The sequence below is a fragment of the Glycomyces endophyticus genome, from assembly GCF_039531525.1.
Classification (GTDB): domain Bacteria; phylum Actinomycetota; class Actinomycetes; order Mycobacteriales; family Micromonosporaceae; genus Glycomyces; species Glycomyces endophyticus.
Genome location: NZ_BAAAQF010000005.1, coordinates 405,654 through 631,123, shown reverse-complemented (window position 1 = coordinate 631,123; position 225,470 = coordinate 405,654). Strand labels below are relative to the sequence as shown.

Here is a 225,470-nt window from a genome sequence, read left to right as displayed (position 1 = left end):
GCGCGTAGGCGTACGCGCCGTCGCCGCCGGGATGGACGGCGGGGTCCCAGACGAGCTGGGCCCCGGTGGCGTCGGTCGGCATGACGTCGGTGACGACGGGGTCCACGATGGCCCGGTCGCCGGTGTTGGTGATCTGGAGCGTGTACGGGATCGTCGCCGAGGGGGCTTTGAGGCCGCCGTCGACGGCGCCGTCGGCGAGCTTGACGACCTCGACGGCGTTGACCGCGTGCCGGTAGAGGACCGTGGCCTGGGCGGTGTCGGTCGCGGTGACGGGCTGGCCGTTCACCTCGACCGCGCCCTGGGCGAGGACGTCGAGGTTGTTGGTGGCGACGCCCGCGTCGGTCTCGCCGGGTGCGGGGTCGTTGCCGGTCAGGTCGGTCAGGACCGGGCCGCCGGTGCGCAGTTCGTCGCGGCGCAGGAGTTCGACCGGGACGGCCTGGAGCGGCGTCGCGGGGTTCTCCCAGATCGCGCCGTCGGCGCGGGTGAAGGTGAACCGCAGGCCCTGGACGTCGGCGGCGGCGACGCCGTCGGGCAGCGCGAGCGCGGTGCCGGGCTCGCCGGCGGTCCAGGAGCCGCCGGTGACGGCGACGCCGGAGCCGGTGTCGGTGAAGGTCCCGCCGGTGAAGGCGTCGACCTGGACGCGGTCGATGGGCGCGGTGAACGCGAAGGCGCCGAAGCCGGAGAAGTCGTACTGGTTCCACAGCAGCGGCTCGTCGTCGGTGAGCGTCATCAGGTTCGTGCGGGTGGTGCCGCCGGGCTGGCCGGTGATCGACATGGTGACCGGCCCGTTCGAGGGCTCGACGATCGCGGCGGGGTCGAAGGACTTCCCGGCGGTGACGGTGAGGTCGATGTCGGTGAGCCGGATCGAGGCGTTCGCGTCGGCGGTCGGCGCGTCCTCGTCGGTGCCGCCGAGGTCGGCGACCTTGGCCCGCACGTCGTTGGCGACGGGCGAGTCGGCCGAGGTGACGGCGGCGCCGCCGTCGCGGTGCGTGGCGCGCAGGCGCAGGTCCATGACGAGGCCGGCGGTCGCGCCGGCCGCGATGCGGCCGTCGTGGGCGACCGTGATGCCGACGACGTCGGCGAGGTCGCCTTCGCCGAGCGCCAGGGCCTCGTCGACGGTGTAGGTCGCGGTGGTGCCGTCGGCGAGTGCGAGCGTCACGGTGGAGGAGGTCGCGCCGTCGGGGATCGTGATGCCGACGATCTGCTTGAGGTCGAAGACGTCGAACGGGTCGTGGTTCAGCGGGTCGGTGATCGTGAGTTCGTCGACCATCGCGGCGGTGCGGTTGACGGCGGTGATCGACACGCGGCCCGACGGGTAGTCGGCGGGGTCGGTGCCGGTCGGCGGGATGCCGAGCGGGCCGCCGGTCCAGTCCTTGGTGACGCCGACGTTGAGCGGGACGTCGATGATGAGGACGTCGTCGGCGCCGGTGTCGGTGACGACCTGGGTCCCGCCGGTGGAGCCGGTGGCGCGGGCGGTGTCGTGGACCAGGCCGGGCGAGCCGGCGACGTTGTACTCGCGGGAGCCGAGAACCGGGTCGGGGTCGGTCTGCGGGTCGCGGACCTCGTCGCGGATGCGGAAGGTCAGGCGCACGGTGCGGTCGTTGCCGCTGGAGCGGGACACGCCGTCGCCGACCTGCGGGAGGGTCGGGTCGGTGCCGATGCGGTCGGCGCGGGTGGGGCTCTCGACGTAGACGAGGCGCACGCTGGTGGTCGAGGCCTGCTCGTCGGCGGTGAGCGTGTACCCGGGGAAGGTGCCGTCGCAGGCGCCGGGGCAGGGGTCGTTCGCGGCCCGGACCCAGGCGGTGCCGTTCCACAGCTCGACGCGGTCGACCGCGTCGTAGGTGAGCCACGGGTCGTCGGCGGCGCTGATCGCGTCGATCGCGACGAGGTCGAAGGCGTTGAAGAACGAGTCGCCGACGGCGGTGGTCTCGGGGTCGGCGACGTCGGCGAGGACGACCTCGTCGAGGCCGGAGTAGCCGCCGGTGGACCAGTGGAGTTCGGCGTCGATCTCGTCGCCGGAGCGGGCGGTGATCGTCTTTCCCGCGCCGGGGGTCGGTTCGAGGAACGTCTTGTCGATCAGGTCGCCCTCGCCGGGGGTGACCGGGACGAGGTCGACGGTCGCGCAGGCGGGGTCGCTGTCGGCGCTGACGTCCGCGGTGGAGGCCGAGGAGGAGGCGCAGTCGGTGACGGGGTCGTCGGAGCCGGCGGCCGGGCCTGAGCCGTCGCGCAGCTGGTCGCGCAGGCCCGCTTGGAAGTTCGGGGAGACCGAGGTGCCGGGCGGGAAGCCGTCGGGGTCGGAGTAGTCGAACTTCAGGCCCTGGATGTCGCCTTGGAGGTCGGCCGGGATCGGGAGGTTGACGACGGTGGCGCCCTGGATGGCCTCGGCGCCGGGCAGGACGACCCACTGGGTGCCGTCCCAGTAGGAGATGGTGAGGGTGGCGCCCGCGGGGACCGCGGTCTGGGTGATCGCGGTGGCGTCGAAGCTGTTCCAGAACGGGTCGGGGTCCGGGTTCGGCGGGACCGTGGCCGGGTCCTGGACGACCAGGTGGGTGGCGTCGGTGGTGGAGGCGGGGAACGGCTCGATCTGCGCGGGCAGCTGGACGATGACCTTCTCGCCGGGGACCGAGTTGATCTCGGCCGGGCTGATGCGCTTGCCGACGTCGACGGCGAGGCGGGCGGCGAGGGTGGTGAGCGTGTCGGAGGCGGTGGCCGAGCCGGTGTCGTCGCCGTCGGCGACCTCGACGAGGACCTGGTTGTCGTGGACGACCTCGTCGTCGGTCTGGTCGGGGTCGGTGTCCACGGTGAACGGGAGGGTCGCCTGGGCCCCGGCGATGATGTCGCCGGTGAACACGACGGTGAAGCCGGTGACCGTCTTGCCGTCCGAGGGCGCGGGCAGGGTGTCGGGGTCGGTGGCCTCCAGGGTCTCGGTGGTGCCGTCGTCGTAGGTGTACGTGATGGAGGCGCCGGTGGCGCCTGAGGGCCAGGCGACGCCGTCGGTGAAGCCGGTGAAGGTGAGGCCGTTCTCGAACGGGTTCGCGGTGGAGGGGTCGGGTTCGGTGATCGTCATGGTGTCGACGGGGGTGCCGGCGTTGGTGCCGGTGAGCGTCACGGTGGACGGGTCGCCGGCGGCGACCGGGTCGGGGTCGAAGGTCTTGCCCGCTCCGGCGGCGACCTGGGCGGGGGTGATCGTGTAGTCGGCGTCCGCGTCGCCGGTGGCGGTCTCGCCCTCGGCGGCGGACTCGGCGGTGACGGTGTTGTTCACGACGGTCTGGACGTCGAGGTCGGACACGTTGTCGCGCTGCACGAGGTTGAGCTCGACGCCGGCGGTGCCGCCCGCGGGGATCGGGTCGCCGTTCGCGTTCGTGAAGGTGAGGCGCACGCCGCGCACGTCGTCGGGGTCGACGCCGTCGGGCAGGACCGCGTCGGGTCCGGGCGTGCCGGTGACCCAGGCGCCGTCGACCCAGACGTCGACCTGGACCTGGTCGGCGCCGTCGGGGAACGTCACGTCGCCGAAGCCGGTGAAGGCGAGGTAGTCGAACGGGTTGGGGCTGGCGGCCGGGTCGGTCGGGTCGGTGAGGGTGAGGGAGTCGAGGTCGCCGTTGGAGGCGTCGGTCGCGGTGACGGTCGCGGTGGTGGCGGCGCCGGGGCGGGCCACGGCCTGGTCGGGGTCGAAGGACTTGGCGGCGTCGACGGCGAGGTCGAGCGGGACCTGCGGGGTGACGTCGGCGGTGTCGGTGACCTCGTCGGCGTTGTCGGCGTCGATGGCGGCGGTGTTGGTGACGGGGATGCCGTCGGCGGAGTGCGGCAGGTCGGGGTCGACCCTGACCTGGATCTGGACGGTCGCGGTGGTCGCGGACGGCAGGCCCTGGGTGCCGTCGCCGAACGCCTGGTCGAAGTTCACGGTGACGGTCTGGCCGTCCGCCGAGGCGGTCGCGGAGGCGCCGCTGACCTGCGGGGTGCCCTGCACGATGAACTCGGCGGGGATGACGTCGGTGATGGTGGCGTCGACGCAGCCGGGTCCGAACGAGGTGCAGCCGACGACGATCGTGTACGTGAACGTCTCTCCGGGCTGGACGGTCTCGGCCGAGGCGGTCTTGGTGATGGACAGGTCCCCCGGCTGCTGCTGCGCCAGCGCGGGCGAGGCCGGGGCGATGAGGGTGAGCAGGCCCAGGCACAGTGCGATCGCCGCGGCCGCCGTCTTACGTCCGAACGACCGCATGCAGACCTCCGTGCTCGATGGACCGGCCACTGTGCCCGCTCCCGCGGCGGGCACGACCACCGGCACGGTATCACTCAAAGTGAGTGCTCGATTGCATTGTGTGCGTTCGGCCGGGTCTCCCCCACGCCGACCGACCTGGCCGCGGCGGTCGCCGCCGGGTTCGTCGGCGAGCGCGTCGGCGGCTGGCGCCGGGCTGCGCGCACGACCGGGCCCGCTTGCGGACCGGCCTATCATTGCGGCATGTCAGAGCCCCCGACCGACGCCCGCGTCAACCTCCGGCCGCTGCGAAAGCGGGCGATGATGACGCAGGAGGAGCTCGCCGCGAAGGCGGGCGTGGGCACGCGCACGATCCGGGACATCGAGTCGGGGCGGGTGCGGCCGCAGCCGCGGACCCTCCGCCTGATCCTCGCCGCGCTGGGCCTGGACGGGGCGGACCTGGCGGCGCTCGCCGCGCCGCCCGGTGCGGCGCGCGTCCCGGCGCCGGTGACGCTCCCGTCGGGCACGTCCGCGTTCACCGGGAGGGCCGAGTCCCTGGCGGCGCTCGACGCCGCGGCGGACGCCGGATCGCCGGTCGTCCTCACCGGGGTCGGCGGCGCGGGCAAGACGATGCTGGCGCTGCGCTGGGGCCACGGCAGCGGCGACCGGTTCCCCGGCGGCCGGATCTACCTGGACCTGCGCGGCTTCGGCCCGACCGGCGCGGTGCTCGACCCGGACGAGGCGGTGCGGCAGCTGCTCCTGTCGGCGGGGGTCGGCCCCGAGCGGGTCCCGGTCGACCCGGACGCGCGGATCGCCATGTACCGCAGTGTGATGCGGGGCGAGCGCCGCCTGCTGATCCTCGACAACGCGCGGGACGCGGCCCAGGTGCGGCCGCTGCTGCCGGACGCCGCGCAGGTCCACACGGTGGTGATCAGCCGGCGCGGCCTCGTGGCGCTCGCTGCCTCCCACGGGGCCCGGGTCGTCGAGATCGGGGCGTTCGACCGGGCCGAGTCGGCGTCGCTGCTGGAACGGCAGCTGGGGGCCGCGAGGGTCGCGGCCGAGCCCGAGGCGGTGGAGCGGATCGCGGACCTGTGCGCGGGTCTGCCGCTGGCCCTCGCGATCGCCGGGGCGCGGGCCGCCGCGCACCGGGACCGGCCGCTGAGCGCCGCCGCCGACGAGCTGGAGCGCTCGCGCCTCGACACGCTCGCCGTCGAGGACGACTCCCTCGACGTCAGGGCGGTCTTCTCCTGGTCCTACCGCGCGCTCGAACCCGACGCGGCGCGGCTCTTCCGGCTCCTGGCCCTCAACCCCGGGCCCGACTTCGCGGCCGAGGCCGCGGCCCGCCTCCACGGCGGCCCCGCGGCGGCGGCCGCCCGCGCACTGAGATCCCTTGTGGATGGACACCTGGTGGAGTCCGACGAGCACGGGCGCCACCGCCTGCACGACCTCATCCGGCTCTACGCCGAAGAGCTCCTCGACGCCGAGCCCGACCGCGGGGCCGCCCTCGACCGGCTGCTCGACTGGTACCTCCGCGGCGCCGACGCGGGCCGCGCGACCCTGTACCCGGCCATGATCGGCGTCCCGCTCCCGCCCGGCGACCGTCCCGAGTGGACGGCGGATGAGGCGGCCGCGTGGATGCGGGCGGAGTGGGGCAACCTCATCGCCGCGGCCGAGTCCGCCGCGGCCGGGAGCGGACCGGCCCCGTTCGCGTGGCTGCTGGCCGACGTCCTGCGCGGATACGCCTGGCTGAACATGCTCGGCTCCGACGGCGTGCGGCTGGGCCGGGCCGCCCTCACCGCGGCGGCGCGCGCGGACGACGCGCTCGGCCTCGCCGCGGCGGGGCTCGCGCTCGGCGCCGGGCTGATGCGCTCCAACCTGCTCTTCGAGGCGATCGAGCGCCTGCGCGACGCCGCCGACGCCGCGCGCCGCGCCGACTGGCCCGCCGGAGCCGCCTCGGCCGAAGGGAACCTGTCGGTCGCCTGCTACCACCGGGGCCGGATGCGGGAGGGCATCGGGCACGCCTACGCGGCGCTGCACGCGTTCCGCGAGATCGGCGAGAGCCGCGCCGAGTCCACCAACCTGAACATGCTGGGCCTCTTCCACTCCCTCATGGGCGATCTCGACACGGGCATCGACTACCTCGAGCAGGCGCTCAAGCTCACGACCGCGACGGGCAACGACCCGATCAGCGTCATCCTGCTCATCCACCTGGCCGAGATCCAGGTCTTCAGCGGCCGCCTCGACCTCGCCGCCGCCCGGCTCGACGAGGCGGCCGCGCTGCGGGGCGCCCGGATCGGCAGGACCGGCGACTTCGACGGCGTGCGGGCCCGGCACCTCCTGGCCCTGGGCCGGGTCGGCGAGGCGCGGGCGCTCGCATCGCACGTGGTGGAGGAGCGGACCTCGGACACCGACCACCGGGTCCGCGCGGCCGCGCTGGTCACCCTGGCGGACGCCTGCGACGCGGCCGGGGACCACGGCGAGGCCGTCGCCCTGTACGACCGGGTCCTCGCCATGACCGAGCACGAGGCCACCGTGTTCCACCGGGTCGAGGCCCTGGTCAACCGCTCCGGTGCGGTGCTGCGCACCGGCGACGCCGCCGCGGCCGCGGTCGCCGCCGCGGAGGCGCTGCGGACGGCGCGCGAGGGCGACTACCGGTTCCTGGAGGGCCGCGCGCTCAACGTGCTCGCCCGAATCGACCTGGAGACCGGGCGTCCAGAGCGGGCCGCCGACCGGGCCCGGGAGGCGCTGGAGCTCCACCGGGCGACCGGGCACCGCGCCGGCGAGGCCGAGTCGCTCCGCCTCCTCGGCGGGCGGTAGCGGCCGGTCAGCGCAGCACGGCCGCCAGCAGGTCGGGCCCCAGCCCCGCCAGGTCGGCCGTGTTGAGCGTGTACCTGACGTAGCGGCCGTCGCGCCGGGCGGCGAGGAGGCCCGCGCGGCGCAGGACCGCGAGGTGGCGGGAGACCTCCGGCGGCGTCAGCTCCCAGGCGTGGGCGAGTTCGCCGGTGGTGTGCGGGCCCCGGGCCAGCGTGCGCAGCAGGCGCAGCCGCACCGGATGGGCGAGCGCCTCCAGCCGGCGCGAGACCGTCTCCAGGGACACCGGCTCCGGCGAGTCCGGCTCGGCCACGGGGTACTGGACCACCGGCCGCCACCCCGGCGCGTACACCGCCACCAGGTGCGGGCGGCCGAAGACGCTGGGCAGGAACGTGACGCCGGCGCCGTCGGCTGCGGTCGCGGTGTCCTGGAGCTTGTCCACGACGATCGCGCCGCCGCCGGGCGCGAGCGCGACCGCGCCGGAGACCGACGCGAGCGCCGCCTCGACGCCCCGGCGCTGCAGCAGGTCGTGCTTGAGCCGCCGGTCCTCGGCGAGCCGCACCGCGACGCCGCGCCAGGCGTCGTCGAAGAACGCCTCGGCGCACTGCTCGAGGGTGTCGCGCACGCGCGCCCGCACGACGGCGGGGTCCGCGAGCAGCCGCTCGGCGAAGGCCTCCTGGACCGCGCCCCGAGCCTGGGCGAGCCCCAGGGCCCGGTCGCGGGCGCCCGCGTCGGCGAGCGGCGACGGACCGGCGAAGTGGACCCGGTTGCTGCCGCAGGTGGTGACGAGCGCGGCGGTCGCGTAGGCCTCGTCGCCGATCGCGTCGACGTCGTCGAGCTCCTCGGCAAGCGTCGGCCGGGGGCTCGCGGGGACGAGGAAGTCCGCTCGCGAAGAGCGCCAGAGGAACTCGGCCTCCTTGAGCCGGTCGGCCAGTTCCGGGCGCAGCCGGGACCAGACGCCGGAGGCCCACCCGGCGAGCTGCGGGTGGTGCGCGGGCTCGGCCAGCACGTGCAGCATCGCGGTCAGCTCGCCCAGCGGCGAGACGGCGAACCGCAGCCGCTCGGGCGGCAGCCCCCCGATGTCGATCCTCAACGCCATGGCCCCATTCTCGTCCGCCGCCGGTCCGGCCTCCTCGCCGGTTGACGAACACCGTCAATCGGCGCGCCCGGCCCGGGCGGCGGACGCACCGTTGACGCCATGCCGACCACCCTGCAGACCCGACCCCGCGATCTCGTCCGCGCCTCCGGCGGCCCCCGCTACGCCGCCGCCCTGGCCGTGGACGCGCTCGGCACCGGCCTCCTGCGACCTTTCCTGCTGCTCTACGGCATGACGGTGCTGGGCCTGTCCGCGCCGGCCACCGGGATCGCCATGACCGCCGGGATCGTCGTCGCCCTGGCGTGCACGCCCCTGGTGGGCCGCTGGCTGGACCGGGGCGCGCGCAGCGCGGTCGTGGCGGCGTCGATGGCGGTGCGGGTGCTGGGCGTGGCGCTGCTGCTCGCCGCCCCGGCGGGGAACGTCGAGATGTTCGCGGCCGCCGCGCTGCTCCTGGGCACCGGCAACCAAGCCTGGCCGGTCGCCCACTCGGCCGTCGTCGCCACGATCGCCCGGGGCCGCGAACGCGACGCCGCCCTCGCGGCGGGCCGCGCCCTGCGCAACGCGGGCATGGGCGCCGGCGCACTGCTCGCGATCGCGTTCCTGACCGGCGGCGCGACCGCCCTGCAGGGCTTGGCCGCCGTCACCGGGCTCGCCTACCTCGTCGCGGCGGCGCTGACCTGGTCCGTCCGCCTGCGAGCCGATCCGGCCGGCGGCGACGCCGGGGAAGGGCCCGCGGGGCCCGCACCGCGGATGCGCACGCTGCTCGCCGCGAACGTCGTCTACACGTTCTGCCTCAACGTGCCCGAGATCGCGCTGCCGCTGATCCTGGTGACCCACCTCGACGCCTCCCCCGCGTGGGCGGCGGTCGTGTTCGTGGCGAACACGGTCCTGGTGGTGACGCTGCAGGTGCCCCTCACGGTCCTGACGAGCCGCTACTCGCGGACCATCGTGCTGGCGTGGAGCGGCGCGGTCATCGGCGCGTCCTACCTCGGGTTCCTGGCGGCCTCGTCGCTGGAGCACGGCTGGGCGGCCCCGGCCGTCGCCGCGGTGTCGGTGGTCTGCACGATCGGCGAGATCCTCTACGCGGGCAGCGCCACCGCGCTCGTCACCGCGCTGGCCCCGGCGCGCGCGATGGGCCGGGCGCTCGCCCGGTTCCAGCTGTCGACCGGGTTCGGCCTCGCGATCTCCCCGGCGGTCGTCACCGCGCTCGCCGCGCACGGCCCGCTCGCGCTCTGGGGCGGGCTCGCGGCGGCCACGTTCGCGTCCGCGACCGCCGTCGCGGCCGAGCAGGTGCGCAGCGGCGGTCGGCGTCCCTAGCGGCCCAAGGGCTTCGGTGGCGCGGAGGCCATGGCGGGCCGCGTGCGGCCGTCCTCGAATCCGGCGACCGGCCTCGGCGCGTACGGGGCCTCCAGGAACGCCGCCTCCTCGTCGTCGAGTTCGAGGCCGACGGCGGCGACGGCCTCGGCCAGCTGCTCGACCGAGTCCACGCCGACGACGGGCGCGGCGACCGCCGGCTCGCGCCAGAGCCAGGCGAGGGCGACCTGCGCGCGCGTCGCGGACCGGTCGGCGGCGATCCGGCCGACGCGCTCGACGATCGCCCGGTCGGCGTCCTCGGAACCGGCGTAGAGGCGGTCGAAGAGCGGGTCGCCGTCGGCGCGCGCGGGGCGGACGCCCGGCGGGCTCGCGAGGCGCCCGCGCGCCAGCGGGCTCCACGGCAGGCAGCCGACGCCCTGGTCGCGGCAGAGCGGCAGCATCTCGCGCTCCTCCTCCCGGTAGAGGAGGTTGTAGTGGCCCTGCATGGTCACGAAGCGGGTCCAGCCGTGGAGGTCGGCCGTGTGCTGGGCCTTCGCGAACTGCCACGCGAACATCGAGGAGGCCCCAAGGTACCGGGCCTTCCCGGCCTTGACCACGTCGTGCAGGGCCTCCATGGTCTCCTCGATCGGCGTCTCCGGGTCCCAGCGGTGGATCTGGTAGAGGTCGACGTGGTCGGTGCGCAGACGCCGCAGGCTCCGGTCGATCGCCGCCATGACCGCCCTGCGCGACAGACCGGCGTCGTTGGGGCCGGGCCCCGTCGCGTGGAAGACCTTGGTCGCCAGCACCACCCGGTCCCGCGCGGCGAGGTCGGCCAGCGCGCGGCCGACGATCTCCTCGCTGGACCCGGCGGAGTAGACGTTCGCGGTGTCGAAGAAGTTGACGCCGGCGTCGAGGGCGGCGCGGATGACGCCGCGGCTCGCGTCCTCGCCGAGCGTCCACGGGTGCGGGCCGCGGCCGGGTTCGCCGAAGCTCATGCAGCCCAGGCCGATCCGGGAGACCTTCGTGCCGGTGGAGCCGAGTGGGGTGTACCGCATGATCCATTGTGCCTCGGCGACGTGGATCATGCCTGCTCGTCCGCCCCGGAGGGCCGGGAACCGCTCGCGTTCGGCGGTGTACTTCCGAGGGGGTTTGGGCTACTCTGGACAGCTACCCATCGCGCGTTCGGGAGGCCTCCGATGAGGATCAGCGACATTCTGAGCACCAAGGGATCGGCCGTGGTGACCATCCGGCCCGACGACACGGTCCGCGAACTGGTGGCGGCCCTGGCCGAGCACAACGTGGGCGCGCTGGTGGTGAGCGCCGACGGCCGCACGGTCGCCGGCATCGTCTCCGAACGCGACGTCGCCCGCGGCCTGCACGCCGACCCGCACCTCCTCGACGCGCCCGTCGAGCGGATCATGACCGCCGACGTCCACACCCGCGTCCTCCACGACTCCATCGAGGACCTCATGGTCCTCATGACCGAGCGGCGCATCCGCCACGTCCCCGTGGTCTCCGACCACGGCGCGCTGGCCGGCATCGTCAGCATCGGCGACGTCGTCAAGAACCGCATCGGCCAGCTCGAGTTCGAGAAGCGCCAACTCGAGGGCTACATCTCCGGCACCGCCTGACGGGCACCGCCGCCGGTCCCGCGACGCGAGTCGCCGGGGCCGGCTTCGTCGTGGCGTCGGCGCGCGCAGACGGCCGCGACGACTCGGCAAGCGCTAGCCGGAACCTCTGGGTCGCTTGGCGATCGAGTCGGGGCGGCGCACGGGTTGACTTACTAACTCTTATGGAGTTAGTTTGTTTGTCACGCCTTGACCGTCCCCCAGCGGGTCTGGGCACCCACCCCACAGGAGTTTCAATGATGAGACCGGTAGCGCGGCGTGCCCGCGCGTCCATGCGAGCGATAGCGGGTCGGGCGGTCGTCGCCGTTGCGGCCCTTGGAATGGCGGTGACGGGGCTGGTGCTTCCGGCCGCGGCGGCGCCGGTGGTGAGCGTCGACCGGTACCCGACCGGTGTCGGCGCGGACCTGTCGGAGACGCCGCGGAAGCACGGGATCGCCGTCGCCACGGCGCCCGCGGCAGGCGCGCAGGCGACCGGCGAAGAGGCGGGGCGCGAGTACTGGCGCACCGATGCGGCGGCGGGGGCGGAGCGCATCGCGCTGGACCTCGCCGACGAGTACACGGGCCGGCTCGCCGGGGCCCCGGGGTACCTGGTCGTGGACCACCTGGCCGGGACGGCCGTGGTCGCGTCCAGCGGGACCGAGACGCTCGACGCCGGTGCGGCAGAGCAGGACGGGGACGGCGACGGCTGGACCACCACCGTGGTGCCGCTGCCCGCCGGGACGCTCGACGCGGCGGACCCCGAGCTCGGAATCGCGGCCGCCGAGGGCGAGCTGACCGTCGCGTCGGTCCGCGTCGTCGTACAGGGGTCCAGTGTGGACCTCGGCCCGACGGTCGCCGAGCACGGGATCGCCGTCCGCGCGGGCGACGACACCGCCGGGCTCGTCACCGGGACCGACGGCGAGCGCGGCTACTGGCAGACAGGCCAGGGCCTGGGCACGAACTTCGTCTACGCGAACGTCTCGGACGCCTACGCCCGCGACACCGACGACCGCGTGATCGTCGACGCCGCCGTCCAGGCGGGCGGCGGCTCGATGTTCCTCCAGTACGACTCGCCGGGCGAGACCATCCCCGACATGTTCAAGCCGTCGACCAGGCACGAGCTCGGCGACGACGGGTCGTGGGGCTCCGCCTCGTGGCTGCTGGAGGACGCGATCCTCACCAACCGCTCCAACGGGTCCGACTTCCGCGTCTCGGTCGAGGGCTCCGCGGCGGACGTGCGGATCGACGCCCTCGCCGTGACCGTGGTGCCCCGCGAGATCGACCCGGCGGTCGGGCTGCGCGAGCTGGTCGAGCAGGCCGACATCGCGCACTACGCCGCCCGCGAGGGCGGCCGCGACGGGCAGTACCCGGCGGGCTCGAAGGCCGTGCTCGGCGAGGCGATCGGGGCGGCGCAGGCCGTGCTCGACGACGCCGGGGCGACCGAGGCCGAGATCGACGCCGCGATCGACGCGCTCCAGGACGCGCTGGAGTCGTTCCTCGCCGCCGAGGTCACGACCGACCTCGCGCGCGGCGCGGCGGCCACCGCGAGTTCCACCAGCGCGGGCGAGCCCAGCGCCGTCACCGACGGCACCGGATCGGCCTGGGTGTCCGGGCGCGACGAGGCGACCGCCTGGATCCAGGTGGACCTGGGCGAGGCGACGGCGGTCGACGAGGTCGTGGCGGACTGGAGCGGCGACTACGCGCACGTCTACCGCGTCCAGGTCTCCGGCGACGGCGAGGAGTTCAGCACCGTCGCGACCGCGGGCGCGCTCGGCGGCGGGCCGATCCGCACCCGGTTCGAGGAGACGGAGGCCCGCTACGTGCGCCTCGCGATGGACGAGCGCGCCTCGCAGCGAGGCGCTTACGGGCTCAGGGCGTTCGAGGTCCGCGACGTGGCCCTTGTGGACCTGGAGCCGCGCCTCGTGTCGACGGTGTTCGCGAGCGACGACGTGGTCGTGGCCGACCTCGACGTCACCGACTTCGGCGCCGACCCCACCGGCGCCGAGGACTCCACCGCCGCGATCCAGGAGGCGCTCGCCACCTGCCGCGACGCGGGCGGCGGCACCGTCTGGGCGCCCGCCGGGACCTACCGAGTGAGCGACACCCTCGAGGTGTTCGCGTACTGCACGCTGCGCGGCGACCACCGCGACCTCGACGAGCAGCCGCTCGGCGACCCCGGCGCCCCCGACGGGCTGGGGACCGTGCTCGAGGCGCACCTGCCCTCGGGCGACGACGGGCCGGCGCTGCTGCGCGTCGGCGGGTCGGCCGGCGTCGTCGGCCTGACCACCTACTACCCGGAGCAGGACGCCGCCGACCCGGTGCCGTTCGGGTGGACCGTCGAGATCCCCGGGCTCGCGTGGATCGGCAACGAGAACTACATGCTCGGCACGGTCGAGGACGTCACGTTCCTCAACTCCTACCGGGGCATCGGCATCTCGACCACCCGCAACGACCGCGGCGAGGGCCCCGGGGCGCAGGGCCACGAGCTCGCGAACGTGCGCAACGTGTCCGGCACCGTCCTGTTCGAGGGGGCGGCCGGGTTCAACGGCGCCGACGTGGGCGTGTGGGAGGACGTGCGCTTCGACAACGGCTACTGGGCCGGGGCGGGCGCCGCGTACGGCGCGCCCGACCGCGAGGTCCTGGACGCGTGGACCCGGGCGCACGGCACCGGCTTCGTGCTCGCCGACCTCGAATGGGACCAGTTCACGGGCCTCCACGCCGCCGACTACGCGGTGGGCATCAAGGCGGTCGCGGGCCCGCGGGCGTCGTTCACCGGCGTCTTCGTGGACGCCGAGATCGTCGACACCGGCGTCGCGGTCCTCGTGGAGGACTCCGACGAGCGGTGGGGCACCTCGTTCGCGTCGAGCGTCCTCGAAGGCTCGGAGGCCGCGGTGCGCAACGAGTCCGGCGGCTACGTCAACCTCACCGACACCGAAGTGGACGGCGCGGTCGAGGGCGACGTGCGCGTCCTCGACGGCCCGGACGAGGTCCCCGCGCTGACCGGCACGCGCACCGCGCCGCGGCCCGAGGAGCGCCTCTTCGACGTGACGGCCGCGCCCTACGACGTGCCGCGCACGCCGAAGGCGTTCTCCGACGTCGACGCGACCGCCGGCATCCAGGCGGCGCTCGACGACGCGGGCGAGGCCGGCGGCGGCGTCGTGTACCTGCCTGCGGGCTGGTACACCGTGCGCGGGCACCTCACCGTGCCCGCCGGCGTCGAGCTGCGCGGCGCCTCGGCGGTGCCGAACCGCACGTCGCTGGTGGAGTCCTCCGGCACCGTGCTCATGGCCTACGAGGGCCGGCAGGACGACACCGGCGAGGCGTCGATCGCGGCCGCGCTCGACGCGCCGGCCGTCGTGACCCTCGCGGGCGAGGACGCGGGCGTGCGCGGGCTGCGGGTCCTGTTCCCGGACAACAACCCCGCCGAAGGCGCCGTGCCGTACCCGTTCGCCGTGCGCGGCGACGCGCCGGGCGTGTACGTCGTGAACGTGGGCCTCGACAACGCGTGGAACGCGGTCGACCTCACCGCCGAGGCGGACGGGTTCCTGGTGCGGCGCGTGCTCGGGATCTTCCTCTCCGAGGGCGTGCGCGTCGGCGCGGCGTCCGGCGGCCTCGTGGACGGCGTGCTGTCCAACGGCAACGTCATGACCCGCAACGCGTACGGCCTGCCCGGATGGGTCGAGGAGGCGAACCTCTTCGCGCACGTCATCGACGGGATCAGCCGACAGCGCGAGGTGCTCGTGCGGGCGGTCGGGTCGCAGGACCTGGAGGTGCGCAACACGTTCGCGTACGGGTCGCACGACGGCATCGTGGCGAGCGACGGCGCCACGGTGACGGCGTTCAACCTCGGCACCGACAACCTCGGGCCGGGCGGGTACACGGTGGACGCCGATGCGTCCAGCGCGGTCGTCGTCGTGAACCTCATGCGCTACAACGGGACGACCAGCCGCGGCCCGGTCCTCATCGTCAACCCGATGGCGATCAACATGGCGACGGCGTCGCTGACGGCGGCGGTCGAGGGCGACGGGACCGCCTGGATCGAGGGGAACGAGGCCGCGCCGGGCCGGTACGAGACCGGCGGCGCGGTCACCGCGGCCGCCGAGGCGGCGCCGGGGTCCCGGTTCGCCGAGTGGCGCGACGGCTCCGGCGCGACCGTCTCGACCGAGGCGCGGTACGCGTTCGCACTGCAGGGGGACACGGCGCTCGTCGCGGTGTTCGCGCCCGCCCCCGAGACGTGGGTCGAGGCGGTGGCGGTGAGCGAGTGCCGGGGCCGCAAGGCCCACCTCGTGATCCACCTGTCCAGCACCGGAGGCGGGCCGCTCGCCGTCGCGCTGTCGTCCCCGTACGGGGACCGCCGGGTCGACGGGCTCGACGGCGGGGAGGACGCGACCCGGCAGATCCCGACGCGCTCCCGGTCGATCCGGGCCGGCGAGGTCGCGATGACGGTGACGGCCGCCGACGGCACGACCGGAACCGCCGTCCTGCGCTACGAGGCGGCCGACTGCCGCTGACCGAGCGCGCGGCCGGGCCCGCGGGGCCCGGCCGCACCCCAGCACCCGATCCGCCGCACGACGGCCGGATCGGTCCCGAACAACGACGAGAGGATCTCGATGATGAGCATTTCCCGACGTTCCTTCCTTCTCACCGCGGCGGCCGCCGCGACCGCCGCGCTCCCGGCCGGCACCGCGGGAGCGGCGAGCCCGCCCGGCGACGTCGTCGGCAAGGTCACCACCGGCTACCAGGGCTGGTTCGCGTGCCGCGGCGACGGCGCGCCGATCGACCTGTGGTGGCACTGGGCCCGCCAGGCGGACCGGGCGCCCTCGATCGACAACTCGGCGATCAAGTCGTGGCCGGACCACCGCGAGTACGCGAGGACCTACGGCACCGACTTCCCGCCGCTGGGCGACGGGCGCCTGGCGCACCTGTTCTCCTCCCACGACCGGCAGACCGTGGACGTCCACATGAGATGGATGCAGCAGCACGGCATCCACACCGCGGCGCTCCAGCGGTTCAACCCGTTCGGCGCGGAGGGCCCGACGCGGGACGCGGTCACGGGCCATGTGCGCGCCGCCGCCGAGGCGGCCGGCCGCAAGTTCTACATCATGTACGACGTGAGCGACTGGCTCCAGATGCGCACCCAGATCACGCAGGACTGGGCCGAGAAGATGTCCGCCCACACCGCGTCCTCCGCCTACGCGCGCCAGAACGGGAAGCCGGTGGTGGGCATCTGGGGCTTCGGCTTCAACGACCCGCAGCGGCCGTTCAGCCCGCAGGAGTGCCAGGAGGTCGTCGACTGGTTCAAGAACCGCGGCTGCTACGTCATGGGCGGCGTGCCCACCTGGTGGCGCACCGAGACGGGCGACTCGCGGCCGGGCTTCGCGAACGTGTACCGGTCGTTCCACATGCTCTCGCCCTGGCTGGTCGGGCGCATCGGCACCGCGGCCGGGGCCGACGACTTCTACGCCCGGGCGACCGTCCCCGACCTCGCCGAGTGCACCCGCCTGGGCATCGACTACCAGCCGTGCACGCTGCCCGGCGACCTCCAGGAGGGGCAGCGCGCCCACGGCGACTTCATGTGGCGCCAGTTCTACAACCACGCCCGCGCGGGGGTGTCCAGCACCTACATCTCGATGTTCGACGAGTACAACGAGGGCAACCAGATCGCCAAGACCGCCGAGTCGGCCGCGCACGTCCCGGCCGGGTCGGGCATCCGCGCGCTCGACGAGGACGGCGTCGCCTGCTCCTCCGACTACTACCTGCGCCTGACGAACGACGGCGGCCGAATGCTCCGCGGGGAGCTGCCGGTCACCGCGACCCGTCCGACGCCGACCCGGATCTGATCCGGGAGGCGTCCGGACGCGCCGCCGGGCGCACCCCTCGAGGGAGCGCGGTGCGCCCGCCGGGCCGCAACCTCCGGGCCCTCCGGTGCGTTGTGCATGCATCAGCCGCCTCGCCGCCGGGCGCCCCGCGCCCCGGCGACCGCACCGGGAGAGTCCATTGCGCACACCCTTCCACCGGATCCGACGCGCCTCCGCGGCCCTGGCCGCGGTCATCGCGGCCGCCGCCGCGGGCGTCGGCGCGTTCGCACCGCCCGCCGCCGCCCAGGACGCGTTCGCCGACTTCACCACCGAGAACCTGTCGTTCTCCGATGTGGAGCCCGGCGCGGTCGTCGAGTTCGCGCCGCGCACACTCCAGAACAGCGCCTACCCCGACGACATCGTCGCCCTCGCCGTCACGTTCGCGGCCCCGGCCGGGGTCGGCGCCGGCATCGACGGCGCGACCGTCCTCGCCCCCTGGGACAACTGCGGCCCGGACCTCTCCATCCCCACCGGCGCCTACCACTGCGTCTTCACCGAGTTCGAGAACCTGCCCGGCACGGTCTTCGAGTTCTCCGAGCCCGTCGGATACGAGGTCGACGCCGGCGCGCCCGGCCCCCTCGCCGTCTGCGGATGCGGCTACACCGTGTGGGGCATGACCGAAGAGGTCATGGAACGCGACTTCGGCGAGCCCTGGTGGGACCCCGGCTCGGCGAACCTGCTGTCCCTCGTGCCCGCGGCCGACCAGGACGCGCCCGAACCCGACGACGTCCCCTCGCAGGGCGACCTCGTCATCGAGACCGCCGCGCGGATGTTCGACCTCGCGATCGAGGGCGCCGTGCTCTCCGGCGACCAGGCCGAGGTGACCGTCCCGGTCGAGAACCTCGGGCCAGCCGACGCGATCAACCGGGGCAACGGAGAGATCGACCCGCCGTACCAGGTACGCGGGCGGCTGCCGGACGGCGCCGCGCTCGTCGCCGTCGGCGTCCCCGACGGGGGCCCGTGGAGCTGCGCCGATGAAGCCGAGCTCGCCGGGCTCCACGAGGCCGCCGGCGACGGCACCTCGCTCGACCGGTTCGACTTCGTCTGCTACTTCTGGCGGCTCGACGCGACCGAGTCGTTCGACGTCGCGCTCACGGTCGACCTCGCCGACGCGACCGGCGGGTCCGGCGCGGTCGAGGTCGCCGCGCTCTACCGCGGCGTCGACGGCGTGAACCTGGACGCCGACACCGCGAACGACACCGCCGAGCTCACCGTCGACCGGCCGGCGCTGCCGGACACCGGGACCTCGGTCGTGGTGTTCGTCGCGGCCGCCGCGGGCGCGGTGGCCCTCGGCGTCGTGCTGTTCCTCGCCTCGCGCCGCCGCAAGGCGCCCGCGGAGGACAGCCCCTAGGAGTCCCGGAGGGCCGCCACGGCGCCCGGGTCGCCCGCGAGGTCGACCTGGGCGATGCCGCGGCGGCCGCTCAGGTAGAGCAGCAGTTCGACCGGCTGCCCGGTGAGCACGGCCCCTCCGGCGCCGAAGCGGCGCGCCGGTCCGCCGGGGACGCGCAGCTCGAGGCCGTGGGGGCGGATCTTCCGAGCCGCCTGCCAGCCGGTGAGGCGGGCGGTCCGCCACGCGAGCGCGTCGAGGTCGGGCCGTCCGGTGCGCGGCGCCAGGCCGTTGGCACGGCGCACGTCCTCGTGGTGGATCAGGAACTCGGTGCCGTTCAAGAGGGTGCGGAGCCCCGGGACGCGCCACGGCAAGGCCGGGGCCCCGGCGCGCAGGCGCTCGATCAGCGCGGGCAGGCCCTTGGCCTTCTCCCCCGCCATCCGCCGCTCGCCCCAGCGGGAGAAGTGCTCGCGCAGCACGAGGTGCGCGGCGAGGTCGAGCGCGGTCCAGCCCTCGCACAGGGTCGGCACGTCGGGTCCGACCTCGGCCAGCAGGTCGCACAGGGCCTCGCGCTCCAGGGCGTCGACCGGCCGCTCTCCAGTGGTGCTCATTCGTTGCCTCCCGTCGCCGTGGCCGCTCTCGCGGGCCGCATTGAACGGTAGTCCACCAGGCCCGGGTCAGCCGACCCAGAAGACGAGGACGGCGAGACTCGCGGCCGCCCCCGCGAAGCAGGCCGCGGCGGCCTTCGGACTGGGCTCGGCCGTCCCGGAGGTGCGGCCGCTGAGCATCGACTCGAGCTGCTCGCGCAGCTCCGCGTTGAACGCCAGGCCGGCCGCGAGGATGAGGACCGAGGGCAGGGCGTACACGAGGGTGTAGCCGACGAGGACGGCCAGCGCGGCCGGCGCGGCGGCGTCGGCGTCCGCGAGGCGTTCGACGGCCAGGACCATCGGGAACGCGTTGGGGAGGTCGCCGAGGGTGGCGAGGACGCCGAACGGCAGCGCGCTCCAGGCGTTCACCCAGGCCGGCAGCGTGTAGCCCCGGCGTTCGCGCGGCCGGAGCCGGCGCACGCCCATGACCGCGAGGGCCGCCGCGAGGGCGGCGAACAGCAGGCGGCGCACCCACAGGCCGAACCCGTCGAGCGCGGACTCGGCGAACGACAGCCCGAGGTAGAGGGCCGCGGCGATCGCGAGGAACGACGCGGCCGCCCCGAGCATGAACGCCCAGCCGGTCGGCGCGGGCCGCTTCGCGCCGAGCAGGATCACGATGACGATCCAGATCGTGGTGGCGTTGACGGAGTCGAGCAGCGCCAGGCCCGTCAGGCCCCACAGCAGGCCGCCGGTCACCGGGCGCCGGTCCCGGGGAGGGACGCGTGGACGCGGAGGCCCGGGATCGCCTTGCGGTGGAAGGGAACGGACTTCTGACCCACGGTGCGCTCCAGTGACGGGGGACGGACCGCCCCAGCCTACCGGCGGGCCCGCCCCGGCCCCGCGTCCCGTCACGCCGACCTGGGGTCGAACCGCTCATCCGGGTCGCGTAGCGTGAGCCCGACCCAAAGATCAATATGAACAGAAGCGCGCTAGGGGATTCCCAGGCGCAAGGGAGTCGTGTCCGCAGGACCCGTCTCACCGTCACGGCAGTCCGTCTCGCACCGCCTTCTCGTTCGGCAGCACCGCCTTCGCGGCGGTGCCGTCGGGCTCGGCGCGGGACGGACGCGGTACCACTGGTGACGCGGACGAGGACCATCGATGCACGACCGCTCCGACCGCCCACCGGATGCGTACGACCTGCTCCTGCCGCTGTTCGGCGATCTCGCCCGGCTCGCCGGCGACGATCCCGCCCGCACGCAGGTCCGCGAGCGCCTCATCGTCGGCCACCTGCCGATCGCCGAGGGCGTCGCGCTCCGGTTCGCCGGCCTCGGCGCCGACCCGGACGCCCTCCTGGAGACCGCCTCGGTGGCGCTCATACACGCGATCGACCGGTTCGATCCGGCGGAGGACGGCGACTTCCTGGCATTCGCCGTCCCCGCGATCACCGGCGAGGTCCGCCGCCACTGCCGCGACACCGCCTGGCCCGGGCGCTCGCCGCACCGGTCCCGGGCATTGCGGACGGTCGTGGGCGCGGCGGCGGCCGAGTTCGAGCGGGAGCGGGGCCGCCCGGCGACCCTGGCCGAGCTGGCCGAGCGCCTGGGGATCACCGAGACCGAGGCGGCCGTCGGCCTCACCGACCCGCCGAAGGGGCGCTGAGGGCTCCAGCGCCGTTGGAGGAATCCGAGAAGATTACCGGCCCGAACCGGACACGGGGGCGCACGGTGTTGTGGAGACCCCACAGCGATGGCACGAACCGGGGAACCGGGCGGTTGCGGGCCGCGGCAACACTGGCCCCATGAACGATGCAGCACGCACCACCGCTCCCGCGTCCCCGGTCACCGCGTTGTCGGCGATCCTCTGGGGGCTGGCGCCGATCGCCTGGCTCGCCGCCTTCTTCACCTGGCTGTTCGTCTCGGCGGACGCGATGGACTCCGGCGGCAGGACCGCGGTAGGCGACGCGGTGGCGGTCGTGCTCCTGGGGCTGCCCGCACCGTGGCTGCTGTGGGCCTCGTGGCGGATGCCGCGACCGCGCTTGGACGCCTACCTCGCTGAGGCCGGGGCGCTGGCGACCATGCTCGCCTCGCTGTACATCGCGACCCTGAACTACATGATCAGCCCTCCGGCGGGGCCCGGCCCGATCGCGCTCACCGTCGTGTACCTCGCCGGCGCCGCGGTGCTCCTGGCGGCCGCCTGGCCGCTGCCGGGCCGGCGCATCGCCTACGGCACCGCGGCCCTCGCCTGCGTCGTCCTCGGCGTCGGGTTCCGGATGGGCGAGGAGGGCAGCCTGTTCCGCCTGGACATCGGGTTCCTGACCCAGGACGAGTTGTTCGCGGCGGTCCTCCTGGGCCTGCCCGCGGTCGGGGCGGTGCTGGAGGCGGCCCGGTGGGCGGTCGGCCGCCTCCGGGCCTAGCGTCCGCATATTAGGGTGTGGCCCATGGGTTCGTGGGGCGTCAAGGCGCTGGAGAGCGACGAGGGCCTGGAGGCGCTGGCCCTGGTCGAGGAGGTCGCCGGCGGCCGGGAGCGGGTCACGGCCGATGAGCTGGTGGACGCGGCCCGCGAGGCGGGGCTGCTGGGCCCCGACCCCGCCGAGGACGAGTACCTGTACGACATGACCGCGCTGGCGCTCGCGGAGATCGTCACCGGGGACACCGCGCAGCTCGCGGACCCGGCGTTCGGGGGACGGTGTTCGCGCCGACCCCCGCGGGCGTGGCAGTGCTGGCCGCCTGGGTGGCGCAGCTGCGCGACGGCCCGGAGGACCGGGAGTTCCGGGAGCTGCGGTGCGGCGACCCGCGGCAGGTCGCGCACGTGGCGGCCGTCCTCGAGGCACTGGGCCGCGTCCGCTAGGACGCGGGCAGGATCACTCCGCCCCGCACCCGCTGCGGGCCGGGGGGAGCGCCGCGGCGGTCAGGCCGCGGTCAGGCGCGCGGTCCACTGGGTGCGCAGGGCGGTGAACATGGGCTTGCGCGACGGCGACTCGGCCAGACCGCCGTGGAGCATCGCGGTGATCGCGGCCGCGGCCGCGGTGCTGTCGGCGGCGCTGACGCCCTCGGTCACCATGTCGAGGACCTCGTCGGCCGCGGCGGCCACGAGCTCGGCGTCGCCCTTGCGGGCGGCGCGGGAGAAGTCGACCGCGAGGTCTTTGTCGCCGTTGATGTTCCGCGCGGCGCACGTGTGCATGCGCTGCCCGTACCCGGTGCCCTCGATCCAGCATTCGGCGAGGTAGACGAGCGTCCGGGCCGGCTGGTCCCACCGCAGGTCGCGCTCGAGCAGGGCCGACAGCGCCGGCAGCTGCCGCGCCTGGGGATAGGTCGACTGGAGGACCGCTTCGGCGTCGGCGTCGGTGAGGTATCGATAGGTCATAGATAAACGGTAACCGGCCCGGTCCCGGCTGCCGCGCCTCGCCCGAGTTATCTACCTCGCCTCTGCCGCATTTCGCGCGTCCGGTGAAGTGAGACTCACAACCGGAGGTTCCGGCGGTGTCCTCCCATACCGGTGCATCCGGGACCGGCGCATGCCAATGTACGATCGTACTATGACTGTGACCGACCACTTCGCGGGCGACGACCGCACCATGCGGGAGCGGATGCTCGCCGGGGACTACTACCTCGCCGACGACCCGGACCTCGCGCAGCGCGCACGCCGGGCGAACTCGCTGGTCGACGCCTACCAGCGGGCGTTCTTCGCGGACGAGGGGGACGCGGGCGCGATCCTCGCGGAGCTGGTCGGGAAGCTCGGGGAGGGCGCGTTCGTCAAGCCGCCCCTGGCGGTCGACTACGGCGAGCACCTCCACATCGGGGCGCGGACCTTCGTGAACTCCGGGCTCACCGCCCTCGACGTGGCCGAGATCCGCATCGGCGAGGACTGCCTGCTCGGCCCCAACGTGCAGCTGCTGACCCCCACGCACCCGATCGCGCCGGGACCGCGGCGCGACAAGCTCGAGGCGGCCAAACCGATCACCATCGGCGACAACGTGTGGCTCGGCGGCGGCGTCATCGTCTGCCCGGGCGTGTCGATCGGCGACAACTCGGTGGTGGGCGCGGGCTCGGTCGTCACCCGCGACGTCCCGGCGAACACCGTCGCCGTCGGCAACCCGGCCCGGGTGATCCGCACGATCGGCGAGGACGATGCCTGAGTCCCCGGCGCCGCGGCGCTACGACCCCGGCCGGCGCGAGCACATCATCGCCGCCTGCCTCGACGTGATCGCCGCGTCGGGCGTGGCGGGCACCTCGCACCGCAAGGTCGCGGCCGCCGCCGACGTGCCGCTCGGATCGATGACCTACCACTTCACGGGCATGGACGAGCTGCTGCGCGAGGCGTTCGAGCGCTTCGCCCGCGAGGGCAGCGACCGTTTCGAGGCGTGCCTGGCCGGCGCCGGGACCCGCGAGGAGGCGAAGGCCGCCGTCGCGGCGATGATCTGCGGCGCCGAGTCCGACGACCGCCGGAACCTGGTGCTCGCGCACGAGCTCTACACGCTCGCGGCCCGCGAACCGGCCTTCCGCGCGATCACGAACGCCTGGATGGCCCGCAGCCGCGCCGTCCTCGAACGGCACTTCGACCCGCTGACGGCGCGGCTCCTCGACGCGCTCGTCGAGGGCATGTCGATCCACCGCACCCTCGACACCGAGCGCCAGGACGCGGCGATCGTGACCGAGGCCGTCGAGCGCATCACCGGCTGACGGGACCGGCCGCGGCCCTGGGGGCCGTCGAGCAGGCGGCGGCGGTGCCGTTGCGGCACGGCGACCCTCGGTGTCGGACCCGTCCGACGGCACCGCAAGTGCGTGCGGTCCCCGCCCGCTCAGCGGAAGCGGGGACCGCCGCGTCCGCTGCTACGCGCCGGGGAACGTCCCGCCCGCCTGGCCGCGGACCGCCGCGGCCACCAGCGCCTCGACGCGCGCGGTGGGGACCGGGTCGGCCGGGACCGCGGCGAGCCACGCGAAGAGCGCCTCGCGGTCGAGCCCCTCGGGCGCCGGGCCCGGCGAGTAGGGCTGCACGTAGACCGGGGTGCCCGGCTCGGAGCGCCAGCTGTCGGCGAGGCTCCCGGTGTCGACCGCGTCGAAGCCGAGGAGGTCGAGGAGCGCGGCGGCCTCGGCGTTGGCGGCGGCGTCGTCGCCCGCGATGGGCAGGGCGGAGCGCTCGGGCGAGCCGGAGGGACGGGCCAGGTTGGCGATGCTGAAGAACGCGAGGTTGTTGAACGCCTTGACGACCCGGGAGTGGGCAAGGTGGCGCTGCACGAGCTCGCTGGTGGTGCGCTCGTTCGCGTCGAGGACGGCGATGCGGCCGTCGCGCTGCGGGTAGTAGTTCAGCGTGTCGAGGACGGTCTTGTCCGCCAGCGCCTTCGCGGGGAGCGTCTCGTAGGCGTTGAGCGGGATGGTGGCGACGACCAGGTCGCCGGCGAGGGCGGCGTCCTCGGCGGTGGCGGCGCGGGCGCGGGGCCCGAGTTCGGCGACGAGGTCGGCGAGGGTCTCGGGGCCGCGCGAGTTCGCGATGACGACGTCGAGGCCGGCGGCGACGGCGAGCCGGGCGAGGTTGGAGCCGATCATGCCGGCGCCGATGATGCCGAGCGTGCGGGTCATGGTGGAGCCTTCCGGGTAAGTGGGAGTCGAATATCATTTCCTTCGGGGGCGACCGTAGCACAAGTGGGAGTCGGCTACCACTTGCTAACATGAGGAGATGACCACCGATCGGACGTTGCGCGCCGACGCCGCGCACAACGCGGGGCGGCTGCTCGACGCCGCGCAGGAGGTCTTCGCCGAACTCGGCCCCGACGCCCCCCTCAAGTCCGTCGCCGAGCGCGCCGGGGTCGGGCCCATGACGCTTTACCGGCGCTTCCCGAACAAGGAGGCGCTCGTCCGCGCCGCGCTGGAGCGCAGCATCAGCGAGCGGCTGGACGCGGTCACCGAGCGCGCGCTCGCGGCCGACGACCCCGAGCGGGGGCTGGTCGCGCTCATGGAGGCGACACTGGAGATGGTCGACCGCGAGCGGCACCTCCTGGCCGCGGCGACGAACGCCGGCGTGCTCACCGCCGACGTCACGGCCCCGGTCCTCGGCCCGATCGCGCGCCTCACCGAGCGCGCGCAGGCGGCCGGGCGGGTCCGCGGCGACGTCACCGCCGACGACATGGCCCGGATCATGGGGATGCTCACGAACGTCCTCTGGGGCACCGAGCCGGGCACGGGCGCCTGGCGCCGCTACCTCGCCCTCATGCTCGACGCGCTCCGCCCCGACCGGGCCGGCCCGCTCCCGGCCGCCGCCGCCCCGTGCGACCACGCCGCGGACTGCCTGCCCGGGTCCTAGGGGCTGCCCTGCGGATCAGGGAGCGGCGGCGTCCGAGTCCGCTCCCCCGCTCGCCGCGGGCTTGAGGTCCTAGTCCATCGACTCGGGGCGCTTGCCGTGCCGTTCCTCGTAGGCGGCCCTGATGTCGCCCGCGTCGGCCTGGCCGTCGCGGAGGCGGACGAGGTGGGGCACCAGCCAGTGGAGGTCCGCGGCGTCGAACTCCGCGGCGAAGAGCGGGTTCAGCCCGGTCCCGTCGAGCACGCTGCGCAGGGGGACGCGCCCGCCCGAGTTCACCGCGTGGGGGCCGAGTGAGAACGAGACGACGGAGTTGGCGCCGGCCGGCTGCACGCCGATCTCGACGGGGTGCGGCCACGGGCCCGGCCCCGTCCGCGCGACCACGATGAATCGCGGGGGTGCCGGTCGCCGCTTCGCCATCGGGCCATTCAACCACGCGCCCGCCCCGGCCCGCTCGGCACGGCGGGCGCCGCGACGGTGCCGAATCGGGTCTGACCTGCACGTTTCCGGTGTACCCCAAGGACATTGCGGGGGCCTGCCCTACCGACATGGGCGGGTTCTCTGCCTAATGTCGGATTGGTCAGCCGTGCCGAGAACGACAGAAGCAGAGCCCCCCGATGACGCAGCGAGTCGCCGCTTCCCCGCCCCCGCCCGCCGAGGTCCGCCGCAGGCCGGCCACCGTCCGGATCGCCGCCTGGAGCGCGACCCACCCCTGGAAGGCGATCGGCGCATGGGTGCTGTTCGTCGCCGTGTGCTTCGGCGCGGGTGCGGTCGCGGGCACCGAGCGGGCCGCCTTCTCCGACTACTGGATCGGCGAGGCGGGCGAGGCCGAGGAGATGGCCGTCGCGGACGGCGTCGCGGCCCCGGCTGTCGAGCGGGTGCTCATCACCTCGCCGTCCGGGGACCTCGACGCGGCCGCCGCCGAGGCCGCCGCGGCCGAACTGGTCTCGGGCATGAGCGCGCTCGACGAGGTCGCCGACGTCGCCGCACCCGTGACCGCCGCCGACGGGGACGCGGTCATGGTCGCGGTGACGATGTCGATGCCGTTCCACGAGGCCGTGGACCACCTCGACCCGCTGCTGGCCGTCACCGCCGACGTCCAACTGGCGCATCCGGACCTGGAGATCGCCGAGACCGGCAGCAAGTCGATGTCGGTCGAGCTCGACGCCCAGCTCGGCTCCGAACTGGCCGGCGTGGAGCGGTTCACCCTCCCGGTGACCCTCGCGATCCTGTTCGTCGTGTTCGGGTCGCTCCTGCTCGCCGGCGTGCCGCTGGCGCTGGCGGTGACCTCGATCCTCGCGGCCATGGGCCTGTACGGCCTCAGCTCGCACTTCTTCCCCGACGCCGGGGGCGCGGTCACCAGCGTGCTCGCGATGATCGGCATGGCGGTAGGCGTGGACTACTCGCTGTTCTACCTCAAGCGCGTGCGCGAGGAGCGCCAGCGCACGGGCGCGGACGGCGGCCTCGCCCCCGCCATCGAGGCGGCGGCCGCGACCGCCGGGCGCACCATCGTCACCTCCGGGCTCGCCGTCGTCGTCTCGCTCGCGGGCCTGTACCTGGTCGGCGACGTCATCTTCTCCTCGATCGCCACCGCCTGCATCATCGTGGTCGCGATCGCCGTCGTCAGCTCGCTGACCGTCCTCCCCGCGCTGCTCGCGACGTTCGGGCGGCGCGTCGACGGCGGCAGGCTCCTGCGCCGCAGGGCGTCGAGCGGCGAGAACCGGCTGTGGACGCGGATGCTCCGCCCCGCGCTGCGGCGCCCGGCGGCCACCGCCGTCGTCGGCCTGGTCGTCATCGTCGGCCTCGCCGTCCCCGCGCTCGGCATGACCACGAGCGTCGAGGGCAAGGAGACGTTCCCCAAGTCGCTCGGCACGATCGCGACCTACGACGCGCTCACCGAGGCGTTCCCCGACACCGGCGTCGCGCACACGGTGATCGCGCGCGCGGACGCCGCCGAGGCCGACGCCCTGGCCGCGGCCTTCGCCGAACTGGAGGCGCGCACCCAGGAGAGCGACCTGTTCGCCCCGACCGCGGCGCCGCGGATGCGCGTCGCCGAGGACGGTTCGACGATCGCGATCGACCTGCCGGTCCCCTACCCGACGAGCGACCCGCGGGCCGCCGAGTCGCTGGAGCTGCTGCGCGGCGACTGGGTGCCCGCGACAGTCGGCGCCGTCGACGGGGTCGAGTTCGCCGTCTCCGGTGAACCGGCCTACGCCGCCGACTACTCCGGCCACCAGTCCGCGCGGCTGGTCTTCGTCCTCGCCTTCGTGCTCCTGGCGACGCTGGTCGTCATGCTCGTGGCGTTCCGGTCGCCGGCCGTCGCGGTCCTGAGCACGGTCCTGAACCTGCTGTCGACGCTGGCCGCGTGGGGCGCGCTGGTCCTGGTGTTCCAGGGGACGTGGGCCGAGGGGCTGCTCGACTTCGACTCGCCCGGGTTCATCGGCTCGCGGGCCCCGCTCATGATCTTCGCGATCCTCTTCGGACTGTCGCTCGACTACCAGCTGTTCGTCGTGAGCCGCATCAGGGAGGCCGCCGGGCGCGGCCTCGCGCCGCGGGAGGCGATCGCGCAGGGCATCCTGTCGTCGGCGAGCGTGGTGACCAGCGCCGCGGTGATCATGATGTCGGTGTTCGCGGCCTTCGTGTTCATCGACCGCATCGAGATGAAGCAGCTCGGGTTCGCGCTGGCGCTGGGCGTGCTCCTCGACGCCGTCGTCGTCCGCGTCATGATGCTGCCCGCGCTCCTGGCCGTGCTCGACCGCGTCGGCCGCTGGCCCGCGAGCTGGGCGCCCGCCGCCGGGGAGCCCGCGGTCCGCGCGTGAGGACGGATCTGTGACGGGCCCTGGTGTGATGGGCCGGTCGTGGCGCGGCCCGGGCGGATGAGCCCGGGGCGCGCCGGAGCCGCTCGCACCCGGAGACGCCATGCAGCCCTTGTCCCCCACCGATCCCGACCGCATCGGCCCGTACCGGGTCTTCGCCGAGCTGGGGCGCGGCGCGATGGGGCGGGTGCTGCTGGGGGCGGGACCGGACGGGCGGCTGGTCGCGGTCAAGGTGATCCGCGAGTGGCTGGTGGAGGACGCGGAGTTCACGGCCCGGTTCCGCGAGGAGGTGCGCCGGTCGCGGCAGGTGAGCGGGCTGTACACGGCCGCGGTGCTCGACGCGGGGCCCGAGGACCGGGTCCCGTGGCTGGCCTCGGAGTTCCTGCGCGGTCCCACGCTCGACCTCGCGGTCAAGGCCGCCGGGCCGCTTCCCGAGGCCGCGGCGATCCGGCTGGCCGCCGGCCTCGCCGCGGCGCTGGAGTCCGTCCACGCCGCCGGGGTGATCCACCGGGACCTCAAGCCGGGCAACGTGATCCTGGAGGCGAGCGGGCCGCGGGTGATCGACTTCGGGATCGCCCGCGCGGCCGAGGGCTCCGACCTCACCCGCACCGGCGCGCTCATCGGCACACCGGGGTTCATGTCGCCCGAGCAGACGCGGTCGCAGCCGCTGACGGCCGCCTCTGACGTGTTCTCGCTCGGATCGGTGCTCGTCATGGCCTGCACCGGGACCGGGCCGTTCACGGGCGCGTCGACGCTGGACACGATGAACAACGTCGTCCGCGCCGCGCCGGACCTGGCCGGCGTGCCCGACCGGGTGCGCGGCCTCGCGGCCCGCTGCCTGGCCCCCGAGCCCGGCGACCGGCCGACCCCGGCCGAGCTCCTGGCGCTCATCGGGCAGGTTGCCCCCTCCGCCCGGCCCTGGCCGGACGCCGTGGGGGCCTTGGCCGACGAGCAGCAGCGCGAGATCGCGCGGCTCCTCGACGGCGACGAGGCGGGCCGCACCCTCGTCGACACCGGCCCGACCATGGTCACGGACCCGAACCGGCCCGCATGGGTCGTGACCCCGGCGTCCGGTGACGGCGAGCCAGCCGGCGGAGCGAGTCCGGTGCCGAGCCCTGTGCCGGTGCCGACGCCACCGCCCCGGTCCTCGACGCCGCCGAGCCCGCCGCGGCTCCCATCCCCGCTGCCGCCGCACGTTCCGGCGCCGACCGGCGCCGCCAAGACAGCCCTCGGCGCGGGCGCGGCGGCCCTGGTCGTCTGCGCCGCCGTCGCAGGCCTCATCTGGTACGGCGCGGACCGGGACGACGAGTACGCCCCCTCGGTCTCCGAGACCGAGTACGTCGAGGACTGCCTGGACGCCGGGTACGACGAGGAGGCGTGCGAGGAGTCGTGGACGAACGACGTCTCCTCCACCTGGACCGGGGAGCTCCACTCCGACGACTCCTACGGCGAGACGTATGAAGAGGAGACCTACGAGGAGGAGACGGACGAGGCGACCTCGTCGGAGCCGAGCCAGGCCGACGTCTACATCGAGGAGTGCCAGTGGGACGGCCACAGCGAGTCGGAGTGCGAGGCGTCGTGGACGAGCGACCCCTCGTACACCTGGACCGGGGAGCTGTACGGGAGCTCCGACCGATCGGTGTACATCGACGAGTGCACTGACGACGGCCACAGCGAGTCCGAGTGCGAGACCTCCTGGACCAGCGACACTTCGTACACCTGGACCGGGGTGCTGTACGGGACCTCCGAGAAGGACGTGTACATCGACGAGTGCACCGGCGACGGCCACAGCGAGTCCGACTGCGAATCGTCCTGGTATGCCGACCCCTCCTACACCTGGACGGGAGAACTCTTCTAACCTCCGAGAGGCTGACCGCGGCAACACCTCCGCCACTTCTCGATGTCCAGAAGGGACCAATCGTGCCTCGATACCACGTCAGCGCCACGACCTCCGCCCCCGTCTCCGCCGTGTGGGCGCTCCTCGTCGACGGCCGCGCCTGGCCGCGCTGGTCGACGGGGCTCGACGAGCTCGTGGTCGAGCGCTCGTCCGGGCTCGGCTCGGACGGCCGCGACGGGGTCGGCGCGGTCCGCGCCTTCCGCACCGGCCGGACCGTCACCGGCGAGCGCCTCACCGAGGTCGTGGAGGACGAGCGGATGGCGTACGAGGACGCCTTCAACGTCGCCATGAAGGACTACCGCGCCGCGATCGAGCTGGCGGCGACCCCCGAGGGCGGCGCCCGCATCGAGTGGCACGGCACCTGGCGCGCCCGCCCCGGCATCGGCTGGCTGACCCCGCTGTTCCTCCCGGCCGTCATGCGGCGCATGGCGAACGACCTCGCCTCGTACGCGCAGCGCCTCGACTGAGACCCGGCCGGCGTGCCCCGATCGGGTGCGCCCGCGGCGCGGCTCTGGTACAGGTAAGTGTCCATGGAAGCGGACGGAAGGGGTTTCGACGTGGGGACGATCGCCGTCACCGGCGCCACCGGTCAACTGGGGTCGCGGGTGGCCCGGATGCTCGCCGAGCGCGGGGAGCCGCAGCGGCTCGTCGTGCGCGACCCGTCGCGCGCGCCCGACCTCGACGGGGCGGAGGTCGCGGTCGCGTCCTTCGAGGACGGTCCGGCGCTGCGCGCCGCGCTGTCGGGGGTGGAGACCCTGTTCATGGTGTCCGCGCACGAGAGCGCGGACCGGATGCCCGTGCACCGCGGCGTCGTGGCCGCCGCCGCGGCCGCGGGGGTCGAGCGCGTCGTCTACACCTCGTTCATGGGCGCCTCGCCGCTGGCGACGTTCACCTTCGCGCGCGAGCACTCGCTGACCGAGCAGCTCATCGTCGAGTCCGGGCTGCGCCTGACCGCGCTGCGGAACTCGCTGTACGCCGACATGCTGCCGCTCTTCGTGCAGGACGGCGAGATCCGCGGTCCCGCGGGCAGGGGCCGGATCGCGTGGGTCGCGCGCCGGGACGTGGCGCGGCTGGCGGTCGCGACCCTGCTCGACCCCGCGCACGCCGACCGGATCTACGACGTCTCCGGTCCCGAGCCGCTCGACATGGACGCGTCGGCGCGCGTCCTCGGCGAGGTCACCGGGCGCGAGGTGCGGTACGTCCCCGAGACCGACGAGGAGGCCCGCGCCTCCCGCGCCGGCGCCGAGGAGTGGCAGATCGACGGCTGGGCCGGGTCCTACAAGGCCGTCGCCACCGGCGAGACCTCGGTGACCAGCCACACCGTCGAGCACGTGACCGGCGAGCGCCCGTGGACCCTCGAGGAGTTCCTGCGCAACGAGCCGGAGTCCTGGCGGCATCTGGCCTGAGCGCCAGGCGCGGGCGAACAGCGCCGCCGCCTCCGGTAGGGCAGGCGGTACCGCCGGGGCGGGGGTTCACAGGATCGTTTGAAGTCGTTGCAGCGCATACGGTTCGATGATGAGAAGCAGACTGATCCCCGCCGCCGTCGCAGCGCTCGGGCTCGTGGGCGCGCTCACGGCCGTGCACGTCGCCTCGGCCGACCCCGCCCGTCCGGGCCGCGGCCTCGACACCGGACTCCTGGAGGACCGCCTGGAGGCCCTCGGCGACCTCACCGCCGGGTCCGTCGTGGTCGAGGTCCGGGACGGCCGCAGCACCTGGAGCGACGCGACCGGGCGGCGCGACCTCGACGACGACGCGCGCCCAGCGAGGCCGGGGGACCGGGTCAGGATCGGCAGCGTCACCAAGTCGATGGTCGCCGCGGTGGTCCTCCAACTCGACGGCGAGGGCGCGCTCGACCTCGACGACCCGATCGACGAGTACCTGCCGGGGGTCCTCCCCTACGACACGCAGCCGACGGTCCGCCAGCTCCTCCAGCACACCGCCGGCGTCCCCGACTGGGTCCAGGTCGCCTACCCCGGTCTGGCCGAAGGGGACCTGACCGGCGTCGAGGAGGACTACCGGACCGTATACGAGCCCGAGGAGCTGATCGCCCTCGCCACCGCGGAGGACCCGCCGTTCGGCCCCGGCGAGGGCTGGTCGTACTCGAACACCGGATACGTGGTCCTCGGCCTGCTGATCGAGGACCGCACCGGCCAGAGCCTGCGCCGCGCCCTCGACGAGCGCGTCTTCGAGCCCGCCGGGCTCGACGACACCGACCTCCCCCGCCCCGGCTCGTCGGGCGTGCGCGGCCCGCACTCGGTCCCCTACATCACCACCGGCGACCCGGATGCGCCGTACTTCGACGCGACCGCGACGTCCTACTCCCAGCTCGGCGCCTCCGGCGGCGTCGTCTCCACAGTGGCGGACGTGAACGACTTCTACGACGCGCTCACCGACGGCACCCTGCTCACCGCCGAGCAGCTCGCCGAGGCCGCGCGGTTCACCGACACCGGGGAGGGCTACCGGTACGGGCTCGGCCTGGGCGGCGTGCGGCTCGGGTGCCCCGGCGACCCCGAGGAGGTGTTCATCGGCCATGTCGGCGACGGCATGGGCCACCTGACGCAGTCGTTCCACTCCTTCGACGGCGACCGCCAGATCACCGTGTCGTGGAGCCTGGACGACAAGCACGGCCACGAGGACCCGGCGGCCTTCGGCGAGGCCCTCGGCGCCCTGCTGGCGGCGGGGCTGTGCGAGGGCGCGGCCTGACCCGCTGCGCGGTCGCCGCGGTCCGGCCGGGCCGGATCGCGGCGGCGCGACGGTCGCGGGCCGCCTCGACGAGCCCGCCGTCGCCGACTCGTTCCTGCGCAGCACCAGGGCCGTCGTCGGCCTCTGAGGGCCGCGGGGCCGGAGGGGGTCCGGCCCCGGTCGTCGGTCAGCGGTACCAGCCGTAGAAGCAGTTCGTCGGCCCGCCGTCGTAGTAGGCGAAGACGGTGCGCCAGGTGTTGTACGGCGAGTTGCCGGCGTTGATGTTGTTCATGCCCGGCCGCGCGCAGAAGTGGTCGTCGTCGCCGAAGACGTGCTCCACAGTGAGCATGACGTTGCTCCCGCCGCAGTGGTTGTAGTCCTGGGTGCCGTCGCCCTGCCAGCCGCAGGGCGCGGCGTGCGCCGGGGACGCCAGCGCCATGCTCCCCGCGGCCGCCAGGGCGGCGGCCGCGAGCAGGGCCGCGGTCTTCTTGGTCCTCATCGGATTCGCTCCTTCTCGTCGGATGACGCCAGCAGGCTAGCACTGGACATTTCAGACTTATCCGGAGGAATGACTGACTGTCTACAACAGGCGGTTGCGGCGGCCGCCGGTGCGGCCGGTGAGCCGGGCGGGGATCGGCGACTTCGAGCGGAAGAACTTCAGCGGGCTGGAGCTGACGGCCTCCTTGTAGGCGACGGCGGCCCGGCCCGTGAGGTACCAGCGGCCCGGGGTGTCGTCGGGGTTGGTGAACTGGATGACGGCGTCCCTGCGGCCCAGCGAGACCGGCTGGTGGAGGTAGCCGAAGCGGAAGGGACGGGGGTCCTTGCCGCGCAGGAGCCGGCTGACCGACTCGGCGGTGTGCGCGGCCGAGGGGATGCCGCTCTGGCAGGTGCCGTGGACGGTCCCGTAGGCCTGGCGGATGGCGGCGGCGTCGCCGATCGCGAAGACCTCGGGGTGGGAGACCGAGCGGAGCGCCGCGTCGACCTCGACGCGGCCGTCGGGGGCGACCGCGATGCCGGCGTCGGCGGCGAGCCGGGCGTAGGCGACGCCGGTGGTCCACAGTGCGACGTCGGTGGGGAGGCGTTCGCCGCCTTCGAGTTCGACCGCGCCGGGGAGGACGCGGGCGACGGCGGCGCCGGTGCGGACCTCGACGCCGAGGCGGTCGAGGGCCCGTGCGAGGTGGGCGCGGGCCTTCGGGCCCATCATGGCCCCGGGTTCGCCGCGGCTGAGCAGGCGGACCTTCATGCCGGGGTAGGCCTCGGCGGCCTCGGTGGCGGCCTCGATGCCGGTGAGGCCGGCGCCGCAGACGGTGAGGACGCCGTCGGCGTTGCGGCGCAGGGCGTCCGCGAAGGCCGGGTCGTCGATGGCGTAGGCGTTCGCGACGCGCGGGGTGGCGCTGCCGACGGCGTAGACGAGGAGGTCGTAGGCGAGTTCGCGGCCGTCGTCGAGGACGACCGTGCGGCCGCCGGGGTCGATGCGGGCCGCGCGGCCCTGGACGAAGGCGACGCCGGCGGGGGCGAGGAGGTCGGGGATGCGGTGGGCGCCGAGGTCCTGGCCGGCGGCGGCCTGGTGCTGGCGGAGGCGCTCGTCGAAGACGTCGGTCGGGTTGACGAGGGTGACGCGGGCGGTCTTGTTGCGGCGGGCGATGCCGTGGGCGGCCATCATGCCGGTGTAGCCGGCGCCGAGGATCAGGATGTCGTTCATGCCCCAAGGACGGGCGCGGCCGCGGCAACGTGAGGTGGTGTGACCACCGTCATGATCATTGCTGGAGGGCGCCGAGCTTCTCGGGGTTGGAGACGAGGTGGATCTCCTCGACCGCGCCGTCGACGAGGTGCAGCATGATGGCCGCGACGGCGGTCCGTCCGGAGCGGACGACGATCGCGGGTCCGCCGTTGACCTCGGCGAACTCGATCCTCGGGTCCCCGGGCATGCGGCCGGCGAAGGTGATGAGGGAGCGTGCGACGTGGTCGATGCCGACGACGGTGCGGCGCGGGGCCGGGGCGAGGCCGCCGCCGTCGCAGACGAGGGCGACGTCCGGGGCGAGGACGCCCATGAGCGCGGCGAGGTCGCCGCCCGCGCAGGCGTCCATGAAAGACACGGTGGCGCGCTTCCTGGTGACCGGGTCGGTGTCGTAGCGGCGGCGCTTGGCGTCGACGTGCTCGCGGGCCCGCTTCGCGGTCTGGCGCACCGACTCCTCGCTGCGGTCGATGACGCGGGCGATCTCGCCGTGGGAGTAGCCGAAGGCCTCGCGGAGGACGAACACGGCGCGCTCCAGCGGGGACAGGGACTCCAGGACGAGGAGCATCGCGGAGGACACGGTGTCGGCCAGCGCGAGGCCGTCGGCGGGGTCGCCGCCGGTGGGCACGGGTTCGGGGAGCCACGGGCCGACGTACGAGACGCGGGCGGCCTGGGCGCTGCGGAGCCGGTCGATGGCGAGCCTGGTGGTGACGGTGACGAGGTAGGCGGTCGGGTCCTCGACGGTGGCCGCGTCGACGCGGTGCCAGCGGATCCAGGCCTCCTGGACGACGTCCTCGGCGTCGGTCACGGTGCCGAGCACGCGGTACGCGACCGCTTGCAGCAGTCCCCGCCGGTCCTCGAACACGTCCATGCCGCAAGCGTATCGAGCGGTGCGCGGCCGCAGGTCGGGCGGTCGCCGCCCCTCCCGCGCCTGTCCGATTTGCGGGCGGGTCCTATGGTGCTGAGCGAAAGCACCGAACACACTTCTCACACACAAGAGGCTGGAGAGCGATGAGCGACTACGGCGACACCGCGAACGACACGTTCGCAGCGGACGACTACGAGGCCGACGCGAGCGAGTCCTACGGCACGGAGGACGGCGCCGGCTACGACGGCGCCCCGTCGGAGGACCCGTACTCGGACGACGACGTCTACACCTCGACGGTGGACACCGACGCCGACGGCGACGGCATCAACGAGTCGGCCTCCGTCGACTACGACGGCGACGGCTACGAGGAGACCCTCGAGTCGGACTTCAACCGCGACGGCTGGGTCGACCAGGTCCTCACCGACGCCGACGGCGACGGCGTGGCCGAGGAGGCCCTCCTCGACACGGACGGCGACACGTACATCGACACGATCCTCACCGACGCCAACGAGGACGGCGTGGCCGAGGTCGTGGAGGTCGACACGAACGGCGACGGGTACATCGACGAGGTCTCCACGGACTACGACCAGGACGGCTTCATCGACGACGTGCAGAACTACTAGGCACGGCCACAGCGGCGCGGCGACCCGACCCTCCGGGCGCCGCGCCGTTCGCGTTCCCTCCGGCCCTCATATTTGACAGCATGTTGTCATCATGGTAGTCTACTGTCATACCGAATCGCAGTCGTTCGGCGATCACAGAGGAGCGGAACATGGTCCAGCACGTGCACACGGCGGTCTACGACACGATGGCCGACTGGGAGGTCGGCTTCGCGACCGCGCACATCAACAACGACGAGTGGCAGGTCGAACCGGGCCGGTACCGGGTCGTCACCGTCGGCGCGAGCCGCGAACCCGTCACCAGCATGGGCGGGCTGCGCATCACGCCCGACATCGCGCTCGACGACCTCTCCCCCGCCGACAGCGCCATGCTCGTCCTCCCCGGCGCCGGCACCTGGCTCACCGGCGACAACGCGCCGTTCGCCAAGGCCGCCAGAGCGTTCCTCGACGCCGGCGTCCCGGTCGCCGCCATCTGCGGCGCGACCGGCGGGCTCGCCGCCGAGGGCCTCCTCGACGACCGCCGCCACACCAGCAACGCCCGCGAGTTCACCGAGGCGTTCGGCTCCAAGGGCGGCGACCTGTACTGCGACGCGCCGGCGGTCACCGACCGCGGCCTCATCACCGCCTCGGGCACGGCCCCGGTCCACTTCGCCCGCGAGGTGTTCGCCGCGCTCGGGCTCTACACCCCCGAGGTGCTCGCGTCCTGGTTCAAGCTGTACGGCCTCAACGACCCGGCCGGCTACTACGAGCTCGCGGGCGGGGCCGCGTGACCGCTCGGCAGGACCTGCTCTCAGGGCTGGCGCTCACCGTGTTCAAGCTCAACGGCCGCTTCCTCGACGTGGCCGACGCGCTCGCGGTGCCGGTCGGCCTGACGGCCGCGCACTGGCAGGTCCTGGGGGCGGTCCTGGAGTCGCCGCTCTCGGTGGCCGGGATCGCCCGCGAGATGGGCATCACCCGCCAGAGCGTGCAGCGCATCGCGGACCTCCTGGCCGCCAAGGGGATGGTCGAGTACCGCCCCAATCCCGCCCACAAGCGGGCGAAGCTCGTCGCGCCCACTCCCGAAGGGCTGGAGGCGGTCCGCCGCATCGACCCCGCCCACGCGGCCTTCGCCGACCGCCTGTGCGGCGCGCTGGGCGACGACCGCGCGGCGGAGGTCCTGGACGCCCTGCGCGACCTGGCGGGGGCGCTGGACGCCCTCCGGGCGGAGGACGGCCCGGGCTAGCAGGAGGCCGTCAGGCTCGTCTGCGCCTTGCGCACGGCCTGGCGGATCTCGGCGGCCAGGCCGTGGCGGCCGTCGTCGCCGAAGAGGTCGGTGCGCATGAAGGTCAGGCCCCGCACGCGGCCGAACCGGTCCACTGTGGCGCGGCAGAGGCGGGTCGCGGAGTAGGCCTCGCAGCGGTAGGCGTCGCCGCCGCCCTTGCCGGAGCCGATCTCGGGGAACGTGTCGTGGCGGCCCAGCTCCCTCGCGCGGGCCCAGCGCTGCTTCTCGGCGTCGACCCACGCGCGGATGACGGCCTTGCCGATCGCGCTGCCGCCCAGGCGCTCCACGCCCCGGTGCAGTTCGAGGACGCGCAGCCGGCCGTCGAGCGCGAGCGTCAGGGAGGCCGCGTACTGGGCGTCGGCGCCGGTGAACTGCGGGGCCGCGCCGCGGTCGCCGTCGCCGCCCGCGGTGACGAGCCGGCGCGAGGCCGACTCCACGACCAGGGCCGCCCGCGACCGGAACCCCGGGTGGAGCTTGGCGATCTCGCGGATGACGAGGTGCTGGGCGGTGAGGAACTGGCGCGGGTGCATGCCGCCGCCGTGGCCGCCCTCGCCTCGCAGGACGCGGCTGACGCCGCCGGCGTACTGGGGGTGGCGGGCCGCGACGGCGTCGATGAAGTCGAACACCGCGTCGTCCTCGGGCTGCTCGCCGAAGTGGTGGGTGAAGGCCGTGTCGTACACGCGGCTCACCGTGTCGCAGTAGGCGAGCCGCTCGCGCTCGGGGAGCTCGCGGTACGCGGTGCGGGCGTCGCGGGCGCCGGTCTGGATGTACGAGGCGAGCGCGCCCGGTCCGGGCACGGGTCGGGGCATCGGGGTCCTGGTTCTGGCGAGGGCGGCGGGCCGCCGCGGGGCGGGGGATGCGCCGAGTGTACGAAACGGCGCCAAGGCCTCCGGGCGCGAGCGCGGGCCCGGTCAGCGGTCGGCGGTGAGGGCCGCGGCGAGGGCGTCGGCGAGTTCGGCGGCGAGGCGGCCGTCCGGGTCCAGGTCGGGGTCGAAGACCGTGATCTCGAACCCGGCGCACCGCTCGGAGGCCAGCAGCGGGGTGAGGAGGGCCCCGAGCTCGGCGTAGGAGAGGCCGCCGGGGTTCGGGGAGTCGACGGCGGGCATCACGGCGGCGTCGAGGACGTCGGCGTCCATGTGGACCCAGAAGCCGTCGAGGCCGGTGCGCTCCAGCCGGTCGAGGGCCGCGGCGGCGGTCGCGGCCGGGCCGTCCGCGCGGAGCCGGGCGAGCGGGTGCACCTGCGCGCCGAGGGACTCGAGCTCGGCGGTGTACTCGTCGTCGTCGCGGATGCCGAGCACCACCGCGTCCTCGGTCAGGGTGTAGGGCCGCAGGCCGTCGAGGTCGGTGGCGATCGTCTGGCCGCGCCCGGTCGCCAGGGCCAGGTCCTCCCCCGCGGCCGCGCCGACGCCCGGGGAGTTGTCGGGGTGGCGGAAGTCGGAGTGCCCGTCGAGGAACGCGAGGCCGTACCGGCCGCGCCGGCGCAGGGCGAGGGCCGGGCCGAGCACGATGGAGCAGTCGCCGCCGAGGACCACGGGGAACCGGCCCGCGTCGAGGAGCGCGCCGACCCGGTCGGCGAGGCGGCCGGTGTAGGCGGCGATGGCCTCGGCGTTGAACAGGCCGTCGCCGAGCTTCCAGTCGCCGCGGTCGTACCGGGGCGGGGTGGCGCATCCGGCGTCCTCGGCGCCGATCCGGGAGAGGAGCCCCTGGTCGCGCAGGGCTCCGGCGAGCTTGTAGCAGCCCGGGACGACGCCGGGCGCGGGCGGGCGGAGCCCGAGGTTCGAGGGGGCGTCGAGGACGGCGAGGCTGCGCATGCCGTGGACGGTACACCCCGTGCCCGGCGCGGGGGCCGGGCACGGCGGGCGCTAGTCCAGTGCGGCCGCGAGGCGGACCTCGCCGGGTTCGGCGAGGGTGAACGCGGCCTCGCGGCCCCGGTGGGTGACCCGGTAGTCGCCGAGGAATCCGGTGAGGCGCAGGAGGCCGTCGGCGTCGGTGGCGACCGCGGTCGGCGGGGTGCCCCACTCGGTGTTGACGAGGCGGTGGAGGCGGTCGTAGGAGGGCTTGGGAGTGCCGTCGGCGCGGACGAGGCCGCCGGGGGCGCCCAGCCACATGCCGGCGTCGTGCATGCCCCAGTAGGTGACGGCCTCGACCGAGGGGTGGGCGAGCAGGGTCCGGTAGTGGCGTTCGATCTCGTCGGCCTGGCGCGCTTCGCCTTCGGGGGTGGAGGGCCAGGAGTCGACCTGGTAGTCGTTGAGGTCGGTGATCTCGGGCGGCATGATCTCGCCGGAGACGAGGGTGGTCTCGGTGAAGTGGATCGGGAGGCCGTAGCGGGAGAAGCGGTCGAGGACGGCCTCGGTCTTCTCCTCGCCCCAGTAGCCCTGGTGCATGTGGCTCTGGAGGCCGAGCGCGTCGATGGCGATCCCGGCTTCGAGGACGCCTTCGACGAGGCACTCGTAGGCGGCGGACATGTCGAAGTCGTTGAGGAGCAGGACGGCGTTGGGGCCGGCCTCGCGGGCGGCGTCGAAGACCATGCGCACCATGGGAATGCGGCCGATGTCGCGGCACAGGCGGGTGATGCCGTTGTCGTACTTGTCGAAGATCGGCATGATGACGACCTCGTTGATCACGTCCCACATGTCGATCACGCCGGCGAAGTCGGCGACCTCGCGCCGGATGCGGTCGACCTGGGCGCGGGCGATCGCCTCGTTGTCGAGGTCGAGGAGCCAGTCGGCGGTGACGGTGTGCCAGGCGAGCGGGTGGCCCTTGACGGGGTGGCCGCGGTCGGCGAACCACCGGGCGGCCGTGCGGAGGCGCTCGGTGTCGGGTCGGCCGCGCTCGGGTTCGAAGCGGCCCCAGTAGAACGGGAGGGTCGCGAAGTTGAAGACGCCTTCCCACAGCTCGGCGTCGCGGGCCGCCCGCTCGGGGTCGGCGGCGGTGCCGTTGGCGTGGTCGATGAGGTCGAACCCGATGCAGCCGAACAGGAACCGGTGCCGCGTCTGCTCCACGACGACCTCGGCGGAGGCGAGGGGCGCGCCGTCGAGGGTGAGCGCGACGCGGGCGTCGGCGGTGCGGTGGCGCGCGATGCGCCCGGAAGTTTCAGTCATATCGGGTCTGCTTTCCATGGAAGTTTCACGAACATTCCAGCAGCCCGGCGGGCTCAGGTCAAGGGCGGCGGCGGGCGAGATCCCGCGAGAGGTGGGAGCGGACGAGGCCGTGCGCGGCGAGGCGGCGCAGATCGGCGGCGTTGTCGTACATGAGCTGCACGTGGAAGTAGTTGACGTGCTCCAGGACGGCGAAGAGCGCGAAGCCCAGTCCGAGGAGGGTGTTCGCGCCGGGGTCGCCGATCGCGGCCCAGCCGGTGGCGAGGACCGCCGCGGCGAGGATCGGCGGGTTGGCCCGGAGGGCGGCCGCGAAGGCCGCCGCTCCGGGGAGTGCCGTCGCCCCCGAGTCGAGTTGGCGCAGTTTGGCCGCCCAGTATGCCGCGCCTTCGATCAGCAGCAGCGAGAAGGCCGCGAACCCGGCGAGGTTCGCCGGGGTCGCGGGCAGTCCGAGGACGCCGAACCAGACCAGGGCCTGGAGGGGGATGTTGACGAGTTCGAGCGCGGCCAGCGACCGGAGCCGCCGGCGCACGCGTTCGGGGAGTCGGTGGTGCACCCCGCCAGTCTCTACCAGGCGTACGACTCCGGGGCCGCGCCCGGGCCGGGGAACAGCTCGTCGAGGGTCGCGAGGTCCTGCTCGCCGAGCTCGACGTCGAGGGCCGCGACCGCGTCCTCCAGCTGCTCCACGGTGCGGGGGCCGATGATCGGGCCGGTGACGCCGGGCCGGCTCAGGACCCACGCGAGGCCGAGCACGGCCGGGGCGATGCCCTTCTCGGCGGCGAGCGCCTCGTAGCCCTCCAGGGCCGGCCGGTGCTCCTCGATGCGGTCGGCCACATGGGCGCTCGCGCGGCGGCCGGTCTCGGCGGTCGTGCCGAGCACGCCGCCCAGGAGCCCGCCCGCGAGCGGGGACCAGGGGATGACGCCGAGGCCGTACTGCTCGGAGGCCGGGATGACCTCGAGCTCGATGGTGCGGTTGACGAGGCTGTAGATCGACTGCTCGGAGACGAGGCCGAGGGTGCCGCGCTTGGCGGCCTGCTCGTTGGCCTGCGCGATCATCCAGCCCGCGAAGTTCGACGAGCCGGAGTAGACCACTTTGCCCTGCGCCACCAGGACCTCGATCGCCTCCCAGATCTCCTCCCAGCGGACCGAGCGGTCGACGTGGTGGAACTGGTAGAGGTCGATCCGGTCGGTCTGGAGCCGCCGCAGCGAGGCCTCGACCTGGGCGCGGATGCTGTACGCGGACAGGCCACGGTCGTTGGTGCGGTCGCTCATCGCCCCGTACACCTTGGTGGCGAGGACGACCTGGTCGCGCGCCTCGGGGCGCGACTCGAACCAGCGGCCGATGATCTGCTCGGTCCAGCCCTTGCGGTCGCGGCCGTACACGTTGGCGGTGTCGAAGAAGTTGACGCCGAGTTCGAGCGCCCGGTCCATGATGCGGTGCGCGTCCGCCTCGTCGGTCTCGGGACCGAAGTTCATGGTGCCGAGGACGATGCGCGAGACCTTGACGCCCGCGCGGCCCAGCTGGGTGTATTCCATGATGGCTCCTCCAATGATCGGTCCCATCCTAGACGGCTCAGAAAGCCTTTTCCGCGGTCGTGCCGCCGTACAATGAGGCGGCCCGCAGGCGCGTCGAGAGGAGTCCCGGTGGCATCCGAGGTCGTTGTGGTGCATGCGAACGAGACGCCGCCGCCGTGGTGGGACGCGGCGGTGTTCCTCGCCGGACCGCTCCCCCGCGCGGCCGGCGTCGCCTCCTGGAACCCCGAGGCGGTCGCGCACCTGCGCGAGCGGTGGCGGCACGACGGGCGGCTGGTGGTGTTCACGCCCGAGCTGCGCGAGGGCGTCCTCGCCGACTACACCGGACAGATCGAGTGGGAGCACCGCGGGCTCCACGACGCCGACGTGATCCTGTTCTGGGTGCCGCGGGACCTGGAGACCATGCCCGCGTTCACGACCAACATCGAGTTCGGGACCTGGTACGACTCCGGGAAGGCCGTCTTCGGGGCGCCCGAGTCGGCGCCGAAGAACGAGTACCTGCGCCACCTCGCGGAGTCGCGCGGCGTGCCGGTCACCGACCGGCTCGACGAGGCCGCGGGCGCGGCCCTGGCGATGATCGGGGCCGGGTCGCGGCGCGAGGGCGGCGAGCGGTCGGTGCCGCTCCCGGTGTGGCGCACCGACAGCTTCCAGTCCTGGTACGGCGCGCAGCGGGCCGCGGGCAACGTGCTCGAAGGGGCGCGTCTGGAGTGGACGTTCCGCGTCGGGGAGCACCGCGAGGCCGTCATGTACTGGGCGGCGCACGTCCAGGTCCGCGTCGCGGCCGAGGACCGCGTGAAGACCAACGAGGTCGTGATCTCGCGGCCGGACACCGCGCAGGTGCTGCTGTACTCGCCCGCGCCCGACCCCGACGACGCGGTGGTCGTGCTGGTGCGCGAGTTCCGCTCGCCCGCTTCGACTCCGGACGGGTTCGTGCACGAGCTGCCCGGGGGCAGCAGCCGCGAGGAGGCCGATCCGGCGGTCCAGGCGCTCGAAGAGGTCCACGAGGAGACCGGCCTGGCGCTCGGAGCGGACCGCCTGCGGCCCATCGGGTCTCGCCAGGTCGCGGCGACCATGTCGGGGCACCGCGCGCACCTGTTCGCCGCCGAGATCACCGCGGACGAGCTCGCGTGGCTCCGCGACCACCGGGACGCGCCGCACGGCGCGGGCGACTCCGAGCGCACCTGGATCGAGATCGCGACCTGGCGCGAGATCCGCGAAGGCGGCCTCGCCGACTGGTCGACCCTGGGCATGATCGCCCAGGCGCTCGGTTCGGCGCCGGGGCGCTGAGCCGCGTCGAGCAGGTCGTGGTCGGCGTGCCCGAAGCGGCGACCGGCGGCGGTCAGTCGCAGACGGTCTCGTCTGATCCGCTGTAGGAGTACGTGATCGTGATCTTGGAGCCCAGCGGGCGCTCCTCGCCGGAGGCGGGGTCCTGGGCGATGACCTCGCAGTCGTCGTAGTAAGGCCCGAACAGGCCCTCCTGCTCGCCTTCGCGCGCGATGTTCGTGTAGCCCGCGCCGCCGAGCGCCGCCTGGGCGTCGTTCGCGGTCATGCCGGTGACCTCGGGGACGGTGCCGGTGGGGTCGGCCTCCGAGGTCGCCTCGGTCGCGGCCTCGGTGGTCGCCTCCTCGACCTCCTCGGAGCTGGCGGCGTGCGGCGCGCCCGGGGCCTCCTGGCCGCCCGAACCGCCGGTGTCGCCCTCCTCGCCCGCGGAAGTCGCGGCGTCGGTGGCCGGCGCGGTCGCGGAGGGCTCCGGGGCGTCCGTGGCGCTCGCCTCGGGGCGGTCGTCGCCGACCTGGCTGCCGTAGACGGCGCCCGCGGCGACCAGCGGCACGAGCACGGCCGCGAGGACGCCGAGGCGGCGGGCCATCCTGCGGCGCGGCTTCCCGTTCACCTCGGCGACCGGGGCGTTCGCGAGCGCCACGATCCGGGCGCCGTCGGCGGCGGCCGCCTCGGGGAAGGCCGGGAGGACCGGTTCGAGCCCGGTCCGCTCGGCCAGGACAGCCGCGAGCATCGGCGTACGGCTCGCGCCGCCGACGAGCAGGAGCCCGGTGACGGCGGTGTCGGCCTCGGCGATCGCGGCGACCACGAGGTCGGCGCTCTGGCGCAGGAGCCCGCCGATGCACGACTCGACCTCGTCGCGCGTCAGGTGCAGGTCGCGCTCGCCGATCGGCAGCTGCACGCCCGCCCTGGGCCGCTTGGAGATCAGCTCGCGGGCGGCCCGGATCTCGTCGAGCAGGGACGCGCGGAGCGCCTCCTCGTCGACGTCGGCCGGGGCGCCGACGGTGTCCCAGAACCCGGGGTCGGTGTCGCGGTAGCGGCCCGAGAGGTACGCGAAGAGCAGCTGGTCGAACTCGCGGCCGCCGACCTCGACGGTGCTCGCCGAGCCGCGGTGCTGGAAGTCGTCCTCGCCGCGGACCACCACCGACACCTCGAACGAGCGCGCGCCGAGGTCGCACACGACCACCCCGGCGCCCGTGTCGAGCTCGCGCCCGAGGCCCTTGACGTAGCAGACCGCGGCGGCCTCGGGCGCGGCCATCGTCTCGACCTCGCCGAGTCCGGCCTCGCCGGCGAGGTAGACCAGCTCCTGGCGCCGGGCCGCGCCCCAGGAGGCGGGCACGGCGAACCCCACGGGCGCGGTGCCGCCGGCCTGGTCCCGGGCGTCGCGGACGCGGCCGAGGACGGCTTCCAGCGTCTCGTCGCCGTCGAGGTGACGGATCTCGGAGTCCTGGTCGCCGCGTCGAATCGACAGCGTGACGGTCGAGCTCCCGAGCTCGACGCCGATCGCGGTCGCTACCGGGGTGTGCTGCATGAGCCGAGTCTAGGAACACCGATAGACCGGCTTTGATCTACCTTGCACCTAATCCCCTTTACCTGCGATAACTCCCGAAGATGTCGCTTTGCGTCCGCGACCGGCCACCCACGGTTTCAAGTCCCTAGTGGAGGGTCACGCGGCGGGCGGGGCGTCCTGGAGCGGGACGGGGTCGGGGCGGGGGCAGGTGCTCGCCACGGCCGTCTCGGTGCGGCGCTCGGCCGACTCGAGGAGGGCGGTCATGGTCTCCAGGACGTGGTAGGCGAGTTCGCCGCTGGCGCGGAACGGCTCGCCCGGCCCGGCGGCGGCGAGGTCGGCTATGCCGTAGCCGCGGCCCGCGTCCCGGTAGCCCGCCGAGGGTTCGAGGGTGCGCCACTCGCCGCCGAGCGGGTGGACCTGCACGTCTCCGGCGAAGCCGTTGGGGTCGGGCACGATCAGGGACCCGGTGTGGCCGTGGACCTCGATGTTCGAGGCGCGGGTGGCGACCGAGTCGAAGCTCATGACCAGGGTGGAGAGCGCGCCGGACTCGTGGCGGAGGACGCCGGTGACGTGGGTGTCGACCTCGACCGGGACGCGCTCGCCCGCACGGGGACCGGAGCCGATGACGCGGGTGTCGCGCGAGTGGCTGGCGGCGCCGATCACGGAGGCGACCGGGCCGAGGAGGGTCACGAGCGCGGTCACGTAGTACGGCCCCATGTCGAGCAGGGGGCCGCCGCCGGGCACGTAGTAGAAGTCCGGGTTCGGGTGCCAGCGCTCGTGGCCGGGGGTCAGCATCGTGGCGGTGGCCGCGACCGGGGTGCCGATGAGGCCGTCGTCGACCGCCTTGCGGGCGGTCTGGACGCCGGTGCCGAGCACGGTGTCGGGGGCGCAGCCGACGCGGACGCCGGCCGCGCGGGCCGCCTCCAGGACCGGCAGGGCCTCGGCGGGGGTGTTCGCCAGGGGCTTCTCGCCGTAGACGTGCTTGCCGTTGGCGATGGCGCGCAGGGCGATCTCGGCGTGCGCGGCGGGGATCGTCAGGTTGAGGACGAGGTCGACCTCGGGGTCAGTGAGAAGCGCGTCGACGGTGAGGGCGCGGACGCCCTGGGCTTCGGCGACGGCCTTCGCGCGGGCCTCGTCGAGGTCGGCGACGGCGGTGAGCCGCACGGCGTCGAGGCGTTCGAAGGTGGTCAGGTACTGGCCGGAGATCGCTCCAACGCCGACGATGCCGATCCTCAGCGGCTGGCCCACAGGATGCCCCTCTCGATGATGGTGCGGACGTTGGCGTCGGCGAGGACGCCCGTGTCGTGGCCGGGGGTGCACACGAAGATGCGGCCCTCGCCCCACAGGCGGGTCCACACGGCCGGGCAGGTGACGGGACGGTGCCACGGGTGGTACGGCGTGACGGGGATGGTGGTGGTCGCGAGGACGTCGTTGAGCTCGTCCGAGAGGACCCAGTACTGCTCGGTGTGGAGGTCGAAGTCCGCGATGCCCTGGACGATCGGGTGGTCGGCCTGGTCGGGGACGATGTTCACGGTGTAGTGGGTGAAGCAGTCGGCGGCCTCGCCCTTGAGCTCCTCGCGCGGGGCGCGGGTGGGGTGGGTCGCGAACTGGCCGCCGATGAACTGGAGGTAGTCGGAGGACTCGCGGTAGGAGTCGGCGATGCCGCCGTGCCAGCCGGCCATGCCGGCGCCGTTCTCGACGGCGGTGATGAGGCCGCGCAGCTCGTCGCGGTCGATCTTGTTCATGGTGTTGGTCTGGACGACGAGGTCGACCCCGGCCATGTAGTCGGCGTCCGCGTAGACCGCGGTGGTGTCCTCGACGCGGACGTCGTAGCCGTGCTCGCGGAGGAACGGCAGGAACGAGTCGGTCGCCTCGACGGGCTGGTGCCCGTCCCATCCGCCGCGCACGACCAGTGCGCGCTTGTTGCCCGGTGTCGGCATGCGTTCAGCTCCAATAGTTGCGCAACTTCAGCGCCGGTTCGGCGCTTCGAGAATCATTATGACAAGAGTTTCGCGCGCTATCCAGTGCGATTCACGAGCAGAAAGTTGCGCAACTTTGAGGCGCGACGGTAGGCTCTGGGCATGCCAGAATCCCGCCGCACGACCCTCGCCGACGTGGCCGGCGCCGCCGGCACGACGGTGCCCACCGCCTCGAAGGTCCTCAGCGGACGGTCCGACGTCTCCGCCGAGACCCGGGCCCGCGTCATGCGCGCCGTCGCCGAGCTCGGCTACCGCGGCCGCTCCGGGCGGGGCGCGGTCCCGCGGACCGACCGGCCGTCCCTGGTGGACCTGGTGCTGAGCGGGGTCGAGGGGACGTGGGCGAACCGGGCCCTCAGCGGCGTCGAGCGGGCCGCCACGGCCGCGGGGGTGGACCTCGTGCTCACGGTGGCGCACGGCGACGGCGCGTGGCTGACGCGGCTGCTGGAGCGGAACCTGCGCGGCGCGGTGCTCGCGCTGGTGGACGTGAGCGCCGACCAGCTCGCGACCCTCGCGGCCGCGCGGGTCCCGGTGGTCCTGCTCGACCCGGTGGCGCAGCCGCCGAGCACGGTGGCGAGCGTGGGCGCGGCGAACTGGGCCGGGGGCCGGGCCGCCGCCGAGCACCTCATCGGGCTCGGGCACGGGCGGCTGGCCGTGATCGGCGCCGACCGGGTGGCCCTGTACACGCAGGCCCGCATCGACGGGTTCCGTTCGGCCGCAGCGCAGGCGGGCGCCGAGGTCGAAGTGGTGTTCATCGAGTGGACGGCCACCGGCGCGGTGGAGGCCGCGACGGCGCTCCTGGGCCGCCCCGACCGGCCGACGGCCGTCTTCGCGTGCACCGACAACATCGCGGCGGGGGTGTACGACGCCGCGGAGTCGCTGGGGCTGCGCATCCCCGAGGACGTCAGCGTCGTCGGCTTCGACGACCTCCCCGAGGTGCAGTGGCTGCGCCCGGCCCTGACCACGGTGCACCAGCCCATAAGCGAGATGGGCGAGGCCGCGATGCGGATGCTCCTGCGGATCATGGCCGCCCCGCCGCCGGTCGCCCCGCGCGAGGAGCTGGCGACGCAGCTGGTCGTCCGCGGCTCCACCGGCGGCCGCTGAGCCGCGGTCAGAACAGGTCGCCGTAGCCCATCGCCACCAGGTTGCGGTACGAGGTGGCCAGGCAATCGAGCGCGGTGCGGCCGTACCACTCGTCCTGCTCGACCAGCAGGTGGTCGGCGCCGATCGCGACGGCGGTGTCGATGATGGACGGGAAGTCGAGGTTGCCCTCGCCGACCTCCGCGAACTGGACGATCCGCCCCATCGCCTCCTGCCACGGCTCCCGGTCGCCCGCGTCGAGGGCGGCGTAGACCTCGTCGGGCAGGCGCGCGATCCGGTAGTCCTTGAGGTGGACCATCGAGACGCGCCCGGCGTACTTCCGGAGCGTGCGCACCGGGTCGAGGCCGCCGCGCTGGACCCAGTGCGCGTCGATCTCCAGGCCGACCAGCGGGGACCGCTCGGCGACGACGTCGAGCAGGTACCGGCCGTCGTACTTCGCGAAGTCGACGTGGTGGTTGTGGTAGTGCAGGCGGATGCCGTGGTCGGCCAGGCGGACGGCGACCTCCTGGCAGGCGTCGGCGAAGGCCGCCACGGCGGCGGGGTCGCGCATGGACTCGGCCGGGAGCATCCCGATGCGGATCATGTCCGCGCCCAGGGCCTGCGCGTCGTCGACGAACTTGCCGAACGCGGTCGTCAGCGACTCCTCGCCGGTGAGACCGCCTGAGATGGAGGCGAACTCGAAGCCGAGCTCCTCGCGGACCCGCACGAGTTCGGCGACGTGCTCCTTCGTCATCGGCACCGCCGACACCTCGGCGGTGCGGTAGCCGATGTCGCGGACGGCCCGGAAGGTGTCGTAGACGCCGCGGGAGGCGATCTCCTCGCGGAGGGTGAAGCACTGGACGCCGATCCTGGTCATGCTCGCTCCTTCGTGCCGCTCATGCGGTCGTGGTGCAGGTCAGTTCGAACTCGGCGGTCAGCGACGCGCCCCCGGCGAGCGTGAGCGGGCCGAGCGGTCCGCCGTCGGACTCGTAGGGGCGGCAGGCCGGTTCGAGCGCGACGGCGTCGGTCGTGCCCCACCACGGGTACCCCGTCGAGGCGCGGTGCTCCTGCCACACGAACAGGAACGGGAACACGTCCGGGTCCCACGTCAGGACCGCGGCGGTGCCCTTGTCCGCGTTGGCGACCGACGCGGTCCCGCGGCCCTTCGCGCGCAGGACCTGGAAGTCGCTGTGCGGCTCGGCGGGGAACCGCGCGTCGACCGGGTCGCCGCCGATCGCCACGGTCGTGCCGGGCCCGATGAGCGCCGGGCCGAACGCCGGGTGCTCGACCCAGGTGAACGCGGTCTCGGCGGCCGAGTGGTTCGCGACGGTCTGGCGCACGTGGACGCCGGAGCCGGTGGCTCGCACTGTGCGGCGCACGGTGAGCGGCGCGGTGCGCAGGACGGCCTCCAGCTCGCACGAGTCCGCGTCCGCGCCGGTCACGCGCCAGCGCCGCCAGGCGGCCTCGCCGTGGAACGGGTGCGCGACCTGGTCGAGGGTGCGGGCGTCGCCCGCGTGGGGCACGAGCGTGTGCCAGCCCCCGGCGTAGCGGCGGTGCCACTCCTCGTTGGAGCCGGTGAATGGGAAGGCCCCGCCCCAGTCCTCGTCCGCCCACGGCGTGGTCAGGAGGTACTCGGTCCCGGTGGGGGCGTGGGCGACCGAGGCGATGCGGGCCCCGAGCGGGTCGACGTCCACCGTGTACTCGCCGGCGGCGAGGCGCAGCGTGCTCACAGGCCGTACCGCCGGGTGCGGCGCACCGAGGGGGCGAAGGAGGCGTGGAAGATCGTGGAGGCCGCGCCGATGGCGCCGGCCTCGGTCTTCACCAGCGAGCGTTCGACGGCGACGTGCCGGGCGTGCCGTGCGGTGGGCATGGTGTTGACGGCCTTGTCTATGGCGTCCAGGGTGATCGCCTCGATCTGCGGTTGGAAGGCGGGGCCGCCGACGACGAGCAGCGGCAGGTCGAGCAGGTCGATGAGGGCGACCGCGCCGAGCGCGATGACCTCGGCGATCTGCCGGGCGGCGGCGGTCGCGGCCGGGTCGCCCGCGCCGACCTCGGCGCACATCTCCAGGTAGGTGGCGGCCGGCCCGTCGTAGCCGAGCTCGCGCGCGATCTCGGGGAGCGCGGCGGTCGGGTTGCACTCGCGCACCAGCTGCGGGCGGCCGTCGGGGTCGATGCGGCCGGTGCGCACGGCGCACAGCTGACCGAACTCGCCGGCGTTGGCGCTGGCGCCGCGGTAGGTCTCGCCGTTGAGGACGAGGCCGGAGCCCATGCCGGTGCCGAAGTACAGGTACACGAAGTCGCTGGCGCGGTCGGTGCGCCCGACCCACCGCTCCCCCACGGCGGCCGCCGCGCCGTCCTTCTCGAGCACGACGGGGCAGTCGAGGCGGTCGGCGAGCATGGCGCGCAGCGGGACGTTGCGCCACTCCTTGGACAGCGGCAGGTCGAGCAGCTCGCCGTCGGTGGTGATCGGCCCGGGAGCGGCCACGCCGACGCCGAGGAACGTGGAGCGGTCGACGCCCGCCGCGGCGACGGCGTCCTCGGTGGCCGCGGCGATGATCTCGACCAGCGCCTCCGGCGAGGTCCCGTGCGCGATGGGCACGCTCCGCTTCTGAAGCGTGCTGCCGTCGAGGTCGGTGAGGACCACGGTGACCGACTCGGGGTCGACGAGCGCGCCCACGGCGTGGGCGGCCTCGGCGCGAAGCCGCACCGGGGTGCGGGGCTTGCCGAGCCGCTCGGCCCGCTCGGACGCGTTCTCCACCAGCAGGCCCCGTTCGAGGAGGATGCGGAGGATGCGCGAGACCGACTGCTGGGTGAGGCCGGTCCGCTCGGCGATCTCGACGCGGGAGATGGCCCCGGCCTGGCGGATCGTCTCGATGATGGTGGCCTCGTTGAAGGACCCGAGGTCGGACTGGTTGGCCCCGGGCCGGTCGCCCGGCGGCGGGGTGCGGCGGGTCGGGGTGTCGTTCCGGTCGGTCACGGCGCCTCCAGCGCTCCGTCGGGTCTGCGGACGCCGGCGGCCCAGGCGTCGTGCCCGGACAGCTCGGCCGGGAAGCGGGCGGCCGCCGCCTCGTCGATGTCGATGCCCCAGCCGGGGGCCTCGTTGGGGCGCAGCCAGCCGTCCTCGATGCGGAGGGTCCCGGGGAACACCTCGTGCACGTTGTCGCCGTAGACGTGCCCCTCCTGGATGCCGAAGGCCGCGGAGGTGACGTCGAGGGCGACGTTCGCGGCGGCGCCGATCGGGGAGGTGTCGCCGGGGCCGTGCCAGGCGGTGCGGACGCCGCACAGCTCGGCGAGGTCGGCGACCTTGCGGGCGGCGGTGAGGCCGCCGATGTCGGAGACGTGGCTGCGGATGAAGTCGACGCCGCCGTCGCGCACGAGCCGCACCGCGTCCTGGAGGGACGTGGTGAGTTCGCCGACGGCGATCGGGACGGGGCTGGCGGCGCGGACCTCGGGGAGGCGGTCCCAGTGCTCGGGGGCGAGGACGTCCTCCAGGAAGAACAGCCGGTACGGCTCCAGGGCCCGGGCGAGCCAGACGGCCTCCTTGGGCGTGAGCCGGGAGTGGACGTCGTGGAGGAGCTCCACGTGGTCGGGGAGCTTGTCGCGGGCGGCCTCGAACAGGGCGGGGGTGCGGCGCAGGTAGTCGCGGGCGCTCCAGCCGTTCCGGTAGGGCGCGTCCGGGTACTCGGTGGGGACGCTGGGGGCGCCGTACCCGCCGCCGCCGGGGGTGGACATCTGGAGGCGCACGTGGCGCTGGCCGCGCTCGATCAGCCGCTGGGCGTCCTCGATCACCTCGCCGATCTCGCGGCCGGCGGCGTGGAGGTAGGTGTCGGCGGCGGCGCGGACCTTGCCGCCGAGGAGCTCGTGGACGGGCATCCCGGCGCGCTTGCCGGCGATGTCCCACAGGGCCTGGTCGATCCCGGAGATCGCGTTGTTGGTGACGGGGCCGCCGCGCCAGTACCCGGTGAAGCCGGCGAGGCGGGTGAGGTCGCCGATGTCGCCGGGGTAGCGGCCGGTCAGGAGCCGGGCGAGGTGGTCGTTCACGAAGGACACCACGGCTTTCCACCGCTGCGTGAACGTGGCGCAGCCGAGGCCGTACAGGCCGGGGACGTTCGTGTCGACGCGCACGACGACGAGCGCGATGCCGTCCGGGGCGGTCGCGATGGCGCGCACCGAGGTGATCCGCACGTCCTCGCGGGAGGGCCACGGGTTCGCGAACGTTTCAATCGTCATGGGTCGCTGCTCCTTGCTGGGTCTCCATTATGGGGGTCACTTCAATGCGGCCGGGAGGTCGAGCGTCGGCACGGGGAGGCGGCGGTGGGCCTCGAAGCCGATGAGCTCGCGGGCGGGGGTCAGGTCGATGGGGACCTCGCGCTCGACGAAGCGGCGCAGGCGCGGGACGCCGGGCGCGTACGCCTCCAGCAGGTCCTCGGTCCGGTAGGGCGCGATGGTGGTGCCGGCGGCGAGGAAGAAGGCGTGCGCGCCGGTGGTGTTCGCGGTGAGCGCCAGGACGATCGAGCGGGCGGCGTCCTCGGTGTGGAGGTACGACCAGGCCTCGCGCAGGCCCGTGCCCGGGTCCTGTTCGAGCTGCTTGGAATGGGCGAGGAGGGCGTGCTCGTCGTGGACGTGGGGGAACCGCAGGGTCACGACGTCGATGCCCCACTGCCGCCAGGCCATGCGCGCGGTGGACTCCCCGTGGTGCTTGGACAGGGAGTACCAGTCGGCGATGTCGACGGGTATGTCGGTGTCGAGCGGGAAGTACGCCGGGACCACCTCGTGGCGGTTCATCGGCAGGCCGTAGGCGTTGATGGACCCGGCGACGACGGCGCGGGCGATCCCGGCGGCCCCGGCCTGGGCGAGCACGTTGAACGTGGAGACCACGTTCACGGAGTACACGTCGTAGGGCGGGGCGATGTCGCGGTGGGCGAGCGCGGCGAGGTGGACGACGAAGTCGGCGCCGTCGAGGGCGGTCGCGACGTCCTCCTGGGATCTGGTGTCGCCCACCAGGACCCGCTCGGCCTCCAGGCCCGGGTTGGCCTGGATCGAGAGCGTCGTGACCGCGGCCCCGGCCGCGCGCAGGTGCGCGACGGCGACCGGGCCGATGCGTCCCGACGCGCCGGTGACGAGCACGCGGGCTCCGTTGAGGGGGGTCATCCCTTCACACCTCCAGCGGTGCCGACCCCGCGGAGGAACTGCTTCTGGAAGATCGCGAAGAGCACCACGGGGATGATGATGGACAGGAACACGGCGGCCATCTGGACCGCCAGGGGCGAGTTGCCGGTCGCCAGGCGCGGCAGCATGACCGAGACCGGCTGGAGGTCGGGGTTCGACAGGACCAGCATGGGCCACAGGAACTCCTTCCACGAGCCGACGATCGACAAGAGCACGATGACACCGAGGATGGGGCGCGACAGCGGCAGGACCACCATGGTGAGGATGCGCAGGGGGCCGGCGCCGTCGATCGTGGCGGCCTCCATGAACTCGCGCGGGATCGAGTCGAAGAACCGCTTGAGGACGACGACGTTGAAGGCGCTTGCACCGGCGGGCAGCCAGACCGCCCAGAAGGTGTCCTGGAGGCTGACGTTCAGCAGCGGCAGGTCCAGGATCGTCAGGTACAGCGGCACGAACGAGACGACGCCGGGCAGGAACAGGGTCGCCAGGATCGCGCCCGACAGCCACGGGCCCCACTTCGGGCGCAGGACCGAGAGCAGGAACGCGGCGGCGACGGACACGACGAGCGTGGACAGGGTGGAGCCGACCGCGAGGACCACGGTGTTGCCGAGGGACTGCCCGATCTGCGCGCCGTTCCAGGCCAGGGCGAGGTTGCCCCAGTCGTTGGGGCTGAACCAGATGCCCATCGGGTCGGAGACGATGTCGTTGCTCGGCGACACGGAGGCTTTGGCGGCCCACAGGAGCGGGCCGAGCCCGGAGACGATGAGGACGATCAGCAGGACCGTCTGGACGATCGCGAACCAGGTGCGGACCACCGGTCGGCGCCGGTCGGCGGTGGAGACGACGCCGCGGTCTTTGAGGTCGGTCATGTCGTGCTCCATCGCTTGGTGACGAAGTAGTAGACGACCGACAGGAGCCCGAGGAAGAGCGCGAGCAGGACGCTGAGCGCGGTCGCGGCCCCGAAGTCGCCGTTGACGAACGCGTAGTTGTAGATCTTCAGCAGGATCGTCTGGGTCGCGTTGTTCGGGCCGCCGCCGGTGAACAGGAACGGCTCGGTGAAGATCTGGAACGTGCCGATGAGCTGGAGCAGCATCATCACGAAGATGACGTTGCGCAGCTGCGGGAGGGTGATGTGCCAGATCCGGCGCCAGATCCCGGCGCCGTCGATCTCGGCGGCCTCGTACAGCTCGGTGCGTACTGTGGCGAGCGCGGCGATGTAGATGATCGCGGTCGAGCCCGCGCCGGCCCAGGTGGCGTACAGGACGATCGAGGGCATCGCGGAGTTCTCGGCGTTGAGCCACGGGAAGGGGCCCAGGCCGATCCAGCCGAGGGCGGTGTTGAACATGCCGGTGGCGTCGGGGTCGTAGAAGAACCGCCACAGCAGGATCGCCGCGACGGGCGGGACGATTGCGGGGAGGTACGCGAGCGCGTTGTAGAGCGTGTCGTACTTGCGCAGCTCGTTGATGAGCACGGCCAGGACGATCGGGATCGGGAAGCCGAACACGAGGGCCAGCAGCGCGAAGTAGGCGGTGTTGAGCGACGCCTGGACGAGGCCGGGGTCGGCGAGGACGTACGTGAAGTTGCTCCAGCCGACCCACTCGGCGGGCTGGACGAGGTTCGTCTTCTGGAAGCTGAGGACGAGCCCCTGGATCACCGGTCCCCAACTGAAGTACACGTAGACGAGGACGACGGGGACGGCGAAGAGCACGGCGTGCAGGCCGCCGCCGCGGGCCCAGCGGACGGGGTCGAACGGCTTCCGGCGCCGCCGCCGGGCGGGTGCGGCGGCCGCCGCTTCGAGGGTCTTGGTCATGGGTTCTCCGTTCCGAGGGACCGGCCGGGCCGGGTGCGGGGCCCGGCCGATCGGCTCGGTGTCTACCGGGCGGCCTGCTCGATGATGCCCTGCACGATCGCGTTGGCGTCGGCGACGGCCTGGGCGATGTCGGTGCCCTCGTCGGTGAGGACCTGCTGCACCACGGGGTCGAGTGCGGCGTACGTCTGCTGGGTGCCCGCGGGGGGCTCGGCGATGAGTTCGAGCGTCGAGGAGGTGTAGCTCGCGAACTGCTCGAGCGGGACGTTGATGTGGGGCTCGATCCAGGTGAGGTACTGGTCGTAGACCTCCTGGGAGACCGGCGGGAGGCCGGGGAGGCCGACGGGGTTGCCGTCGGCGGCGTTCGACTCGGCGTCGGCCAGCGCCGCGGCCTCGTCGTAGTACTTCTCGAGCTCGTAGAACTTGATCCACTTGGCCGCGGCGAGCAGCTGGTTGGGGGTCGCCTTGGCGTCGAAGAGCTTCAGGGTGCCGCCGGTGAGGGTGCCGTTGTTCCCGGCGCCGCCCTGCGGGAGCGCCCCGACGCCGACGTTCGCCGGGTCGAAGCCGTAGTCGCGGATGAGCGTGATGTACACGTCGGGGGCTTGGAGGACCATGCCGATGGTGCCGCCGGCGAAGGCCTGGCGCACCGCCTCCTGGTCGTAGAGGAACTCGCGGCCCATGGTGTCGTCGGTCCAGCGCATGTCGTGCAGGAGCTGGAGGGCGGCGATGGTCTCGTCGCCCATGACGGCCTCGGTGCCGGCGTCGTTCTGGACGCGGCCGCCGTTGGCGTACGTCATGGTGGTGAGCATCCAGCCGCCGGTGTTGTTGGTGGTCATCTGGGCGTAGGGGGTGACGCCGGGGACGTTCGCCTTGATGGTCTGGGCGAAGGAGCGGACCTCGTCCCAGGTGGCCGGCGGGGTGTCGGGGTCGAGGCCGGCCTGCGTGAAGATGGCCCGGTTGTAGGCGATGCCGACCGAGAACAGGCCGGTGGGGATGGTGTAGATGTCCCCCGCCTCGTCCTTGGCGTTGTCGAGGGCGAGGGGGTTGAGGTCCTTGACGAGGTCGAGTTCCTCGAGGTAGGGGGTCATCTTCGGCAGCTGGCCGTTGTCGATGAGCTCGTAGCTGTAGGTGAGGGAGACGCCCATGACCGTGGGGAGGGTGCCGCCGGCGAGCTTCGCCTGGAAGGTCTGGGCCTCCCAGACCTCGGTGGAGGGTTCGAGGGTGATGTTGCCGTTCTCGGCCTCGAACTCCTCGATGCGCTTGTTGAAGGCGGCGAGCTCTTCGGGCTTGTCCTCGGTCGGCTGGTCGCCGACGGAGATGGTGACGTCGGCCGAGGGGTCGAGGTCTTCGGTCGCGCCGTCCGCGCCGGGGTCGCTGCATGCGGCGGTGCCGGCGAGTGCGGCGACGGTGCCGGCGGAGCCGGCCGCGAGGACGTGCCGGCGTGTCAGTTTCGACATTGAAACTCCTGTGGGGGGAAGGCCCGTGATCCGTTCGGGCCGGTCGTCGTGGTGCCAATAAACTAAATCCATTAGTGTTAGTAAGTCAAGCCGGGGCGGCCCGAAATCTTCGGACCGCCCCCGGACCGGACGCCCCTCGCCCACCGGATACCAAGGAGCGCAACGCAAATGACCACTCCTGCACCCCTGCGTCTCGCCGTCGTCGGCTGCGGCGTCATCGGCCGCCTCCACGCCGAGGTCGCCGCCCACTCCCCCGATCTGGAGGTCGTCGCCCTCGTCGACCCGCACGCCCCGGGCGCGGCCGCGGTCGCCGAGCGGCTCACCGGTCTCGGGGCGCCCGAGCCGCGGACGTACGGCGACCTCGCCGCCGCGCTCGCCGACGGCGGGATCGACGTCGTCGCGGTCTGCACCCTCAGCGGCACCCACGCCGCCCTGGCGCTCGAAGCCCTCGAAGCCGGCGTCCACGTCGTGGTCGAGAAGCCCCTCGACGTCGCCATGGGCCCCGCCCGACGCCTCCGCGAGGCCGCGGCGGCGCGCCCCGGCCAGGTCGTCGCCGTCATCTCCCAGCACCGCCACGACCCCGCGTCCCTCGCGGTCCACCGCGCGCTCGAAGCGGGCCGCCTCGGGACCGTGACCTCCGCGGTCGCGAACGTCGACTGGTTTCGCACACAGGCGTACTACGACTCGGCCGAATGGCGCGGCACGTGGGCGCTCGACGGCGGCGGCGCGCTCATGAACCAGGGCGTGCACACCCTCGACCTGCTGCTGTGGTTCCTCGGCGAGCCGGTCGAGGTCACCGCGCACACCGCCCGCCTCGGCCACGAGCGCATCGAGGTCGAGGACGTCGCCGTCGCGATCCTCCGCTTCGCGAACGGCGCCCTCGCCACGCTGCACGCCACCACCACCGCCTACCCCGACCTCGGTGTGCGCCTCCAGGTCCACGGCACCGACGGCTCCGCCGTGATCGCCGCCGACGAGCTGACGCTCCTGCACACCCGCGACGCCGAGGGCCTGGAGGGCGACCAGGTCGCCCGCGAGCTGCGCGCCGCCGCGGCCGCGGCCCCCGAAGGGGCGTACGCGAACCCGCACCTGACGCAGTGGACGGACATCGCCGCGGCCGTGCGCGAGGGCCGCGACACGTGGGTGACCCTCGACGACGGGCTGCTGGCGCTCGCGACCGTGCGCGCGGTCTACCTCTCGGCGACCCTCGGGCGGCCGGTCCGCGTCGCCGACGTCCTCGACGGGGCCTACGACGACCAGGAGACGCGCACCGGCGGTACCGCCTCCGAAGGGTGACCGGGCGGGCCGGCGGGATGCCGGACCGCACTGCGGCCGACCGGATTCCCGGCGCGCGTGGCGGCGATGGGCGAGACTGCTTCCATGCTTCTCGTCGTTCAGATCCTCGCGGCGCTCGCCGGCCTCGTCCACGTCTACATCTGGGTCATGGAGACCGTGCGCTTCAGCGACCCGAAGGTGCACCGCGGGGTCTTCAAGACCGACACCGCCGACCTGGCCGCGGTCAAGCCGTGGGCCGCGAACCAGGGCTGGTACAACCTGTTCCTCGCGATCGGGGCGCTGCTGGGCGCGGCCCTGGTGCGCGCCGAGCCCGCCGTGGGCTGGACGCTCGTCGTCACCGCGTGCGGCTCGATGGCGCTGGCGGCGCTCGTCCTCGTCGCCACGGACCGCTCGATGCTCGCGGCCGCCGCCAAGCAGGGCCTGTTCCCGCTGCTGGCGCTGGTGTTCTCGGGGGTTCTGGCCGTGGCCTTGTAGGCTGGCGGCGCCCCTGCAAGCATCCCCCGGAACAACTGGAGTACCCAAAATGGCATATCCGCCCGCCCCCCAGCACATCGTCAAGGTCAAGTACAAGACCTGGGCCCCGATCCTGTTCACCGTCGCCGGCGCCCTGTGGCTCGTCGTCGCGCTGATGAACGTCCTGGTCGGCACCTTCTCGATCGGCATCATCACCGGGCCGCTCTTCGTGCTCATCGGCATCCTGACCTTCTCCCAGCCCCTCGCCTCGTACGAGCTCGCGACCGGCGCGCTGCACATGCACTCGCCGCTGGGCTTCAAGACCGCGACCTACGGCGCGCCGAAGGGCGAGCGGCTGTGGTTCGACGGCACGAACCTGATGCGCGTCATGGCGGACGGCCGCCAGAAGAAGGTGAACCTGAAGGCCGGCCGGCCCGAGGACGTGGCGCAGGTGGTCCAGGCGGTCGCCGGCGCGCAGCAGCAGCCGCAGCAGTAGGCGGACGCGATGGACGACCGGCGCCTCGTCAAGGTCTCGAAGTACCTCTCACGGCACTTGCGGCACGACCCGCAGCGGCTCGGGATCGAGCTCGACGAGCAGGGCTGGGTCGACGTCGAGGTGCTCCTGGCGGCGCTGGAGCGCCAGCGCTTCAGCCTGACGCTCGCCGAGCTCGAAGAGGTCGTGGAGCGCAACGACAAGCGGCGGTATGTGATCCGCGACGGCCGCATCCGCGCGAGCCAGGGCCACACCGTCGACGTCGACCTGGGTCTGGAGCCGGTCGACCCGCCCGCGGAGCTGTTCCACGGCACCGCCGAGGGCTTCCTCGACGCGATCCGCGCGGAGGGCCTGAAGGCGATGGACCGCCACGACGTGCACCTCTCCCCCGACTACGCCACCGCGGTGCGGGTGGGCTCGCGGCGCGGGACGCCGGTGGTCCTGGTGGTCGCCGCGGGCCGCATGGCCGAGGAGGGCCACGAGTTCTTCCTGTCGGAGAACGGCGTGTGGCTGACCGGGTCGGTCCCGGCATGGGCGATCGCGTTCCCCGCCTGACCGCGCGGCACGGGCGCGACCGGCGCTGACAGTTCCTGCCACAACGCACGCGAAGGGGCCGCCGTCATGATCGACGGCGGCCCCTTCGCGTGCGGCTAGACCGCGGCGGGGACCGGTTCGGCCTGGGCCGCTTCGGTCTTGCGGGTCTTGATGACCGTGACGGCGACGACCAGGGCGACGGCGACCATGACCGCGGCGATGGTGTAGCCGAGCCGGTAGCCCGCGGTCAGGGCCTCGGCCTGGCCGGTGCCGCCGTCCAGGAGCGAGGCGGTGCGGGAGGAGACCGCGGTGCTGATGACCGCGAGGCCGACCGCGCCGCCGACCTGCTGGGCGGTGTTGAACAGGCCGGAGGTGACGCCGGCGTCCTCGGGCTTGGAGTCGGCCATGCCGAGGGTCATGAGGGCGGGCATGGTCAGGCCGAAGCCGAGCGGGGCGGTGACCATGCCGGGGAGGACGTCGACCAGGTAGGAGCCGTCGGCGCGCATCTGGGCGAAGAGGACGAACCCGAGGACCATGACGGCGAGGCCGACGATCGCGAGCTTGCGGGGGGCGACCCGGGTGAGCAGCTTCGGCGCGACCCACAGGGAGACCGAGGCGATCACCAGCGGCGCGGGCAGGAACGCGAGGCCCGCGGTCAGCGGCCGGTAGTCGAGGACCTGCTGGAGGTAGAGCACGGTGAAGTACATGAACCCGAAGGCCGCGCCGACCATGAGGGCCTGGGAGACGTTCGCTCCGGCGACGCTGCGGGAGAACATGATCCGCAGCGGGACGAGCGGGGTGGCGGCCTTGGCCTGGCGGAGGAGGAACCCGGCGAGGAGGAGGGCGGCGAGGGCGCCGAACCCGATGGTGCGGGCGGAGTCCCAGCCCTGGTGCTCGACCTCGATGAGGGTGTAGACGGCGAGCATGACGCCGGCGGTGACGAGGACCGCGCCGAGGACGTCGGCCCCGGCCTTGAGGCCGATGCCGCGGTCGTTCTCCAGGAGGCGCCAGGCGAGCAGGCCGACGGCGAGGCCGAGCGGCAGGTTGATGAAGAAGATCGACTCCCAGCCGATGGACTCGGTGAGGACGCCGCCGATGACGGAGCCGAGCGCGCCGCCGCCCGCGGAGGCGAACCCGAAGGCGCCGATGCCCTTCGCCTGCTCGGCGGGTTCGGGCAGGAGCATGACGACCATGCCGAGGAGGCCCGCGGAGGCGATCGCGCCGCCGATGCCCTGCACGAAGCGGCCGGCGAGGAGCAGGGTCTGCGTGTCGGCGAACCCGATGGCCGCCGAGGCGAGCGTGAACAGGGCCAGGCCGGCGATGAAGACCCACTTGCGGCTGAGCAGGTCGCCGAGGCGGCCGGCGAGGAGCAGGAGGCCGCCGAAGGGGATCACGTAGGCGTTGACGGTCCAGACCAGGTTCGACGGGGTGAAGCCGAGGTCGTCGCGGATGGCCGGGAGGGCGATCGTGACGATGTTCTGGTCCAGGATGATCATGACCTGCGCGGCGAGCAGGACGATGACGGTGAGCCAGCGGCGGCTGAGACTCGTTTCGTGCGGGGTGGACATGACCGGTGCTCCTTCAGTGCTAGGGGAACTATTTGTTCCTGGAGCAATCATGTGTTCCAATGGAGCGGTCCGGAAGAAGGCACTTCGATGTCCCTGGGGATACACGGATGTTCCTCTCCAGGTCATCCCCGCAAACGCCGCGTTGTGAAGTGGAGCACATGCCATGAAAGACGAGTGCGACGACGTCCCGATGTCCGACGTGCAGGTCGAGGCCTGCCCGATCGTCCAAATCATCGACCGGGTCGCCGGGAAGTGGTCGGTCTCGATCCTGGTCGCGGCCATCCGGCAGCCGGTCCGGTACACCGAGCTGGAGCGGAGCATCCCCGGCATCAGCCGCCGCATGCTCACGCTGACGCTGCGGAACCTCGAGCGCGACGGGCTCCTGACGCGCACGGTCTATCCGACCGTCCCGCCGAAGGTCGAGTACACCGCCACCGACTCCGCCCGCGAGCTGTACGGGCACCTCACCGGCCTCCTCGAGTGGGCCGAGCGCCACCGCCCCGACATCGTCGAGGCCCGCGAGCGCTACGACGCCCTCGTGGCCGCCGCGTAGCCGGACCGCCCGGGGCCCGTCCCCTGGTCTGCTGAACGCGTCGTCGGCGCTAGGGCCGCAGCCACACCCGCAGCGGGCCGAGCGGCGCGAACCCGTGCCGCAGGGCCGCGTCGAGGTCGTCCCCGTGCTCGTAGCCGACGAGCGGCACGCCGGGGAAGAGGGCATGGGCGGCCGCCAGCGCCACCGGCCATCCGGCGCCTGCGCCGTCCGCCGCGAACACGTTCGAGACGCCGACGACACCGCCGCCGCGGGTGAGCACCGCGCCCGCGGCCACGTCGCCCTCGCGCGTCCCGGCGACCACGGACACGCCGGGGTGGTCGAGCAGCCGGGGCCGGAACAGGTCGGCGTTCCCCTCGCCGCCGTCCCACGCGGTCGCCCACGCGCGCAGCGCGTCCGGGTCCTCGGCCCGGTTCCAGGCGGGCGCCGCCGGAGGCGGTCCGGCCGGTCGGCGGATCCAGCGGGCCTCGAAGAGCACCTCGAAACCGTACGGGGCGAGGTCGAGGTCCGCGAAGCTGTCCTTGACCGAAGCGCCTGCGCCCGAGTCGATCCGGGCCACCAGTGCCGCGGCATCCGCGCCGGGGGCGAGGGTCACCGCGTCGGGGTAGTAGGGCGGCGTGCGGACGGCGGCGGTCCAGGCGTCGGTGCGGAACTCCCCGGCCCGGCCGTGGGAGGCGCACACGGCGTCGCACCACTCGGCGTTGTCGCGGGCGGCGGCCGATATCGAGAGCAGGTCCACGGGGACCGATCCTAGGCGGTCGATCCGCAGGCGCGCTTGGCATGCGCCAGCGGCGTGGGGCCGACCGCCGGCGCCGGGGCCGCGAGAGGCGGCGTGCTCCGGCGGTAGGCTATTACAGTCGTCATAGGAGGTCTCGTTGCAGCAGGTAGACGCGCCCCGCGAGCGGATCGTGGCCGGTGCGGCGGAGATGATCAGCCGCCGCGGTCTCAACGCCACGAGCATCCGCGAGCTGTCGAAGCACGCACACGCGCCCCTCGGCTCGACCTATCACTACTTCCCCGGCGGCAAGGGCCAGTTGGCGACCGAGGCCGTCCGGTTCGCGGGCGAGAGCGTCGCGCGCAGCCTCCGCAGGGAGCTGCGGGTCGGCCCGCGCGAGGGCGTGGCCGCGTTCCTGGCGCTGTGGCGTGACATCGTGACCGGCACCGGGTTCCGGGCCGGCTGCCCGGTCCTGGCGGTCGCCGTCGAGGAGCCCCCGCCCGGCGACGTCCCGGAGGCGGTCCTCGCGGCGGCCGAGGTGTTCGCCGACTGGGAGCGCCTGCTCGCCGATGCCCTTGCGGCCCATGGTGCCGACGAGGTGCAGGCCGCGCAGATCGCGACGCTCATCGTCGCCTCGGTGGAGGGCACGGTGGCGATGTGCCGCGCCCAGCGCGACACCGGCCCGCTCGACCGCGTCGCGGCCCGGCTCGACGCGATCATCGCCGCCGTCCTGCGCTAGCGGCCCAGGAGGTCGCCGCAGAACGAGCGGACCGCGCGGTTGACGGTCTCGGGGGCCTCCCACGGCATGAAGTGCCCGGCGCCCTTGACCCAGAACGGCCCCACGGCCTCGGGGAAGGCGATGGCGCACTTGGCCTCGACGTGCTCGGTGAGCGTCACCTGGTCGGCGCCGACGAGGACGAGGGTCCGGTGCGGCACCGGCCGGTCGATCATCTCCGGCGCGGACAGCGGCCGGACGCCCATGACGACCTCGTAGTCGGCGAACGAGGCGCGCAGCCGCTCGGCGTCCGCGTACGGCTCGGTCAGGTAGTCGAGGTCGTCCTCGCCGAACGCGCCGGGCGGGCACCACATGCGGTGCCCGTAGAACTCGCCGATGTACCGGCGGCGCTGCTCGGGCGTCGCGAGTTCGGCGACCAGCTCGTCGGCGTGGAGGCCCTGGCGGCGCTGGTAGTCGTAGACGGCGGGCTTGGGCGTGCCCGGCGGGATGCCCGCCGCGGCGAACGCGTCCTCCAGGTCGGGCATGGAGTCGTCGAGGATCACCAGGCGGTCGACGCGATCAGGGTGCCGGTTCGCCATGTCGACGGCGATCATCGCCCCGAGGTCGTGGCCGACGACGACGGCCCGCTCCCACCCGAGCGCGTCGAACAGGCCGGTCAGGTCGGAGTTGAAGGCATTGAAGTCGTAGAAGCCGTCGGGCGCGAAGTCCGAGTCGCCGTAGCCGCGCAGGTCCGGCGCGACGACGTCGAACCCTGCGGCCGCGAGCGCGTGGAGGTTGTGCGACCAGATGCGGCTGGTGCACGGGAACCCGTGGACGAGCAGCAGCGGCACGCCGCCCTCGCCGCGGCGGCGCACCGCGAGGCGGTGCCCGGGACGGACTTCGACCATGACCGGTGCGACGGTGTCAGCGGGAAGAACCATGCCTCAGGTGTACACGACCGCCCCACGCGTCCCGCGATCCGGTCGTCACGAGCGCATGTCCCGGCCGGAGAGGAGGCGCCCGGTCAGGCCCGGCGGGAGGGCGCGGCCGACCGACGCGACCAGCTTGTACCGCCAGTCGGGCACGCTCAGGGCCCGGCCGCGGCGCCAGTCGCGCAGGGCCGCCGCGGCGACGGCGTCCGGGTCGAGCCACAGGAAGCCGGGGATCTTCGACATGTCCATCCCGGCGCTGCCGTGGAACCCGGTGCGGGTGAACCCGGGGCACAGCGCGGTGACCGTGACGCCGTGCGGGCGCGCGGTCCTGGCCGTGGCCTGGCTGAAGTTGATGACCCACGCCTTCGTCGCCGAATAGGTCGAGCTGGGGAAGAACCCGAGCAGCGAGGCGGTGTTCAGGACGCCGCCGCTCCCCCGCGCGAGCATCGGCGGCAGGGCCGCGTGTGTCAGGCGGAGCACGGTCTCCATGTGCAGCCGCGACATCGCGATCTCGGCCTCGATCGGCGTCGCGAGGAACCGCGTCGGATGCCCGAAGCCCGCGTTGTTGACGAGGAGGTCGAGGCCCGCGCGGCACCGCTCCTCGATCCGGGCGAGGTCGGCGTCGTCGGTGAGGTCGGCGGTGACGAGCTCGGTGTCCGCGGGCAGGGCCGCGCCGGTCTCGCGCAGCCGCTCGCCGTCGCGGTCGACGAGGACGAGCCGGTGGCCCTCGGCCGCGAGCCGCCGCGCGAGCGCCGCGCCGATGCCGGAGGCGGCGCCGGTGACGAGCGCGGTCGGTCGGGGAGGCTCGGCGTTCATGCGCCGAGTGTAGGGGCCGGACGCCGGACCGCGGTCCTCGCGGGACGAGCGCGGTCCCGCCCCGCGGCGACCGCTCGGTCCGGGCGGGAAGTGGCGGCGCGCTCCGACCGCGGAACGGCGCCGCCCGGTCCGGGCGGGAAGTGCCGGCGCCCTTCGAGTGCCCCGCCAATGAACGGTGCCGCTCGGCTCAGGCGGGAAGTGCGGTCAGTTCCCGGTGCGGTAGCGGGCGGCGAGCGCGGCGGCCCGGCCGTGCAGGGCGGCGCGCAGCGACGGGGGCGCGAGGGCCTCGGCGTCCGCTTCGAGCTGCCACAGCGCCCACTCGGCGTGCCGGGCGTCCTGGAAGGCGAGTTCGAGGCGCAGCCAGCCGTCAGCGTCTGGTTCCTCGGCGCGCACGGCGAGCGCGGTGTCCAGCAGGGCCTCGCGCCGGTCCGGGTGGACCCGCGCGAGGACGGTGAGGTGGCCGTCCGCGAGGAACCGCGCCGACCGCTCGCGCCAGATCCGGTCGAGGTCGACCCGGCCGGGCCGCTCGGCCGGTTCGGGCAGCTCCTCGGCGGCGAGGATGCGCGAGAGCCGGTAGGTGCGGTCCGCGCCCGACCGCGTCGCCAGCAGGTAACCGCGGTCCCTGACGGTGACCAGGCCGATCGGGTCCACGATGCGCCACTGCGGGTCCTGGCCGGTCGCGGCGTAGTGGATGCGGAGCCGCCGCCCGGCGAGCACGGCGCGCCGCACCTCGGCCGCGGCGGGGACGTCCTCGGCGTTCCGCCTGCGCGACAGCAGGTCGGTCTCGGGTTCGACCAGGAACCGCTGCGCCGCATCGGTCACCGTGGCCTGGTGGCTCGCGGGCAGGGCGTCGACGACCTTCCGCATCGCCGACGCCAGCGCCGTCCCGAGCCCGAACACCTGCTCGGAACGCTGCGACCCGGCGGTGAGCAGGGCGAGGGCCTCCTCGTGGTTGAGGCCGGTCAGCTCGGTGCGGAATCCGGGCAGGAGCGCGAAGCCGCCGTTGCGTCCGCGTTCGGCGTAAACCGGGACGCCCGCGGAGGACAGGGCCTCGATGTCGCGCAGCACGGTCCGCGTGGACACCTCCAGCTCGCTCGCCAGCGCGTCCGCGGTCAACCGGCCGCGCTGGCGCAGCAGGAGCACCAGTGAGACGAGCCGGTCCGCGCGCATCGGCGAAATCTATCAGGAAATCACGACAGTGGATGTCGTGATTCAGCGCGAGACTCGGGTGCAGGAAGATTCCCGATGCAACGAACGGATACCGCCGTGACTGTCGAACGTACCGCCATCAACCCGGTGACCTGGTCGGCCGAGCTGGGCTTCAACCAGGGCGAGCTGGTCTCGGGGCACACCCGGACCCTCTACTGCTCCGGCCAGACCGCCATGAGCAAGGAGGGCCGGCCCGAGCACGAGGGCGACATGGCGGCCCAGCTGGCCCTCAGCCTCGCCAATCTGGAGGCCGTCCTCGCCGAGGCCGGCATGTCCCTCGCGAACCTGGTCCGCTTGAACGTCTACACCACCGACGTCGACCGGCTCTTCCCCCACTACGGCGTCCTCGCCGGCGCTCTCGCCGCCGCCGGGGTCGCCCCGGCCACCACGATGCTCGGCGTCACGCGCCTGGCGATCCCGGGCCAGCTGGTCGAACTGGAGGCCACCGCGGTCGCATGACCGCGGGCGGGTCCCGCTCGCAGCGGGACCCGCCCGAAGTGCACGGAGCCGCTTTGAGCGCTGGACCCGCGCGGTCGACCGCGGAAGACCGGCGGGCCCGGCACTCGCGGCCGGGGACGCCGTCACCTCAGAGTGGCGAGCCGGCCGTCCAGGGCCGACCACTTGCACTCGTCCTGCGCGTTGATGTCGATCGGCTCGCGAACGCCGATGTCGCGACCGGCGGCGTTGTTGTGGAGGTCCATGCCGACCTCGTCCTGCGGAAGGCCGGGGTCGGCCTCGTGCCGGTCGGCGACGATCTTCGCCTGCTGGGCGTCGATGTAGTGCACCATGAGCGCGTTCCAGTAGCAGTGGCGGAACGCGTCGGCCTTCCCGTTGTGCAGCGAGTCGCCGGGAAAGACGCCGTTCGCGACCAGCTCGTTCGCGACCTCCTCGGCGTCCCTCGCGTTGGCCTGGGCGATGCCGCAGTCGAACGGACCGATGATCAGGCATCCGATGATGTCGCCGTTGCTGGGATAGCCCTCCTCGTGGGCCGGGGCCGCAGGTCCGGCCTGGACCGGGGCGGCGGCCCAGATGGCCGCCGTGACGGCACCGACCACTGCGGACGTGATGACTCTGACTGCGTGCGAACCCATTGCGACTCCCCCGGTAACGGTCTCCTGGGCCGATCCTTCGCGGTGGGCCGCGGCCGTGCCGGGGGAATCCCGGGATCACCGCTCCCGGCGTCGGGAATCCGACACCGGGGCGGCAGGGGTCAGTCGAGGGCGCTGAGGAGTTCGATCCGGAAGGGCTTGGTCGTCTCGCCCTCGGCGATGCGGCTGGGCCAGTCGGGGTCGGCGATGAGGCTGCGGCCCACGGCGATCATGTCGAACTCGTCGCGCTCCATGCGGTCGAGGAGCCGCTCGATGCCGGTGGTGCCGGGCTTGTAGGCCATGCCCTTCGGGCCCATGAACTCCCGGTCGAGGCCCACCGAGCCGACGGAGATGACGGGCTTGCCGGTGAGCTTCTTGGTCCAGCCGGCCAGGTTGAGGTCGCTGCCCTCGAACTCGGGGAGCCAGTAGCGGCGGGTGGACGCGTGGAAGGCGTCCACTCCGGCGTCGGCGAGCGGCGCGAGGACCTGTTCGAGTTCGCCGGGCGTCCCGGCGAGCCGGGCGTCGTAGGAGTTGGCCTTCCACTGGGAGAAGCGGAAGTTCACGGGGAAGCGGGGCGAGACGGCGGCGCGGACGGCCGCGACGACCTCGACGGCGAACCGGGTCCGCGCGGCCAGGTCGCCGCCGTAGGCGTCGGTGCGGCGGTTCGTCGCCGCCCACAGGAACTCGTCGATGAGGTAGCCGTGCGCGCCGTGGAGTTCGACGCCGTCGAAGCCGATGCGCTCCGCGGCGGCGGCGCTCTCGGCGAAGGCCGCGACCACCGCGTCGATGTCGTCCTGGGTCATCGCGCGGCCCTTCGGCGCGCCGTCGAGGGCGAGGCCCGAGGGGCTGAGCACGTCGGCCTCGGGCACCGGCCCGGAGCCGGGGTCGCGCATGGCGCCCACGTGCCACAGCTGCGGGACGATCCGGCCGCCCGCCTCGTGGACCGCGTCGGCGACCCGCCGCCAGCCCTCCAGCTGCTCGTCGCCGTGGAAGCGCGGGACGCGGCGGCTCGCCCAGGTCGACTCGTGGCCGACGTAGGTCCCCTCGGTGACGATGAGCCCGACGCCCCCGGCGGCCCGGCGGGCGTAGTACGCCGCCACGTTCTCGCCCGGCACCCCGCCGGGCGAGAACTCCCTGGTCATCGGCGCCATGACCACGCGGTTGGCGAGGTCGAGGCCGTTGATCGCGTAGGGGCGGGCGAGCAGGTTCGCGGCCCGTTCGGCGGTGGCGGTGCGGCTGTCGTTCACGGATAATCTCCTTGTGTACGTTGTATCGCTCGGATACAACGTACACTCAAGGTACGTCGTACACAACTGCTACCGTGTGAGCTGACGCGGAGGAGGCGGAGCCCATGGCTGAGAAGGCGACCGAGAGCGGACCGGTCACGCTCTGGGAACGGCTCGAACGGCCCACCCGCACGCCCCGGCAGCGCCTCAGCGGCCCGCTCATCGCGGCCAAGGCGGTCGAGATCGCCGACGAGAAGGGCCTCTGCGCCGTGACCATGCGCACCCTCGCCGCCGAGCTCGACGCCGCCCCGATGGCCGCCTACCGCTTCGTCGACGGCAAGGACGACCTGTTCGCCATCATGGTCAACGAGGTGTACGCCGAACTCGCGATCCCCGAGGGGCCGTGGCGGAAGGTCCTGCGGGAGTATGCCGTCCAGATCCGCGACATGATGCACCGCCACCGGTGGCTGTCCGAGCTCCCGCCCCACGTCACGATGATGCCGACCCCGAACCACCTCGCGTCCGTCGACCGCGCGCTGGCCTCCCTCGACGGCCTCGGACTCGACCTCGAGGCCATGATGACCGCGGTGCGGACCGTCGCCGGATTCGTGCACGGCACCGTCGGCGACGAGGTCGCGCTGGCCGAGCTGCAGCAGGTCAGCATGGCGAAGAGCCGCGAGGAGGTCCGCGAGGCGCTCGGCCCGCAGCTGCAGTGGATGCTCGCGACCGAGCGGTACCCGGTGTACGAGCGGTACATCTACGAGTCGGGCTGCGCCGAGGAGCCGCGCGTCCACTTCGACGCGGGCCTCGAACTGGTCCTCGACGGCATCGCGGCCCGCATCGACCGCGCGGCCGGCTGACGATCAGGCGTCGAGCTCGAACATGATCTCGACCGTCGCGTCAGCCGCGACGTCGACCTCCTGCGGGTCGCTCGCAGGCGAGGCACCGAACGAGACGGCGACGCGGTAGCGGCCGGGCGCCGCCTCCATCTCGTACCGGCCGTCGGCGCCGGTCGGCCGGCTCATCTGACCCGACAGCAGGTCCGGGTCCTCCAGCGACTCCGGCAGGACCTGCGCGCCCTCCACCGGGTCCCCGTCGGCGTCGACGACGGTCACGACGATGGCGCCGCTCGCCCCGGCCGTGGCCGGATCGGGGTCGCCGTCGCTCACCGCGCTCGGCCCCTCCCCCGGGCCCGTCCCGGCGCCGCAGGCGCTCAGCACCGCCAGCATCGCGGCGGCCAGCAGGATCGATCCGGTGCGCATGGAGCACCGCCTCCCTTCGCGGGTACCTGGTCCTTCGACGCGAACCGCGGGCGGCGGGTTCCGCTCTCCCGAGCGGAACCCGCCTCATCGGTCAGAGGTTCTCCCACGCCTGGAAGAAGTTGAACACTTCCTGCGTGATCCTCGTTCCGCTGTTGTGGCTGGTGTACGGCGGATTGTTATTGTTGCAGCTCTGGTTCGGGCACCCGTGCGTGTCGACCGCGAGCGCGCACGGCCCGCCGCAGTCGTCCCGGTAGGCGTACAGCGGGTCGCCGCTGTTGCCGGGGACGTTGTCGGCGAGGTGCCACAGGACCCTGGTGTGGCTGTAGCGGATCTGGTCGTACGCGACCCACTGCTCACCGTTGGGCTTGTCGCCCGGGTAGCCGCGGGTCACCACGCCGGTGCCGTCGTACGAGGCGCTCTGCCAGCGGTAGCCGAACGTCCCGGTCGAGTTCCCGACCTCGCAGTCGAGCTTGACGGCCCCGAAGTCGTACTCGCGGTTGCGGTTCACCGTCCAGAACGTGTTGGAGTGGAACGAGACGGCGCGGCAGCCGCCGTAGGGCGAGGACGTGCCGTCCCTGCCGGGGTAGGCGATGAAGTCGCGGCCGGTGATCCAGCCGCCGAAGTCGGCGTTGTTGACGCAGTGGCCCGCGGTGGCCATCGTGTCCGGGCCGATCATGAAGCCGGTGCAGAAGAAGATCCGCTGCCCGCTGTTGTTGAGCATCGTCATCTGGACGGTGGCCGAGGCCGGCCACCAGGTGGTCGGGGTCGTCCGCGAGCGGTCGTCGTTGCCGATGACCGTCTGGGTCCCGAACTCGCCGCCGGAGGCGACGGGGCCGGTCTCGGTCTCGAAGAACGCGCCGGTGTCGTACGGCGAGGCGACGGGAGCCGTCCCGGGGGCCACGGCGGACCCGGAGGACTCGGTGGTGGCGGACAGCTCTTCGAGCAGGTCCAGGGTCTTGGTGTCGAGCTCGCTGCCGTCGCTGGAGACCGGCAGCAGCTCGGTGGCCTCCCCGGCCTGGGCCGTCGCGGGCGCGAGCCCGCCGATGGTGAACAGCCCCGCGAACAGCACGAGGACCGCGAACATGCGTCCGACGATTCGAGGCGGACTGGAATTGGAGCGATAGGATGGCACGGCTGGTCCGATACGCATGAGATGCCTTTCGTGGAATCGGATCTGTACGGGGTTGTACTTCTTGCGCCACAAGAAGTGCAACCCTCCCGATTTCCGAAGCTAGCAGCCCCGCCCCAAGATCACAGCCCCCGCTGAACGAACTTGACGAGTCCCTATTCCCGCGCCAGGATGAGCCGTTCCAACGGCAGGCCACCTTCGATGCGCGCTTGGATCTGCGCAGTGCCGTATGCGATCTCGCGGAAGAGCGGGGCGATGGTGATGAGACCGAGGCCTTCCGCTTCTGCGGCCAGCACGGCCGCTGAGATCCTCATTGCGCGAAGAGCATCCGGGTGCGGCGGCGCCAACCGCGCGAGTATTGGCCGAGCACTCCGGAGCAGTCGCTCCGATGCGGCTCTGATCCACTCACTTCGAATCGACGGTGTAGCGTCCAGCATGTCGCACGCGCTTGTGAGGCTTAGTGCGAGTCGGTCCAGCGTCGCGGAGCTGTGATAGCCGTCGTCGATCTTCGCCTTGACACAGAGCCTCTCAGCACAAGCACCTGATGGTGACCGCGACTGCAAGAACGCGGGGTGCCTCGTGCCATTAGCGGTGAGGACCATGGCGCATTCCTCGCGTAGATCGATCAAAGTCGATCCAATCCCAGCCCGCGGCACCGAGTCGGAATTCGCATCACCCGACTCCATTCCGCTGACGAGTATTCTGAAGGTTCTTATCAGCACCGATTCCCGACTGAGAAACTCGGTCGCCCTGGCATCTGGGAATGTCATGTCCGCGTCCCTGTCGGGCCAGCTCCACTCGGAGTATTCTGGATGCAAGCTCACAAGACCGCCGACAAGCCCGCTCATTTCGACATCGATCGCGAGTTGTGACCGAAGTCGAATTCGACCATGGCCCGCCGGCAGTTCCACTCCTGACGACCAGGGCTCAGGTACCGAGACGGTCTGCGGATCCGAAGTGAAGACCACCGGCGGTGCCGTCGAGGAACCGAGTACGCCGATACCACTGCGGATCAGCGCTTCCACTTCGTCTTTACTCGGAATCCGGTACATTCCGGTATTCGCCTCAATCGCCGCGGCATTGACCCACTCTACGAAGGCCCTCGCCTCCTGGCGCCACATCCCCTCAGCGGAGACGCCTGCGTCGGAGCCGTCGATCTCCCGGAACCCGTCGGGAACCACAGTGCCCGTGTCCTTGCAGAACAGCCAGTAGAGGTCGAGCGGAATCGGATCGGGGCAGATGAACGTGCCGTTGTCGAGGACCACGACTCTGCTGAGGTGATGCGCCGCCAAGGCCCGGGCGACCAGTCGGCGGCGGTCGGGGTCCGCTTCCGGAAGAAACGCGTCGATGTGCAGTTGGTCGATGCGCTGACGAAGTCCCTGATCGATCTGACCGTTCCCGGCGACGCAGGCGAAGGCCAATGAGAGCGCGGTGAACGAGTCGTCCTCGAGGCAGGCCGCCACGATGGGACTGGCGTCGGAGTTCGCGGCGAAGAAGACCGTCGTCTCACGCCACCAGGGGTTGGCGACCTGCGCTTTCAAGGTGCCGGCGAGGTTGTTGGCGCGTATGTGGGTCGCCGCGAGGAACTCGCCGAAGGTGTGGTGGGAGAAGGAGTAGAGGTCCTTCTCCCGCTCGATCAGGAGGCCGCTCGAATCGACGATGCTCTCCAGGAGGCTCTCGGAGTCGATGTCGGTGTCGATGCCGTTGAGCTGGCGGTCGAAGATGGCGAGGATCTGGGGTTTCGAGTGGTCGCGGACCCCTTCGAGCATCATCTCGTAGGCGAGTGTGGCAAGGATGCGCTGCCTGATGGCGCCGTTAGGTTTGACCTCCAGTTTCTTCGCCTCCTGACGGCGCCACAGCATGACGTCGCAGACCTGGCCGTACAGGTCGGCGCGACCGGCCGGAAGGGCGCGGCGCTCGCGGTGGACCAGGACCATCATCGTCAGCAGGAGCGGATTGACCGCGAGTTCCTGCAACGAGGGCGCGACCGCGAGCTGATCGAGGAGGTCTTGGGCCTCCTCCTGCGCCCGGCGGTCGACCTCCGCGACCGGCGCGTTGGTGGCGAGGCGTTCGGTGGCGAGGCACCAACCCTTCACGAACGTACGGATCTGCTCGGTGGTGAAGGGCCGCACCTGGAGTACGACCGCTCGCGGGATCACCGCCGTCCGATAGCCGTGCGGCCGGGAGGTCACGACGAAGTCGTTGCGCGGATGCTTGGCGATCTGATGCTCGATCCATTCGGACACCGCGGTCCGGTCCTCCTTCCGGGCCACCTCGTCGAGGCCGTCGAAGAGGACGAGGCAGTCCCCTTCGCGGAGGCGAACCTCCCACCAGTCCTTCGGTTCCTTCACCTCCAGCGCGCCGATGTCGCCGCGGATGAGATCCGCAAGGGTCTGCGAAGGGTCGCCGGACAGGGACTCGGCATGGTCGCGAAGGGCGATCAGGACCGGAATCCGGCGGCGCTGCCGCTTGCCTCGGAGCACCGACCTGCGGGCGGTGTGGCGCAGCAGTGTGGACTTGCCGCTGCCGGGAGCGCCGATGACCGCGAAGACGGCGGGCTGCTCCCTGTCGAGAAGCTCGTGGATCGCATGGCGCTCGCCGCTGTCGTCCAAGTTCGCGGGCAGCAGGCCGCCTGACCGTTTCGACGGCGACCCCAGGGCCAGACCGACGTCCACGTACACCGCGTCGAGTTCCGGAACGTGGCTGGGCGTGTGGGCGAGGTCGCGGGTGTTGATGTGGCCGTTCCGTTCGAGCACGTACCGGCGGTAGTGGCGGGCGTAGCGGGAGACCTTGCGGCCGAACGCGAGGTCGGCGACGTTGGCGATCTGTTCGAGTCGGCGGCGGACGGTCTGCTGAGCGACGGAGAGCAGCATGGCGCCCAGGCCGATCACCGCCTCGTACAGGACGAGCAGGAGGATCGCCAGCCAGGGCGCGGCCAGGCCCCGGTCGATGAGGAACCAGGCGAGCGGGAGGCCTGACAGGCCGAGGATCGAGGTGGTCGCCTTGCCAGCGAGGGACATTCGACTACTCCTCGGGCTCGTGGAGGCGGCGCGAGGGGGGTTGGACCGGGGGCTGCGCACCGCCACAGGAATACGACGAGGATATCGGAATCGGGCGACAGCGCGGGTCGGTGATTTCAGGGCCGACCGAGGGCGGGCGAAGGCAGGGAACCGTGTGCACGCCGGTTCCATGGAGACAGGGAGGGGCCGGGCGGTCTTCCACCAAAGATCGCCCGGCCCCGTGGTGAGGGGCAGCGGCGGTGTCGGGCCGCATGTCGCGGGAGGCGACGGCCCGTCGCCGCTGCCCCTCTGAGGGCTCCGCGGCCGGTCCGAGGTTGATCACCGGTGCGCGGAGCGTCTAGGGGGTCAGGTGGAGTCGGGTTCGGCGATCAGGGCCCTGCATTGTTCGAGGATCCAGGGGCACCATTCGTCGCCCGCCCACGCTTTCGACCATTCGGCGACGTCCTCGGGGTCGTCGGTGAAACGGCAGCACTCACGGGCGCCGGCGCCGTCATCGGCGTCGATGAGGTACTCCGTGATCTTGGGCGTCCTGGCCGGATGCGACCCGAGCGAGTACAGCGTGAAGACCGCCGGGCCGCGCCTGAAGTCGCCCAGGTAGCCGTCGACGCCGGGCTTCCCGTCCGAACGGAGGTTGTACGGATCGTCCTGGGACGCATACGGTTCACCCATCACAGAACCTCGTGGAGGTCGCGGTGTTGATCCTGTCCCGGTAGAAGACCCGGAAGGCCTGTTCCTCCACCCAGACCTTCGCCTGAGGTTTAAGGCCGTTCCAGAACCGGCCCCACGTCGCCTTGAGGTCCCCGGAGTTGAGCCCGGAGATCACGAGGACCACGTCGTCGCCCCGAGGTCCGGTGATCACCTGGAACGAATCGGGCGCGTCGGCACTCGACGCGCGGACCGTATAGGACCGGTAGTCGTCCCGAAACGTCCCCCGATCGAGTGAGACGGCCGGATCCGGCCCTTCGCTTGCAAGAGATTCTGTTCGCACCGTAACTCCATTTCGGACTGTCAAATTCCCGACACTTCCCCGGCGTGTCGAACACGACCGAGCGACCATGGAGCGATCCGCCGAACCACTCCGCACATCACGAGGCGGGTCCAACTCTCGTGACACCCATCAATCTAGACGGTGTTTCCGCAGGTCACAAGATGAAGATCGTTGCGGCGCAACGGGACCGTGAGGAATCGGCCGTGCATAAAAGACCGGTGAATCCTCACGGTCAGGACTCCCCGCAGCGTTTCTCACAGAGGCGCAACGGCTGTGGACTGTGCGATAGTGACGGTTCGGATCGAGGGACCACCAACCTTGGGAGCTGCGATGGCGAAGACGGAATCGGGAATCTGGTTCATCCGCATGATGCTCAGAACCGGCCGAGAGGCAATGGGCAAGACGCAGGGTCAGGTCGCGCGCCAATGCCACCTGGCCACCGACACCTACCGCGCGTACGAGGCGGGCCGCGCCAGCCCGCCCGCCAAGAACATCGAGGCACTGGCGAGAGCCTGCGGCCACAGCGAGGAGAAGGCCCAGTACATGGTGAAGGCGGCGCTGGGCCGCGCCGAGGGGGAAGCCCTTGAGGCTGAGATGCGTTACAACGCACTGTTCATCGCTCTGGCTGAGCGGTACTACGGCATCTTCTTCAAGTTCGACGCGCTCCTGGTACCGGGACTTCTACAACTTCAGCAGTACCACTACACCGTCGCGAGGCTCGCTGAGCCCGGCACCGACGAGTGGGTCGACCGAGGTTGGGAGTTCAAGGAAGAACGGCAGCATGCAGTCGAAGACCGATCTGATCGGCCCGCCATGCAATTCATGATCGGCGAGACCGCGCTCCTCCAACTCCGAATGATCTCCGAGCCTCTGTATCAGGACCAGCTCCGCCATCTGCGGCGCTGGGCGAAGAAGCCTGGGGTGTTCGTGCGGGTCCTTCGCGGGCCAGTCCCTGCCCATCAAAGCGGATTCAGTATCTACCTTCCAGGGGAAAGTGCTGTCGCGGGACCTCCGATCGCCTACACCGAGATCGCTGACTCAAGCTGGCTCATCGACGACCCCACCCGCATCGAGCGTTACGATGACCTCCGCAAGAAGCTTTGGAAAAAGGCGATCCGGATCGAGGTCTACAACGATGACGACTGGCGTTACCGTCTGGCGTAAGAGCACCCGTAGTGGTTCGGGCGACAACACCAGCTGCGTCGAGGTTCGCAAGGCCTGGCGCAAGAGCACTCGAAGCGGCTCTGGCAACAACACAGACTGCGTCGAGGTCGCCTTCTGTGCAGACGATGCCGGCTTCCACCTGCGGGATTCGAAGCTCGACAGTGACTCTCCCGTGTTCGACCTGTCTGCTTCCGACTTCACGGCGCTGGCGAAGGCCGCGGGCTGAGGTCCCGTTGGAGGATAAGCGACATCCCCCCACCTAGGTAAACCTGAACAACACTAGAGCCGCGTCGTCGGGTGAACCGGCGGCGCGGCTCTTGTCGTGGCGGCTGCGACACAGCGGATCACTGGTCGCGGGCAGGCCCGGATTCGCCGCTGTCGGTCTCGGATCGCTCGGCGTTCGCGGCCTGCTCCGCCTCCTCGGCTTCGGAGGCCTCCTCTGCGATGAGGCGTTCGTACGCTTCGGAATGGTTCAAGCGCAGGAACTCGCGGTGTTGGTCGGCCTTCTCAAGGTCGCCGAGGCGCTTCCAGACGAAGACGCCCGCGATGTGGGGGCCGTAGCCGTCGGGGTCGAGTTCGAGGGCGCGCTCGTAGTGGAACCGCATCGCCTTGTCGGAGATCCCGTCCGCTCCCCACCACGCGAGCATCACATGGAAGGTCGTCTGCTCCGGGTGGTACCCGACGGCCTCGCGCAGCACGGCCGCGCACTCCTTGAAGCGCTCCTCGCGGCGGAGCAGGCCCGCGTGGACGATGAGTCCGCAGCCGTCGGAGGGGTGCTCCTGCCGGAAGGCCTCGATCAGACCGAACGCCTCCTCGGACCGGCCGCTGAACCCGTACGCGTACGCGAGGATCTCGGGGCCGACCGAATCCGGGCCGTAGCGTTCGATCACGGCGTCGATGAACCGGAGGACCTCGCTGTTGTCGTCGGTGTCGTCGTCCAAGAGGAGCGCGAGGACCCGCTCCTCCAGCATCCGGCGGATCATCCGGGGCTCGGCCCGGGCCACGGCCCGCAGGATCGGGCTGGCGCGCTTGCGGGACACGCGTCGTTTCGGCACCGGACACCGCCCTCCCACCGGAACCTCCGGTCGGCACAGTCTACTTGCGGGCCATGACGGAAAGCGAACCTCTGGTCACGAATTGACGAGACCGGCGGCCCTGGATCGGGCCCGCGCGTGCTCCTGCGGGGTGGTGTTCGGATCGGCCTCGCGGTAGCGGAGGGCGGTCGCGACGGCTGCGACCGGAAGGTCCCGGGCGAGGAGGTCGCGGAGCGGCGCGAGGTCGACGGGGAAGGCCGCGGCGTCGAGTTCGGCGATGATCGTCCAGCTCACCGCGCGGTCGACGGCGGGATCGCCCGCGGCGGCGTTGGTCCAGTCGATCGCGAACGGGCCCTCGGGGGTGAGGAGGACGTTCTAGGGGTGCAGGTCGAGGTGGAGGATCGCGTTCGGGGCGCCGAGGTCGATGCCGCGCGTCTCGGTCGGGAGCCAGTCGGGCGCCGGGATCGCGGCCAGCGCCGTCAGGAGGTCGTCCTGGATCCGGGCGGCCTGAGCCAATGTGGTCTCCCCGACCGCCATCGAGGCGGCGAGGGTCGGGCCCGCGAGGCGCTGCATGACCATGTCGCCGCCGGTGGCCTCGTGGACCTCGGGCAGCGGGTACGCGTGCTCGCGCAGGTAGGCCATGAGCCGGGCCTCGGCCTCGGTGTTCCACTCGCAGCGGCGCAGGACCCTGGCGTCGTCGATCGCGTAGACCTGCGAGGCCCGGCCCGCCGCGAGGAGCTCCATCAGGAGGCGATCTCGGCCAGGAGGGCGCGGTGGAGGTCCGGGTTGCAGGCGATGATCGAGGTGGCGCTGGTGTCGTAGTCGACGCCGTCGAGGTCGGTGACCAGGGCGCCGGCCTCGCGGGCGATGACCACTCCGGCGGCGACGTCCCACGGGTTGATGAAGGAGTGGTACGCGGCGTCGACGCGTCCGGCGGCTGTCCAGCACATGTCGAGGGCCGCGGTGCCGAGCATCCGGACGCGCTGGATGCGGGGTACGAGGCGACGGAACAGTTCCAGGCGCTGCGCGTTGCGGCGCTCGGACTCGGGGGTGACGCCGAAGTCGCCGAAGGCGACCACCGCGTCGGCGAGGGCCGAGGGGCCGCGGACGGTGAGCGGGTGCTTGTTCAGGGCGGCGCCGTGGCCGAGGGCCGCGGTAAAGCGCTCCTCCGCGACGGGCGCCTCGACGACGCCGACCACAGGCATCCCGTTGCGGGTCAGGGCGAGCGAGACGGCGTACAGGGGCGAGCCGTGGGCGAAGTTGACGGTGCCGTCGATCGGGTCGAGCACCCACTCGTAGTGGGACTCGGTGTTGCCGGTGCGGCCGCGCTCCTCGCCGAGGAGCGGGACGTCGGGCGTCTCGGCGGCCAGGAACTCGCGGACGGCGTCCTCGACCGCGTAGTCGAGGTCGGTCGCGTAGTCGCGGTCGCCCTTGCCGCTGATCGAGCGCTCGCGTCCGAGTCCGGTGCGGATGACCTCGGCGGCGGTCGCGACCGCCTGCTCGGCAGTGCCCAGGAAGTCCAGCATCTCGCTCATACCTTCGGTTCCTTCATTCGTCCCAACCCACCCGACGTGCCACATCCTAGACGTGCAAGACCAAGCGGCACTTGGACTCCCAGTGCGATATTTCCGACAATCCAGAAAAAGCGCAGGCCGGTGCGCCCGCAAAGCGGTGCGCACCGGCCCCAAACGGTCAGGCGACGGGCAGCCAGACGCGCATCGCGGCGGGCTCGCGGGTGGCCCGGAGGCGGTACGGCAGGAGCGGCAGCTCCGCGGCCTTGCCGTCGCCGCCGGCGGGCGCGGGGCCGTACGGCCAGCCGTCGGGGCGGTCGTGGACCTGGGCGGCGACGTAGACGCGGCCGTCGCGCTCGACCGGCGCGACGGCGGTGTCGACGGTGAGCTCGTCGAGGTCGCCGCCGGGGAGGTCGAGCGACTCGGCGCAGAGGACGACCGGGCCGCGCTCGACGGCGGCGCAGCCGCGCACGGCGTCGACGCGCGGGTCGGGCCGGGTCCAGCGGGGCGCGACCGGGAGGTCCAGGTGGAACTCCTCCCCCGGGGCGAACGCCGCGATGCGGCCCACCGAGACCGCGCCGGGCTCGACCTCGTGCACGGCGCCGTCGGGGTGGGTCAGCGTCGCGCCCTCAGCCCACGCGGGCACGCGGAGGGTGATCTCGCGGCTGCCGCCCTCGTTGGCGTCGACGCGGACGGTGACGCGGCCGTCCTCGGGGTAGGCCGTCTCGACGGTGAGCGCGAGCCGGGCGCCGCCGACCTCGGTGTCGATGGTGCACGGCGTGAACTGGTGGATCTGGACGCCGCGGTCGTCGGTGGTGGCGACGTACGCGGCGAACTGGGCGAAGGTGCGGGAGAGGTTGGTCGGGCAGCAGGACACGTCGAACCAGTGGGCGCGCCTCCCGCCCGCGCGCACGTGCGGGAGGGGGCCGTCGGCGGGCGGCTCGGCGTCGGCGGTGCGCTGGTGGAGCGGGTTGGCGTAGAAGAACGACCGGCCGTCGGGGGCGGCCGCGCCGGAGAGGACGTTCCAGGCGATGCGCTCGATGGCGTCGCCGTAGCGGGCCTCGCCGGTGGCGAGGGTGAGCCGCCAGGCGGTCATGACGGCGGCGATCCCGGCGCAGGACTCCGAGTACGCGCGCTCGGGGTTGAGCGCGAAGTCGCGGCCGAAGGCCTCGTCGGTGAACTGGGAGCCCATGCCGCCGGTCAGGTGGGTGCGGCGCGCGAGGGTGCGGTCCCATTGGGCGCGAACGGCGTCCAGGAGCTCGCGGTCGCCGGTCTCGACGGCCACGTCGACGGCGCCGGCGGCGAGGTAGAGCGCGCGAACCGCGTGGCCGCGCAGCACCTCGGCGTCGCGCACGGGGGTGTCGTCCTGGTAGTAGAGGCCGTTCTCGGCGAGGGTCTTGGCGCCGTGGCGATCGATGAAGAGCCGGGCCTGCTCCAGGTAGCGGGCCTCGCCGGTGGCGCGGGCGAGCTCGGCGAGGGCCACCTCGATCTCGGCGTGGCCGCAGATGCGCTCGATGCCGCCGGGCCCGAACACGTCGCACACGTGGTCGGCGACGCGGCGGGCGACGCGCACGAACTCGTCCTCGCCGTGGTTGCGCAGCCGGGCGACGGCGGCCTGGATGAGGTGTCCGGCGCAGTACAGCTCGTGGCCCCATTCGAGGTCGGAGTAGCGCGGCGCCTGGCCGGGGTTCCCGAAGGCGGTGTTCAGGTAGCCGTCCTCGTGCTGGGCCGCGGCGATCCGCCGCGTCAGCCTGGCGAACTCCTCCTCCAGCCCGGGGTCGCCGGTGCGGCCGATCTCCCAGGCCATGGCCTCGGCGAGCTTGTAGACCTCCGAGTCGGAGAACTCGCGCCCGGCCCGTTCGAAGGGCCGCCCCGCGTCCTCCCCCGCCGCGACGCGGTCGAAGTTCCCGATCCACTGCAGCGACTCCAGCCAGTGCAGGCAGTGCCGGATGGTCGCCGCGGCGTTGACCGCCTGCCGCTCGCTCCAGTGGCCGCCGGTGAGGCGGACCTCCGCCGTCCCCAGTGGTCGCAGGGCTCCGGCGGTGGGCATTACGGGTGTTCTCATGTTCATCCTTTGATCGCTCCGGACATGAATCCTCGGACATAGTGGCGCTGGAGCAGTGCGAACAGCACCAGGCACGGCAGCGCCATGACGACCACGCCCGCCTGCGTCGCCCCGAAGTCGACGGCGCCCATCGACTGCTGGCGGAGGTTGGCGACGGCCACCGGCAGCACGGCCTTGTCGGCCGAGCTGACGAGAATGAGCGGGGCGATGAAGTCGTTCCAGGCGGCCAGGAACGAGAAGAGTCCGACCGTGATGAGGCCGGGCCACACGCTGAACAGCATGATGCGGGTGAGGACGCCGAAGGTGCCGGCGCCGTCGCACATCGCGGACTCCTCGATCTCCTTCGGCACGGCCTCGAAGCTGATGCGCATCATGAAGACCGCGAACGGCAGCTGGTAGAGCGTGAGGACGAGCGCGAGCCCGGTGAGGGAGTCGCGCAGGCCCAGGTCGCCGAGCATCGAGTAGAGCGGGATCAGCAGGGTCGAGTACGGGACCATGAGGATCGCGAGGGTGAGCAGGAACAGGGTGTCCTTGCCGCGGAACGAGAACCGGGCGAAGGCGTAGCCGCCGGCGATCGAGAGGACGAGCGTGAACGCGACGGTGAGCAGCGAGGTGTACGTGGAGTTCCACAGGTACCGCAGGAGCCCGGCGTCGTACTCCAGCAGGCTCGCGTAGTTGCCGAAGCCGTAGCCGTCCTGCTGGTTGGTGGCGCCGTGCGGGGCGACCGAGGCGTACCCGGTCCATATGAGCGGGAACAGGAAGAGGACGGCGAGGGCCCCGGCGAGGACGTAGTAGGAGGTGCTCCAGAGCTTGGTGCTCATCACGCGTCCCTTCTGAGGGCCCGGAACTGGACCGCGTTGAGGACCAGGAGCGCGGCGAGGACGACCACCGAGATCGCGGCGGCGGCCCCGAGGTCGAAGCGCTGGAACGCCTCCCGGTACACGAGCTGGACGACGGTGACGGTCGAGTTGTCGGGCCCGCCCTTGGTGAGGATGAAGAACTGGTCGAAGGCCAGGAGCGAGCCGGTGACCGAGAGGATGAGGACGAGGCCGAGCGCGGGCCGCAGGAGCGGGATCGTGACGTGCCAGAACGCCTGGCGGCGGTTGGCGCCGTCGAGCCGGGCGGCCTCGTAGACGTCCGGCGGGATCGACTGGAGGCCCACCAGCAGGATGATCATGAAGAACCCGGCGAACTTCCACACGATGAGGACCACAGTGGACCACAGCGCGGCGGTGGGGGTGCCGAGCCACGACACCGGCTCCATGCCGAGGCGCTCCAGGAGCGGGTCGAGCGGGCCGATCGCGGGGCTGTAGAAGCCGAAGAACAGCAGCGAGGCCGACGCGAGCCCGAGGGTGGTCGGCAGGAAGTACGCGGTGCGGAAGAACCCGGTGCCCCGGCGGCGGTCGGCGACGATGAGCGCCAGGAGCAGCGAGAGTCCGATGAGGATCACGACGACGATCCCGGTGTACTTGAGCGTGAACCCGACCGCGGGCCAGAACAGCGGGTTGTCGGCGATGCCCTCGTAGTTCTGCGGGAGGTTGATCCCCCGGTCGCCGGCCAGCAGCGGCCAGTCGGACGCGGACATGCGTCCGACCAGCAGCAGCGGCGCGACGAAGAAGACCAGCACGAACACCGCCACGGGGGCGGCGTAGAGGGCGCCGGCCAGCTTGCGCGAATGTCGCATTGAGTTGTCGTTCCTAACTGCCCAGCGAGGCCGTCACGTCGTCGTTGAGGGCGCTCAGGTCGGCGCCCGGGTCGCCGTAGACGGCGCCGCGCACCAGCGGGAGCCAGGGGCCCTGCGGGTCGTTGAAGGTCTGCCCGAAGTTGAGCGAGTACGGGGTCCGGCCGACCTGGACGAGGTCGTTCATGACGACGGCGTTCGGGTTCTCGGCGTAGTACTGGTTGTCGGCGAGGTCGGTGCGGGCCATGACGTCGCCGTTGGCGGCGAGGAGCTCGACCTGCTGCTCCTCCTCCAGGCTCCAGCGCAGGAAGTCCCACGCCTGGTTGGCGTGCTCGGAGTTGGCGCTGATGCCGATGGAGTCGCCGCCCACGAAGGTCGACTCGCCGCCGTCGATGCCCGGGATGGGGGCGACGCCGACGTTCAGGTCCGCGGGCATGAGGCCGAGCATCGTCGAGGGCATCGGCATGACCCCGATGTTCCCCTCGGGGAAGTACGACACCCAGGTCGCGCCGGTCTCCTCGGCGTGGCCGGCGGCGACGGCCCCGTCCTCGACGAGACCGCGGTACGTCGCGTAGACCTCCTGGGCCTCCGCGGAGTCCAGAAGGGACTCCGTGCCGTCCTCGTTCATGACCTCGGCGCCGGAGGCCCAGATCGTGGGCCACCAGGTGAAGACGAAGCAGCCGCCGCAGTTGCCGCCGAAGAAGGTGCCCTCGACGTCGCCGCCGAGGGCGTCCACGGCGCGGGCGTGGGCGTCGAACTCGGCGAGGGTCGTCGGCGGGGCCTCGGGGTCGAGGCCCGCCTGGGCGTAGAGGTCCTTGTTGTAGAACAGGACCGAGAGGTCGAGGGTGTGCGGCACGAGGTACTTCGCGCCGTCGACCGTGCCGACGTCGAGGTGGGACGGGGCGAGGGCGTCGGCGAAGTCGAGTGCCTCGATGCGGTCGGTGATGTCGAGGTAGGCCCCGGCGGTGGTGAAGTTGGGGGCGAAGACCACGTCGAGGGCGAACAGGTCGGGCAGCTCCTGGTTGCCCGCGGCGGTGCCGACGCGGGTCTGGTAGTCGTCGGTGGGGATCACCGTGAGCTCGATCTGGTTCTCGTGGCTCGCGTTGTAGGCGTCCACGAGCGCCTGCGACTGGGCCTCGGTGGCGGCGCGGGTCCACATGGTCAGCGTGGTGCCGTCGTCGACGCCTTCGAGGACGACCTCCTGGTCGCCGCCTCCGCCGCCGCCGTTGCAGGCGGTGGCGACCAGTGCCGTGGCGGCGGCGAGGACCGCCGCGGCGCGGCGTTTCGGGAATCTCATGGGCTGCTCCTCAACTGCAGGGGATCAAGGGGTCGGGGCGGACGGCCGCTGCCGCCGCCGGTGGTGCGGGTGCGCGGGGCGGCCCCCGCCGGGCCCTGGTGCAGGAGCCCGGCGGGGGCCACGGACGCGAAGGCGCCCAGGCGAAGTGCGGTGCGACGGTGCGGGTCCATCAGGCGGGTCCCCTGGTCTGGACGACCTGCTGGATCGTGCCGTCGGCGTTGAAGTAGAGCGGATCGATCGCCACAGAGCGGCGGAAGTTGCCGCCGCCGGGGGCGTCGGCGGTGTGGTAGACCATCCACCACTGGCCGTTGAACTGCTCGATCGCGGGGTGGTTGGTGGTGGAGGTGACCTGGCCGAGGACCACGCCGCGGTGCGTCCAGGGCCCGGCCGGGTTCGAGGCGGTCGCGTACCGGATGCAGGCGTAGGACGAGCTGGTGACGCAGCCGGAGCCGCCGTTGGAGGCGTAGGCCATGTAGTAGACGCCGTTGCGCTTGAACATCCAGGGGGCCTCCCAGAACTCGGTCAGGCCCGTCGGGGTCGTGACCGCGCTCGCGAGGGAGGTCATGTTCTGGTTGAGCCGCGCCATGCGCGGCTGCCAGTACGAGCCCCAGTAGAGGTAGATCTGGCCGTCGTCGTCGATGAACACGGTCGGGTCGATGTTGAGCGCCGAGGAGTTCGGGGTCGAGTCGGAGATCAGCGGGGCGCCGATGGCGTCGACGTACGGGCCGAGCGGGTTGTCCGAGACGGCCACGCCGATGTTCATCCAGCCATTGTCGGTGTTCCCGTCGACGGAGACGAACCAGTAGTAGCGGCCGTCCGGCCCTCTGACCACTTCGGACGCCCATGCGTTGGCGCCGGCCCAGGCGAACGTCGAGAGCGACAGGCGCGCGCCGTGGGAGGTCCACGCGGAGGTGTTGCTGGCGGGTGCGGTGGAGGAGAAGGCGTGCCACTCGTCCATCACGAACGCCTGCTGGTTCGCGGCGGCCTCGTCGCGGCCGGCGAAGACGTACATCGTGTTGCCGACGACGAGCGTCGCCGGGTCGGCGGTGTAGATGCTCCGCACGATCGGGTTGCCGGTCTGCGTGGAGGAGCCGGAGCCCCAGACCTTCCATTCGAGGACGCCGACGGAGGCGGCCCCGCTCTGGAGGACCGCGCGCACGGCGGTGGTGGTGACGGCGGTGAAGTTCGTGTGGTTGTAGGCGTTCGCGGCGGTGCCGTAGCCGCTCGCGCCGGCGACGGCGGTCCAGGTGCCGTTGTTCAGGTACTCGATGCGCCAGCTCGCGGGGACGCGGACGCCGCCGGGACCGGAGTTGTAGGAGTCGTCGAAGAAGTAGAGGTCTGATGAGGACACGGTGACGGGGGCGGCCCAGGTCAGCTGCACCCATTGCGATCCCGTCTGGGGCCAGGTGCCCCAGCGCGGGTTGACGGTGTCGTTGGAGCCGGGCGGCTCGACGCCGTCGTTGATCGCCGCCACCGACTCCCACGAGGAGGTGTAGGAGGCGGAGGGGGTCGCCGAGCGGGCGACGTTCGCGGTCTGGGCCTGGGCCGGGGTCGCGATCTGGAGGCAGGTCCAGGCCAGGGCCGCGGCGAGCGCGGCGGCGAACGCTCTTCGGAAGGCGGGGTTGCGGACTGCGGTGCGGTTCATGGTGTTCTCCTCGTGCCGGTGGGAGATCAGGTGACGGTGACGTGGGCCTGGGCGCGCAGCGAGGTGCCCGCGATCGTGCCCTGGACGGTGAAGGCGCCCGGTGCGGCGTACTGCGAGGGATCCACGGGGTCCCAGGTGACCGCGGTCGAGACGTTGTCCTTGGAGCCGTCGTTGTAGACGGCGGTGACGGTGGCCGGGAGGTGCGGCGCGGTGCCGGCGCGGGTGGTGGCCGCCTCGGCTTCGAGCGCGGTGATCTCGACCTGGTCGGTGAGTCTGACGTGGACGGTGGCGGTGGCGGGGAGGGCGAGGCCGGTGACGAGTCCGGCGACCTCGACCGCGGTGGCGGGCTGCGAGACGTCGTCCTCGGTGAGCGGACCCCACACGACCGGGAGGTCGAGGCGGGTGCCGTCGCCGTATACGCAGGTCACGGTCCCGGGGAGGTCGGGCACCGCGCCGGCGGTGGTCGGCTGATGGGCGGCGCGGACCTGTTCGGGCGCTTCGGCGAAGACCTTCCATTCGAGGACGCCGACGGAGGCGCCGCCGCTCTGGAGGACCGCGCGCACGGCGGTGGTGGTGACGGGGTCGAAGGCGACCTCGTTGTACCGGTCGGTCTCGGTCCCGTAGGGGCCCTGGGGGTTCACGTCGGTCCACTGGTCGCCGTCGCGGTACTGGATCTTCCAGGAGGCGGGGGCGAGGACGCCGCCGCCGTCGTCGAAGAAGTACATGTCGGCGGCGTCGAGGCGGACCGGGGCGTCCCATTCGAGCTGGACCCACTGCTCGCCCTGCTGGGGCCAGGTGCCCCAGCGAGGGTTGGCGCCGTCGTTGGAGCGGGGCGGGTCGACGCCGTCGTTGATCGCGGTGGTGTGCTCCCATGGCGAGGTGTAGGAGGCCGTGGGGGTCGCGAACAGGGCGGCGTTGGCGCGGTCGTCGGGTTCGGCCACCAGGATTTCCACTGTGGAGGAGGTGGCGGCCTGTCCGTCGGCGGCGGTGAGCTCCAGCGTGTAGGCGCCGGGCTCGGTGAAGGTGGCGACGGTGCTCGACGCGGTCGGGTCCTCGAAGACGACCGCGCCGGGCCCGTCGACGGCCGCCCACGACGCGGTCAGCGCGCCGTCGAGGGGGAGGCCGTCGTCTTTGACCGTGCCGGTGAGCAGGGCCTGCATGGGCTGGCGGAAGGCGAGGTCCTGCCGGGCCAGCGCGTAGGGCGCGGTGTTGTCCGGCGGGTCGGCGTCGTGGCCGGTGCGCAGGACCTGGATCTCCTTGAGCCCGGTGGCGTGCCCGTCCTGGTGGTCGAGGAGGACGCGGACGCGGTCGGTGGTGATCTCGGGGAACTGCACCCGGTTGTAGTTGGCGCGCGGGATCGCGGGGGTCTTGGCCTGGTCCGGGGCGGTGACCCAGTCGGTGCCGTCGTGGTACTGGACCTGGTAGACGGCGGGTTCGGCGAGGCCGCCGGCGGTCCTGTCGCGGTAGAAGTAGAGGCGGAGCTCGTCGATCTCGACGTCGCCGCCGAGGTCGACCTCGTACCAGTCGGCGTCCGCGCCGGAGCCGGCGCTGGACCAGACGGGGGCGTTGATCGTGGTGCCGTCGACGGCGCCGTCCACGGTGGATCCGGGGGCGGTGTGCGAGGCGGTGGCGGGGCGTCCTTCGGCGAGGTTCTCGGCGTCGCCGGTGAGGTCGGCGCCGGCCTTGGCGAAGACGTCGACGACGCGGCCGTCGAGTGCGACGTCCTGGGGTTCGGAGAGGTGCTTCATCTTGCGGCTCTTGAGGACGCAGCCGCCCTCGGTGAGCTGGACGCGGCCGGTGTCGGGGTCCCAGACGGCGGGGACGAGGCTGTCGAGGGTGAAGGCGCGGACGCCGTCGATGTAGACGGAGTAGCCCTCGGGGGCGCCGGGGTAGTGGTCGGTCCCGTCGCCGGGCTCGTCCCAGACGATCGTGAGGTCCGAGTCGCGGTGGCGGAGGTCGTTGACGGTGAAGTGGTCCCAGCCGATGTCGATCGGGGCGAGCTCGATCCTGTCGTCGGTGCGGGGGCGCAGGCCGGCGACGTCCTCGACGTAGGTCCAGATGCTGGAGCCGAGGGTGGTGTGGTGGATCCAGGAGCGGTAGTCGATCTCCTCGCCGTCCCAGTCGGCCCAGAACTCGTTGGAGTCGGGCCAGGCGGTGTCGCCGCCGATGTAGGTGGACCAGGCGTTCCAGTACAGGAGCTGCTTGTAGTCCTCGGCGGTGACGGCGTCCTGGTCGTAATCGCGCAGGACGGAGGAGAAGAGTCTGAACTGGACGGTGGAGTTGATCTGGGAGAAGTTGTTGGAGCCGGGGTTCCCTTGCTCGGCGGCCTCGGCCTTGTCGGCCTGGTTGGCGGTGTAGAAGGGGAAGACGGGGTACTGCTCGGGGTCGTCGAAGAGGCGGAGCGCGTCGGTGTACGGCGCCTCGTTCGGGACGGCGCCGACGCTGAAGGGGTAGTAGTTGTTGATCTCCTTCCACGGCACGTGGTCGCCGGAGGCGACGTGGACGTGCTCGAAGAGCTGGGTGTCGGGGTTCCAGAGGACGTCGGTGATGGCGGTGCGGATGTCTTCGGCGAGGGTGCGCATCTCGTCGGCCTTGGCGGCGTTCCCGGCGAGTTCGTAGGCCTCGGCGGCGGCGAGGGCGCCGGAGTACTGGTAGGCGGACTCGGCGCGGTCGAGGTCGCCGTCGCGCCAGTGGAAGGAGACGGCGTCGGCGTCGTTGCCGGTCATGGCGCCCCAGTCGTACTCGATCAGGTGGTTGCCGTTGGAGTCGAAGGTGTCGAGCTGGCCCTTGACGTCGCCTTCGGCGTAGCGGGCGAGCTGCTCGGCGATCTCGGCGGGCCCGCCGTGGACCTGGTAGGAGCGCCAGGCGGCCTCGGCGATGTACTGGGTGTAGGAGTTCGACCAGTTCTCGGGGTCGCCGGGGTTGTCCATGAAGCGGCCGCCCTCGGAGGACTCGCCGGTGGAGACCCAGGGGCCGTAGGAGTAGGCGGGGTCGCGCAGGTACTTGAGGTCGTCGATGAACATCGGGACGGTGAGCGCGATGGCGTTGTTGTACCCGGTGACGCCCTCGATGGAGGTGGGGAACTGGAAGTCGTTCCCGGGGATGTCGGCGTCGAGGTAGTTGTAGCGCATCAGCCACCAGCGGTAGTAGATGAACTTCTTGTGGGCCTCGTCGGGGACGTCGAAGTAGGGGAGGTTGTCGGCCCACCACCGGTTGTAGGCCTGGACGTGGGTGGCGAAGGCGGCCGCGGGCTCGGCGCCGCGGTAGGCCTCGTACTCGGTCGCGGACTCGGGGATCTCCTCGGCGATCATGCCGAGCTGGATCTTGACGGTGGCCGATTCGCCCTGGGCGAGTTCGAGTTCGCCGGTGAGGGCGCCGTCGTCGGGGGCGAGGCCGGTGCCGGAGAGGCGCGGGAAGACGGTGGTGAGGCGTTCGAGGCGGGAGTTCTGGACGTCGAGGACGCCGGTGAGCTCGTCGCCGTCGGCGGTCCAGGCGAGGTCGGACTCGACGCGGAGGGGGACGGTGGCGTCGGGGCCGCCGTTGGTCACGGTGAGGTTGGCGACCGCGGTGTTGTTGTGGGTGATGAACTTCTGGACCTCGACGGTGAGGGCGCCGCCGGTGTGGACGGAGGTCCAGTGGCTGGGGGTCTGGCGGCGCCGGCCGACGTCCTCGGTGAGGCCGCCGTCGCCGACCTCGACGGTGAAGCCGTCGGTGTTCGAGGCGCGGTCGAAGGTGGGGTCGTAGTAGGCGATCTGGCCGCCGAAGCCGATGACGTCGGGGTCGTGGACGCGCATGAGGAGGGCCCGGCCGCGGGTCATGAGCCACTGGTCGCCGGCGGGGTCGACGCCTTCGCGGGCGAGGAGTCGGTCCATCCAGAAGTCGGTGCCGGCGCCGCCGTCGAGCTCCTCCTCGTACATCGCGGGCATCATGCCGTCGAGGTCGTAGGGGACGGGTTCGTCGGGGACGGCGTCGCCGCCGGTGAACTCGGGGTAGCCGATGGTCTGCTGGGCCGCGGCGGGGAGCGCGCCGATGACGAGGAGGCCCGCGGCGAGCGCGGTCGCGGCCGCGGTGGCGAGGAGTCGGGTGGACGGGGGGCGTTGCTGCATCGCGTGCCTCCGTGCGCTTGTGGTGTGCCGGGTGAAGGGGACCGGAAGACCGAAAGCCTCCGAAAACCTTTTCGGAACGCCGTCGACACGATGTTATGGGTCTCATCGGTGGCCTGTCAATGCATGAATTGAAGTAATTCGATATCAACGGCGGGGACCTGCGGCAGTGTGACCGAAAGCGGTGTTGGCGGTGTTTCGGGCCGTCGGCTACAGTCGATCCGTTCCGGCCGGTCGCGGCCGGGACCGCAGAAGGAGGACCAGGTGGCCCGACCCCCGGCACCGCGCGGCGCGCGCGCCGCCACGCTGACCGACGTGGCGCGGCTGGCGGGCGTCTCGGTGGCGACCGCCTCCAAGGCCCTCAACGGCCGCAACCACGTCAGCGCCGCCACCCGCGAGCGGGTCATGGAGGCGGCCGCGCAGCTGTCGTTCTCCCCCAACTCGCTCGCGCGCGGGCTCCTCGCCGGGCGGACCGGGACGGTGGGCCTGCTTACCTCAGACCTGGTGGGCCGCTTCAGCCTCCCGATCCTCATGGGCGCCGAGGACGCGTTCGGGGCCGGTGAGATGTCGGTGTTCCTGTGCGACGCCCGCGGCGACGCGATCCGCGAGCGCCACCACGTGCAGGCACTGCTCAGCCGCCGCGTCGACGGGCTCATCGTGGTGGGCTCCTCGACCGACCCGCGCCCGCCGCTCGCCGCAGCCGTCGACGTGCCGGTCGTGTACGCCTACGCGCCGTCGGAGGACCCCGAGGACCTCTCGATCGTGCCCGACAACGTGGGCGCCGGACGGATGGCCGTGGAGCACCTGATCGCCTGCGGCCGCACCAGGATCGCGCACATCTCGGGCCACCCGGGGTACTCCGCGGCGCGCGACCGCGTCACCGGCGCGCTCGCCGCCCTCGGCGACGCCGGGCTGTCGCTGGTCGGCGAGGTCGCGTACGGCACGTGGGAGGAGGGCTGGGGCCGCGCGGCGGCCTCGATGCTCCTGGACCGCGAGCCGGAGGTGGACGCGGTCCTGTGCGGCTCGGACCAGGTCGCCCGCGGCGTGCTCGACACGCTGCGCGAGCGCGGCCGCCGCGTCCCCGAGGACGTCGCGGTCATGGGCTTCGACGACTGGCAGGTGATGACCACCGGCGCCCGCCCGCAGCTGACCAGTGTGGACATGAACCTGGAGGAGCTGGGCCGCGGCGCGGCCCGGGCCCTGTTCGAGGCGATCGACGCCGAGCACGAGCGGGGCGTGCGCACCGTCCAGTGCCGGGTCGTCGTGCGGGGCTCCACCGCACCCGAAGCGTAGGTTCGCGCCCGGGCCCGGGTTTCGGGGAGTATCTTCTCCGGTCGTGACCGAACAGATGACCTCCGACCGGCACGCGACCTGGCTGGAGTTGTTCTTCGACCTCGTGGTCGTCGCGGCCGTCTCCCAGCTGACGCACCTGCTGATCCACCCCGACGGGCTGAACGTCGCGGCGTTCTTCGTGCTGTACACCGCGATCTGGCTGGTGTGGACCTCGTTCACCATCTACTCCAATGTGGCCTCGGAGCGGACGCACACCCGCACGATGCTGCTGGGCATGGTCGGGCTCGCTGCGATGGCCGCGGCGATCCCGGAGGCGACCGGGGCGCACTCGGCGGTGTTCGCGGCCGCGTACCTGTACACCTGCGGGGTCGCCTCGCAGGGGCTGAACCGGACCGGGCGGATCGTCAAGGGCTGGTCGGCCGCGCAGCGCAACGCCGGCCTGCTGCCGTTCATCGTCGCGTTCTGGGTCGGCGACCCGCACTGGAAGCTCGCCCTGTGGGCGCTGGGCGTGGCGATGACCCTGTGCTTCGCGATGATCGTGGACAACAACGACACCGAGCGGATGCGGGAGTTCCAGGAGCGCATGGACCGCAGCGCCGAGCGGCACGGGCGGGCGGTGCCGGTGTTCCAGGCGTGGGACCCGCACGCCTCGCACCTCGGCGAGCGGCTGGGCCTGTTCGTCATCATCGTGCTCGGCGAGGCCGTGCTCCAGCTCATCGGCGCGATCGGCGAGGTCGAGTGGGGCTGGAGCCAGATCGGGATCGGCCTGACCGGGTTCGGGCTCCTCATCGGCCTGTGGTGGCTGAACTTCCGGTTCGGCTTCGACGAGGAGAACCAGACCCCGCCGCGGTTCCTGCTGCCCGCGCACCTGGTCGTCGCCGTGTCGATCACCCTGGTCGCGTTCGGCCTCGGCGCCGCCGCCGAGCACGCCACCGACCCGCTCCCCGGCCTCCACCGCTGGCTCCTGTGCGCCGCGCTCGTGATGTGCCTGGGGCTGTGCGCCCTCGCCAACCGCGCCTGGTGGGGCTTCGCGATCGTCGCCCTGCCGCTCGCGCTGGCGGCCTTCGGGTCCGGCCTGCCGGCGGTGTTCACCGTCATCGCCCTCGCCGCGTCCGTGGCCGGCTTCGTCGCCTACTTCAACCGCCGCTCCGCCCCGCAGGAGGCCGCGGCCGCCTGACTAGCGCGGGGCCCACGGCTCCTCGGGGCGGTCGACGTCGTCCTCCTCGTCGTCCGCCCAGCGCTCCAGCATCCGCTCGGCCTGGTCGAGGACGTCGTCGAACTCGGCCTGGAGCGCGGGCGAGTCGGCGACGATCTTGCGGATGAGCGGGTACCGGAGGTTCATCTGGTCCATGACGGGGATCTCGTCGAGCAGGTGCTCCTCTCCGGCGAAGCCGCGCAGGACCACCTCGACCGCGAGGGGCTTGAGCGGCGGGTCGGAGTCGCGGAAGTCCTCGCGCATCTCGTTCGCGAACTCGCGGAACGCGTCGTGGTCGGCGTTCCCGGCGAACCGGTGCTCGATGCAGATGCTCATGACGGCGATGGCGAACCCGAACAGCCGCTCGTGCGCGGCCTCGTCGAGCTCGTCGTGGATCCGGCGGGCGGTCGGGCCGTCGCCGAACGCGACCGCGCGGACGGCGGCGCGGAAAGTGGCGGGTTCGTTCATGTGGCCCTCCGGCTCCAGTGTCGTGCGGCCCGGGCGAGGCCGTCAAGGGTGGCCACCGACAGGATCACGACCGACGCGACGCCCTCCCCGGTGGCCGGCGGCGTGTCGTCGCCGTGTCGTTCGAGCCCGCCGATGGCGAGGCTCGTGTTCGCCGTGTCCTTGAACTGGGCGTGCACGTCGGCGCCGCCGCGGATGAGCTTGCGGGTGAGCCGCTCCCGCTTCGGGAGTCCGTCGTCGCCGGTGGTGTCTACTTCGGGGGGAGGCGCGTCCGGCATGCCCAGGCGCTCGCGGAGCCGCGCGACGCGGGGCCGGTACCCCTCGGCGATCCGCAGCGACACCTCGACGCCCCCGTACCGCCCCAGGAGGACCCGGACGCCGTCCGGCGCCGTGCGGAGCGCGAGGCCGCCCGCAGCGGGGTAGGAGCCGGTCATGGCGCCTTTGAGGATCAGCAGCGCGTCCTCGAGGTGGCCGACGGTGAGCCAGCGGGAGTTCTGGGCGGCGCCGAGCAGGTCGGCGACGGCGTTGAGCTGCAACGTTTTCCGCTCGGCGCCGAAGGCCGCGAACGCGGCGCGGAGGTCGTTGGCGAGGTCGCGGCTGCCGAGGAGGACCGACTCCAGCGACTCGGCCTCGCGCTTGTCCTCGGCGATGAAGGCGGCGAGGTCGGAGAGGCGGCTCATGGGGCTACGCCTGTTTGGCGGCCGCGGCGGCGGTGGCGGCCTCGTCGAGCTGGAGGGACGTGGCGCGGTTCTGGGACGCGGACTGCTCCAGCCGGTCCTTGACGCCCATGACGGCGTTGGCGACGCCCTCGGCGCCGAGGGCCGTCACCTGGCCGAGTAACTCCTCGGCCTGCTGCTTCGAGCCCTCGATCCGGGCGGTCAGCTCGTCGGTGGCGTCCTTGTTGGCGGTGATGCTGGCGATGAGGTCGTCGAGGGAGGACATGCGCGTGCTCCATGGAGGGAAGGGCGGTGCCGAGGGTGGTCCCGGTGGATCTCAGTTTGGCATAGTGCGGCGGTGATCAGGGTTTTCACCCTGAAATGCCGTGAATGTTGAGGGAACATAATTGGAGAGTGACTCCAGTTAGGAGAGTGGCGCGGCGGCCGTCGGGCGGGGTTCGCCGCGAGTTTGGCGATTATTTTCATATTGAGGACTATCCCTGTAACTCGTTTTCATGGGATCTTGGGGAGGACCCGCACCCGCACTCCCCCGAAGGCCAGGTCCCAACGTGCGAACGACCCCGTGGATCGCCGCCGCCGCACTCGCGGCCGCGCTCGCGACCGCCCCGCCCGCGAGCGCCCAGGAGGACGCCGGCACCGCCGTGCCCGTCGCCGGCGACTCGACGCCGATCGCCCCCGGCATCGTGCTCGACTCGTTCGACCGCTGGGAGGACCAGGGCTGGATCCGCGGCGACGCGGCCACCGTGGACCTCACCGCGGGCGCGAGCCCCCGCTACCTCTCCCCCGGGCAGGTCGCCGCGGCCGAGCCCGTGCGCGGGCAGCTGGAGGGCGTCGAGGACGCGGTCCTGGCGTTCAACGCGGACTTCTTCGACATCAACGACACCGGCGGGGCCGAGGGCGTCGCGGTCTCCGGCGGCGAACTCGTCAAGTCCGCCGCCTCCGGCACTTCCAACGTGCTCGCCTTCGCCGCCGACGGGACCGCCGCGATCGAGTCGATCGGCTTCGACGGCACCGCGACCACTCCCACCGGGACGCTGGACCTCCACGGCCTCAACACGACCGCGCTGCCCGCCGGCGGCGTCGGCGTGTACGACGCGAACTGGGGAACCGCCGCCCGCGCCCGCGTGGCCGACGGCGCGCCCGTCACCGAGGTGACGGTCGTCGACGGCGTCGTCACCGCCGTCACCGGTGCGCCCCAGGAGGGCCCGATCGCCGACGGCGCGCTCAGCCTCGTCGGCCGCGACGCCGCCGCGCAGACCCTCGCCGCCCTCGCCGTCGGCGACGCCGTCGCGATCGAGTACGGCGCCGTCCTCGACGGCGACCTGCCCGAGACCGCCGTGTCCGGCCGCCAGATGCTCATCGCCGACGGCGCGGTCCTCGACCAGACCGACCAGGCCCGCCACCCGCGCACCGCCGTCGGCGTCTCCGCCGACGGCACCGAGCTGTACGTCCTCACCGTCGACGGCCGCCAGGCCGCCAGCGGCGGCTACACCCTGGAGGAGACCGCCGAGGAGCTCCTCGCGATGGGCGCGCACACCGCCCTCAACCTCGACGGCGGCGGCTCCTCCACCCTCATCGCCCGCGCGCCCGGCACCGACGACCTCGTCACCGTCAACGCGCCCTCCGACGGGAACGAGCGCGCCGTCGGCAACGCCCTCGCGTTCACCGTGCCCGACGGCGACGGCGACCCCGCCGGGTTCGCCGTCGCGCCCCAGGCGCCCTTCACGCCCGGCGCGATCGAGGGCGCCGACTACGACCGCGTCTTCCCCGGCCTGACCCGGCCCCTGTCGGCCGCCGCCTACGACGACGCGTACGGCCCCGCCGGCGCCGACCCGCGCTGGACGACCTCCCCGAGCCGCCTCGGCCGGGTCGACGACGACGGCGTCTTCCACGCCCGCAACCGCTCCGGCACCGTCGAGGCCACCGCCGAGGACGGCGGCGCGCGCGGCTCCACCGAGCTCACGGTCCTCGGCGAGCTCGCCGCCCTCGAACCCTCGCAGCGGCTCCTGTCGCTCCCCGAGGCCGGGGCCACCGCCGCGTTCCAGCTCGTCGGCGCCGACGCCGACGGGTTCACCGCGCCGATCGACCCCGCCGACGCCGACCTGTCCTACGACGCGGACCTGCTCACCGTCGAGTCCGACGGCCGCGGCGGCTTCCTCGTCACCGCCGCGACCGGCGGCTCCGGCACCGTGGAGCTCACCGTCGGCGGGATCACCACCGCGCTCGCGGTCACCGTGGGCCTGGAGGCGACCACCGTCGCCGACTTCGCGGACGCCGCCCAGTGGGTGTTCTCCACCGCCCGCGCCACCGGCTCCATGGCGCCCGCGCCCGGCCACGACGGCGATGCCGGACTCGCGATGACGTACGACTTCGCGCAGTCCACCGCCACCCGCGCCGCCTACGCCCGCACCCCGGTCAACATCCCGGTCGCGGGCCAGCCGCAGCGGTTCAGCCTGTGGATCGACGCCGAGGGCGACGGCGAGTGGCCCTCGCTGCAGCTCAAGGACGCCAACGGCACCGACGTGGTGCTGCGCGGCGCCTACCTCACCGCGCCCGGCTGGCAGCAGGTCGAGTTCGAGGTCCCCGCCGGCGTCAACTACCCGGTCTCCGTGCACCGCTTCTACGTCGCCGAGACCCGCGCGACCGCCCAGTACCAGGGCTCGGTCACCATCAGCGACCTCACCGCCTACACCGCGCCCGACGTCGAGATCCCCGCGGCCGAACCCGCCGCCGACCCGCTCGTCGCCGGCGACCTCGACGGCGCCGACTGGACCTTCGCCGTCATGTCCGACGCCCAGTTCGTCGGCGAGCACCCCGACAGCGCCATCGTCGCCTCGGCCCGCCGCACGCTCCAGGAGGTCAAGGCCTCCGACGCGGAGTTCCTGATCGTCAACGGGGACCTGGTGGACGAGTGCGAGAGCGACGACCTCGCGCTCGCCGATCGCGTCCTCGACGAGGAGCTCGGCGACGAGCTCGACTGGGTGTACGTGCCCGGCAACCACGAGGCCATGGGCTGCAGCGTCGACGACTGGTCGGCCGTCTTCGGCCCCGCGCACCAGGTCTTCGACAGGGGCGGCACCCGCTTCATCACCCTCGACACCTCCGGCCTGACCATCGGGAAGGGCGGCTGGGAGCAGATCCTCATGCTCCGCACCGCCCTCGACGAGGCCGCCGCCGACCCCGGCGTCGACTCGGTCGCCGTCGTCGCCCACGTCCCGCCGAACGACAAGAGCCCCCAGGCCGCCAGCCAGTTGAGCGACCGGCTCGAAGCCGAGGTCGTCGAGGAGTGGCTCACCGGGTTCGAGGCCGGCAGCGGCAAGGAGGCCGTCTACATCGGCGCCCACGCCGGGTACTTCGACGCCACCCGCGTCGACGGTGTCTCCTACTGGGTCAACGGCAACTCCGGGAAGGCCCCGTCCACCACCCCCGAGGACGGCGGCTTCATCGGCTGGACCGAGTTCGGGATCGGCGCCACCGGCGAGGAATGGCTCGCCGCCCAGGTCCGCCCCCAAGTCGACGCGCTCACCGTGGACGTCCCCGGCCTCCGCCCCGGCGGCACGGTCAGCGTCGGAGCCGAACTGACGCAGGGGAACACGACGATGCCGGTCGTCTACCCCATGGGCGTCGCCTGGACCGGGACGAACGTCTACATCGGCGAGCGCCCGCCCGGCCTCCTCGACTGGCTCCGCTCCGACGCCTGGTTCGACCCCGCGACCCGCGAACTGCTGGCATGGCGCACCGGCACCGTGACGCTGACGGCCACGGTCAACGGCACCGCCGCCACCGACACGGTCGACATCCGCCGCTGACAGTCCGGCCCGGCGACCCGCGCTCCCGTCCGGCCCTCCGCGTGGGGAACCGACGAGTGGCGGGCGGCCGGGCCCGGTCCGTCCGGGGCGGCCCGGTGCCGCAGCGAACCAGGAGGTCCGAAGCGAACTGGCCCGGCCCAGCACGTCTCCGCGCCTCGGCGTAGCCGCGAATACGCGGCCGCGCCGAGGCGCGAACGCTTCGGCGGCAAGCAGTGTGGACGCATGAACCGCTCACTGCTCCCCCGCGTCCTCGCCGCCGCGGCGGCCGGTCTGCTCGCGCTGACCGCGTCCGCCCCCGCCGCGCAGGCGCAGGACCCCGGCCTCGTCCAGACGAGCGCGGGCCTCCTGCGCGGCACCGTCACCGACGCCTCCCGCAGCTTCGAAGGCATTCCGTACGCCGCGCCGCCCGTGGGCGACCTCCGCTGGCGCGCCACCGAGCCCGCCGAGCCGTGGGACGGCGTCCGCGACGCGACAGCGCCCGGCTCACAGTGCCCGCAGCAGAGCGGGGACACCGTGGCCGGGGACGAGGACTGCCTCTACCTCGACGTCCACATCCCCAGGGACGCAACGGGACCGCTGCCGGTGCTGGTGTTCCTCCACGGCGGCGGCCTCGACTCCGGATCCGGCTCCACTTACGACCCGGCTCCCGTCGTCGCGCGCGGCGACGCGATCGTGGTGGCCCCGAACTACCGCCTCGGCGCGCTCGGCTGGCTCGCCCACCCCGGCCTCGACGACCCGTACGCGGGCAACTTCGGCCTCGCCGACCAGCAGGCCGCGCTCGCGTGGGTGCGCGAGGAGATCGGCGCGTTCGGCGGCGACCCCGGCAACGTGACGCTGTGGGGCCAGTCCGCGGGCGGGCGCAGCACGTGCGCCCAGCTCGCCGCACCGGGCGCGGCGGGCCTGTTCGACAAGGCGATCGTGCAAAGCGCGCCATGCGGCAACGCACTGCTCACCGCGGACGAGGCCGAACGGCGCGGTGCCGCACACGCGCAGGCGCTGGGCTGCACCGGTACCGACACCGCCGCGTGCCTGCGGAACGCCGACACGGCCGACCTGGTCGCCCTCGGCAGCGGCGGTCCGGTGACCGTGGCGCGCCGGGCCGCGGACCTGCCGTGGTCGCCGGTGGCCGGGACCGAGGCGCTGCCGCTGCAACCGCTCGCGGCCATGCGCCGCGGCCTCGCCGCCGACGTCCCGCTCCTCATGGGCGGCACGAGCGACGAGATGCGCTCGATGGTCTACCGCGCCTACGACCGGTTCGGCACGCCCGTCACGGCAGACGCCTACCCGCAGATCGTGGAGGACATGTTCGGTGCCCGCACTGCCGGGGCGATCCTCGCGAGGTACCCCGCCGCCGACTTCGTGTCGCCGAGCATCGCGCTCGCGACCCTGCTCACCGACTACGGGGGTCAGCTCGGGATCTGCTCGCAGCTGCCCGCGCTCGACGCGGCGGCCCGGTACTCGCGCGTGTACGCCTACGAGTTCGCCGAGCCCGCGCCGCCGGTGCCCGGGTTCCCGATGGGCGCCAACCACAGTGCGGACCTCGGGTACTTCTTCACGACGCCGTGGGGCGCACCGCCGCAGGGGGCGCAGGCCGAGCTGTCGGCGGCCATGATCGACCACTGGACCGCGTTCGCCGCCGAGGGCGACCCCGGCTGGCCGCGCTACCGCGACGACAACGCGCGAGTCCTGTCCACCACGGACTCGGGCATGACCGACCTCGCGGCCGGCCACCACTGCGGCTTCTGGAACCGGGTCGGCTAGCGGGCCGACCGGTCGGCCGCCCCGTCGCAACCGGTCCTAGGGCCGCTCGGGGACGTGGCAGTCGGCCAGGTGGTCGTCGACCATCCCCACCGCCTGCATCATGGCGTAGGCCGTGGTCGGGCCGACGAACCTGAAGCCGCGCTTCTTGAGGGCCTTCGACAGCGCGGTCGACTCGGGGGTGACGGCCGCGATGTCGGCGAGGCGCTTCGGGCGCTCGCGCCGCTCGGGCGCGAAGGACCACACCAGGTCGGAGAGGCCGCCGTCGAGTTCGGCGGCGGCCTTCGCATTGGCGATGGTCGCGGCGATCTTCGAGCGGTTGCGCACGATCCCGGCGTCGCCGAGGAGCCGCTCGGCGTCGTCGTCGGTGTACTCGGCGACCTTCGCGATCCGGAAGCCGTCGAACGCCGCGCGGAACGACTCGCGCTTGCGCAGGATGATCAGCCACGACAGGCCCGACTGGAACGCCTCCAGGCTCACCCGCTCGAACAGCTCGTCGTCGCCGCGCACCGGGCGGCCCCACTCATGGTCGTGGTAGTCCCGGTAGATGTCCGGGGCGACGCCCCAGGGGCACCGCGCCAGGCCGTCCTCGGCCGACGTCACCGCGTCGCTCATCGCTCTCCTCCTTGGCCGTCGCGAGCCTACGCGCCGGGACCGACAGGCCCGGCCGCGCCGCTCCCGCTCACGATGCGGAATGTCGGTGGCTTATTGCAAGATAGTTGCAATAGAGTCGACCCTGTCCCGCCACTTCGAAGGAGCCCCCGATGACCAGCACGCCCACCGGCCACACCCTCCCCGACCTCGTCATGGCCTGGGGCCGCGGCCGCGCCCACTCGCGGACCACCGCCCAGCCGGAGCCGGTCGCGGGCGGCTACCGCGTCGCGGTCGGCCCGCCGAGCACCGAGATCCGCGAGGTCTTCCACACCTACACGCCCGACTCCCTCGCCGCGACCGCGCAGCGCCTCGACACCCCCGGGAACCAGGTCATGATCGCGGGCCCCTCCGCGCTCCTCCAATCGGTCGTGCCCTCGACCTGGACGATGGACGAGGGCGGCCACCTCATGACCGCCGAGTTCGCGCCCCTCGCGTACGCCGTGCCCGCCGGGTACCGGCTCGCGGTCGAGACCGAGGGGCCGCTGACGGTGGCCCGGATCTTCCACGCCAACGGCGACCTCGCGGCCTCGGCGCGACTGGGCCGCGACGGCGCGTTCGGAGTGTTCGACAAGGTGGTGACCGCCCCGAACCACCAGCGCCGCGGCCTCGGCTCGACCGCGATGCGGGCGCTGTCGACGACGGCGCACGCCCTCGGCATGCGGTTCGGGCTCCTCGTCGCCAGCGACGACGGCCGCGCCCTGTACGAGCACCTGGGCTGGTCCTTCGTGTCCGATTTCCCCGGGGCGCGCAGCAAGCGCGGCTAAATCGGTTGCCGGGCCCGGGGCCCGCTGCGAGAGTGGGCCCATGACGACCCGATCCGACGAGGGCTGGCGCGACGCCAACCGGGCCATGTGGGACGAGCGCGTCCCGATCCACGCGGCGAGCGACTTCTACGACCAGGACGGCTTCCGGGCCGGCGGCGGCGACGTCAACGCGTTCGAGGCCGAGGAGGTCGGCGACGTCACGGGCAAGCGCCTGGTCCACCTCCAGTGCCACATGGGCCAGGACACGCTCTCGTGGGCGCGCCGCGGCGCGGCCGAGGTCGTGGGCCTGGACTTCTCGGCGCCGGCCGTGGAGGTCGCGCGCGGCCTCGCCGCCGAGCTGGGGCTCGCGGACCGGGCCTCGTTCGTGGCCGCCGACGTGTACGACGCGCGGGAGGCCCTGGGCGGGCGGACGTTCGACGTCGTCTACACCGGGATCGGCGCGCTGGTGTGGCTGCCGGACATCGACCGGTGGGCGGAGGTCGCGGCGTCCCTGGTCGCGCCCGGCGGGTTCCTGTACCTCGCCGAGTTCCACCCGGTCTCCAACGTCCTCGACTGGGACACCGGGACCCGCTTCGAGCGCGACTACCTGAGCCGCGAGGCCGTGGTCCTCGACGAGCCGGGCACGTACGTCGACTTCGCGGCCGAGACTGAGAGCAATCTGAGCTACGAGTGGGTGCACTCGGTGGGATCGGTCGTCTCGGCGCTCGCGGCGAACGGCCTGCGGATCGAGTTCCTGCACGAGTTCGACTGGACCCTGTTCCAGAACTTCGGCACCCTTGAGCAGGCAGAAGGCCGCTTCCGCCAGCCGCAGGGGACGCCGCGGGCGCCGCTGATGTACTCGGTGAAGGCGAGCCGGAGCTGACTCCCGGCCGCGCGCCGGTTCCGAAGCGTCTCTGATCCCGCTCCCAGCGCTCGGGGGAGGTTCCGCCCGAACAATGGCGGTTCCACGAGGTGAGAGGGGTGGGGCAGTGACCGCCAAGCGAGACGTGACGCCGACATACGAGGGCCGCGCGTACACCAGGCCCGACGACGAGCTGGTCGACCAGGGCCTTCAATTCGACATCGGGACCCTGCTGAGCCGCCGCGGCGTGCTCTTCGCGGGCGCCGGGGCCGCGGCCCTGGGGCTGGCGGCGTGCTCGGACGGCGGCGATTCGAGCGGATCGGGCTCGGGCACGACGGCCTCCGCGGAGGACCTGACGGAGATCCCGGAGGAGACGGCCGGGCCGTACCCGGGCGACGGCTCCAACGGCCCGGACATCCTGGAGCAGAGCGGCGTGGTCCGCAGCGACATCCGGGCCAGCTTCGGCGACAGCACCACCGCCGCCGAGGGCGTGGGGCTCGACATCGAGCTGACGCTCTACGACATGGCGAACGACAACGCCCGGTTCGAGGGCGCGGCCGTGTACCTGTGGCATTGCAACCGCGACGGCGAGTACTCGATGTACTCCGAGGCGATCGTGAACGAGAACTACCTGCGCGGCGTCCAGGTCGCCGACGCGGACGGGGTCGTGAAGTTCACCAGTGTCTTCCCGGCCTGCTACGACGGCCGCTGGCCGCACATCCACTTCGAGGTCTACCCGGACGTCGACTCGATCACCGACAGCGCCAATGCGATCGCGACCTCGCAGATCGCGCTCCCGCAGGACGCCTGCGACACCGTGTACGCGGAGGAGGGCTACGAGCAGTCGGTGGAGAACCTCTCGCAGGTCTCCCTGGAGACCGACGGCATCTTCAGCGACGACGGCGGGGCCTCGCAGCTCCCGTCCGTCAGCGGCGACGTCGCGGCCGGGTACACGATCGCGCTGCCGGTCGGCGTCGACACCTCGACCGAGGCGGGCGGCGGCGGCATGTCCGGCAGCGGAGGCGCGCCCGAGGGCGGCGGCACGCCGCCCGGCGGCGCCCCCGAATCCTCGACGGGCTGACCCCTGAGCGCTGCCGCTCGGCCCGACGACGCCGGCCGCCCTGATGCGCACGGTCCGCCGACCGGCCGCGGGCACCCCTATGGGCGGGGGCGCGAGCTCCCCCGATATTCAAGCCTCCCTCAGCGGTCCGACACACCACCGGGCGGTAACGATCCGCGGCGTTCGGCTTACGTGCGCGCGGCCCGATGCCGGTGAGGGGCCGTGCGCTCGGCGCGTGGCCTCAGATGAGGACGACGAGGCCGGATTCGCCGAAGAGCGTGGCGGCGAGGGCGCCGCGGTTGCCGGCCTTCATGGGGAGCTTCGCGCCGACGGCCGCGATGTGCGGCTCGACGCGCTCGGGGTGCGGGTGAATCGCCTCAAGGCCCACGAGGGGCACGATCGGCAGGTCGGCGGCCGGGTGCGGGGTGGCGCCCCAGTCGATGAGGAAGGGCACGGGGCCCCGGTGGCGGCCTTCGCGGTCGAGCGTGAGGCGCCAGGAGAGGGTGGCGCCGTCGGGGGTCTGGCGGGACATCTCCCACGGCTCGCCCGGGTCGTACCCGGATTCGCGGGAGGCGGTCACCGCGTCGTCGATGCCCTCGACCTGCACGGCCCAGGTGACCAGCCGGGCCTCGGTGAGCGTGTCGATGCCGAACGGGCGCCACTTGTCGGGGGCCGACTGCTCCGGGTCGGGGCCGACGATCTCGAGGTAGGCGCCCTCACCGAGTCCGAGCAGGAAGTTCCTGGTGCCCAGGCCCGGGTGGGCGCCTCCGGGGACGGGTTGCGTCCCGGTCAGGCGCGTGACCTCCCTGACCGTGACGGCCAGGTCGGGCGTGGCGAGAACGAGGTGGTCGAGTGAGGACATGAGCCGGATTCTAGTCAGGATGCGCCACAGCCGTAACCCTCGTCCTGAATCCGCACCGTCCCTGTCAGCGGCGACCGGGGTCTGTCAGGGCCTCCAGGACGTCGTCGCCGGGGCGCGCAAGGAACCGTTCGAGCGCCTCCTCGGCCTCGGCGCGACCGGGCTCGTAGCCGATGCGGCAGCCCTCGGGCGAGTAGGCCGCGTCGGGCGCGGGGGGCTCGGTGTCGCGGCGCATGAGGTCGCCGATGCCGTTCTCCAGCAGCCCGAACGCGTGCTCGGCCGCGGAGTGGGCCATGGAGGCGACCTCGTAGATCGGCCGCCCCTCCAGGATGAGGTGGACGTTGGCCTCGACGAGGATGTGCTGGGTGTGCAGGAGCTGGGAGGAGACCAGCCGCGAGGTGAGCTTGGGGTTGCCCTCGTCCATGAGCGTCTCCGCCAGCAGCGCGCCGGAGCGGCGCCGGTAGTCCATGGCGCTGACCATGAGCGAGGGCGTGCCGGAGATGAGGCGCTGGACCTGGAGGAACAGCGGCTTGTCGCTGAGGCCGGTCTGCGGGGCGCGGTGCTCGAGCAGTTCCAGGTAGCGGTCGCGCAGGGCCGCGTGCGGGGTCTTCCCGCGGGCGCGCTCGCGCACGACCCTGGCCGGGTCCTCGATGTGGTGCTTCATGCCCCCGATGACGAGGTCTTCCTTGCTCGGGAAGTAGTTGAACACCGTGGCCTTGGAGACCTCCGCGGCGGCGGCGATCTCGGCGACGGACACGTTCTCGTAGCCGCGCTCCTCGAACATCTGGAGGGCGGTCGCCTTCAGGCGCCCCCACATGGCGTTCTTCTTGCGCTCGCGCAGGCCGCTGCGTTGTTCCACCGCTCCACCCTACCAGACGTCCGTGGACCCGGCCGAAAATTATCCCGGGAAAAAAGTTGTACCCGGTCAAAATTGAGTGCTACGCTCGGCGGCATGACAGGAAACCGACCCGCCGACACCCCTCGCAAGACGGCGCCACATGACGGCGAGGAGGCCGCACCGGAGGCGTCGATCCTCCGCCTCCTCGCCGACTACCTGCGCCCCCACCGCACACCGCTGCTCCTGGCCGTGGTCTTCCAACTGGTCCAGACCCTCGCGTCCCTCTACGTCCCCACCCTGAACGCCGACCTCATCAACAACGGCGTCGCGGCCGGCGACTCCGCCTACGTCCTGCGCCACGGCGCGTTCATGCTCGCCGTCACCGTCGTCCAGCTCGCCGCCGCCGCCTTCGGCGTCTACTTCGGCGCCCGCGCCGCCATGGGCCTGGGCCGCGACCTCCGCGCCGACCTCTTCACCCAGGTCCAGCGCTTCTCCGCCGCCGAGATGGACCGCTTCGGCGCGCCCTCGCTCATCACCCGCACCACCAACGACGTCACCCAGGTCGTCTCCATGCTCGTCATGGGACTCACCCTGTTCATGGTCGCCCCGATCACCGCCGTCGGCGGCCTGTCCCTGGCGCTGACCCTCGACGTCCCCATGACCGGCGTGCTCCTGGCCGCCATCCCAATCATGGCCCTCATCATCTACTTCATCGTCACCTCGATGATCCCCGCCGGCCGCGCCATGCAGCGCTCCATCGACGGCATCAACAAGGTCATGCGCGAGCACATCACCGGCATCCGCGTCATCCGCGCCTTCGTCCGCGACGAGCACGAGCAGCACCGCTTCAACGAGGCCAACACCAAGCTCACCGACGCCTCCCTGCGCGTCGGTCGCGTCCAGGCCTTCTTCGGCGCCACCGCCATGGCCAGCAGCAACCTCACCTCGATCGCCATCGTGTGGATCGGGGCCGGCCGCATCGCCGACGGCACCATGCAGATCGGCGACCTCATCGCCTTCCTCACCTACGCCGGACTCATCCTCGGCTCGGTCATGATGTCCATGGGCGTGTTCATGATGGCCCCGCGCGCCAAGGTCGCCGCGAGCCGCATCCGCGAGGTCCTCGACACCGAACCCGGCATCCGCGACGCCGCCGACGCCGTCCACGAGCTCCCCGGCCGCGGCGAACTCGACGTCGAAGGCGTCGTCTTCCGCTACGAAGGCGCTGAGGAGGCCGTCCTCCGCGGCGTCGACCTCATCGCCCGGCCCGGCCAGACCACCGCCGTCATCGGCTCCACCGGCGCCGGCAAGACCACCCTCCTCAACCTCATCCCCCGCCTGTTCAACGTCGGCGGCGGCGCCGTCCGCGTCGACGGCGTCGACGTCCGCGACATGGACCGCGCCCTCATCGCCCGCACCATCGGCCTCGTCCCCCAGCGCGCCTACCTGTTCTCCGGCACCATCGCCTCGAACCTGCGCTACGGCAACCCCGACGCCGACGACCAGACCCTCTGGCGCGCCCTCGCCACCGCGCAGGCCGCCGACTTCGTCCGCGACATGCCCGACGGCCTCGACACCGTCATCGGCCAGGGCGGCACCACCGTCTCCGGCGGCCAGCGCCAGCGCCTCGCCATCGCCCGCACCCTCGTCGCCGACCCGCGGATCTACCTCTTCGACGACTCGTTCTCCGCCCTCGACACCGCCACCGACGCCGCACTCCGGGCCGCGCTCGCCACCGACATCGCCGACGCCGCGCAGGTCATCGTCGCCCAGCGGGTCTCGACCATCCGCGACGCCGACCGCATCGTCGTCCTCGACGCCGGCCGCGTCGTCGGCACCGGCACCCACGAGGAGCTGTTGGAGACCAACCCGGTGTACGCCGAGATCGTCAACTCCCAACTCACCCTTCAGGAGGCACTGTGACCATGCGCGGACCGGGCCTGCCCGGCACACCGACGCTGAAGAAGGCCGACGACTTCCGCGGCACCACCCGCCGCATCGTCGCCCTCATGCGCCGCGACCGCATGCGCCTCGCGTCCGTGATCGGCTTCGGCCTCCTCATGGTCGCCGGCATGCTCGCCGTCCCCACCGTCCTGGGCCGCGCCACCGACCACGTCATCGCCGGCGCGGCCGCCGGCGACCTCGACTTCGCCGACCTCGCCCGCATCCTCGGCCTCGCCGTCGCGATCGCGGTCGCCACCTTCGCCATCACGGTCTCCAACGGCCGCACCATCGCGAAGCTCGCCCAGCACATGGCCTTCGACCTCCGCGAAGAGGCCGACCGGAAGGTCGCGGCCCTCCCGCTGTCCTACTTCGACTCCCGCCCCCGCGGCGAGGTCCTGTCGCGGGTCACCAACGACATCGACAACCTGACGCAGACCGTCGGGCAGGTGACCCAGCGCGTCGTCCAAGGCGTGCTGTTCCTGATCGGCGTGCCGATCATGATGCTCACCATCTCCCCGCTGCTCACCCTCATCGTGATCCTCACGCTGCCGCTCACGGTCCTCGCGGCCCGGGTCATCGGCAAGCGCAGCGGCCCCCGCTTCGCCCGCCAGTGGGCGACCACCGGGAAGCTCAACGGCCACGTCGAGGAGATGATCACCGGCCACCAGCTCGTGACCCTGTTCGGCCGCCGCGCCGAGGGCGCGACGGTCTTCAAGCGCTACAACGAGGACCTGTACGAGAACACCGTCCGTGCCCAGTGGGTCTCGGCCCTCCTCGGCCCCGCGATGGCGTTCCTCGGGCTCGTCACGTACGTGCTCGTCGCCGTCGTCGGCGGCCTCCAGGTCGCGGCCGGGGCGCTGAGCTTCGGGCAGATCCAGGCGTTCATCCAGTACACGAACCAGTTCTCGAACCCGCTCAACATGCTCGCGGCGATGTTCGGCCAGATCCAGTCCGCCGTCGCCTCCGGCGAACGTGTGTTCGAGCTCCTCGACGCCGACGAGCAGTCCCCCGAGCCGGCGTCGGCCGACGACGCGCTGGCGTCGGTCGAGGGCCGGGTGGCGTTCGAGGACGTGTCGTTCCAGTACCTGCCCGACGAGCCCCTCATCGAGCACCTGTGGCTGGAGGCCGAGCCGGGCCAGACGGTCGCGATCGTGGGCCCGACCGGGGCGGGGAAGACCACGCTGGTGAACCTCCTCATGCGCTTCTACGACCTCGACGCGGGCCGGATCACGGTCGACGGCGTCGACGTGTCCACGGTGGAACGCGAGCGGCTGCGCCGGCGGATCGGCATGGTCCTCCAGGACACGTGGCTGTTCGAGGGCACGATCGCCGAGAACATCGCCTACGGAAAGCCGGAGGCGACCCGCGAGGAGATCGAGCGAGCGGCGCTCGCGGCGCACGCCGACCACTTCATCCGCACGCTGCCGGACGGCTACGACACGATCGTCGGCGCAGACGAGGGCGGTCTGAGCGCGGGCGAGCGGCAACTGGTGACGATCGCGCGGGCGTTCCTGATCGACCCGTCGATCCTCATCCTCGACGAGGCGACCAGCTCGGTGGACACCCGCACGGAGATGCTCGTCCAGCAGGGCATGGTCGCGCTGCGGCAGGGCCGCACGAGTTTCGTCATCGCCCACCGGCTCTCGACGATCCGCGACGCCGACGTGATCGTGGTGATGGAGCACGGCTCCGTGGTCGAGCAGGGCCCCCACGAGAAGCTGCTGGCATCCGGAGGCGCGTACGCGCGGCTCTACGAGGCCCAGTTCGCCCAGCCCGCGGTCGAGGAGGAGGAAGCGTCCGCGCGCGCCTGACGTACCACGAGGTTCGGAGCGAGGAACTAGGAAACCAGGCCCCGAAGAAACCGACGGCGCCCCGGGGCGATGACCCGGGGCGCCGTCGCGCATCCGGTCGCCGGCGGCGACGGGTCACCGTCGCGCGTCCGGTCGCTGGTGGCCACAGGTCGCCCGCGCGGCTGCGCTCGCCGCCGGGCGGTGCCGCCCTGCTCGGCTGCTCCCAGGTCCCGCCGATACTCGCCGCCCGAGGCGCCGACGCTCGGGACGCCGCCCCGACGCCAGACACTTTGCCCGACCCGCAACCCGTCCATACTTGCCGCCCGGTCGCCGCCCAGATGCCGGAGCGCCGACCCGGCACCCGGTGCACGTTGCGGGAACCGCTGCCCAGCGGTCCTCGCCACCCACCGAGCCGCCGGCGCTCGGGGCGCCGACCCGGCACCCGGTGCGTTGCCCAACCCGCACCGCAGCCTGGCGGTGCTCGCCGCCCGAGTCGCCGTTTAGGCACTCGGGCGTCGCCCCGACGCTCGGCACATCGCGGGAACCGCGGCCCGGCGGGAACTCGCCGCCTGGTCGCCGTCTTGGTGCCCGGGGCGCCCACCCCCATTCCATGGCGCATTGCGGGAACGGGCCGCACTGCGGCGGCCCGGGGTCATACGGTGGTGCCATGCGACTCACCAAGTTCGGCCACTCCTGCGTCAGGCTCGACACCGGTCAGGGGCTGATCGTCATCGATCCGGGCGCGTACTCCGACCCGGCGGCCCTCGACGGGGCCGACGCCCTGTTCATCACCCACGAGCACGCCGACCACTGCGATCCGGACGGCGTGAGGCGCCTGCGCGAGACCCGGCCCGACGTGCCGGTCTACGGGCCCGCCACGCTCGCCGCGGTGCTCGACGAACTCCCCTTCACCGCCGTCAGCGCCGGTGACGCGATCCCGGTGGCGGGCACCGAGGTCAAGATCTTCGGCGAGCAACACGCGGTCATCCACCCTGACATCCCGCTCGTGGAGAACCTCGCCTACCTGGTCGACGGCGTCTACCACCCGGGCGACTCGCTGACCGTCCCCGACATGCCCGTGCGGACCCTGCTCGTGCCGGTCGCCGCGCCCTGGCTCAAGCTCTCGGAGGCGATCGACTTCGCCCGCGACATCGACGCCCCTGCCGTCCACCCGATCCACGACGCGATCCTCAGCGACATCGGCAAAGGCCTCCCCGACCGCCTCTTCCCGCTCCTGGTCGGCGACTCCTACCGCCGCGTCCCCGACGGCGAGACCATCACCATCTGACCGGCTCGCCCACCAACCACCGGCCACCAACCACCGATGGCCGATGGCCTGCCGGCAGCGGCAGCGGCAGCGGCAGCGGCAGCGGCAGCGGACCTAACGCTGCCGCCCGGCGGGCGGCGGGGCCGGGCGGAGGTGTGTCCGGACGCTCGGCGAGCTGCGCGGACGGCCCGCTCTCGCGGGGAGGCCTGCCAGGGCGGGGCGGCCCGCCCCGGCGGGGCCGGGCCAGAGATGTGTCCGGAGGCGCGGCGGGCCACGCGAACGGTCTGCCGTGGTGAGGCGGCCCGCCGTAGTGGTTGGGTCGCCATAGTGGTCCGGTCGCCGTGATGGTCGGGTCGCCCCGCTCGAAGGCGTCAGAAGGTAAAGGTCCCGGCGACGGCGCTCAGGGTGACGGCGGCGGTGCCCGCTGCGAGGGCGGCGGCGATGAGGGCCCAGTCGGCGGGGCGCATGCGTTGGTGGCGGGCGTGAGTGCGGGGGATGTCGGTGTCGAAGCCGCGGGCGTCCATGGCGGCAGCGAGGCGGCCGGCGCGGCGGATGGCGCCGACGAGGAGCGCGAACATGGTGGAGGCGAAGAGCCTGGCGCGCCGCAGCGGGTTCCAGCCGCCTTCGAGGCCGCGGGCTCGGCGGGCGGTGGTGATCTGGCGCCATTCAGCCGCCAGCAGCGGGAGGAGCCGCAGCGCGGCGAGCGAGCCGATCGTGAAGCGGGGCGGGGCTTTGAGCTGCTGGGTGAGGGCGTCGGCGAGGTCGGTCGGGTCGGTGGTGGCGAACGCGAGAACCCCGGCGGTGGCGGCGACGCACACGCGCAGGCCGACGGCGGTGCCGTCCAGAAGCGCCCCGGAAGAGATCTCGATCGGGCCGAGGTCGAGGAGGATGCGGCCGATCTGCTCGGCGGCGAAGACCGCGTTCACGACTACGACCGCAGCGGCCGCGAACCACAGCCAGCGCAGGCGCCGCACGAGCGGCCCGGGCCGGATGCCGGTGAACGGCAGCGCGATCAGAAGGGCGGCGAGCAGCAGCAGCGGCGTGAGCCAGTCCCCTGCGACCAGCGCCACAGTGGTCACGAGGACGACCGCGGCGAGCTTCGCAACGGGGTTAGCCCGCGCAATCGGCGCATCGGGGCCGCACACGGGAACGAGCGTCAGCATGACCCCTCCCCCGAAATCGTGTCGCCCGGTCGGGCGGTATGCGCCGGCCGCAGCGCTGCGGGCGCGGCCGAGGCGACGGCCCCAGTCCCGGAGCACGCCACTTGCGCGGGCACGGGGGTCAACACGTCGCCTCCAATGCGGTCGAGCCGCCCGGCCGGGCGGTGCGCGGCAGCCGCCGCGCAGCGGCGGTCCTGGCGGTGGCAGTTGCGGTACCGGAACACAGCAGGGCCACGGGCGCGAATGTCAGCACGTCGCCTCCCCTGCGGTGAGGCCGCCCGGTCGAGCGGTACGCAGCGGCCGCCGCCTGGCGGTGGTCCTGACCGCGGCGATCGCGGTCCCGGAACACGACAGGAGCACGGATGCGAGTGCCAACACGCTGCAGCCCTTGTGGTCGAGGCGGCCCGCTCGGGCGGTGCGCGTCGGCCGCAGCCGGGAGGCGGACCCGGTCGTCGCGGCAGTCGCATTCCCGGACCTGGGCACGGACATGGACACGGTCTCGAAGCCCATCACGAGTCCGCTCCTACGACACGACCGCTGTCGAGGGCGAGTTCCCTTGCACCCAGGGCCTGTGCGAAGTCGCGGTCGTGGGTGACGGCGAGGAGGGCGGTGCCTTCGTCGCGGATGTCGGCGGTGAGGTCGACGAGTTCGCCCCAAGTGCGGCGGTCCTGGCCGAAGGTGGGCTCGTCGAGGAGGAGGACGCCGGGGGCGGCGGCGAGGGCGCCGGCGACGGAGAGGCGGCGGGCTTCGCCGCCGGAGAGGGTGTGGGGGTTGGCCTGGGCGAGCGGGGCGAGGCGGAGGCGGTCGAGGAGTTCGGCGACGCGGGCGTCGATGCGGTCCTTGGGCCATCCGGCCTGCTTGGGGCCGAAGGCGAGTTCGTCGCGGACGGTGGCGGTGACGAACTGGTGCTCGGGGTCCTGGAAGACGGAGCCGACGCGGGTGGCGAGCCGCCGCGCGGGCAGGCGGTGCAGGGGCCGTCGCTCGCCGGGGACGGTCGCGGTGCCGGCGTCGGGGACGGCGAGGCCGCCGGCGAGGAGGGCGAGGGTGGACTTGCCGGAGCCGTTGGGGCCGGTTACGGCGAGCAGTTCGCCTTGGCGCAGTTCGAAGGTGACGCCGTCGAGGGCGGGCCGGGCGGTGCCGGGGTAGGCGAGCGCGAGGCCGTCGCCGCGGAGCGCGGGTTCGCCGGGGGTGCGTCCGGGGCGGTGCGGCAGGGGCGCGCCGGGGATCCAGACGCCTTGGGCGGCGAGGGTGTCGCCGTGGTCGGCGAGGACGCGTGCGGCGGGGCCGTCGGCGAGGAGGGTGCCGCCGTGGCCGAGGGCGATGACGCGGTCGACCAGGTCGAGGATGTCGGCGACGCGGTGCTCGACGACGACGAGGGTGGCGTCGGTGTCGGCCAGCGCGGTGCGGAGGGCGTCGCGGACGTCCTGGGCGCCTTGGGGGTCGAGGTTGGCGGTGGGTTCGTCGAGGAGGATCAGTTCGGGGCGGCGGGCGAGGACGCCGGCGAGGGCGAGGCGCTGCTGCTCGCCGCCGGAGAGGGCGTGGGTGTCCCGGTCGAGTCCGTAGGGGAAGCCGACGGCGTCGAGGGCGTCGCGGACCCGGGGCCAGATCTCGCCGGCGGGGGCGGCCTGGTTCTCGAGTCCGAAGGCGACGTCGTCGCCGGCGCGTGCCATGACGAGCTGTGTCTCGGGGTCCTGGAACAGGATGCCGACGCGGCTGCGCTGCTCTGCGGCGGGCTTGCCGTCGAGGAGGACCTCGCCGTCCTGGTCGCCGGCGTCGTCGGTGAGGAGCCCGGCGAGCGCGGCGAGCAGGGTGGACTTGCCCGACCCGGAGGGGCCGAGCAGGAGCACCCGCTCGCCGGGCTCGACGCGGAGGTCGACGCCCGTGACGGCCTGGGCTCGGCGTCCGGCGTGGCGCCAGGCGAAGCCGCGGAACTCGACCGGGATCACGGGGTCAGATCCGGGCCCGTTCGCGTCCGGCGGGGAACCGGTCGAGGACGCCGGTGGGGAGCATGGCGGCGACGAGGGCCTTGGAGCCGAGGCCGGCGACGAGCGCGCCGGAGAGCGCGGCGAAGCCGATGTAGGGGAGCTTGAAGGCCCACAGGTCGGTGTCGGGGTACCAGACGACGACGTCGAAGAGGGTGGCGGCGATGCAGGCGAGCGCGCCGGCGGCGACGGCGGTCGGGGTGCCGAAGCGGCGGTAGCGTCCGGCGGCGAAGGCGAGCTCGCCGCCGAGGCCCTGGATGAGGCCCTGGTAGATGACCAGGACGCCCCACACGGAGCCGAGGAGGGCGGAGACGGTCGCGGCGAGCGCTTCGGTGAGGAGGCCGGCGCCGACACGGCGGACGATGAGTGGGGCGAGGACGGCGGGGATGAGCCAGACGCCGTACAGGATGCCTTTGAGCGGGGGCAGGAACGCCAAGACGGGGTCGAGCCCGGCCCAGACGAAGTTCCAGGCCCAGAAGACGACGCCGAAGGCGACGGCGAGGACGGCGCAGGTGAGGATGTCGACGGTGCGCCAGCGGCCGGGGGCGGCGAGGGTGCTGTCGGTAGGCATGGGCTTGCCTTTCGGTAACGGGTACACGGCGCGACAGCGGCACACGAACGACTCCCTACGCCGGTATTGCCCGGATCAGGTGTGAGGGTCTGCGGTCGGTTCCGCACTCTCAGCCAATCGGCTCCCCTGTCGGGTTCGACGTTAACACCAAGTGCGCCCGCGGTAGCGGGGCGCGGGCGGTCGGGTGAGGCGCGGGGCTCGGCGGTTAGGCTCGCGGGCATGACGACTGAGCAGGATTGGGACCTGGTGAAGCGGGTCGTGGAGGCGCTGCCGGACGGCACCTGGACCTCGTACGGCGACCTGGCCGAGCTCATCGGCACCGGGCCGCGCCAGGTGGGGGCGTACATGCGCGACGGCGACGTGACCCGGGCCTACCGGGTGCTGACCGCGGGCGGCACGGTCTCGGAGGGCTTCCGCTGGGCCGACGGCAGCTCGGGCAGGGACGTGCCCGACCTCCTCCGCGAGGACGGCGTGACGGTGAGCACCAGCGGCCGCGCCGACAGGACCCAGCGGATGTCGGTCTACGACCTGAAACTCCTCGCCGCCGAACTGGACCGCTCGACACCCGAAGACACGGAAGACCGGGAATAACCAGCTAAATCAGGATATTTCCGGTCTAAGGGACCCCTGGCGCAACAGTACCCCAGGGGTCCGACATCGCCCGCCCACCGCGAACGCGAGCAACACTCGTCAGTGCAGGTCGGCGTCCGGTTCGGTCAGGCGCCACGAGGTGAACTCGACGGTGAGCCCGGCGCGCGAGGGCGCGCAGCAGTACGGTCCGGCCGTGACGGCCGCGTCCGGGTCGAGGGGCGCGAGGCGCACCAGGCGCCACGGGTCGTCCTCCCCCGCGCGGGCGCGGATGACGACGGCGTCGTTGAAGCGGGTGGCGCGCATCGTCACCTCCCGCCCGGCCCACTCGGGGACCGGCGCGGTCGACCAGTCGGAGCGGACGTCGGTGACGACCGCGCCCAGCTGGAGCGCGCCGTCGGCGAACTCGACGCCGGTCTTGATCCAGTGCTCGGCGTCCACGCGGACCATGAGACCGGCCTGGTCGAACTGCGAGTCGTAGTCGGCGAGGAACGAGACCTCCACCGCCTGGCCGGGACTCCAGGTCTCCAGCAGGGCGTGCTCGTTGTCATGGACGAACCCGTACGCGGTGTGGCGCCAGGCGTCGCTGCCCTCGGCCGCGGTCACGCGCAGGCGCCCGCCGGCCTCCTCGGCCGCCACCGGCAGCGCCGTCCAGGCGCCGGACTTCCATGGGACTTCGATCGGTGCGTCGGTGTGCATCGGTCCGAGCCTAGCGGCGGCGCCGCTGTCACACCAGTGCTGTACAACGGTCCCCATGGGGGAATCCACCGAAACGCTCAGGAACGAGGCCGAGGCGCTGCTGCGCGCGCTCGCGGGCGAGCACGCCCGCCTGCGCGACGACCAGTGGCGGGCCATCGAAGCGCTCTGCACCGGCGAGCAGGACGAGGCGGGACGCCGCGTGCTCCTGGTGCAGCGCACCGGGTTCGGCAAGTCGGCCGTCTACTTCACCTCCACCGCGCTGCTGCGGCGCCGCGGCGCCGGCCCCACCGTCATCGTCTCGCCGCTCCTGGCACTCATGCGCAACCAGATCGAGGCGGCCGAGCGCGCGGGCATCCGGGCCCGCACCATCAACTCCGCCAACCCCGAGGACTGGGACGCCACCGCCGAGGCCATCGCCGAGGACGCCGTCGACGTGCTCCTCATCAGCCCCGAGCGCCTGAACAACCCGGCCTTCCGGGACTACCAGCTGCCGAAGCTCGCGGCCGGGTGCGGGATGCTCGTCGTCGACGAGGCGCACTGCATCTCCGACTGGGGCCACGACTTCCGGCCCGACTACCGGCGCATCGCCACCTTCATCGACGACCTGCCCGAGCGCGTCCCGGTGCTCGCCACCACCGCCACCGCGAACGCCCGCGTCTCCGACGACATCGCCGAGCAGCTCGACCGGCCGGGCACGCCCACGCTGGTCCTGCGCGGCACCCTCGACCGCGAGTCGCTGCACCTCGCCGTCGCCGACCTGCCCGACAACGCGCACCGCCTCGCGTGGCTCGACGAGGCCCTGCCGCGCTTCGCCGGCTCGGGGATCGTCTACACGCTCACCGTGGCCGCCGCCGAGGAGGTCAGCGACTACCTGGGGAGCCGCGGCCACGCCGTCGCCTCCTACACCGGCCGCACCGACAACGCCGAGCGCCTCGCCCGCGAGGACGACCTCCTCAACGACCGCATCAAGGCGCTCGTCGCCACCAGCGCGCTCGGCATGGGCTTCGACAAGCCCGACCTCGGGTTCGTCGTCCACTTGGGAGCGCCGTCGTCGCCGGTGGCGTACTACCAGCAGATCGGCCGCGCCGGGCGCGCCCGCGACCGCGCGGAGGTCGTGCTCCTGCCGGGGGCCGAGGACCGCGCGATCTGGGACTACTTCGGGTCGCTGTCGTTCCCGGCCGAGGAGGCGGTGCGGCGCACGCTCGACGTGCTCGGCGCCGAGGGCCGGGCGCTGTCGACCGCGGCGCTGGAGACGCGCGTGGACTTGCGGCGCACCAGGCTCGAGATGATGTTGAAGGTCCTCGACGTCGACGGCGCGGTGCGCCGGGTCAAGGGCGGCTGGGAGTCCACGGGCATGCCGTGGACCTACGACGCCGAGCGGTACGCGAAGGTCGCGGCGGCCCGCCGCCACGAGCAGCAGCGGATGCTCGCCTACGAGGCGACGGACCGGTGCCGGCTGGAGTTCCTGCGGGCCGAGCTCGACGACGCCGAGGCCGCGCCGTGCGGGCGCTGCGACAACTGCACGGGCACGCGCGCGGCGTCGAAGGTGTCGTCGGAGGCGGCCGAGGGCGCTGCGGCGGCGCTGTCGAAACCGGGCGTCACGGTCGAGCCGAAGCGCATGTGGCCCACGGGGATGCAGGCACTGGGCGTCGACTTGAAGGGCAAGATCGCGCCGGAGCTGGGCGCCGAGCCGGGGCGGGCGCTCGCGCGGCTGTCGGACATCGGCTGGGGCGGTCCGCTGCGGGCGCTCCTGTCGGACGGGGTCGACCGGGACGTGCCCGACGACGTGTTCGGCGCGGTCGTGAAGGTCCTCGCCTCGTGGGACTGGGCCGACCGGCCCTCGGCCGTGGTCTCGACCGGGTCGCTCTCGCGCCCGCGCCTGGTGAACGGGTTCGCGGAGCGGATCGCGGCGCTCGGCCGCATGGAGTACCTGGGGGCGCTGGGGCGCACGCCGGGCGCGGTCTCGGGCGCCCACCGGGCGAACAGCGCCCAGCGGCTGCACCAGGTCCTGGACGCGTTCACTGTGGACTTCCCGGTGCCGGCGGCGAGCGTGCTGCTCGTGGACGACGTGCGCGACAGCGGCTGGACCGCGACCGTGGCGGCGATGCGCCTGCGCCAGGCGGGGGCCGCGGCGGTGCATCCGCTGGTCCTCGGCCTCCAGGCCTGACCGACCGCCGGACGCGGGCGCCCGCTCGGCCGGCCGGGTGCGACGTCGTTCCCGGCCGGGCCGAGCCCGATCCGGGCGATTCCGAAGTCGGCCGGGCGCGGGAGTTCCGGGCCGAACCCGATCCGGGCGAACCTCACGGCAGCCGGCCGCGCGGGAGTTCCTGCCTGGCATGACCACCTGCGGCGCAACGCCGTCGCGTTGCCGTGCCGCGTTCTGTGCCGGTGCGGCCGCATGCGGCGCGGCGCCGTTCGGCCATGCGTTCGCCGCGCCGCGGCACGCCCCTGACGTGCCGCGGCGGCGGCGCCGTTGCGCCAGCCTGTTGGTGCTGACAACACCGTCGCTGGACACTGGTTACCGCGTTGGGGCGACCGCACACTCGTCCTATGCGTGTGAACATCGCGATCGTCGGCTCGTACGGTTCGGGCCGCACGACACTGGCGCGGGCCCTGGCCGAGCGGACCGGCCTGCCGGTCGCCTACGGGTCGGCCATGGCCGACCCGATCGGGGCCGAGGGCAAGCCGGTCCACGACTGGACGCCGGGCGAGCTGGTCCAGCTCACCGCCCGGCGGTACGGCGAGCGCCTCCTCGCCGAGGCCGCCCACCCCGGCGGCTTCATCTCCGACGGCTCGATCCTCCACGAGCCGGTCTACGCGAAGACCCGGCTCGCCGCGGGCTCGTACCCGCTCGGCACCGACCTCTCGGCCTACTCCCGGAGTCCGGCGACCGCCGCGTACGAGGACGTGTGCGACCACATCGGACTGCTCGCGGCCGCGCACGCCGCCGGCGCGTACGGCCTGTACCTCCACCTGCCGGCCGAGTTCCCGCTCAAGGACGCGGAACCGCCGGTCAGCGAGGCCTTCCGGGCGATCTCCGAGACCCTCCTCCTCGACGCCCTCCGCGCGCTCGGCGCGCGGCCGCGCACGCTCCGCGGCACCGTCGGCGAGCGCGTCGACCAGGCCCTGTCACTCCTGTCCGGACTGTCCGGTTCGGACGAGCTCTCCACCGCGGGCGCGGGCCGCTGACGCCCCGCACCCCGCTCCCACCCCACCCTCGCGAAGGAGCCGACCATGCCGACCCTCGACCTCCCCTCGTTCCAGGACCGACCGAACCTGAAGCTCGCGATCTCGGGCACCTACTCGACCGGCAAGAGCACCACCACCGAGGCCCTGTCGATCGCCACGGGCATCCCCCGCACCCACGCCAAGACCTCCAGGGAGCTCCTGGTCGACCTCGTCCCGGGCAAGACCGTCATGGAGCTCAACGCGATGGAGCTCGTCAAGCTCGGCCTGCGCCGCTTCGAGGAGCGCGTGCACAACGAGGCCGGAGAGGGCCCGTTCATCTCCGACGGCGGGGTCTTCCACGAGTGGGTGTACTTCGAGGCGCGCATGCGGGTGGGCATCAACCCGGGCGCGACCTGGTGGTTCCAGGCCGTGAAGGGGCTCATGGGCCTGCCGGTCAAGCGCTTCTACCAGCGGTACACGGACACGCTCGGGGAGATCACGCGCGCCCGCGCGAAGCGGATCTACGACGCGTACGTGCACCTGCCCGTCGAGTTCGACATGCGCCCGGACGGCCACCGGCCGGTGTCCGAACCGTTCCGGCGGCTCTCGGACGACCTGCTCATGGAGGCCCTCAAGGACCTCGAGATCCCCCACCGCGTCATCGGCGGCTCGATCCCCGACCGCGTCGGCCAGATCATCGACGAGTTCGGGCTGCCCACGGCGGTCCCGGTCGACCAGGCCATCGCGATGGCCGAGGTCCGGGTGAAGGCCGATCTCGAGGACCTCCAGTCGGACGCCCGCTTCCACGAGGCGCAGCGGCACAAGTCGTTCGCGCGGCGCCTGTCGTACGCCATGCGCTACTGACCCATCTTGTTGAGAGGAACACCCATGTCCACCGCAGCACCGCCGAGGCCCGCCCGTCTCGGCCTCGTCCTGGCGCTCCTCGCGTTCGCCCAGATGATCATCGCGATCGACTACAACATCGTGTTCGTCGCCCTGCCCGAGATCGGCGCCGGGCTCGACTTCGGCTCCCAGCACCTCCAGCTGGTGGTCTCCGCCTACGCCGTCGCGTTCGGCGGGTTCCTGCTCCTGGGGGGCCGGGCCGCCGACCTGTTCGGACGCCGGCGCATGTTCCTGCTCGGCATGATCCTGTTCGCGGGGTCCTCGCTGCTGGGGGCGCTCGCGGCCGACCCGTGGACGCTCGTCGCCGCCCGCGCGGTGCAGGGCGTGGGCGCGGCGTTCGTCGCGCCGGCCACGCTCTCGCTGGTGACCACCAGCTTCCGTGAAGGGCCCGAACGGAACCGGGCGCTCGCGGTGTGGGGCGGCGCCGGCGGCGCGGGCATGGTGCTCGGGTCGCTGCTGGGCGGCGTGCTGACGCAGGCGTTCGGCTGGCAGGGCGTGTTCTACGTGATGGTCGTGTTCTGCGCGGTCGCGGTCGTGGCGGCGTTCGCGCTGCTCCCCGCGGCGGCGGGCGCGTCCGGCGGCGGGTTCGACCTGCCGGGCGCGGCGACGGGCACGGCGGCGAGCCTGCTGCTGGTCTTCGGGCTGGTGCAGGGCCCCGAGCTGGGGTGGCCGTCGGGCGCGGTCGTCGGCTCGCTCGCCGCCGCCGCGGTCCTGTTCGGACTGTTCGTCCTCATCGAGTCGCGGTCGCGCGGCCCGCTGATGCCGCTGCGGCTGTTCGGGAACCGCAACCTGTCCACGGGCACCGCGGTGTGCTTCCTGTTCATGGCGACGTTCGGCGCGCTCGCGTACTTCCTGACGCAGTTCTGGCAGGCGGTCGAGGGCTACAGCGCGCTCGCCACCGGCCTCGCATTCATCCTGCCGTCGGCGTCGGTCCTGGTCGGGACCGTCCTCGGCGGGCGGGCGGCCACCGCGATGGGCGTGCGCCGGAGCCTGCTGGTGGCGCTCGCGGTCGGCCTGGCCGGGACGGTCGCGCTGGCGCTGGTCCTGGACCAGGGCGCGTCCTACCTGGTGCTCGCCGGGCCGCTGCTGGTGCTGTCGCTGGGCCAGGGCATGGTCTTCACGCTCATGTTCGCGGCGTCGACCACCGGGGTGGACGCTGCCGACCAGGGCATCGGCTCGGGCATCGCCACGCAGGGCCAGCAGATCGGCGGCGCGGTCGGCCTGGCCGCGCTCATCGCGATCGCGGCCGGCTCGGGCGGCGCCGACGCCGCCGACCCGGCCGCGTACACCGACGGCATCCTGGTCGCGCTGTGGGCCATCGTGGCCGGCATCGCGCTCACCGTCCCGGTGGTCCTCAACCTCAAGGCTCCCGCCGAACCGGCGGCGGCCCTCCTCGACGACGAGGAGGTCGCGTTCGCCGCAGAACGCACCTGACCCGGTGCGGCCGGCGGCGCCGCGACCCGCGGCGCCGCCGGCTCGCCCGTCCTCCCCCACGGGGACGGGTCGCGCAGAGAGGAAACCCTTCATGACACCCACCGACACCCCGTTGCTGGCCGGGCGCCTCGTCACCGTCGACGACGCGCTCGGGCCGCGCCGCTCCCGCTTCTTCGGCGAGGGCTTCAAACGCGTCACCCACCGCCTCGACGGCATCGCCGTCGCCCCCGAGCCCGAGGAGGGCGGCACCGTGGCCGCCGTCGCCGGGCTCGTCCTGCCCGCCAACTGGTCCCGCAAGGGCGTGGCCGAACAGCCCCCGCACCTGAGCACCATCGACGCGATGGTCTTCGCCGCGCAGCTCGCCGGGCTCTACCTCGCCCACACGCACGGCCTCGGCGGCGCCGACCGGTTCCGAGTGCGCCGCATGGCGCTGCGCGCGGGGAACCGGCCGCAGGAGGACCGGCTCGACCGCTTCGCGGTCCGCGCCGAGCACCTGGGCACCGAGCCGGGCGACCCGGCCGTCTCCCGGTTCGACTGCCGGATCGGGGCGCTCACCGCGGTGCTCGCCGTCGAGCACGGCGGGGAGGCCGTCCCGGCGCTCCCGCCGGGCCGGTACCGGAACCCGGCGGCGCTGTCGGGCCCGTGGAACACCGCCCCGTTCGGCGCGTCCCACCACGGGCGCACGCAGATCCTGTCCGACGTGGCCGTCGACATGGACGCGCTGCGCGCCGACGCCGACCTGGCGCTCGCGCCCGGGACGGCGGACGCCACCATGATCGACCTGTTCGTGGCCGCGCTCCAGCTCGGCCAGGTGCTCCTGTACCGCCTCGACGGGATCGAGCGGGCCGCCAGCAACACGCTGTGGATGCGCCGCACCGTGATCGAACCGGCGGCCCGGCCCTCCGGCCGGTTCACCACGGCCCTGGAGAACGAGCGGCGGCTCGACACCGCCGCCGGCACCTGGCGCAGCGCCGACGTGGTCGCCGCGCACTCCGGGCTCGCGCTGCGCTGCTCGGTGGCGCACCTGCTCCCGGCCGGGGGCTGACCCGGTGGGCACCGCAGCGGTCCTCACCGGGCTCGGCGCCCACCTGCCGCCCCGCCGCGTCACCAACGCCGACCTCGCCGAACGCCTCGACACCAGCGACGAGTGGATCGCCTCCCGCACCGGCATCCGCGAACGCCGCTGGGCCGACCCCGGTGTGTCCACAGGGGATCTCGCGACGGAGGCGGGGCTCCGGGCCCTGAAATCGGCCGGCCTGGGCGACGACGCCCGGATCGACCTCGTCGTCCTCGCCACCACCACCCCCGACCACCCCTGCCCCGCCACCGCACCGGAAGTGGCCTCCCGCATCGGACTCGTCGACGCCGCGGCCTACGACCTCGCCGCCGTCTGCTCGGGCTTCGTGTACGCGCTGGAGGCCGCCTCCAACGCCATCCGCGCGGGCCGGGCCGCGAACGCGCTCGTCATCGGCGCCGAGACGTACTCCACCATCCTCGACCACACCGACCGCACCACGGCCGTGATCTTCGGCGACGGCGCCGGGGCCGCGGTCCTGCGCGCCGGCGACGACACCGAACCCGGCGCGCTCACCGGCTTCGACCTCGGCAGCGACGGCACCCGCCGCGACTGCATCACCGTCCCCGCCGGCGGCTCCCGCCAGCGCGCCGCGGGCGGGGAGCCCGCCGAGGCCGACCGGTACTTCCAGATGCGCGGCAAGGAGGTCTTCACCGCCGCGGTCGCCCACATGACCGCGTCGGCGAGGGCCGCGGCCGCGCGGGCGGGCTGGCCGCTCGGCACGGTCGCGCACGTCGTCGGCCACCAGGCCAACCTCCGCATCCTGCGGGCGGTCGGCGAGCAGCTGGGCCTCGACCCGGGCACGGTGGTGTCGAACCTCGACCGGGTCGGGAACACCTCGGCCGCGTCGATCCCGCTCGCGCTCGCCGACGCCGCCGCCGCGGGGCGGTTCGCCGCCGGGGACCGGGTGCTGCTGACCGCGTTCGGCGGGGGCTTCACCTGGGGCGCGGCGGCCCTCACCTGGCCCGACCTCGCGGCCGTCACCACTGATGAGAGGAGCCCGATCCGATGACCGACACCGCGGTCGCCGACCTGACGGCGTTCATCGTCGCCCGGTTGAAAGAGAAGTACGAGGCCCCGGAGGAGACCGCGGCCGACTCCGCGTTCGACGACCTGGGCATCGATTCGCTGGTGCTCGCCGAGCTCGCGGTCGACCTGACCGGGGACACGGGCGTGCCCGTGGAGGAGAGCGACCTGAGCGGCGCCGGGACGCCCGCGGCCGCCGCGGCGGCGCTGCACGCCAGGGGCGCGGCGGTCTGACGCCGTGCGGGCGCGGCGGGCGATGCGCCCGCCGCGCCTTCGATCGTGAAGGGGGTCTTGATGGTTCGTGCGGCGTTCTTCGACGTGGACGGCACGCTCACGGCGGGGGTGGGGATCTTCCGGTTCCTGCGCTGGCATCTGGCGTGGACGGGGCGGCCGCCGGAGGTGTTCGAGGCGCATCTGGCGCGGTTGCGGGCGCTGCGGGACGCGGGGGCGCCGCGGGAGGCGACGAACCGCGCGCATTACGAGGTGTACCGGGGGTTCGGCGCGGACGAGACCGCGGTGAGCGCGCGGCGCTGGCTGGCGGCGGAGGGGGCGGCGGTCTTCAACCCGTTCGCGGTGGCGGCGGCTGCGGTGCACCGGGCCGCGGGCGACGCGGTGGTGCTGGTCTCGGGTTCGTTCCCGGCGCTGCTGGCGCCGATCGCGGCGGCGACCGGGGCGTCGCACCTGCTGTGCAGCGCGCCGGCGGTCGCGGGCGGGGTGTACACCGGGGCGCTGGTGGGCGAGCCGATGATCGGGGAGGAGAAGGCCGCGGCGGTGCGGCGGCTGGCGGCGCGGGAGGGCTGGCGGCTCGGGGAGGCGACCGGGTACGGGGACCACGTGTCGGACCTGCCGCTGCTGTACGCGTGCGGGTCGGCGGTGGTCGTCGGCGGCGAGCTCGACGAGGTCGCGGGCAGGGAGGGCTGGCGGCGGCTGCCGGGGGTGCCGGAGCCGCCGCCGCTCCCGCTGCCTCAGTCGTCGTACTCCCAGTAGGGTCCGTCAGGGCCGGAGATGATGCGTCCGAATTGGACGTCGGCGAAGTGGATGCCGAAGCCGCGCACGCCGTCCTGGGCGAGGGCGGCGAGGACGCGGCGCCGCGACTCGATGCCGCGGACGCGGTCGACGTCCATGAGGACGGGCCATTCGGGGTGGGCGGCCTGGGCGGGCGAGTGGAGGGCGTCGCCGAAGGCGATGAGGCGCTCGCCGCCGGATTCGATCACGTAGCAGGTGTGGCCGGGGGTGTGCCCGGGGGCGGCCATGGCGGTGACGCCGGGGAAGACCTCGTCGCCGTCGTGGACGGCCTTGGTGGGCACGGCGACCGGTTCGCGCCAGGCGGCCCAGTCGGCGGCTCCGGCGGCGACGGCGGCGTTCGGGAACGGCGTCCCGGCGGGGCCGGGGCGCAGGACCCAGCCGAAGTGGTCGTCGTGGACGTGGGTGAGGGCGACGGTGTCGATGCGGGCAGGGTCGACGCCGGCCTGCTTGAGGCCGGTGGGGAGGTCGCCGCCGCCGAGGACGCCGAGCGCGGGGTGGGTGTGGGCGGCGGGGATGGTGCGGGGGCCGAAGCCGGCGTCGATGAGCATGGCGCGGTCGCCGTGCTCGACGAGGAGGCCGCCGATGGAGGCGGCGAGGTAGCCCTCGGGGTCCAGCAGGCCCGCGTGCTCGCCGTCCCATATGGACGGATCGGTCTCGTGGTACCAGCGCCGCGGGTCGAGCTGGACCGAGCCGTCGGGGATGTAGGTGAGGCGGTGCTCGCCGACCGAAGTGGTGCGCAGACCCGCAGGCCGGTTCAGGCGGGTGGTCATCGGATGCACGCCTCCCGCATGAGGCCGACGCGGCCGGGGAGCGGCGCGGGCCGCTCCAGGAGGCGGCCGAGCCGCTCCTCGGTGCCGGTGCCGGGCACGGGAATGAGCAGGTTGAGGTTGAGCCCGGAGCTGCACGTGAACGCGAGCGTGGTGCGCGTGAAGAGGAGGTCCCCGGCGTGCGGGGGCCGGATGGTCTGGACGGTGCAGGAGTCCTCGCCGACGAGGTACTCCTCCCACAGGCGCTTGAACTCGGGGCTGCGGGCGCTGACCTTCGCGATGAGCGCCTCGGACTCGGGCGAGGTGGCCGCGGCGGCGAGCTGGGCGCGGAAGCGGGCGACGGCGCCGGCGGCCTGGCGCTCCCAGTCGGGGTGGGCGCTGCGGGCGGCCGGGGTGCAGAAGAACGCCACGAGGTAGTTGGTGACGCCGGGCGCGAGGTCGAGGAGGGTCTGGGCGGACCGGTTGGCGCTCAGGACGTTCCAGTGGCGGTCGAGCACGAACGCGGGGTTGGGCATCCAGTGCGCGACGACCTCCTCGGCGGTCGGGTACGCGCCGGGGTCCGGCGGCGGCGTGGGGGCCGGGGCGGTCTGGGCGCGCCCGGCGAGCTCCATCATGTAGGCGCGCTGGCCCTCGTCGAGGCGGAGGACGTCCGCGATGGCGTCGAGGATCTCCGCGGAGACGTTCTTGGCACGGCCCTGCTCGATCCAGGTGTACCAGGAGATACCCACGCCCGCGAGCAGCGCGACCTCCTCGCGCCTGAGCCCGGGCGTGCGGCGGCGGTCGCCGCCGGGGAGTCCCACGAGCTCGGGCACGAGCTGGCCGCGCCGGGCCGCCAGGAATTTCCCGAGTTCGGTGCGGTTCCTCGCTGATGCTGTCATGCGTTCCCCTTGCTTGGTCGTCGCGCTCCGATGAGGGCGGCCCCAATGCCAACAATGGTTGCACGGCGCCCTATTTCGTGCTTGTCACGCGAACGGGTGGGGTGATCGTTGCGAGACGGCGACGTAAATTCTGGCTTGCGGAGCGTTATCGGACGCGGACGACCAGCGACGTCGCCGAACCCGCTCCGGGCGGGCCCGACGCATATCCGACAGTGTCCGTTCCGCCTGGAATACGACCGGGACGGCGATGAGGGGCCCGGCGCGCGCCGGACCCCTCGCGTCGTCGGTCCTCAGAGGGCGCCGAGCAGCGCCGGGTAGTAGCCGGAGGCGTGCCCGGCGGCGTTCGGGTGGTAGGGGACGTCGAAGATCGTGAACCCGTGCAGCCAGGGCGCGCGGGAGCAGATCTCGTGGCCGGTGAACTCGTCGCGCACGTCCACATAGGTGAACCCGTGCGCCTCGGCGGCGGCCTCGATCACCCCGGAGAGGAGGTCGGCGCCCTGGTTCATGCGGACCTGCTCGGCGATGCTGATGGAGCCGAGGGCGTCGCAGGCGTTGCGGGCGGCGAACAGCCGCGGGTAGCCGGTCACGTAGACCTCGGCGTCGGGCGCGCGGTTCGCGATCTCGGTGTAGACGGCGTCGAGCTTCGCGGGCAGCTCCTGCGTCGCCTGCCGCTCGGACTCCACGATCGCGGGCGTGCAGTTCTGGAACGGGGTGATGCAGGCGATCACGGCGTCGGTCCAGCCGATGTCGTTGCCGCCGATGCCGATCGTGACGAGGTCGGTCCCGGTGTCGAGGGCCTGGACCTGGTTCGCGAGCACGTCGTCGGTGGTCGCGCCGCCGCAGGCGACGAAGGTGAACTCGGCGCCGAGCTCGGCGGCGAGGAGCGCCGGGTGGGCCTTGTTCGAGCGCTGGCAGGCGGCGTCGGTGTAGGGGCCGGCGCCCGAGCCGGACGAGTAGGAGTCGCCGAGGGCGACGTACTCGGTCTGCTGGGCCTGGGCGGCGGCGGGGACGAGGAGGAGCATGGCGAGCGCGGCGACGGCGATCGTCGCTGATCGTCGGAGTCGGTCCATGGGGCGTTCCTTCGCGAGTCGGGGAAAGACTTGCCACACATTGTGAACTCGCCGGTAACTTGAGGGGAACCCCATGACGATAACAAATCGGGAAATTTACACATCTCGTTCTGTTGGTGGCGCTGAGCGGGAGGTGTGCGCCTCGGGCGGGGCGGGCCCGTCGGCCCGCCCCGCCGCCGCTCAGACCTCCCGGGCGAGGGCCGGGTAGTAGCCGTTGGCGTGGCCGAGGGCGTTCGGATGGAAGGACTCGGCGGTCGGGTAGCGCAGGCCGTGGAGGTAGGGCACGTCGTCGCAGACCGCGTGGCCGGCGAACGACTCGCGCACGTCCACATAGGCGAACCCGTGCTCGGCGGCGGCGACGGCGAGGACGTCCGCGAGGACGTCGGCGGCCTGGTTCATGCGGACCTGCTCGGCCAGCGAGGGCTGGTGGAGCGCGCCGCAGGTGCGCCGCTCGTTGAACAGGCGCGGATAGCCGAGGACGTATACCTCGGCGTCCGGGGCGCGCTCGGCGATCGCGCCGTAGACGCCGTCGAGGAGGCCCGGCAGCTCGCCGCGGACGAGGGCCTCGGAGGCCTCGATCTCGTCGGTGCAGTCCGCCAGCGGCGTCAGGCACGCCGCGACCGCCTCGGTCCAGCCGATGTCGTTGCCGCCGATGGTGACCGTGACGAGGTCGGTGCGCTCGTCGAGGACCCCGAGCTGCTCGGCGAGGAGGTCGGCGCTCGTCGCGCCCGAGCAGGCCGCGAACGCGAGGTCGGCGCCGAGCCCGTTGGCGAGGAGCCGCGGGTAGGCGAGGTCGGAGCGGAGGCACTCCTCGTCGGCGTACGAGCCGGCGCCGGTGCCGGAGGAGTACGAGTCGCCGAGGGCGGCGTAGTCGAGGGCCCGCGGCGCCGCCTCGGCGGCGGCGGGGGTGAGCACGAGGGCGGAGGACGCGGCCAGCGCCGCGGCCGCGAGGCGCGCAGGGTTCATACAGGGCTCCGTTCCAAGCAGGTACGGAACAGAACTGTATTGCCCGTTCGGGATGAGACTCCGCTAAACACCTGTTTTGGTGCCTGATACCGCTTTAACACGATATTTCACCCACTAAGGGACCCCTGGTGACAAGTGTATCGCCGGGGTGTGACATCGCGCCCCGGCGGCGAAAACGCGAGTGCCGCTCAGGCGGGAGCGGGAGCGGGAGCGGAAGCGCGAAGGGGAACCGGGGTGGGCGCCGGCTGGAGCGCGACGTGGACGAGCGCGGGAGCGCGGGGGCGGGAGCGCCGATGCCGCGGGGCTCGCGAACCGGGTGTCCGCGCACTCCGGCGGGCCTAGGCTGGACGCATGGGCGAATCGACGGCGCGGCGGCGGGAGAGCATGTCCGACCAGGCCCTCATAGAGGGCACCGGGGCGGACTGGAAGACGTGGCTGGCCCTGCTCGACGAGCGGGGCGCGGCGGACCTCGATCACACCGCGATCGCGCGGATGCTGGTGGGCGAGTTCGAGATCGACGGGTGGTGGGCGCAGTCGATCACCGTCGGGTACGAGCAGGAGCGCGGCCTGCGCGAGCCGGGGCAGCGCCCCGACGGCACGTTCAGCGCCAGCGCCTCCAAGACCGTGGCCGCTCCCGTGGGGGCGGTGTTCGAGCACCTGGCCGACCCCGAGCGGCAGGCGGCGTGGCTCGGCGGCCTGGAGCTGTCGCAGCGGAGCGCGTCGCCGCCGAAGTCGGTGCGGTTCGACGCCTCCGACGGCAGCCAGGTGTACGCGAACCTCACCGCGAAGGCCGACCGGACGGTGATCGGGATCGAGATCGCCAAGCTCGGGTCCGCCGAGGACGCGGCCGCGGCGAAGGCCGCGTGGAAGGACCGCCTGGGACGTCTCGCCGAGGGGCTCGGTTAGCGGCGGAATACGCTCCGCGGCAAGGGCGTTGCCCCGCACATGTGGAACAGCGACGACCTCGGTCTCGACGCGTACCTCGCCCTGCTGGGGTACGACGGCGACCGCTCCCCCACCCTCGCGACGCTCCGGACCCTCCAGCGCGCGCACGTGCTGACCGTCCGGTGGGACACCCTCGACAGCTTCCTGTACCGGCGGGTGCGGCTCGATCTGGCCTCGGTGCAGGACAAGCTGGTGCGCCGCGGCCGGGGCGGCTACTGCTTCGAGCACGTGACGCTGTTCGCGGCGGTGCTGGAGCGGCTCGGGTTCGCGTTCACGGCCGTCTCGGGGCGGGTGCAGCTCGGCGCGGACTCGGCGCATCCGCGTCCGGCGACGCACGCGATGCTGCTGGTGGAGGCCGAGGGCGCGCGGTGGCTGGTCGACGTCGGGTTCGGGGCCGGCCCGGTGGAGCCGATCGAGCTGGTGGACGGGGCGGTGAGCGAGGCGGGCCCGTGGCCGCTCCTGCTGCGGTGGCAGGAGATCACGCACGGGTCGTCCGGCTGGGCCGTGCACGGGCCCGGTGAGGGCGCCGACGGGCCCGCGGGGTGGAAGGTCCGGCAGGTGTTCACCGAGAACCCGCAGTACCCGGTCGACTTCGCCGTCGGGAACCACTACGTGGCCGCGTACGAGCGCTCGCCGTTCGTGGTCCGCCCGTTCGTGCAGCGGCTGCGCGCCGACCGGCTCGACACGCTGGACGCGCTGACGTGGGGCACCGAGCGGCCGGGCGAGCCTCCCGTGCGGGAGGCGGTCCGGCCGCACGAGGTGCCGAAGCTCCTCGACGACGTCTTCGGGATCCGCACCGACGCCGAGGAGGCCGCGCTGCTGGTGCGGCGGCTCGCAGCGCTGGCCGAACGGGCCTGACCGGTCCGGTGCGCCGGCCCTAGGGGGTCGGGGCGACCTCTTCGGCAGGGGCGGCGGGCGGCGCGGCCTGCTTGCCGGCGCGGCCGCCGGAGCGGGAGATCGCGACGCCGACGAGGGCGAGCGCGCCGCCGAGGAGCGTGAGCCAGGTCGGGACCTCGCTGAGCAGGAGCCAGGAGAGGGCGACGACGATCGCGGGGACGACGTACGTGGTCGCGCCCATCTTCCCGGCCGTGGTGTACCGCAGCGCGTAGCCCCAGGTGAGGAAGGCCAGCGCGGTGGGGAACAGGCCGAGGTAGAGGACGTGGAGGGCGGCCGAGGCGGGGGCGTCACCGAGCTGGGCGAACAGCTGGGGCGCGAACGGCAGGCAGAGGACGGCGGCGATGGCGTTGCCGAAGGCGGTGAACTGGAGCGAGGAGCAGTGCTGGAGCGTGGGCTTCTGCACGACGACGCTGATGGCGTAGGTGATCGCGGAGACCAGGCAGAGGAGGACGCCGAGGACGGAGGCGGCGCTGTCGCGGGACATGGAGAGGGAGACGACGGCGACACCGGCGAAGGCGACGGCGATGCCGAGGAAGAGGCGGGGCGGGAAGCCCTCCTTGAGGATCCAGCCGCCGAGGAGGGCGATGAGGATGGGTCCGATGTTGACGATGAGGGCGGCGGTGCCGGCGTCGACGAGCTGCTCGCCCCAGTTGAGGGCGACCATGTAGACGCCGAACCAGAGGACGCCGGCGGTGGCGATGCCGGGCCAGGCGCGGCGGCCGGGGAGGCCTTCGCGGCGGAGGGCCCAGACGGCGAGGAGGACGACGGCGGCGACGCCGGCGCGGCCGAGGGTGAGGGGTCCGGGGTCGATGTGCCGGCCGGCGTCGCGGATGGAGACGAAGGCCGAGGCCCAGCAGAAGACGGTGACGCCGACGGCGAGTGCCGCGCGGGTGTGGAATCGCTCGCTCATCGGCGGGGCTCCTCGTGGGTGGGCGGTGGGCGCCGGGGGCGGTCGGCCTCGGGCGCGGGCACGGCGCGGTTCGCGCCGGGCCCAACCTAACACCGGCGGCGGGCGGGCGTTATCGGTCAGGTGACTGGTGGCGGCGGGCGGGTCGGGGCGGCGGGACCCGGGGCGCGGGGGGCGGTGCGGGGGACCCTAGGATAGAAATCGGTATCTACGCCTGTGGTCGGGCGGTGCGGCGCCGGGCCGGGTGCGGCCGCCCGGAGCGTGGCGGACAATGGTCGGACCCCTCCCGTCGGACCGAGAACGAGGCGGCCGCGCTCGCGCGGCGGCCTGACGGGAATGATCGCCTACCGGAGAGGGAACCTGATTCATGAGTCGGCCCGATTTCACGTATGTGGAGAGCGTGAGCCCCGGCAGCGGGCGGCGCGATCCGCGGGCGGCGACGGCCTCCGACGCCGCCGCGCTCAGCCTCGACGGGGACTGGCGCTTCCGGCTGGCCGCCGGGTTCCACGACACCGCCGACGGGTTCGAGGCCCCGGGCTTCGACGCGTCCGGGTGGGACGTCCTCGCCGTCCCCTCGATGTGGCAGATGCACGACCTCGACGGCGACGCCCCGTACGGGCGGCCCGCGTACACGAACGTCGTCTACCCGTTCCCGGTCGACCCGCCGCGGGTCCCCGACGCCAACCCCACCGGCGAGTACCGCCGCACCTTCGCCCTCCCCGCCGACTGGCCCGCGGACGGGCGCACCGTCCTGCGCTTCGAAGGCGTCGACTCCGCGTTCGCCGTGTGGGTCAACGGCGTCCTCCTCGGCGACGGCAAGGGCTCGCGCCTGCCCACCGAGTTCGACGCCACCGCGCACCTCGCGCCCGGCGAGAACACCGTCGCCGTCCGCGTCCACCAGTGGTCCGCCGGGTCCTACCTGGAGGACCAGGACATGTGGTGGCTCTCGGGGATCTTCCGGCCCGTCTCGCTCCTCCACCGCCCCGAGGACGGGATCGAGGACGTGTTCGCGCACGCCGGCTACGACCACCGCACCGGCAAGGGGACCCTGCGCGTCGAGGCCCCCGAGGGCGCCCGCGTCACCGTGCCCGAGCTTGGCCTCGACATCGCCGCCGGCGAGACCGCCGCGGTGCCCGTCGAGCCGTGGACGGCCGAGACGCCGCGCCTGTACGACGCCGTCGTCGCCACCGCGGGCGAGCGCGTGTCGCTGCGCGTCGGCTTCCGCACCGTCGCCGTCGAGGACGGCGTCCTCAAGGTCAACGGCCGCCGCCTCCTGCTGTGCGGCGTCAACCGCCACGAGTGGGACCCCGACCGCGGCCGCACCCTCTCGGTCGAGACGATGCGCCTCGACCTCGAGGTCATGAAGCGCCACAACGTCAACGCCGTGCGCACCAGCCACTACCCGCCGGACCGGCGCTTCCTCGACCTGTGCGACGAGCTCGGCGTCTGGGTCGTCGACGAGTGCGACCTCGAGACCCACGGGTTCGTCTTCTACGACTGGCGGGGCAACCCCTCCGACGACCCCGCGTGGCGCGAGGCCTACCTCGACCGCATGGCCCGCATGGTGGAGCGCGACAAGAACCACCCCTCCGTCGTCATGTGGTCCCTCGGCAACGAGTCCCACACCGGGGAAAACCTCGCCGCGATGTCGGCGTGGGTCAAGGAGCGCGACCCCGGCCGCCCCGTCCACTACGAGGGCGACTGGGACTCCGGCTACGTCGACGTCTACTCCCGCATGTACGCCGACCACGCCGAGACCGACCGCATCGGACACCGCACCGAACCGTCCACGAAGGACCCCGCGCTCGACGGGCACCGCCGGGGCATCCCGTTCGTCCTGTGCGAGTACGCGCACGCCATGGGCAACGGCCCCGGCGGCCTGAGCGAGTACCAGCGCCTGTTCGAGCAGCACGAGCGCTGCCAGGGCGGGTTCGTGTGGGAGTGGATCGACCACGGCGTGCGCCGCCGCACCGAGGACGGCCGCGAGTGGTTCGCCTACGGCGGCGACTTCGGCGAGCCCCTCCACGACGGGAACTTCGTCGTCGACGGCCTCGTCTTCCCCGACCGCGAGCCCTCCCCCGGCCTCGTCGAGTTCAAGAAGGTCGTCGAGCCCGTCCGCATCACCGTCGACCCCGCCTCGCGCCGGATCACCGCCGAGAACCTCCGCGACTTCGCCGACACCGGCGACCTCGCGTTCGAATGGGCCGTCGAGGACGGCGGCGACCCCGAGCACTCCGGGCGCCTCGACCTGCCCGCGCTCGCCCCGGGCAACGCCGCGATCGTGCAGTTCCCCTCGCCCGTCGCCGAACTCGGCGAACCGCGCGGCGAGCGCTGGCTCACCGTCCGCGCCGTCCTCGCCAAGGACGAGCCGTGGGCCGAGGCCGGGCACGAGATCGCCTGGGGCCAGGCGCGGCTCGCGGCCGCGCCCGCACCCGCGCCGGCCGGCGGCGTCCCCGCCGAGGCGGCCGGGAGCGGCTACCGGCTCGGCAACGCCGCGTTCGACGCGCTCGGGCGCCTGACCGCGATCGGCGGCCTCGAACTCGACGGCCCGCGCCTCGACCTGTGGCGCGCCCCCACCGACAACGACCTGCGGTCGTGGCACGCCCCGCTCGCCGACAAGTGGAAGGACCGCGCCGCGGGCCTGTACCGCCTGGAGCACAAGGTCCTCGGGATCGACGCCGGGCCCGGCGGGCTCACCGTCGCGACCCGCGTCGCCGCCGCCGGCGCCGAGATCGGCATGGGCGCGGTCTACCGGTGGACCCGCGACGGCGACCGCCTGTGGCTCACCGTCGAGGTCGACCCCGAGGGCGAGTGGGACCTCCCGCTGCCGCGCCTGGGCGTGCGGGCCGCGCTGCCGCGGGAGCTCGACGAGGTGTCGTGGTTCGGCGGCGGCCCCGGCGAGGCGTACGCCGACACCCGCGACGCCGCCCGCGTCGGCCGGTTCCGGTCCACGGTGGCCGGGCTCCAGACCCCGTACGTGTTCCCGCAGGAGAACGGCTCGCGCATCGACGTGCGCCGGGCGACGCTCGCCGGCGGGGGCCGGACCTTCACCGTCCTGGGGGCCCCGCACTTCGCGCTCACGGTGCGGCCGTGGACGAGCGAGGACCTGGAGGCGGCCCGCCACCGCACCGACCTGGTCGACCGCGACCGCCTGTACGTGAACCTCGACGCGGCCCTCCAAGGCATGGGCTCGGCCGCGTGCGGCCCCGGCGTGCTCCCCGAGCACCGCCTCCTGCCGCGCGCCACCGCGTTCACGCTGGGCTTCGAGACGACCGAGTAGGACGGCCGTCGCAGCGGGCGCGGCGGGTTCGCGCTCCCGGGGCGGTCACCGTGTGAACTACCCTGAGTGCGGACCCGTCGCATCCCAACCGGTGAGAGAAGGACCCCTGTGCCGAAGAAGTCCAGCCCCGAGGCCGGCAAGCGCCCGACCATCCGGGACGTGGCCGCCCGCGCCGGCGTGTCGGTGCCGACGGTCTCGCGGGTCCTCGCCGGGAACTACCCAGTCGCTCCCGCGACCCGCTCGAAGGTGCTGCGCGCCATGCGCGACCTCGACTACGTCGTCAACGCGCACGCCCGGGCCCTCGCGGGCGCGACGACGAAGACCGTCGCGTTCGTCGTGGACGACGTCACCGGGCCGTTCTACGCGTACATCGCGCGCGGCGTCGAGCAGCAGGCCGCGTCCGAGGGCCGGCTGTGCCTCCTGTGCACCACCCACGGCGACCCCGAGCGGGAGCTCGCCGTCGTCGAGCTCATGCGCGAGCAGCACGCCGAGGCCGTCATCGTCGTCGGCGGCGCCTGGGACAACGAGCACTACCGCGAGCGCATGCGGTACTTCGCGACCGCGCTCGACCGGTCCGGGTCGCGCCTGGTCCTGTGCGGGCGGCCCTCCCCCGGCGACGACGTCCCCGCCACCGTCGTCCACTACGACAACGAGGGCGGCGCGTACGCGATGGCCTCGCACCTCCTGTCGGCCGGGCACCGGCGGATCTCCTACATGGGGTTCGGCGAGGGCCTGACCACCACCGACGAGCGCATCCGCGGGTTCAGGCGCGCCCACGCCGACCACGGCGTCGAGGTCGACGAGACGCTCATCCTCCCCGGGAGCTTCACCAAGGCCGCCGGCCACGAGCTCACCCGCGGGCTCATCGCCGAACGCGACGACGTGACCGCGATCTTCGCCGCCACCGACATGGTCGCCGCCGGCGTCCTCAAGGCCCTGCGCGAGGCGGGCGTGCGCGTCCCCGAGGACATGTCCGTCGTCGGCTTCGACGACATCCCCCTCGCCTCCGACCTCACCCCCGCGCTCACCACCGTGCACGTGCCGCACGAGCAGCTCGGCCGCGAGGCCGTCCGCCTGGCCCTCCACAGAGGACCCGAAATGGACGACCGGGTCGTCCTCGGCACCCACATCGTGGTCCGCGAGACCGTGGCCCCGCCGCGCCGCCGGGACTGAGCGCGCAGAGAAGGCCGGGACGCGATGCGTCCCGGCCCGGATCGCCTGCGGCCTACCGGTTCTCGTCCCGGTCGCCCGACAGGCGCTCCTTGGCGTCGTGGAGCTTGTCGTCGACGCCTTCCTTCGCGTCGTGCCACTGCTCCTTGGCCTCGCCCTTGAGCTGGTCGGCACGTCCCTCGTTCGCGAGGCGCTCGTTGTCGGTGGCGTCGCCGATCTTCTCCTTGGCCTTGCCCTTGAGCTGCTCGGCCTTGTCCTTCGCCTGGTCGAAAGCACCCATTGCTGGCTCCTCCTTCGGTGCGGTTCGACCCGGGGGTACCCCCCTCGCCGCCCGGCCACACACCGGCCGCCGCCCGCGGACCCGCGGCGAAGGCCGCGACCTGCGGTTTCACCCGGACTTCACCGATGGGATTCCCAGTGTTCAGACGACCGGGCCGCACGGGCCGCCCGAACCCCCGTCGGATTCCCGATGGCGGCCGCCGCCCCCGGCGGGGCAGAATGCTCCCGTGACAGCTGACGACGCGATCCAGATCCGCGAGGTCCTCCCGGCCGAGTTCACGGCCCTCGGCGACCTCACCGTCGACTCCTACCTGCACGGCGGGTTCCTCATCGGCGGCCTCGCCGACAGCTACGTGCCGCACCTGCGCGACGTCGCCGCGCGGGCCGCCAGCGCGACGGTGCTCGTCGCGGTCGACGGCGAGGCGCTCCTCGGCGGCGTCACGATCGCGTTCCACGGGAGCCCGCTCGTGGAGCTCGGCGGGGACGGCGACGCCGAGATCCGGATGCTCGCGGTCGACCCGGCCGAGGACGGGCGCGGCGCCGGGTCGGAACCCGCCGCCGCGTGCGTGGAGCGGGCGCGGCGGGAGCCGGGGACGAAGCGGATCGTGCTGTGCTCGCAGCGGGAGATGACGACCGCGCACCGGATCTACCGGCGGCTCGGGTTCGAGCGGGAGCCGTCCCTGGACTGGGAGCCGCTGCCCGGCGTGCGGTTGGTCGCGTTCGCGCTGGCGCTCTAGAGGAACGCGTCGTAGACGCGCTTGTAGTCGGCGAGGGCGTGGTCGACCTCGGCCTGGCCGAGGCCGTAGCGGGCGAGGTCGTAGCGGTGGCCGCGGGGGCGGGCGGCGACGGCGGCGTCGAGGGCGGCCCGCTCGGCGGGCCCCCAGGGGGCGCCGAGGCGCTGGAAGAGCGCCGGGAGCTGGTCGGTGCGCTCGGTGAGGTCGCGGTAGGGGACGTCGACGACGGTGGCGTGGAGGCGGGCGCGTTCGGCGCGGGCGCGGTCGATGCCGGTGGCGAAGAGGCCGAGCCACATGCGGCCGATGTCGCGGGGGTCGGGGTCGGCGGTGGTGAGGGCCGTGGCGGTCTCGGTCATGGAGCTGAGCGACGCGAGGGCGGTGGCGGGGTCCCGGTGGGTCCAGAGGACCTGGGCGTCGGGGAAGGTCCTCATGAGGGCGCCGAGGCTCCACAGGTGGGCGGGGGCGCGCAGGACCCAGCGGCGGCGGGGGCGGCCGCGCTGGAGGACCTGGAGGGTCCGCTTGAGGTAGCGGTAGTCGGCGGTGTGGTCGCGGTCGAGCATCCACTGGACGTAGCCGGGGGGCTGGACGCGGACGAGGTGGCCGATGCCGTGCGGGAGGACCCAGACGCAGGAGTCGGGCCGGTCGGGGTGCATGTCGTAGAGGCCGCCGAAGGTGGGGACGGCGCGGCGCTGGGCGTCGACGGTGCGGTCGGTGCGGCGGCGGGCCTCGTCGGCGGGGACGCCGGGGTGCATGAGCTCGTGGAGGAGGGGCGCGCGGTGGCCGTCGGCGGCGGCGAGGAGGCGCTGGAGGACGGCGGTGCCGGTGCGGGGGACGCCGGTGACGATGATCGGCCGGTCGATGCGCTCGTCGGCGGTGTCGGGGTCGAGTGCGTGGAGTTTGCGGATGCGCAGGTGGTTCTCGATGCGGTCGGTGATCTCCTGGGAGGCGCCGATCCAGCCCATGGGGGTGAGGCCGGGGACGTCGGCGTAGCCGGTGAGGAGGACGCGCATGTCGTCGATGAAGTCGTCGTCGCCGTGGGCGGTCGAGTCGGTGCGGTCCTCGGCTTCGCGGACGGCGCGTTCGATGAGGCGGTCGACCTTCTTGCGCCGGCCCGCGATGGCGGGGGTGAGGACCGTGTTGACGGCCCTGAGCCAGGGCGCGACGCGCTCCATCCGAGTGACTCCTTCTGTGCCGTTCGCACTGTGCCGGTAGGAAAGTGAGGTGAGCCTACCGTCGGGTGCGACTGCGGGCCCGCCTCGGTTGCCTGCCTGTGCAGTCTGCTACTGCGAGCTGGCGGGTTCGAGTGGGACGGCGGCGGCGAGCTGGAGCGCGAGGGCGGCGATGAAGGTGGCCGTGAGGTGGTTGGAGTCGCGGTAGACGAGGAGGTTGCCGACGATGCCGGGGCAGGTGCCCCCGTCCACGTCGCAGATCCATGGGACGGGGTCGACGACGTGGGCGCCGGTCTCGGCGACGGCTTCCAGGACCGCTTGGCGGCGTTCAGGTTCGATGACGGACTCGGCCAGGTCGCCGACGCAGGAGCTGGCGTCCTCGGGGTTGGCGGCGAGGCACTCAGGCACGTCGTGGCCGAGGTCGGGGTTGTCGGCGAGGTAGTACACCTCGCCGGCGGATTCCTGGAGGCGCTCGACGCTGTCGACCCAGCCGTCGATCCAGGCCTGGTCGGGGTCGTCGGCGAGGACCTCCTTCCTGTCGAAGGTGGCGGCGACGACGGCGTCGGGCTCGATCTCGTCGAGGAGGTCGTAGACGCCGTCCTTCCACTCGGGGCACTCGGTGTACTCGCGCAGGATCTTCGGGTCGTATTCGCGCACGTCGGGGACGGAGCAGGCGGCCTTGGTCATGACCAGGAGCCGCCAGCCGGAGGCTTCGGCGATCTGGTCGACGGCCGGGAACCACTGGGCGGCGTGGGAGTCGCCGAAGAGCACGACGGTCTTCCCGCCGTCGGGGTCCCCGTACCAGCAGTGCTCGGGCACGGCGAGGTCGTGGCGTTCGACGACGCAGCCGTCGTCGTAGAGGACGGGCTGGTCGAGGCGGGCCTCCGCGAGCGGCGGGGTGAGGTTCGCGGGAACAGTGTCCACATCGGAGGATTCTTCGAGGAGTTCCCACACGGTGGCGTCACCGGCGGTGATGTCGGTGGCCTCCTCGTTGGAGGCGGTCGGCATCGGCTGGAGGGAGGCGAGGATCGACAGGGCGAGCGCCGCGGCGATGAGCCCGCCGCCCATGGCCAGTGCCCGCGAGGGCACCTGGACGAGCGCGCGGCGCATGCGGATCGGATTTTCGACCAGGTGGAAGGTGGCGACGGCGAGGAGGAACGCGGCGGCCATGAGGACCAGGTAGTCCCGCAGGCGCGGCTCGGCGATACCGAGCATCGCGGGGCCGATCATGACCAGGGGCCAATGCCACAGGTACAGGCCGTAGGAGATCTTCCCGACGTACTGGGCGGGCGCGAGGCCCAGGAGCATCGTCGCGCCGAAGCGGTGGGGGGCGCAGCCCGCCGCGATGACGAGGGCGGTCCCGGCGACGGGGAGGACCGCGGCCGTGCCGGGGAACGTAGTGCGCTCGTCGATGAGGAACACGGAGGCCACGACGAGGACGAGCCCGGCCCACGAGAGCGGGGCCGCGGCCCACGACGGCAGGCGCTTCAGACGCCCGGCGGCGATCGCGACGACCGCCCCCGCGGCCAGCTCCCATGCGCGCGTGTGGATGCCGAAGTAGGACCAGATCGGGTCGGGACCGGACCGGGTGGCGCTCAGAAAGAAGGAGGCGGCGCCGATGCAGACGAGCACGACGGCGACGGCCGCCGTTCGGCGGCGGGCCAGGTGCCCGGCCGAGGCGAAGTGCCCGCCCCACAGCGGGCGCGCGGCCATCGCGATCGCGAGGAGCATGAGGGGCCACAGCAGATAGAACTGCTCCTCGACCGCGAGCGACCAGAAGTGCTGCAGCGGGGAAGGCGCGGCGTCCGCGTTCAGGTAGTCGGTGCCCTCGCGGGCCAGGCGGAGGTTGACGACGTTGAGCGCGGCGGCCGCGGCGTCGATGGCGATGCTCTCGAGCCTGGTGCGCGGCAGCCAGAGCCAGGCGGCGGCGAGCGTCGCGGCGAGGACGATCGACGCGGCCGGCAGGAGGCGCACGGCGCGGCGGGCGTAGAACCCGGTGAGCGAGATCGTGTCGGTCTTGTCCAGCTCTCGCAACAGCAGCGAGGTGATGAGGAAGCCGGAGATGACGAAGAAGACGTCGACCCCGACGAAGCCGCCCTCGGAGTGGAAGAAGCCGATGTGCGCGGCGATCACCGCGCCGACGGCCAGCGCTCTGAGGCCCTCGATGTCCGGTCTCCAATGGCCGGGGCGTGCACCGCCTCGGCGGTGGCGGGGCGGGGTGCGGGACCCGTCGGGACGCGGACCGGGGTCCTTGGAGGCCGTGGCCAGTTGGATGGTGGGGGCATCGTCAGTGAACGGTGCTGTCGCGCTGGTCAGACGCATGTATGGGGTCTCCGCAATGGTTCACCGGGCAGGGACTGGCTGGTCGGGGAAGACCGGCTTCTGGGGATGGGGTTCGGGGTGGTACCGGGGCGGAGGCCGACCCTATACATTCGTTCTCCAACCGCTCCGGCCCCCTGGAAACCGGTGAACTCTGTCTCGTGAACGCCGATTACGAAGAGTGACATCGACGTTGGGAGAGTGGGACCGCCGTACGGCACGCCGGGCGCCCTGGGGGGCCGCCTGTGCGGTCTGCTACTGCGAGCCGGTGGCGGCCTCGAGCGGGAGCGCGGCCGCGAGCTGCGGGGCGAGCTCGGCGACGAAGCGCGCGGCGAGGTGGTTGGAGTCGCGGTAGACCAGGAGGTTGCCGACGACGACGGGGCAGGTGCCGTCGTCGACGTCGCACATCCAGGGGATGGGGTCGATGACGTCGGCGCCGGCGTCGGCCACGGCGTCCTCGGTCGCGGCGCGGCGGTCGGGTGCGATGACGGACTCGTCGAGGTCGCCGACGCAGGTGCTGGCGTCCTCGGGGTTCGAGGCGAGGCAGTCGGGGACGTCCTCGCCGAGGTCGGGGTTGTCGGCGAGGTAGTAGACGTCGCCGGCGGACTCGTCGAGGCGTTCGACGCTGTCGACCCAGCCGTCGGTCCACGCCTGGTCGGGGTCGTCGGCGATGACCTCCTTGTCGTCGTAGGTCGCGGCGACCACGGCGTCGGGCCGGACCTCGTCGAGGAGGTCGTAGACGCCGTCCTTCCACTCGGGGCACTCGGTGTACTCGCGCTCGAGCTTCGGGTCGTATTCGCGCACGTCGGGGACGGAGCAGGCGGCCTTGGTCATGGCGAGGAGGCGCCAGCCGGAGGCTTCGGCGATCTGGTTGAGCGCGGGGAACCACTGGGCGGCGTGGGAGTCGCCGAAGAGGACGAGGGTCTGCTCGCCGTCGGGGTCGCCGTACCAGCATTCCTCGTTGACGGCGGGGTCGGCGCGCTCGACCACGCAGCCGTCGTCGTAGAGGACGGGCTCGTCGAGGCGGGCCTCTTCCAGTGCGGGCGTGAGGTTCGCGGGGACGACGTCGACGTCGGAGGACTCGTCGAGCATGTCCCACACGGTCGAGTCGTCGCCGGTGATCTCGGCGGCCTCCTCGTTGGAGGCGGTCGGCATCGGCTGGAGGGAGGCGAGGATCGACAGGGCGAGGGCGCCGGTGACGAGCGCGCCGCCGAGGGCGAGGGCCCGGGAGGGGACCTGCACGAGGGTGCGGCGGGTGCGGACCGGGTGTTCGACGAGGTGGAAGGTGGCGACGGCGAGGAGGAACGCGGCGGCCATGAGCACGAGGTAGTGGCGCAGGCGCGGTTCGGCCACGCCGAGGATCGCGGGGCCGATCATGACCAGGGGCCAGTGCCACAGGTACAGGCCGTAGGAGATCTTGCCGATGTACTGGGCGGGGGCGATGCCGAGGAGCGCGGTGGCCCCGAAGCGGTGGGGGGCGCAGCCGGCGGCGATGACGAGGGCGGTGCCGGCGACGGGGAGGGCCGCGGCGGTGCCGGGGAACACGGTGCGCTCGTCGATGAGGAACACGGAGGCCACGACGAGGGCCAGGCCGGCCCACGAGAGCGGCGCGGCGGCCCAGGCGGGGAGGCGGCGGAGCCGGCCTGCGGCGACGGCGACGGCCGCGCCTGCGGCGAGTTCCCATGCGCGCGCGTGGATGCCGAAGTAGGACCAGACGGGGTCGGGTCCGGACTGGGTGGCGCTCAGGTAGAACGAGGCGGCGCCGATGCCGGTGAGGACGACGGCGACGGCGGCGGTGCGGCGCCGGCGCAGGTGGCCGGCGCGGGCGAAGCGGCCGCCCCAGATGCGGCGGGCGACGAGTGCGATCGCAAGGAGCAGCAGCGGCCACAGGAGGTAGAACTGCTCCTCGACCGCGAGCGACCAGAAGTGCTGCAGCGGGGAAGGCGCGGCGTCCGCGTTCAGGTAGTCGGTGCCCTCGCGGGCGAGGCGGAGGTTGACGACGTTGAGCGCGGCGGCCGCGGCGTCGGTGGCGATGTCGGGCAGCCGGGTGCGCGGCAGCCAGAGCCAGGCGGCGGCGAGCGTCGCGGCGAGGACGATCGCGGCGGCGGGAAGGAGGCGCACGGCGCGGCGGGCGTAGAACCCGGTGATGGAGACGCGGCCGGTCCGGTCCATCTCGCGCAGGAGCAGCGAGGTGATGAGGAAGCCGGAGATGACGAAGAAGACGTCGACGCCGACGAAGCCGCCCTCGGAGTGGAAGAAGCCGATGTGCGCGGCGATCACCGCGCCGACGGCCAGGGCCCGGAGGCCCTCGATGTCCGGTCGCCAGTGGCCGGGGCGCGCACTGGGGGCCTTCGTATGCGCGGCCGGGGAGCCGGCCGGTTCGGTTATGGGGGCGGCGCTCGGGGGCGTCGCCGTTGGTTCCGCGTTGGTCAGACGCATATATCGGGTCTCCGCAAAGGTTCACCGGGCAGGGACGTGCCGGTCGGGCAGGACCGGCTTCTGGCGATGGGGATCGGTACCGGGGACGAACGCCGACCATAGCATTCGGTTGTTACCCGGACCGACCCCCTCGAAACCGGTGAAATCAGTCTCAAGGGGGTCGATCACCGCGCGTGAAGACCGTCCTGGATCGCGGGACGGTGTAATGCCGTTAGGGCACGCCGGGCGCCTCGGGGGTCTGCCGGAGCAGGCCCTCCTGGGTCGCCGAGGCGATGTGCAGCCCGGAGGCGTCGAAGAACCGGCCCTGGGCCAGGCCGCGGCCGTCGGCCGCGGTCGGGGAGACCGAGTCGTAGAGGGTCCACTCGTCGAAGCGGAACGGGCGGTGGAACCACAGGGCGTGGTCCAGGCTCGTCCCGAGGTAGCCGCCGGGGCCCCAGACCGCGCCGTGGCGCGACAGGACCGAGTCCAGGAGCGTCAGGTCCGAGGCGTAGGTGAGGACGCACACGTGGATGAGCGGGTCGTCGGGGAGGACCCCGTCGGCCTTCATCCACACCCGCTGGCGCTCCAGGGCCGGGCGCTCGCCCGAGGCCGAGAAGCCCGAGCCGCCGATGTACCGGACGTCGATCGGGCGGGGCTTGCGCGCCCAGATGCCGAGCCGGTCCGGGTGGGTCTTGAGCTGCTCGCTCAGCGGCGGGATCTCGTCGGGCCCCGACACGTCCAGGGGCGCGTGGTCGGCGTGCTCCAGGCCCTGCTCGCCGGTGTGGAACGAGGCCGACATGAAGAAGATCGTCTGCCCGTTCTGGAGGGCGACCGTGCGGCGCACCGAGAAGGAGCGGCCGTCGCGGATGTTCTCCACCTGGTAGAGGATCGGCTTCGTCGAGTCGCCGGGGCGCACGAAGTAGCCGTGCAGGGAGTGGACGCGGCGGTCGCCCGGGACGGTGCGCCCGGCCGCGACCAGGGCCTGCCCGGCGACCTGGCCGCCGAAGACGCGCTGGAGCCCGCCCTCGGTGCGCGGGCCGCGGAACAGGCCCGCGTCGATGGACTCCAGGTCCAGGACGCCGAGGAGCGAGTCCACGGCGTCCTGGCCCACGAGGACCTCGGTCATCTAGGAGCCGATCTGGTGGACCCGGACCGTGTTGGTCGAGCCCGGCGTGCCCGCCGGGGTGCCCGCCACGATGACGACGAGGTCGCCGGGGGCGGCCAGGTGGTGCTCCTGCAGCGTCTTGTCGACGAGCTGGAACATCGCGTCGGTGTGGTCGACGTGCTCGACGAGGTACGAGTCCGTGCCCCACGAGAGGGCCATCTGGTTGCGGACCGACTCGATCGGCGTGAGGCCGTAGATCGGGCGGTTCGGCTTCAGGCGGGCCAGGCGCTTGACGGTGTCGCCGGTCTGCGTGAAGGCCACGAGGGCCTTCGCGCCGATCGCGTCGGCGATGTCGGCCGCCGCGTGCGTGACGGCGCCGGACTTGGTGCGCGGGTCGTGGAGCAGCTCGCGCAGGCCGATCGGGCCGCACTCGGTGGTCTCCACGATCTTCGCCATGGTGCGGACGGTGCCGATCGGGTACTTGCCGACCGAGGTCTCGCCCGAGAGCATCACGGCGTCGGTGCCGTCGAGGACGGCGTTGGCGACGTCGGAGACCTCGGCGCGGGTCGGGCGGGCGTTCTCGATCATCGAGTCGAGCATCTGGGTGGCGACGATGACCGGCTTCGCGTTCTCGCGGCAGAGGCGCACGATCTCCTTCTGCACGATCGGGACCTCGTCGAGGGGCATCTCGACGCCCAGGTCGCCGCGGGCGACCATGACGCCGTCGAACGCCAGGACGATCTCCTCGAGGCGCGCGACGGCCTCGGGCTTCTCGACCTTCGCGATGATCGGGCGGCGCACGCCGACCTCGTCCATGACCTTGTGGCCCAGGCGCACGTCGTCGGGGGTGCGCACGAACGACATCGCGATGAGGTCCACGCCCAGGTTCAGGGCGAACTTCATGTCCGAGATGTCCTTCTCGGACAGTGCCGGGACGCTGATGTTCACGTTCGGGAGGGACAGGCCCTTGTTGTTCGAGACCGGGCCGCCCTCGACGACGAGGCACTCGACGTCGGTGTCGTCGGCGCCGAGCACCTCGAGCGCCAGCTTGCCGTCGTCGACCAGGAGCCGGTCGCCCTTGGTGACCTCTGCCGGCAGCTTCTTGTACGTGCACGACACGCGGTCGTGGGTGCCGTCGACGTCGTCGGAGGTGATCTTGATGCGGTCGCCCGCGTTCCACTGCTCCGAGCCGTTGGCGAAGGTGCCGAGGCGGATCTTGGGGCCCTGCATGTCGGCGAGGATCGCGACGGGCTTCCCGGCGGCAGCGGCGGCTTCGCGCACCATCTGGTACACCGCCTCGTGGTCGCTCTGGGCGCCGTGCGAGAAGTTCATGCGGGCGACGTTCATGCCCGCGTCGATCAGGCCGGCCATGCGCTCGGGCGTGGCGGTCGCAGGCCCGATGGTGCAGACGATTTTTGCTCTACGAGTCACCCTGCGATGTTATATCGGACGCTCACTCGCACTCAGGGGGTCACCGCAGTTGAGAGCTGTGATTCACCGTATGTGAATACGAAGAAAAGCGTAGGCGGAATTGAGCGCAGTGCGTCGGGGACGTGCGGTCCCCGACATATTTACTGCGCTCAATTCCGCCTATTGCACGCTATGCGGCGAGCGGTTGTGCGGAGGCCGCGACGGGCGCGGGGAGCGCCGTCTGGCCGCCGAGGTACCGGTGCGCGGCGGCGGCCGCGGCGCGGCCCTCCGCGATCGCCCACACGATGAGCGAGGCGCCCCGGTGGGCGTCGCCGGCGACGAACACGCCGGGCGCGTCCGTCTGCCAGTCCTCGCCGCAGTCGATCACGTTGCGCCGGGTCCGCTCGACGCCGAGCTGGCGCAGGAGCGGCTGGTCCTCGGTGCCGGCGAAGCCGATCGCCAGCAGCACCAGGTCCGCGGGCACGATCCGCTCGGTGCCGGGCACCGGGACGACGTCGCGGCGGCCCTGGGACTTGTCGACGGTGACCTCGGAGAGGCGCATCTGGCGGACGTGCCCGTGCTCGTCGCCGATGAACTCCGCGGCGGCGGAGCCGTAGTTGCGCTCCCCGCCCTCCTCGTGGGCCGGGTAGTTGCGGACGATGACGGGCCAGGTCGGCCACGGGTCCTTCCCGGCGTCCCGGTCGGACGGGGGCGTCGGGTACAGGTCGAGCTGGCGGACCGAGGCCGCGCCCTGCCGGTGGGCCACGCCCAGGCAGTCCGCGCCGGTGTCGCCGCCGCCGATGATGACCACGTGCTTGCCCTTGGCGTCGATCGGCGCGAACGGGGCCTTGCCCGCCGCGACCTGGTTGGCGCCCACGAGGTGCTCCATCGCCTGGTGGATGCCCGCGAGCTCCCGCCCGGCCTGGTCGGTCTCGCGCCCTTCGAGCGCGCCGACCGCGAGCACGACCGCGTCGTGGCGCTCGCGCAGGTCCTCGGCCGTGATGTCGACGCCGACGTTGACGTCGCACAGGAACTCGACGCCCTCGGCCTCCATCTGGGCCACGCGGCGGTCGATGTGGTGCTTCTCCAGCTTGAAGTCGGGGATGCCGTAGCGCAGGAGCCCGCCGGGAGCGTCGTCGCGCTCGTACACCGTCACCGAGTGGCCCGCGCGGGCCAGCTGCTGGGCGGCGGCCATGCCGGCCGGGCCCGAGCCGACGACCGCGACGGACTTGCCGGTCGCGAACGCGGCCGGGCGCGGCTCGACGTTGCCGTCGTCGAACGCCCGGTCGATGATCTCGACCTCGATGTTCTTGATGGTCACCGGGTCGTCGCCGATCCCGAGGACGCACGCGGCCTCGCACGGCGCCGGGCACAGCCGCCCGGTGAACTCCGGGAAGTTGTTCGTCGCGTGCAGCTGCTCGATCGCGGCGCCCCACCGGTCGGTGCGGGCCAGGTCGTTCCACTCGGGGATGCGGTTCCCCAGCGGGCAGCCGTTGTGGCAGAACGGGATGCCGCAGTCCATGCAGCGTGAGGCCTGGGCCGTCACGAGCTCCTTGGACGTGCGGGTGTACACCTCGCGGTTGTCGAGGATGCGCACCGGGATCGGGCGCTTCTTCGGCACCTCGCGGCGGTGCTCGAGGAATCCACTCGGGTCTGGCATCAGGCCTCCGTCTGGGCTTGCTGGAGGGCGAGAACGGCCTTGTACTCGCGCGGGATGACCTTGGTGAAGCCGCTGGCGGCCTTCGGCCAGTTGCCGAGCAGCTCCGCCGCGACCTCCGAGCCGGTGGCCCGGCCGTGGCGCAGCAGCAGCGAGTGGACCAGGTCGATGTCGGAGGCCGACAGCGGGTCGAGGTCCGCGAGCGCGGTGTTGGTGCGCGACTCGTCCAGGCGCCACACGTACGCGACGCCGCCGGACATGCCGGCCGCGAAGTTGCGGCCGGTCGGGCCGAGCACGAGGACGGTGCCGCCGGTCATGTACTCGCAGCCGTGGTCGCCCACGCCCTCGACGACGGCGACGGCCCCGGAGTTTCGGACGGCGAAGCGCTCGCCGACCTTCCCGCGGATGTACGCCTCGCCGGAGGTCGCCCCGTACAGGAGCGTGTTCCCGGCGATGACGTTGTCCTCGGCCTTGAACGGGGCCCCGGCGTCGGGCGTGAGCACGAGGCGCCCGCCCGAGAGGCCCTTGCCGACGTAGTCGTTGGCGTCGCCGACGAGCTTGAACGTGGCGCCCCGGGTGAGGAACGCGCCGAACGACTGGCCGGCGGTGCCGCGGAAGGTCACCTTGACCGCGTCGTCGGGTAGCCCCTCGCGGTGGGCGCGGGAGACGGCCGCGCCGACGAGGGCGCCGACGGAGCGGTCGGTGTTGCGGATCTCCAGCTCGGCCTCGACGCGCTCGCCCTGCTCGACCGCGGGGCGGACGAGGTCGACCAGGCGGGCGCCGAGCGTGTCGGCGACGCCGTGCTCCTGGACGGTGGCCTGCACGCGCGGGCCCGCGACCGGGGAGGCGATGACGTTCGACAGGTCCACGCGGGCGGCCTTGCGGCCGGGCGCGGGGATCTGCTGGAGCCGTTCGACGTTGCCGATGGCCTCGTCGAGGCTGCGGTAGCCGATCTCGGCGAGGATCTCGCGGACCTCCTCGGCGATGTAGCGGAAGAAGTTCTCCACGAACTCCGGCTCGCCGGTGTAGCGCTTGCGCAGGACCGGGTCCTGGGTGGCGACGCCGACGGGACAGGTGTCGAGGTGGCAGACGCGCATCATGACGCAGCCGGCGACGACGAGCGGGGCGGTGGCGAAGCCGAAGCCCTCCGCGCCGAGGAGCGCGGCGACGACGACGTCGCGGCCGGTCTTCATGGCGCCGTCCACTTCGAGCCGGACGCGGTCGCGCAGGCCGTTGCGGACGAGGGTCTGCTGCGCCTCGGCGAGCCCGATCTCCCACGGGGTGCCCGCGTGCTTGATCGAGTTGGCCGGGGACGCGCCGGTGCCGCCGTCGTAGCCGGAGATGAGGATGGTGTCGGCCTTGGCCTTGGACACGCCCGCGGCGACCGTGCCGACGCCGACCTCGGACACGAGCTTCACGTGGACCTCGGCATCGCCGCCGCCGGCGTGCTTGAGGTCGTGGATGAGCTGCGCGAGGTCCTCGATCGAGTAGATGTCGTGGTGCGGGGGCGGGCTGATGAGGCCCACGCCCGGGGTCGCGTTGCGGGTCTTGGCGATCCACGGGTGGACCTTGTTGCCGGGCAGCTGGCCGCCCTCGCCGGGCTTGGCGCCCTGCGCCATCTTGATCTGGATGGCGTCGGCGGTGGCGAGGTACTCGGAGGTGACGCCGAAGCGGCCCGAGGCGACCTGCTTGATCGCCGAGCGGCGCTCGGGGTCGTAGAGCCGGTCGACGTCCTCGCCGCCCTCGCCGGAGTTCGAGCGGCCGCCGAGGCGGTTCATCGCGATCGCGAGCGTCTCGTGCGACTCGGAGGAGAGCGCGCCGTAGGACATCGCGCCGGTGTGGAACCGCTTGACGATGGCCTCGACGGGCTCGACCTCGTCGAGCGGGACGGCCTCGCGGGCGTCGTCGAAGCCGAGCATGCCGCGGAGCAGCCCGGAGTCGGCGGCGATCGCGTCGACCTTGCCGGTGTAGCGCTTGAACACCTCGTACTGGCCCGAGCGGGTGGCGTGCTGGAGCAGGAACACCGTCTCGGGGTTGAACAGGTGGACCTCGCCCTCGCGGCGCCACTGGTAGTCGCCGCCCGGGGGCAGCGGCTCGGAGGTCTCGACGGTGCGCTCGTAGGCGGCGCGGTGGCGGGCGGCCACCTCCTTGGCGAGCGTCTGGAGGCCGATGCCGCCGATGGAGGAGTCGGTGCCGGTGAAGTAGCGGTCGACGAAGTCGGCGTCGAGGCCGACGGCCTCGAAGATCTGCGCGCCGGTGTAGGAGGCGATGGTGGAGATGCCGATCTTCGACATCACCTTGAGCACGCCCTTGCACAGCGCGGTGATGTAGTTCTCGATCGCCTGCGCGGGCTCGGCGTCGACGACGCCCTGCGCGCACAGCTCCTCGACGGAGTCGAACGCCAGGTACGGGTTGATCGCGGCGGCGCCGTAGCCGAGGAGGACCGCGGCGTGGTGCACCTCGCGGCAGTCGCCGGTCTCGACCAGGAGCGCGACCTTCGTGCGGGTCTGCTCGCGCACGAGGTGCTGGTGCACCGCGGCGGTGAGCAGGAGCGACGGGATCGGCGCGAGGTCGGCGGTGGAGTCGCGGTCGGAGAGGACGAGGATGCGCACGCCGTCCTCGATGGCCTCGGAGACGTGGCGGCAGATCTCGACCAGGCGATCCTTCAGGCCCCGCGAGCCGTGGCGGGCCTTGTAGACCCCGGAGACGCGCACGGCCTGGAAGCCGGGCATGTCGCCGTCCTCGTCGATGTGGAGGATCTTCGCGAGCTCCTCGTTCGACAGGATCGGGCGGGCGAGCTCGATCTGGCGGCACGAGTGCGGGCCGGGTTCGAGCAGGTTGCCCTCGGGGCCGACGGTGGTCCCGAGCGCGGTGACGAGCTTCTCGCGGATGGCGTCCAGCGGCGGGTTGGTGACCTGCGCGAACAGCTGCGTGAAGTAGTCGAACAGGAGCTTCGGGCGCTTCGAGAGCCCGGCGATGGGGGTGTCGGAGCCCATGGAGACCAGCGGCTCCTCGCCGTTGGCGGCCATGGGGGCGAGGAACATGCGCAGCTCCTCGTCGGTGTACCCGAAGGTGAGCTGGCGGCGGCGCACGGACTCGGCGTCGTAGGTGCGGGCCTTGCGCTCGGGCAGCTCCTCGAGGCGGATGAGCCCGGCGTGGAGCCAGTCCCCGTAGGGGTGCTCCTTCGCCAGCGCGTCCTTGACCTCTTCGTCGTCGACGATGCGGCCGGCCTCGGTGTCGACCAGGAACATGCGGCCCGGCTCGAGGCGGCCCTTCTGGGCGACCTTCGCGGGGTCGATGTCGACGACGCCGGCCTCGGAGGCGAGCACGACGAGGTCGTCGGTGGTGCGCCACCAGCGGGCGGGGCGCAGGCCGTTGCGGTCGAGGACCGCGCCGATCTGGGCGCCGTCGGTGAAGCAGACCGCGGCGGGTCCGTCCCAGGGCTCCATGATCGAGGCGTGGTAGCGGTAGAAGTCGCGGCGCTTGGGGTCCATGGTCGCGTTGTGCTCCCACGCCTCCGGCACCATCATGAGCATCGCGTGGGGCAGGCTGCGCCCGCCCAGGTGCAGGAGCTCGACGACCTCGTCGAAGTTGAGGGAGTCGGAGCCGCCGGGCGTGTTGATCGGGAACAGGCGGCGCAGGCGGCCGGGCAGGGCCGCGGTCGCGAGCTCGGCCTGGCGGGCGGTCATCCAGTTGCGGTTGCCGCGGATCGTGTTGATCTCGCCGTTGTGCGCGACCATCCGGAACGGGTGGGCGAGCGGCCACGACGGGAACGTGTTGGTGGAGAACCGGGAGTGGACCAGCGCGATGGCGGAGGCCAGGCGCTCGTCGGCGAGCTCGGGGTAGAACTGCGGCACCTGCGCGGGCGTGAGCATGCCCTTGTACACGACGGTGCGGCCCGAGAGGCTGACGATCGCGGCGCCGCCGAGGTGGCGCTCGCGCATCTCGCGCTCGGCCTGCTTGCGGACGCAGAACGCGAGGCGGTCGAGCTCGATCCCGGAGGCGGCGGCGTCCTCGGCGGCGAGGAACACCTGGGAGACGCGGGGCTTGGAGGCCAGGGCGGCGGCGCCGAGGCCGGAGGCGTCGGTGGGCACGTCGCGCCAGCCGAGGACGCGGCAGCCCTCGGCGACGGCGTACTTCTCGACGATCGCGCGGGCGCGCAGGGTCTCGTCGTCGCCCTCGGGCGTGAAGACGAGGCCGGCGGCGTAGTGGCCCGCGGCGGGGAGGGTGAAGTCGACGGCGTCGCGGTAGAAGGCGTCCGGGATCTGGAGCATGATGCCCGCGCCGTCGCCCGAGTCGGGGTCGGGGGCGGTCGCGCCTCGGTGCTCCATGCGCACGAGCGCGGAGAGTCCCCGCTCGATGACGTCGTGGGCGGCCCGGCCTTGCATGTCCGCGACGAAGGCGACGCCGCAGGCGTCGTGTTCCCAGGCGGGGCGGTAAAGACCGGGTTCGGTGTGCAGGGCAGAAACCAACCGTGGCCTCCTTCGTCGTCGAGCGCTCGCAGCAGCAGGTGGGGGCGCTGGAGCACAGCGGTGTGTCATACGGGACGACGTCGGCCCGAGAGAATGCAAAGTGTCAGGCGAGTGTAATGCATCGCTCATCTGGCGGACACCATCGTCCTACGATCCGAGCAGGTCGCGCGGTTTTTCTGAACGAGTACTCAGGTATCGCGCAATCGGCGTGTAATGAGGGTGTAACAGCGGCTCGGACGAGGGCCGGGCCGTGCGGGCCGGTGGATACGGGTGGTTAGAGTGATCCCATATCGCACGGTGCCCATCCCGTGCAAGCACCCCTCGCCAAGAATACGTTCGCAAGGAGTCGTTCACCAATGACCTATCCCCCGCCCCCTGGCTACGGACAGCAGCCGCAGCAGCCGGGCTACCCGCAGCAGCAGCCGGGCGGGTACGCCCCTCAGCCGCAGCAGCCCGGTTACGGGCAGCCCTCGCAGCCGCCCGGCTACGGCCAGCAGCCCGGCTACCCGCCGCCCCCCGGCACCCCCGGCGGCCCCTACGGCGCGCCCCCGCCGATCCCGCCCTCGGGCGGCGGCGGCGGTGGCGGCCTCGTCTGGAAGATCGTGCCCGCGATCCTGGTCGTCGTCGGCCTGGGCATCTGGTTCCTCATCCGGTTCGTCGCAAACGACGGCGACGTCGGCAACGCGCTCGACGACATGTCGGACTCCGACACGTCGGCGTCGGTCGCCGAGGGCGACTGCCTCATCGAGGACCTGAACTCGACCACGACCTCCACCGACACCGACCCGACCGCGGGCCTCACCGCCGGCTGCGACGCCGCCGAGGCGTACTGGACGGTCAACAAGGTCGTCGACGACCCCGACCTGCGCGCCGACTCGCTCGGTGAGCTCGAGGACTACGTCGGCGTCGAGACCGAGTGCGGCGCCGTGGCGCTGCGCGGCGCGTTCGGCGAGGTCTGGCAGTCGTACTTCTACGTGTACGACTGGGACGGCGGCAAGGTCGACTACCTGCTGTGCCTGACCGCGATCGAGAAGGAGAACGCCGACGGCGCGCTCCCGGTCACCCCGAACACCGGCGACTGCACCGACGCCAACGGCCTCAAGATCGACTGCGCCGCCCCCGGCGCGGTCTACATCGTCGAAGAGACCGAGACCTACGACCCGCCGGTCGAAGAGGCCGCGTGGGACTACAGCACCGCGCTCGCCGGCTGCCCGAACTCGGGCTACTACGCCACGTCGCTGATCGGCGGCGACGGGCTCGTCTGGGGCGCCTACTGCTCCAGCGACAACGTCTAGCGACGACTGCGTTCAGGGCCGCTCCCGCACCGCGGGGGCGGCCCTCCGCGTTCGCGGCGGAGGGCGCGCTCGCGGGGGCGCAATATGATGGTGGGGAACCGCCCCGAGTACGGCCACCCGACGGAGAGCCGCCATGACCTACCCGCCCCCGAACCCCTTCGACCCGCAGCAGCAGCCGGGCTACGGCCAGCCCTCCGCGCCCCAGCACTACACCACCGACGCCGACCCGTACTCCCGCCCGGACACGTACGGACCCGGCACCGGCTACGGGAACCCGCCGCTGAACGTCCACCCCGGCTCCGCCCCGCCGGGGATGCCCTACTCCCCCGCCTCGCCCGGCTACGTGCCCGGTCAGCCCGCGGCGCCGCGGCCCCAGGGCTTCCAGCCGCCTCCGCCGCCCGGCGGGGCGTTCCAGCCCGGCCAGGCCGCGCCCCCGCCCCCGCGCAGCGGCGGCAACACCACCCTGATCGTCAGCCTCGTCGCCGTGGTCCTGGTCGTCGCCATCGGCGGCACCTTCCTCGCCCTCAACCTGGGCGGCGAGGAGGAGGACCCGGTCGCGCAGGAGACGTCCGAGGCCGCCGAGGAGGAGACGACCGAAGCCGCCGAGGAGACCACCGCGGCCGAACCCTCTGAAGAGGCCACCACCGAGGCCGAGTCGTCCTACCGCGTGCCCGTCGAGGGCGAGTGCATCGAGAACGTCACCACCGGCTTCTACGTCGTGGACTGCACCTCCGCCGACGCGTACTGGTACGTCGTCCACATCGCGCAGAGCCCCGCGGACTCCGACCCGTCCGACCCGTTCCACGCCGTGGCCGCCGCCGACGCCTGCGACGGGTACGAGTGGACGCAGTACTACTACACCGACACCGCGATCGCCGCGAGCCGCGACTGGGACCCCGAGATCGACTCGATCACCGCGATCTACTGCGTCCGCGAGGTGGAGTAGCCCACGGCCCCAAGGAAGGCGCTGTGGTGAGGTCCGAGCGCTAGGATCGGCGCATGGCCCTCACGACCCTCGACGTCGACCGCTTCGAAGCCGCCAGGCCCCGCCTGGCGGCCATCGCCTACCGGATGCTGGGCTCCGCCGGGGAGGCCGAGGACGCGGTGCAGGAGGCGTTCCTGCGCTGGCAGGCCGCCGACGTCGGGCGCATCGAGGTCCCCGAGGCGTGGCTGACGAAGGTCCTCACGAACCTGTGCCTGAACCAGCTGACGTCGGCGCGGGCGCGGCGCGAGACGTACGTCGGCGAGTGGCTGCCCGAGCCGCTCCTGGGCGGCGACCCGATGCTCGGCCCGGCCGACACCGCCGAGCAGCGCGAGTCGGTGTCCCTCGCCGTCCTCGCGCTCATGGAGCGCCTGACCCCGAACGAGCGCGCCGTCTACGTGCTGCGCGAGGCCTTCGACTACCCGCACAAGGAGATCGCCGAGATCCTCGACATCACCCCGGCGTCGAGCCAGCAGATCTTCCACCGCGCCAAGGGGCACGTCGCCGAGGGCCGGGCCCGCACCGAGATCGACGAGGCCGCGGCCCGGCGCGTCGTCGAGGAGTTCCTCGCGGCCGCCACCGGCGGCTCCGTCGCGCCCCTGGTCGAGCTGCTCACCGGCGACGCCGTGGCGATCGGCGACGGCGGCGGCAAGGTCCCGGCCAAGGCCACCCCGTACGCGGGCGCGACCGCCGTCGCGAAGTTCCTGTGGGGCCTGTTCCGGCCCGCGCAGGCCAAGCGGAAGATCCTCGGCGGCTCCCCGCAGGTGTACGCGTGGACGGCGAACGGCGAGCCCGCGGCGATCGCGGTCCTCGACGGGCGCGTCGTCGGCGTCATGAGCCTGGAGGTCGGCGCCGACGGCATCACCGCGTTCCGCAGCCAGGTCAACCCCGACAAGCTCGCGCGCGCGACGGCCCTGTGGGCGACCCTCGACCACGGCGAACCCCTCGTCGAGCAGGCCTTCTAGCCCCGTCCGACGCCATGTGGCGTGCTTCATAGTCGAACCCTGTCAGCTTTCGCGGCCCTGTTCGGTTCAGGTCGCGAACACGAAGCAGACAGGAGCGAGACCATGCAGCACCGCATCATCGTCCTCGGCGCCGGCTACACCGGCGCCTTCGCCGCCGGCCGCCTCGCGAAGCGGCTGCACCCCGACGACGTGCAGATCACCCTCGTCAACGCCGAGGCCGACTTCGTCGAGCGCGTCCGCCTGCACCAGGTCGCGGCCGGCCAGGACCTGAAGCCCCGGCCCTTCGCCGAGATGTTCGCCGGCACCGGCGTCGAACTCAGGTTCGCGAAGGTCACCGCCGTGGACGCCGACGCCAAGACCGTCGCCGTCACCGGCGCGACCGGCCCCGAGACCCTCGCATACGACACGCTCGTCTACGCCCTCGGCAGCGGTTGGACCGACCAGGGCGTCCCCGGCGTCGCCGAGCACGCCCACGAGGTCGCCAGCCGCCCCGGCGCCCTGCGGCTGCGGGACCGCCTGGCCCGCATGGACGCCGGCCAGACCGTGACCGTCGTCGGCGGCGGCCTCACCGGCGTCGAGGCGGCCACCGAGTTCGCCGAGGCCCGGCCCGACCTGCACGTCGCACTCGTCGCCCGCGGCGGCCTCGGCGACTGGGTCTCGCCGAAGGCCCAGGAGCACCTGCGAAAGGTCTTCGGAGGGCTCGGCATCACCGTGCACGAGCACACCGACGTCGTCGAGGTCCGCGCCGACGCCCTCGTCACCGCCGACGGCCGGACGCTCCCGACCGCGGCCACGGTGTGGACCACCGGCTTCGCCGTCCATCCCGTCGCCGCCGCCGCGGCCCTGGAGACCACCGACCGCGGCCAGATCGTCGTCGACCGCGACCTGGCCTCGGTCTCGCACCCCGACGTGTACGCCGTCGGCGACGCCGCCTACGCCATCGGCGACTCCGGCAGCCCGCTGCGCATGTCCTGCGCCTCGGGCATCCCCACGGCCCAAGTCGCCGCCGACGCGATCGTCGCCCGCCTCACCGGCGCCAAGGCCGGCCGAGTCCCGCTCGGATACGTCCAGCAGTGCGTCAGCCTCGGCCGCGGCGAGGGCCTCATCCAGTTCGTCACCGCCGACGACGAGGCCCGCTCCGGCTCACTCCGCGGCCGCTTCGCCGCCCGCTACAAGGAGCTCATCTGCAAGGGCGCCGCCTGGGGCGTCGCCAACCCGACCTACGGCCTCCCGGCCCGCCGCCGCCGGCTCGCCCCGGCCGCCGCGACCACCGGCAGCACCGTCAAGGCCCTGGCCTGATTCCCTCCCCGGGGCCGGGCGGCTCGGACCGCCCGGCCCCACTCCCCCGATCACACGCACACACCCAATGCAAAGGAACATCGCCATGAGCAAGGTCTGGTTCATCACCGGTTCGTCCCGCGGGCTCGGCCGGGAGTTCGCCGAAGCCGCCCTCGGCCGCGGCGACCGCGTCGCCGCCACCGCGCGGAGCACCGAGGGCTTCGGCGAGCTCGCCGAGAAGTACGGCGACGCGATCCTGCCGCTCGCCGTGGACGTCACCGACCGGGCCGCGGTGGACGCGGCCGTCGAAGCGGCCGTCGCGCACTTCGGCCGCCTCGACGTCGTCGTCAACAACGCCGGTTTCGCGCAGGTCGGCGCCGTCGAGGAACTGTCCGAGGCGGAGCTGCGCGGCGAGATGGAGACCAACTTCTACGGCGCCGTCTGGGTCGTCCAGGCCGTCCTCCCCCACCTGCGGGCCCAGGGCTCGGGCCACATCGTGCAGCTGTCCTCCGCGGCGGGCCTCATCGCGATGCCGCTCGGCGGCGCCTACCACGCTTCGAAATGGGCCCTGGAAGGCCTGAACGAGGCCCTCGCGGGCGAGGTCGCCTCCTTCGGCATCAAGGTGACCATCGTCGAGCCCGGCGGCTTCGCCACCCGGAAGGGCAAGAACCCCGACCCCCTCGACAACGGCCACATGTCCGCCGCGCACCCCGCCTACGTACCGCTGCGCGAGAAGCTCGCCGAGGCCGTCAAGGGCCAGCCCGCGGGCGACCCGGCCGCCTCCGCCCGCGCGATGCTCAAACTCGTCGACCTCGATCGCCCGCCGCTGCGCGTGCTGTGGGGGCTGGGCTTCTACCCGCTCCTCCAGAAGGCCTACGGCGAACGCCTCCAGAACTGGGCCGACTGGCAGGACCTGTCCCTGGAAGCCCAGGGCGACCTGACCGCCACGGCCTGATCGAACGCTGAGGCGGGCACCCTCGCGGGTGCCCGCCTCAGCGCCTCGCAAGGACATGTACGACAGTCGTGTGTGAACCCCGTCGCTTACGTGAAACGCCAACGGGTTACGTGTTTGGAAGCCGTCACCAGTAGTGCCTAGCCTTCCCCTCGTGACCACTCACATTCACGACAACCCGTTGAAGCTCTGCAGAAGCAAGCCTCAATTCGCGGTCGAACTCGTCCGCGACATCCTCGATCTACCCATCCCCGAACACGACCGAGTCCTGCCCTACTCCGAATCCGCGACCGACATCGAGGTGCGCGACCTGAACGCCGACAACGTCGTGGTCTGCCACAAGGATGGCGAGGCGCGACTCGGCATCATCGTCGAGGTCCAGCGCGGGAAGGACGAGGACAAGCGGTATTCCTGGCCGGCGTACCAGGCCAACATCCGCCACCGCATTCAAGCTCCGGTCCTACTGATCGTGGTCTGCCCCAGACCAGCGGTGGCGAAGTGGGCGAGCGAACCGATCGATACCGGACAACCCGGCAGCGATTTCCAGATGCTCGTGCTCGGCAGCGCCAACTATCCGAAACTCACGGAGCCCTCGGGAACGGGGGACCTCGCCGAGCAGATGGTTCTCGGTACCCTCGTCCACGAGCACGCGGACGACATCGAACACCTGCTCATCGCCGCGACCGCCGAGCTCGCGCCGCTCCCGGTCGAAACGGCCAGACGATACACTCAATACATGTTGGGGCAGCTCAGCGAGCATCCCCGCGCGATCCTGGAGGCCCTGATGCAGCAAGAGACGTACCCGTACCAGAGCAAGCTCCTGGCCGAGACCGAAGCCAAAGGCAAGGCGGTAGGAGAATCGAACGCGCTGCTCATCGTCCTTGAATCGCGCGGTCTGCTCATCACCGAGGACCAGCGCCGCAGGATCGAGGGCTGCCAGGACCTCAACGAGCTGAACTCCTGGCTCAAGCTCGCGGCGACCGCGCCGTCCGTCAAGGCCATCATCGGGTGAGAGACAGGCGAGGCAGCGGCTGAACAAGGCGGGCGCCCCTCGGGGCGCCCGCTTCGTGCTATGCCGAGACGATCCTCGGGTGCAGGTCCTCTTCGGGCGGGATCCAGGCGTCGACGTCGACCGTCACCTGGTCTCCGGAGCGGATGTCCTTCATCTGCGTGCCCTCCTCGTTGGTGAAGAGCACGAACGGGATGCCGCGCTTGTCGGCGAACTTGATCTGCTTGCCGAACTTCGCCGCCGAGGGCGAGACCTGCGCGGGGATGCCGCGGGCGCGGAGGCGCTGCGCCAGCGCGGTCGCCTCGGTGCGCTCGTCCTCGTTCGCGAGGGCCACCAGGACGCAGGTGGGGACCTCGCGGGTGGCGTCGAGGCGCCCGGCCTGGAGCAGGGGCACGAGCAGGCGCGAGACGCCGATCGAGAGGCCCACGCCGGGGTAGGTGTTCTTGCCGTCGGAGGCGAGCGTGTCGTAGCGACCGCCCGAGCACACCGAGCCGAGGTGCTCCTCGCCCTCGATGAACACCTCGTAGACGGTGCCGGTGTAGTAGTCGAGGCCGCGGGCGATCTTCATGTCGGCGACGACGAAGCCGGGCGCGGCGGTCGCGGCGGCCTCGACGACGGCGGCCAGTTCGGCCAGGCCCTCGTCCAGGAGCGGGTCGGCGACGCCGAGGGCGCGGATCTCGTCGACGAACGAGGCGTCCTCGGTGCGGATCGCGGCGAGCTTCAGGCAGGCCTCGGCCTGCTCGGGGGTCGCGTCGACGCCGTCGACGAGGAGCTTCGCGGTCGCGTCGGGCCCGATCTTGTCGAGCTTGTCGACGATCCGCAGCGCCTCCTCGGTGTCGGCGATGCCGAGGCCCTGGTAGAAGCCCTGGGAGAGCTTGCGGTTGTTGACGTGCATGCGGACCTTCGGGATCGGCAGGTCCTTGAGGGCGTCGGCGACGACGAGCGCCACCTCCACCTCGTAGTGCGCGGGCAGCTGGCCCTGGTCGACGATGTCGATGTCGGCCTGCCAGAACTCGCGGTAGCGCCCGCCCTGGGGGCGCTCGCCGCGCCAGACCGGCTGGATCTGGTAGCGGCGGAACGGGAAGTTGAGCTTCCCGGCGTGCTCCAGGACGTACCGCGCGAACGGGACGGTCAGGTCGAAGTGCAGGCCGAGTTCGGCGTCGCTCGTGTCGCGCTCGTCGGCCTGGAGGCGGCGCAGGACGTAGACCTCCTTGGAGGTCTCGCCCTTGCGCAGCAGCTGGTCCATGGGCTCGACGGCGCGGGTCTGGAGGTTCGCGAAGCCGTGGAGCTCGAAGGCGCGGCGGAGGTGGTCGACGACCTGCTGCTCGACGATCCGCTGCCGGGGCAGCAGTTCGGGGAAGCCCGAGAGCGGCTGGGGTCGTGACATGGGTGTCTCCTCGTGGATGTCGATCGGTCGGCGGGCGGCGGGGCGGCGCGCCTAATGATGCTCCGCGGCCCGCTTCAGGTACGGGTTGCGGGCGCGCTCGGCCGCGATCGTGGTGGCCGGGCCGTGCCCGGGGAGGACGACGACGCCGTCGTCGAGCGGGAGGACCTTCGTGCGCAGCGTCTCCTGCATGGCGGCGTCGGAGCCGCCGGGCAGGTCGGTGCGGCCGATCGCGCCGCGGAAGAGGACGTCGCCGGTGAGCGTGTAGGCGGCCTCGTCGCCGCTGGTGTGGAACATGGCGGAGCCGGCGGTGTGGCCGGGCGCGTGGTCGACGGTGAAGCGCATCCCGGCGAGTTCGACGACGCCGCCGTCGGCGAGGATCTGCACGTCGTCGGGTTCGGTCCAGTCCAGGCCGGTGCCGACGAGCGACATCATGTTCGCGCTGAAGCCCGCGGCGGGGTCGGCGAGCAGGTGGGCGTCGGCGGCGTGGATGTAGGCGGGGACGTCGTTCGCGCCGCACACCGGGGTCACCGAGAACGTGTGGTCGAGGTGCCCGTGGGTGAGGACGACGGCGACGGGCTTGAGGCCGCGCTCGCCGAGCAGGGCGTCGAGGCGCGGGGCGATGCCGATGCCCGGGTCAACGACCACGCATTCCGCGCCGGGACCGGACGACAGCACGTAGCAGTTCGTGCCGAACGCATCCGCCACCAGCGTCTCGATGAGCACCCGCTCTCCCCCTCCGTCGCGGGTCAGGATACACCGGGCATCCTGCGGTGACGCGCCTGACTTGACCCGGTTAGACTGCGGAACTCGTAACCCCCAACACAAGCGAACGTCATGAGGAGTCCAGGTGCCCGCGAAGTCCAAGCACATGGAGCAGCGCAAGCAGCGCATCGCGAACGCGAAGAAGAACGCGCGCCTCGCGGGCAAGCTGCGCAGGCGCCGCCAGCTCCAGGCGCTGGGCGGACTCCTCGCCGTGGCCGCCGTGCTGACCCTGGCCTACCTGTGGCAGGACGGGTTCTTCAAGGACGAGGAGCCGGTCGAGGACGTGCCGACCGCGGAGGTCACCGAGTCGGTGGACCCGCTCGCGACCGACCCGGCCGCCACCGATGCGGCGACCGACGCGGCCACTGACGGCGCGACCGAGAGCCCCGCGGCCGACGAGTCCCCCACCGATACCGAGACCGAGTAACACACCCCCAACCGCGCGAAGGAGAACCGACGGTGGCGTCGAAACAGGCACAGCGACTGGCGGCCCGCCAGCAGTTGCAGCAGCGCATGGCCGTCAAGGCCGAGGAGGAGCGCCACAAGCGCACCGTCGCCTGGAGCGTCGGGGGCGTCGCCGCCCTCGTGGCCCTGGTCCTCCTGGCGTGGGGGGCGTTCGCCTGGCTCGGCGGCGACGACGAGGGCGGCTCCTCCGCCGACCCGGACGTGCGGCAGCTCGTCGCGGACGCCGAGGCCGCCTCGACCCGCTGCGACGGGATCGAGCCCAGCGGCGAGGGCGCCACCGGCACCGCGACCGAGGGCCTCACCGACGGCCGCCCGGTCCAGGACGTCTACCTGGAGTGCCTGCAGATGAGCACCCCGGACGCCTCCGCGACCGAGGCGTGCATGTTCACCTCCATGGACGGCACCAGCCCGGTCCCGCTCTCGACCCAGCCCGCGGCCGGGACGCAGGAGATGACCATCGTGACCAACCTCGGCGTCATCACCGCCGACATCGACACCGCCGGCGCCCCGTGCACCGCCGGGTCCTACACGTACCTCGCCCAGGACGGCTACTTCGACGGCCAGCAGTGCCACCGCCTGACCACCGACGGCATCTGGGTGCTCCAGTGCGGCGACCCCGACGCGCGCGCCGCGATCGAGGCCGGCACGCCCGAGATGGCCGGCGCGGGCTCCCCGGGCTACCAGTACGGCGAGGAGAACACCCCGGTCGAGGCCGAGGCGAACTACCCGGCGGGGACCATCGCGATGGCCAACGCCGGCGCCGGCACCACCGGCAGCCAGTTCTTCATCGTCTACGAGGACACCACGCTCCCCGCGGACTACACGATCCTCGGCCAGATCACCTCCGGCCTGGACATCGTCGAGCAGGTCGCCGCCGCGGGCGTCATGTGATCGAGTCGCGGGCGCGGTCCGGGCCGCGGTGGCGGTCCGGGCTGCGGCCCGCGGCTAGGATTAATGCGTGTCGGAGCTTCGTTGAGGCTTTGGACAGCTGCAGTGCCGTGCGATACCGAGGAGGCGTGCGTGGTGACCGAGCGAGCCGCGTCCGGCAGTCCCGCTGACGCCGCGCCCACTTCGGGCGGCCCGATGGGCCCGCCGACGGGGCGGCGCATGCGGGCCCGGCTGGCGCGCTTCAACGCGCCGTGGCAGTCCTCGACCCTCCCCGAGGTCCTGGAGCCCCTCGTGGCGGCCCACCGGGCCGCGCACCCCCGCGCCGACGTCCGGCTCCTCCAGCAGGCGTACACGCGCGCCGAGGAGCTGCACAACGGGCAGTTCCGCAAGTCCGGCGACCCGTACATCACGCACCCGCTCGCGGTCGCCTCGATCCTCGCCGAGCTGGGCATGGACACGAACACGCTCGTGGCCGCGCTCCTGCACGACACCGTCGAGGACACCGACTACCAGTTGGACGAGCTCGGCGACGAGTTCGGCGGCGAGGTCGCGCTCCTGGTCGACGGCGTCACGAAGCTCGACAAGGTCAAGCTCGGCGACGCGGCGAAGGCCGAGACGATCCGCAAGATGGTCGTCGCCATGGCGAAGGACCCGCGCGTCCTCGTCATCAAGCTCGCCGACCGCCTCCACAACATGCGCACGCTCACGTTCCTGCCGCCCGAGAAGCAGGAGCAGAAGGCCCGCGAGACGCTCGAGATCCTCGCGCCGCTGGCCCACCGGCTCGGCATGAACACCATCAAGTGGGAGCTGGAGGACCTGTCCTTCGCCACCCTCTACAAGAAGCGCTACGCCGAGATCGCGCGCCTGGTCTCCGAGCACTCCCCGCAGCGCGAGATGCTCCTCCAGCAGGTCGTGGCCCAGGTCAAGGACCACCTCAAGGGCTCGCGCATCAAGGCCGAGGTCTCCGGGCGGCCGAAGCACCTGTACTCGATCTACCAGAAGATGATCGTCCGCGGCCGCGACTTCAACGACATCTACGACCTGGTGGGCCTGCGCATCCTCGTCGAGGACGAGCGGGACTGCTACGCGGCCCTCGGTGTGATCCACGCGAACTGGCAGCCGGTGCCGGGGCGCTTCAAGGACTACATCGCGATGCCGAAGTTCAACATGTACCAGTCGCTGCACACCACCGTGATCGGCCCGAACGGCAAGCCCGTCGAGATGCAGATCCGCACCTGGGCCATGCACCGCACCGCCGAGTACGGCATCGCCGCGCACTGGAAGTACAAGGAGACCAAGAACTCCACGGTCGCCGGCCCGCCCGCGCACATCGACGACATGGCGTGGCTGCGCCAGCTCCTCGACTGGCAGCGCGAGGCCGCCGACCCGTCCGAGTTCCTCGACGCGCTCCGCTTCGACCTGGCCTCCTCCGAGGCGTACGTCTTCACGCCCAAGGGCGACGTCATCGCGCTGCCCGCCGGGTCGACCCCGGTGGACTTCGCGTACGCCGTCCACACCGAGGTCGGCAACCGCTGCATCGGCGCGCAGGTCAACGGCAAGATCGTGCCGCTGGAGTCGACGCTGTCCAACGGCGACGTCGTCGAGGTGTTCACCTCGAACTCCGAGAACGCGACCCCCAGCGAGGACTGGCTCGCGTTCGTCAAGAGCCCGCGCGCCCGCACCAAGATCAAGCAGCACTTCAAGCGGGAGCGGCGCGAAGAGGCGATCGAGCTGGGCAAGGACGAGCTCACGCGCGCGATGCGCAAGCGCCGCCTGCCGCTCCAGCGGATGCTCACCCACGACAACCTCACGTCGCTCGCCAAGGACCTCAACCTCAAGGACGTCGAGGCCCTGTACGCGGCCCTCGGCGAGCACCACATCTCCGCGTCCTCGGTCGTCCAGAAGCTCCTGGAGGTCCAGGGCGGGGCCGAGGGCGCCGCCGAGGACATGGCCGAGGCCACCGCGCCCACGCAGCCCGCGCGCATCGTCCCCGAGGCCCACGGCGACATCCACGCCGCCGTCACGGTCGCCGGCATGGAGGAGGGCGAGATGCCGGTGCGCCTCGCCCACTGCTGCAACCCGATCCCCGGCGACTCCATCATCGGCTTCGCCACCCGCTACCACGTCATCTCCGTGCACCGCAGGGACTGCGAGAACGCCGAGGAGCGCATCGAGCTCCAGCCCGACCGAGTCCTCGAGGTCCACTGGTCGCACGAGGACGACCAGGCCACGTTCGTCGCCACCGTCCAGGTCGAGGCCCTCGACCGGCACCGGCTCCTCGCGGACGTCACGCAGGTCCTCTCGGGCGAGCGGGTCTCGATCCTCTCGGCCACCGTCACCACGACGCGGGACCGGGTCGCCCTGTCGCGCTTCACGTTCGAGATGGCGAACCCGGAGCATCTCGACCACATCATCAAGGTCATCCGCAAGGTCGACGGCGTCTACGACGCGTACCGCCTGACGGGCGCCGAACGCACCTGATCCGGTCTCGCCTTCCCGGGATATGGTGTGCCGGTCCGAGACCCGCGCACCAGAAGGCCTGACCATGCCCGAGCTGTCCCAATTCGACGACGACGAGCGCGCCCTGATCGTGCACACGCCCGGTGTGGTGCTGAAGGGGGCCGTCGTCTCCGACGGCTCGACGAACGCCCTGGTGTTCCTCAAGGAGGTCACCGCGGGCGCGAAGGTCTTCAAGCAGGCGCAGCGGCACGAGAACGCGTTCGTGAAGTCGGTGGCGCTCGCCCTCAAGCAGCGCGGCCCCGACGCCGACGCCGACCTCCCCGTGGACGACGCCGCGATGACCGAGGCCCTGAAGCTCGCCGGCGAGGTCGCCGACCTCCTCCACCGCAAGGCCGACCCCGCCGACGCCGCTGCGTACGCCGCCTGGCTCCTCCACCTCGCCACCGAGGTCGCGAAGGCCGTCAAGACCCGCGAAGGCGGCCTCTTCAGCAGGAAGGTCGCCGTCACCGAGAACGAGCAGATGTTCCTCGACGACCTCGAACGCGCCCTCCAGCGCTGAGCACCGACCGCAGGCCCGCACCAGTGGTGCGGGCCTTCGGCGTGTCACCAGTCGATCGTGTAGCCGTGCTGCCAGGCGGTGCGTTCGGGGGTGGCGAAGCGGGACATGAAGAAGGGCATGAGGGCGTCGCGGAAGCGGGCGGCGACGGGGCCGGCGGCCTTGGACTGGTTGGTGCGGGCGGCTTCGGCGATGACGCGTTCGACGCGGGCGCGGCGGCGGTGCTCGTAGGCGGTGAAGGCCTCGGGGACGGGGAGGTCGCGGAGGCAGCGGGCGAGTTCGATCGCGGACTCGGCGGCGAGGCTGGCGCCCTGGCCGGAGGAGGGCGAGGTGGCGTGGGCGGCGTCGCCGACGAGGGCGATGCGGCCGCGGGACCAGGCGGGGACGTGCGGGAGGTCCTCGAGCGGGGAGGCGGGGATGAACCCGTCGGGGGTGACGTGGTCGAGGATGGCGAGCATGGGGCCGGCGTCGTCGGCGAAGGCGGCGCGGAGGCGGTGCGTCCACTGCTCGAAGGTGGTGGCGTGGAGGTCGTCGCGGTCGAGGCGCTTGACCGGGAGGTTGGCGAACCAGCCGGTGCGGTTCCCGTCGCCGACGTAGCCGAAGAAGGCGCGGCGGCCGAAGACCATGTGGAAGGCGCCGCCGGTGTCGGGGACGGCGGGGCCGTCGGTGCTGCGCCTTTCGATGAACCCGCCGAGGCCGACGAGGCCGGTGTAGCGGGGCTCGGGGGCGGCGGGGTCGATGAGGCGGCGGACCGCGGAGCGGATGCCGTCGCAGCCGATGAGGACGTCGGCTTCGGCGGTGCTGTGGTCGTCGAACTGGGCGATGACGCTGCGGCCGGTGTCCACGGCGCCCTCGAAGCGCTTGCCGTGGACGACGGGGACGCCTTCGGCCTCGGCGCGGGCCTGGAGGACCTCGGCCATGCGGCCGCGCGGGACGGTGAAGGCCGCGGGCAGGGCCGGGTCGGTCTCGACGGTGCCGAGGACCTTGCCGGTGCCGGAGTGGATGACCATGCGCGGGGTGGGGGTGCCCTCGGCCGCGACGTCGGCGTCGGCGCCGACCAGGCGGAGCGCGTTCACGCCGTTCGCGGCGAGCGTGAGGGGCCCGCCCTTGGAGCCGGTGCCGGGGCGGTGGGCCTCGAAGACCTGCACATCGATGCCGGCCTTGCGCAGGGCGAGGGCGGCGACGGGGCCGGCGACGCCGCCGCCGATGACCAGGGCGGTCCGGACCTTGGTGGGCTGTGAGTTCGTCATGTCGGCGACGGTACGGCGCAACCGGCCCCTGCCGCGTCACCCTGCGGTAGCGTCCGGGAGTCGACCGGGGTTGTACGGGGAAAGCGCTTCGGGCCCCCTGATCAGCTCCTATAGTGATACCGACTCGTGTAGGGAGGGGTTCACGTGGACAAGTTCAACGAGTACAAGGACAAGGCCGGCGACATGGCCGACGACGCCAAGGACAAGGCAGAGGACCTGTACAACAAGGCCAAGGAGTCGCCGATGGGCGACAAACTGGACGACGTGTCGGACCAGGTCAAGGAGAAGGCCCAGGACCTGCTCTCCAAGTTCAAGGGCGACAAGGGCGCGCCGAGTTAGTCCGGCTCCCGTTGAGCCAGCCAGCTGCGAAAGCGGCGGGCGGACCACCAGGTCCGCCCGCCGCTTTCATGTTGTACGGCGCCGTCAGCGCCGTTTGCGCTTCTTCGCGCTGTTCGGGCGCGAAGGCCGCTGCGGGCCGGAGCGGGCGGGCCCGCCGGCCTTGACGGGTTCCTCCAGCAGTTCCAGCGGGAGGTCGTCGGTCTTGGCGAGCACCAGGCGGTCGTCGTCCTCGTCGTCGTCGTCCGCGGTCGCGCGGGCGGGCTTCTCGGACTTGTCCTCGCCCGCGGCGCGGGCGGTGGCGACCTTCTTGTTGTGGCGCTGGAAGGCGGCGCTGCGCTCGGCCAGGTCGACCACCCAGGGGGCGGCCAGGAAGATCGAGGAGTACGCGCCGACGATCATGCCGACGAACAGCACGAGCGCCAGGTCCTTCAGGGTGCCGACGCCGAGCATGCCCACGCCGACGAACAGCAGCGCCGCCACCGGCAGGACGCCGATGATGGAGGTGTTGATCGAGCGCATGAGCGTCTGGTTGACCGCGTCGTTGACGGCCTCGGCGAAGGTCTGGTTGCGCGACTTGAGCAGCTGCGCGGTGTTCTCCTGGACCTTGTCGAAGACGACGACGGTGTCGTAGATCGAGTACCCGAGGATCGTCAGCAGGCCGACGATCGTCGACGGCGTGATCTCGAAGCCGACGAGCGAGTAGATGCCGACGGTGATGATGATGTCGTGGGCGAGCGCGCCCAGCGAGGCGATCGCCATGCGCCGCTCGTACCTGATCCAGATGAAGGCCGAGACCAGCACCAGGAACACGATGAGCGCGATGAGCGCTTGCTTGGACACGGCCGCGCCCCAGGTCGCGGAGACCTCGGAGACGGAGATCGAGTCGGCCCCGACGCCCGCCTCCGCGGCCATGGCGTCGCGGATCTCGGCGGACTGGTCGTCCTCGAGCTCGCCGACGCGGATGATGTAGGCCCGGCCGTCGCCGCTGCCGGCGACCTGGCCGGTGCCGACCTCGGCGCCCGCGTCCTCGGCGGCGTTCTCGACGTCTTCGAGGGTCGCGGAGGTGTCGGCCGCGGGGACGGAGTACTGGACGCCGCCCGCGAAGTCGATGCCGAGGACGAAGCCCTTGACGATCATGACCACCACGAGCGCGGCGATGACGATCCCGGAGGCGAGGTAGAACCGCTTGCGGTTGGCGATGAACTGGAAGTTCGTCTCGCCGCGGTAGAGCTGGCTGAGGAGGTTCGGCCGCTTCTCGGTCTGCTTGGTGCTCATCGGTCCTTAGCCTTTCGCGGCCGCGTCGCCGGTGACCGGGGCGGTCTTGGTGTGCAGGCCGGACATGGCCCGGCTGTTGAGGACCCTCCCGCGCGAGAGCCATTCGGCGATCGGGTGGGTGAACAGGAAGACGATCATGACGTCGACGATCGTGGAGATGCCGAGCGAGAACGCGAACGCGCGGACCGGGCCGATGGCCAGGATGTACAGGACGACCGCGGAGATCATCGAGATGGCGTTCGCGGACAGGATCGTCCGCCGGGCGCGCACCCAGGCGCGGGGGATGGCGGAGCGGGCGGAGCGGCCCCCCGCCATCTCCTCCTTGATGCGTTCGAAGTACACGATGAACGAGTCGGCGGTGATGCCGATCGAGACCACGAAGCCCGCGACGCCGGCGAGGGTCAGCGTGAGGCCGACCTGGGAGCCCAGGAGCGCGATCGCCGGGTAGAGCACGGCGGTGGCGACGATGAGCGAGCCGAGGACGACGAAGCCCATGAGGCGGTAGTAGACCATCGAGTACAGGAACACCAGGATCAGGCCGAGGAGCATGGCGTACATGCCGGCCTCGAGCTGGTCCACGCCGAGGGTCGCGGTGACCTCGTTGACGGTCTCGACCACGAACGTGGTCGGCAGCGAGCCGAAGTTGAGCTGGTCGGCGAGCTGGTTGGCCTCGTCGGCGGTGAAGTCGCCGGAGATCTGCGTCGAGTTGGTCGACGCCTCGTTGATCGTGGGGGCGGAGACGACCTCGTTGTCGAGGACGATCGCGACCTGGGAGCCGACGTTCTCGGCCGTCAGGGCGCCCCAGTTCTCGGCACCGGAGGACGTGAACTGCACGTTGACGACGAACATGTTCGGGTTCGCCTGGTCGGTGCCGACGTCGGCCTGGGTGACGTCCGAGCCGAGCACGGTGGCCGGCTGGAGCAGGTACTTGTAGGAGACCGTCAGCGACGGGTCGTCCGGGGAGTACGGCTCGGGGGCCGAGCACGCCACGACCTCGATGTCGGCCTGCTGGACGGCGCCGGGGGGCCGGTTGTCGAGCTGGTCGCAGGTGATCTGCGGGACGAAGAACTGGACGTTCGCGGGGAGGAGCGAGACCTCTTCGGGGCTGAGCTCGCCGAAGGGCTCCAGGAGGGCCATGGTGGCCTCGTCGGCGGGGGCCGCGGTGAGGGCCTGCGCGGTCGCGGCGGCGTCGGGGCCGACCTTCGCCCACACGTCGTCGAGGGTAACGGCCTCGTCGCTGGTCGGGGCCTGGCCCGAACCGGAGGCGTCCTCGCTGGTGGTCTCCTCGGTGGGGGTCGCGGAGCCCTCCTCGGTGGGCGACTCGGCGCCCTCCTCGGTCGGCGTCTCGGACGCGGCGTCGGTCGGCTCCTCGGCGGGGGTCTCCTCGGCGAGGGCCTCCTCGAGCGCGGAGGTGTCCATGGTGGAGTTGGTGACGATGCGGAACCGGAGCTCGGCGGGGGCGCCGACGTCGCGGAGGGCCTCTTCGTCGATGTCGTCGCCGGCCACGTTCACGACGATGTTCTCGTTGCCCTCGACGTAGACCTCGGGCTCGGAGACGCCGGTCGAGTTGACGCGGTTCTCGATGATCTGGCGGGCCTGCTCCATGGTCTCGGGCGAGGGCGGCTCGTCGCTGCCCTGCTGGTACGCCGTGAGGGTCATGGACAGGCCGCCCTGCAGGTCGAGCCCGAGCTTCGGCGTGGGGAACTTCCACCCGGAACCCGCCAGCGCGGACACCCACAGGACTGCGAGCACCGCGAGGAGCGCCACGAAGTACGGGGCTACTGCAAGGCGCTTGCGCTGGATCTTCTTCCGTGGGCGGTCAGCGCCCGTTACTGAAGCCAATGGTTCGGTCTCTTCCTCAGAACTCGGACAGGGGCGGGCGCAGTGCGACCGCGCAGACGGTAGCGGGCGCCGGCCCGCCGCGGGGGGCGGGCCGGAGGGAGTGGGCTCGCACACGTACCCTCGGCGGGGCTCATTCTAGGACGGGTGCCGCACAAGGCGAGCAGGGCCTAGTACTCCTTGCGGTCGGACTTCCCGGTGTGCTTGTCGCCGTCGGTCTTGTCGTCGCCGTTGGCCAGCTTCTCGAGGTCCGCGTCGGTGAGGGTCGCCTCGGCCTCGTCGAGGGGCTCCTCGGCGGTCTCGGCCTCGGTCTCGGCGGGGGTGACGACCTTGGCGACGGCCTGGCGGGCGAAGACGAGGAAGGTGTCGTCGCTGGCCTCGATGGTGATGGTCTCGTCGTCGGAGTCGACGACGGTGCCGTAGAGGCCGCCGATGGTCATGACGCGGGCACCGGGCTGGACGTTGCTCTGCATGTCCTGCTGCTCGCGCTGCCGCTTCTTCTGCGGGCGGATCATCACGAAGTACATGAGGGCGATGAAGCCGACGATCATGATGATGAACATGAGGTTGGAGCCGCCGGCGGCTTCCTGCGCGAGGACGTCTGCGGATGCGAGCACGATGGTGCCTTTCGTCGTGGTGGTCACGGTCTGGGAGGGTGACGTGCGCGGAGTCTATCCGGTGCGTGGTGACGCCCCGTCCCCACGCCCACCCTACGCGTCGCCGCTGCCGAACAGTCCTTCGGCGCTCGGGGGGCGCAGACCCAGGTGGTGCCAGGCGGCGTCGGTGGCGACGCGGCCGCGGGGGGTGCGGGCGAGGAGGCCGGCGCGCACGAGGAAGGGCTCGCAGACCTCTTCGACGGTGTCGGGCTGCTCCCCCACGGCGACGGCGAGGGTCTTGGGGCCGACGGGGCCGCCGTTGAAGGTCTTGACGAGGGCGGCGAGGACGGCGCGGTCGAGGCGGTCGAGGCCGAGGTCGTCGACGTCGTAGAGGTGGAGGGCGTCGACGGCGACGGTCTCGGTGATGGTGCCTTCGGCGCGGACCTGCGCGAAGTCGCGGACGCGGCGCAGGAGGCGGTTGGCGATGCGGGGTGTGCCGCGGGAGCGGCCGGCGATCTGGACGGCGCCTTCGTCGGTGATGCCGACGTTCAGGATGGCGGCGGAGCGGTGGACGATGGCCTCGAGTTCGCCTTCGGAGTAGAACTCGAGCTGGCCGAGGAAGCCGAAGCGGTCGCGGAGGGGCCCGGTGAGGAGCCCGGCGCGGGTGGTGGCGCCGACGAGGGTGAACGGTTCGAGTTCGAGGGGGATGGCGGTGGCGCCGGGGCCCTTGCCGACGACGACGTCGACGCGGAAGTCCTCCATGGCGGTGTAGAGGAGCTCTTCGGCGGGGCGGGCCATGCGGTGGATCTCGTCGATGAAGAGGACCTCGTTGGGTTCGAGGCTGGTGAGGATGGCGGCGAGGTCGCCGGAGCGTTCGAGGGCGGGGCCGGAGGTCTGGCGGAGGCTGACGCCGAGCTCGGCGGCGATGATCATGGAGAGGGTGGTCTTGCCGAGGCCGGGCGGGCCGGACAGGAGGATGTGGTCGGGCGGGGTGCCGCGGTGGCGGGCGCCTTCGAGGATGAGGCCGATCTGCTCGCGGACGCGGCCCTGGCCGATGATCTCGTCGAGCTTGCCGGGGCGGATGCCGGCCTCGGCCTTGCGTTCGAGCTCGGTGGCCTCGGCGGCGGTGAGGGCCCGGTCCCACTCCTCGGTGGTGACGTCGATGTCGAAGTCGTCTTCCATGCGCTACCGCTTCCCGAGGAGTCGGATGGCCTGCTTGAGGAGGGTGGGGACGTCCTGGCCGTCGGCGCCCTCGGCGTCGAGCTTCTCGATGGCGCCCTCCGCCTCCTTGGCGGTCCAGCCGAGTGCCTGGAGGCCCTGGCTGACCTGGGTGCGCCAGCCGCCGGGGCGGCCGCCGGTCTGCTTGGGGACGCCGTGGAGGTCGACGGGGCCGATCTTGTCGGCGAGGTCGAGGACCATGCGCTCGGCGCTCTTCTTGCCGACGCCGGGGATGCGCGAGAGCGTGGTGGTGTCGGCGGTGGCGATGGCGTGGCGGAGGACGTCGGGGCGGAGGGTCTCGATGGCGTCGCGGGCGACGCGCGGGCCGATCTTCTGGGCGCCCTGGAGCAGTTCGAACAGGTCGCGCTCCTCGGCGGTGTTGAAGCCATGCAGGGTGATCGAGTCCTCGCGGACGATCGTGGAGATGGCGAGGACGGCCTGGGAGCCGACCTTGAGGTTGGCGAGGGTGTGGGCGCCGGCGTGGACGGCGTAGCCGACGCCGTTGACGTCGACGACCGCGTAGGCCTCGCCGACGGCGGCGACGTTGCCGGTGAGCTGGGCGATCATCGGGTGCGCTCCTTCGCTGCGGCCTGCGCGATGCGGGCTTTGACGCCGCCCCTCCACAAGTGGCAGATGGCGATGGCCAGCGCGTCGGCCGCGTCGGCGGGCTTGGGGGCCTCCTTGAGGCGGAGGATGCGGGTGACCATGGTGGTGACCTGGCGTTTGTCAGCGGTGCCGTTGCCACACACGGCGTTCTTGACCTCGGAGGGGGTGTACGTGGCGGTGGGGAGGCCGAGGCGGGCGCCGGCGAGGAGGGCGATGCCGGAGGCCTGGGCGGTGCCGATGACGCTGGCGACGTTGTGCTGGCTGAAGACGCGTTCGACGGCGACGGCCTCGGGGCGGTGCTCGTCGAGGAGGGCGCGGAGGCCTTCGTCGAGGGCGAGGAGGCGTTCGGCAAGGCCCGCTTCGGGATCGGTGCGGACGACGTCGACGGCGATCATGGTGCCGGGGGCTCCGGGGCGTCCTTCGACGACCCCGACGCCGCAGCGGGTCAGGCCCGGGTCGATCCCCATGACGCGCACGCGCTCCTCCTGTCGCTCGGTTCGCGTCAGCTTATCCGGCCGGTCCGACGTTCGGTGGCATGCGGCGCGGGGAGGCGCCGCGGCCGGACTGGTACGGGTCGGGAATCGGACTGGTGGCCTTCCCCATAAAGGCCTTGCCGGTCGGCAGGTCACATGATTTCGTTGTAGTCGGCAGGTCGCACCGGAGCCGCCCCCATCGGCGCAACGAGGCGACCCGTGCTTGGCCTGCCCTTCCTCCGCTCCGCGAACCACCTGTTGGGAACACCTGTGTCTGCCGCTGCCTTCATGCCGCCCGCCGTCGCCGACGGCCACTCGCGACGCTTCATAGCAACGATGGTGTTCGTCCTCGGCGCACTCTCCGCGACCGCGCCGATCGCGATCGACCTCTACCTCCCGGCCTTCCCCGCGATGGCCGACGCCCTCGGGACCCCTGAGAGCCGCATCCAGCTCACGTTGACCGCCATGATGATCGGCATGGGCCTCGGCCAGGCGGTCGTCGGGCCGCTCTCGGACCGCTTCGGCCGCCGCCGCCCGCTGCTCATCGGCATGTCGGTGTTCACCGTCGTGTCGCTGCTGTGCGCGGTGGCGACCAGCGCCGACCTGCTCATCGCCCTGCGCTTCGTGCAGGGCCTGTCCGGCGCGGCCGGCGTCGTGGTGGCCCGCGCGGTCATCCGCGACCACTTCGCCGGGGACGACATGACCCGCTTCACGGCGAAAATGATGTTCGTCACCATGCTCGCGCCGATGCTCGGCCCGATCGTGGGGGCGCAGCTCATCCGCTTCGGCCCGTGGCCCTTGATCTTCTACTTCATGGCGTTCCTGTCGGCGCTGTCGACGTTCCTGGTCTGGAGGTTCCTGCCCGAGAGCCTGCCGGCGGAGGAGCGGCGCGCGATGACCGGCCGCGAGTTCGGCTCGGCCCTGGTGACGCTGGTTCGGGACGCGCACTTCATCGCGCCGACGATCGCGGTGCTCATGAACTTCTCGATGCTGTTCACCTACGTGTCGACGTTCAGCTTCATCTCCCAGAACGAGCTGGGCGCCTCGGCCGGGTTCTTCTCGCTGCTGTTCGCGATCGGGACGCTGGCGCTGCTGGCGGGCAACCAGGCGAACATGCTCGCGATCAACCGGACCAGGTCGAGCAGCCGCATGATCGTCGGCATGGCGATCTCGCTGGGAGGCGTCGCATTCCTCGCGGCCGTGCAGCTCATGGGGGTCGCGAACCTGTGGACGGTGCCGATCGGCATCGCCGTGATGATGCTGGGCTGCGGCGTGGTGTTCCCGAACGCCGGTGCGGCCGCGATGTCCTCGCAGCCGCCGCAGATCGCGGGCACGGCCTCGGCGTTCATGGGCGCCACGCAGATGGCCGCGGGCGGCGTCATGCCGGCCCTGGCGACGATCGGCGGCGTGACGCTCGCGAACATGACCTTGGGCGTCGGGGTGTACGCGCTCGCGACGGCCGCCGCGGTCGCGTGGACGATCGTGGTGTACCGCAGGTCGCCTGTTCCCGGGATCGCGTAACCATTCAAGGACGAGATCGTTTACAGATCGGCTCGTCACGTCGCTAATTGTCCCGCTAACGCGGGAATGAGCCCGTGATCCGCGTGGTTGAGGCGCTTGAGGAGTCTTGAGCCCCGCTCACGCGGGGATGAAAGGGGCCCGGAACAAAAGCTCCGGGCCCCTTTGCGTGCGTCTTGCTACTCCTCGTCGAGCTTTGCGAGGACTTCATCACTGAAGTCCGCGTTCGTCCACACGTTCTGGACCTCGTCGGAGTCCTCCAGCGCGTCAACGACCCTCAGCACCTTTCGGGCGCCTTCGACGTCGACCTCGATGTTCACGGAGGCCTGGAACCCGGCCTCGGCGGAGTCGTAGTCGATGCCGGCCTCCTGGAGGGCGGTGCGGACCGCGACCAGGTCGGTGGGCTCGCAGAGGATCTCGAAGCCGTCCTCGCCGAGGCCGTTGACCTCGTCGGCGCCCGCGTCGAGGACCGCCATGAGGAGGTCGTCCTCGGTGAGGCCGTCGGCCGCGGGGACCAGGATGACGCCGCGGCGGGAGAACATGTAGCCGACCGAGCCGGCCTCGCCGAGGGAGCCGCCGTTGCGCGTAAGCGCCACGCGGACCTCCGCGGCGGCGCGGTTGCGGTTGTCGGTGAGGCACTCGATGAGGACCGCGACGCCGCCGGGGGCGTAGCCCTCGTACATGAGGGTCTCGTAGTCGACGCCGGCGCCGTCGAGGCCGCCGCCGCGCTTGACGGCGCGGTCGATGTTGTCGTTGGGGACCGAGCTCTTCTTGGCCTTCTGGATCGCGTCGTAGAGCGTGGGGTTGCCCGTGGGGTCAGCGCCGCCGGTCCGCGCCGCGACCTCGATGTTCTTGATCAGCTTCGCGAAGATCTTGCCCCGCTTGGCGTCGATCGCGGCCTTCTTGTGCTTGGTCGTCGCCCACTTGGAGTGACCACTCATCCCGGCGTTCCTCGTTCCTCTTGCTCGTCCGGTCCGGCTCTCAGCCTCGGACCATGTCCACGAAGTACTGGTGCACCCGCGCGTCGGGGGTCACCTCCGGGTGGAAGGAGGTGGCCAGGCAGGCGCCCGCACGTACCGCGACGATCCTACCGCCCGGCGCATCGGGGCCCTGCCCGCCGTTCTCGGCCCGGCTCTCGACCGTGGCCAGCACCTCGACCCCGTCGCCGACCCGCTCGACCCAGGGCGCGCGGATGAACACGGCCTTGAACGGGCCGCCGTCGACGCCCTCGATGCCGACCTCGGTCTCGAAGGAGTCCACCTGGCGTCCGAACGCGTTGCGGCGCACGGTCATCGGAATGGCGCCGAAGGACCGCTGGTCGGGGCGGCCGTCGAGGACCTCGTCGGCGAGCATGATCATGCCCGCGCACGACCCGAACGCCGGCATGCCCTCGTCGAGGCGCTTCTTGACCGGGTCGAACATGTCGAAGATGTCGAGGAGCTTGCTCATGGTGGTGGACTCCCCGCCGGGGATCACCAGGCCGTCGACCGCGTCGAGCTCGGCGGGGCGGCGCACCGGCGCGGCCTCGGCCCCCGCGGCCTCCAGGGCGCGCATGTGGTCCACCACGTCCCCTTGCAGGGCGAGCACGCCGATCCTGGGCACGGTCATCAGAGAACTCCAAAACTCGGCGGCTGCGGGCGCCTCAAGGGTAGTCGCGTCCGGCCGGAGCGCCTACCAGGTCGATCGGCACTGTGACCGAAACCGGCCTGATCACGGGCGGTGGGTGACGATCCGTTAAAGTCACCGATCGAACGTGACGCACCCCTTGACGCCCGGGAGTAAGCAATGGCCAAGACCTCGAAGCGCAACCCGATGCCCCGCTCGGTGCGGGCCGCTCGGAACACCATGTGGCTGGAGGCGGCCCTCGCCCTCGTCACGGGCGGCCTGATCGTGCTGCTCCACCACAGCGCGAAGGCGTTCGTGCCGCCCGCGGCGGAGCACGACGTCTACCGCGGCGCGGTCGGCCTCGGCGCCCTCGCGGTGTTCCTGCTGCTCTCGACGCTGCTCATGCGGTTCCAGTGGCGCGTCCTGTGGCTGCTGAACCTGCTGGTCCAGGCCGCGGCGCTGGTGGGGCTGGGGTGGCTGCTGTTCACCGGCGGACTCTACTGGGCGCTCTGCATCGGCCTCGCCGTCGTCCCGATTACGATTCTGGGAACGCTTACCGAGCGCTTCGCCCGCCGCTGGTTCAACCACTAGGGCGCCGATCCCCGTCTGAGAGGCACGCAGATGCTCCCCCAACCGAACTTCGGCCGCGACCGCGATCCAGGCAAGGGCGCGCCCGAGCCAGAGGGGGACGACCCGAACGCCAAGCCCAAGAAGGTCCTGCGCCTCCAGATCGCCCTGTGGGTCCAGGTCGTCAGCGCCGTCGTCGCCGGGAACATCCTCGCGTTCTACGCGTTCTCCCTGCGCTCGGCCACCATGGACGAGCTGACGGAGATCTACGAGAGCGCCGAGATCGACGACCCCGCCGGGACCGCGCAGACCGCCCACGACCTGTACCAGAGCACGAACTTCCTGGCCTCGAACCTCGCCATCGCCGGCTTCGCCCTCGTGGCCGCGATCATCGCCGCCATGTGCGCGATCCGGTTCAAGACCCGCCAGAAGTCGGTCCGCTGGTGGGCCGTCGGCGCCACCGCGGTCCTGTTCATCGTCGGCATGTTCATGTCCACGGTCTTCGGCCTGTACGTCGCCCCGTGGGTGTTCGCCTCGGTGCTGGCCCTGTGGTGGCTGTTCTCCTCCGACATCCGCTACTGGATGGACGGCGGCGCGGCCCCGGAGCCGGAGCCGCGCCGAAAGCAGCAGGACGCCGCGGAGGACTAGTCCTCGGCGCCGTCCCCGCCGTGCCGCTGGATGTAGTCGATGAAGGCGGCCCGGGCCAGGGGCTCGGCGCCGCCCCACTCCCCCTTGGTCCCCTCGTGCCAGATGCTGAGCAGGTCGTCGATGGCGACCCCGATCTCCGACACGTCCGGGTCGATGTCCTCGGCTTCCAGCGCGGTCGGGGTGTGCCGGAACAGGTCGATGAAGAAGCGCCAGTCGTGGCGGTCGCGCGCGAGCGCGAAGGCGCGCTTCTGGAGTTCGGGAGTCGTGTACCCGTCGAGATCGGTTGCGTTCATGGCCCAAGCGTAGGCGTGTCGAAGCCGCGGTGGAGCCCGACCGGTTCCTAGGATCTGCCCATGCGCAAACTCGCGGTCGGCGCCCTCGGCGCCGCGGCCTTCGCGGTGATGACTCCCGCACCCGCCCATGCCGAACCGATCCCGGTCGACCCCGGGATCGGCAGCGGCGTCGGCACCGGAATCCTGTACCTGGAGGTCGACCGCGACGGCGGCGCGACCGAGCGCGCGATGCTCTCGTGCCCGACCGGGCAGGGCCACGACCGCGGCGAGGAGGCCTGCATCCAGCTGACCGCCGTCGGCGGCGAGATCGGCGCCCTCGAAGCGACGGACGGCATCTGCACCAAGGAGTACGACCCCGCGACCCTCAAGGGCTTCGGGCTGTGGGAGGGCGAGTTCGTCTACTACGAGGGCGAGTTCGCCAACGCCTGCGAAGGCGCGCTCGCGACCGGCGGAGCCGTGTTCGACATCGTCGGACGGTAGGCGCGCGGAAGGGCCCGGACGCGTGCGTCCGGGCCCTTCCGCCTGTCCTGCTACCAGCCGCGCTTGGCGAGCTTCTGCTCCTCGGAGAGCGTGTCGACGTTGATGCCGACCATGGCCTCGCCCAGGCCGCGGGAGACCTCGGCGATGATCTTCGGGTCGTCGTGGAAGGCCGTGGCCTTCACGATCGCGGCGGCGCGCTTGGCCGGGTCGCCGGACTTGAAGATGCCCGAGCCCACGAACACGCCCTCGGCGCCGAGCTGCATCATCATGGCCGCGTCGGCCGGGGTGGCGATGCCGCCCGCGGTGAACAGCACCACCGGGAGCTTCCCGAGCTTCGCGACCTCGGCGACCAGCTCGTACGGCGCCCGCAGCTCCTTGGCCGCGGCGTACAGCTCGGTCTCGTCCAGGATCCGGAGCCGGCCGATGTCCTGGCGGATCTGGCGCATGTGCCGGGTCGCCTCGACCACGTTGCCGGTGCCGGCCTCGCCCTTGGAGCGGATCATGGCCGCGCCCTCGGCGATGCGGCGCAGCGCCTCGCCCAGGTTGGTCGCGCCGCACACGAACGGCACGTTGTACTTCCACTTGTCGATGTGGTTCGCCTCGTCGGCGGGGGTGAGGACCTCGGACTCGTCGACGTAGTCGACGCCGAGGGACTCCAGGACCGCGGCCTCCGTGAAGTGGCCGATGCGGGCCTTCGCCATGACCGGGATCGAGACGGCCTCGATGATGCCGTCGATCATGTCCGGGTCGGACATGCGGGAGACGCCGCCCTCGGCGCGGATGTCCGCGGGGACGCGCTCCAACGCCATGACCGCGACGGCCCCGGCGTCCTCGGCGATCCTGGCCTGCTCAGGGGTGACGACGTCCATGATGACGCCGCCTTTCAGCATGTCGGCCATACCGCGCTTGACGCGGGCGGTCCCGACCTCGGCCTCGGTCTTCTGGGTCTCTGACACGGTCACCGGCTCCATCTGGGTACATCGCTGGCTACTCGGCGAATTTACGGCTCGCAAGCTTCACCGAGGGGGGTGCTGACCTGGCCGATTCTACGCCGCGACGGACCTCACAAGCCCGTTGATACCAACCGCCCCGCGCGTGACCGGTCACTGCACGGGGTCGTCGATGTCCCAGTACTCCGGCCGCGCCAGCCGGTGGCGCAGCCGCAGCAGGATCGCGACGCGCAGGGACCGGGAGGCGACGGCGTCGCGCACGAAGTCGGTGTGGATCTGGCGGGCCAGGGCCACGCGCCGGTTCGCCGACTCCAGGTCCTCGGTCCACAGCGGGTTCCGCGACAGCTCCCGCAGCGCGTGCGTGAGGTCGTTCTCGGCGTACTCGCGCAGCTCCCGCTGGCGCTGCGTGGAGGCGGGCACCGCGACCACCGACAGCGCCAGGGCCACGACCTCCTCGAACCCGGGGTTGCCGACGAACCGGAGGACGGTCTCGGCGCGGTCGTCGAGCTTGGCGATGAGCGCGGTCTCGGCGGCGCGGGCGCGCCGGTGGAGCCGCTCGACCCGCGCGGCCGTCCAGGTCGCGTACGCGCCCGCGACGGCAACGATCGTCACGAGCACCGCCAGCCACCACACGCGGATCATCGTACGCATCGGCGTCCGCGCCCGGAGGTCCGGCCGCGGACGCTCAGCGCCGCTCGGCGCCCGCCTCGATGGCGGCCCGGTAGACCTCCAGCAGGCGCCCGGCGACCTCCGGCCAGTCGTAGCGCCGGACCCACTCGTTGGCGCGCTCGACGTACCCGGCGCGCAGCCCCGGCTCGTCGAGGAGCCGCCCGGCCCGCTCGGCGAGGTCGGCCGCGTCGCCCATGGCGAACAGCTCCCCCGCGCGGCCGTCGTCCAGGACCGACCGGAACGCCTCGATGTCGCTCGCGAGCACGCACGTCCCCGCGGCCATCGCCTCGGTGAGGATCATCCCGAAGGACTCGCCGCCGGTGTTCGGGGCGACGTACAGGTCGACGCCGGCGAGCATCGACGCCTTCTCCTCGTCCGAGACCGCGCCGAGGAAGCGGATGCGGGAGGCCACGGCGGGGTCGAGCCCGGCGGTGACCGCCTCGGGGTCGCCGCGGCCGACGACGAGCAGGTGCAGGTCGGGGCGGTCGGCGGCCAGCGCCGCGAAGGCGTCGCGCAGGATCGGGAACCCCTTGCGGGGCTCGGTGAATCGGCCCATGAACCCGATCGTGGGGCCGTCGGGCTTGCCGGCCAGCGGGGCGGCCTTGCGGTAGAACGCGACCGGCACGCCGTTGGGGATCTCGACGGCGCCGCCGCCGAGGTGCTCCACCTGGACCTTCCGGGCGTACGCGCTCACCGCGATCCGCGCCGACAGGTTCTCCAGCACCAGCTGGGCCATGTGCTTCCCGGCCGCGAGCATCCGCGAGCGGGTCATCGCGGTGTGGAAGGTCGCCACCACCGGGCAGCGGGCGTTGAGGACCGCCAGGCACGACAGCGACGGCGTCAGCGGCTCGTGGACGTGGATGACGTCGAAGCCGCCCTCGTTGCACCACTTGCGGACCCGCGCCGCGGACAGCGGCCCGAAGGCCAGGCGCGCGATCGAGCCGTTGTAGGGCACCGCGACGGCCTTGCCGCCGGAGACCACGAAGTCGGGCAGCCCGTCGGTCTCGGTGGCCGGGGCCAGGACCGAGACGTCGTGGCCGGCGTCGATGAGGGTCTCCGCGAGGTCGCGGATGTGGAGCTGGACGCCGCCGGGGACGTCGAAGGAGTACGGGGAGACGATCCCGATCCGCAGGTCCCCCATCACGGCACCGGCGCGGGCGCGAAGTCGGCGGTCCAGAACCGCTGGAGCATGTGCCAGTCCGCGGGGTGGGCGCGGATGCCCGCCTCGAACGCGTCGGCCACCCGCTGGGTGGTGGACGCCAGGCGCTCGCGCAGCGGCCCGGTCCCGGTGTCGACCGGACCCGAGATCCGGCAGACGGCCCGGTCCTCCTCGTAGTGGATCGCGGCGGTGAACAGCTCGACCCGGTTGCGGATCGCCAGCAGCGCCGGGCCCGACGGGAAGGTCGTGGCCTCCCCGAAGAACGTGACCTCGGTGCCGGAGCGTCCCAGGTCGCGGTCGGCGACGAGAGCGGCCACGTGGCCCGCGTTCAGTGCTTCGCCAAGGGCCGCTTGGGGATTGCGGTCGCCGCCGGAGGTCGGGATGATGTGCATGCCGAGGGACTCGCGGTACGCCAGGAACCGCCGGTAGACCCCTTCGGGCTTGAGGCGCTCGGCGACCGTGGTCACCGGGTCGCCCGCGATGCGCGAGACCCAGGCGCCGGCGAGGTCCCAGTTCCCGCAGTGCGGCAGGGCCACGATCGAGCCGAGGCCGCGCCGCGACCGCTCGTGCACCTGGTCCCAGCCGATCATCTCGAAGCGACGGCCCAGGTGCGCGTCGTCCATCGACGGGAGCCGGAACGCCTCGATCCAGTACCGGGCGTACGAGCGCATCGACCGGCGCACCAGCTCCTCGTCCGGTTCGCCGCCGACGACCCGCGCCAGGTTCCTGCGCAGCTGCTGCACGCCCCTGCCGTTCCTGCGCACCGCCCGGTCGGCGAAGCGCCTGCTCAGGCCGTACGCCGCGGATTCGGGGAGCAGCCGCACACCGCGCCAGGCCGCCAGGTAGGCCAGCTCGGTCAGGCGCTCAGGCATCGACGCGCTCCTCGCTCGCCGCGAACGCCGCGCGCGAGTGGAGGAGCCGCTGGAGCACCGTGACCGAGGAGAGCACCGCGAGCAGGCCCATGCCGGCCTCCAGCGCGAACGGCACGCCGAGGACCTCGGCGAGGACCGTCACGGCCGCGAGGATGAGCCGCTCGGGCCGCTCCGCGATCCCGACGTTGCACTCGATGCCCAGGCTCTCGGCGCGGGCCTTCACGTACGACACGAGCTGGCCGAACACCAGCGCCGTCAGCGCCAGCGCGGAGCCGAGGTACCGGTCCTGGGCCAGGAGGAAGTATGCGAGGCTCGCGAAGATCGCACCGTCGGCGAGCCGGTCGCAGGTCGAGTCCAGGAGCGCGCCGAAGCGGCTGGTGGTGCCGTTGACGCGGGCGATGGCGCCGTCGAACATGTCGGTGAACACGGAGAGGGTGACGACGATGAGCCCGGCGAGCAGGTGGCCCTGCGAGAGCAGGGCGAGGGAGGCGGCGACCACGATGGCGGTCCCGGTGACGGTGACGGCGTTGGCGCTCACGCCGACGCGGATGAGGAGTCTCGCGGCGGCGTCGACGTACCGGCGTACGCCCGCTCGGCCGGAGGTCCGGAGGAACTTCGCCATGGTCTCCTGATTTCTCGGCAGCGCCCAAGTGGGTGTTCGGGCGTGATGGGTGCGGCGCCCGCTCCGGCCGACCGGAACGGGTCCATGGCTCTGACTCTAATCGTGCCGGGGCGGTCACACCCGCTCCCATGCGGCCGCGAGTTGGTCGCGGGTGTCCGAGAGGTACTGGGGAAGGGTCTTGGTGCGGCCGATGATGGGCATGAAGTTCGCGTCGCCGCCCCAGCGGGGGACGACGTGCTGGTGCAGGTGGCCGGCGATGCCGGCCCCGGCGACCTGGCCCTGGTTCATGCCGATGTTGAAGCCGTGGGCGCCGAGGGCGGAGCGGAGGACGGTCATGGAGCGCTGGGTGAGCAGGCCCATCTCGAGGATCTCGTCGGTGTCGAGGTCGGTGTAGTCGGGGACGTGGCGGAAGGGGACGACCATGAGGTGCCCGGAGTTGTAGGGGTACTTGTTGAGCACCACGAACATGGCCTGGCCGCGGGCGACGATGTTGCCGTCGCGGTCGTCGAGCTTGGGGATCTCGCAGAACGGGCAGCCCTCGATGTCGGCGTCGTCGCCGGTGGGCTTGCCCTCCCCTTGGATGTAGGCCATGCGGTGCGGCGTCATCAGCCGCTCGTACCCGTCGGGGACGCCGACGCCTTCGCCTTCGCGCTGTTCCACGGGACGATCCTAGGCCACGCTGGAGGAAACCGGTAACCCGACGAAATCCCAGGGACACTCCACCTCGGATAAGCTCCGGACGTGACGTTGCCCCAGCTGTACCTCGTAGTGCTGATCGGCTGCGTCACCGTGCTCGTGTCCATTGCGGCGATCCGGGCGACCCACCGGCTGGGGCTGCCGGCGCTGCTGGTGTTCCTCGCGGTGGGGATGATCCTCGGCGAGGACGGTGCGGGCATCCCGTTCGAGGACTTCGAGCTGGCGCAGGTGCTGGGGACGTTCGCGCTGGCGCTGATCCTGATCGAGGGCGGGCTGTCGACGCGGTGGCGGGCGATCTCGCCGCAGCTGGCGCCGGCGTCGATGCTGGCGACGGTGGGCGTGGGCGTCTCGGTGACGGTGACGGCACTGGGGGCGCACTACCTGCTCGGGTTCGCGTGGCAGACGTCGCTGGTGGTGGGCGCGGTGGTGGCGTCGACGGACGCGGCGGCGGTGTTCTCGGAGCTGCGCGGCGTCGGACTTCCCAAGCGGCTCAGCGGGACGCTGGAGGCGGAGTCGGGGTTCAACGACGCGCCCGCGGTGATCCTGGTGCTGGCGTTCTCGGCGGCGGAGGGGCTGCCGAGCACGTTCGAGCTGCTGGGGCTGCTGGTGTGGGAGCTGGCCGCGGGGTCGGTGATCGGGCTGCTGGTGGGCGCGGGCGGGGCGTGGGTGCTGCGGCGGCTGGCGCTGCCGGTGTCGGGGCTGTACCCGCTGGCGGTGTTCAGCCTGGGCATGGCGGCGTTCGCGGCGGCGGGGTCGCTGCACGCGTCGGGGTTCATCGCGGCGTACCTGGCGGCGCTGGTGCTGGGGAACTCGCGGCTGCCGCACCGGGCGGCGACGCAGTCGTTCGCGTCGGGGCTGGGCTGGGTGGCGCAGCTGGGCATGTTCGTGATGCTGGGCCTGCTGGCGTCGCCGGACGGCCTGCTGCGGATGCTGGTGCCGGCGCTGGTCCTGGGCGCGGTGCTGACGCTGCTGGCGCGGCCGCTGTCGGTGTGGATCAGCCTGGTCCCGTTCAGGTTCTCGGGCCGGGAGAAGGCGCTGCTGTCGTGGGCGGGGCTGCGCGGGGCGGTGCCGATCGTCCTGGCGACGATCCCGCGCTCGGAGCACCTGCCGGGATCGCAGTCGCTGTGGGACCTGGTGTTCATCCTGGTGGTGGTGTTCACGCTGGTCCAGAGCCCGACGCTGCCGTGGGTGGCGAAGCGGCTGGGCCTGGCGCGGTCGGGGGTGGTCCAGGAGGTCGACATCGAGACGGCGCCGCTGGACGCCGTCGACGGCGAGGTCCTGACGATCACGGTGCCGAAGGGATCGGGCCTGGCGGGCATCCGGATCTTCGAGCTGCGGCTGCCCGAGGGCAGCGCCATCGCGGGTGTGCTGCGCGTCGACCGCCTGTTCGTCCCGGCGAAGGCCGACCGGCTGCGCTCGGGCGACCAGCTGATCGTGGTGACCACCCCCAGGCTGCGGGAGGCGACCGAGCAGCGCCTCACCGCCCTCGCGCGTGCGGGTCGGCTGGCCCGCTGGCTGGGAGAGACCGGCAAGGACTTACCACAGGTGGTACCATATGCGAATGCACAAGACCACGCTGTACCTGCCCGAGGACCTTGAGCACGACATCGACGCAGCCGCTCGGGCGCTCGGCGTCTCCAAAGCCGAGTTCATGCGGCGGAGCCTGGAACGCAGCGTCGCCGACGCCAAGCAGAAGCGGCCGCGCCGAGACCCCTACCTGGTCCTGCCGACCGGACGCCGCCGAGCGCGCTCGATGGAGGAGATCGACGATGCGATCTACGAGAGCGTCAAACGGCGGGCGTCCAAGCGGTGATCATCATCGCGGACACCTCGGCGCTCCTTGCCGCGTTCGATCCGGAGGACGAGTACTTCACCGCGGCTTCAGAGATGCTCCGAACCGAACGCATGGCCATATCGCCCCTGGTGATGACCGAGTTGGACCACCTGGTCCGTCGCGACTACGGCTTCGACTTCGCTCAGAAGGTCTGCGAGGACCTCATCAACGACTTCCATGAAGGCGTCCACCAACTCGCCCAGATCGCCCCGGATGATTTCACCGTTGCGCACAAGGTACGCGACATGTACGCCGCCTTGGAGCTGGACTTGGCCGACACCATCGGTGTCGCTCTGGCCGCCAAGTACCGGACCAACAGGATCTTCACTCTCGACCAGCGTGATTTCCGTACGATCACGCCCCTGACCGAGGCATTCGATCACTTCGAGATCCTGCCGATCGACCGCTGACCACCGGGCTCGGAACGCAGTGACTGCGGCCTGAATCAGAATGGAGCGCAACCGATCCGGATCGGTTGCGCTCCATTCTGCCGCTCTCTTGCGCCACCGAGGCGGCGGCGCGCCTGTTACGCCGCTTCCGCAGCGGCCGAGGGGCCGACGTTCACGCGGGAGGCGATGACCTCGGCGACGTGGGCGATCGCCTCGTCGGCGGGGACGCCGTTGCGCTGGGAGCCGTCGCGGTAGCGGAAGGAGACGGTCCCGGCGTTCTGGTCGTCGTCGCCGGCGATGACCATGAACGGGATCTTCTGGAGCTGCGCGTTGCGGACCTTCTTCTGCATGCGGTCGTCCGAGTGGTCGACTTCGGCGCGGACGCCCTCGGCGCGCAGGCGGCCGAAGAAGGCCTCCAGATAGTCGGCGTTCTCGTCGCGAACGGGGATGCCGACGGCCTGGACCGGCGCGAGCCAGGCCGGGAACGCGCCCGCGTAGTGCTCGGTGAGGACGCCGAAGAAGCGCTCGATGGAGCCGAAGAGGGCGCGGTGGATCATGACCGGCTGCTTGCGGGTGCCGTCGGCGGCGGAGTACTCCAGGCCGAACCCGACGGGCTGGTTGAAGTCGAGCTGGATGGTCGACATCTGCCAGGTGCGGCCGATCGCGTCCTTGGCCTGGACGGAGATCTTGGGGCCGTAGAAGGCCGCGCCGCCCGGGTCGGGGACGAGGTCGAGCCCGGACTCCTCGGCGACCTGGCGCAGGACCGCGGTCGCCGACTCCCAGACCTCGTCGGAGCCGATGAACTTGTCGGAGTCGCCCCTGGTGGAGAGCTCCAGGTAGAAGTCGTTCAGCCCGTAGTCGCGCAGCAGCTGGAGCACGAACTCCAGGAGGCTCCGGATCTCGCCGGGGGCCTGCTCCTCGGTGCAGTAGATGTGCGCGTCGTCCTGGGTCATGCCGCGGACGCGGGTCAGGCCGTGGACGACGCCGGACTTCTCGTACCGGTACACCGACCCGAACTCCGACAGGCGCAGCGGCAGCTCCCGGTAGGAGCGCCCGCGCGAGCGGAAGATCAGGTTGTGCATCGGGCAGTTCATGGCCTTGAGGTAGTAGTTCGCGCCCTCGAACTCCATGGGCGGGAACATGGTGTCCGCGTAGTAGGGCAGGTGCCCGGAGGTGTGGAACAGGCCCTCTTTGGAGATGTGCGGGGTGTTGACGAGCTCGTACCCGGCCTGCTTCTGGCGCTCGCGCAGGTAGGACTCCATCTCGTACCGGATGATCCCGCCCTTGGGGTGGAACACCGGGAGCCCGGAGCCGAGCTCGTCGGGGAAGGAGAACAGGTCGAGCTGCTGCCCGAGCTTGCGGTGGTCGCGCTTCTCGGCCTCGGCGAGGCGCGCGAGGTAGTCCTTCTGCTCCTGGACGGTCGGCCACGCGGTGCCGTAGATGCGCTGGAGCTGCGGGTTCTTCTCCGAGCCCATCCAGTACGCGGCGGCCGAACGCATGAGCTTGACGGCGCCGATGAGCTTGGTCGAGGGCAGGTGCGGGCCGCGGCAGAGGTCGGACCAGACCTTCTCGCCGGTGCGGTCGCGGTTGTCGTAGGCGGTGAGCTCGCCGCCGCCGACCTCCATGATCTCGTCGGCGTCGGTGCCCTCGCCCTTGGTCTCGATGAGCTCGAGCTTGTAGGGCTCGTTCGCGAGTTCGGCGCGGGCCTCGTCGAGGGAGGCGTACTTGCGTCGGTGGAAGGTCTGCCCCTGCTTGATGATCTGGAGCATGCGCTTCTCGACGGCCTTGAGGTCGTCGGGGTTGAACGGCTCGGCGACGTCGAAGTCGTAGTAGAACCCGTCGGTGATCGGCGGGCCGATCCCGAGCTTGGCCTCCTTGAGCTCCTGGACGGCCTGGGCCATGACGTGCGCGGCCGAGTGGCGCAGCACGTTGAGCCCGTCGGGGCTGTTTAGGGCCACGGGCTCGACCTTCTGGTCGGCCTCGGGGGCCCAGGACAGGTCGCGGAGCTGCCCTTCGGCGTCGCGGAGGACGACGATGGCGTGCGGTCCCGCGATGGGGAGGCCGGCCTCGGCGACCGCGTCGGCACCGGTAGTGCCAGCCGTCACCCAGAGGGGTTCGACGACGCCTGGACTCTGATTCGGTGCTGCGGAAGCCACGGTTCTCCTCATGGAATGGGCCGGTCGAGCGGCCGGCGCTTGACGTTCGGGTCCATGGTAGTCGCCGCCCGGGGGCGTGATCGAGCCCATTACCGGCGGGTGAGGCGTGTCCGGGGAAACTCGCGCGCGGGACTTGACCTTGGTCCCGGCACCGGGGTTTACCGTCGGGTCATGAGCATCGCGACAGCACCGCTGACCGTGGGACGGCTCGCCGAGGCGGCGGGCGTGACGACCGACGCGGTCCGCCACTGGGAGCGCCAGGGGCTCTTCCCCGCACCCGAGCGCAGTGCCGCCGGGTACCGGCGGTACGGGCCGGCCGAGCTGGACCGGGCCCGGTTCATCCGGGCGTGCCAGCGCGCTGGCCTGCGGTTGTCGGACATCGCCGACCTGCTGGCGGTCCGGGACACGGGCGCGTGCCCGTGCGAGCCGGCCGGGTCGCACCTGGAGCGGCGGATCGCGGAAGTGGCGGCGGAGATCGCGCGGCTGGAGGGCCTGCGGGCGCAGCTGACGGCGATGCGCGACGCGGTCGAGTCCGGCGGCTGCGGCGATCCGCTGCCCGAGAACTGGTGTCCCCCCGGAGTGGAAGTTGGAGGTGAGTGCGAATGAGCGACGAGTGCTGCAACTGCTGCAACGACGACGCGTGCAAGTGTGCGGGCGAGGACTGCTGCCACGGCTGCTGCGAGAAGTAGGACGAGAGGCCTGAGGCCGGACCCGTGCGGGTCCGGCCTCAGGCGTGTCTCGGAGCGTCTTCGCATTTCGGGCGTTCGCGGCCGCCCCCGGCTTCGATGGTGCCTGGGAGGTGCGACAGGCGGCGGGCCGCCGCCTGTCGTGTCGGCGTGTCTCGGAGCGTCTTCGTAAATCGGGCATCCGCAGAGCCCCTCGAACAAGGGTGCCGCGGGGGTCCGACGGTTTCGTAGCCGCCGCGGCGGCTACTTCGCGGTGAGGACGATCTTGCCGAAGTGGCCGCCGGCGTTCATGATCCGGTGGGCTTCGGCGGCCTCGGCGAGGGGCAGGCGGGTGGTGACGACGGGCGTGATGTCGCCGGTGTCGAGGGCGGGCCAGACGCGTTCGAAGACCTCGGCGAGGATCTGGCGGCGCTGCTCCAGGGGGCGGGCGCGGAGCGTGGTGCCGGTGATGGTGGCGCGCTTGGCGAGGAGGCCGCCGAGGTGGATCTGGGCGGCGTTGCCCTGCTGGAGGCCGATGATGGCGAGGCGGCCGTCCTGGGCGAGGGCCTTGAGGTTGGGTTCGAAGTAGGCCGCGCCGATGACGTCGAGGATGGCGTCGGCGCCGCCGGCCTCCTGGGCGAGGGCCGCGAAGTCCTCGCTGCGGTAGTCGACGACTCGGTCGGCGCCGAGGGCCTCGAGCTGCTTGGCGGTCTCGCCGCGGGCGGTGGTCCAGGTCTCGGCGTCGGCGAGCTTGCGGGCGAACTGCACGGCGAAGGTGCCGATGCCGCCGGCGCCGCCGTGAACGAGGACGCGGCGCTTGCGGGACGCGTCGTCGTCGAGGAGGTAGCCGAGGTTGGAGTAGACGGTGGCGGCGGCCTCGGGCAGGCCGGCGGCGTCGGCGAGGTCGACGTGCTCGGGGACGGGCAGGATCAGCCCGGCGTCCACGGTGGCGTACTGGGCGTAGCCGCCGCCGGGGAGGAGCGCGCAGACCTCGGCGCCGAGGAGGGTCGCGTTGTCGGCGCTGCCGACGTCGACGATGGTCCCGGAGACCTCCAGGCCGGGCCAGGCGGGCGCGCCCTGCGGGGGCGGGTAGTGGCCGGAGACCTGGAGGAGGTCGGCGCGGTTGACGCCGGCGGCGGCGACCTCGATGAGGACTTCGTCGGGGCCGGGCGCGGGTTCGGGCACCTGGGCGGCGGTGAGGCTCCCGCCGGACACGGTCATGGCAAGCATTCCCGCATAGTATGACTGCGCCCGCCGCCCAAAGCGACATACCCGTCAGTAAGTCATTTCAGGACCCTGTTGCGTGCCGTCTTTCCTTGTGCCGCAACGGTTCACTGGTTCTCGGAGGAGTGCCCGGGGAAGAGGTGGGCGGCGGGGTCGATGGCGACGGCGGCGTTGTTGACGGCGGTGGCGGCCTCGCCGAAGCCGGTCGCGATGAGCTTGACCTTGCCGGGGTAGGCGGCGATGTCGCCCGCGGCGTAGGTGCGCGGGAGGCTCGCGGCCATCGTGGAGTCGACGGTGACGGTGCGGTGGTCGAGGTCGAGTCCCCACTCCCCCAGGGGCCCGAGGTCGGCGGTGAAGCCGAGCGCGGCGACGATCGCGTCGGCGGGGAGCTCGCGCGGGCCCTCGTCCTTGACGTCGATCGCGACGCCTTCGACGCCCGCGACCCCGTGGATCGCGGTGACCTGGGCGTTGACGATGATCGGGACGCCGAGGCCGCGCACGCGCTCGATCGTGGCGTGGTGGGCGCGGAACTTCTCGCGGCGGTGGACGATCACAGTGGACCGGGCGACGCCGTGGAGGGCGAGGGCCCAGTCGAACGCGGAGTCGCCGCCGCCGACGATGACGACGTCCTGGCCGGCGTGCGCGGCGAGTTCGGGGACGAAGTAGACGATCCCGGCGCCGCGGAAGCCGGCGGCGGCGGGGAGCGGGCGGGGCGAGAAGCTGCCGAGGCCGCCGGTGATGAGCAGGGCCCGGGCCGCGACGGTGACGTCGCCGGAGAGGCCGATGACGGGCTCGCCGTCGACGTGCTCCAGGGTCCGGGCCTGGTGGCCGAGGAGGTAGACCGGTTCGAAGGGGGCGGCCTGGCGGAGGAGGTTCGCGACCAGGTCGCGGCCCTTGATCGCGGGGAATCCGGCGACGTCGTAGATCTGCTTCTCGGGGTACATGGCGGTGATCTGGCCGCCGGCCTCGGGGAGGGCGTCGACGACGGCGGTGCGCAGGCCGCGGAAGCCGGCGTAGTACGTGGCGAAGAGGCCCGTCGGGCCCGCGCCGACGATCGCGAGGTCCACTGTGATGAGAGGCAAGGGCGTCACCGACTCCGTTGTCGCGGCAGTTCCCACGATCGTAGCGGCGGCGGGGGTGCGGTGGGGCCGCACGAGCGGCTCGTTGCGGCCCCGTGCGGATCAGAGCCCCCGGAAGGGACCGGTGACCTCGTAGGTGATGCCGCCGCTGCTGGAGCCGCTGGTGCCGCGCTGGGACGAGAAGTACAGGCGGTTCCCGGCCGGGTTGAAGGCGGGCCCGGTGATCTCGGAGGCGCTCTGGCCGGTGATGCGCAGGAACGGGGCGACGACGTCGTCGGGGGTGATCACGCAGATCTCCATGTTGCCGCCGTCCTCGGCGACGAACAGGTCGCCGCTGCCGGAGGCGCCGGTGATGTTGTCGACGCCGGTGAGCGGCGCGCCCGAGACGTTGTCGTCGTAGACGGTGGCGAGGGTGTTGGCGTCGGCGTCGTACGCCCAGACCTTGTTGTCGCCCTTGGTGGTGAAGAAGCAGATGCCGTCGGTGTAGTAGCAGCCCTCGCCGCCGTTGAAGCGCTTGGTGTTCGCGACCTGGTTGCGGGTGGCGGTCGGGGAGCCGTCGGGGTCGGGCACGGTGGCCCAGGCCAGCGTCGAGCCGGTCTGGGTGAGCACCTGGAGGGTGCCGGTGGCGAGGTTGCCCCAGGTGGTGGGGCGGAAGCGGTAGAAGGCGCCGTCGGAGACGTCCTCGGTCAGGTAGACCACGCCGTGGTCGGCGTCGGCCGCGGCGGCCTCGTGCTTGAAGCGGCCCATGGCGTCGCGGCGGACGGCGGGGTCGTCGCCGAAGGGGTCGGTCTCGTAGACGTAGCCGCGGTCGACCTCCTCGCAGGAGAGCCAGGTGTTCCAGGGGGTGGCGCCGCCGGCGCAGTTGGTGCGGGTGCCGCTGAGGGTGCGGTAGGCGTCGACGACGTTCCCGGCGGCGTCGAAGCGCAGGGCGCCGACCCCGCCGCCGGAGGAGACCTCGGAGTTGGAGACGTAGATCCAGCCGTTCCCGTCGGCGAAGCAGGCGCCGCCGTCGGGGGCGCTGTGCCAGGTGTAGGAGGTGCCGGCCACGGTCTGGGAGGAGCGGGCGACGATCCGGGAGGTGAACCCGGCGGGGAGCTGGATGCCGCGGGCGTCGGCGGCCTGGAGGGCGCCGTAGGGGCTGGTGCCGGGGAGCGCGGGGTAGGCGAAGGAGGGGCGGGTCATGGTGAAGCCGAGGGCGACCGATCCGGCGCCGGCGACCGCGGCGCGCATGACGTTCCGTCGTTGCATGGTGGCAGTCCTTTGGAGGGAGGATGGGACGCAGCGGAAGTGCTGCCGCAGGCCAGCGTAGGGAATTCGCGGCTTTTGCGAGTTGACGTCACGAAACGGTCCGGTGACGGATTGCGGGCCGCGGCCTGAACGGCCAGGGGCGTTCGGGGCACGAACTAGACTCGGGCCCGTGAAGACAGCGCTGATCACCGGCATCACCGGCCAGGACGGTTCGTACCTGGCCGAACTGCTGCTCGCGAAGGGCTACACGGTGCACGGCGTGGTGCGGCACGCGTCGTCGCTCATCGCGAACACCTCCCGCCTCGACGCGGTCTACCAGGACCCGCACGAGTCGGGGCGGCGGCTGTTCCTCCACAAGGGCGACGTCACCGACGCGGGGCTCCTGGTGAACCTCATCCGCGACATCGAGCCCGACGAGATCTACAACCTGGCCGCGCAGTCGCACGTGCGCGTCAGCTTCGACCTGCCCGACTACACCGCGAACGTGACCGCGCTGGGCGCGATCCGGCTCCTGGAGGCGGTGCGCGCCAGCCGGATCGACGCGAAGATCTACCAGGCGTCCACGTCGGAGATGTTCGGCACCACGGCCCCGCCGCAGGACGAGGGCGCGCCGTTCCACCCCCGCAGCCCCTACGGGGTCGCGAAGCTGTACGCGCACTGGGCCACGGTGAACTACCGGGAGTCGTACGGGATGTTCGCGGTCAACGGGATCGCGTTCAACCACGAGAGCCCGCGGCGCGGCGAGACGTTCGTGACCCGCAAGATCACCCGGGCCGTCGCGCGCATCGCCGCGGGCCTGGAGAAGAAGGTCTACCTGGGGAACCTCGACGCGGTCCGCGACTGGGGCTACGCGCCGGAGTACACCGAGGCGATGTGGCTCATGCTCCAGCACCGCGAGCCGGTCGACTACGTCATCGCGACCGGGCGGGCCGCCACCGTGCGCGACTTCGCCGAGGCCGCGTTCGCGCACGCCGGGCTCGACTGGCGCGACCACATCGAGCACGACGACCGCTACGAACGGCCCGCCGAGGTCCCCGAGCTGGTCGGGAACCCCGCGAAGATCGAGCGCGAGATCGGCTGGAAGGCCCGCGTGCACTGGGCCGAGCTGGCCGCGGTCATGGTCGACGCCGACCGCAAGGCGCTGCGCGACGGGTCGTAGCGCGGCTACCATCGCGGGCATGACTGATCGCAGCGAACCGGTGAAGCTCAACGACGGCCAGGTCATGCCACGCATCGGCTACGGGACCTACAAGGTCGGCGACGACGAGGCGCAGGAGGCCGTCGAGGCGGCCCTGGCGACCGGGTACCGGCTGGTCGACACCGCCGAGATGTACGGCAACGAGGTCGGCGTCGGCCGCGCGGTGAACGGCTCCGGCGTCCCGCGCGAGGAGGTGTTCCTGACCACGAAGGTCTGGAACGACCACCACGGCGCGGACGCGGCCCGCGCGGCGCTGGAGGCGTCGCTGGAGCGGCTCGGCACCGACTACCTCGACCTGTACCTGATCCACTGGCCCTCGCCGAAGCAGGGCCTGTACGTCGAGACGTTCGAGGCGCTGCTAAAGGCCCGGGACGAGGGCCTGATCCGCTCGGCCGGCGTCTCGAACTTCCTCCCCGAGCACCTCGAGAAAGTCCACGAGGGCACCGGCGTGTGGCCCGCGGTGAACCAGGTCGAGCTCCACCCGTACTTCAACCAGCCCGCGCTGCGCGCCTGGCAGGCCGAGCGCGGCATCGCCACCGAGTCGTGGGGCCCGCTGGGCCAGCGCACCGGCTCGGTCCTCGGCGAGGAGGCCGTCACCGCGGCCGCCGCGGCGCACGGGAGGAGCCCCGGACAGGTCGTCATCCGCTGGCACCTCCAGAACGGGTGCATCGTGATCCCCAAGTCCTCCAAGGCGAGCCGCATCGCCGAGAACTTCGACGTGTTCGACTTCGAGCTGACCGAAGGGGAGATGGCGGCGATCGACGCCCTGGAGTCGGGCGAGCGCCAGGGCATCGACCCCGGCGGCAGCGAGCGCTGAGACGCGCGGAAGGGGCGGCCGGAGCGATCCGGTCGCCCTTCCCGCGTGTTAGAGGACGCCCTCGGCGAGGCGCTTGAGCTCGGCCACGTGCGCGGCGAACGCGGTGCGCCCGGCGTCGGTGAGCGCGGCCCAGGTGCGGGTGCGGCCTTCGAGCGGCGACTTGCGGACTGTCAGGTACCCGGCGTCCTCGAGGGCCTTGAGCTGCTTGCTGAGGACGGAGTCGCTGACGCCGAGCCCTTCGCGGATCGCCGCGAACTCGACCTCGGCGGCTCGGGAGAGCATCGAGCAGATCCGGAGCCGGTTGGGCGCGTGGATCACCTCGTCGAAGCGCGGTTCGACGCTCATGCGGCCTCGCGGAGGTCGGCGCGCAGCAGCGTGTCGTAGTGGCGGCCCCATACGACTGTGAGGACGGCGAGGACCGCGCCGGCGACCGTCGCGGGCCACCAGAGTTCGAAGCCGAGGCCGAGGACCGCGCCGGTGCCGGCGATGACCACGCCGACGGCGAAGGCGACCTGGGCGCTGCGGCGCGAGCGCGGTCCGGCGGTGAAGCCGTCGGCCCACACGCCGGCGATGCGGCGGTAGGCGGTGGCGAGCAGGAGCGCGCCGAGGGCGAAGGCCGCCGCGGCGCCCCAGACGATCACGAGGCGCGCGCCGGAGCCGGCGACGGCGACGAGGCCGCCGATGAGCAGGCCGAGGATGGGGTGGTACCACCAGGGGGTGTAGAGGCGGTCGGCGATCTCCGCGCGGGAGGCGTTGACTTCCTCGAGGGCGGCGCGGGCTTCCTGGGGGTTGAGCTGACTTTCCATACCGGAAACTCTAGCGGTGACTTTCCATTGCGTCAAGTCCGGACTTTCCGTGACGGCAAGCATAGTTGGGCAATCGCTCGCCGGGTGAGTAGCGTTGCGCGCATGAGCGAACTGAGCACCTCCATCACGCTGACCGGCGGCGCCGTGATCCCGCGATTCGGCTTCGGCACCTTCAAGATCGAGGACGGCGACTCGCAGGCCGCGGTCGAGGTCGCACTCGCGACCGGCTACCGCCTGATCGACACCGCGACCGGATACGGCAACGAGGAGGGCGTGGGCCGCGCGCTCGCCGCCTCCGGCCTCGCCCGCGACGAGGTGTTCCTGACCAGCAAGGTCTGGGACCACGGCTACGACGACGTGCGCAAGGGCCTCGAAGCGTCCCTGGAGCGGCTCGGCACCGACCACCTCGACCTGTACCTGCTCCACTGGCCGCGCCCGAGCCTCGGCAAGTACGTCGAGTCGTGGCAGGCGCTCGTCGACGCCCGCGCCGAGGGCCTGATCCGGGCCGCCGGCGTCTCCAACTTCACCGTCGAGCACCTCGACCGCATCGAGACCGAGACCGGCGCCGCCGCCGAGCTCAACCAGGTCGAGCTCCACCCGTACTTCAGCCAGCCCGAGCTGCGCGCCTACCACGCCGAGCACCTCATCGCGACCGAGTCCTGGGGCCCACTGGCGCTCCGCGGCGGCGGCCTCTTCGACGAGCCCGCCGTCAAGGCCGCCGCCGAAGCGCACGACCGCACCCCCGCGCAGGTGGCGCTCCGCTGGAACCTCCAGCGCGGCAACGTCGTCATCCCCAAGTCCGTCACCCCCGACCGCATCCGCGAGAACTGGGCGGCCCTCGACTTCGCGCTCACCGACGAGGAGCTGACCGCCATCGACGCCCTCGACACCGGCGTCCGCCAGGGCGGCGACCCCGCCGTCGTCGGGAACTAGCACACCGGCCCCGGGGGCGAACCCCCCGGGGCCCTTGCACTTCGCGTTTCGCCCCACGAGAATCGAGGGGTGAACGATCCACTGCTGGTCCTGGTGCACAGCCCGCTGACCGGACCTCTCGCCTGGGAGCCGACCGCCGAGGCCCTCCAGTCCCTCGGCCACGTCGTGGTCCTCCCCGACCTGGGCCCGGCCTTCGCCGGCGAGGGCCCTTACTTCACCGGCGCCGCCGCGCTCGTCGCCGAGGCGCTCGGCGAGTACGCGATGCACGAGTCGGTGGTCCTGGTCGCCCACAGCGGCGCCGGGGCGCTCCTGCCCACGATCGCCGAGGCCGTGCCCCGCACCACCGCGACGGTCCTCGTCGACGCCGAACTCCCCCGCCCGGGGCAGTCCTGGTTCGACACCGCGCCCGCCGAACTGGGCGCCAGCCTCCGCGAGCTCGCCGTCGACGGCGTCCTCCCCAAGTGGAGCGACTGGTACGCGCCGGACGCGATCGCCGACCTCCTCCCCGACGACTTCCAGCGCGAGACCTTCACCGCGGCCCTGCCGCGCCTCCCCCTCGCCTACTTCGAGGAGACCGCCCCGCCGGCCCCGGCCTGGCCGCCCGGCCCGTGCGCCTACCTGCGCCTGAGCGCCGCCTACGTCACCCAGGCGGCCGCGGCGGTCGAGAAGGAGTGGACGGTGGCCGAACTCCCCACCGACCACCTCGCGATCATCACCCAGCCCGAGAAGGTCGCCCGCATCCTGAGCGCCCAGATCAACGAGCTCGCCTGACCCGGACCCCGCGGCTCACCCGATACCGTGGCGAACCGCCCAGAGGGCGGCCTGGGTGCGGTCGGCGGCGCCGATCCTGCGGAGGAGGTTGGTGACGTGGGTCTTGACGGTCTTCTCGGAGACGCCGAGGGCGCGGGCGATCTGGCGGTTGGTCTGGCCCTTCGCGATGAGGCCGAGGACCTGGCTCTCGCGCGGGGTCAGGGTGGGCGCGGCGGGGCCGGTGGTGCCGTTCATGAGGCCGCGCATGGCGACCGGGGAGAGCAGCAGCTGACCTGAGTGGACGGTGCGGATGGCGCTGGCGAGCGCGTCGGGGTCGATGTCCTTGTACACGAAGCCGGCCGCGCCGGCGTTGATGGCGGCGGGGACGCGCTCGGCGTCGGTGGCCGAAGTGAGGACGAGGACGCGGGGCCGCTCGCGGGCGTCGCCGAGGCGGTCGAGGACGCCCTGGCCGTCGAGGCCGGGCATCTTGAGGTCGAGGAGGACCACGTCGGGGTCGAGGTCGGCGACGGCCTTGAGGGCCTCCTCGCCGTCGCCGGCCTCGCCGACGACGGCGAAGTCGGGTTCGAGTTCGAGGTAGCCGCGCAGGCCCCGGCGGACCACGGGGTGGTCGTCGACGAGGAGGAGCCGGATCGGGTCAGTCACGGTCGGGCCTTTCGGTGTCGCCGGGGGCGTCGGCGGTGCCGTCTTCAGGTGCGGGGCCGTCGAGGTCGGGTTCGTCGTCGGCCGCGTCCAGAACGAGCGCCACCGCCGTGCCCTCGCCGGGGGCGGTGGTCAGGACGAGGGCGCCGCCGAGGGCCTCGGCGCGTTCGCGCATCGAGAGCAGGCCGAGGCCGCGGGTGGCGGCCTCGTCGGCGTCGAAGCCGCGGCCGTCGTCGGCGACGGTGATGCGCTCGGACTCGATGGTGAGGGAGACGTTGCGGGCCTTGGCATGGCGGAAGGCGTTGCCGAGTGCCTCCTGGACGAGGCGGAGCACCTCGACCTCGCCGTCGCGGGAGAGGTCGACCGGGGAGCGGAGTTCGAAGTGGACGCTGGTGTCGTGGAGGCGGTCGAGGAGCGCGGTGTGGCGGCGCAGGGTCTCGACCAGGCCGTGGACGTCGAGTTCGGCGGGCCGGAGTTCGACGATGACGGCGCGGAGTTCGGCGATGGCCTCGGCGGCGAGCTGCTCGACCTCGTCGAGGCGGCCGCGAGCGGCCTCGGGGTCGTCGGGCAGGAGGCGGCAGGCGGTGCGCGCTGAGAGCCGGAGGGAGAACAGCCGCTGCATGACCGCGTCGTGGAGTTCGCGGGCGAGGCGGTTGCGCTCCTCGACGACGGTGAGTTCGCGGCTGCGCTCGTACAGGCGCGCGTTGGTGATCGCGATGGCCGCGTGCGAGGCGAGGAGCTCGATGAGCTCGGTGTCGGCCGCGGTGAACCCGGGGCGGCCGAGGTCGTTGGTGAGGACGACGATGCCGAGGGTCTGGTCGCCGTCGCGGATGGGCACGCCGAGGAGCGCGGTCATCGCGGGGTGGGCCTTGGGCCACCAGCGGAAGCGCGGGTCGCGGCGCAGGTCGTCGAGGCGGATCGGCTCGGTCTCGGTGAGGATCGCCGCGAGCATCCCGTGCTGGCGCGGGAGCGGCCCGATCTTCAGGCGCTGCTCCTCACCGATGCCGTCGGTGATGAACTCGGCGAAGCCGCCCTCGTCGTCGGGGATGCCGATCGCGGCGTAGTCGGCGCCGACCAGCCGCCGCGCGGAGGACACGATCACCTCGAGGACCTGGTGCACGGACAGGTGCCGGGTGATCGCGCCGACGGCGGCCGACACCTCGTGCAGCAGCTTGGCGGGCTCCGAGAACGGTCCGGTGGAATGGGAGGCGGTCACGGCACGAATCTAGCCCACGCGGCACCGGACGAGCCTCGGTCGCTGGTCTTAGGACCTGCGGACCGCGGCTCCTGCGACCTCGGCCCGATGTGCGCGCGGGCCCGCGGCCATAGCGTCGTCGGCATGACTACCGAAGCAACCCGCACCGCCGTCGTCACCGGAGCGTCCGCCGGCCTCGGGGAGGCCCTCGCCGAGCGGCTCGCCGCCGACGGCTGGAACCTGGTCCTCGCGGCACGCGGCGAGGAGCGCCTGGCGACGACCGCCGCCCGGCTCGGCGCGACGTACCTGGCCGGGAGCGTCGCCTACGACGCCGCGCACCGCGAGCGCCTGATCGCCCTGGCCGGCGGCCGGATCGACCTGCTCGTCAACAACGCGTCGACGCTCGGCGAGGTGCCGCTGCCGACCCTCGCCGAGGCCGACCTGGAGGCCTGGCCCGAGGTGTTCGAGCTGAACATGCGCGCCCCGATGCACCTGGTGCAGCTGGCCCTCCCGTCGCTGCGCGAGCGCGGCGGCGCGATCGTCAACGTCTCCTCCGACGCGGCCACCGGGCCCTACCCGACGTGGGGACCGTACGGGGCGTCGAAGGCCGCGCTCGACCAGCTCTCGAACGTGCTCGCCGCCGAGGAGCCCGCCGTGCGGGTCTGGTCGGTCGACCCCGGCGAGATGCGCACGCGGATGCTCGCCGACGCGGTGGGCGAGGCCGACGCCGCCGAGGCGGGCGACCCCGCCGACGCCGCGGCCGCGATCGTCCGCCTCGTCGAGGCGCGGCCCGACAGCGGCCGCTACCAGGCCACGTCCTTCGCAGCGGCGGAGGACTCCGAGAAGGGAACCGGGGAATGAGCACCACCTTGACCGAGCCGTTCGCGTTCGCGCTCGACGCCGCCCTGGAGGCGCGCCGCCCCGCGGAGGTCCGCGGCACCGGCCGCTCCGACGTGCGGATGCTGGTGACCGACAAGGCCACCGGCGCGATCACCCACCAGCACTTCGAGGACCTCCCGGCGCTCGTGCGCCCCGGGGACCTCCTGGTCGTCAACAACTCCGGGACCCTCCCGGCGGCCGTCCTCACCCGGCAGGGCCTGCGGGTCCACTTCTCCTCCGTGCGGCCCGACGGGTCGTGGCTGGTGGAGCTGCGCGACCGCGACAAGCCCTACCTCGGCGACGTCATCGGCCGGACCCTCGACCTGCCCGGGGGCGTCCACCTGTACCTGGAGCGGCGCTTCGGCAAGCGGCTGTGGACGACCCGGCCGCCGGTCGCGTCGGTCCCGGACTACCTCGCCCGCTACGGCCGGCCGATCCGGTACTCGTACGTCGACCAGCAGTGGCCGCTCGACGCGTACCAGACGGCGTTCGCGACCGTCCCAGGTTCGGCCGAGATGCCCAGCGCCGCAAGGCCGTTCACGCCCGAGATCGTGACGCGGCTGGTGTCGGCCGGGGTCGGCGTCGCCCCGATCACGCTCCACACCGGGGTCGCGTCGCTGGAGAGCGACGAGGACCCGTACCCGGAGTGGTTCGAGGTCGGCGAGTACACCGCGCGGGCCGTGAACGCGACGAAGGCCGCGGGCGGGCGCGTCATCGCCGTCGGCACCACCGCGGTGCGGGCCCTGGAGACCGCCGCGACGGACGGCCGGGTCGAGGCCGCGTCGGGCCACACCGAGCGGATCGTCTCCCCCGCCGACCCGGTGACCGTGGTCGACGGCCTGCTCACCGGCTTCCACGAGCCGCGCTCGACCCACCTGTCGATGCTGGAGGCGATCTGCGAGACCGGCCTCCTGCGCGACTCGTACACCGCCGCGATCGAGGCCCGCTACCTGTGGCACGAGTTCGGCGACGTGCACCTCATCGCGTGAGGCGCCGGGACCGGACCCGCGGCGGGTCCGGTCCCGGCGTGAGCCGCGGCGCCGGAGGTGTCGCCGCCGCCCCACCCCCGCGAGCTGCGCGTTAGCATCGAACCGGCGGCCGAGGTCCGGCCGCCGCTCTCGAGAGGGGCCCGTGTTGCGCAACGCCTCGTACGGCCCGGACGGCCGGTTCGCCGGCCCCGGCGGCCCCAGGCGCCGCGGGCGGCTCTCGCTGCCCGACTCGCCGCTCGTCGCCGGGATCACCGCCGCGGTGACGCTCGCGCTCGCCGCGGTCCTGTTCCTGGCCGCGCTGCCGGGCGAGGAGCGGGTCCTGTACTACGAAGGCGAGCAGGTCGCCCCGTCGGCGCTGTGCGAGACCGAGGACGAGGCCGGCGAGACCGTCCTGGGCGCCTGCGCCGAGCTCGGCGAGTGGGAGACCCGCGAGACCGGCTGGGGCGTCGTGCAGCTCGTGATCGCCGGGGTCCTCGCCGCGGGCGGCGCCGTCGTCGCCTTCGGCATCCCCAAGCAGCTCCGCGAGCGCCGCGAGGAGGAGCTGCGGGATCTGGAGCGGCTCACCGACGAGGACCACCGGCGCCTGTAGCACCGGCCGGACGACCCCTAGTCGACGTAGATGTCGGGCTGGAAGTCGGTGGTGCCGGGCACGACCGCGTACGCGTCGAGGTCGGTGACCCCCTCCGCGGCGAGCAGGTCCTCGACCATGACCGCGTTGCCGGTGTAGGCGTTCGGGTCCTTCGCGAGGATCGCCAGCGCGGCGTCGGCGACGATCTCGGGCTTGCGGGAGCGGTCGAGCATCGGCTGCCCGCCGAGGGCGAACTCGACGGCGGCGGTGGCGATGGTCGTCTTGGGCCACAGGCAGTTCGCGGCGACGCCGGGCTCGGTCTCGGACGCGCCGAGGGTCATGATCGTCATGCCGTACTTGGTGGCCGTGTAGGGGCCGCCCGCGAACCAGCGCGGGTCGGTGTTCAGCGGCGGGCTGACGGTGAGCAGGTGGGCGTGGTCGGACTCGCGCAGGTGCGGGAGCGCGGCGCTGATGGCGGCGAAGGTGCCGCGGAGGTTGACGCCGGCGATGAGGTCGAACTTCTTGAGCGAGAGCTCGCCGATGCCGGTGAGGTCGAGTGCGGAGGCGTTGTTGACGCAGGCGTCGAGCCCGCCGAACGCGGCCGCGGCGGCGTCGACGGCCTCGGCCACGGATTCGGCGTCGCGCAGGTCGCCGACGATGGGGAGGGCCTCGCCGCCGACGGCCTCGACGGCCTTGGCGGTCTCGTAGAGGGTGCCGGGGAGTTTGGGGTGCGGCTCGCCGGTCTTGGCGAACAGCGCGACCTTGGCCCCGGCGGCGCCGAGCGCGACGGCGATGGCCGCGCCGATGCCGCGGCTGGCGCCGGTGACGAACGCGGCGCGCCCCTTGAGGGGGTGGTCCTTGACCAGGTCGGCCCTGACGGCGTGCTCCATTGCTCTGCCTCCATGAGTTCGGTGTCCCCTGATATTACTGGAAAGTAACTTCAGGGGGAAGCAGGGAACGCCCGACACTCCGGTCCGTTCCTGAACGTCCGCTGGGAGCGGGTGCGGAAACCGCCTGGAATGGCCCGCGAACCCTGTCAGTGCCGGAATCGGTGGCATACGCTGGGCAACCGATGGACGACTCGCACGAGTACCTAGGAGCGGTGGATGACTTCGACCAGCGGGCCAGCCGGTGCCGTACCGCCTGCGGTACCGCTCCGGGGCGACGGGTCCCCGGCGCGTCTCCTGGTCGTCGATGACGAGGAGAGCCTGGCAGACCTGCTGGTCGAAGCCCTCTCGTTCCAGGGCTACACCGTGACCGCGGCGCGCTCGGGCACCGAGGCGCTCGCGGCGGTGGAGTCGGTGCGCCCCGACCTGGTGATCCTCGACGTGAACATGCCGGGCCTCGACGGGTTCGGGGTGGCCGACCGCATGCGCGCCGCGGGCGACGCGACGCCCATCATCTTCCTGACCGCCCGCACGGCCCCCGACGACCTGCGCGACGGCTTCGGCTCCGGCGGCGACGACTACCTCATGAAGCCGTTCCGCCTGGAGGAGCTGTCACTGCGCGTCTCGGCGGTGCTGCGGCGCACGCTCGGCCGCGAGGCGGCCGCCAGCGCGCCCGCCGACACGGTCGCGGTCGCCGACCTCATCCTGGACCTGGCCGCCCACCAGGTGACGCGCGACGGCACGACGATCGACCTGTCCCCCACCGAGTTCCGGCTCCTGCGCTACCTCGCGGCGAACGCCGGGCGCGTGGTGTCCAAGTCGGAGCTGCTCAAGCAGGTGTGGGGCTACGACTTCGAGACCGAGTCGAGCCTGGCCGAGACGTACGTGTTCTACCTGCGCCGCAAGCTCGACAAGCTCGGCCCGCGCCTCATCCACACCGTGCGCGGCGTCGGCTACATGCTGCGCCCGCCGCAGGTGTAGCCGTGGCGATCAGGACCAAGATCGCCGCGGCCATGGCGGTCCTGCTCATCGTGGCGGTGGCGGTGATCGGGTTCGTGACCGTGCGGGTCGTCTCCGACAAGCTCACCGGGCAGGTCGACGAGCAGCTCCGCAAGGCCACCAACGAGGACAACCTCGCCATGTGGATGAGCACGGTCGGCATCCTCGGCGACCCCGGCGCCTCGGGCGCGCCCGAGGGGCCGCGGCTCGTCTCGCAGTACGCGCTCCTGCTCTTCGACAGCGACGGCCAGGTCGCGGCCGAGCAGCAGGCCGGCACCGCCGACGACCCCGATCCGCTCCCCGACATCTCCTCGGCCCCCGCGACCGGCGAGTACTTCAACGTCTCCTCGGTCGACGGCGCGCTGACCTACCGGGTCTACGCGCAGGACTTCCGCCAGACGAACACCGGCGACATCTACACGTTCGTCGTGGCGACCCCGCTGACCGAGGTGCAGGCGTCGATCTCGACGCTGACGCGGACCGTGCTCATCACCGGGTTCCTGGTCGCGCTCATCGGCATCCTCGCCGCCTGGATCATCACGCGCCGCGGCCTGCGGGTGGTCGACCACATGGTCGCCGACGCCGAGACGGTCGCCACCGGGAACCTCGACCACCGGATCGCCTTGGCCGACCCGCGTACCGAGATGGGGCGGCTCTCGTTGGCGCTCAACCGGATGGTGTCGCGGCTGACCGACGCGATCACGCAGCGGGACCGCCAGCACGAGCGGCTGCGGCAGTTCGTGGCCGACGCCGGGCACGAGCTGCGGACGCCGCTCACCGCCATCGGCGGGTACGTGCAGCTGTACCAGAGCGGCGCCGCGGCCCAGGGCGAGAAGCTCGACCGCGCGATGGACCGGATCGGCTCCGAGAACGCGCGGCTCGCGAAGCTCGTCGACGACCTCATGGTCCTGTCGCGGCTCGACGAGGAGGTCGGCGGCGACCGCGAGCTGGTCGAACTGGCCCAGCTCGCGCAGGACGCCGTGGACGACGCCGAGGTGGCCGACCCGACGCATCCGGTGGCGCTGACCGCCGCGTCCGCGGTCACGGTGGTGGCCAACGAGGGCCAGCTCCGGCAGGTCCTCGTCAACCTCCTCACCAACGCCCGCGTCCACACGCCGGCCGGGACCGCGATCGACGTCTCGGTCGCCGCGGAGGACGGCACGGCCGTGCTGCGCGTGGCCGACCACGGGCCGGGCATCCCGCCCGAGCACCGCCAGAAGGTCTTCGACCGGTTCTACCGTGCCGACCCGTCGCGCTCGCGCGCCACCGGCGGCTCCGGGCTCGGACTGTCCATCGTGTCCTCGATCGTCGCCTCGCACGGCGGCCGGATCAGCCTCGACAGCGACGAGGGCCGCGGCACCGTCGTCGAAGTGCGCCTGCCGATCGCGCACCTGGAGTAGCGCCGGGGCGGGCCGCTCGCGAACGCGGCCGCCGGGCCTGCGGTTCGCAGGTCCCCTCGGTCGGAGTCCCCAGTGGCCGCCATCGCGGTCGTGCGGCCCGGCCGCGAATCGCGACCCGGGACCGGGTCGCTCAGGCGTGCTAACGTCTGCGGACGTGACCCGACTCCTCCCCCGCTGGTTCGTGGAACGCATCGACCCCGTCGCCGACGAGGACGAACTCCCGGTGTCCACACTGGAACTGTTCTTCGACCTCATCTTCGTCTTCACCGTCGCGCAGTTCACCGCGATCATCGCCTACGACCCGCTCGTCGGCCTGCTCCAGAGCACGCTCATGTTCGGGTTCCTGTGGTGGATGTACGCGGGCTACTCGTGGCTCACCAACGTGATCCCGCCGCAGCGGACCGCCCGGCGCGTCCTCCTCCTGTGCGCCATGGCCGGCTGGCTCGTCGTCGCCCTCACCGTGCCCTCCGCGTTCGAGAGCGGCAGCGTCTGGATCGCCGTCGGCATGCTCGCGGTCGTGCTCGTCCACGGCCTCATGTACCTCCAGGCCGCGCGGTCGTTCGGCCCGGTCTTCATCGCGAACCTCGCCGCGGTCGCCGCCGTCTTCGCCGCCGAGCTCGGACCCGAGGGCCTCTGGCGCTACGCGCTCTGGGCCCTCGCCGCCGCCATCGTCTGGTCGGTGCCGATCTGGCACGGACAGCGCGGCCTGAACCTCCACCCCGCGCACATCACCGAACGCCACGGCCTGGTCGTCCTCGTCGCGCTCGGCGAGTCGGTCGTCGCCATCGGCATCGGCGCGCGGGACCTGCCGGTCGACGCCGACCTGCTGCTGGCGGCCGTCCTAGGCCTCGCGATCGCCGCCTGCATGTGGTGGTCGCTGTTCGTGCGGGAGCTCCCCGCCACCGAGCACGCGCTCACCGCCGCGAAGGACCCGGTCACACGCGTCCGCAAGGTCCTGGTCGGGCTCTCCTACGCGTTCATCCCGGTCCTGCTGGGCATCCTGGTGTTCGCCGCGGGCCTGAAGCACGCCGTCGGACACGCCCTGTCGCCCTTGGACGCCGAGTCCACGTGGCTGCTGTCGGGCGGCGTCGCGGCGTTCCTGCTGGGCACGGCCGGGCTGCGCCTGGCGATGCGCCTGCCCCGCCCCTGGGAGCGGCTCGTCCTCGCCGCGGTCGTGCTCGCGCTCGCCCCGGTCGGCCTGGTCAACACCGCGCTCCAGCTGGCGGCCGTCCTCGTCGTCCTGGTTGCCGCGATCGTCCTGGAGGGCCGCGCCGCCGCGGCGCGGACGGCCCCGGCCTCACACTAGGTTCGTCGCGCGGACGCTCGGGATGACGAGCGGCGTCCCGGACTCGGGGTCGTCGATGATCCGGCACGGCAGGTCGAAGACCTGCCGGACGGTCTCGGCGGTCACGATGTCGGCCGGGGCGCCCTCGGCGACGACCTCGCCCTCGCGCATCGCGATGAGGTGCGTGGCGTAGCGGGCGGCCTGGTTGAGGTCGTGGAGGACCGCCACGAGGGTGCGGCCCTCGCGGTGGAGCTTCGCGCACAGGTCGAGGACCTCGATCTGGTGCGTGATGTCGAGGTACGTGGTGGGCTCGTCGAGCAGGAGCAGCGGCGTCTGCTGGGCGAGGACCATCGCGATCCACACGCGCTGGCGCTGGCCGCCGGAGAGCTCGTCGACGCCGCGCGAGGCGAGGTCGGCGATGTCGGTGGCGGCCATGGCCTCGCCGACGACGCGCTCGTCGTCGGCCGACCACTGCCGCAGGATGCCCTGGTGCGGGTAGCGGCCGCGGGCGACGAGGTCGGCGACGGTGATGCCGTCGGGCGCGATCGGCGACTGCGGCAGCAGGCCGAGGCGGCGGGCGACGGCCCGCGTGTTCTGGTGGTGGATGTCCTTGCCGTCGAGGAGGACCGTCCCGTGGGAAGGCTTGAGCATGCGCGCCAGGGCCTTGAGCAGGGTGGACTTGCCGCAGGCGTTGGGGCCCATGATGACGGTGAACTCCCCTTCGGGGATGTCGACGCTCAGTCCCTCGCTGATGACGGTGCGGCCGTAGCCGAGCGTGGCCTTGCGGGCGGCGAGCGGGCTGGTGGTCACGACATGACCCCCTTCTTGCGGTGGGCGATGAGCAGCCAGATGAGGTAGGCGCCGCCGACGACGCCGGTGACGACGCCGGTGGGCAGTTGGCGGCCGCCGACGCCGGCGACGGCGATCATGTCGGCGGCGGTGACGATGAGCGCGCCGACGAGCGCGGAGCACAGGAAGCTGCGCGAGGAGCCGGTGAGCCGCGCGGCGATGTGGGGCGCGGCGAGGGCGACGAACGCGAGCGGTCCGGCGACGGCCACGGCCCCGGCGGCGAGGATCGAGGCGGTGACGAGGGCGGTCACGCGGGTCGCGCCGACGCTGACGCCGAGGCCGGTCGCGGTGGCCTCGCCGAGGCGCAGCGAGTCGAGGCCGCGGGAGAGGAACGCGATGACGAGGACCCCGGCGGCGAGGACGGCGCCGACGGCGGCCGCCTGGCCGAAGTCGCGGCCGGAGAGGTCGCCGGTGAGCCAGTAGACGGCCCGGAACGCGTCGATGATCGTGGTGCGGGTGAGCAGGTACCCGTTGACGCCGGCGAGGATCGCCGAGACGCCGATGCCGACCAGGATGAGCCGGTACCCGGAGGGGTCGCCGCCGCGCGTCAGGGCCCAGATGAGCAGGCCCGTGGCGAGCGACCCGACCGCGGCGAGCATGGTCGTGACCTGCAGGGACGAGCCGGTGACGATGATGGCGACGAGCGCGCCGGTGGTGGCGCCCTGGGTGAGGCCGAGGAGGTCGGGGCTGCCGAGGGGGTTGCGGGTGAGGTTCTGGAACAGGGCCCCGGCCAGGCCCATGCACGCGCCGACGGCGAGGCCGGTGGCGAGGCGCGGCAGGCGCAGGGTCCACAGGATGAACTCGTCGCCCTTGGTGCCCTGGCCGATGAGCGCGTACCAGACGCGTTCGATCCCGAGGGAGGTCGAGCCGGTCGCGGCCGACCACATGGCGAGTGCGATGAGGGCGGCGAGGGAGCCGAGGACCGCGGCGAGGACGCGGTGGCGCAGGCGGATCGAGTACCCGCCGAGGCGGAGGACGGTCGCGCCTTCCGCCGCCCGGAGCGGTGCGGACGCTGTGGTCATAGCCGGGCGACCTTCCTGCGGCTGACGAGGTAGATGAAGAAGGGACCGCCGACGACGGCGCAGACGATGCCCACCTGGACTTCGCCGGGGCGGGCGACGAGGCGCCCGATGACGTCGGTGAGGAGGAGGAACGCCGCGCCGGTGAGCATGGAGTACGGGAGGACCCAGTTCTGGTCGGGCCCGGTGAAGGCCCGCACCACGTGCGGGACGATGAGGCCGACGAAGACGATCGGGCCGCACACGGCGGTCGCGGTCCCGGCCAGGACCGTGATCGCGGCGATCCCGGCGACGCGCAGGACGCGCGGGTCGACGCCGAGGCCGGTCGCGGTCGCGTCCCCGAGCGCGAGGGCGTTCAGGGGCCGGGCCAGGAGGATGCCGACGACGCCGGCGAACCCGATGAGCGTGACGACCGGGACGATGGGCGCGGTGTGGGCGTTGACGAGCGACCCGACCGACCAGAACCGCATGGTCTCCAGGGAGGCGGCGTCCATGAGCTGGATCGCGGAGACGTACGCGTACCCGGCGGCGGTCACGGCCGCGCCGGCCAGCGCGAGGCGGGCCGGGGTGGCGGTGGCGGCGCCCGCGATGAGATAGGTGGCGACCGTGGCGATCGCGGCGCCGGCGAAGGCGAACCCGATGGTCTGGGTGAAGCTGGAGAAGCCTAGGAAGTAGGCGGCGGTGACGACCGCGGCGGCCGCGCCGGTGTTGACGCCGAGGAGCCCGGGGTCGGCGAGGGGGTTGCGGGTCATGGCCTGCATGAGGGCCCCGGCGAGGCCGAGGGCGGCGCCGGCGGCGAGGCCGAGGACGGTGCGGGGCACGCGGAGCTCGGTGACCACGGGGTACGTCTCGGATGCGGGGTCGGTGAGGCCGGCCCAGACCTCGCCGAGGCTCATCGCGCGGGCGCCGAGGGCGATGCTGAGCACCGCCAGGACGGCGAGCACGGCGAGGAGGACGAGCAGTCCGGTGACGCGGCGTCCGTTGCGCGAGCGGGCCGGTTCGCTTGCGGCCCCGGCGGAGGCGCGGTCCGCGGAGTGCGGCGGGGCCTGCTCGGGGGCGCGGTGCGCGGTTGACAAGGGCGGACTCCGGCGGGATAGTGACTGCGGTTTTGTTTAGGCTAACCTAACCCTCGCCCACCCCGCCATGACCGATCACCCTCGAAGGAGTTCGACGTGCCACTCCGCGCGTACCCCGCCCTCTCCCGCCGCGGCATCCTCGCGGCCACCGGCGGCCTCGGCGCCGCCTCCCTGCTCGCCGCGTGCGGCGACGGCGCGGATGAGGCCCCTGAGGAGGGCGGCGCCTCCGGCCCGTTCTCCTTCCTCGACGAGCGCGACCAGGAGGACGTGGAGCTGGAGACCGTGCCGACCAAGGTCGTGGCGTTCACCGGCCTGGCCGCGGCCCTGTACGACTACGGGGTCGAGGTCGCGGCGGTCTTCGGGCCGACGACCCTCGCCGACGGGCAACCGGACCTCCAGGCCGGGCGGATGCCCGTGGAGGACTTGACGGTCCTGGGCAACGCCTGGGGCGAGTTCGACGTCGAGAAGTACGCCGAGCTCGGCCCCGAGCTCATCGTCTCCCACTACTACGAGGGCTTCGACCTGTGGTTCGTGCCCGAGGACCGCCTGGAGGAGGTCGAGTCGCTCGCGCCGGGCGTCGGCATCGAGGTCTCGCTGCCGACCCTGGACCAGATCATCGACCGCCATGCGGCCCTTGCCGAGGCGCTGGGTGCGGACCTGGACTCGGACGAGAACGCCGCGGCCGTGGAGCGCTTCGGCGCGGCGATGGCGGCGGTACCGGACAGTTACTTCGAAGTCTCGGTGTCCACCGGCCACGAGTACAAGGCGATGGCGGTCGGCGCCTGGCCCGATGGGCTGTACATCGCCAACCCGCCGACATTCAACCTGCTCGCAAAGTGCGTCGAGCTCGGGGTCGACTTCGTGGTTCCGGAGAACGCGGACCAGAACGGGTACTGGGAGCTCCTGTCGTGGGAGAACGTCGACAAGTACCAGGCCGATGTCATCTTCCTCGACCTGCGCACCGGCAACATCTCCCCCGAGCAACTCGTCGCCGACTACCCGACCTGGGCGGCGCTGCCGGCGGTGCAGGCCGGGCAGGTCTACGGCTGGAACGGCGAGCCCGTGTACTCGCACATCGGCGGTGCGGTTGAGCTGGAACGCATCGCGGAAGGACTCTTCGCCGGACGACCCCTCGCCTCGCTCGACGACTGAGTGGCTGACGCCACGTGAGGACCCCAGGTCAGGGGGCCGGAATCTGGTTAGGCTAGCCTAACCTCGGTTCGGCCGGGTCAGGCCCGTTCAACCGCCGTATCCGGCCCCCACCCCCGATGAAGGAGAGACAGCACATGGCTTTCGATGCCGACAAGGTCAAGTTCGGCCGCCGCGGCCTGCTCGCGGGCGGCGGCGCCCTCGGTCTGACGGGCGCGCTCGCCGCCTGCGGGAACGGCGACGAGACCGGTTCCGAGGACGAGCAGGAGTCGACCGGCCCCTGGGAGTTCACCGACGACCAGCCCGTCACCTCCGAGCTCGACAGCGTCCCCACCAAGCTCGTGGCGTACACCGGCATGGCCGCCGCCCTGTACGACTTCGGCATCGAGGTCCCGGCCGTCTTCGGCCCCACCACCAACGAGGACGGCTCGGCCACCGGCCAGGCCGGGAACCTGCCCGTCGCCGACCTCGAGGTCTTCGGCAACACCTACGGCGAGTTCGACGTCGAGGCCTACGCCTCCTGGGGCCCCGAGGTCCTGCTGACCCATTTCTACTACGACCCGGCGACCCTCTGGTACATCCCCGAGGAGTCCAAAGAGGACATCACCGGCCTCGCCGAGGTCGTCGCCCTCAGCGCCGACGACGGCGCCAACACCCAGGACCAGATCATCGCCCGCCACGCCGAGCTGGCCGAGAGCCTGGGCGCCGACCTCGAGTCGGAGCAGAACGCCGCCAACAAGGAGGCGTACGACGCCGCCGTCGCCGCCCTCACCGAGGCCGCCGCCGCCAACCCCGTCACCGTCCTCGCCTGCTCCGCAGCCGCCGAGATCTTCTACGCCTCGAACCCGGCCACCGGCAACGACATGCGCTTCTTCACCGAACTCGGCGTGAACTTCGTCGTCCCCGACAACCTCGACGAGGCCACCGGCTCGTACTTCGAGAACCTGTCCTGGGAGAACGCCGACAAGTACCCCGCCGACATCCTCTTCCTCGACGCGCGCGTGCAGGCCCTCCAGCCCGACGCGCTCACCGAGTTCCCCACCTGGGCCGCCCTCCCGGCCGTCCAGGAAGGCCAGATCGTGGCGTGGGAGGCCGAGCCGATGTACTCGTACGGCCTCGCCGCCAAGTCGATCCAGGCGCTGGCCGACGCCATCGCGAACGCGAAGAAGCTGGTCTAAGGCAGACCGGTTCTTCCTCCTCCACAACTGAATGCAAAGTGAGCAAGGGGCGGGGATCTGCTCGGCACATGTATGGCACGCAAGCTTTGCCATGGCCGACCCCCGCCCCTTCGTTGTGCGCCGGTGTTACTTGATGTCGAACACCACGACCGACGGATCGTGGTCGGACACGCCGTAACGGCCGTACGCGGGCTCCTCGCCGAAGTCCCACGCGTCCGCCGGGTAGTCCGAGTTGATGTGCGCCGTCACGGCGGACTCGATCTCACGCAGCAGGCGCGGGGAGGCCCACATCTGGTCGAGCGTCTGCGCCTGGCCCATATACGTGTAGGAGTAGGCCGCCGCGGGGTGGTCCTCCACCATGACGTCGTAGAGCGGGCACAGGCCCGAGTCCTCATACAGGCCCGCGAGCTGGTCGGACGGGCCGGTCCAGTCACCGGCGATGACCTGGCCCTCGGCGAACGGGTCGTCGGGGCGCGGGAAGACGTTCAGGTCGCCGCCGGCGAGGATCTTCGCCTTCCGGTCGTCGTCGAGGATCGCCGCGCTGATCGCCGCCAGGTAGTTCGCCTGCTCGGTGCGGTGCAGCACGCGGGTGTTCGGGCTCGACGAGAAGTGGTTGTTGATGAGGTAGATCTCGCCGGTGCTGCGGCCGTGCTTGTCCTTGAGGTAGAACTTCGCGGCCTGCGCGGCCCGGCTGTAGACGTCGAAGCCGTTGCAGGCGTAGACGCCCGAGTTCGTGCACTGGTCGATGACCGCTTGCGGCAGGGCCGCGTTGAGGGCCTTCGGGTTCTGCACGTCGGCGTTGATCTCGTCGGCCTCGGTCGGGTACTCGATCTCGGGCGAGTCGCCGAAGACCGGGTCCCAGGACTTCACGTTCGACAGCCCGGCCAGCTTGGGCTGGTACAGGAAGCCGGTCATGATGCCGCGGGTGTCGGCCGAGTCGAGGTCGCCCACGGCCTCGTAGGTCGGGCCGCCGTACTCGGCGATGACGAGCGCGAGCTCCTGGATGGAGTCGGGCGACCCGTCGCCGCCGGTGTTCGCGTCGCCGGTGTTGACGAGGTCGCACACGAGGCGGTCCGGGCCGAGGTCCGTGCGCTTGGTCCACGCGGGGTTGACCGAGCAGACGTCCTGGGCCTCGCCCTCCTGCGTCATCAGGATCGCCGGGCTCCGCAGGTCCTCCACGATCTGCGCGGCCTGGCGCTCCAGCTGCGCCTCGTACTCCTCATACGTGCTCGGCACGTAGTCGAACGGCGCGCTGACGTTCCCCTCGGGGTCCTCGGGGTCGGTGCAGCCGGGGTTCCCGGCGAAGTCGCAGCCGGAGTTCGGGTTGTCGCGGGTGTCGTACAGGTTCTCGATGTTGTACGACGCCACGGACGCCTCGTTGCGGCCCGCGGCCTCGACCGGCTCGTTGTCGGCCGGCTCCAGGCCGCCCTCCAGGACCAGGTCCTCGCTGACCTCGACCGCGTACTTCGCGAACGAGAGGTAGATCCCGCCGGTGGCGGCCTCGGTGATGACGTCGAAGGTCTTGGCCGGGGCGATGATCGTCTCGGTCGTGCCCTCGGTGGCCCGCAGGCCCAGGTCGCCGATGACGAACAGGTAGCCGTTGCCGTCGTCGAAGGCGCCCTCGACCGTGTCGAGCGGGTGCGCGTCGCGGAAGGCGCGGGCGGCGTAGCCGTCCTGCTGCGCCGCTTCGGCGTCGCCGCGCATCGCCCAGACCTCGCCGCCCGAGGAGAACACGTCGCGCCCGGCGGTGACCACGGACTCGGCCGGGACGGTCATCTGCATGCCGAGGTGGCGGCGCATGTACTCGGTGCTGGCCCTGGCGTTGTCCGGCGGGTCGATCTCGACGGACTCGACCTCGGCGAGCGGGTCCAGGCCCGTCTCGACCAGGTCGTAGACGTAGGCCGAGCCGCCGGAGAACTGGATGTTCCCGAAGTAGGAGCCGACGACGCCGCGCAGGACGATCTCGTCGCCCACGTTCACGGTCCAGTTGGCGCCCAGTTCCTCGCGCGCGGGCGAGCCGGTCAGCGTGCGCAGCGTCGAGTACTGGTTGTTGAAGACGAAGATCCCGTCCGAGGAGTTCGGGTCGCCGTCCGTGGCGTCCGCCCGCTCCTGGAGGAAGAAGCCCTTGTTCCCGGAGGGGTCGAGGGTCTCCTGGGTGACCACGCCCTTGACGTACACGGTCTGGCCCGCGAGCGGGGACGCGAAGTTCGTGTCGCCGTCCTCGATCGAGCCCTGGACCGCACCGATGTGGACGGTGTCGACCTGGGCCTGGGCCTGGGACGCGAAGAGGAACCCGGAGGCGCCGATGATGACCGCGCCCGCGGCCGCCGCCGCGAGTCGGACACGCCGTCTGAGGGACTGCACGGGCAAGCTCCAATGCTGTTGACGCCGCGGCGCGGGGCGCCGGGGGCGGGAGGATGGGGCGGTTCTCACTCAACCGCAACACCTGGACCTGCGCAAGGCCTCCAGGTGAATTCCTCGTATCATCCCATGTCTCGATTCGGACACGGGACCGGACACAAGGGAGGCGGGGCCCTCCCGGGCCCCGCCTCCGTTCCTCATCTCATCGAAGCCGGCGCTAGCGCGGCGTGTAGTAGTCGGGCACCTCGACGTCGCCGAAGTCCATGTCCGAGCCCAGGTAGAAGCTCGTGTACTGCGGCTGGTTGTAGGTGGTCTGCTGGTTCGCCACGCCGACCCGGTACTGCGGGTCGTGCATCAGCGTGAACAGCTTGTGGTCGGTGACCTCGGTCGAGAGGTACACGCGGATCGCGCTGGAGTCGGCGGTGCGCACCAGCAGCTCCTCGCGCCAGTCGCCGAGCACGTCGGCCACGAGGCCCGGGTTGCCCTTGGTGTAGTTGTTGGTGAGCGTCCCGGCGGCGTCGAGGACCACGCCGTCCTGGTAGTCGCGGATCGTCGTCTCCTCGACGGTGGCGGCATCCGCGCCGTGGACGAGCTGCGTCGTCAGGTCGGCGTCCCAGCGGATGCTCATGTTCGTGCCCGGCGCCGCCGACTCGATCGGCTCGCCCGCGGCCGTGAACAGCCCCTCGGGGTTCCCGGCCTGGTCCGGCGGCAGGCCGGCCCACGCCTCCAGGCCCGGGATCGACGGGTCGATGTCGCCGACCATCCCGCGCCCGGTGTCGCGGCCGGTGTAGCCGCCCCACAGGACCTCGCCGGTCTCGGCGTCGCGCATCGCGTAGCCGTACGGGGCCCACACGCCGCCCTCGAAGACCGAGAAGATCTCCAGCCCTTCGCGATCGGGGTCGAAGTCCCCCACGTGCAGGGCGTCGCCGTGGCCGAGCTTGGCGAGGGCGCCCGGGTTGCCCGAGCCCTCCGGCATGGTGTCGTACGAGGAGTACAGCAGCGAGCCGTCGTCGTCGAGCGTCGCGGCGCCGTAGACGATCTCCTGCCTGCCGTCCCCGTCCACGTCGGCGACCTGGAGCGAGTGGTCGCCCTGCGTCGTCAGCGTGCCCCACTCGGGGTCCGGTCCCTCGACGCCGTGCGGCCCCGAGTTGAACGGGTTCGGCATCGGGGCGTGCCCGGAGTCGGCCTGCCAGCGCTGCTCGAGGTTCCTGCCGTCCCAGTCGATCGCGGTGATCGTGGTGCGGGTGTAGTAGCCGCGGGCGAAGATCGCCGTCGGGTGCTCGCCGTCGAGGTAGGCCACGCCCGAGAGGAACCGGTCGACCCGGTTGCCCGGCTCGATGCGGGCCATGGCGTAGTCGCCCCACAGGAGGCCGTCGTCGCCGCGCTCAACCGGGAAGTCGACGGTGTCCATCTCGAGTCCGGTGCGGCCGTTGAAGACCGTCAGGTACTCGGGTCCGTCCACGATGAAGCCCGCGAAGTTCCGGAGCTGGTTCCGCGCCGAGCGCGACGGGGCGTAGACGTCGATGAAGTAGTCGGCGAGCGTGCTCGCGTCAGCCTCCGAGAGCGGGTAGGCGAAGTCGAACTGCGCGTCGGCCCCGAGCGCCGCCTCGATCGTGGCGGGCCAGTCGCCGTTCACGACCTCGGGGTGGCTGCTCCAGCCCTGGAACATCTCCACGAGGTGGTCGTAGTAGTCCGCGGCCGACATCCGGTAGTCGTCCTCGTGCGTGACCCCGGCGCGGCGGTCGTCGCGCGGCAGGGTGATGTACTGCTCGCGGTCCTTGACGTACGAGACGGTCCTGGTGCCCGGGGCGGTCTTCATCATGACCTCGGACTTGCCGTCGCCGTCGAAGTCGTAGACGTCGAACTGGGTGTAGTGCGCGCCGGCGCGGACGTTGACGCCCATGTCGATGCGCCAGAGGAGCTCGCCCTCCTGCGTGTACGCGTCGAGGAAGACGGTGCCGGTGTAGCCGACCTGCGAGACGTCCTTCGAGTTCGAGGGGTCCCACTTGACGACGTACTCGTAGTCGCCGTCCCCGTCGAGGTCGCCGGGGCTGATGTCGTTGGCCTTGTAGGTGTACGCCTCGCCCGCGGGGGTGACCCCGTCGGCGGGCTTCTGGAGCGGGATGTCCAGGTACTCCTCGGACCAGGGCGTGACCGTGTCGGAGACCTCGTCGGGCCCGCGCTTGACGGCGACGACCTTGTACTCCGAGTCCCCGTCGCCCGCGGCGTCGAGGAAGTTGGTCGAGTCGCTGACCGTGCCGATGTTCCGGCCGTCCCGGTAGACCTTGAACGTCGCTCCCGTCAGACCTGAATCGTTATAACCGGTGACCTCGTCGGCGAGCAGCCGCCAGCTGAGGAACACGCCGTCGTCGGTGACGGCCGCGACGAGGCCGCGGTCCAGGTCTTCGAGCTGTATCTCGTCATGGCCGCGATGGCCCTGCGCAGAGGCCGTGAACCCGGCGCCGGCCAGCACACCGACCAGCGACACCGCCACGGCCCTGCGAAATCTTCTAGGGGAATTCACCGAAGGGGCTCCTCGTCTTCAGGGCCGGCACGACCGAGGGGCGGCGCGCCCGGACCCGATTGAAACGATTTAACGCATCGAAAACTATCAACATCGGCAAGCCCTGTCAAGATCCCGTCCCACCCCGGACCCCCCGTGACCCCGCCCACCGCCCCGACCCCGACGCACTCCCGCCCACCGGACTCCGGTACAGTTACGCCTCGTCCCGGTCGATTAGCTCAGCGGGAGAGCACTCGCTTCACACGCGAGGGGTCACTGGTTCGATCCCAGTATCGACCACCATCAACAAGCCTCGGCTGATCCAGCCGGGGCTTTTGTGCGTCCGCCTTCCGGCCGGCTATTCGATGACGAGGCGGGCGATCTTGTCGCCGCGGAGGTGGAACTTCAGGGGGCCGGTGCCGTTGAAGCGGTTGCCGGTGACGGTGAGGGTGACGGTCCAGTCGTCGCCGGCGGATTCGGCGGCGACGAGTTCGAAGGTGCTGTCCATGCCGATGTTGTCGGTCTGGTTCCAGCGGCCGACGCCGTCGATGCCGGTGAACTCGCGTCCCCAGTCGCTCAGGAAGGCGTCGTCGGTGAAGACGTCGAGGAAGCGGGGGGTGTCCCCGGCGTTCGTGGCGTCGATGAACTCCTGGATCGGGGCCGGCAGTTCGGTGGTCATGGCTTCCTCCGCGGTCGGGAACGGCACCTCCCGACGCTACTGGTCGCGGGGAGGCCGGACCGGGGTTCGGCGATCCCTGGCGAGGGTGCCGGCGGCGAGGGTGGCGATGGTGGTGCGGAGGTAGTCGGTGAAGTCGATGCGCATGGCGCCGATCTCGGGGTCGGACTCGTAGGCGGCGATGACGCTCGGGGCGGGCTGGGCGTGGGTGCCGATCGCGCCGGTGACGAGGATGACGTGGCGGCCGAGCTGCTCGGCGGCGTCGCCGGTCTCGGGGAGGTGGCGGCGGATGAGGTCGGCCAGGATCGTGCGGTGGCGCTTGGCGGCCCGCTTGTGGCGGAGGGCGACCTCGGTGGAGACGTTGCGTTCGAGCACGGCGGCCTGGACGCTGAGGAGGTCGCACAGGACCGGTTCGCCGGCGAGGGACTCGGCGAGGGACGCGGCCAGGCGCTCGATGCGCTCGGCGGGGGCGCCGTCGGCGCCGACCTGCTCGTCGAGGCGGGACGGCAGTTCGGCGAGCCAGCGGTCCTCGGCGCGTTCGAGGAGTTCGAGGAGCACGGCCTCGCGGGACTCGAAGTAGCGCAGCACGTTCGACTTGGCGAGGCCGACGCGGCGGGCGAGCTCGTTCAGGGTCACGTCGGCGACCGGCATCTGTTCGAGCATGTCGGCGGCGGTCTCCAGGATCGCCTCCCGGCGGGCTTCCCGCTGCTCCTCCGATCGCGCGCGCTGGAATGTCGTCATGGACACAGCTTACAGACTTGCGGTCTCTTGATAAGAGACCATCGGTGCGTTAGATTGGAGACACAACGGACCGCCGGTCTGATATCAGGGTCGACTCCGGCCCGGCGCCGGCCATCCGCGACTCGAAACGAGGAACGCCATGTCCAAGGTCTGGTTCGTCACCGGCAGCTCCCGCGGCCTCGGCCGCGCCGTCGTCACCGCGGCGCTCGATGCCGGCGATCGCGTGGTCGCCACCGCCCGGGACCCCCGGCAGCTCGGAGACCTGGTGGCGCAGTATGGCGACCGCGTCCTGCCGCTCGCGCTCGACGTCGCCGACGACGCCGCGGTGCGGGCGGCCGTGAAGGCGGGGCACGAGGCGTTCGGCCGCCTCGACGTGGTCGTCAACAACGCCGGCTACGGCGATCTCGCCGCGGTCGAGGACGTCGACCTCGCCGACTTCAAGGCGCAGATCGACACCAACTTCTACGGCGTCGTCCACGTCTCCAAGGCCGTGGTCCCGATCCTGCGCGAACAGGGCTCGGGCCACCTCGTCCAGGTCTCCTCGATCGGCGGGAGGGTCGGCTCGGTCGGGCTCGCCGCCTACCAGAGCGCCAAGTGGGCCGTCGGCGGCTTCTCGACCGTCCTCGCCCAGGAGGTCGCCCCGTTCGGCGTCAAGGTCACCGTCCTGGAGCCCGGCGGCATGAGGACCGACTGGTCCGGTTCTTCGATGGTCATCCCGCCGATCAGCGACCCGTACCGGGCGACGGTCGGGGCCTCCGCCGAGCGTCGTCGTGCCTCGACAGGCACGGAGCCCACCGACCCCGCCAAGGTCGCCGCCGTGATCCGCGACCTCGCCGGCCGCGACGACGCCCCGCTGCGCCTCCTCATCGGCACCGACGCCTACGCCCTCGCCGCCGCGGCGTCCAGAACCCAGGCCGAGTCCGACGAGCACTGGCGCGCAGTGAGCGAGTCCGTCAGCGCCTGAGCCCATTCCAGGGCGGGCGTGTGGCCGCGGCCCGCTCGGTCATGGAGCGGTGCTCACCAGAGGTCGGAGGGCCAGGCGTTGAGGGTCGGGGCGTCGTGGTCGCCGGTGGTGGTGACGAGTTCGCCGGGGGCGAAGTAGGCGGCGGTGCCGGGGAGGGCGGTGGCGGTGCCGGTGGCGAGGTCGTAGGCGTAGAGGTCGTAGGAGGTCCAGCCCCACATGCTCGCGTCGCCGTAGAGCCAGAGGGTGGAGCCGACGGCGGTGGCGCGGTCGCCGCTGCCGAATGCGGCGGAGGCGGACCAGAGGACGGCGCCGGTGGCGGTGTCGTAGAGGGTCAGGTTGTCCTCTTCGGACTCCCAGTCGACGACGGCGAGGGACTCCTCGTGGATCGCCACCGCCTGGCCCTCCTGCTCGGACTGCCAGACGGTCGCGCCGGTCTCGGTGTCGACGACCGCGGGCCTGCCGTCGATGGTCAGCGGGAGCCTGCCGCCGACCGGCGTCACGGCCGGGAGGCCGCCGCAGGAGGTCAGGTCTTCGGTCTTGCGGGTCATGGCCTCGACGGTCCAGGCCGGGTCGGACTCGCCCAGGCGGTGGCCGGCGAGGGTCGCGGTGCAGCCGTCGGCGGGGTTGTCGTCCCAGTCGTCGTAGACGACGAGGGTGTCGCCGGAGAGCACGGCGCCGGCCTGCGTCGCAACGCTTCCCAGCGATTCGCCCTGCCGGTAGGCGGTCACCGTCCGGGAGTCGTGGCCCGTCGGGAACGACTCGACGAGGAGCCGCTCCGGGGCGGGCTCGCCGGTCCAGGGACTGGAGTCGAGGACGCGGGCGCTGGCGTAGGTCGGCGTCGACCACAGTGGATCGAGGTTCGCGGGGTCGCGCGCGTACATCGTGCAGTCGCCGATGCGGTCGTCCTGGTCGCCGGTGCACTCGGTCATCACCACCGCGTCGGAGAAGACGGTGACGAACGAGGCGTCCCGGTCGCGCCAGACCTCCTCGCCGGTCGCGAGGTCGAGCGCGACCGTGTCCTGGCGCCCGGGCCACTCGTAGGTCTCGTCGTCGAGGTCGTCCATGGCGAGGGACACGACGACGACGCCGCCGGCCACGCCCACCTCGGCGCCGTACTCCTCCCACTCGTGGGACCACACCGGACGGCCGTCGACTTCGAGGGCGAGCCGGGAGTCGGTGAGCCGCAGGGTGCCCGCGTCGAGGTGGGCGACCTGTTCGCCGTCCTCGGCGGCCTCGGTCCAGAGGGGGTCGCCGTCGTAGAGCTCGACACCGGCGGGAAGCGCCGCCTCGGGGGCGGGGGCGGCCGCGTCGATCGGGACGCCGTCGGGGAGTTCGCCCTCGGGCCAGGCGGACTCGTCGGGGAAGTCGCTCCCGTAGAGCGGCTCGATGACGAAGGTCGCGCCGAAGACCGCCAGCGCCAGCGCGGCGAGACCGAGTTGCAGCGTCCGCGGCCAGCTCCGGAACTCCCGCCACAGCGGGAGCGGTTCGGGGTCCGTGGACATGGGGCCTCCAATGGGCGGTCGATTGCTCGACTCGCACGATAGCGGCGGGCCGCCACCTTGCGAGCACGCACTATGCTCGGCCCGTCCCGCCCCGACCCCCGGAAGTGCCCCATGCCCCAGATTCAGCGCGAACGAATGCGCGTCCTTTGGATCGTGCTCTTCGCCGCGCTCTCGATGATGCCGCTCGGCGTCTGGAAGGTCGCCAGGGAGCCGAACACGGCGGTGGAGGTGGTGACCGCGTTCATGGAGGCGGTGCGGGACGGGGACCTGGAGCGGGCGTACGAGTTCGTCGGGACCTCGGTGCCCGCGGGCCGGGACGCGGCGTTCCTGCGACCCGAGGCGATCGGCGAGTGGGAGCTGCTCGCGGTCGAGCAGCCCGAGAGCGCCGCGGGGTTCCCGGAGGCGGTGACCGTGACGATCGGGACCGAGGACGGGACCGCGCGGGGCGCGTTCACCGTCGACGAGTACGACGGCGAGTTCACGCTGCGGGACCCGTTCCAGACCGTGTCGATCACGGCCTCGTCCTATCTGTCGGTGCAGGTCAACGACTTGACGGTGCCGATGCCGCTCGAGACCGGCTGGGACGCCTGGTACAACGGGCAGGCCCAGCGGTCGGTCACGCTGCTGCCGGGCGTGTACCGGTTCTTCGGGGGCGAGCCGGTGGCGCTGCTGGGCGACGACGAGGGCGGGTCGGACCAGGTGATCGGCACGCCGCTGCCGGCGGCGGGCGAGGCGGCGTCGCTGCAGGCGGCGGTGAACGCGTACATCGACGGGTGCGTCGAGTACCGGCTGACCGCGCCGGCGGGCTGCCCGTTCGCGACCGACGGCCAGGTCGACACCCTCGACCGGAGCCGGGTGCGCGAGCCGCGCGACGTGGCGTGGACCGTGGAGGCGTATCCGGTCGCGGCGGCGGTGCCGGGGACCGGACTGTACGGGGAGCCGGTGCTGCGGGTCGAGTTCACCGACCCGGGACGGATCGTGCTGGAGGGCGAGGCCCTCGGGGACGGGTGGGCGCCGTTCGCGGCGGCGTGCCGCTTCGACGGCCGGGTCCTACACGTGCTGGCCGCGCCCGGCGGCGGGGTCGAGGTGGCCCCGCTCGGCGAGGCCGTGGCCGACTCCTGCCGGGGCACCGAGTGAAAGGGGCTCGCATGCGCCTGCTGAAGTGGGCTTCGCCGCGGCGCTGGTCGATCCTCGCGGAGGGGGTCACCGTGGTCCTGGTCGCGCTCGTCGCGCTGCCGGTCCTGCTGGTCGGGGGCCGCGAGCCCGCGCCGGTCCGGGTGGTCACCGGGTATCTGGAGGCGCTGCGGGAGGGGGATCTGAAGCGGGCGGAGGCACTGGTCTCGGACTCGTACCAGCCCGAGGCGGACACCTCGTGGCTCACGGCGGAGGTCGCGACCGGGGACTGGGAGATCGAGTCGGTGGAGCTGAAGTCGGCCACCGAGTCCACTGTGCACGTGACGATCGCGTCCGGGGGCGCCCGCGCCGAGGGCGCGTTCACGCTGGAGGGGACCGACGACGACCTGCGCATCGCGAACCCGTACGTGTACCTGTCGGTCGCCGCGCCGCTGTTCGCCTCGACGGAGGTCAACGGCGTGCGGCGCGAGGCGGCGGCCGCGGCGGGCGCGCCGGTCCTGATCGCGCTGTACCCGGGCTCGTACGCGCTCTTCGGGAGCGTGCCCGAGTTCGACGGCGGGCTGTCGCTCCTGGCGCTGCCGGGCGCGCACGGCGGCCTGTACGGCGGCGACACGGTCGACGTGAACGCGCTGCTCACCGGTCCGGTGGTCGCGAGCGAGGCGCTGGAGGACCGGGTCAACGCGTCCCTGGCCGCCTGGATCGACGCGTGCGCCGAGAGCGCCGAGGCGGCGCCCGCCGGGTGCCCGTTCGGCATGGCCTGGGACTGGGGCGCGGCCTTCGACGGGCGGACCGAGTTCACCGAGGTCGAGGGCCTGGACTGGTCGGTGGAGGCGTATCCGAGGGTGCGGTTCGGCCGCGATCTGGCGCTGACCGTGGTCGAGCCCGGCTCGGTGCTGGTCGCGGGCACCGGGACGGCGCTGGGGACCGGGGAGGCGACCGCCGTCGACGGACGGTGCACTGTGGACTTCCGGAACGCGGTGCCCGCGATCGAGGACGACGGGACCGTGACGTTCGCGCTGTTCGCCGCGCAGCAGAACACCTGCTACTGAGCGGCCGCGCAGGGGGACTCCCCTGCGCGGCCGGTGTGCCTTAGGCGCTGGCGGCGTCCTGGACCTCGCCGATCAGCTCTTCGATGATGTCCTCCAGGAAGAGGACCCCGGTGGTCGCGCCCGCCGCGTCGGTGACGCGGGCGACGTGGGCGTTCTGGGAGCGGATCTGGGCGAGGGCGTCTTCGAGCTCGGCGGTGGCCTCGACGGTCGGGAGGTCGCGGATGCGGTCCGCGGGGATCGGCGCGTCGAGGTCGGCGAGGTCGAGGACGTCCTTGAGGTGCAGGTAGGTGTGCGGTTCGCCACCGTTCTGGATGACGTAGCGGGAGTAGCCGCTGGTCGAGACGGCCTCCTGCACCTGGCGGGGCGTGGGCCCGGCCGGGAGCATGACCAGCTCCCGCATCGGCACCTCGACGTCCTCCACGGTCTTCTCGGTGAACTCGAACGCGGCCGTGAGCGTGCCGGAGTCGTCGACGAGGGTGCCCTCGCGCTGCGACTCCTCGACGATCGTGGCGACCTCGTCGATCGTGTACGTGCTCTGCGCCTCGTCCTTCGGCTCGATGCGGAAGAGGCGCAGGATGCCGTTCGCGATCCAGTTCAGCGTCCAGATCAGCGGCCGCACGACCCGCGAGACGAACACGAGCGGCGGCGCGAGGATGAGCGCCGCGCGGTCGGGGACGGAGAACGCGATGTTCTTCGGGATCATCTCGCCGAAGACCACGTGGAGGAACGTCACGACCAGCAGCGCCACCGCGAACGCGATGCCCGTGACGGCGGCCGGGGTGAGCCCGGTCCAGCCGAGCGGGTACTCGAGGAGGTGGTGGATGGCCGGTTCGGAGACGTTCAGGATGACCAGGGAGCACACGGTGATGCCGAGCTGGCTGGTCGCCAGCATGAGCGTCGCGTGCTCCATGGCCCACAGGGTGGTCTTCGCCGCGCGGCTGCCGGCGGCGGCGCGCGGTTCGATCTGGGAGCGGCGCGCCGAGATGACGGCGAACTCCGCGCCCACGAAGAAGGCGTTGGCGACCAGGAGGACCACCAGCCAGATCAGTCCGGGAAGGTACTCGCTCATCGCTCGCGCTCCTGCTCGAAGGTCTCCAGGATGCGTTCGCGGGTGCCGCCGAACGCGGGGTCGGTCGCCTTGTCGTCGGGAAGGTAGCGAAGGCGGTCGATACGGGAGCCGGTGAGGCGGTCCACGCGCAGGAGGCCGCGTTCGAGGCGGATCTCCTCCCCCAGCGCGGGGATGCGCTCGAGGGTGTCGAGGACGTAGCCCGCGACGGTCTCGTAGTCCTCGCCCTCGGTGATGCGCACGCCCGCGCGCTCCCACAGCTCGTCGGGGCGCAGCGACCCCGCGAGCAGGATCGAGTCGGCGTGCTTGACGACGAGGTTCTGGCGGCTGTCGTGCTCGTCGTGGACTTCGCCGAGGAGCTCCTCGACGAGGTCTTCAAGCGTGACGATCCCGGCGGTGCCGCCGTACTCGTCGACGACCACGGCGATCTGGAAGCCGCGCCCGCGCAGCGTGCCCAGGAGCGAGCCGACGCCGGCGGTCTCGGGGACCTTCAGCGGCTCGGACATGAGCTCGGTGACGGGGACGGCGCCCCGGCGGTCGAACTCGACGCCGTACGCGGTCTTGACGTGGGCGACGCCGATGACGTCGTCGACGTCCTCGCCGAGGACGGGGAACCGGGAGTGCCCGGTCCGGGCCGCTTCGGTGATGACGTCGGCGGCGGTCGCCGTGCCCTCCAGGGTCACCGCGTTCACGCGCGGGGTCATGACCTCGCCGGCGGTGTGGTTGGAGAAGGTGAGGGTGCGGTGGAGCATCGTGGCCTCGTCGCGGTCGAGCGCGCCCTCGGTGGCCGAGCGCCGGATGAGGAAGCTCAGCTCCTCGGCGCTGCGCGCCCCGGAGAGCTCTTCTTTCGGCTCGATGCCCATGGCGCGGATCGTGCGGTTCGCGGTGCCGTTGAACAGCAGGATGACCGGTTTGAAGACGTACGTGAAGCCGATCTGGAACGGGACCACGAGCTTCGCGGTGGCGAGCGGGACCGCCAGCGCGAAGTTCTTGGGCGCGAGTTCGCCCAGGATCATCGAGAACAGGGTCGCGACGACGATGCTGACGACCGCGCCGATCGCGCCGACCGCGGATTCGGCGACGCCGATGCCGAGGAGCGGCTCGCGCAGGAGCGACGAGATCGCCGGCTCGAAGGTGTAGCCGGCGAGGAGGGTGGTGAGGGTGATGCCGAGTTGGGCGCTCGAGAGGTGCGTGGAGGTGACTTTCAGCGCCTTGATGGTCGGGCCGAGGCCCTTCTCGCCGCGCTCTTGCCGGCGCTCCAGTTCGGGCCGGTCGAGGTTGACCAGTGCGAACTCGGAGGCGACGAACAGTCCGGTACCGATGGTCAGTACGACACCCGCGAGGATGCCCCAGACTTCTGTGCTCAACGCTCACCTCGCTGCGACGCCGGGACCGGCTGTGGCCGCCCCGAGGTGAGCCAGGGTTTATGACTGGGTGAATCGTCCATGCCGACGAGGATAGCGGTGTCGCGGGGGCGTGTGCAGGGAGTCGCCGTCCGGATCACAGTCCGGACGGGTTCCGCAGGCTCAGAGTCCGGTCTTGCCTTGGGGTCCGGGGCCGGAGAGGGGGCCGGTGGCGGGCGTGTCGGGGTGGTCGGCGCGGGTCTCGCGGATGCGGCGGAGGGTCCAGCCGATGTGGCGCTCGACGGCGGTGGCGGCGGCGTCGGGGTCGCCTTTGGCGAGGACGTCGCGCAGTTCGGCGTGCTCGCTCCAGGCGGAGGCGCGGAAGTGGTCGCGGTCGAGGCGGGCGTTGAGGAACATGGAGACCTGGCTGCGCAGGAGGGTCCAGGTGCGGCGCAGGCGGGCGTGGTCGGCGGCCTCGTAGACGAGGTCGTGGAACTCGAGGTCGAGGGCGACGTGGTCGTCGCCTTCGGCGAGGGCCTTCATGCGGGCGATGACGTCGTCCATCCGGGCGAGGACGGCGTCGTCGACGCGGGCGGCGCAGCGCTCCATGGCGAGGCGCTCGATGGCGAGGCGGAGTGAGTAGACCTCTTCGATGTCGTCGAAGGTGAGGGTGATGACGCGGGCGCCGCGGTGGCGCTGGGACTCGATGAGGCCGTCGCGTTCGAGGATGGAGATGGCCTCGCGGACGGGGCCGCGGCTGACGGACATGGAGTCGGCGAGCTCGGCCTCCTTGAGGCGCTCGCCGGGGGCGAGGACGCCTCGGGTGATCATCTCGCGCAGCCGGTCGGCGACGAGGGTGGACAGGGCGGGGGGCATCGCGGGTCCGCCCATGAGATCCGACGTCGCCAAGTCCGTCCCCTTTCCGTGGTCCCGGCCCGCGGTGGGTGCCGGGGATTCAGTGTATGACGCTGCGCGGGTGGTGCTTCAGGCCCCGAGGACCCGGTCGAGGAAGCGGTTGCGGAACTTGCCGGCCGGGTCGTTGTACTCGGCGAGTTCGCGGAAGGCGCGGCCGCGGGGGAAGCGGGCGAGGCGGTCGGCGAAGGCGGGGCCGGCGATCTTGCCCCAGTGGGGGCGGGCGTCGTGGCGTTCGAGGACGCGTTCGACCGCGGTGAGGGCGTCGCCGACGGCGGCCGGGTCGGGTTTCCAGGTGAAGTGGACGCCGGCGGTGGCGCGTTTGTAGGCGCCGCTGAGCCAGAGGCCGTCGGCGGCCATGGTGCGGATCTCGGAGACGAGGAGGGCGGGGTTGACCGCGTCGGCCTCGCGGCACAGTTCGCGCAGGACCTGCGGGAGGCGGGCGCGGTCGACGAAGTACTCGCTCTGGAGTTCGTCGCCGGCGTTGCTGGGGGCGGCGTCGTGGCGGAAGTGCGGGAGGCGTTCGAGCCAGGGGCCTGTTCGTCCTCCTTGGACGGTGACGGTGTCGTCGGAGGCGACGGCGACCGGGGAGACGGCGCGGGCGGTGGAGTACCGGGCGGCGATCCCGGCGGGGAGGCGGGGCTCGGCGTCGTGCTTGAGGAGGATCTGGCTGATCGCGGGGGACGCCCAGTCCTGGATGAAGAGGCTGGTGCTGTAGGCGCCGGCGGTGAGGTCGTCGTAGGCGTCGAGGACGGGTTCCCAGGGGGCGTCGAGGAAGAGGTCTTGGCGGAGGTCGTAGGTCTCGCGCACGTCGAGGCGGAGGCGGGTGGCGACGCCGAGGGCGCCGAGGGCGACGACGGAGCCGTCGAAGGCGTCGTCGCCGCGGCTGACGACGGCGAGTTCGCCGTCGGCGCGCACGTACTCGATCGCGGCGACGGCGGCGGAGAGGACCGGGTTGCGGTCGCCGGAGCCGTGGGTGCCGGTGGCGACGGCGCCGCCGACGGAGATGTGCGGGAGGGACCCCATGTTGCCGAGGGCGAGGCCGTCGGCGTGGAGGGCGCGGGCGACGTGGGCGAAGGGGGCGCCGGCGGGCACGTCGGCGGTGCGTCGGTCGGCGCTGATCCGCACGTCGGCGGGGAGGTCCGCGACGGAGACCATGAGGCCGTCGGTGTCGGCGATGTCGTTGAAGGAGTGGGTGGTGCCGACGGCGCGGACGCGGTCGGCGGCGGCGACGACCTCTTGGAGCTCTGCCACCGTGCGGGGACGGGCGGTCCGTGCGGCGCCGAAGTGGACGTTTCCGGCCCAGTTGGTGCTCATGCGGTGGTTCCTTTCAGGGTGCGGTCGCTAGGGGTGTCGATGTGGGAGGGCGCCAGGCGCAGGAGGACCCAGCCGATGTGGTCCTCGATCGCGGCGACCGCGGCGGCGGGGTCGCCGGAGGCGAGGGCGTCGCGCAGGCGCAGGTGCTTGGCGTGGCTGGTGGAGCGGAAGTAGTCGCCGTCGGTGCGGGCGTGGAGGAAGACCGAAACCTGGCCGCGGATGGGCGCCCAGGTGCGGTCGAGGCGGGCGTGGGCGGCGGCCTCGTAGACGAGGTCGTGGAACTCGAGGTCGAGGGCGGCGACGTCGGCCGCGGCGGCGGTCTCGGGGAGGTCCCGCATGCGGTCGAGGACGCCGTCGAGGGCGCCCTGGAGCTCGGGGGTGATGCGCTCGGCGGCGCGGGCCATGGCGAGGCGCTCGATCGCCAGGCGCAGGGAGTAGACCTCCTCGATGTCGCGGGCGGTGAGGCTGATGACGCGGGCGCCGCGGTAGCGCTGGGTCTCGGCGAGGCCTTCGGCGGTGAGGAGCGCGATGGCCTCGCGCACGGGGCCGCGGCTGACGCGGAGGGCGGCGGCGAGCTCGGTCTCCTTGAGGCGTTCGCCGGGGGCGAGCTCGCCGTGGGTGATCATGTCGCGCAGCCGGTCGGCGACCAGGGCCGCGAGGGCGGGGGCGCTCGCGGCGATGCCGGCGGCGGGGGCGGTGTCCAAGGGTCCTCCTCTGAGGGGGTCCCGGGAAGCCTACCAGAAAATTGCAGATTGTTTCTTGTTGACAATCTCCAATCCGGCGATTAGCGTTCGTCGCGTCGGCACCGGTGCCTGTTCCATCCCCGAGCCGACGTCCCTCGAAACGGCACCGGATCGCGCAAGGAGGCGCGCTGCATGGTCCAGATTTCACGGAGAACACTCCTCGGAGCAGGGGCGGCGCTCGGCGCCGGACCGCTGCTCACCGCCTGCGGGTCCCCGTTCGACGACACCACCGCGGCCGGAGGCAACGTCCTCGAGTTCGTCACCTTCTACACCGGCCCCGACGGGGTCGTCATGCAAGGGATCGTCGACCGCTACAACGAGCAGTCCGCCGGCGCGCAGATCCGCATGTCGGCGCCCGCGTACGGCGGCGACTACCTCACCAAGCTCGTCACCTCGTCCATCGCCGGGAACCCGCCCGCGATCATGGCGCTCCACAACAACGAGGTCCCGCCCCTGCGGCGGTTCCTCCACGAGCTCGACCTCGCGTCGTTCGGCTTCGCCGAGACCGACTTCGTGGAGGGCACGCAGGACCTGGCCGTCGTCGAGGGGAGGCGCCTCGGGGTCACCATGAGCACCGGCCCCCAGGCGATGGTCTACAACAGACGGCTGTTCGCCGAGGCCGGACTCGACCCCGACCGGCCCCCGACCGACGCCCAGGAGTTCCTGGAGGCCGGGAAGGCCCTCAAGGAGTCCGGCGTGTGGGGCTTCATCCGCGAGCCCGCCGCCTGGATGCCGTGGCTGACCATGAACTGGCAGAACGGCGGCGAGCTCGTCGCCGAGGACGGCACCGCGCTGTTCGACTCCGACGCCTCCCTGGAGGCGATCGACATGGAGCGGCGCTGGGTCCACGAGGACGGCATCTCGCCCTCGCAGCTCCTCGACGGCGTCCAGATGGGGCAGCAGTTCCAGGACGAGCAGGTCGGCATGATCTTCATCGGCCCGTGGGGCCTCGCCGACATGGTCAAGGCGAACGAGCGGGACGGCAAGGACTTCGGCGTCGCGCCGCTCCCCGCGTTCTTCGGCGCCGCCCCGGCCGTCGCCGCCACCTCCCACGTCTACTGCATCCCCAAGCAGCGCAGCAACGACGACTGGGTCCGCGGCGAGGCCGCGAAGTTCATCGAGTGGGTCGTGCGCGAGGGCTCGGTCACCTGGGCCGGGTCGCAGGCGCCCTCGTTCAACGGCGTCGACGCCGCGATCGCCGCCAGCGACGACCCGGTCGTCACCGCCATGACCACGTTCGTCGAGGAGCAGCCCCGGGCCCGGTTCGTGCCGTACGCCCCGCGCTGGAACCAGGCGTTCACCTACCTGACGAGCGCCACGCAGTCCATCGTGTACCGCGACGAGGACCCGCAGGCGCTCATGTCCGAGGCCGCCGAGCAGGCCACCGCCGCGATCAAGGGGGCCTCGCGATGACCGCCGCCACCGAGACCACCGCGCCCGCGCGGAAGCGCCGCAAGGGATTCGGCAAAGTCGGCATCCTGTTCGCCGCCCCGTTCCTGGCGCTCCTGCTGTTCCTGTGGGTCGTGCCCGTCGTCAACGGCTTCTGGGTCAGCCTCACCGACACCAACATGGCCGAGGGCACCGGCGGGTTCGTCGGCCTCGACAACTACGCGAATCTCGTCACCGACCCGGACTTCCATGCGGCCCTCGGCAACACGGCCCTGTTCGTGGTCCTCAACGTCCCGGTCCTCGTGGCCGTGGGCCTGCTGCTGGCGATGCTGCTCAACCAGCGCCTCAGCGGCCGCGGCGCGATCCGGGCCGCGTTCATATCCCCCTACCTGCTCACCGGCGCCGCGGTCGCCATCATCTGGCAGACCGCGCTCAACCCGCTGGACGGCAACGTCAACCAGGTCCTCGGCGCGATCGGCCTCCCCGAGCAGGCGTGGCTGTCCACGCCCGGTGAGGCGATGGGCGCGGTCGTGCTCATCACCCTGTGGTGGCGCGTCGGGTTCCCCCTGCTGGTGCTGCTCGCGGCCCTCCAGGACATCCCGGCCCAGCTGTACGAGGCCGCGAAGATCGACGGCGCGAACCTGTGGCAGCGGTTCCGGTACATCACCCTCCCGGCCATCGCGCCGGTGCTCATGCTCGTGGTGCTGCTGCGCCTCATCGACTCGTTCAAGGTCTTCGAGCAGGTCTACCTCGTGACGCAGGGCGGGCCCGCCGGGTCGACCCGCGTCGTGCTCCAGATGCTCTACGAGTCCGGCTTCCGCGACTTCCAGACCGGCTACGCCTCGGCGATCGGCTGGGCGCTGGCCCTCATCATCCTCGTCGTCACCGTCATCCAGCTCGCGCTCACCCGAAGGAGGGCATCGTGACCACGGTCGAAGCCGCCGTCGCGGCCGAAGCAGCACGCCCCGCCCGCCGCCGCAGGGGCGGGCCCGACCGGCGCGCCCGCCGCATCGGGACGGCGATCGCCGCGGTCCTGGCCCTGGCCTGGACCCTGCCGATCGTGTGGGTCCTCATCGGCTCGTTCAACGCCGAGCGGATCACCTCCGGCACCGGGTTCCTCCCGTCCGACCCCACGGCCGACAACTGGTCGAAGCTCGTGCAGCCCGACGGGCGCGCGGTGAACGTGTTCGTCGCGTTCTTCAACAGCACCGTCGTGGCGGTCGTCGCCACCGTGCTCGCGCTCGTGGTCTGCTCGATGATGGCCTACGCGCTCGCCCGCCTGCCGTTCCGCGGCTCGGCCGTCGTCCTCGCCGCGATCGTCCTCATGATGCTCGTGCCGACCGAGGTCATCCTGGTGCCGCTGTTCAAGCAGTTCGCCGCGCTCGGGCTCCTGAACACCTACGGCGCCTTGATCATCCCGCACGTGGTGTCGCTGTTCGGGGTGGTGCTGTTGCGGCAGTTCATCGCGAACCTGCCCGTGGAGCTGACCGAGGCGGCGAAGATCGACGGCGCGAACGCCTGGCAGAACTACCGGTACATCGTGCTGCCGCTCATCCGGCCCGGCCTCGCCACGCTCGGCATCCTCGTGTTCCTCGCGGCCTGGAACGACTTCCTGTGGCCGCTCATCGCCACCAGCACCCCGTCCATGCAGACGCTCCCGCTCGCGCTGATCACCTTCCGGTCGGCGTACGGCGACGGCGAGTACGGGGTGGTCATGGCGTCCACGATCCTCGCCATCACCCCGCCGCTGCTCATCTTCCTCATCGCCCAGCGATTCATCGTCGAGGGCATCAGCAACACCGGTCTGAAAGGTTGACAATGTCCAACACCACGCGATCCTCCGAGCACGCCGGGCACAACCGGGTGCACCCGACCGCCGCCCGGTCCGACCCGGACCCGCGGCACGTGCGCGAGGCCGAGGTCCGCATCGACGCCGCCGCCCCGAGCGGGCCGCTCGCGCCGATCTGGGCGAGCATGGGCTACGACGAGATCAACTACACCTACCGGCCCGACGGGAAGCGCCTGCTCAACAGCATCGGCGAGTTCTCCCCCCAGGCGTTCCACGTGCGGCCCCACTACATGTTCTGCTCCGGCTCCGGCTGGGGGCAGCCGCACTGGGGCAACGGGAACGTCTACCACGAGGACGCGGACGGGAACCCGTTCTACGACTTCACGATCCTGGACGAGACGTACGACGCGATCGTCGGCGCCGGCCACCACGTGCTCGTCGAACTC

The 225,470-nt window shown here is 72.4% G+C and carries 206 protein-coding genes, 1 tRNA gene and 1 riboswitch (2 of these 208 cut by a window edge); of the genes, 95 read left to right on the top strand and 112 right to left on the bottom strand.

The features are described from left to right. Positions 1-4,219, bottom strand: the 5' portion of a protein-coding gene (locus tag ABD419_RS09625; protein WP_344485060.1) for a DUF5979 domain-containing protein. 2,759 nt of this gene lie to the left of the window's left edge; the window shows 4,219 of its 6,978 coding nt (coding positions 1-4,219); it begins with the start codon at positions 4,217-4,219; its stop codon lies off the left edge, out of view. A gap of 240 nt (positions 4,220-4,459) precedes the next feature. Between ABD419_RS09625 and ABD419_RS09620 the strand changes: the two genes are divergently transcribed. Then, a complete protein-coding gene (locus tag ABD419_RS09620; RefSeq protein WP_344485057.1) occupies positions 4,460-7,012 on the top strand; it encodes a tetratricopeptide repeat protein in 2,553 nt (850 codons plus the stop codon). A 7-nt stretch (positions 7,013-7,019) separates the two neighbouring features. Here ABD419_RS09620 and ABD419_RS09615 read toward each other — a convergent pair whose 3' ends face one another. Beyond that, complete coding sequence (locus ABD419_RS09615) at positions 7,020-8,105, bottom strand: DUF5937 family protein (protein ID WP_344485054.1); 1,086 nt, start codon at positions 8,103-8,105, stop codon at positions 7,020-7,022. A gap of 99 nt (positions 8,106-8,204) precedes the next feature. Between ABD419_RS09615 and ABD419_RS09610 the strand changes: the two genes are divergently transcribed. Further along, the gene (locus ABD419_RS09610; RefSeq protein WP_344485051.1) at positions 8,205-9,419 is read left to right on the top strand and encodes an MFS transporter; all 1,215 of its coding nucleotides are present in this window, start codon (positions 8,205-8,207) and stop codon (positions 9,417-9,419) included. Here the strand turns inward: ABD419_RS09610 and ABD419_RS09605 are convergent. Continuing rightward, entirely contained in the window at positions 9,416-10,450 is a 1,035-nt protein-coding gene (locus ABD419_RS09605) for an aldo/keto reductase (protein ID WP_344485048.1), read from the bottom strand. The two genes, ABD419_RS09610 and ABD419_RS09605, sit on opposite strands and share 4 nt — an antisense overlap. A gap of 141 nt (positions 10,451-10,591) precedes the next feature. Between ABD419_RS09605 and ABD419_RS09600 the strand changes: the two genes are divergently transcribed. The 4 genes from ABD419_RS09600 (at position 10,592) to ABD419_RS09585 (ending at position 18,211) form a co-directional block, all read left to right on the top strand. Next, positions 10,592-11,026, top strand: a complete 435-nt coding sequence (locus ABD419_RS09600; RefSeq protein ID WP_344485045.1) for a CBS domain-containing protein — start codon at positions 10,592-10,594, stop codon at positions 11,024-11,026. A gap of 323 nt (positions 11,027-11,349) precedes the next feature. Further along, positions 11,350-15,513 carry a glycosyl hydrolase family 28-related protein gene (locus ABD419_RS09595; protein ID WP_344485042.1) on the top strand — a complete coding sequence of 1,388 codons (4,164 nt, stop codon included), beginning with the start codon at positions 11,350-11,352 and terminating at the stop codon, positions 15,511-15,513. Between the two features lie 102 nt (positions 15,514-15,615). Further along, entirely contained in the window at positions 15,616-16,842 is a 1,227-nt protein-coding gene (locus tag ABD419_RS09590; protein ID WP_344485039.1) for a glycoside hydrolase family 99 protein, read from the top strand. Between the two features lie 157 nt (positions 16,843-16,999). Continuing rightward, entirely contained in the window at positions 17,000-18,211 is a 1,212-nt protein-coding gene (locus ABD419_RS09585) for an LPXTG cell wall anchor domain-containing protein (RefSeq protein WP_344485036.1), read from the top strand. On the opposite strand, the gene ABD419_RS09580 is transcribed toward ABD419_RS09585, so the two are convergent. Further along, complete coding sequence (locus ABD419_RS09580) at positions 18,208-18,798, bottom strand: maleylpyruvate isomerase family mycothiol-dependent enzyme (protein WP_344485033.1); 591 nt, start codon at positions 18,796-18,798, stop codon at positions 18,208-18,210. The genes ABD419_RS09585 and ABD419_RS09580 overlap by 4 nt on opposite strands. A gap of 66 nt (positions 18,799-18,864) precedes the next feature. After that, positions 18,865-19,530: a GAP family protein gene (locus ABD419_RS09575; RefSeq protein ID WP_344485030.1), complete on the bottom strand. Its 666-nt coding sequence runs from the start codon at positions 19,528-19,530 to the stop codon at positions 18,865-18,867. Between the two features lie 402 nt (positions 19,531-19,932). Here ABD419_RS09575 and ABD419_RS09570 point away from each other — a divergent pair, with 402 nt between their 5' ends. The 3 genes from ABD419_RS09570 (at position 19,933) to ABD419_RS09560 (ending at position 21,618) form a co-directional block, all read left to right on the top strand. Continuing rightward, entirely contained in the window at positions 19,933-20,430 is a 498-nt protein-coding gene (locus ABD419_RS09570) for a sigma factor (protein WP_344485027.1), read from the top strand. 139 nt (positions 20,431-20,569) lie between these two features. After that, complete coding sequence (locus ABD419_RS09565; RefSeq protein ID WP_344485023.1) at positions 20,570-21,184, top strand: hypothetical protein; 615 nt, start codon at positions 20,570-20,572, stop codon at positions 21,182-21,184. A gap of 296 nt (positions 21,185-21,480) precedes the next feature. Beyond that, positions 21,481-21,618, top strand: coding sequence for a hypothetical protein (locus ABD419_RS09560; RefSeq protein ID WP_344485020.1), 138 nt, complete (start codon positions 21,481-21,483; stop codon positions 21,616-21,618). A 60-nt stretch (positions 21,619-21,678) separates the two neighbouring features. Here ABD419_RS09560 and ABD419_RS09555 read toward each other — a convergent pair whose 3' ends face one another. Continuing rightward, positions 21,679-22,134, bottom strand: coding sequence for a hypothetical protein (locus tag ABD419_RS09555; protein ID WP_344485017.1), 456 nt, complete (start codon positions 22,132-22,134; stop codon positions 21,679-21,681). A 172-nt stretch (positions 22,135-22,306) separates the two neighbouring features. Between ABD419_RS09555 and ABD419_RS09550 the strand changes: the two genes are divergently transcribed. Beyond that, positions 22,307-22,906: a sugar O-acetyltransferase gene (locus ABD419_RS09550; RefSeq protein WP_344485014.1), complete on the top strand. Its 600-nt coding sequence runs from the start codon at positions 22,307-22,309 to the stop codon at positions 22,904-22,906. Then, complete coding sequence (locus ABD419_RS09545; RefSeq protein WP_344485011.1) at positions 22,899-23,450, top strand: TetR/AcrR family transcriptional regulator; 552 nt, start codon at positions 22,899-22,901, stop codon at positions 23,448-23,450. The genes ABD419_RS09550 and ABD419_RS09545 overlap by 8 nt, the downstream gene beginning before the upstream one ends. A gap of 150 nt (positions 23,451-23,600) precedes the next feature. Here the strand turns inward: ABD419_RS09545 and ABD419_RS09540 are convergent, their stop codons facing one another. Then, the gene (locus ABD419_RS09540; RefSeq protein WP_344485008.1) at positions 23,601-24,347 is read right to left on the bottom strand and encodes an NADPH-dependent F420 reductase; all 747 of its coding nucleotides are present in this window, start codon (positions 24,345-24,347) and stop codon (positions 23,601-23,603) included. A 97-nt stretch (positions 24,348-24,444) separates the two neighbouring features. On the opposite strand from ABD419_RS09540, the gene ABD419_RS09535 reads away from it, so the two are divergent. Next, entirely contained in the window at positions 24,445-25,068 is a 624-nt protein-coding gene (locus ABD419_RS09535) for a TetR/AcrR family transcriptional regulator (RefSeq protein ID WP_344485005.1), read from the top strand. Between the two features lie 69 nt (positions 25,069-25,137). On the opposite strand, the gene ABD419_RS09530 is transcribed toward ABD419_RS09535, so the two are convergent. Then, entirely contained in the window at positions 25,138-25,482 is a 345-nt protein-coding gene (locus ABD419_RS09530) for a hypothetical protein (RefSeq protein WP_344485002.1), read from the bottom strand. Positions 25,483-25,679: 197 nt separating this feature from the next. Between ABD419_RS09530 and ABD419_RS09525 the strand changes: the two genes are divergently transcribed. From ABD419_RS09525 to ABD419_RS09505, 5 genes are all read left to right on the top strand, one after another. Next, a complete protein-coding gene (locus tag ABD419_RS09525; protein WP_344485000.1) occupies positions 25,680-27,881 on the top strand; it encodes an MMPL family transporter in 2,202 nt (733 codons plus the stop codon). Between the two features lie 100 nt (positions 27,882-27,981). After that, positions 27,982-29,736: a serine/threonine protein kinase gene (locus tag ABD419_RS09520; protein ID WP_344484998.1), complete on the top strand. Its 1,755-nt coding sequence runs from the start codon at positions 27,982-27,984 to the stop codon at positions 29,734-29,736. 62 nt (positions 29,737-29,798) lie between these two features. Then, entirely contained in the window at positions 29,799-30,242 is a 444-nt protein-coding gene (locus tag ABD419_RS09515; protein ID WP_344484996.1) for an SRPBCC family protein, read from the top strand. Positions 30,243-30,332: 90 nt separating this feature from the next. Then, a complete protein-coding gene (locus ABD419_RS09510) occupies positions 30,333-31,181 on the top strand; it encodes an SDR family oxidoreductase (RefSeq protein ID WP_344484993.1) in 849 nt (282 codons plus the stop codon). A 109-nt stretch (positions 31,182-31,290) separates the two neighbouring features. Beyond that, complete coding sequence (locus tag ABD419_RS09505; RefSeq protein WP_344484990.1) at positions 31,291-32,478, top strand: serine hydrolase domain-containing protein; 1,188 nt, start codon at positions 31,291-31,293, stop codon at positions 32,476-32,478. A gap of 166 nt (positions 32,479-32,644) precedes the next feature. On the opposite strand, the gene ABD419_RS09500 is transcribed toward ABD419_RS09505, so the two are convergent. The 3 genes from ABD419_RS09500 to sigJ (ABD419_RS09490) form a co-directional block, all read right to left on the bottom strand. Continuing rightward, the gene (locus ABD419_RS09500) at positions 32,645-32,956 is read right to left on the bottom strand and encodes a DUF6355 family natural product biosynthesis protein (protein WP_344484987.1); all 312 of its coding nucleotides are present in this window, start codon (positions 32,954-32,956) and stop codon (positions 32,645-32,647) included. Between the two features lie 81 nt (positions 32,957-33,037). Next, positions 33,038-34,159 carry an NAD(P)/FAD-dependent oxidoreductase gene (locus tag ABD419_RS09495; RefSeq protein ID WP_344484984.1) on the bottom strand — a complete coding sequence of 374 codons (1,122 nt, stop codon included), beginning with the start codon at positions 34,157-34,159 and terminating at the stop codon, positions 33,038-33,040. A 55-nt stretch (positions 34,160-34,214) separates the two neighbouring features. Beyond that, the gene (gene sigJ / locus ABD419_RS09490; protein ID WP_344484982.1) at positions 34,215-35,063 is read right to left on the bottom strand and encodes an RNA polymerase sigma factor SigJ; all 849 of its coding nucleotides are present in this window, start codon (positions 35,061-35,063) and stop codon (positions 34,215-34,217) included. Positions 35,064-35,203: 140 nt separating this feature from the next. Here sigJ (ABD419_RS09490) and ABD419_RS09485 point away from each other — a divergent pair, with 140 nt between their 5' ends. The 3 genes from ABD419_RS09485 (at position 35,204) to ABD419_RS09475 (ending at position 36,902) form a co-directional block, all read left to right on the top strand. After that, positions 35,204-35,683: a hypothetical protein gene (locus ABD419_RS09485; RefSeq protein WP_344484979.1), complete on the top strand. Its 480-nt coding sequence runs from the start codon at positions 35,204-35,206 to the stop codon at positions 35,681-35,683. A 149-nt stretch (positions 35,684-35,832) separates the two neighbouring features. Further along, positions 35,833-36,450: a type 1 glutamine amidotransferase family protein gene (locus ABD419_RS09480; protein ID WP_344484976.1), complete on the top strand. Its 618-nt coding sequence runs from the start codon at positions 35,833-35,835 to the stop codon at positions 36,448-36,450. Further along, positions 36,447-36,902 carry a MarR family winged helix-turn-helix transcriptional regulator gene (locus tag ABD419_RS09475; protein WP_344484973.1) on the top strand — a complete coding sequence of 152 codons (456 nt, stop codon included), beginning with the start codon at positions 36,447-36,449 and terminating at the stop codon, positions 36,900-36,902. Before ABD419_RS09480 ends, ABD419_RS09475 begins: the two co-directional genes overlap by 4 nt. On the opposite strand, the gene ABD419_RS09470 is transcribed toward ABD419_RS09475, so the two are convergent. The 5 genes from ABD419_RS09470 to ABD419_RS09450 form a co-directional block, all read right to left on the bottom strand. After that, positions 36,899-37,750 (bottom strand): hypothetical protein, encoded by an 852-nt coding sequence (locus ABD419_RS09470; protein ID WP_344484970.1) that lies wholly within the window; start codon positions 37,748-37,750, stop codon positions 36,899-36,901. The genes ABD419_RS09475 and ABD419_RS09470 overlap by 4 nt on opposite strands. Positions 37,751-37,852: 102 nt before the next feature. Further along, a complete protein-coding gene (locus tag ABD419_RS09465; protein ID WP_344484967.1) occupies positions 37,853-38,752 on the bottom strand; it encodes an arginase family protein in 900 nt (299 codons plus the stop codon). A gap of 51 nt (positions 38,753-38,803) precedes the next feature. Continuing rightward, a complete protein-coding gene (locus ABD419_RS09460) occupies positions 38,804-40,042 on the bottom strand; it encodes an endo-1,4-beta-xylanase (RefSeq protein WP_344484964.1) in 1,239 nt (412 codons plus the stop codon). Between the two features lie 58 nt (positions 40,043-40,100). Next, positions 40,101-40,592, bottom strand: coding sequence for a hypothetical protein (locus ABD419_RS09455; protein ID WP_344484960.1), 492 nt, complete (start codon positions 40,590-40,592; stop codon positions 40,101-40,103). Positions 40,593-40,603: 11 nt separating this feature from the next. Continuing rightward, a complete protein-coding gene (locus ABD419_RS09450) occupies positions 40,604-41,572 on the bottom strand; it encodes an aldo/keto reductase (protein ID WP_344484958.1) in 969 nt (322 codons plus the stop codon). 108 nt (positions 41,573-41,680) lie between these two features. Between ABD419_RS09450 and ABD419_RS09445 the strand changes: the two genes are divergently transcribed. Beyond that, complete coding sequence (locus tag ABD419_RS09445) at positions 41,681-42,856, top strand: nucleoside 2-deoxyribosyltransferase domain-containing protein (RefSeq protein ID WP_344484955.1); 1,176 nt, start codon at positions 41,681-41,683, stop codon at positions 42,854-42,856. A gap of 52 nt (positions 42,857-42,908) precedes the next feature. On the opposite strand, the gene ABD419_RS09440 is transcribed toward ABD419_RS09445, so the two are convergent. The 3 genes from ABD419_RS09440 to ABD419_RS09430 form a co-directional block, all read right to left on the bottom strand. Beyond that, positions 42,909-44,378, bottom strand: coding sequence for an Hsp70 family protein (locus tag ABD419_RS09440; RefSeq protein WP_344484952.1), 1,470 nt, complete (start codon positions 44,376-44,378; stop codon positions 42,909-42,911). A 135-nt stretch (positions 44,379-44,513) separates the two neighbouring features. Then, the gene (locus tag ABD419_RS09435) at positions 44,514-45,605 is read right to left on the bottom strand and encodes a Gfo/Idh/MocA family protein (protein WP_344484949.1); all 1,092 of its coding nucleotides are present in this window, start codon (positions 45,603-45,605) and stop codon (positions 44,514-44,516) included. After that, positions 45,590-46,297 (bottom strand): ThuA domain-containing protein, encoded by a 708-nt coding sequence (locus ABD419_RS09430; protein ID WP_344484946.1) that lies wholly within the window; start codon positions 46,295-46,297, stop codon positions 45,590-45,592. The genes ABD419_RS09435 and ABD419_RS09430 overlap by 16 nt, the downstream gene beginning before the upstream one ends. Before the next feature lie 141 nt (positions 46,298-46,438). On the opposite strand from ABD419_RS09430, the gene ABD419_RS09425 reads away from it, so the two are divergent. Beyond that, entirely contained in the window at positions 46,439-47,437 is a 999-nt protein-coding gene (locus ABD419_RS09425) for a LacI family DNA-binding transcriptional regulator (protein WP_344484943.1), read from the top strand. Positions 47,438-47,444: 7 nt separating this feature from the next. Here the strand turns inward: ABD419_RS09425 and ABD419_RS09420 are convergent, their stop codons facing one another. The 8 genes from ABD419_RS09420 to ABD419_RS09385 all read right to left on the bottom strand — a co-directional run bounded on the left by ABD419_RS09420 (position 47,445) and on the right by ABD419_RS09385 (position 55,846). After that, entirely contained in the window at positions 47,445-48,290 is an 846-nt protein-coding gene (locus tag ABD419_RS09420; RefSeq protein WP_344484940.1) for a sugar phosphate isomerase/epimerase family protein, read from the bottom strand. Positions 48,291-48,309: 19 nt separating this feature from the next. Next, the gene (locus ABD419_RS09415; protein WP_344484938.1) at positions 48,310-49,143 is read right to left on the bottom strand and encodes an aldose epimerase family protein; all 834 of its coding nucleotides are present in this window, start codon (positions 49,141-49,143) and stop codon (positions 48,310-48,312) included. Continuing rightward, a complete protein-coding gene (locus tag ABD419_RS09410; protein WP_344484936.1) occupies positions 49,140-50,390 on the bottom strand; it encodes an ROK family transcriptional regulator in 1,251 nt (416 codons plus the stop codon). Before ABD419_RS09410 ends, ABD419_RS09415 begins: the two co-directional genes overlap by 4 nt. Beyond that, complete coding sequence (locus ABD419_RS09405; protein ID WP_344484934.1) at positions 50,387-51,643, bottom strand: enolase C-terminal domain-like protein; 1,257 nt, start codon at positions 51,641-51,643, stop codon at positions 50,387-50,389. Before ABD419_RS09405 ends, ABD419_RS09410 begins: the two co-directional genes overlap by 4 nt. 36 nt (positions 51,644-51,679) lie before the next feature. Continuing rightward, positions 51,680-52,564: an NAD-dependent epimerase/dehydratase family protein gene (locus tag ABD419_RS09400; RefSeq protein ID WP_344484931.1), complete on the bottom strand. Its 885-nt coding sequence runs from the start codon at positions 52,562-52,564 to the stop codon at positions 51,680-51,682. Further along, positions 52,561-53,451, bottom strand: coding sequence for a carbohydrate ABC transporter permease (locus tag ABD419_RS09395; protein WP_344484928.1), 891 nt, complete (start codon positions 53,449-53,451; stop codon positions 52,561-52,563). The genes ABD419_RS09400 and ABD419_RS09395 overlap by 4 nt, the downstream gene beginning before the upstream one ends. After that, entirely contained in the window at positions 53,448-54,392 is a 945-nt protein-coding gene (locus ABD419_RS09390; protein ID WP_344484925.1) for a carbohydrate ABC transporter permease, read from the bottom strand. Before ABD419_RS09390 ends, ABD419_RS09395 begins: the two co-directional genes overlap by 4 nt. A 62-nt stretch (positions 54,393-54,454) precedes the next feature. Next, the gene (locus ABD419_RS09385) at positions 54,455-55,846 is read right to left on the bottom strand and encodes an extracellular solute-binding protein (RefSeq protein WP_344484922.1); all 1,392 of its coding nucleotides are present in this window, start codon (positions 55,844-55,846) and stop codon (positions 54,455-54,457) included. 168 nt (positions 55,847-56,014) lie between these two features. Here ABD419_RS09385 and ABD419_RS09380 point away from each other — a divergent pair, with 168 nt between their 5' ends. The 4 genes from ABD419_RS09380 (at position 56,015) to ABD419_RS09365 (ending at position 58,643) form a co-directional block, all read left to right on the top strand. Then, positions 56,015-57,142, top strand: coding sequence for a Gfo/Idh/MocA family protein (locus ABD419_RS09380; protein ID WP_344484919.1), 1,128 nt, complete (start codon positions 56,015-56,017; stop codon positions 57,140-57,142). Between the two features lie 84 nt (positions 57,143-57,226). Next, on the top strand, positions 57,227-57,616 hold the full coding sequence (locus tag ABD419_RS09375; RefSeq protein WP_344484917.1) for a DUF1304 domain-containing protein: 390 nt from the start codon (positions 57,227-57,229) through the stop codon (positions 57,614-57,616). A 49-nt stretch (positions 57,617-57,665) separates the two neighbouring features. Continuing rightward, on the top strand, positions 57,666-58,091 hold the full coding sequence (locus ABD419_RS09370; protein WP_344484915.1) for a hypothetical protein: 426 nt from the start codon (positions 57,666-57,668) through the stop codon (positions 58,089-58,091). Between the two features lie 9 nt (positions 58,092-58,100). Then, positions 58,101-58,643 (top strand): RNA 2'-phosphotransferase, encoded by a 543-nt coding sequence (locus ABD419_RS09365; protein WP_344484913.1) that lies wholly within the window; start codon positions 58,101-58,103, stop codon positions 58,641-58,643. Between the two features lie 95 nt (positions 58,644-58,738). Here the strand turns inward: ABD419_RS09365 and ABD419_RS09360 are convergent, their stop codons facing one another. Then, positions 58,739-60,190, bottom strand: a complete 1,452-nt coding sequence (locus ABD419_RS09360) for an MFS transporter (RefSeq protein ID WP_344484910.1) — start codon at positions 60,188-60,190, stop codon at positions 58,739-58,741. A 163-nt stretch (positions 60,191-60,353) separates the two neighbouring features. Between ABD419_RS09360 and ABD419_RS09355 the strand changes: the two genes are divergently transcribed. Next, on the top strand, positions 60,354-60,743 hold the full coding sequence (locus tag ABD419_RS09355) for a winged helix-turn-helix transcriptional regulator (RefSeq protein ID WP_344484907.1): 390 nt from the start codon (positions 60,354-60,356) through the stop codon (positions 60,741-60,743). A 49-nt stretch (positions 60,744-60,792) separates the two neighbouring features. On the opposite strand, the gene ABD419_RS09350 is transcribed toward ABD419_RS09355, so the two are convergent. Then, positions 60,793-61,479: a hypothetical protein gene (locus ABD419_RS09350; protein WP_344484904.1), complete on the bottom strand. Its 687-nt coding sequence runs from the start codon at positions 61,477-61,479 to the stop codon at positions 60,793-60,795. A gap of 136 nt (positions 61,480-61,615) precedes the next feature. Here ABD419_RS09350 and ABD419_RS09345 point away from each other — a divergent pair, with 136 nt between their 5' ends. Continuing rightward, on the top strand, positions 61,616-62,194 hold the full coding sequence (locus tag ABD419_RS09345) for a TetR/AcrR family transcriptional regulator (RefSeq protein ID WP_344484901.1): 579 nt from the start codon (positions 61,616-61,618) through the stop codon (positions 62,192-62,194). On the opposite strand, the gene ABD419_RS09340 is transcribed toward ABD419_RS09345, so the two are convergent. The 3 genes from ABD419_RS09340 to ABD419_RS09330 all read right to left on the bottom strand — a co-directional run bounded on the left by ABD419_RS09340 (position 62,191) and on the right by ABD419_RS09330 (position 65,088). Beyond that, on the bottom strand, positions 62,191-63,111 hold the full coding sequence (locus ABD419_RS09340) for an alpha/beta fold hydrolase (protein WP_344484898.1): 921 nt from the start codon (positions 63,109-63,111) through the stop codon (positions 62,191-62,193). The two genes, ABD419_RS09345 and ABD419_RS09340, sit on opposite strands and share 4 nt — an antisense overlap. 45 nt (positions 63,112-63,156) lie before the next feature. Continuing rightward, positions 63,157-63,918: an SDR family NAD(P)-dependent oxidoreductase gene (locus ABD419_RS09335; RefSeq protein ID WP_344484895.1), complete on the bottom strand. Its 762-nt coding sequence runs from the start codon at positions 63,916-63,918 to the stop codon at positions 63,157-63,159. A gap of 204 nt (positions 63,919-64,122) precedes the next feature. Continuing rightward, positions 64,123-65,088 carry a helix-turn-helix transcriptional regulator gene (locus ABD419_RS09330; RefSeq protein ID WP_344484892.1) on the bottom strand — a complete coding sequence of 322 codons (966 nt, stop codon included), beginning with the start codon at positions 65,086-65,088 and terminating at the stop codon, positions 64,123-64,125. A gap of 75 nt (positions 65,089-65,163) precedes the next feature. Between ABD419_RS09330 and ABD419_RS09325 the strand changes: the two genes are divergently transcribed. Continuing rightward, positions 65,164-65,586 carry a RidA family protein gene (locus ABD419_RS09325; protein WP_425555983.1) on the top strand — a complete coding sequence of 141 codons (423 nt, stop codon included), beginning with the start codon at positions 65,164-65,166 and terminating at the stop codon, positions 65,584-65,586. A gap of 122 nt (positions 65,587-65,708) precedes the next feature. Here the strand turns inward: ABD419_RS09325 and ABD419_RS09320 are convergent, their stop codons facing one another. Both ABD419_RS09320 and ABD419_RS09315 read right to left on the bottom strand, forming a co-directional pair. Further along, positions 65,709-66,182, bottom strand: a complete 474-nt coding sequence (locus ABD419_RS09320) for a DUF6973 domain-containing protein (protein WP_344484886.1) — start codon at positions 66,180-66,182, stop codon at positions 65,709-65,711. Positions 66,183-66,337: 155 nt separating this feature from the next. Then, a complete protein-coding gene (locus ABD419_RS09315; RefSeq protein ID WP_344484883.1) occupies positions 66,338-67,462 on the bottom strand; it encodes an oxidoreductase in 1,125 nt (374 codons plus the stop codon). 104 nt (positions 67,463-67,566) lie between these two features. On the opposite strand from ABD419_RS09315, the gene ABD419_RS09310 reads away from it, so the two are divergent. Then, positions 67,567-68,301 carry a TetR/AcrR family transcriptional regulator gene (locus ABD419_RS09310; protein WP_344484880.1) on the top strand — a complete coding sequence of 245 codons (735 nt, stop codon included), beginning with the start codon at positions 67,567-67,569 and terminating at the stop codon, positions 68,299-68,301. 3 nt (positions 68,302-68,304) lie between these two features. On the opposite strand, the gene ABD419_RS09305 is transcribed toward ABD419_RS09310, so the two are convergent. The 5 genes from ABD419_RS09305 to ABD419_RS09285 all read right to left on the bottom strand — a co-directional run bounded on the left by ABD419_RS09305 (position 68,305) and on the right by ABD419_RS09285 (position 73,840). Continuing rightward, the gene (locus tag ABD419_RS09305; protein WP_344484877.1) at positions 68,305-68,703 is read right to left on the bottom strand and encodes a carboxypeptidase-like regulatory domain-containing protein; all 399 of its coding nucleotides are present in this window, start codon (positions 68,701-68,703) and stop codon (positions 68,305-68,307) included. 91 nt (positions 68,704-68,794) lie between these two features. Further along, complete coding sequence (locus ABD419_RS09300) at positions 68,795-69,787, bottom strand: trypsin-like serine peptidase (RefSeq protein ID WP_344484874.1); 993 nt, start codon at positions 69,785-69,787, stop codon at positions 68,795-68,797. A 200-nt stretch (positions 69,788-69,987) separates the two neighbouring features. Next, on the bottom strand, positions 69,988-72,852 hold the full coding sequence (locus ABD419_RS09295) for an NACHT domain-containing protein (RefSeq protein WP_344484871.1): 2,865 nt from the start codon (positions 72,850-72,852) through the stop codon (positions 69,988-69,990). Positions 72,853-73,197: 345 nt separating this feature from the next. Beyond that, the gene (locus ABD419_RS09290; protein WP_344484868.1) at positions 73,198-73,521 is read right to left on the bottom strand and encodes a hypothetical protein; all 324 of its coding nucleotides are present in this window, start codon (positions 73,519-73,521) and stop codon (positions 73,198-73,200) included. Further along, positions 73,514-73,840 carry a hypothetical protein gene (locus ABD419_RS09285; RefSeq protein ID WP_344484865.1) on the bottom strand — a complete coding sequence of 109 codons (327 nt, stop codon included), beginning with the start codon at positions 73,838-73,840 and terminating at the stop codon, positions 73,514-73,516. Before ABD419_RS09285 ends, ABD419_RS09290 begins: the two co-directional genes overlap by 8 nt. A gap of 330 nt (positions 73,841-74,170) precedes the next feature. Here ABD419_RS09285 and ABD419_RS09280 point away from each other — a divergent pair, with 330 nt between their 5' ends. Together ABD419_RS09280 and ABD419_RS09275 are read left to right on the top strand one after the other, a co-directional pair. Next, positions 74,171-75,004: a Scr1 family TA system antitoxin-like transcriptional regulator gene (locus ABD419_RS09280; protein ID WP_344484862.1), complete on the top strand. Its 834-nt coding sequence runs from the start codon at positions 74,171-74,173 to the stop codon at positions 75,002-75,004. Next, entirely contained in the window at positions 74,976-75,230 is a 255-nt protein-coding gene (locus tag ABD419_RS09275; protein WP_344484859.1) for a DUF397 domain-containing protein, read from the top strand. Before ABD419_RS09280 ends, ABD419_RS09275 begins: the two co-directional genes overlap by 29 nt. A gap of 118 nt (positions 75,231-75,348) precedes the next feature. Here the strand turns inward: ABD419_RS09275 and ABD419_RS09270 are convergent, their stop codons facing one another. The 10 genes from ABD419_RS09270 to ABD419_RS09225 form a co-directional block, all read right to left on the bottom strand. Next, positions 75,349-76,059 carry a hypothetical protein gene (locus ABD419_RS09270; protein WP_344484856.1) on the bottom strand — a complete coding sequence of 237 codons (711 nt, stop codon included), beginning with the start codon at positions 76,057-76,059 and terminating at the stop codon, positions 75,349-75,351. Positions 76,060-76,134: 75 nt separating this feature from the next. Next, on the bottom strand, positions 76,135-76,332 hold the full coding sequence (locus ABD419_RS09265; RefSeq protein ID WP_344484853.1) for a hypothetical protein: 198 nt from the start codon (positions 76,330-76,332) through the stop codon (positions 76,135-76,137). A gap of 81 nt (positions 76,333-76,413) precedes the next feature. Next, entirely contained in the window at positions 76,414-76,782 is a 369-nt protein-coding gene (locus tag ABD419_RS09260) for a BUD32 family EKC/KEOPS complex subunit (RefSeq protein WP_344484850.1), read from the bottom strand. Then, positions 76,782-77,573, bottom strand: a complete 792-nt coding sequence (locus tag ABD419_RS09255) for an inositol monophosphatase family protein (protein ID WP_344484848.1) — start codon at positions 77,571-77,573, stop codon at positions 76,782-76,784. The genes ABD419_RS09260 and ABD419_RS09255 overlap by 1 nt, the downstream gene beginning before the upstream one ends. A 157-nt stretch (positions 77,574-77,730) precedes the next feature. Beyond that, a complete protein-coding gene (locus tag ABD419_RS09250; RefSeq protein ID WP_344484847.1) occupies positions 77,731-79,614 on the bottom strand; it encodes a glycoside hydrolase family 127 protein in 1,884 nt (627 codons plus the stop codon). A gap of 2 nt (positions 79,615-79,616) precedes the next feature. Continuing rightward, on the bottom strand, positions 79,617-80,435 hold the full coding sequence (locus tag ABD419_RS09245; protein WP_344484845.1) for a carbohydrate ABC transporter permease: 819 nt from the start codon (positions 80,433-80,435) through the stop codon (positions 79,617-79,619). Next, positions 80,435-81,298, bottom strand: coding sequence for a carbohydrate ABC transporter permease (locus tag ABD419_RS09240; RefSeq protein ID WP_344484842.1), 864 nt, complete (start codon positions 81,296-81,298; stop codon positions 80,435-80,437). Before ABD419_RS09240 ends, ABD419_RS09245 begins: the two co-directional genes overlap by 1 nt. Positions 81,299-81,311: 13 nt before the next feature. Then, positions 81,312-82,592 (bottom strand): ABC transporter substrate-binding protein, encoded by a 1,281-nt coding sequence (locus tag ABD419_RS09235; protein WP_344484839.1) that lies wholly within the window; start codon positions 82,590-82,592, stop codon positions 81,312-81,314. A gap of 169 nt (positions 82,593-82,761) precedes the next feature. Next, the gene (locus tag ABD419_RS09230) at positions 82,762-84,237 is read right to left on the bottom strand and encodes a family 43 glycosylhydrolase (protein WP_344484836.1); all 1,476 of its coding nucleotides are present in this window, start codon (positions 84,235-84,237) and stop codon (positions 82,762-82,764) included. 26 nt (positions 84,238-84,263) lie between these two features. Continuing rightward, complete coding sequence (locus ABD419_RS09225; RefSeq protein WP_344484833.1) at positions 84,264-88,343, bottom strand: Ig-like domain-containing protein; 4,080 nt, start codon at positions 88,341-88,343, stop codon at positions 84,264-84,266. Positions 88,344-88,604: 261 nt separating this feature from the next. On the opposite strand from ABD419_RS09225, the gene ABD419_RS09220 reads away from it, so the two are divergent. Continuing rightward, positions 88,605-89,633 carry a LacI family DNA-binding transcriptional regulator gene (locus ABD419_RS09220; protein WP_344484830.1) on the top strand — a complete coding sequence of 343 codons (1,029 nt, stop codon included), beginning with the start codon at positions 88,605-88,607 and terminating at the stop codon, positions 89,631-89,633. A 43-nt stretch (positions 89,634-89,676) separates the two neighbouring features. After that, the gene (locus ABD419_RS09215) at positions 89,677-90,810 is read left to right on the top strand and encodes a low temperature requirement protein A (protein WP_344484827.1); all 1,134 of its coding nucleotides are present in this window, start codon (positions 89,677-89,679) and stop codon (positions 90,808-90,810) included. Here the strand turns inward: ABD419_RS09215 and ABD419_RS09210 are convergent, their stop codons facing one another. The 3 genes from ABD419_RS09210 to ABD419_RS09200 are packed head-to-tail and all read right to left on the bottom strand — an operon-like array spanning position 90,811 to position 92,235. Beyond that, a complete protein-coding gene (locus ABD419_RS09210; RefSeq protein ID WP_344484824.1) occupies positions 90,811-91,296 on the bottom strand; it encodes a hypothetical protein in 486 nt (161 codons plus the stop codon). It abuts the gene before it with no gap. After that, on the bottom strand, positions 91,293-91,973 hold the full coding sequence (locus ABD419_RS09205; RefSeq protein ID WP_344484821.1) for a hypothetical protein: 681 nt from the start codon (positions 91,971-91,973) through the stop codon (positions 91,293-91,295). The genes ABD419_RS09210 and ABD419_RS09205 overlap by 4 nt, the downstream gene beginning before the upstream one ends. A gap of 4 nt (positions 91,974-91,977) precedes the next feature. After that, complete coding sequence (locus ABD419_RS09200) at positions 91,978-92,235, bottom strand: hypothetical protein (protein WP_344484819.1); 258 nt, start codon at positions 92,233-92,235, stop codon at positions 91,978-91,980. A 283-nt stretch (positions 92,236-92,518) separates the two neighbouring features. Here ABD419_RS09200 and ABD419_RS09195 point away from each other — a divergent pair, with 283 nt between their 5' ends. Both ABD419_RS09195 and ABD419_RS09190 read left to right on the top strand, forming a co-directional pair. Further along, the gene (locus ABD419_RS09195) at positions 92,519-95,779 is read left to right on the top strand and encodes a phosphodiester glycosidase family protein (RefSeq protein ID WP_344484816.1); all 3,261 of its coding nucleotides are present in this window, start codon (positions 92,519-92,521) and stop codon (positions 95,777-95,779) included. Between the two features lie 222 nt (positions 95,780-96,001). Then, complete coding sequence (locus tag ABD419_RS09190; RefSeq protein WP_344484812.1) at positions 96,002-97,540, top strand: carboxylesterase/lipase family protein; 1,539 nt, start codon at positions 96,002-96,004, stop codon at positions 97,538-97,540. Positions 97,541-97,576: 36 nt separating this feature from the next. Here ABD419_RS09190 and ABD419_RS09185 read toward each other — a convergent pair whose 3' ends face one another. Beyond that, positions 97,577-98,152, bottom strand: a complete 576-nt coding sequence (locus tag ABD419_RS09185; protein ID WP_344484809.1) for a DNA-3-methyladenine glycosylase I — start codon at positions 98,150-98,152, stop codon at positions 97,577-97,579. A gap of 149 nt (positions 98,153-98,301) precedes the next feature. Here ABD419_RS09185 and ABD419_RS09180 point away from each other — a divergent pair, with 149 nt between their 5' ends. From ABD419_RS09180 to ABD419_RS09170, 3 genes are all read left to right on the top strand, one after another. After that, positions 98,302-98,955, top strand: a complete 654-nt coding sequence (locus ABD419_RS09180) for a GNAT family N-acetyltransferase (RefSeq protein ID WP_344484806.1) — start codon at positions 98,302-98,304, stop codon at positions 98,953-98,955. 40 nt (positions 98,956-98,995) lie between these two features. Continuing rightward, on the top strand, positions 98,996-99,817 hold the full coding sequence (locus tag ABD419_RS09175) for a class I SAM-dependent methyltransferase (RefSeq protein ID WP_344484803.1): 822 nt from the start codon (positions 98,996-98,998) through the stop codon (positions 99,815-99,817). Positions 99,818-99,923: 106 nt separating this feature from the next. Beyond that, entirely contained in the window at positions 99,924-100,877 is a 954-nt protein-coding gene (locus tag ABD419_RS09170; protein WP_344484800.1) for an intradiol ring-cleavage dioxygenase, read from the top strand. A gap of 220 nt (positions 100,878-101,097) precedes the next feature. Here ABD419_RS09170 and ABD419_RS09165 read toward each other — a convergent pair whose 3' ends face one another. Both ABD419_RS09165 and ABD419_RS09160 read right to left on the bottom strand, forming a co-directional pair. Beyond that, complete coding sequence (locus tag ABD419_RS09165; protein ID WP_344484797.1) at positions 101,098-101,718, bottom strand: VOC family protein; 621 nt, start codon at positions 101,716-101,718, stop codon at positions 101,098-101,100. Positions 101,719-101,782: 64 nt separating this feature from the next. Continuing rightward, a complete protein-coding gene (locus tag ABD419_RS09160) occupies positions 101,783-102,574 on the bottom strand; it encodes a TetR/AcrR family transcriptional regulator (RefSeq protein ID WP_344484794.1) in 792 nt (263 codons plus the stop codon). A gap of 93 nt (positions 102,575-102,667) precedes the next feature. Here ABD419_RS09160 and ABD419_RS09155 point away from each other — a divergent pair, with 93 nt between their 5' ends. The 3 genes from ABD419_RS09155 (at position 102,668) to ABD419_RS09145 (ending at position 107,575) form a co-directional block, all read left to right on the top strand. After that, on the top strand, positions 102,668-104,476 hold the full coding sequence (locus ABD419_RS09155; RefSeq protein WP_344484791.1) for an ABC transporter ATP-binding protein: 1,809 nt from the start codon (positions 102,668-102,670) through the stop codon (positions 104,474-104,476). A 2-nt stretch (positions 104,477-104,478) separates the two neighbouring features. Continuing rightward, on the top strand, positions 104,479-106,308 hold the full coding sequence (locus ABD419_RS09150) for an ABC transporter ATP-binding protein (protein ID WP_344485357.1): 1,830 nt from the start codon (positions 104,479-104,481) through the stop codon (positions 106,306-106,308). Between the two features lie 646 nt (positions 106,309-106,954). After that, positions 106,955-107,575, top strand: coding sequence for an MBL fold metallo-hydrolase (locus tag ABD419_RS09145; RefSeq protein ID WP_344484788.1), 621 nt, complete (start codon positions 106,955-106,957; stop codon positions 107,573-107,575). Positions 107,576-107,925: 350 nt separating this feature from the next. Here ABD419_RS09145 and ABD419_RS09140 read toward each other — a convergent pair whose 3' ends face one another. The 3 genes from ABD419_RS09140 to ABD419_RS09130 form a co-directional block, all read right to left on the bottom strand. Continuing rightward, entirely contained in the window at positions 107,926-108,717 is a 792-nt protein-coding gene (locus ABD419_RS09140; protein ID WP_344484785.1) for an energy-coupling factor transporter transmembrane component T family protein, read from the bottom strand. Between the two features lie 506 nt (positions 108,718-109,223). Further along, positions 109,224-110,660 carry an ABC transporter ATP-binding protein gene (locus ABD419_RS09135; RefSeq protein ID WP_344484782.1) on the bottom strand — a complete coding sequence of 479 codons (1,437 nt, stop codon included), beginning with the start codon at positions 110,658-110,660 and terminating at the stop codon, positions 109,224-109,226. A 4-nt stretch (positions 110,661-110,664) separates the two neighbouring features. Further along, complete coding sequence (locus ABD419_RS09130; RefSeq protein ID WP_344484779.1) at positions 110,665-111,267, bottom strand: ECF transporter S component; 603 nt, start codon at positions 111,265-111,267, stop codon at positions 110,665-110,667. Positions 111,268-111,302: 35 nt separating this feature from the next. Next, positions 111,303-111,405, bottom strand: a riboswitch (TPP riboswitch). Positions 111,406-111,486: 81 nt separating this feature from the next. Between ABD419_RS09130 and ABD419_RS09125 the strand changes: the two genes are divergently transcribed. Next, positions 111,487-111,858 carry an MGMT family protein gene (locus ABD419_RS09125; RefSeq protein ID WP_344484776.1) on the top strand — a complete coding sequence of 124 codons (372 nt, stop codon included), beginning with the start codon at positions 111,487-111,489 and terminating at the stop codon, positions 111,856-111,858. A gap of 99 nt (positions 111,859-111,957) precedes the next feature. On the opposite strand, the gene ABD419_RS09120 is transcribed toward ABD419_RS09125, so the two are convergent. After that, entirely contained in the window at positions 111,958-112,554 is a 597-nt protein-coding gene (locus ABD419_RS09120; protein WP_344484773.1) for a DUF1349 domain-containing protein, read from the bottom strand. 55 nt (positions 112,555-112,609) lie between these two features. On the opposite strand from ABD419_RS09120, the gene ABD419_RS09115 reads away from it, so the two are divergent. The 8 genes from ABD419_RS09115 (at position 112,610) to ABD419_RS09080 (ending at position 121,147) form a co-directional block, all read left to right on the top strand. Beyond that, the gene (locus ABD419_RS09115) at positions 112,610-114,721 is read left to right on the top strand and encodes a RecQ family ATP-dependent DNA helicase (RefSeq protein ID WP_344484770.1); all 2,112 of its coding nucleotides are present in this window, start codon (positions 112,610-112,612) and stop codon (positions 114,719-114,721) included. A gap of 383 nt (positions 114,722-115,104) precedes the next feature. Then, positions 115,105-115,743, top strand: a complete 639-nt coding sequence (locus tag ABD419_RS09110) for an AAA family ATPase (protein ID WP_344484767.1) — start codon at positions 115,105-115,107, stop codon at positions 115,741-115,743. Positions 115,744-115,788: 45 nt separating this feature from the next. Next, entirely contained in the window at positions 115,789-116,586 is a 798-nt protein-coding gene (locus ABD419_RS09105; RefSeq protein WP_344484764.1) for an ATP/GTP-binding protein, read from the top strand. 24 nt (positions 116,587-116,610) lie between these two features. Then, a complete protein-coding gene (locus ABD419_RS09100; RefSeq protein WP_344484761.1) occupies positions 116,611-118,059 on the top strand; it encodes an MFS transporter in 1,449 nt (482 codons plus the stop codon). Between the two features lie 91 nt (positions 118,060-118,150). Next, a complete protein-coding gene (locus ABD419_RS09095; protein WP_344484758.1) occupies positions 118,151-119,104 on the top strand; it encodes an AvrD family protein in 954 nt (317 codons plus the stop codon). 4 nt (positions 119,105-119,108) lie between these two features. Then, positions 119,109-120,146 (top strand): beta-ketoacyl-ACP synthase III, encoded by a 1,038-nt coding sequence (locus ABD419_RS09090; RefSeq protein WP_344484755.1) that lies wholly within the window; start codon positions 119,109-119,111, stop codon positions 120,144-120,146. Next, on the top strand, positions 120,143-120,394 hold the full coding sequence (locus ABD419_RS09085) for an acyl carrier protein (protein ID WP_344484752.1): 252 nt from the start codon (positions 120,143-120,145) through the stop codon (positions 120,392-120,394). The genes ABD419_RS09090 and ABD419_RS09085 overlap by 4 nt, the downstream gene beginning before the upstream one ends. A gap of 60 nt (positions 120,395-120,454) precedes the next feature. Beyond that, complete coding sequence (locus ABD419_RS09080) at positions 120,455-121,147, top strand: HAD-IB family hydrolase (protein WP_344484749.1); 693 nt, start codon at positions 120,455-120,457, stop codon at positions 121,145-121,147. Here the strand turns inward: ABD419_RS09080 and ABD419_RS09075 are convergent. From ABD419_RS09075 to ABD419_RS09060, 4 genes are all read right to left on the bottom strand, one after another. Next, positions 121,126-121,956: an MBL fold metallo-hydrolase gene (locus tag ABD419_RS09075; protein ID WP_344484747.1), complete on the bottom strand. Its 831-nt coding sequence runs from the start codon at positions 121,954-121,956 to the stop codon at positions 121,126-121,128. The genes ABD419_RS09080 and ABD419_RS09075 overlap by 22 nt on opposite strands. After that, the gene (locus tag ABD419_RS09070) at positions 121,953-122,831 is read right to left on the bottom strand and encodes a helix-turn-helix transcriptional regulator (RefSeq protein WP_344484745.1); all 879 of its coding nucleotides are present in this window, start codon (positions 122,829-122,831) and stop codon (positions 121,953-121,955) included. The genes ABD419_RS09075 and ABD419_RS09070 overlap by 4 nt, the downstream gene beginning before the upstream one ends. Before the next feature lie 290 nt (positions 122,832-123,121). Further along, on the bottom strand, positions 123,122-123,901 hold the full coding sequence (locus ABD419_RS09065) for an SGNH/GDSL hydrolase family protein (RefSeq protein WP_344484743.1): 780 nt from the start codon (positions 123,899-123,901) through the stop codon (positions 123,122-123,124). 180 nt (positions 123,902-124,081) lie between these two features. Beyond that, entirely contained in the window at positions 124,082-124,867 is a 786-nt protein-coding gene (locus ABD419_RS09060) for an SGNH/GDSL hydrolase family protein (RefSeq protein ID WP_344484740.1), read from the bottom strand. A 351-nt stretch (positions 124,868-125,218) separates the two neighbouring features. Here ABD419_RS09060 and ABD419_RS09055 point away from each other — a divergent pair, with 351 nt between their 5' ends. Then, positions 125,219-125,773, top strand: a complete 555-nt coding sequence (locus ABD419_RS09055) for an SRPBCC family protein (RefSeq protein WP_344484737.1) — start codon at positions 125,219-125,221, stop codon at positions 125,771-125,773. A 39-nt stretch (positions 125,774-125,812) separates the two neighbouring features. Next, positions 125,813-126,670: an arylamine N-acetyltransferase family protein gene (locus tag ABD419_RS09050; RefSeq protein ID WP_344484735.1), complete on the top strand. Its 858-nt coding sequence runs from the start codon at positions 125,813-125,815 to the stop codon at positions 126,668-126,670. 19 nt (positions 126,671-126,689) lie between these two features. Here ABD419_RS09050 and ABD419_RS09045 read toward each other — a convergent pair whose 3' ends face one another. Continuing rightward, a complete protein-coding gene (locus ABD419_RS09045) occupies positions 126,690-127,619 on the bottom strand; it encodes a DMT family transporter (RefSeq protein WP_344484732.1) in 930 nt (309 codons plus the stop codon). Between the two features lie 364 nt (positions 127,620-127,983). Here ABD419_RS09045 and ABD419_RS09040 point away from each other — a divergent pair, with 364 nt between their 5' ends. Both ABD419_RS09040 and ABD419_RS09035 read left to right on the top strand, forming a co-directional pair. After that, on the top strand, positions 127,984-130,896 hold the full coding sequence (locus ABD419_RS09040; RefSeq protein ID WP_344484729.1) for a glycoside hydrolase family 2 TIM barrel-domain containing protein: 2,913 nt from the start codon (positions 127,984-127,986) through the stop codon (positions 130,894-130,896). A 108-nt stretch (positions 130,897-131,004) separates the two neighbouring features. Further along, entirely contained in the window at positions 131,005-132,069 is a 1,065-nt protein-coding gene (locus ABD419_RS09035; RefSeq protein ID WP_344484726.1) for a LacI family DNA-binding transcriptional regulator, read from the top strand. Positions 132,070-132,121: 52 nt separating this feature from the next. On the opposite strand, the gene ABD419_RS09030 is transcribed toward ABD419_RS09035, so the two are convergent. Next, positions 132,122-132,346: a CsbD family protein gene (locus ABD419_RS09030; protein WP_344484724.1), complete on the bottom strand. Its 225-nt coding sequence runs from the start codon at positions 132,344-132,346 to the stop codon at positions 132,122-132,124. A gap of 226 nt (positions 132,347-132,572) precedes the next feature. Between ABD419_RS09030 and ABD419_RS09025 the strand changes: the two genes are divergently transcribed. Next, positions 132,573-133,082: a GNAT family N-acetyltransferase gene (locus ABD419_RS09025; RefSeq protein WP_344484722.1), complete on the top strand. Its 510-nt coding sequence runs from the start codon at positions 132,573-132,575 to the stop codon at positions 133,080-133,082. Here ABD419_RS09025 and ABD419_RS09020 read toward each other — a convergent pair. The 7 genes from ABD419_RS09020 to gltB form a co-directional block, all read right to left on the bottom strand. Next, complete coding sequence (locus ABD419_RS09020) at positions 133,079-134,251, bottom strand: sulfotransferase family protein (protein ID WP_344484720.1); 1,173 nt, start codon at positions 134,249-134,251, stop codon at positions 133,079-133,081. The two genes, ABD419_RS09025 and ABD419_RS09020, sit on opposite strands and share 4 nt — an antisense overlap. Positions 134,252-134,359: 108 nt before the next feature. Then, positions 134,360-136,570 (bottom strand): acyltransferase family protein, encoded by a 2,211-nt coding sequence (locus ABD419_RS09015; RefSeq protein WP_344484717.1) that lies wholly within the window; start codon positions 136,568-136,570, stop codon positions 134,360-134,362. A 252-nt stretch (positions 136,571-136,822) separates the two neighbouring features. Next, positions 136,823-139,006, bottom strand: a complete 2,184-nt coding sequence (locus ABD419_RS09010) for an acyltransferase family protein (RefSeq protein WP_344484714.1) — start codon at positions 139,004-139,006, stop codon at positions 136,823-136,825. Positions 139,007-139,217: 211 nt separating this feature from the next. Continuing rightward, positions 139,218-140,111, bottom strand: a complete 894-nt coding sequence (locus ABD419_RS09005) for an acyl-CoA thioesterase (RefSeq protein ID WP_344484711.1) — start codon at positions 140,109-140,111, stop codon at positions 139,218-139,220. Continuing rightward, positions 140,112-141,521 (bottom strand): pyruvate kinase, encoded by a 1,410-nt coding sequence (gene pyk / locus ABD419_RS09000; RefSeq protein ID WP_344484708.1) that lies wholly within the window; start codon positions 141,519-141,521, stop codon positions 140,112-140,114. A gap of 169 nt (positions 141,522-141,690) precedes the next feature. Further along, the gene (locus ABD419_RS08995; RefSeq protein WP_344484705.1) at positions 141,691-143,160 is read right to left on the bottom strand and encodes a glutamate synthase subunit beta; all 1,470 of its coding nucleotides are present in this window, start codon (positions 143,158-143,160) and stop codon (positions 141,691-141,693) included. Next, positions 143,160-147,698, bottom strand: coding sequence for a glutamate synthase large subunit (gltB, locus tag ABD419_RS08990; protein ID WP_425555980.1), 4,539 nt, complete (start codon positions 147,696-147,698; stop codon positions 143,160-143,162). The genes ABD419_RS08995 and gltB overlap by 1 nt, the downstream gene beginning before the upstream one ends. Positions 147,699-147,985: 287 nt before the next feature. Here gltB and ABD419_RS08985 point away from each other — a divergent pair, with 287 nt between their 5' ends. The 6 genes from ABD419_RS08985 to ABD419_RS08960 all read left to right on the top strand — a co-directional run bounded on the left by ABD419_RS08985 (position 147,986) and on the right by ABD419_RS08960 (position 154,113). Beyond that, positions 147,986-148,924, top strand: a complete 939-nt coding sequence (locus tag ABD419_RS08985) for a hypothetical protein (RefSeq protein ID WP_344484699.1) — start codon at positions 147,986-147,988, stop codon at positions 148,922-148,924. A gap of 133 nt (positions 148,925-149,057) precedes the next feature. Beyond that, on the top strand, positions 149,058-149,870 hold the full coding sequence (locus ABD419_RS08980; protein ID WP_344484696.1) for a hypothetical protein: 813 nt from the start codon (positions 149,058-149,060) through the stop codon (positions 149,868-149,870). A 53-nt stretch (positions 149,871-149,923) separates the two neighbouring features. Continuing rightward, on the top strand, positions 149,924-150,871 hold the full coding sequence (sigJ, locus tag ABD419_RS08975; RefSeq protein ID WP_344484693.1) for an RNA polymerase sigma factor SigJ: 948 nt from the start codon (positions 149,924-149,926) through the stop codon (positions 150,869-150,871). 102 nt (positions 150,872-150,973) lie between these two features. Next, on the top strand, positions 150,974-152,170 hold the full coding sequence (locus ABD419_RS08970; protein WP_344484690.1) for an NAD(P)/FAD-dependent oxidoreductase: 1,197 nt from the start codon (positions 150,974-150,976) through the stop codon (positions 152,168-152,170). Between the two features lie 85 nt (positions 152,171-152,255). After that, positions 152,256-153,104, top strand: coding sequence for an SDR family NAD(P)-dependent oxidoreductase (locus ABD419_RS08965; RefSeq protein ID WP_344484687.1), 849 nt, complete (start codon positions 152,256-152,258; stop codon positions 153,102-153,104). A 151-nt stretch (positions 153,105-153,255) separates the two neighbouring features. Continuing rightward, positions 153,256-154,113, top strand: coding sequence for a hypothetical protein (locus tag ABD419_RS08960; RefSeq protein WP_344484684.1), 858 nt, complete (start codon positions 153,256-153,258; stop codon positions 154,111-154,113). Positions 154,114-154,171: 58 nt separating this feature from the next. On the opposite strand, the gene hisS is transcribed toward ABD419_RS08960, so the two are convergent. Both hisS and ABD419_RS08950 read right to left on the bottom strand, forming a co-directional pair. After that, positions 154,172-155,497 carry a histidine--tRNA ligase gene (hisS, locus tag ABD419_RS08955; protein WP_344484681.1) on the bottom strand — a complete coding sequence of 442 codons (1,326 nt, stop codon included), beginning with the start codon at positions 155,495-155,497 and terminating at the stop codon, positions 154,172-154,174. A gap of 51 nt (positions 155,498-155,548) precedes the next feature. Further along, positions 155,549-156,220: an MBL fold metallo-hydrolase gene (locus ABD419_RS08950; RefSeq protein WP_344484678.1), complete on the bottom strand. Its 672-nt coding sequence runs from the start codon at positions 156,218-156,220 to the stop codon at positions 155,549-155,551. A gap of 124 nt (positions 156,221-156,344) precedes the next feature. On the opposite strand from ABD419_RS08950, the gene ABD419_RS08945 reads away from it, so the two are divergent. The 4 genes from ABD419_RS08945 to ABD419_RS08930 all read left to right on the top strand — a co-directional run bounded on the left by ABD419_RS08945 (position 156,345) and on the right by ABD419_RS08930 (position 160,631). Then, entirely contained in the window at positions 156,345-156,686 is a 342-nt protein-coding gene (locus ABD419_RS08945) for a hypothetical protein (RefSeq protein WP_344484676.1), read from the top strand. A 32-nt stretch (positions 156,687-156,718) separates the two neighbouring features. Next, positions 156,719-157,615: a peptidylprolyl isomerase gene (locus ABD419_RS08940; protein WP_344484673.1), complete on the top strand. Its 897-nt coding sequence runs from the start codon at positions 156,719-156,721 to the stop codon at positions 157,613-157,615. A gap of 63 nt (positions 157,616-157,678) precedes the next feature. Continuing rightward, a complete protein-coding gene (locus tag ABD419_RS08935) occupies positions 157,679-160,093 on the top strand; it encodes a RelA/SpoT family protein (protein WP_425555979.1) in 2,415 nt (804 codons plus the stop codon). Between the two features lie 64 nt (positions 160,094-160,157). Then, on the top strand, positions 160,158-160,631 hold the full coding sequence (locus ABD419_RS08930) for a hypothetical protein (RefSeq protein ID WP_344484668.1): 474 nt from the start codon (positions 160,158-160,160) through the stop codon (positions 160,629-160,631). 44 nt (positions 160,632-160,675) lie between these two features. On the opposite strand, the gene ABD419_RS08925 is transcribed toward ABD419_RS08930, so the two are convergent. Continuing rightward, on the bottom strand, positions 160,676-161,878 hold the full coding sequence (locus ABD419_RS08925) for an FAD-dependent oxidoreductase (RefSeq protein ID WP_344484665.1): 1,203 nt from the start codon (positions 161,876-161,878) through the stop codon (positions 160,676-160,678). A 144-nt stretch (positions 161,879-162,022) separates the two neighbouring features. Between ABD419_RS08925 and ABD419_RS08920 the strand changes: the two genes are divergently transcribed. Continuing rightward, the gene (locus tag ABD419_RS08920) at positions 162,023-162,217 is read left to right on the top strand and encodes a YtxH domain-containing protein (RefSeq protein WP_344484662.1); all 195 of its coding nucleotides are present in this window, start codon (positions 162,023-162,025) and stop codon (positions 162,215-162,217) included. Positions 162,218-162,301: 84 nt separating this feature from the next. On the opposite strand, the gene secF is transcribed toward ABD419_RS08920, so the two are convergent. The 6 genes from secF to ruvC form a co-directional block, all read right to left on the bottom strand. After that, positions 162,302-163,492 carry a protein translocase subunit SecF gene (secF, locus tag ABD419_RS08915; RefSeq protein WP_344484659.1) on the bottom strand — a complete coding sequence of 397 codons (1,191 nt, stop codon included), beginning with the start codon at positions 163,490-163,492 and terminating at the stop codon, positions 162,302-162,304. A 6-nt stretch (positions 163,493-163,498) separates the two neighbouring features. Continuing rightward, a complete protein-coding gene (secD, locus tag ABD419_RS08910) occupies positions 163,499-165,259 on the bottom strand; it encodes a protein translocase subunit SecD (RefSeq protein WP_344484656.1) in 1,761 nt (586 codons plus the stop codon). Positions 165,260-165,501: 242 nt separating this feature from the next. Further along, positions 165,502-165,975, bottom strand: coding sequence for a preprotein translocase subunit YajC (gene yajC / locus ABD419_RS08905; RefSeq protein ID WP_344484654.1), 474 nt, complete (start codon positions 165,973-165,975; stop codon positions 165,502-165,504). A gap of 66 nt (positions 165,976-166,041) precedes the next feature. Then, positions 166,042-167,109, bottom strand: a complete 1,068-nt coding sequence (ruvB, locus tag ABD419_RS08900; protein WP_344484651.1) for a Holliday junction branch migration DNA helicase RuvB — start codon at positions 167,107-167,109, stop codon at positions 166,042-166,044. A 3-nt stretch (positions 167,110-167,112) separates the two neighbouring features. Next, positions 167,113-167,712, bottom strand: coding sequence for a Holliday junction branch migration protein RuvA (gene ruvA / locus ABD419_RS08895; RefSeq protein WP_344484648.1), 600 nt, complete (start codon positions 167,710-167,712; stop codon positions 167,113-167,115). Beyond that, a complete protein-coding gene (gene ruvC / locus ABD419_RS08890; RefSeq protein ID WP_344484645.1) occupies positions 167,709-168,227 on the bottom strand; it encodes a crossover junction endodeoxyribonuclease RuvC in 519 nt (172 codons plus the stop codon). The genes ruvA and ruvC overlap by 4 nt, the downstream gene beginning before the upstream one ends. A gap of 267 nt (positions 168,228-168,494) precedes the next feature. On the opposite strand from ruvC, the gene ABD419_RS08885 reads away from it, so the two are divergent. Next, complete coding sequence (locus tag ABD419_RS08885) at positions 168,495-169,745, top strand: multidrug effflux MFS transporter (protein ID WP_344484642.1); 1,251 nt, start codon at positions 168,495-168,497, stop codon at positions 169,743-169,745. A 176-nt stretch (positions 169,746-169,921) separates the two neighbouring features. Here the strand turns inward: ABD419_RS08885 and ABD419_RS08880 are convergent, their stop codons facing one another. After that, positions 169,922-170,683: a YebC/PmpR family DNA-binding transcriptional regulator gene (locus tag ABD419_RS08880; protein WP_344484639.1), complete on the bottom strand. Its 762-nt coding sequence runs from the start codon at positions 170,681-170,683 to the stop codon at positions 169,922-169,924. A 40-nt stretch (positions 170,684-170,723) separates the two neighbouring features. Beyond that, complete coding sequence (gene pdxT / locus ABD419_RS08875) at positions 170,724-171,350, bottom strand: pyridoxal 5'-phosphate synthase glutaminase subunit PdxT (protein WP_344484637.1); 627 nt, start codon at positions 171,348-171,350, stop codon at positions 170,724-170,726. A 177-nt stretch (positions 171,351-171,527) separates the two neighbouring features. On the opposite strand from pdxT, the gene ABD419_RS08870 reads away from it, so the two are divergent. Together ABD419_RS08870 and ABD419_RS08865 are read left to right on the top strand one after the other, a co-directional pair. After that, positions 171,528-171,938, top strand: coding sequence for a hypothetical protein (locus ABD419_RS08870; protein WP_344484634.1), 411 nt, complete (start codon positions 171,528-171,530; stop codon positions 171,936-171,938). A 30-nt stretch (positions 171,939-171,968) separates the two neighbouring features. Continuing rightward, positions 171,969-172,562, top strand: a complete 594-nt coding sequence (locus ABD419_RS08865) for a hypothetical protein (protein ID WP_344484631.1) — start codon at positions 171,969-171,971, stop codon at positions 172,560-172,562. On the opposite strand, the gene ABD419_RS08860 is transcribed toward ABD419_RS08865, so the two are convergent. Beyond that, positions 172,559-172,855, bottom strand: coding sequence for a hypothetical protein (locus tag ABD419_RS08860; protein WP_344484628.1), 297 nt, complete (start codon positions 172,853-172,855; stop codon positions 172,559-172,561). The two genes, ABD419_RS08865 and ABD419_RS08860, sit on opposite strands and share 4 nt — an antisense overlap. 60 nt (positions 172,856-172,915) lie before the next feature. On the opposite strand from ABD419_RS08860, the gene ABD419_RS08855 reads away from it, so the two are divergent. Beyond that, positions 172,916-173,335, top strand: coding sequence for an SSI family serine proteinase inhibitor (locus ABD419_RS08855; RefSeq protein ID WP_344484625.1), 420 nt, complete (start codon positions 172,916-172,918; stop codon positions 173,333-173,335). Between the two features lie 50 nt (positions 173,336-173,385). Here the strand turns inward: ABD419_RS08855 and pdxS are convergent, their stop codons facing one another. From pdxS to ABD419_RS08825, 6 genes are all read right to left on the bottom strand, one after another. Next, complete coding sequence (pdxS, locus tag ABD419_RS08850) at positions 173,386-174,306, bottom strand: pyridoxal 5'-phosphate synthase lyase subunit PdxS (protein WP_112140703.1); 921 nt, start codon at positions 174,304-174,306, stop codon at positions 173,386-173,388. A 132-nt stretch (positions 174,307-174,438) separates the two neighbouring features. Beyond that, positions 174,439-174,936 carry a hypothetical protein gene (locus tag ABD419_RS08845; RefSeq protein WP_344484622.1) on the bottom strand — a complete coding sequence of 166 codons (498 nt, stop codon included), beginning with the start codon at positions 174,934-174,936 and terminating at the stop codon, positions 174,439-174,441. 34 nt (positions 174,937-174,970) lie between these two features. Continuing rightward, positions 174,971-176,086 (bottom strand): glycosyltransferase family 4 protein, encoded by a 1,116-nt coding sequence (locus ABD419_RS08840; protein WP_344485354.1) that lies wholly within the window; start codon positions 176,084-176,086, stop codon positions 174,971-174,973. 8 nt (positions 176,087-176,094) lie between these two features. Next, entirely contained in the window at positions 176,095-176,985 is an 891-nt protein-coding gene (locus ABD419_RS08835; protein ID WP_344484619.1) for a phosphatidylinositol mannoside acyltransferase, read from the bottom strand. Further along, positions 176,978-177,607 (bottom strand): phosphatidylinositol phosphate synthase, encoded by a 630-nt coding sequence (gene pgsA / locus ABD419_RS08830; protein ID WP_344484616.1) that lies wholly within the window; start codon positions 177,605-177,607, stop codon positions 176,978-176,980. Before pgsA ends, ABD419_RS08835 begins: the two co-directional genes overlap by 8 nt. A gap of 114 nt (positions 177,608-177,721) precedes the next feature. Then, positions 177,722-178,213: an HIT family protein gene (locus ABD419_RS08825; RefSeq protein WP_344485351.1), complete on the bottom strand. Its 492-nt coding sequence runs from the start codon at positions 178,211-178,213 to the stop codon at positions 177,722-177,724. 135 nt (positions 178,214-178,348) lie between these two features. Between ABD419_RS08825 and ABD419_RS08820 the strand changes: the two genes are divergently transcribed. From ABD419_RS08820 to ABD419_RS08810, 3 genes are read left to right on the top strand one after another with little or no spacing between them, the layout of a single operon-like run. Then, entirely contained in the window at positions 178,349-179,902 is a 1,554-nt protein-coding gene (locus ABD419_RS08820; RefSeq protein WP_344484613.1) for a potassium/proton antiporter, read from the top strand. Next, positions 179,865-180,116, top strand: coding sequence for a ribbon-helix-helix domain-containing protein (locus tag ABD419_RS08815; protein ID WP_344484610.1), 252 nt, complete (start codon positions 179,865-179,867; stop codon positions 180,114-180,116). Before ABD419_RS08820 ends, ABD419_RS08815 begins: the two co-directional genes overlap by 38 nt. Beyond that, positions 180,113-180,547, top strand: coding sequence for a PIN domain-containing protein (locus tag ABD419_RS08810; protein WP_344484608.1), 435 nt, complete (start codon positions 180,113-180,115; stop codon positions 180,545-180,547). The genes ABD419_RS08815 and ABD419_RS08810 overlap by 4 nt, the downstream gene beginning before the upstream one ends. Positions 180,548-180,663: 116 nt before the next feature. Here the strand turns inward: ABD419_RS08810 and thrS are convergent, their stop codons facing one another. After that, positions 180,664-182,694: a threonine--tRNA ligase gene (thrS, locus tag ABD419_RS08805; RefSeq protein ID WP_344484606.1), complete on the bottom strand. Its 2,031-nt coding sequence runs from the start codon at positions 182,692-182,694 to the stop codon at positions 180,664-180,666. Between the two features lie 159 nt (positions 182,695-182,853). Here thrS and ABD419_RS08800 point away from each other — a divergent pair, with 159 nt between their 5' ends. Next, positions 182,854-183,288 (top strand): MerR family transcriptional regulator, encoded by a 435-nt coding sequence (locus tag ABD419_RS08800; RefSeq protein WP_344484603.1) that lies wholly within the window; start codon positions 182,854-182,856, stop codon positions 183,286-183,288. Positions 183,289-183,611: 323 nt separating this feature from the next. Here ABD419_RS08800 and ABD419_RS08795 read toward each other — a convergent pair whose 3' ends face one another. The 3 genes from ABD419_RS08795 to ABD419_RS08785 form a co-directional block, all read right to left on the bottom strand. Then, positions 183,612-184,577, bottom strand: coding sequence for an NAD(P)H-quinone oxidoreductase (locus ABD419_RS08795; RefSeq protein ID WP_344484600.1), 966 nt, complete (start codon positions 184,575-184,577; stop codon positions 183,612-183,614). A gap of 101 nt (positions 184,578-184,678) precedes the next feature. Next, the gene (locus ABD419_RS08790) at positions 184,679-185,662 is read right to left on the bottom strand and encodes an NAD(P)/FAD-dependent oxidoreductase (RefSeq protein ID WP_344484597.1); all 984 of its coding nucleotides are present in this window, start codon (positions 185,660-185,662) and stop codon (positions 184,679-184,681) included. A 90-nt stretch (positions 185,663-185,752) separates the two neighbouring features. Continuing rightward, the gene (locus ABD419_RS08785) at positions 185,753-186,898 is read right to left on the bottom strand and encodes an alkaline phosphatase PhoX (protein WP_344484594.1); all 1,146 of its coding nucleotides are present in this window, start codon (positions 186,896-186,898) and stop codon (positions 185,753-185,755) included. Positions 186,899-187,067: 169 nt separating this feature from the next. Between ABD419_RS08785 and gmd the strand changes: the two genes are divergently transcribed. Both gmd and ABD419_RS08775 read left to right on the top strand, forming a co-directional pair. Next, on the top strand, positions 187,068-188,057 hold the full coding sequence (gene gmd / locus ABD419_RS08780) for a GDP-mannose 4,6-dehydratase (RefSeq protein ID WP_344484591.1): 990 nt from the start codon (positions 187,068-187,070) through the stop codon (positions 188,055-188,057). A gap of 19 nt (positions 188,058-188,076) precedes the next feature. Further along, complete coding sequence (locus ABD419_RS08775; protein WP_344484588.1) at positions 188,077-188,913, top strand: aldo/keto reductase; 837 nt, start codon at positions 188,077-188,079, stop codon at positions 188,911-188,913. Between the two features lie 48 nt (positions 188,914-188,961). Here the strand turns inward: ABD419_RS08775 and ABD419_RS08770 are convergent, their stop codons facing one another. Both ABD419_RS08770 and ABD419_RS08765 read right to left on the bottom strand, forming a co-directional pair. Then, entirely contained in the window at positions 188,962-189,258 is a 297-nt protein-coding gene (locus tag ABD419_RS08770) for a transcriptional regulator (protein WP_344484585.1), read from the bottom strand. Further along, positions 189,255-189,719 carry a hypothetical protein gene (locus tag ABD419_RS08765; protein ID WP_344484582.1) on the bottom strand — a complete coding sequence of 155 codons (465 nt, stop codon included), beginning with the start codon at positions 189,717-189,719 and terminating at the stop codon, positions 189,255-189,257. Before ABD419_RS08765 ends, ABD419_RS08770 begins: the two co-directional genes overlap by 4 nt. Before the next feature lie 102 nt (positions 189,720-189,821). Here ABD419_RS08765 and ABD419_RS08760 point away from each other — a divergent pair, with 102 nt between their 5' ends. Next, positions 189,822-190,652, top strand: a complete 831-nt coding sequence (locus ABD419_RS08760; RefSeq protein ID WP_344484580.1) for an aldo/keto reductase — start codon at positions 189,822-189,824, stop codon at positions 190,650-190,652. Positions 190,653-190,721: 69 nt separating this feature from the next. Further along, complete coding sequence (locus tag ABD419_RS08755; protein ID WP_344484578.1) at positions 190,722-191,423, top strand: alpha/beta fold hydrolase; 702 nt, start codon at positions 190,722-190,724, stop codon at positions 191,421-191,423. A 15-nt stretch (positions 191,424-191,438) separates the two neighbouring features. Here ABD419_RS08755 and ABD419_RS08750 read toward each other — a convergent pair whose 3' ends face one another. Beyond that, complete coding sequence (locus tag ABD419_RS08750; RefSeq protein WP_344484576.1) at positions 191,439-192,065, bottom strand: response regulator; 627 nt, start codon at positions 192,063-192,065, stop codon at positions 191,439-191,441. Next, positions 192,058-193,278 (bottom strand): GAF domain-containing sensor histidine kinase, encoded by a 1,221-nt coding sequence (locus tag ABD419_RS08745; protein WP_344484574.1) that lies wholly within the window; start codon positions 193,276-193,278, stop codon positions 192,058-192,060. The genes ABD419_RS08750 and ABD419_RS08745 overlap by 8 nt, the downstream gene beginning before the upstream one ends. Before the next feature lie 123 nt (positions 193,279-193,401). Between ABD419_RS08745 and ABD419_RS08740 the strand changes: the two genes are divergently transcribed. The 3 genes from ABD419_RS08740 to ABD419_RS08730 all read left to right on the top strand — a co-directional run bounded on the left by ABD419_RS08740 (position 193,402) and on the right by ABD419_RS08730 (position 195,714). Then, complete coding sequence (locus ABD419_RS08740) at positions 193,402-194,118, top strand: SDR family oxidoreductase (RefSeq protein WP_344484572.1); 717 nt, start codon at positions 193,402-193,404, stop codon at positions 194,116-194,118. After that, the gene (locus ABD419_RS08735) at positions 194,115-195,125 is read left to right on the top strand and encodes an S-adenosylmethionine:tRNA ribosyltransferase-isomerase (RefSeq protein WP_344484570.1); all 1,011 of its coding nucleotides are present in this window, start codon (positions 194,115-194,117) and stop codon (positions 195,123-195,125) included. Before ABD419_RS08740 ends, ABD419_RS08735 begins: the two co-directional genes overlap by 4 nt. A 142-nt stretch (positions 195,126-195,267) precedes the next feature. Next, positions 195,268-195,714, top strand: a complete 447-nt coding sequence (locus tag ABD419_RS08730) for a hypothetical protein (protein ID WP_344484567.1) — start codon at positions 195,268-195,270, stop codon at positions 195,712-195,714. 17 nt (positions 195,715-195,731) lie between these two features. On the opposite strand, the gene ABD419_RS08725 is transcribed toward ABD419_RS08730, so the two are convergent. Next, positions 195,732-196,583 carry an SDR family oxidoreductase gene (locus ABD419_RS08725; RefSeq protein WP_344484564.1) on the bottom strand — a complete coding sequence of 284 codons (852 nt, stop codon included), beginning with the start codon at positions 196,581-196,583 and terminating at the stop codon, positions 195,732-195,734. Between the two features lie 216 nt (positions 196,584-196,799). On the opposite strand from ABD419_RS08725, the gene ABD419_RS08720 reads away from it, so the two are divergent. From ABD419_RS08720 to ABD419_RS08710, 3 genes are all read left to right on the top strand, one after another. Further along, positions 196,800-197,561, top strand: coding sequence for a response regulator transcription factor (locus ABD419_RS08720; protein WP_344484561.1), 762 nt, complete (start codon positions 196,800-196,802; stop codon positions 197,559-197,561). A gap of 2 nt (positions 197,562-197,563) precedes the next feature. Continuing rightward, positions 197,564-198,979 carry a sensor histidine kinase gene (locus tag ABD419_RS08715; RefSeq protein ID WP_344484558.1) on the top strand — a complete coding sequence of 472 codons (1,416 nt, stop codon included), beginning with the start codon at positions 197,564-197,566 and terminating at the stop codon, positions 198,977-198,979. Positions 198,980-199,133: 154 nt separating this feature from the next. Further along, positions 199,134-200,285: a low temperature requirement protein A gene (locus ABD419_RS08710; protein ID WP_344484555.1), complete on the top strand. Its 1,152-nt coding sequence runs from the start codon at positions 199,134-199,136 to the stop codon at positions 200,283-200,285. Here the strand turns inward: ABD419_RS08710 and ABD419_RS08705 are convergent. From ABD419_RS08705 to ABD419_RS08695, 3 genes are read right to left on the bottom strand one after another with little or no spacing between them, the layout of a single operon-like run. Continuing rightward, positions 200,277-201,074, bottom strand: coding sequence for an ABC transporter ATP-binding protein (locus ABD419_RS08705; protein ID WP_344484552.1), 798 nt, complete (start codon positions 201,072-201,074; stop codon positions 200,277-200,279). The genes ABD419_RS08710 and ABD419_RS08705 overlap by 9 nt on opposite strands. Continuing rightward, positions 201,071-202,135, bottom strand: coding sequence for a FecCD family ABC transporter permease (locus ABD419_RS08700; protein ID WP_344484549.1), 1,065 nt, complete (start codon positions 202,133-202,135; stop codon positions 201,071-201,073). The genes ABD419_RS08705 and ABD419_RS08700 overlap by 4 nt, the downstream gene beginning before the upstream one ends. Beyond that, the gene (locus tag ABD419_RS08695) at positions 202,132-203,208 is read right to left on the bottom strand and encodes a FecCD family ABC transporter permease (RefSeq protein WP_344484546.1); all 1,077 of its coding nucleotides are present in this window, start codon (positions 203,206-203,208) and stop codon (positions 202,132-202,134) included. Before ABD419_RS08695 ends, ABD419_RS08700 begins: the two co-directional genes overlap by 4 nt. Before the next feature lie 96 nt (positions 203,209-203,304). On the opposite strand from ABD419_RS08695, the gene ABD419_RS08690 reads away from it, so the two are divergent. Both ABD419_RS08690 and ABD419_RS08685 read left to right on the top strand, forming a co-directional pair. Beyond that, on the top strand, positions 203,305-204,360 hold the full coding sequence (locus ABD419_RS08690) for an ABC transporter substrate-binding protein (RefSeq protein ID WP_344484543.1): 1,056 nt from the start codon (positions 203,305-203,307) through the stop codon (positions 204,358-204,360). Between the two features lie 134 nt (positions 204,361-204,494). Further along, positions 204,495-205,535 (top strand): ABC transporter substrate-binding protein, encoded by a 1,041-nt coding sequence (locus ABD419_RS08685; protein ID WP_344484541.1) that lies wholly within the window; start codon positions 204,495-204,497, stop codon positions 205,533-205,535. Between the two features lie 126 nt (positions 205,536-205,661). Here the strand turns inward: ABD419_RS08685 and ABD419_RS08680 are convergent, their stop codons facing one another. Together ABD419_RS08680 and ABD419_RS08675 are read right to left on the bottom strand one after the other, a co-directional pair. Continuing rightward, positions 205,662-207,899 carry a hypothetical protein gene (locus tag ABD419_RS08680; protein WP_344484538.1) on the bottom strand — a complete coding sequence of 746 codons (2,238 nt, stop codon included), beginning with the start codon at positions 207,897-207,899 and terminating at the stop codon, positions 205,662-205,664. 214 nt (positions 207,900-208,113) lie between these two features. Then, on the bottom strand, positions 208,114-210,369 hold the full coding sequence (locus tag ABD419_RS08675; RefSeq protein WP_344485348.1) for a rhamnogalacturonan lyase: 2,256 nt from the start codon (positions 210,367-210,369) through the stop codon (positions 208,114-208,116). A 258-nt stretch (positions 210,370-210,627) separates the two neighbouring features. Between ABD419_RS08675 and ABD419_RS08670 the strand changes: the two genes are divergently transcribed. Then, a tRNA-Val gene (locus ABD419_RS08670) sits at positions 210,628-210,702 on the top strand. Between the two features lie 55 nt (positions 210,703-210,757). Here ABD419_RS08670 and ABD419_RS08665 read toward each other — a convergent pair. Together ABD419_RS08665 and ABD419_RS08660 are read right to left on the bottom strand one after the other, a co-directional pair. Then, positions 210,758-211,078: a nuclear transport factor 2 family protein gene (locus ABD419_RS08665; RefSeq protein ID WP_344484535.1), complete on the bottom strand. Its 321-nt coding sequence runs from the start codon at positions 211,076-211,078 to the stop codon at positions 210,758-210,760. 36 nt (positions 211,079-211,114) lie between these two features. Continuing rightward, positions 211,115-211,816, bottom strand: a complete 702-nt coding sequence (locus ABD419_RS08660; RefSeq protein ID WP_344484532.1) for a TetR/AcrR family transcriptional regulator — start codon at positions 211,814-211,816, stop codon at positions 211,115-211,117. Positions 211,817-211,955: 139 nt separating this feature from the next. On the opposite strand from ABD419_RS08660, the gene ABD419_RS08655 reads away from it, so the two are divergent. After that, positions 211,956-212,780, top strand: coding sequence for an SDR family NAD(P)-dependent oxidoreductase (locus ABD419_RS08655; RefSeq protein ID WP_344484529.1), 825 nt, complete (start codon positions 211,956-211,958; stop codon positions 212,778-212,780). A 53-nt stretch (positions 212,781-212,833) separates the two neighbouring features. On the opposite strand, the gene ABD419_RS08650 is transcribed toward ABD419_RS08655, so the two are convergent. Further along, entirely contained in the window at positions 212,834-214,282 is a 1,449-nt protein-coding gene (locus ABD419_RS08650) for an outer membrane protein assembly factor BamB family protein (RefSeq protein ID WP_344484526.1), read from the bottom strand. A 135-nt stretch (positions 214,283-214,417) separates the two neighbouring features. On the opposite strand from ABD419_RS08650, the gene ABD419_RS08645 reads away from it, so the two are divergent. Together ABD419_RS08645 and ABD419_RS08640 are read left to right on the top strand one after the other, a co-directional pair. Then, the gene (locus ABD419_RS08645) at positions 214,418-215,419 is read left to right on the top strand and encodes a hypothetical protein (protein ID WP_344484523.1); all 1,002 of its coding nucleotides are present in this window, start codon (positions 214,418-214,420) and stop codon (positions 215,417-215,419) included. A gap of 11 nt (positions 215,420-215,430) precedes the next feature. Then, on the top strand, positions 215,431-216,465 hold the full coding sequence (locus ABD419_RS08640; protein WP_344484520.1) for a hypothetical protein: 1,035 nt from the start codon (positions 215,431-215,433) through the stop codon (positions 216,463-216,465). Between the two features lie 40 nt (positions 216,466-216,505). Here ABD419_RS08640 and ABD419_RS08635 read toward each other — a convergent pair whose 3' ends face one another. From ABD419_RS08635 to ABD419_RS08615, 5 genes are all read right to left on the bottom strand, one after another. Then, the gene (locus ABD419_RS08635) at positions 216,506-217,534 is read right to left on the bottom strand and encodes a hemolysin family protein (RefSeq protein WP_344484517.1); all 1,029 of its coding nucleotides are present in this window, start codon (positions 217,532-217,534) and stop codon (positions 216,506-216,508) included. Then, positions 217,531-218,898, bottom strand: a complete 1,368-nt coding sequence (locus tag ABD419_RS08630; RefSeq protein ID WP_344484514.1) for a hemolysin family protein — start codon at positions 218,896-218,898, stop codon at positions 217,531-217,533. Before ABD419_RS08630 ends, ABD419_RS08635 begins: the two co-directional genes overlap by 4 nt. Before the next feature lie 159 nt (positions 218,899-219,057). Continuing rightward, positions 219,058-219,783 (bottom strand): GntR family transcriptional regulator, encoded by a 726-nt coding sequence (locus tag ABD419_RS08625; protein ID WP_344484511.1) that lies wholly within the window; start codon positions 219,781-219,783, stop codon positions 219,058-219,060. Positions 219,784-219,858: 75 nt separating this feature from the next. After that, complete coding sequence (locus ABD419_RS08620) at positions 219,859-221,103, bottom strand: FAD-binding protein (protein WP_344484508.1); 1,245 nt, start codon at positions 221,101-221,103, stop codon at positions 219,859-219,861. Beyond that, positions 221,100-221,807, bottom strand: coding sequence for a GntR family transcriptional regulator (locus ABD419_RS08615; protein ID WP_344484505.1), 708 nt, complete (start codon positions 221,805-221,807; stop codon positions 221,100-221,102). Before ABD419_RS08615 ends, ABD419_RS08620 begins: the two co-directional genes overlap by 4 nt. Positions 221,808-221,978: 171 nt before the next feature. Between ABD419_RS08615 and ABD419_RS08610 the strand changes: the two genes are divergently transcribed. The 4 genes in view from ABD419_RS08610 to ABD419_RS08595 are tightly spaced (at most 2 nt apart) and all read left to right on the top strand, a layout consistent with a single transcriptional unit that may run on beyond the window. After that, positions 221,979-223,259, top strand: coding sequence for an extracellular solute-binding protein (locus tag ABD419_RS08610; protein ID WP_344484502.1), 1,281 nt, complete (start codon positions 221,979-221,981; stop codon positions 223,257-223,259). Beyond that, a complete protein-coding gene (locus tag ABD419_RS08605) occupies positions 223,256-224,161 on the top strand; it encodes a carbohydrate ABC transporter permease (protein ID WP_344484499.1) in 906 nt (301 codons plus the stop codon). Before ABD419_RS08610 ends, ABD419_RS08605 begins: the two co-directional genes overlap by 4 nt. Beyond that, on the top strand, positions 224,158-225,051 hold the full coding sequence (locus ABD419_RS08600) for a carbohydrate ABC transporter permease (protein ID WP_344484496.1): 894 nt from the start codon (positions 224,158-224,160) through the stop codon (positions 225,049-225,051). Before ABD419_RS08605 ends, ABD419_RS08600 begins: the two co-directional genes overlap by 4 nt. Before the next feature lie 2 nt (positions 225,052-225,053). Further along, a protein-coding gene (locus tag ABD419_RS08595; protein ID WP_344484493.1) for a GH39 family glycosyl hydrolase crosses the window boundary here: on the top strand, positions 225,054-225,470 show its 5' end (the start). 1,311 nt of this gene lie beyond the right edge of the window; 417 of the gene's 1,728 nt are visible here — the first part of the coding sequence; its start codon is at positions 225,054-225,056; its stop codon lies beyond the right edge, outside the window.

Excerpts from the sequence above, each read along its gene's own strand:
- ABD419_RS09430 (WP_344484946.1), bottom strand. The coding sequence starts at position 46,297 with ATGCCGACACCGGGCAACAAGCGCGCACTGGTCGTGCGCGGCGGATGG.
- ABD419_RS09450 (WP_344484958.1), bottom strand. The coding sequence starts at position 41,572 with ATGGAATACACCCAGCTGGGCCGCGCGGGCGTCAAGGTCTCGCGCATC.
- sigJ (WP_344484982.1), bottom strand. The coding sequence starts at position 35,063 with ATGGACGTGTTCGAGGACCGGCGGGGACTGCTGCAAGCGGTCGCGTAC.
- ABD419_RS09340 (WP_344484898.1), bottom strand. The coding sequence starts at position 63,111 with ATGGTTCTTCCCGCTGACACCGTCGCACCGGTCATGGTCGAAGTCCGT.
- ABD419_RS08620 (WP_344484508.1), bottom strand. The coding sequence starts at position 221,103 with ATGAGCACCAACTGGGCCGGAAACGTCCACTTCGGCGCCGCACGGACC.
- ABD419_RS09555 (WP_344485017.1), bottom strand. The coding sequence starts at position 22,134 with ATGACCTATCGATACCTCACCGACGCCGACGCCGAAGCGGTCCTCCAG.
- ABD419_RS09485 (WP_344484979.1), top strand. The coding sequence starts at position 35,204 with ATGAGCGACTACGGCGACACCGCGAACGACACGTTCGCAGCGGACGAC.
- ABD419_RS09355 (WP_344484907.1), top strand. The coding sequence starts at position 60,354 with ATGAAAGACGAGTGCGACGACGTCCCGATGTCCGACGTGCAGGTCGAG.
- ABD419_RS08880 (WP_344484639.1), bottom strand. The coding sequence starts at position 170,683 with ATGAGTGGTCACTCCAAGTGGGCGACGACCAAGCACAAGAAGGCCGCG.
- ABD419_RS09295 (WP_344484871.1), bottom strand. The coding sequence starts at position 72,852 with ATGTCCCTCGCTGGCAAGGCGACCACCTCGATCCTCGGCCTGTCAGGC.
- ABD419_RS09290 (WP_344484868.1), bottom strand. The coding sequence starts at position 73,521 with ATGGGTGAACCGTATGCGTCCCAGGACGATCCGTACAACCTCCGTTCG.
- ABD419_RS08930 (WP_344484668.1), top strand. The coding sequence starts at position 160,158 with ATGCCCGAGCTGTCCCAATTCGACGACGACGAGCGCGCCCTGATCGTG.
- ABD419_RS08795 (WP_344484600.1), bottom strand. The coding sequence starts at position 184,577 with ATGCTTGCCATGACCGTGTCCGGCGGGAGCCTCACCGCCGCCCAGGTG.
- ABD419_RS09045 (WP_344484732.1), bottom strand. The coding sequence starts at position 127,619 with ATGAGCGAGCGATTCCACACCCGCGCGGCACTCGCCGTCGGCGTCACC.
- ABD419_RS09080 (WP_344484749.1), top strand. The coding sequence starts at position 120,455 with ATGGTTCGTGCGGCGTTCTTCGACGTGGACGGCACGCTCACGGCGGGG.
- ABD419_RS09310 (WP_344484880.1), top strand. The coding sequence starts at position 67,567 with ATGGCTGAGAAGGCGACCGAGAGCGGACCGGTCACGCTCTGGGAACGG.
- ABD419_RS09110 (WP_344484767.1), top strand. The coding sequence starts at position 115,105 with ATGCGTGTGAACATCGCGATCGTCGGCTCGTACGGTTCGGGCCGCACG.
- ABD419_RS09545 (WP_344485011.1), top strand. The coding sequence starts at position 22,899 with ATGCCTGAGTCCCCGGCGCCGCGGCGCTACGACCCCGGCCGGCGCGAG.
- ABD419_RS08925 (WP_344484665.1), bottom strand. The coding sequence starts at position 161,878 with ATGACGAACTCACAGCCCACCAAGGTCCGGACCGCCCTGGTCATCGGC.
- ABD419_RS09165 (WP_344484797.1), bottom strand. The coding sequence starts at position 101,718 with ATGTCCTCACTCGACCACCTCGTTCTCGCCACGCCCGACCTGGCCGTC.
- ABD419_RS09055 (WP_344484737.1), top strand. The coding sequence starts at position 125,219 with ATGGGCGAATCGACGGCGCGGCGGCGGGAGAGCATGTCCGACCAGGCC.
- ABD419_RS09600 (WP_344485045.1), top strand. The coding sequence starts at position 10,592 with ATGAGGATCAGCGACATTCTGAGCACCAAGGGATCGGCCGTGGTGACC.
- ABD419_RS09250 (WP_344484847.1), bottom strand. The coding sequence starts at position 79,614 with ATGAGAACACCCGTAATGCCCACCGCCGGAGCCCTGCGACCACTGGGG.
- ABD419_RS08735 (WP_344484570.1), top strand. The coding sequence starts at position 194,115 with ATGAGCACCACCTTGACCGAGCCGTTCGCGTTCGCGCTCGACGCCGCC.
- ABD419_RS09605 (WP_344485048.1), bottom strand. The coding sequence starts at position 10,450 with ATGCGGTACACCCCACTCGGCTCCACCGGCACGAAGGTCTCCCGGATC.
- ABD419_RS08965 (WP_344484687.1), top strand. The coding sequence starts at position 152,256 with ATGAGCAAGGTCTGGTTCATCACCGGTTCGTCCCGCGGGCTCGGCCGG.
- ABD419_RS09305 (WP_344484877.1), bottom strand. The coding sequence starts at position 68,703 with ATGCGCACCGGATCGATCCTGCTGGCCGCCGCGATGCTGGCGGTGCTG.
- ABD419_RS09550 (WP_344485014.1), top strand. The coding sequence starts at position 22,307 with ATGACTGTGACCGACCACTTCGCGGGCGACGACCGCACCATGCGGGAG.
- ABD419_RS08770 (WP_344484585.1), bottom strand. The coding sequence starts at position 189,258 with ATGAGCGTCGAACCGCGCTTCGACGAGGTGATCCACGCGCCCAACCGG.
- ABD419_RS08865 (WP_344484631.1), top strand. The coding sequence starts at position 171,969 with ATGCTCCCCCAACCGAACTTCGGCCGCGACCGCGATCCAGGCAAGGGC.
- ABD419_RS09150 (WP_344485357.1), top strand. The coding sequence starts at position 104,479 with ATGCGCGGACCGGGCCTGCCCGGCACACCGACGCTGAAGAAGGCCGAC.
- ABD419_RS09185 (WP_344484809.1), bottom strand. The coding sequence starts at position 98,152 with ATGAGCGACGCGGTGACGTCGGCCGAGGACGGCCTGGCGCGGTGCCCC.
- ABD419_RS09020 (WP_344484720.1), bottom strand. The coding sequence starts at position 134,251 with ATGGAGCGCGTCGCGCCCTGGCTCAGGGCCGTCAACACGGTCCTCACC.
- ABD419_RS09525 (WP_344485000.1), top strand. The coding sequence starts at position 25,680 with ATGACGCAGCGAGTCGCCGCTTCCCCGCCCCCGCCCGCCGAGGTCCGC.
- ABD419_RS09590 (WP_344485039.1), top strand. The coding sequence starts at position 15,616 with ATGAGCATTTCCCGACGTTCCTTCCTTCTCACCGCGGCGGCCGCCGCG.
- ABD419_RS08635 (WP_344484517.1), bottom strand. The coding sequence starts at position 217,534 with ATGAGCGAGTACCTTCCCGGACTGATCTGGCTGGTGGTCCTCCTGGTC.
- ABD419_RS08645 (WP_344484523.1), top strand. The coding sequence starts at position 214,418 with ATGCGCGTCCTTTGGATCGTGCTCTTCGCCGCGCTCTCGATGATGCCG.
- ABD419_RS09395 (WP_344484928.1), bottom strand. The coding sequence starts at position 53,451 with ATGACCGACCTCAAAGACCGCGGCGTCGTCTCCACCGCCGACCGGCGC.
- ABD419_RS09325 (WP_425555983.1), top strand. The coding sequence starts at position 65,164 with ATGCAACGAACGGATACCGCCGTGACTGTCGAACGTACCGCCATCAAC.
- ABD419_RS08980 (WP_344484696.1), top strand. The coding sequence starts at position 149,058 with ATGACCTACCCGCCCCCGAACCCCTTCGACCCGCAGCAGCAGCCGGGC.
- ABD419_RS08665 (WP_344484535.1), bottom strand. The coding sequence starts at position 211,078 with ATGACCACCGAACTGCCGGCCCCGATCCAGGAGTTCATCGACGCCACG.
- ABD419_RS08765 (WP_344484582.1), bottom strand. The coding sequence starts at position 189,719 with ATGGAAAGTCAGCTCAACCCCCAGGAAGCCCGCGCCGCCCTCGAGGAA.
- ABD419_RS09070 (WP_344484745.1), bottom strand. The coding sequence starts at position 122,831 with ATGACAGCATCAGCGAGGAACCGCACCGAACTCGGGAAATTCCTGGCG.
- ABD419_RS09200 (WP_344484819.1), bottom strand. The coding sequence starts at position 92,235 with ATGTCCTCCCTCGACGACCTCATCGCCAGCATCACCGCCAACAAGGAC.
- ABD419_RS09495 (WP_344484984.1), bottom strand. The coding sequence starts at position 34,159 with ATGAACGACATCCTGATCCTCGGCGCCGGCTACACCGGCATGATGGCC.
- ABD419_RS09335 (WP_344484895.1), bottom strand. The coding sequence starts at position 63,918 with ATGAACGCCGAGCCTCCCCGACCGACCGCGCTCGTCACCGGCGCCGCC.
- ABD419_RS09580 (WP_344485033.1), bottom strand. The coding sequence starts at position 18,798 with ATGAGCACCACTGGAGAGCGGCCGGTCGACGCCCTGGAGCGCGAGGCC.
- ABD419_RS09180 (WP_344484806.1), top strand. The coding sequence starts at position 98,302 with ATGACCAGCACGCCCACCGGCCACACCCTCCCCGACCTCGTCATGGCC.
- ABD419_RS09275 (WP_344484859.1), top strand. The coding sequence starts at position 74,976 with ATGACGACTGGCGTTACCGTCTGGCGTAAGAGCACCCGTAGTGGTTCG.
- ABD419_RS08650 (WP_344484526.1), bottom strand. The coding sequence starts at position 214,282 with ATGTCCACGGACCCCGAACCGCTCCCGCTGTGGCGGGAGTTCCGGAGC.
- ABD419_RS08605 (WP_344484499.1), top strand. The coding sequence starts at position 223,256 with ATGACCGCCGCCACCGAGACCACCGCGCCCGCGCGGAAGCGCCGCAAG.
- ABD419_RS09480 (WP_344484976.1), top strand. The coding sequence starts at position 35,833 with ATGGTCCAGCACGTGCACACGGCGGTCTACGACACGATGGCCGACTGG.
- ABD419_RS08985 (WP_344484699.1), top strand. The coding sequence starts at position 147,986 with ATGACCTATCCCCCGCCCCCTGGCTACGGACAGCAGCCGCAGCAGCCG.
- ABD419_RS09365 (WP_344484913.1), top strand. The coding sequence starts at position 58,101 with ATGGACGACCGGCGCCTCGTCAAGGTCTCGAAGTACCTCTCACGGCAC.
- ABD419_RS08845 (WP_344484622.1), bottom strand. The coding sequence starts at position 174,936 with ATGCGTACGATGATCCGCGTGTGGTGGCTGGCGGTGCTCGTGACGATC.
- ABD419_RS09280 (WP_344484862.1), top strand. The coding sequence starts at position 74,171 with ATGGCGAAGACGGAATCGGGAATCTGGTTCATCCGCATGATGCTCAGA.
- ABD419_RS08685 (WP_344484541.1), top strand. The coding sequence starts at position 204,495 with ATGGCTTTCGATGCCGACAAGGTCAAGTTCGGCCGCCGCGGCCTGCTC.
- thrS (WP_344484606.1), bottom strand. The coding sequence starts at position 182,694 with ATGAGGAGAACCGTGGCTTCCGCAGCACCGAATCAGAGTCCAGGCGTC.
- ABD419_RS09210 (WP_344484824.1), bottom strand. The coding sequence starts at position 91,296 with ATGAACGAACCCGCCACTTTCCGCGCCGCCGTCCGCGCGGTCGCGTTC.
- ABD419_RS09385 (WP_344484922.1), bottom strand. The coding sequence starts at position 55,846 with ATGTCGAAACTGACACGCCGGCACGTCCTCGCGGCCGGCTCCGCCGGC.
- ABD419_RS08655 (WP_344484529.1), top strand. The coding sequence starts at position 211,956 with ATGTCCAAGGTCTGGTTCGTCACCGGCAGCTCCCGCGGCCTCGGCCGC.
- ABD419_RS09300 (WP_344484874.1), bottom strand. The coding sequence starts at position 69,787 with ATGTTCGCGGTCCTCGTGCTGTTCGCGGGGCTGTTCACCATCGGCGGG.
- ABD419_RS08860 (WP_344484628.1), bottom strand. The coding sequence starts at position 172,855 with ATGAACGCAACCGATCTCGACGGGTACACGACTCCCGAACTCCAGAAG.
- pdxT (WP_344484637.1), bottom strand. The coding sequence starts at position 171,350 with ATGACCGTGCCCAGGATCGGCGTGCTCGCCCTGCAAGGGGACGTGGTG.
- ABD419_RS09005 (WP_344484711.1), bottom strand. The coding sequence starts at position 140,111 with ATGACCGAGGTCCTCGTGGGCCAGGACGCCGTGGACTCGCTCCTCGGC.
- ABD419_RS09105 (WP_344484764.1), top strand. The coding sequence starts at position 115,789 with ATGCCGACCCTCGACCTCCCCTCGTTCCAGGACCGACCGAACCTGAAG.
- ABD419_RS08740 (WP_344484572.1), top strand. The coding sequence starts at position 193,402 with ATGACTACCGAAGCAACCCGCACCGCCGTCGTCACCGGAGCGTCCGCC.
- ABD419_RS08725 (WP_344484564.1), bottom strand. The coding sequence starts at position 196,583 with ATGGAGCACGCCGTCAGGGCCGACCTGGTCAAGGACCACCCCCTCAAG.
- ABD419_RS08775 (WP_344484588.1), top strand. The coding sequence starts at position 188,077 with ATGACTGATCGCAGCGAACCGGTGAAGCTCAACGACGGCCAGGTCATG.
- ABD419_RS09120 (WP_344484773.1), bottom strand. The coding sequence starts at position 112,554 with ATGCACACCGACGCACCGATCGAAGTCCCATGGAAGTCCGGCGCCTGG.
- ABD419_RS09380 (WP_344484919.1), top strand. The coding sequence starts at position 56,015 with ATGACCACTCCTGCACCCCTGCGTCTCGCCGTCGTCGGCTGCGGCGTC.
- ABD419_RS09010 (WP_344484714.1), bottom strand. The coding sequence starts at position 139,006 with ATGCGTCTGACCAACGCGGAACCAACGGCGACGCCCCCGAGCGCCGCC.
- sigJ (WP_344484693.1), top strand. The coding sequence starts at position 149,924 with ATGGCCCTCACGACCCTCGACGTCGACCGCTTCGAAGCCGCCAGGCCC.
- ruvB (WP_344484651.1), bottom strand. The coding sequence starts at position 167,109 with ATGGAAGACGACTTCGACATCGACGTCACCACCGAGGAGTGGGACCGG.
- ABD419_RS09225 (WP_344484833.1), bottom strand. The coding sequence starts at position 88,343 with ATGCAGCAACGCCCCCCGTCCACCCGACTCCTCGCCACCGCGGCCGCG.
- ABD419_RS09235 (WP_344484839.1), bottom strand. The coding sequence starts at position 82,592 with ATGAGATTCCCGAAACGCCGCGCCGCGGCGGTCCTCGCCGCCGCCACG.
- ABD419_RS09060 (WP_344484740.1), bottom strand. The coding sequence starts at position 124,867 with ATGAACCCTGCGCGCCTCGCGGCCGCGGCGCTGGCCGCGTCCTCCGCC.
- ABD419_RS09145 (WP_344484788.1), top strand. The coding sequence starts at position 106,955 with ATGCGACTCACCAAGTTCGGCCACTCCTGCGTCAGGCTCGACACCGGT.
- ABD419_RS09140 (WP_344484785.1), bottom strand. The coding sequence starts at position 108,717 with ATGCTGACGCTCGTTCCCGTGTGCGGCCCCGATGCGCCGATTGCGCGG.
- ABD419_RS08760 (WP_344484580.1), top strand. The coding sequence starts at position 189,822 with ATGAGCGAACTGAGCACCTCCATCACGCTGACCGGCGGCGCCGTGATC.
- ABD419_RS09130 (WP_344484779.1), bottom strand. The coding sequence starts at position 111,267 with ATGCCTACCGACAGCACCCTCGCCGCCCCCGGCCGCTGGCGCACCGTC.
- ABD419_RS08660 (WP_344484532.1), bottom strand. The coding sequence starts at position 211,816 with ATGACGACATTCCAGCGCGCGCGATCGGAGGAGCAGCGGGAAGCCCGC.
- ABD419_RS08610 (WP_344484502.1), top strand. The coding sequence starts at position 221,979 with ATGGTCCAGATTTCACGGAGAACACTCCTCGGAGCAGGGGCGGCGCTC.
- ABD419_RS08825 (WP_344485351.1), bottom strand. The coding sequence starts at position 178,213 with ATGACGCCGCACCGCATGGCCTACATCCAAGGGGAGGGCAAGCCCACC.
- ABD419_RS09520 (WP_344484998.1), top strand. The coding sequence starts at position 27,982 with ATGCAGCCCTTGTCCCCCACCGATCCCGACCGCATCGGCCCGTACCGG.
- ABD419_RS09465 (WP_344484967.1), bottom strand. The coding sequence starts at position 38,752 with ATGCGCAGCCTCGCCGTCCTCGACGCCCCCTCGAACCTCGGGCTCCGC.
- ABD419_RS09405 (WP_344484934.1), bottom strand. The coding sequence starts at position 51,643 with ATGACGATTGAAACGTTCGCGAACCCGTGGCCCTCCCGCGAGGACGTG.
- gltB (WP_425555980.1), bottom strand. The coding sequence starts at position 147,698 with ATGACACACCGCTGTGCTCCAGCGCCCCCACCTGCTGCTGCGAGCGCT.
- ABD419_RS08855 (WP_344484625.1), top strand. The coding sequence starts at position 172,916 with ATGCGCAAACTCGCGGTCGGCGCCCTCGGCGCCGCGGCCTTCGCGGTG.
- ABD419_RS09570 (WP_344485027.1), top strand. The coding sequence starts at position 19,933 with ATGCACGACCGCTCCGACCGCCCACCGGATGCGTACGACCTGCTCCTG.
- ABD419_RS08995 (WP_344484705.1), bottom strand. The coding sequence starts at position 143,160 with ATGCCAGACCCGAGTGGATTCCTCGAGCACCGCCGCGAGGTGCCGAAG.
- ABD419_RS09030 (WP_344484724.1), bottom strand. The coding sequence starts at position 132,346 with ATGGGTGCTTTCGACCAGGCGAAGGACAAGGCCGAGCAGCTCAAGGGC.
- ABD419_RS09540 (WP_344485008.1), bottom strand. The coding sequence starts at position 24,347 with ATGACCCGCACGCTCGGCATCATCGGCGCCGGCATGATCGGCTCCAAC.
- ABD419_RS08800 (WP_344484603.1), top strand. The coding sequence starts at position 182,854 with ATGAGCATCGCGACAGCACCGCTGACCGTGGGACGGCTCGCCGAGGCG.
- ABD419_RS09400 (WP_344484931.1), bottom strand. The coding sequence starts at position 52,564 with ATGACCCCCCTCAACGGAGCCCGCGTGCTCGTCACCGGCGCGTCGGGA.
- ABD419_RS09050 (WP_344484735.1), top strand. The coding sequence starts at position 125,813 with ATGTGGAACAGCGACGACCTCGGTCTCGACGCGTACCTCGCCCTGCTG.
- ABD419_RS09075 (WP_344484747.1), bottom strand. The coding sequence starts at position 121,956 with ATGACCACCCGCCTGAACCGGCCTGCGGGTCTGCGCACCACTTCGGTC.
- ABD419_RS08640 (WP_344484520.1), top strand. The coding sequence starts at position 215,431 with ATGCGCCTGCTGAAGTGGGCTTCGCCGCGGCGCTGGTCGATCCTCGCG.
- pdxS (WP_112140703.1), bottom strand. The coding sequence starts at position 174,306 with ATGGAGCCGGTGACCGTGTCAGAGACCCAGAAGACCGAGGCCGAGGTC.
- ABD419_RS09015 (WP_344484717.1), bottom strand. The coding sequence starts at position 136,570 with ATGCGTCTGACCAGCGCGACAGCACCGTTCACTGACGATGCCCCCACC.
- ABD419_RS09245 (WP_344484845.1), bottom strand. The coding sequence starts at position 80,435 with ATGAGCACCAAGCTCTGGAGCACCTCCTACTACGTCCTCGCCGGGGCC.
- ABD419_RS09460 (WP_344484964.1), bottom strand. The coding sequence starts at position 40,042 with ATGACTGAAACTTCCGGGCGCATCGCGCGCCACCGCACCGCCGACGCC.
- ABD419_RS09125 (WP_344484776.1), top strand. The coding sequence starts at position 111,487 with ATGACGACTGAGCAGGATTGGGACCTGGTGAAGCGGGTCGTGGAGGCG.
- ABD419_RS09255 (WP_344484848.1), bottom strand. The coding sequence starts at position 77,573 with ATGAGCGAGATGCTGGACTTCCTGGGCACTGCCGAGCAGGCGGTCGCG.
- ABD419_RS09370 (WP_344484915.1), top strand. The coding sequence starts at position 57,666 with ATGGCATATCCGCCCGCCCCCCAGCACATCGTCAAGGTCAAGTACAAG.
- hisS (WP_344484681.1), bottom strand. The coding sequence starts at position 155,497 with ATGTCACGACCCCAGCCGCTCTCGGGCTTCCCCGAACTGCTGCCCCGG.
- ABD419_RS08835 (WP_344484619.1), bottom strand. The coding sequence starts at position 176,985 with ATGCCTGAGCGCCTGACCGAGCTGGCCTACCTGGCGGCCTGGCGCGGT.
- ABD419_RS09420 (WP_344484940.1), bottom strand. The coding sequence starts at position 48,290 with ATGACCAGGATCGGCGTCCAGTGCTTCACCCTCCGCGAGGAGATCGCC.
- ABD419_RS08870 (WP_344484634.1), top strand. The coding sequence starts at position 171,528 with ATGGCCAAGACCTCGAAGCGCAACCCGATGCCCCGCTCGGTGCGGGCC.
- secF (WP_344484659.1), bottom strand. The coding sequence starts at position 163,492 with ATGAGCACCAAGCAGACCGAGAAGCGGCCGAACCTCCTCAGCCAGCTC.
- ABD419_RS09175 (WP_344484803.1), top strand. The coding sequence starts at position 98,996 with ATGACGACCCGATCCGACGAGGGCTGGCGCGACGCCAACCGGGCCATG.
- ABD419_RS08815 (WP_344484610.1), top strand. The coding sequence starts at position 179,865 with ATGCACAAGACCACGCTGTACCTGCCCGAGGACCTTGAGCACGACATC.
- ABD419_RS09390 (WP_344484925.1), bottom strand. The coding sequence starts at position 54,392 with ATGACCAAGACCCTCGAAGCGGCGGCCGCCGCACCCGCCCGGCGGCGG.
- ABD419_RS09425 (WP_344484943.1), top strand. The coding sequence starts at position 46,439 with ATGCCAGAATCCCGCCGCACGACCCTCGCCGACGTGGCCGGCGCCGCC.
- ABD419_RS09505 (WP_344484990.1), top strand. The coding sequence starts at position 31,291 with ATGAGAAGCAGACTGATCCCCGCCGCCGTCGCAGCGCTCGGGCTCGTG.
- ABD419_RS08970 (WP_344484690.1), top strand. The coding sequence starts at position 150,974 with ATGCAGCACCGCATCATCGTCCTCGGCGCCGGCTACACCGGCGCCTTC.
- ABD419_RS09470 (WP_344484970.1), bottom strand. The coding sequence starts at position 37,750 with ATGCCCCGACCCGTGCCCGGACCGGGCGCGCTCGCCTCGTACATCCAG.
- ABD419_RS09100 (WP_344484761.1), top strand. The coding sequence starts at position 116,611 with ATGTCCACCGCAGCACCGCCGAGGCCCGCCCGTCTCGGCCTCGTCCTG.
- ABD419_RS09375 (WP_344484917.1), top strand. The coding sequence starts at position 57,227 with ATGCTTCTCGTCGTTCAGATCCTCGCGGCGCTCGCCGGCCTCGTCCAC.
- ABD419_RS09085 (WP_344484752.1), top strand. The coding sequence starts at position 120,143 with ATGACCGACACCGCGGTCGCCGACCTGACGGCGTTCATCGTCGCCCGG.
- ABD419_RS09535 (WP_344485005.1), top strand. The coding sequence starts at position 24,445 with ATGACCACCGATCGGACGTTGCGCGCCGACGCCGCGCACAACGCGGGG.
- ABD419_RS08935 (WP_425555979.1), top strand. The coding sequence starts at position 157,679 with ATGCGTGTCGGAGCTTCGTTGAGGCTTTGGACAGCTGCAGTGCCGTGC.
- ABD419_RS09500 (WP_344484987.1), bottom strand. The coding sequence starts at position 32,956 with ATGAGGACCAAGAAGACCGCGGCCCTGCTCGCGGCCGCCGCCCTGGCG.
- ABD419_RS09565 (WP_344485023.1), top strand. The coding sequence starts at position 20,570 with ATGAACGATGCAGCACGCACCACCGCTCCCGCGTCCCCGGTCACCGCG.
- ABD419_RS09260 (WP_344484850.1), bottom strand. The coding sequence starts at position 76,782 with ATGGAGCTCCTCGCGGCGGGCCGGGCCTCGCAGGTCTACGCGATCGAC.
- ABD419_RS09440 (WP_344484952.1), bottom strand. The coding sequence starts at position 44,378 with ATGCAGCACACCCCGGTAGCGACCGCGATCGGCGTCGAGCTCGGGAGC.
- ABD419_RS09530 (WP_344485002.1), bottom strand. The coding sequence starts at position 25,482 with ATGGCGAAGCGGCGACCGGCACCCCCGCGATTCATCGTGGTCGCGCGG.
- ABD419_RS09205 (WP_344484821.1), bottom strand. The coding sequence starts at position 91,973 with ATGAGCCGCCTCTCCGACCTCGCCGCCTTCATCGCCGAGGACAAGCGC.
- ABD419_RS09330 (WP_344484892.1), bottom strand. The coding sequence starts at position 65,088 with ATGCGCGCGGACCGGCTCGTCTCACTGGTGCTCCTGCTGCGCCAGCGC.
- ABD419_RS09040 (WP_344484729.1), top strand. The coding sequence starts at position 127,984 with ATGAGTCGGCCCGATTTCACGTATGTGGAGAGCGTGAGCCCCGGCAGC.
- ABD419_RS09615 (WP_344485054.1), bottom strand. The coding sequence starts at position 8,105 with ATGGCGTTGAGGATCGACATCGGGGGGCTGCCGCCCGAGCGGCTGCGG.
- ABD419_RS08785 (WP_344484594.1), bottom strand. The coding sequence starts at position 186,898 with ATGCAACGACGGAACGTCATGCGCGCCGCGGTCGCCGGCGCCGGATCG.
- ABD419_RS09610 (WP_344485051.1), top strand. The coding sequence starts at position 8,205 with ATGCCGACCACCCTGCAGACCCGACCCCGCGATCTCGTCCGCGCCTCC.
- ABD419_RS08720 (WP_344484561.1), top strand. The coding sequence starts at position 196,800 with ATGACTTCGACCAGCGGGCCAGCCGGTGCCGTACCGCCTGCGGTACCG.
- ABD419_RS09065 (WP_344484743.1), bottom strand. The coding sequence starts at position 123,901 with ATGGACCGACTCCGACGATCAGCGACGATCGCCGTCGCCGCGCTCGCC.
- ABD419_RS09095 (WP_344484758.1), top strand. The coding sequence starts at position 118,151 with ATGACACCCACCGACACCCCGTTGCTGGCCGGGCGCCTCGTCACCGTC.
- ABD419_RS09155 (WP_344484791.1), top strand. The coding sequence starts at position 102,668 with ATGACAGGAAACCGACCCGCCGACACCCCTCGCAAGACGGCGCCACAT.
- ABD419_RS09190 (WP_344484812.1), top strand. The coding sequence starts at position 96,002 with ATGAACCGCTCACTGCTCCCCCGCGTCCTCGCCGCCGCGGCGGCCGGT.
- pgsA (WP_344484616.1), bottom strand. The coding sequence starts at position 177,607 with ATGGCGAAGTTCCTCCGGACCTCCGGCCGAGCGGGCGTACGCCGGTAC.
- ruvA (WP_344484648.1), bottom strand. The coding sequence starts at position 167,712 with ATGATCGCCCAGCTCACCGGCAACGTCGCCGCCGTCGGCGAGGCCTAC.
- ABD419_RS09620 (WP_344485057.1), top strand. The coding sequence starts at position 4,460 with ATGTCAGAGCCCCCGACCGACGCCCGCGTCAACCTCCGGCCGCTGCGA.
- ABD419_RS09360 (WP_344484910.1), bottom strand. The coding sequence starts at position 60,190 with ATGTCCACCCCGCACGAAACGAGTCTCAGCCGCCGCTGGCTCACCGTC.
- ABD419_RS09240 (WP_344484842.1), bottom strand. The coding sequence starts at position 81,298 with ATGCGACATTCGCGCAAGCTGGCCGGCGCCCTCTACGCCGCCCCCGTG.
- ABD419_RS08700 (WP_344484549.1), bottom strand. The coding sequence starts at position 202,135 with ATGACCACAGCGTCCGCACCGCTCCGGGCGGCGGAAGGCGCGACCGTC.
- ABD419_RS09115 (WP_344484770.1), top strand. The coding sequence starts at position 112,610 with ATGGGGGAATCCACCGAAACGCTCAGGAACGAGGCCGAGGCGCTGCTG.
- ABD419_RS09230 (WP_344484836.1), bottom strand. The coding sequence starts at position 84,237 with ATGAACCGCACCGCAGTCCGCAACCCCGCCTTCCGAAGAGCGTTCGCC.